Genomic DNA, 190,402 nt, shown 5'->3' with positions numbered 1-190,402 from the left:
GGGTGCGGCGGGGGGTCCAGCCGAGGCTGTCGCGGGCGACGGTGACGTCGAGCTGCTGCCACTCGGTCTCCGGGCCGGTGCCCTCGGGGGCCGGGACCTCGGTGATCTCGGTGGGCACGCCGCTCTCCTCGATCAGGAGCTCGACCAGGTGACGGGCGGTGGAGGCGGAGCCGGTGCCGACGTTGACGACCGGCGGGGCCGAGCGGTCGGCGGCGGCCAGCAGGACGGCGTCGAGGGTGTCGGTGAGGTCGACGAAGTCGCGCAGGGCGGTGAGCGGCTGCAGCGAGAGCTGCGCGGTCTCGCCGGCCGCGCGGGCGGCGTCGAGCTTGGCGGCCATGACGCCGAGCAGGCTGTGGCCGGGCTGGCCGGCGCCGACGACGTTGCCGAGCCGCAGCACGACGCCGGAGATCCGGCCGGCCTCGACGGCGCGCACGACGGCCTCGGTGGCGGCGAGCTTGAGCTTGCCGTACTCCATGACCGGGGCGGCCGGGTCGCTCTCGCGCTGGCTGGTGCCCACCGGGGCCATGCCGTACTCGTGGACGGTGCCGAGGTGGACCAGGCGGGCGGGGGAGGCCATGGCGGCGACGGCCTCGATCAGCCGCTCGGTGAGGACGACGTTGGCCTGGTACATCTGCTCGTCGTTCAGGCCCCACATGCCGCCGGCCGCGTTGACGACGGTGTCGACGCGCTCGCGGTCGAGCAGCGCGGTGAGCTCGGCGGGGTCGCCGCCCGCGAGGTCGAAGGCGACGAAGCGGCCGGGCGCCGGCTCGGCCGGGGCCTTGCGGGCGAGGCTGACGACCTCGGCGCCCTGCGCGAGGAGGCGGGCGCCGAGCACCCGGCCGATGAAGCCGGTGCCACCGAGGACGGCCACCCGGGCCGGTGCCGTGTGCGGAGCGGTCATTGCGGGGACTCCAAGGGTTCGTGGGTCAGCGGGGACGGCGGGCCGTGCTGGTGGCGTTGCGCAGCAGGGCCTTCGCACCGTCCCACTGGCCGGCGCGCATCGCGCCCGGGACCAGGGTGAGGGCGTGGATGCGGGCGGACAGGTGGAGCCGGGAGGCACGCGCCGCCCGCGACCAGCCTTGCGCGTCGAGGCGGTCGGCGGCGTCGAGGAAGTAGCGCCGGGCCTCGGTGAAGCGGGTGCCGCTGAACGCGGACGAGGAGGAGATGCTGACGGCGTGCCGGCGGTACTGGAAGGCGAGGACGTCGTCGATGACCATCTGCTCGCCGGCCTGGAGGAGGTCGATGACCAGGGCGAGGTCCTGGATGATCTCCAGGTTGTCGCGGAAGCCGGTGGTCTTCACGGCCTCGGTGCGCCAGCAGATGGACGGGAAGTAGAGCCAGTTGCCCCTGAGCAGGCTGACGGCGAGGTCCTCGCCGCCCATCAGGAGGCGGCCCTGTGCCTTGGGCGCGTAGATGCGGCGCTTGGACTCGTCCGCGAGCGAGGTGCTCGGCCGGCCGTCGCTGCCGATGACCTGGACGCCGGGCTGGATCATCGCCACGCCGGGGTGCTGGGCGAGGATCGAGCGGATCGTGGCCACGTAGTTGGGCAGCATGACGTCGTCGGTGCCCATGAACACCATGTGCTCGTGCTCGGCCATGCCCAGGCACTTGCGGTAGTTGCCGGTGACGCCGAGGTTCTGCTCGTTGCGGAAGTAGCGCACCCGCGGGTCGCCGAGCTCCGCGAACCACTCCGGGACGCCGGGTTCCTTGCCGTCGTCCACGACGGTCAGCCGCCAGTCCGGGTCGGTCTGGGCCAGGACGCTGCGGACCGCCTCCTGCATCAGTGCGACGTCGCCGTAGTACGGAAGCAGGATTTCCAGAGTGGTCATGGTGGAGGCACATCCGGTGGTCGGGTTCGGGGCCTGCGGGCGGGAGCACGACCCCGCGGCGGGCCCATCATACTGAGCCCCCGCGAGGCCCCCGCCGACGGCGATGCCCGGACCGGGGCCGCCGCGGGCGGCCGGTCCGGGCACCGGTCGGTTCACTTGGTGCGCAGGCCCTCGGTGTACGCCAGGCACTGCTCGTAGTCCGGCAGCAGGCCGCTCGCGATCGCCTCGGCGAGCGTGGGGGCTGCCGCGTCGCGGGCCGACAGCTGGGGGACGTCGGCGGGCCACTCGATGCCGAGGTCCGGGTCGAGCGGGTGCACCGCGTGCTCGCCGGTCGGGTTGTAGGTCTCGGAGCAGACGTACGACAGGGTGGCGTCGTCGGTCAGCGCGCAGAAGCCGTGGCCGACGCCCTCGGGGATGTAGACGGACGTGCGCTCGGCGTCGTCGAGGCGGACGAACTCCCACTTCCCGAAGGCGGGGGAGCCCACCCGCAGGTCGACGACGACGTCCAGGACGGCGCCGCGCACGCAGCTGACGTACTTGGCCTGGCCGGGCGGGACGTCGGCGAAGTGGATGCCGCGCACGACGTCCTTGGCGGACACCGACAGGTTGCCCTGCGCGAGCCGCAGCGGGTGGCCGACGACCTCCTCCAGGCGGTCGAAGCGGTACCACTCCATGAACAGGCCGCGCGGGTCGCCGTGCTGCTGCGGGGTGACCTCGAAGGCGCCGGGGATGGACAGCTCGCGGAACTTCACTTGGCCGCCTCCTCGTCGAGCAGCGCGATCAGGTAGTCGCCGTAGCCGCTCTTGCGCAGCGGCTCGGCCAGCTCGCGCAGCTGCCCGGCGTCGATCAGGCCGGCCCGCCAGGCGGCCTCCTCGATGCAGCCGATCTTGAAGCCCTGGCGCTCCTCGATGACCCGGACGAACTCCGAGGCCTGGACCATCGAGACGAACGTGCCGGTGTCAAGCCAGGCGGTGCCGCGGTCGAGGACGGTGACGTGCAGTTCGCCGAGCTTGAGGTACTCCTCGTTGACGGCCGTGATCTCCAGCTCGCCGCGGGCGCTCGGGGTCAGGTCGCGGGAGATCTCCACGACGCGGTTGTCGTAGAAGTAGAGGCCGGGCACGGCGTAGCGGGACTTCGGGGCGTCCGGCTTCTCCTCGATGGAGATGACCTGGCCGTGGTCGTCGAACTCGACGACGCCGTAGGCGGTCGGGTCGGCGACCGGGTAGGCGAAGACCATGCCGCCCTTGGGGTCGGTGCGCTGGGCGAGGCGGGTGCCGAGGCCGCTGCCGTGGAAGATGTTGTCGCCCAGGATCAGCGCGACCGGCTCGTCGCCGATGAAGTCGGCGCCGAGGACGAAGGCCTGGGCGATGCCCTCGGGCTTCTCCTGGACGGCGTACTCCAGCTTCAGGCCGAACTGGGAGCCGTCGCCGAGCAGACGCTGGAACTGCTCCTGGTCCTGGGGGGTGGTAATGATCAGGATCTCGCTGATCCCCGCCATGACCAGGGTCGACAGCGGGTAGTAGATCATCGGCTTGTCGAAGACCGGGAGGAGCTGCTTCGAGACAGCCCGGGTCAGCGGCCAGAGTCGGGAGCCGGTGCCGCCGGCCAAGAGGATTCCACGCATGCCACGCAGCTTATGTGAGGTCCGGGGGCGCTTCGGAAGCCCCCGTCGGCCCGGGGCCTCGGGTTCGATTCGCCCCGGTAGACTGCCCGCACTATGCGCATCCTCGTCACCGGCGGCGCCGGCTTCATCGGTTCAGAGTTCGTCCGCCAGCTGCTCGGCGCCGACGCAACGGATCAGATCACCGTCTTCGACAAGCTCACCTACTCGGGCGTCGAGGCCAACCTGGCCCCGGTCGCCGACCACAGCGGCTACGCCTTCGTGCGCGGCGACATCTGCGACGCCGACGCCGTCGACCAGGTGATGCCCGGACACGACGTGGTCGTGCACTTCGCGGCCGAGTCGCACGTCGACCGCTCGATCGAGGGCGCGGGCCCGTTCGTGGTGACCAACGTCCTCGGCACCCAGGTGCTGCTGGACTCGGCCCGCAAGCACGGCGTCGCCCGCTTCGTCCACGTCTCCACCGACGAGGTGTACGGCTCGATCTCCGAGGGCTCGTGGACCGAGGAGTGGCCGCTCGCCCCGAACTCGCCGTACTCCGCCTCCAAGGCCGGGTCCGACCTGCTGGCGCTGGCCTACCACCGCACCCACGGCATGGACGTGGTGGTCACCCGCTGCTCCAACAACTACGGGCACTACCAGTTCCCGGAGAAGGTCATCCCGCTGTTCACCACGAACCTGCTGGACGGCAAGAAGGTGCCGCTGTACGGCACCGGCGGCAACATCCGCGACTGGCTGCACGTCTCCGACCACTGCCGCGGCATCGAGCTCGCCATGCGCAAGGGCCGCGCCGGCGAGGTCTACAACATCGGCGGCGGCACCGAGCTGACCAACAAGGAGCTCACCGAGCTGCTGCTCCAGGCGGCCGGCGCCGACTGGTCGTCCGTGGAGCCGGTCGCCGACCGCAAGGGCCACGACCTGCGCTACTCGCTGGACATCACCAAGATCAGCGAGGAGCTCGGCTACGCCCCGCAGGTCCGCTTCGAGGACGGCCTCGCGGCCACCATCGCCTGGTACCGCGACAACCGCGCCTGGTGGGAGCCGCTGAAGGCCAAGGCCGCACTGCGATGACGAACCCGGTGGCCAGGCTGCTGGGGGCGCTGCCCCCCGGCGTGCGGCTCGTCGCGGGGGGCACCGTCGTGCTCGGTGCCTCCTCGTACATCTTCCTGGCGCTCGCCGGGCACGGCCTGGACACCACGCAGGTCGCCGGCGTCTCCATGCTGTGGACGCTGGTCATGTCGGTCGGGTACGGCCTGTTCTCGCCGGTGGAGCTGGAGCTCAACCGGCTGGTGGCCGCCCGCGACGTGGCCGGCCACGGCCCGGGCCCGGCCATCCGCCGGGTGCTGCTGGCCACCGCCGCGGTGTTGGCCGTCGTGCTGGCCGGCGTCGCGGCGGCCGCCCGCCCGATCGCGGACCGCTTCTTCTCCGGCGACATCGGCCTGGTGGCCGGCATGGGCGGCGCCCTGATCGGCCTGGCCGTCAGCTCGGTGGCCCGCGGCGCGCTGGCGGGCCTCGGCCGCTTCGGCTCCTACGGCCTCCAGCTGGGCGTCGACGGCGGTCTGCGGATCGGCCTGGCCGCGCTGATCCCGCTGTTCGGCGTGCACTCGGCGTTCGCGTTCAGCCTGATCCTCGTCGTGGCGCCGCTCGCCGCCTCGGTGATCGGGATGCGCTCGGTGCTCGCCGACCGCCGCGGCGGCCCGGCCCCGGCCTGGCGCGACGTCGCCACCGGGCTCGGCCTGCTGACCGGCTCCACGCTGCTCGCGCAGCTCATGGTCAACGCCGCGGTGGTGAGCGTGGGCGTGCTCTCGCCGTCCTCCAAGGCGCTGATCGCCGCACTGCTCAACGCGGTGGTGCTGGCCCGGGTGCCGCTCTTCGCGTACGCGGCCATCCAGGCCTCGCTGGTCTCCTCGCTGTCCGGCGCCGCGGCGGCCGGCAACCACGCGGAGTTCCGCAAGGTCCTGCTGCGCACCGGCGGCATCGTCGCGCTGATGTGCACCGCGGCCGGTGTGCCGACGGTGATCCTCGGCCCGTGGGCCATCCGCCTGTTCTTCAAGGCGCAGGACGTCCTGGGTTCGGCCGACTTCCTGTGGCTGTCGCTCGGCACGCTGTGCTACATGCTCGCGACCGTCTTCGGGCAGGCGCTGCTCTCGCTCGGCCGCCACCAGCGGCAGCTGCTGTCCTGGCTGGCCGGCACGGTGGTGCTGGTCGCCGTCACCGCGGTGCCGGGGGCGATCGCGACCCGCGTCGAACTGGCCTACCTGGCTGGTGCCGCCGTGAGTGCTGCTGCCATGCTGTGGGCGCTCGCCCGGTCCCTGACGGCTCCGGCCGCGGTCGCCGCGGAGCCGGGTGCAACCATGGCGGCGCGCCAGTCGTCAGAAGTCTGACACCATCTGCGCGGGCCCCGTACAACCGGCGGCGGCAGTCCGTTCCGCCACGCCTTTTAAACTGTCATTGCCCTGGCCACGCCACACAGCCGCTGAAAGGCGCTCCCCGTCGTGCATCTCACCGTCATCACTTCGATCACCGGCGTGCTGGTGCTCGTCTACATCCTGGAGCTGCTGCGCCGACAGCAGCTCCGGGAGAAGTACGCGGCGATCTGGCTCGCGATCGGCGTCGTCGTCGCGCCGCTCGGGTTCTTCCCCACGATCCTGGACTCCACCGCCCGCCGCCTCGGCATCGCCTCGGGCGTCAGCCTGGTCCTGTTCGCGGGCTTCATCCTGGTGCTGCTGGTCTCGCTGCACCTGAGCTGGGAGGCCTCCCGGCTGGAGGCCGAGACCCGCACGCTGGCCGAGGACGTCGCGATGATGCGCGCCTACCTGGCCGAGCACCACGACTACCCGATCGCGCGCAGCAACAACGACGCCGCCAAGGCGAACGACCCCGGGGTGACGGCATGATCGACGGCAAGCGGGTACTGATCATCCTCCCGGCCTGGAACGAGGCCGAGGGGCTGCCCAAGATCCTCCGGGAGATCCAGCAGAAGCTGCCCGGCGTCGACACCCTGGTCGTCGACGACGGCTCGGTGGACGACACCGCGGCCGTCGCCGCCGCGCACGGCTCCAAGGTCGCCCAGCTGCCCTACAACCTGGGCGTCGGCGGCGCGATGCGCTTCGGCTACCGCTACGCGCACCTGCACGACTACGACATCGCGCTGCAGTGCGACGCCGACGGCCAGCACGACCCGTCGTACGTGCCGACGCTGATCGCCAAGCTGGACGAGGCGGACCTCGTCATCGGCGCCCGCTTCGCCGGCGAGGGCTCGTACAAGGTGCGCGGCCCGCGCTCCTGGGCGATGAAGCTGCTCTCCGTGGTGCTGTCCCGGGTCGCCCGCACGCGGCTCACCGACACCACCTCGGGCTTCAAGGCCTGCAACAAGCCGATGATCGAGTTCTTCTCCCAGTGGTACCCGGTCGAGTACCTGGGCGACACGATCGAGAGCATGGTCGGCGCCGCGCGCTGCGGCTTCGTGATCCGCCAGGTGCCGGTCGCGATGCGCGAGCGGACCACCGGCACGCCCAGCGCCTCCCCGATCAAGGCGACGATCTACCTCGCCCGGGCCGGCCTGGTCCTGCTGCTGGCGATGATCCGCCGGATGCCCAAGCACCTCAAGCTGATCCAGCCGGCCACCAAGAAGGCCGCGGCACCGCGCCGCGAACTCGCCGGCCGCAGCTGATCACGTCGCGTGACCGCCGGGCCCGGTACCCCGTGACCGAGGGGTGGGGCCCGGCATCGGCTTGCTAGCGTGTCGGGAGTGGACGTCCCGTCGGCTTTCCGGGGACGTTCCGTGGCGACCGGGTGCCCCCGGCGGCGCCCGCCGACCCCGCTGGCCCGCCGAGCCGGCCCGACCCGCGGCAGAGTGCCGCTTCACGGAAGCGAATGGACATGACGGATTTGGCACCGGACGTCGTCGGCGCCCCCTCCAGCACGCCCGGCGGCGCCAGAGGCGCGTCGTCCGGCGGGACGTCGACGGCCCGGGCGGGCGGCCGCTTCGAGCGCTGGACGGAGAAGCGCTGGTTCCTCCCGCTGGGGGAGGGCGTGGTCAGCGTCGTCGTCGCCCTCGGGTTCATGCTGCTCTGCACCCACATCAGCGTCAATCCCATCACCCGGATCGGTCAGGTCAGCGGCCTCGCCAAGATCCAGCAGTACGCGGCGCTGCTCGGCATCCCCGTCCTCGCGGTGCTGCTGTTCCTCGCCTACCGCGGCACCCTGCGCTACTACCAGGTCGCGCAGCGCCTGGCCTGCGCGGCCGTCGCGGGCCTCGGCACCGGTGTCGTCGCCGGCGGCATCGTGGTCGCGCTGCACGGCACCCCGTGGGGCCTGGGCGGCCAGGAGGGCGACCCCGGCAACCTCATGGGCATGGCCAACGACATGATGCGCGGCAAGGGCCTGCCGGGGGTCTACCCCCCGCTGTTCCCCGCACTGCTAGCGGTCTGGGCCAAGCTCTTCCACAACGGCATCCCCGGAGTGGGCCACGCCCTCAAGGACCTGCAGCTGATCCTCAGCGCGCTGGTCGGGCCGATGGCCTACCTCTCGTGGCGGATGCTGCTGCGACCGTTCTGGGCGATGGCCGTCGCGGTGCCGACCTCGATCGTCTTCCTCGACCCGATCCGCCCGTACAGCCACGGCTCCATGCTGGTGCTGCTGCCACTGCTGGCCGCCTGCTTCCGTGAGATCCGCCGCGCCGACGAGCTCTCGGTGCGCTCCGCGGTGCTGCGCGGCCTCGGCTTCGGCGCCGCGTTCGGCGTGATGTTCCTCTGGTACTCGGGCTGGTACCTGTGGGCGGCGCCGGGCTCGTTCGTCCTCGCCCTGATGCTGTTCCCGTGGCGCCGGGGACGGCTCGCGATCAAGCGCGCCGTCGTCTACCTCGGCGTCCTGCTGGTCACCGCCGCCGTGATCGGCGCGCCGCTGCTCTACCAGCTGGTCCGCCTGGGCGCCACGACGATGGACCGCTACGCGTACATCAACACCTACATCGACCCGGCGTACGTCATGGGCTGGGCGTCCGACCGCGCCGGCGACCTGACCTACCACGACTTCCCGGTGTCGGGCGAGCTGGCCGGCCAGACCGGCTTCGGCGTCCTGCTGCTCCTGGGCGTGGGCATCGGCGTCGGCCTTGGCCTGCGCACCGTCGTGGTGCGCACCGCGGGCTTCGTGCTCGCCGGCGCCTGGCTGCTGCGCTTCTGGTTCGCCTCCCACATGGAGCACACCCAGGCCGTCCAGCTGTACCCGCGCACCACCTGGATCATCTTCTACTGCCTGATCATCCTGGCCGTCCTCGGCGTGATGCTCACCTACGAGCGCGTCTTCGGCTGGATCCGCGGCACGCTGGAGGAGGTCGCCCCGGCCCGCGCCGCCCGGATCTCGCCGCGCGCGCTGTCCCAGCTGGCCGCCGGCCTGATCTGCGCGATCGCCCTGTTCGCCACCATGGGCGGCTCGTGGTCGGCCAACCGCTTCATGCCGTCCACCAACCCGGGCGTCGAGGACATGGGCCTGGACGCGCTGCGCGCCCACCTGCAGCAGCTGGACAACGGCAAGTGCCCCAAGTACTCGCCGTACAACGGGAAGCAGGCCTGCAACCCGATCAACATGAACCTGTCCGAGTACACCTTCGGGCCGGACCAGGTGAAGCTCTACTGCGCCAACACGACCTCCAAGGAGTACGACATCGTGTGCGGCCGCCCGCCGAAGGGCTGATCCCCAACGGGTGACGATCGGGGCCGGTGAGGTGGACCTCACCGGCCCCGATTGGCATTCGTGCTGCTCCATGTGGCAGTATGTCCAAGTTGCTCGGTTGAGTGCCGATGCTGCGCGCCTCCCGCCGGGAGGACTGGAAGCGAGTCCCATGTACTCGTCGTTCCCGTGATGGCCGTCAAGCGTGAGTTCTACGCCACGGCAGCTGCGGGGCGAAAGTACGGGAATCTTCCGGGAAGCGTGAGCGGGGTCTCGGCCCGGCTGCCCCTCACCCCGAAAGTTCGAAACCGACGAGTTCTTCGCCGGTTTTTTGCAAGCGCGAGTGCGACACGCCCGAGCGCGGGGGTCGGAGGGGGAGTCGTGCAGCAACTAAGGACAAAGGACTACTGAGTAGCCATGGCGGGACAGAAGATCCGCATCCGGCTCAAGGCCTACGACCACGAGGTCATCGACTCTTCGGCGAAGAAGATCGTCGAGACGGTGATCCGTACTGGTGCGCAGGTCGCAGGCCCGGTGCCGCTGCCCACTGAGAAGAACGTGTACTGCGTCATCCGCTCGCCGCACAAGTACAAGGACTCGCGCGAGCACTTCGAGATGCGTACTCACAAGCGTCTGATCGACATCCTCGACCCCACGCCGAAGACGGTTGACTCGCTCATGCGTCTCGACCTGCCGGCGGGCGTCGACATCGAGATCAAGCTCTGAGAGGCGCACCGAAGATGGCTAAGCAGATTAAGGGCATCCTGGGCGAGAAGCTCGGCATGACCCAGGTCTGGGACGAGAACAACCGGATCGTCCCGGTGACCGTCGTCAAGGCCGGGCCGAATGTCGTGACCCAGGTCCACACCGCCGACAGCCCGGCCGGCTACGACGCCGTCCAGATCGGCTTCGGCGAGATCGACCCCCGCAAGGTGAACAAGCCCCTCGCGGGCCACTTCGCCAAGGCCGGTGTCACCCCGCGCCGTCACCTGGTCGAGCTGCGTACCTCGGACGCGTCCGAGTACACCCTGGGCCAGGAGATCACCGCCGAGCTGTTCGAGGCGGGTGTCAAGGTCGACGTGACCGGCACCTCCAAGGGCAAGGGCTTCGCCGGTGTCATGAAGCGCCACAACTTCCGTGGTCTCGGCGCCGGTCACGGCACCCAGCGCAAGCACCGCTCGCCCGGTTCCATCGGTGGCTGCGCCACCCCGGGCCGCGTGTTCAAGGGCCTGCGCATGGCTGGTCGGATGGGCCACGAGCGTGTCACGACCCAGAACCTGACCGTGCACGCGGTCGACGCGGAGAAGGGTCTGCTGCTCATCAAGGGCGCCGTCCCGGGCCCGAACGGCGGCCTCGTCCTCGTCCGCACCGCGGCGAAGGGGCTGTGAGGAAATGAGCACCATTGACATCCTGTCGCCGGCTGGCGACAAGACCGGCAGCCTCGAGCTGCCGGCCGAGATCTTCGACGCGAAGGTCAGCGTTCCGCTGATGCACCAGGTCGTCGTGGCGCAGCTCGCTGCGGCCCGTCAGGGCACCCACAAGACCAAGACTCGTGGCGAGGTCCGCGGTGGCGGCAAGAAGCCGTACCGCCAGAAGGGCACCGGCCGCGCCCGTCAGGGCTCGACCCGTGCGCCGCAGTTCGCCGGCGGTGGCGTCGTGCACGGTCCCGTGCCGCGCGACTACTCGCAGCGGACCCCGAAGAAGATGATCGCCGCCGCGCTGCGCGGTGCGCTCACCGACCGGGCCCGCCACAACCGCATCCACGTCATCACCGACGTGACCGCGACCGAGGCGCCGTCGACCAAGGCCGCCAAGAGCCTGTTCGGCAAGATCACCGACCGCAAGAACGTCCTCCTGGTCGTCGAGCGCTCGGACGAGCTGGGCCTCAAGTCCGCTCGCAACCTGCCGAACGTGCACATCCTGGACGCCGGTCAGCTGAACACCTACGACGTGCTCGTCTCCGACGATGTGGTCTTCACCCAGGCCGCCTTCGAGCGTTTCGTGGCCGGTCCGGCCGCGTCCGCCAAGGCCGTTGCCGCTGAGGGCGAGCTCGAAGGGAGCGCCGCCTGATGAGCGACGTTACGAGCAAGACGTTCACGGACCCCCGTGACGTCCTGGTGAAGCCGGTCATCTCGGAGAAGAGCTACTCGCTCCTCGACGAGAACAAGTACACGTTCATCGTGTCGCCGGGCGCCAACAAGACCCAGATCAAGCAGGCCGTCGAGGCGGTCTTCTCGGTCAAGGTCGAGGCTGTCAACACGATCAACCGTCAGGGCAAGCGCAAGCGCTCCAAGACGGGCTTTGGCAAGCGCAAGGACACCAAGCGCGCCATCGTGACGCTGGCCGAGGGCAACCGCATCGACATCTTCGGTGGTCCGGTCTCCTGAATAGGGAGATCGTGATCGTCGATTAGGACGAGGACGAGAGAGCCAAATGGGCATCCGCAAGTACAAGCCGACTACGCCGGGCCGTCGTGGCTCCAGCGTGGCCGACTTCGTAGAAATCACGCGGTCCACCCCGGAGAAGTCGCTGGTTCGCCCGCTGCACAGCAAGGGCGGCCGCAACAACGCCGGTCGTGTTACCGCTCGCCACCAGGGTGGCGGTCACAAGCGCGCCTACCGCGTGATCGACTTCCGTCGTCACGACAAGGACGGCGTGCCGGCCAAGGTCGCGCACATCGAGTACGACCCGAACCGCACCGCGCGCATCGCGCTCCTGCACTACGCGGACGGCGAGAAGCGCTACATCATCGCGCCGCGCGGCATCGCGCAGGGCGACCGGATTGAGAACGGCCCCGGCGCCGACATCAAGCCCGGCAACAACCTGCCGCTGCGCAACATCCCGGTCGGTACCACCATCCACGCGGTGGAGCTGCGTCCCGGCGGCGGTGCCAAGCTGGCCCGCTCCGCGGGTTCCGGCATCCAGCTGCTGGCGCGTGAGGGCAAGATGGCGCACCTGCGCATGCCCTCCGGTGAGATCCGCCTGGTCGACGCGCGCTGCCGCGCCACCGTCGGCGAGGTCGGCAACGCCGAGCAGTCGAACATCAACTGGGGCAAGGCCGGCCGCATGCGCTGGAAGGGCGTCCGCCCGACCGTGCGTGGTGTCGCCATGAACCCGATCGACCACCCGCACGGTGGTGGTGAGGGTAAGACCTCCGGTGGTCGCCACCCGGTCTCGCCGTGGGGTAAGCCCGAGGGCCGCACCCGTCGCCCGAACAAGGCGTCGGACAAGCTCATCGTGCGCCGCCGCAAGACCAACAAGAAGCGCTAGGAGCAGGTCAGATGCCGCGCAGTCTTAAGAAGGGCCCCTTCATCGACGGCCACCTCATCAAGAAGGTGGACGTTCAGAACGAGGCGGGTACCCAGAACGTCATCAAGACCTGGTCCCGTCGTTCCGTGATCTCCCCGAGCATGCTCGGCCACACGATCGCGGTTCACGATGGCCGTAAGCACGTCCCGGTGTTCGTCACCGAGTCGATGGTCGGCCACAAGCTCGGCGAGTTCGCTCCGACCCGCACCTTCCGTGGCCACGTGAAGGAAGACCGGAAGTCGAAGCGCCGCTAAGCCTGAGCTTGCGCGCCAAACAGACTCAATGACTTACTCCATTAAGGGGACAACCATGGAAGCCAGGGCTCAGGCGCGGTACATCCGCGTGACGCCCATGAAGGCCCGCCGCGTGGTGGACCTCATCCGTGGCATGAATGCCACGGAGGCCCAGGCCGTCCTGCGTTTCGCTCCGCAGGCCGCCACCGTGCCGGTCGGCAAGGTGCTCGACAGCGCCATTGCCAACGCCGCGCATAACTACAACCACTCCAACGTGGACGACCTCTACATCTCCGAGGCGTACGTTGACGAGGGCCCGACCCTGAAGCGGTTCCGTCCGCGTGCCCAGGGCCGCGCCTACCGGATCCGCAAGCGGACCAGCCACATCACCGTGGTCGTCAGCAGCAAGGAAGGGACCCGGTAATGGGCCAGAAGGTTAACCCGCACGGGTTCCGCCTCGGCATCAGCACGGACTTCAAGTCCCGCTGGTACGCCGACAAGCTGTACAAGGACTACGTCAAGGAAGACGTCGCCATTCGTCGCATGATGACGAAGGGCATGGAGCGCGCCGGCATCTCCAAGGTCGAGATCGAGCGCACCCGCGACCGCGTCCGCGTCGACATCCACACCGCCCGCCCCGGCATCGTCATCGGTCGCCGTGGCACCGAGGCCGACCGCATCCGCGGCGACCTCGAGAAGCTGACCGGCAAGCAGGTCCAGCTGAACATCCTCGAGGTCAAGAACCCCGAGCTGGACGCCCAGCTCGTGGCTCAGGGCGTCGCGGAGCAGCTGTCCTCCCGCGTCTCCTTCCGCCGTGCCATGCGCAAGTCGATGCAGGGCACCATGAAGTCCGGCGCCAAGGGCATCAAGGTCCAGTGCTCCGGTCGTCTCGGCGGCGCCGAGATGAGCCGTTCGGAGTTCTACCGCGAGGGTCGCGTGCCGCTGCACACCCTCCGTGCGAACGTCGACTACGGCTTCTTCGAGGCCAAGACCACCTTCGGCCGCATCGGCGTGAAGGTCTGGATCTACAAGGGCGACGTCAAGAACATCGCCGAGGTCCGCGCTGAGAACGCCGCTGCCCGCTCGGGCAACCGCCCGGCCCGTCCCGAGGGTGGTCGTCCCGCCCGCGGTGGCGAGCGCCGTGGTGGCGAGCGCGGTGGCCGTGGCCGTCGTCCCGCCGCTGCCGAGGCCCCCGCGGCCGCGGCCGTCGAGGCTCCGGCTGCTGAGAACACCGGAACGGAGGCCTGACCCAAATGCTGATCCCCCGTCGGGTCAAGCACCGCAAGCAGCACCACCCGAAGCGCCGTGGCGCCTCCAAGGGTGGCACCGAGCTGGCGTTCGGCCAGTTCGGCATCCAGGCCGTGACCCCGGCCTACGTGACGAACCGTCAGATCGAGTCCGCTCGTATCGCGATCACCCGTCACATCCGTCGTGGCGGCAAGGTCTGGATCAACATCTACCCGGACCGCCCGCTCACCAAGAAGCCGGCCGAGACCCGCATGGGTTCCGGTAAGGGTTCGCCGGAGTGGTGGATCGCGAACGTGCACCCGGGTCGGGTCATGTTCGAGCTGTCGTACCCGAACGAGAAGGTTGCTCGCGAGGCGCTCACCCGCGCCGCGCACAAGCTGCCGATGAAGTGCCGGATCGTCCGGCGCGAGGACGGTGAGAGCTGATGTCGGCCGCTACCAAGGCTGCTGAGCTTCGCTCGCTGGACAACGAGGGTCTCGTTGCCAAGCTGCGCGAGGCCAAGGAGGAGCTGTTCAACCTCCGCTTCCAGGCGGCGACCGGGCAGCTCGACAACCACGGACGGCTCAAGCTCGTCCGCAAGGACATCGCGCGGATCTACACCCTGATGCGCGAGCGCGAGCTGGGCATCGAGACGGTGGAGAACGCCTGATGACTGAGAACACCAACGAGACGCGCGGTTTCCGCAAGACCCGTGAGGGTCTCGTCGTCAGCGACAAGATGGACAAGACCGTCGTCGTCGCCGTCGAGGACCGCGTCAAGCACGCTCTGTACGGCAAGGTCATCCGCCGTACGAACAAGCTGAAGGCGCACGACGAGCAGAACGCTTGCGGCGTCGGCGACCGGGTCCTCCTCGCGGAGACCCGCCCGCTGTCCGCGTCCAAGCGCTGGCGCGTCGTCGAGATCCTCGAGAAGGCCAAGTAACGAAGCCGATGAGGTACGGCCGTATGTGCACCGGGTCCCCCTGGGACGCCGGTGTGAGCAGCGGCCGGCCCGTCGACTCTCGTTGACGATCAGGAGAAAGCTGTGATCCAGCAGGAGTCGCGACTGCGTGTTGCCGACAACACTGGTGCCAAGGAGATCCTTTGCATCCGTGTTCTCGGTGGCTCCGGTCGCCGCTACGCCGGTATCGGGGACGTCATCGTCGCGACCGTCAAGGACGCGATCCCCGGTGGTTCGGTGAAGAAGGGTGACGTCGTCAAGTGCGTCGTCGTCCGCACCGTGAAGGAGCGTCGTCGTCCGGATGGCTCGTACATCCGCTTCGACGAGAACGCCGCTGTCGTGCTGAAGAACACCGAGGGTGACCCCCGTGGCACCCGCATCTTCGGCCCGGTCGGCCGCGAGCTGCGCGACAAGAAGTTCATGAAGATCATCTCGCTGGCGCCGGAGGTGCTCTAACCCATGGCGAACAGCATGAAGATCAAGAAGGGTGACCTGGTCCAGGTCATCACCGGCAAGGACAAGGGCAAGCAGGGCAAGGTCATCCAGGCCATGCCGGCTGAGAACAAGGTCCTGGTCGAGGGTGTCAACCGGGTCAAGAAGCACACCAAGCCGGGTCCGGGTACCCAGGGTGGCATCGTGACCGTCGAGGCCCCGGTGCACGTCTCCAACGTCCAGCTGGTCGTGGAGAAGGACGGCAAGAAGGTCGTCACCCGCGTCGGTTACCGCTTCGACGACCAGGGCAACAAGATCCGCGTTGCCAAGCGGACCGGTGAGGACATCTGATGTCTGAGACGACTGTTGAGAAGGTGGCCCCCCGCCTCAAGGAGCGTTACAACTCCGAGATCAAGGGCCAGCTGCAGGAGCAGTTCTCGTACGAGAACGTCATGCTGATCCCCGGCCTGGTCAAGGTCGTGGTCAACATGGGTGTCGGCGAGGCCGCCCGTGACAGCAAGCTGATCGAGGGCGCGATCCGCGACCTGACCGCGATCACCGGTCAGAAGCCGGCCGTGACCAAGGCTCGTAAGTCCATCGCGCAGTTCAAGCTGCGCGAGGGCCAGCCGATCGGCACCCACGTCACCCTTCGCGGTGACCGCATGTGGGAGTTCCTGGACCGTCTGGTGTCGCTGGCCCTGCCGCGCATCCGTGACTTCCGTGGCCTCTCCCCGAAGCAGTTCGACGGCCGTGGCAACTACACGTTCGGTCTGACCGAGCAGGTTATGTTCCACGAGATCGACCAGGACAAGGTCGACCGTCAGCGCGGTATGGACATCACCGTCGTGACCACCGCTCAGACCGACGACGAGGGCCGGGCGCTCCTGCGCGCTCTGGGCTTCCCGTTCAAGGAGGCGTGAGCCAATGGCGAAGAAGTCCCTCATCGCGAAGTCCGAGCGCAAGCCGAAGTTCGGCGTCCGGGCCTACACCCGGTGCCAGCGCTGCGGCCGTCCGCACTCGGTGTACCGCAAGTTCGGCCTGTGCCGTGTCTGCCTTCGTGAGATGGCGCACCGCGGCGAGCTGCCGGGCGTGACCAAGAGCTCCTGGTAGTCCTTCTTCTTCAGAAGACAGCCAGAGCTTTAGGCAACGCCAGCGACGCAGAGGTGCCCGATCCCACATCGGCCCGTTTTGGGCTCCCGTACGGATTCCCGTAAGGTTGTGGGGTCGGGCCCCCTGCCGCGGCTTCCCCATGGATGTCCGTGGCCCTTCTAAGGAAGGGCTCGCACCCAGTCTTACTACGTCGTAGGTCCCCTGCGCTTGTGCCCCTGACGCACTCGATCCGAGTGCGGTGGGGGGACCTGGTGCGGAGAAACCACGGCGAGAGAGGCCTGAGGCCATCATGACCATGACCGACCCCATCGCAGACATGCTCACGCGTCTGCGTAACGCGAACTCGGCGTACCACGACTCTGTCGCGATGCCGTCGAGCAAGATCAAGGCGCACGTCGCCGAGATCCTGCAGCAGGAGGGGTACATCTCCTCCTACAAGGTTGAGGAGCCCGCTGAGGGCGAGGTCGGCAAGAAGCTGACCATCGAGCTCAAGTTCGGCCCCAACCGTGAGCGCTCCATCGCCGGCATCAAGCGCATCAGCAAGCCGGGTCTGCGTGTTTACGCAAAGTCCACCAACCTGCCCAAGGTTCTCGGTGGCCTCGGCGTGGCGATCATCTCCACGTCGTCCGGCCTCCTGACCGACAAGCAGGCCGCCAAGAAGGGCGTAGGCGGAGAAGTTCTCGCCTACGTCTGGTAATTCGGGAAACGGAGGTACAGCAATGTCGCGCATTGGACGGCTGCCCATCCAGGTCCCCGCTGGCGTGGACGTCACCATCGATGGCCAGACGGTCGCGGTGAAGGGCCCCAAGGGCTCCCTCTCCCACGTTGTCGCTGAGCCGATCGAGATCGGCAAGGGCGAGGACGGCACCGTGCTCGTCACCCGCCCCAACGACGAGCGTCGCTCGAAGGCCCTCCACGGCCTGACCCGCACGCTGGTGGCGAACATGATCACCGGCGTGACCGCGGGCTACCGCAAGTCGCTGGAGATCAGCGGTGTTGGTTACCGAGTCACGGCGAAGGGCTCCGACATGGAGTTCGCGCTGGGCTACAGCCACCCGATCCTGGTCACCGCGCCGGAGGGCATCTCCTTCGTCGTCGAGTCGCCCACCAAGTTCCACGTGGACGGCATCGACAAGCAGAAGGTCGGCGAGATCGCCGCCAACATCCGCAAGCTGCGCAAGCCCGACCCGTACAAGGCCAAGGGCGTCAAGTACGCGGGCGAGGTCATCCGCCGCAAGGTCGGAAAGAGTGGTAAGTAAGCGATGAGTGTCTCTGTCAAGATCGGCAAGGGCAACGCCTACAAGAGCGCCGCTCGCAAGCGCCGCGCGATCCGCGTTCGCAAGCGCGTCGTCGGCACCGAGGTGCGTCCGCGTCTCGTCGTGACGCGCTCGAACCGTCACATGGTCGCCCAGGTCATCGACGACGCCAAGGGTCACACCCTGGCGTCGGCGTCCACCCTCGACGTGTCCATCAAGGGCGCCGAGGGCGACAAGACCGAGCTGGCCAAGAAGGTCGGGAGCCTGGTCGCCGAGCGCGCCAAGGCCGCCGGCATCGAGTCGGTCGTCTTCGACCGCGCGGGCAACCGGTACGCCGGCCGCATCGCCGCCCTGGCGGACGCGGCTCGCGAGGCCGGGCTCGACTTCTAAGCCGCTCGTCGACTCTGTCGGCGGACGTAATCGAGAGAGGTAATTCCAATGGCTGGACCCCAGCGCCGCGGTAGCGGCGCCGGCGGCGGCACCGGTGGCGAGCGGCGCGACCGTAAGCGTGACGACCGGGGCAACGCCCCCGCCGTCGAGAAGACCGCTTACGTCGAGCGCGTCGTCGCGATCAACCGTGTCGCCAAGGTTGTCAAGGGTGGTCGTCGTTTCAGCTTCACCGCGCTCGTCGTGGTGGGCGATGGCGATGGCACCGTGGGTGTCGGTTACGGGAAGGCGAAGGAGGTTCCGGCCGCCATCGCCAAGGGTGTTGAGGAGGCCAAGAAGAACTTCTTCAAGGTTCCCCGTATCCAGGGCACCATCCCGCACCCGATCCAGGGTGAGAAGGCCGCCGGCGTCGTGCTCCTGAAGCCCGCCGCCCCCGGTACCGGTGTTATCGCCGGTGGTCCGGTGCGCGCCGTCCTGGAGTGCGCCGGCATTCACGACATCCTGTCGAAGTCGCTCGGCTCGGACAACGCGATCAACATCGTGCACGCCACCGTGGCTGCTCTGAAGGGCCTCGTTCGCCCCGAGGAGATCGCCGCCCGTCGTGGCCTGCCGCTGGAGGACGTGGCCCCCGCCGCTCTGCTGCGGGCGCGTGCTGCTGGGGTGAGCGCCTGATGGCTCGCCTGAAGATCACGCAGACCAAGTCGTACATCGGTAGCAAGCAGAACCACCGTGACACCCTGCGTTCGCTTGGTCTCAAGCGCATGCACGACGTCGTGGTGAAGGAGGACCGTCCCGAGATCCGCGGGATGGCCCACACGGTCCGTCACCTGGTGACGGTTGAGGAGGTGGACTGATCATGGGCGACAACCCGATCAAGATCCACAACCTGCGTCCCGCCCCGGGTGCCAAGACCGACAAGATCCGTGTGGGTCGTGGCGAGGGCTCCAAGGGCAAGACCGCCGGTCGTGGTACCAAGGGCACCAAGGCCCGCTACCAGGTTCCGCAGCGCTTCGAGGGTGGCCAGATGCCGCTCCACATGCGCCTGCCGAAGCTGAAGGGCTTCAAGAACCCGTTCAAGATCACGTTCCAGGTCGTCAACCTCGACAAGCTGGCCGAGCTCTACCCGCAGGGTGGAGAGGTCACGGTCGAGGGCCTGGTCGCCAAGGGCGCGGTTCGCAAGAACTCCCTCGTCAAGGTGCTCGGCACCGGCGAGATCTCGGTCGCGCTGCAGGTGACGGTCGACGCCGTCTCCGGCTCCGCCGCCGCGAAGATCACCGCCGCCGGCGGTACGGTCACCGAGCTCGTCTGAGCCCGCTGACCACAGCTCCGAACCCCGCACTTCCTCAGGGAGGTGCGGGGTTCGCGCTTTTCCGGTGGCGCGGACCGAAAACAGGCCGGAGCTTCCCTCGTTCTTTTGTGTGGCAAATCCGGGCATCCCGTACCCCGTAGGTGGGGGAGGGGGCGTACGCGCTTCTTCGGAGTGGCTGCGCACTGTTAGAGTCCGTGGAGTTCCCTTGTAGGCTGCGCGTAGGCTCGCCTGTGCCGTCTGTACGGGGGCCCGAACCGCAAACTCCCCATTCAGGACCGACCCTCCCGCCGACGACGTGCGGGAGGCGCAGGAGGCACCGTGCTCAGTGCGTTCGCGCGGGCGTTCCAGACGCCCGACCTGCGCAAGAAGCTGCTGTTCACGCTGGGCATCATGGTGCTGTTCCGGCTGGGCTCGCACATCCCGATTCCCGGCGTGAGTTTCACCGCTGTGAACGAGTGCGTGAAGGAGACCAAGAACAGCGGCCTCTTCGGGCTCGTCAACCTGTTCAGTGGTGGCGCGCTTCTCCAGCTCACGATCTTCGCGCTCGGCATCATGCCGTACATCACGGCCAGCATCATCCTCCAGCTCCTCACCGTCGTGATCCCGCGACTCGAGGCGCTGAAGAAGGAGGGTCAGGCCGGTACGGCGAAGATCACCCAGTACACCCGCTACCTGACCATCGCGCTCGCCGTGCTCCAGGGCACCGGCATCGTCGCGACGGCCTCCAGCGGCGCGCTGTTCTCCGGCTGCCCGCTGGCGAACCAGATCGTGCCGGACACCGGCGTGTTCCGGATCGCCGTCATGGTGCTGACCATGACCGCCGGCACCACCGTCATCATGTGGCTGGGCGAGCTCATCACCGACCGCGGCATCGGCAACGGCATGTCGCTGCTGATCTTCACCTCGATCGCCGCGCAGTTCCCCTCCAACATGTGGGCGATCAAGCAGTCCGGCACCATCGGTGGCGGCTGGGTCGAGTTCCTCTCCGTCGTGGCCGTCGGCATCATCGTTGTGATGCTGGTCATCTTCGTGGAGCAGGCCCAGCGCCGGATCCCGGTGCAGTACGCGAAGCGCATGATCGGCCGCCGCGCGTTCGGCGGCACCTCGACCTACATCCCGCTCAAGGTGAACCAGGCCGGTGTCATCCCGGTCATCTTCGCCTCGTCGCTGCTCTACATCCCCGCCCTGGTGGTCCAGCTGACCAACAGCCAGGCCGGCTGGGCGATCTGGATCCGGACGAACTTCGTCAAGGGTGACCACCCGATCTACATGGCCACCTACTTCCTGCTGATCGTCTTCTTCGCCTTCTTCTACGTCGCCATCTCCTTCAACCCCGAAGAAGTTGCCGACAATATGAAGAAGTATGGTGGCTTCATCCCGGGCATCCGGGCCGGCCGGCCGACGGCCGAGTACCTGAACTACGTGCTGACCCGAATCACGTGGCCGGGTTCGCTCTACCTGGGCCTGATCGCGTTGATCCCGATGATCGCCCTGGTCGCCTTCGGACAGCAGACCAACTTCCCGTTCGGCGGCACCAGCGTTCTCATCGTCGTCGGCGTCGGACTCGAAACTGTGAAGCAGATCGAGAGCCAGCTCCAGCAGCGCAATTACGAAGGGTTCCTCCGCTGATGCGTATCGTCCTCGTTGGTCCTCCCGGGGCCGGGAAGGGTACTCAGGCGCACCTGCTCGCCAAGACCCTGTCCATCCCCCACATCTCCACCGGAGACCTGTTCCGCGCCAACATCGGCCAGGGCACCCCGCTGGGGCTCGAGGCCAAGAGCTACATGGACGCGGGTCGCCTGGTGCCGGACGAGGTGACCATCGGGATGGCCAAGGACCGGATGCTCCAGGCGGACGCCGCGAACGGCTTCCTGCTCGACGGCTTCCCCCGCAACCTGGGTCAGGCCAAGGCACTGGACGAGTTCCTCGTCGAGCACGGCATCAAGCTCGACGGCGTGCTGGACCTGGAGGTCCCCGAGGACGAGGTCGTCCGCCGGATCGCCGGCCGACGCCTGTGCCGCAACGACGGCGGCCACGTGTTCCACGTGGACTACAACCCGCCGAAGGCCGAGGGCGTCTGCGACGAGTGCGGCGGCGAGCTGTACCAGCGCTCGGACGACACCGAGGAGAAGGTGCGCACGCGCCTGGAGGTCTACCACACGGAGACCGAGCCGATCATCGACTACTACGTCCAGCAGGGCCTGGTGGCGACGATCTCGGCGCTCGGCAAGGTCGACGAGGTGACCCAGCGCGCGATCGGTGCGCTGAAGCAGGACGGCTGAGTTTTTCAGCGACGTACGTACGGCCGCGCTCCCCATCCCGGGCAGCGCGGCCGTACGGCGTCGTACGGTGGTACGCAGTGGAAAACGGAACGTGGAAGGCGTGACCCAGATGGTGGAGATCAAGACCCCCGAGCAGATCGCGAAGATGCGAGCGGCCGGGCTGGTCGTCGCCGAAGCGCTGAAGGCCTGCCGTGAGGCGGTCGCTCCGGGGGTGACGACCCAGGAGCTGAACGACATCGCGGACAAGGTGATCACCGACCACGGCGCCACCTCCAACTTCCGCGCGCACCACGGCGGCCTGTGGTTCCCGGGCGTGATCTGCGCCTCGGTGAACAACGAGGTCGTGCACGGCATCCCCGGCGACCGGGTGCTGCAGGAGGGCGACATCATCTCGATCGACTGCGGCGCCATCCTGGACGGCTGGCACGGCGACTCGGCGATCACCGTCGCGGTCGGCGAGGTCCGCCCCGAGGTCGAGATGCTGAGCCGGGTGACCGAGGGCTCGATGTGGGCCGGCATCGCGCAGATGAAGAAGAGCAACCGCCTGGTCGACGTCTCCAAGGCGATCGAGGGCTTCATCCGCCGCCAGCCGCTGCCGCCGAAGGGCAAGTGGGGCATCACCGAGGGCTACGGCGGCCACGGCATCGGCACCGCGATGCACATGGAGCCGCACGTCCTGAACTACGTGGAGCGCGGCCGCGGCAAGGGCCCCAAGCTCGTCCCCGGCACCGTGCTGGCGATCGAGCCGATGGTCTCGCTGGGCACCCCGCACACCACGGTGCTGGAGGACGACTGGACGGTCGTCACCAACGACGGCACCTGGGCCTCGCACTGGGAGCACTCCGTCGCCGTCACCGAGCAGGGCCCGCTGGTCCTGACCGCCTTCGACGGCGGCAAGGCGGAGCTCGCGAAGCTCGGCGTCACGGCCGCGCCGGACCCGCTCGCGTAGTCCGCGGACGGCCGACTGCGGCCGCTCGCAAGGCATCGAAGCCCTGGAGGTTTGGACCTCCAGGGCTTTTGTCCTATTTTTATCGGCTGACAGTGGCCACTGGTGGGTTCAGAGCGAGGAGAGAGCACGTGCTCAAGGGATTCCGCGACTTCATGATGCGCGGCAACGTCGTCGACATGGCGGTCGGTGTCGTCATCGGTGCCGCGTTCACCGGGGTGGTGACCGGCTTCGTGTCCGCGTTCCTGACCCCGCTGGTCGGCGTGGTCGTCGGCGCGGCCGGCGACTTCAGCTCGTACAAGGCGACGGTGGCCCACGTCACCTTCCCGTACGGGCAGTTCCTCAACGTGGTGATCGCGTTCGTGATGACCGCCGCGGTGCTCTACTTCTGCGTCGTCCTGCCCGTGGGCAAGGCCACCGCCCGGTACATGCCGAAGAAGCCGGCCACCCCGAAGCGCCCGTGCCCCGAGTGCCTGACCGAGATCCCGGAGGCGGCCCGCCGCTGCTCGGCCTGCACCGCCCACGTCGAGCCGGTGACGGTCCTCGCCAGGGCGTGAGGCCGGGGGTGTGACGGTGGCCGCCTTCCGGTACCCCCGTTTTGGCCCACCGGACGCGCTGGCGTAGGATGGACCGTCGGCTCACTCGTAGCGTGCTTCAGCACGCCCTCTTCCCCTCGGGGGCGGGGTGAACCCAGGTTCGCACGAGCGTTCCGCATACGGTAGCCGGTCCCGGAAGGTGGATCTCGCAGTTCATGGCTAAGAAGCAAGGCGCCATTGAGATCGAGGGCACCGTGATCGAGTCTCTTCCGAACGCGATGTTCAAGGTCGAGCTGCAGAACGGTCACAAGGTCCTCGCGCACATCAGTGGCAAGATGCGCATGCACTACATCCGCATCCTGCCGGACGACCGGGTCGTCGTGGAGCTCAGCCCCTACGACCTCACGCGCGGCCGGATCGTCTACCGCTACAAGTAAGAACGTCAGATCTAGACCCGGAGAACCTGAACATGAAGGTCAAGCCGAGCGTCAAGAAGATCTGCGACAAGTGCAAGGTGATCCGCCGCCACGGCCGGGTCATGGTGATCTGCGACAACCTGCGCCACAAGCAGCGCCAGGGCTGATCTCTCCCCAGCATTTCTCGTAGTACTTCGCGCGACGCGAAAACGTCATAAGCGGGCTACCCGATCCGTCGACGGGACACCGGACGGACTGCCGCCCCCGGTCAGAGGCCGGGGCTCCCTCATCGTGAGATGTCGGAGTAGGTAGCACGCAAGACCTCTGAAGAAACACAGGAGCCTTGAATGGCACGCCTCGCCGGCGTTGATCTCCCCCGTGAGAAGCGGATCGAGATCGCCCTCACCTACGTGTACGGCATCGGCCGTACCCGCGCCCAGCAGACCCTGGCCGAGACCGGTGTCAACCCGGATGTCCGCGTTCGCGACATCTCCGAGGAAGACCTCGTCAAGCTGAGCCAGTACATCGACGCCAACTACACGGTCGAGGGTGACCTCCGCCGTGAGGTGGCCGCCGACATCCGCCGCAAGGTCGAGATCGGCTGCTACGAGGGTCTGCGTCACCGCCGTGGCCTGCCGGTCCGCGGCCAGCGCACCCACACCAACGCGCGTACCCGCAAGGGCCCGCGTCGCGCGATCGCCGGCAAGAAGAAGCCGGGCAAGAAGTAGTCCGTCCCGTCACCGGACATCCCTCCGGCCCGCGGGTCAGCGGACCGACCACCTCAGTAGGAGAACAGACTTATGCCCCCCAAGGGTCGTCAGGCTGCCGGCGCGAAGAAGATCCGCCGCAAGGAAAAGAAGAACGTCGCTCACGGCCACGCGCACATCAAGAGCACGTTCAACAACACCATCGTTTCGATCACCGACCCCGCGGGCAACGTGATCTCCTGGGCCTCCGCCGGCCACGTCGGCTTCAAGGGCTCGCGCAAGTCCACCCCGTTCGCCGCGCAGATGGCCGCCGAGGCCGCTGCCCGTCGCGCGCAGGAGCACGGCATGCGCAAGGTTGACGTCTTCGTGAAGGGTCCGGGCTCCGGCCGCGAGACCGCGATCCGTTCGCTCCAGGCCACCGGCCTGGAGGTCGGCTCGATCCAGGACGTCACCCCCACCCCGCACAACGGCTGCCGTCCGCCGAAGCGCCGCCGCGTCTGACGCAGCGCCTTCGGGCACGCAGTACCTGCTCCAAACCTCGTACGGGGTCCCGCTCGGTCTGATCCAACACAGTCTGCGGGACCCCGTACGCTTGGTCCTGTCGGCATCAAATAGTGGGTGCCGAAGACAATCGGAGGATTATCCCCCATGCTTATCGCTCAGCGTCCCTCGCTGACCGAAGAGGTCGTCGACGAGTTCCGCTCGCGGTTCGTGATCGAGCCGCTGGAGCCGGGCTTCGGCTACACCCTCGGCAACTCCCTGCGCCGCACGCTCCTGTCGTCGATCCCGGGTGCCGCTGTCACCAGCATCCGCATCGACGGCGTCCTGCACGAGTTCACCACCGTGCCGGGCGTCAAGGAGGACGTGACCGACCTCATCCTCAACATCAAGCAGCTGGTCGTCTCCTCGGAGCACGACGAGCCGGTCGTGATGTACCTGCGCAAGCAGGGCCCGGGTGTCGTCACCGCCGCCGACATCGCGCCGCCGGCCGGTGTCGAGGTGCACAACCCGGAGCTGGTCCTCGCCACGCTGAACGGCAAGGGCAAGCTGGAGATGGAGCTGACCGTCGAGCGCGGTCGCGGCTACGTCTCCGCCGTCCAGAACAAGGCCTCCGGCCAGGAGATCGGCCGCATCCCGGTCGACTCGATCTACAGCCCCGTGCTGAAGGTCACCTACAAGGTCGAGGCCACCCGTGTCGAGCAGCGGACCGACTTCGACAAGCTGATCGTCGACGTCGAGACCAAGCCCGCCATGCGTCCGCGCGACGCCATGGCCTCGGCCGGCAAGACCCTGGTGGAGCTGTTCGGCCTCGCCCGCGAGCTGAACATCGACGCCGAGGGCATCGACATGGGCCCGTCCCCGACGGACGCCGCCCTGGCCGCCGACCTGGCGCTGCCGATCGAGGAGCTCGAGCTCACGGTCCGCTCCTACAACTGCCTCAAGCGCGAGGGCATCCACACCGTGGGTGAGCTCGTGGCCCGCTCCGAGGCCGACCTCCTCGACATCCGCAACTTCGGCGCGAAGTCGATCGACGAGGTCAAGGCGAAGCTGGCCGGCATGGGCCTGGCCCTCAAGGACAGCCCGCCCGGGTTCGACCCGACCGCGGCCGCCGACGCCTTCGGCGCCGACGACCTGGACGACGCGGGTTACGCCGAGACCGAGCAGTACTAAGAGATTTGGCCGCGGGGGCGGTTCTTCCGAGGACCGTCCCCGTCGTCGTGAAAGTCGTGCGGGCACAGTGCCCGCACGCCCGCTGCGGTACCTGGTACGGCCGCAGTCGGAGATCCAAGGAGTAATTCCATGCCGCGTCCCACCAAGGGTGCCCGCCTCGGCGGTGGCCCGCACCACGAGCCGCTGCTGCTCGCCGGTCTGGCCCGTGAGCTGTTCCAGTACGGCCGCATCACCACCACCGAGGCCAAGGCCCGCCGCCTGCGCCCGCTGGCGGAGAAGCTGATCACCAAGGCGAAGAAGGGCGACATCCACAACCGTCGCCTGGTGCGCAAGACGATCACCGACATCGCCGTGCTGCACACCCTCTTCACCGAGATCGCGCCGCGCTACGAGAACCGCCCGGGTGGCTACACCCGCATCACCAAGGTCGGTCCCCGTCGTGGCGACAACGCCCCGATGGCCGTGATCGAGCTGGTCGAGGCGCTGACCGTCGCGCAGACCGCCGTCGGCGAGGCCGAGGCCGCCACCAAGCGCGCCGTCAAGGAGGCCGACGAGGCCGCCGCCGTCGCCAAGACCGACGACGCGGACAAGGCCGACGAGGCCGAGGCCGCCGAGCAGGCCTGACACCTCCGGGTGTAAAGCGGGCCCGTTCTCCCAGCCATGGGGGAGCGGGCCCGTTCCTTGTCCTCGAGGTCCCCGGGAGAAGAGAAGCAGTGGTCAACGATTGCGCCGAGCAGCCGCCCGTGAAGGACGGCCCGGCCGACGGGTACGTCCGCGTCCGGCTCGACCTCGCCTACCACGGCGCCGAGTTCTCCGGCTGGGCCCGCCAGAAGGGCGGCCGCCGGACGGTCCAGGAGGAGATCGAGAGCGCGCTGCAGGTCGTCACCCGCAGCGGCGAGCTGTTCCCGCTGACCGTGGCCGGCCGCACCGACGCCGGAGTCCACGCGCGCGGCCAGGTCGCGCACGTCGACCTGCCGGCCGAGCTGTGGGAGGCGCACCGCGAGAAGCTGCTGCGCCGGCTGGCCGGGCGGCTGCCCGGGGACGTCCGGATCTACCGGGTCGGCGAGGCGCCGGCCGGGTTCGACGCCCGCTTCTCGGCGATCTGGCGGCGCTACGCGTACCGCGTGGCCGACCACCCGGGCGGGGTGGACCCGCTGCTGCGCGGGCACGTGCTCTGGCACGACCGGCCGCTCGACCTCGACCGGATGAACGAGGCCGCGAAGCTGCTGCTCGGCGAGCACGACTTCGCCGCGTACTGCAAGAAGCGCGAGGGCGCGACCACCATCCGCACCCTGTTGGAGCTGCACTGGGACCGCGTCCCGGTGGACCCCTACGCCGCCCAGGAGGGCTCGCTGGCGGTCGCCACCGTCCGCGCCGACGCGTTCTGCCACAACATGGTCCGGGCGCTGGTCGGCGCGATGCTGCTGGTCGGCGACGGGCACCGGCCGGTGGAGTTCCCCGGCGAGGTGCTGGCCGGCGGGGTGCGCAACTCGGCCGTCAACGTGATCCGGCCGTACGGGCTCACGCTGGAGGAGGTCGGCTACCCGGCCGACGACCAGCTCGCCGAGCGCAACCGTCAGGCGCGCCGCATGCGGACCCTGCCCGGGCAGCCGGCCGCCGGGTAATCCGTTTTGGCCGGGGGCGCCGGCTTGGGACAATCGCTCCCATGGGACACGTCGAGATTTCGCACCTTGAGTACTACCTGCCGGACGGACGGGTGCTGTTCGACGACGCGTCCTTCCGGGTCGGCGAGGGCGCCGCGGTCGCCCTCGTCGGGGCCAACGGTGCCGGCAAGACGACGCTGCTGCGCATGATCGCGGGCGACATCCAGCCGCACGGCGGCTCGGTGACGATCAGTGGCGGGCTCGGCGTGATGCGCCAGTTCGTCGGCACCACGGGCCGCGAGGACCAGTCGGCCACGCCCGGCGCGCTGCCGGCCGACGCCTCGGTGCGCGACCTGCTGGTCTCCGTCGCCCCCGAGCGGATCGCCACCGCCGCCCGCGCGGTGGACGCCGCCGAGCTCGCGATGATCGCCCAGGACGACGAGAAGACCCAGATGGCCTACGCCCAGGCGCTCTCCGACTGGGCCGACGTCGGTGGCTACGACTACGAGACCGACTGGGACGTCTGCACCATGGCGGCCCTCGGCGTGCCCTTCGACAAGGCCCAGTGGCGCGGCCTGAACACCCTCTCCGGCGGCGAGCAGAAGCGGCTCGTCCTGGAGGCGCTGCTGCGCGGCCCGGAGGAGGTCCTCCTCCTCGACGAGCCGGACAACTACCTGGACGTCCCGGGCAAGCGCTGGCTGGAGGAGGCCATCCGGACCACCTCGAAGACCGTGCTGTACATCTCGCACGACCGCGAGCTGCTCTCCAAGACCGCCAACAAGATCATCGCCGTGGAGTCCGGCGCGGCCGGCAGCAGCGTCTGGGTGCACGGCGGCGGCTTCGACACCTTCCACGAGGCCCGCAAGGCCCGCTTCGAGCGCTTCGAGGAGCTGCGCCGCCGCTGGGACGAGGAGCACGCCAAGCTCAAGAAGCTGGTCGTCACCCTGCGCCAGGCCGCCGCCGTCAGCCACGAGATGGCCTCCCGCTACGCCGCCGCCCAGACCCGGCTGAAGAAGTTCGAGGACGCCGGCCCGCCGGAGGCGCCGCCGCGCGAGCAGAGCATCACCATGCGGCTCAAGGGCGGGCGCACCGGCGTGCGCGCCTTCACCATGGAGCAGCTGGAGCTCACCGGCCTGATGCAGCCCTTCGACCTGGAGGTCTTCTACGGCGAGCGGGTCGGGGTCCTCGGCGCCAACGGCGCGGGCAAGTCGCACCTGCTGCGGCTGCTGGCCGGCGACGAGACGGTCGCCCACACGGGGACGTGGAAGCTCGGCGCCCGGGTCGTCCCGGGCCACTTCCGCCAGACGCACGCCCACCCGGAGCTGTTCGGGCGCACCGTCCGTTCGATCGTCGAGGAGGAGCACGCGCTCAGCCGCGGCGCCGCGATGGGCGCGCTGCGCCGGTACGAGCTGGACCGGCAGGAGGAGCAGAAGTTCGAGTCGCTGTCCGGCGGCCAGCAGGCCCGGCTGATGATCCTCAAGCTCGAACTCTCCGGCGTGACGGCCCTGTTGCTCGACGAGCCGACCGACAACCTGGACCTGGAGAGCGCCGAGGCGCTGCAGGCCGGGCTGGAGGCCTTCGACGGCACGGTGCTGTGCGTCACGCACGACCGGTGGTTCGCCCGGACCTTCGACCGTTACGTGGTGTTCGGGGCCGACGGCCGGGTGTACGAGTCGCCCGAGCCGGTCTGGGACGTCACCCGGGTCGAGCGCGAACGCTGAGTGACGGACGGGCCGGTCCGAGGGGATTTTTGACCCCTCCCCGCCCGCCCGGTAACCTGGACGCTTGATGTGCGTATTGGCTCGCTCTATCTCACGTGAGAGGTCGGTACGCCGGAGACATCAGGTCGACGACCAGCGATCACCCTTGAATTGCGTCCAAGGTTGATCAGGCTGCTCTTCCGTCCCGGTGCTCCTGTCAGGACTCACTCACTGAAAAGCGAAGGCTACGACCGTGCGTACGTACAGCCCCAAGCCCGGCGACGTCCAGCGTCAGTGGCACGTCATCGACGCGACCGACGTCGTGCTCGGCCGCCTGGCCTCCCAGGCCGCCAACCTCCTCCGGGGCAAGCACAAGGCGATCTACGCGCCGCACGTTGACACTGGTGACTTCGTCATCATCATCAACGCCGACAAGGTGCACCTGTCCGGTAACAAGAAGACCCAGAAGCTGGCCTACCGCCACTCGGGCTTCCCGGGCGGTCTGCGGTCGGTGCGCTACGACGACCTGCTGGCGAACAACCCGGAGAAGGCCGTCGAGAAGGCCATCAAGGGCATGATCCCCAAGAACAGCCTGGGCCGTCAGATGCTCTCGAAGCTGAAGGTCTACTCGGGCGACCAGCACCCCCACGCTGCCCAGCAGCCGGTGCCGTTCGAGATCACCCAGGTCGCGCAGTAATTCGGCCACCAAGCCCCCCATCACTGAAAAGAGCTGAGGAACACCGTGGCCGAGACCACTGAAACCCTTGAGGTCGACTTCGACGAGAACGTCGTCGAGGGCGAGTACACCTCCGAGGAGAGCTACACCTCCGAGTCGCTGGCCGGCCGCTTCGGCGAGGCCGTCCCCGGCGCGGGCCTGGGCCGTCGCAAGGAGGCGATCGCCCGCGTGCGCATCGTCCCCGGCACCGGCCAGTGGAAGATCAACGGTCGCACCCTCGAGGGTTACTTCCCGAACAAGGTGCACCAGCAGACCGTGAACGAGCCCTTCAAGCTCCTCGAGCTGGACGGCCGTTACGACGTCGTCGCCCGCATCAGCGGTGGCGGCGTGTCCGGCCAGGCCTACGCGCTGCGCCTCGGCGTGGCCCGTGCCCTGAACGAGGCCGACGTGGACAACAACCGCGGCGCGCTGAAGAAGGCCGGCTTCCTGACCCGTGACGCCCGCGCCGTCGAGCGCAAGAAGGCCGGTCTGAAGAAGGCCCGCAAGGCGCCGCAGTACAGCAAGCGCTAATCGCGTCCCAGGGGGTGCGTACCGCCCTGGCGGCGCCGCCCCCTGGTTCGTGCAACCGTCGCCCCGGAGTACCACGTGTACTCCGGGGCGACGCGTTCCCCGGTTACTGTGCGGCGGCCGGGGCCGAGTGGACTTCCGGGACTGGTTGATGGAGGACGGGACAGTGGGACGACTCTTCGGTACGGACGGCGTGCGCGGAGTGGCCAACGTGGGCCTGACGGCGGAGCTCGCGCTCGGCCTGTCGGTCGCGGCGGCCCACGTGCTCGGCGAGGCCGGCGCCTTCGACGGCCACCGGCCGGTCGCGGTGGTCGGCCGTGATCCGCGGGCGTCGGGCGAGTTCCTGGAGGCCGCGGTCATCGCGGGCCTGGCCAGTTCCGGCGTCGACGTGCTGCGCGTCGGCGTGCTGCCCACCCCGGCCGTGGCGTACCTCACCGGCGCGCTCGGCGCCGACTTCGGCGTGATGCTCTCCGCCAGCCACAACGCGATGCCGGACAACGGCATCAAGTTCCTCGCCCGCGGCGGCCACAAGCTGGACGACACGATCGAGGACGCGATCGAGGCCCACTACCGCGCCCACGCCCTGGGCGGCGAGGAGTGGAACCGTCCGACCGGCGCGGCCGTCGGCCGGGTGCGCGAGTACACCGAGGGCTTCGACAAGTACGTCGCCCACCTGATCGGCGTCCTGCCCAACCGCCTGGACGGCATCAAGGTCGTCATCGACGGCGCCCACGGCGCCGCCGCCTACGTCGCCCCCGAGGCCTTCGCCCGGGCCGGCGCCGAGGTCGTCCACACCCTGGGGGCGGAGCCCACCGGCCTCAACATCAACGACGGCGTCGGCTCCACCCACCTGGACCGGCTGCGCACCGCGATGAAGGAGTACAAGGCCGACCTCGGCATCGCCCTCGACGGCGACGCCGACCGCTGCCTGGCCGCCGACGCCGACGGCAACGAGGTGGACGGCGACCAGATCATCGCCATCCTCGCCGTCGCCATGAAGGAGGCCGGCACCCTGCGCCGCAACACCGCGGTCGCCACCGTGATGTCCAACCTCGGCTTCAAGCTGGCGATGGAGCGCGAGGGCGTCGACCTGGTGGAGACCGCCGTCGGCGACCGCTACGTGCTGGAGGCGATGAAGGAGCACGGCTTCGCGCTCGGCGGCGAGCAGTCCGGCCACGTCATCCTGCTGGACCACGCCACCACCGGCGACGGCACCCTGACCGGCCTGATGCTGGGTGCCCGCCTGGCCGCCACCAAGCAGCCGCTGGCCGACCTGGCCGCCGTGATGACCCGGCTGCCGCAGGTCCTGATCAACGTCAAGGGCGTCGACAAGGGCCGGGTGAGGACCAGCACCGAGCTGGCCGCCGCGGTCGCCGAGGCCGAGGCCGAGCTGGGCTCCACCGGCCGGGTGCTGCTGCGCCCGTCGGGCACCGAGCCGCTGGTGCGCGTCATGGTCGAGGCGGCGGACGCCGTCCAGGCCGAGGGCGTCGCCGCCAAGCTGGCCGAGGCCGTGCGGACGCACCTGGGCTGATCCCGGAGGTGACGAAGGCCCCCGCCGTGCTCCCTTTCAGGGGGTGCGGCGGGGGCCTTCGCGATCTGCCGGTGGTACGGGGCGTCAGAGCTTGCGCAGCAGGGCCCGGCGGACCTTGTGGTCCGCGCCCTTCTGCAGGATCAGGGTGGCCCGGCCCCTGGTCGGCAGCACGTTCTCCAGCAGGTTCGGCTTGTTGATGGTGCGCCAGACCTGCCGGCCGTAGTCCATCGCCTCCTCCTCCGGCACCTCGGTGAAGCGGCGGAAGTAGGAGTTCGGGTCCTGGAAGGCGGTCTCGCGCAGCTTGCGGAAGCGGTCCAGGTACCAGTGCTCGATGTCGTCGGTACGGGCGTCGACGTAGATCGAGAAGTCGAAGTAGTCGGCCACCGCCAGGCGGGTGCGGCCGTCGGTGCCGGGCAGCGCGGGCTGGAGGACGTTCAGGCCCTCGACGATCAGGATGTCCGGGCGCTCCACGGTGAGCCGCTGGTCCGGGACGATGTCGTACACCAGGTGCGAGTAGACCGGGGCGCTGACGCGGTCCTTGCCCGCCTTTACGTCCGCGACGAAGCGCATCAGCGCACGGCGGTCGTAGGACTCGGGGAAGCCCTTGCGGGCCATCAGGCCCCGGCGGCGCAGCTCGGCGTTGGGCAGCAGGAAGCCGTCGGTGGTGACCAGTTCGACCCGCGGGTGCTCGGGCCAGCGGGCCAGCAGGGCCTGCAGTAGTCGTGCGGTGGTCGACTTGCCGACCGCGACGGAGCCGGCCACGCCGATGATGAACGGCGTGCGGGTGCGCTCGGTGTCCGGGGTGTCCAGGAACGTGCCCAGCGCGCCCCGCAGGTCGTGCGTGGCGTGGATGTACAGGTTCAGCAGCCGGGACAGCGGCAGGTAGACGTCCCGGACCTCGTCCAGGTCGAGGGCGGTGCCGAGACCGCGCAGCCGCTCCACCTCCTCGGCGGTCAGCGGCAGCGGCGTACGCTCGCGCAGGGCGCTCCACTCGGCCCGGCTGAGGTCCACATAGGGGGACGGTGACGGGCCGGAGGTGGTCGCGCCCCGCGTACAGAGTTCGGTCAGCACATGCTCCATTGTGAGCCGTTGCGGCGTTCACGGTGGTTGTGGTGTCGGTCACGCACTGTTCGCGAAAGGTGGGAAAACGGGCCCAGACCCGCCCTTATGCTGGCACGCATGTGCGGAATTGTTGGATACGTGGGCGCGCAGCCCGCCCTCGACGTAGTAATCGCAGGCCTGCAGCGACTGGAGTACCGGGGCTACGACTCGGCCGGTGTCGCCGTGCAGGTCCAGGGCTCCGACGGGCAGTGGAGCCTCGCCACCGACAAGCGGGCCGGCAAGCTCGCCAACCTGGAGAAGTCGCTCGCCGAGTCCCCCCTGCCCGGCGGCACCACCGGCATCGGCCACACCCGCTGGGCCACCCACGGCGGCCCGACGGACGCCAACGCCCACCCCCACCTGGACGACGACGGCCGCGTGGCCGTCGTGCACAACGGCATCATCGAGAACTTCGCCCAGCTGCGTGCCGAGATCGCCGAGCGCGGCCACACCCTGCGCTCCGAGACCGACACCGAGGTCGTGGCGCACCTGCTCGGCGAGGCCTACCAGGGCGACCTCGCCGAGGCCATGCGGGTGGTCTGCCGCCGGCTGGACGGCGCCTTCACCCTCGTCGCCGTGCACGCCGACATGCCGGACGTCGTCGTCGGCGCCCGCCGCAACTCGCCGCTGGTCGTCGGGCGCGGCGAGGGCGAGAACTTCCTCGCCTCGGACGTCGCCGCGTTCATCGCGCACACCCGCGAGGCCGTCGAGCTGGGCCAGGACCAGGTCGTCGAGCTGCGCCGCGACGGCGTGACCGTCACCAACTTCGACGGCACTCCGGCCGACGTGCGCGAGTACCACGTCGACTGGGACGCCTCGGCCGCCGAGAAGGGCGGCTACGACTACTTCATGCTCAAGGAGATCGCCGAGCAGCCGAAGGCCGTCGCCGACACCCTCCTCGGCCGCATCGGCACCGACGGCCGGCTGACCCTCGACGAGCTGCGCATCTCGGACGCCGACCTGCGCTCCGTCGACAAGGTCGTCATCGTGGCCTGCGGCACCGCGTTCCACGCCGGCATGATCGCCAAGTACGCGATCGAGCACTGGACCCGCATCCCCTGCGAGGTCGAGGTCGCCTCGGAGTTCCGCTACCGCGACCCGATCATGGGACCGGGCACGCTGGTCATCGCGATCTCGCAGTCCGGCGAGACCATGGACACCCTGATGGCCCTGCGGCACGCCCGCGAGCAGGGCGCCAAGGTGCTGGCGATCTGCAACACCAACGGCTCGACGATCCCGCGCGAGTCGGACGCGGTGCTGTACACGCACGCCGGTCCCGAGGTCGCCGTCGCGTCGACCAAGGCGTTCCTCACCCAGCTGGTCGCCTGCTACCTGGTCGCCCTGTACCTGGGCCAGGTCCGCGGCACCAAGTGGGGCGACGAGATCTTCACGATCATCCGCGAGCTCGGCGACGCGCCCAAGCAGGTCGAGCAGGTGCTGGAGACGATGGAGCCGGTGCGCGAGCTGGCCCGCTCGCTGGCCGACGCCCGCTCGGTGCTGTTCCTCGGCCGCCACGTCGGCTTCCCGGTGGCCCTGGAGGGCGCGCTCAAGCTCAAGGAGCTCGCCTACATGCACGCCGAGGGCTTCGCGGCCGGCGAGCTGAAGCACGGCCCGATCGCGCTCATCGAGGAGGGGCTGCCGGTCGTCGTGGTCGTGCCCTCGCCCCGCGGGCGCTCGATCCTGCACGACAAGATCGTCTCCAACATCCAGGAGATCCGCGCCCGTGGCGCCCGGACGATCGTGATCGCCGAGGAGGGCGACGAGGCGGTCGTGCCGTACGCCGACCACCTGATCCGCATCCCGGCCACGCCGACGCTGCTCCAGCCGCTGGTGTCCACCGTCCCGCTCCAGGTCTTCGCCTGCGAGCTGGCCACGGCCAAGGGCCACGAGGTCGACCAGCCGCGGAACCTGGCGAAGTCCGTCACGGTCGAGTAGGCGTCCGGCCCGGATCGGCGTCCCTGCGGTGGCTGTGCCCTGCCGCAGGGGCGCCGTTCGTGTTCCCGGGGCGCGGTGGCGGGCTAGCGTCGGGGGTAGCCGACCGGGCCAGCCGACCGGGGTGGCCGACTGCCGAAGGGATCTGCGCATGCGTCACGCTCATCGCGTTGAAGTGGTCCGGGCCGCCGAGGCGGAGCTGATGGGGCGCCTGCCGGACGGGACGCTCATGCAGCGGGCGGCCGCTGGGCTCGCGGCCACGTGCGCGCGGCTGCTGACGGGCCGCCGGGGCCGGGTGTACGGCAGCCGGGTGGTGGTGCTCGCGGGCAGCGGGGACAACGGGGGTGACGCCCTGTACGCGGCGGCGGCGCTGGCCCGGCGCGGCGCGCGGGCGACGGCGGTGCTGCTCACGCCCGAACGGGTGCACGCGGGCGGGCTCGCGGCGCTGCGGGCGGCGGGCGGACGGGCGGTGGTGGAGCAGGAAGTCGGCCTCGCCGACTTCTCGCGCGCGGACCTGGTGCTGGACGGGATCGTCGGCATCGGCGGCCGCGGTGGGCTGCGGGCCGGGGCGCTGCCCTACGCGCAGGCCTCCCGGCGCGGGCTGGTCGTGGCCGTCGACCTGCCGAGCGGGGTCGACGCCGACACCGGGGAGGTGCCGGGCGCCGCGCTGCGCGCCGACGTCACGGTGTGCTTCGGCACGTACAAGCCGGGCCTGCTGATCGACCCGGGCGCCTCGTACGCGGGGACCATCCAGCTCGTCGGGATCGGGCTGGACCTGCCGGAGGCGGACGTGACCGCCCTCCAGCACGCGGACGTGGCGGCGCTGCTGCCCGAGCCGGGTGCCGAGAGCGACAAGTACCGGCGCGGAGTCGTCGGCGTGGCGGCGGGCTCGGCGACGTACCCCGGCGCGGCGGTGCTGGCCGTCGCCGCGGCCCTGCGTGGCGGCGCGGGCGCCGTCCGGTACGTCGGCGCGGCGGCCGAGGAGGTCGTGCGGCGCTTCCCCGAGACGCTCGTCACCGAGGGCGGGCCGCACGGCGCCGGACGGGTCCAGTCCTGGGTGGTGGGCCCCGGTGGCGGCGAGAGCGCCCGGCAGACCCTCGCCGAGGCGCTCGCGAGCGACGTGCCAGTGCTGGTCGACGCCGACGGGCTGACCGAACTCGGCCGCCTCGGCCCGGCCGCCCTCGCCGGCCGCACCGCGCCCACCCTGCTCACCCCGCACACCGGCGAGGCCGCCCGCCTGCTCGCCGGCGCCGACGGCACACCGCCCCCGGCCGCCGACGACCTCGCCGCCACCCGGCTGACCACCGCTCGCCGCCTCGCCGCCGCCTACCGGGCGACCGTCCTGCTCAAGGGCTCCACGACGGTGATCGCCGACCCCGGCGGCGCGGTCCGCGTCAACCCGACCGGCACCTCCTGGCTGGCGACCGCCGGCAGCGGCGACGTCCTGGCCGGCTTGGCCGGCTCCCTCCTCGCCGCCGGCCTTCCCGCACTGGACGCCGCCTCCGCCGCCGCCTACCTCCACGGCCTGGCCGGCCGCCACGCGGCAGGCACCCCGGCCGCCCCGACGACAGCCCTGGCAATCGCCGAGGCACTCCCGGTGGCCTGGCGGAACGTCCGGGAGGGGTAGCCCGCCGGGCGCGCTCGTGCCGACCGGGGACGGGGCGATCGGACAGCTGCGGAGCCGGATTCCCGGGTGCGTGGGGGCCTCCCGGGCAGGGGAACCGGGGGCGGGGGGTGGGGCGTCCGTGGTAGCGGAGAGCCGGTCCGGTGCAGGTCGAAGCAGCGGATGGACGGCGGCCGTGGGGCGCCGCGCCGACGGGGCGTTCGGCGAGGACTCCGGGACGTCTGGGAGACTGACCCTGATGACAACTGCGAAGACGGCCGGCTCGGCCACCCTCACCGACGGCGTACGGGCCGAGGCGACCATCGATCTGGGCGCCCTGCGCGGCAACCTCGCCGCGCTGCGCGAACGCGTCGCAAGCGCGGCGGTGATGCTCGCGGTCAAGGCGGATGCCTACGGCCACGGCGCGGTCGCGTGTGCCCGGGAAGCGGTCGCGAACGGGGTCGGGTGGCTGGGCTGCGCGACGCCGGAGGAGGCGCTGGCGCTGCGTGCCGCGGGCATCCGCCCGGAGCAGGCCCGCATCCTGTGCTGGCTGTGGACGCCGGGCGGGCCCTGGCGGCAGGCGCTCCTCTCCGACCTGGACATCTCGGTCAGCGGCCGGTGGGCGCTCGACGAGCTGCTCCCCGCGGTCCGCGAGACCGGCATCCGGGCCCGCGTGCACCTGAAGGCCGACACCGGCCTCGGCCGCAACGGCTGCCAGCCGCACGACTGGCCGGCCCTGGTCGACGCCGCCCGCCGCGCCGAGGCCGAGGGGCTTCTCACGGTCGTCGGCGTCTGGTCGCACTTCGCCGCCGCGGACGAGCCCGGACACCCGTCGATCCGGGCCCAGCTGGACGCCTTCCACACCGCACTGGCGTACGCGGAGGCCGCCGGGCTGCGCCCCGAGGTGCGGCACCTGGCGAACTCGCCGGCCGCGCTGCTGCTGCCGGAGTCGCACTTCGACCTGGTCCGCACGGGCCTGGCCGCGTACGGGCTGTCGCCGGTGCCCGAGGTGGGTTCCCCGGCCGACTTCGGGCTGCGCCCGGTGATGTCGCTGACGGCGCGGCTGGCGCTGGTGAAGCACGTGCCGGGCGGGCACGGGGTCAGTTACGGCCACCACTACACCACCCCGGGGCCGACCACCCTGGGGCTCGTCCCGGTGGGCTACGGCGACGGCGTCCCGCGGCACGGGAGCGGCACCGGGCCGGTGCAGATCGGCGGCAAGTGGCGCACCGTGGCGGGCCGGGTGGCGATGGACCAGTTCGTCGTGGACCTCGGGGGGGACACCCCGCAGGTCGGCGACGAGGTGCTGGTGTTCGGCAACGGCGAGCGCGGTGAGCCGACCGCGGAGGACTGGGCCCGGGCCTGCGGCACCATCGCGTACGAGATCGTGACCCGGATCGGCGCCCGGGTGCCGCGGCGTCACCTGGACGGCACGGTCCGCGCATGACGGAGCCCGACGGCCCGGTCGAGGCGGTCGCGAAGGCGGCGTCCGGGGTGAGCCGGGCGGGCGTGATCGGGATCTCGGTCGGCGTGCTGGCGGCGGGTGCCGCGGCCGGCGTGGCGATAGAACGGCTGACGGTCGGCCGGGCGACCCGCCGCCGGGCCCGGGCCGAGCTGGACGCCGGTGCGCCGTACGGCTCGCTGCGCGGGCGCCCGCGGACGGTGGCCGCGCCGGACGGCACCGAGCTGTACGTCGAGCTGGACGGCACCGGCTGGGACGCCCCCGAGGCCCCCGACGCGTCCGGTGGCGACGGGCCGGAGCCGCTGACCGTGGTCTTCAGCCACGGCTACTGCCTGAACCAGGACAGCTGGCACTTCCAGCGCGCCGCCCTGCGCGACGGCCTGCGGCTGGTCTTCTGGGACCAGCGCAGCCACGGCCGGTCGGAGCGCTCCCGCTCCTTCCGGGCCGGGGAGCCCGCGAGCATCGACCAGCTGGGCGGGGACCTCAAGGCGGTGATCGACGCCGTCGCGCCGACCGGGCCGCTGGTGCTGGTGGGCCACTCGATGGGCGGCATGACGGTGATGGCGCTGGCCGACCAGCACCCGGAGCTGTTCCGCGAGCGCGTGGCCGGCGTGGCGCTGGTGGGCACGCTGGCGGGGAACTGGGACCAGGTCAGCCTGGGCTTGCCGTCGGCGGGCGCGAAGCTGTTCAAGCGCGTCGCGCCCGGGGTGGTGAAGCTGCTGGGCCGTCAGGTGGAGCTGGTGGAGGCGACCCGCCGGTTCGGCTCGGACGTGGCGGCGGTGTTCTACCGGAGGTTCTCGTTCGGTTCGAAGGACGTCGACCCGGGCGTCGTGCGCTTCGCCGAGCAGATGCTGGACGCCACGCCGATCGACGTCGTCGCCGAGTTCTACCCGGTGTTCGGCGTGCACGAGAAGACCGCCGCGCTGGCGGCCCTGCGCGGCCTGCCGGCGCTGGTGCTGGCCGGCACCAAGGACCTCCTGACGCCGCCCGCGCACAGCGAGGCGATGGCCGAGCAGCTGCCCGGCGCCGAGCTGATGATCGTCGAGGGCGCCGGTCACCTGGTGATGCTGGAGCACCCGGAGCTGGTGGACCGGCACCTGGCCGCGCTGCTGAGGCGGGCCGCAGCCTTCGGCGGGGCCGCCGAGCCGCCGCCGTCCGTCCTCGACCCGGTCTGAGGGGCACAGGCCCGCGCCCCTGAGGCCCGGCCCGGCCCGGGCCCGAGGGACCCCGCGCCCGGCCCGGGGTCCCGGCGCGCTCCGGGCCGCGGATGTGGCACGGTAGCGGGGGCGCCCGGTGGTCGGCGCGCCCGGTACGGACCGAAGGGCAAGACACGCGCATGGGCTCGCACGCCACTCTCACCGTCCCCACCCCGGAGCGGATGGGCCGTCTCGGCCGGGAGCTGGCCGCGCTGCTGAGGCCGGGGGACCTGGTGCTCCTTTCGGGTGAGCTGGGCGCGGGGAAGACGACGCTGACCCGGGGCCTGGGCGAGGGCCTGCAGGTGCGCGGCGCGGTGACCTCGCCGACCTTCGTGATCGCCCGGGTCCACCCGTCGCTCGTGGGCGGTCCGGCCCTGGTGCACGTGGACGCGTACCGGCTGGGCGGCGACCTGGACGAGATGGAGGACCTCGACCTCGACGTGTCGCTGCCGGAGTCGGTGGTCGTGGTCGAGTGGGGCGAGGGCAAGGTCGAGCGGCTGTCCGAGGACCGTCTGGAGGTGCGGATCGAGCGGGCGATCGGCGACACCGCCGGCGACGACCACGATCCGCGCCGGGTGCTGCTGACCGGCATCGGGGCGCGCTGGGAGGACGTCGAGCTGGCGAAGCTGGCGTGACGGGCCGTCGGGTCGGCCGGTGGTGTCGGCGCCCGTTTGCCGACAGGCTGTCGGGAAAGTGTTGCGAGGGGGGCGCCGGGCGTGATGGGATGGGTGCTGCGGTTAGGTCTGCCTAACTAGGGAGGCGCCATGTCGAGCACCACCCCCGCCCCGGAGCGCGCCGTGCGCACCGCCGGGGCCGGAGAGTCCGCCCGTCGAGCTCCGGGGGAGCCGATGCGGGCCCTGCTGGCCGCGTGCGCCGCGGCCGAGGCGGTGTCCACCCCGCCCGAACCGGCGCCGCGCCGGGCCGACGACGCCGAGGCGGACGCGCCCCGCGCGGCCTGACGGCGCCGGTCGGCCGGGTCCGGCCGGACGGGTTCAGGGTCGGAGGGTTCAGGGTCGGACGCGCCTCAGGCGACCACGACCACCTTGGTGTCCTTCGGCGCGAAGTCCCACAGCAGCTGACCGTCCGGGCGGGAGCTGCGGATGCCGCCGGTCTTGGCCTTGGGGTCGGCGCTCGGCGTCGCGCCGTCCACCGCCGCGCTGAAGCCGAACACCACGCCGTTCTGCTGCGCGAAGCGCACCACGTGCTCGATCTGCTTGCCGTCGGTCCCGGTGGTGGTGGCCGTGCGGCTGTACACCGGGTACGCGCCGGGGGTCGGCTCGACCGTGCCCGGGGTGACCGGGAACGCCGCGACCACCTGCGGGTTCTTCTTCGGCTCGATCAGCCACACGTAGTGGCTGGAGACCGAGTAGACGACCCGGGTGCCGGTGCCCGAGGAGGCCGGCAGCGTCGGTGCCGTCGGGGTCGGGGTCACGCTCGGCGCCGCCGAGGTGGCGGGGCCGCCGGCCGTCGCGGTGGCGGTCGGCCGGGCGGCGCCCGCGCGGTCCTGGGCACCGTTCGCCTGGAAGGCCAGCAGGCTCACGACCGCCAGGGCTCCCAGGGTCAGCCCCGTGACCACCACTCCAGGACCCATCTTCGCCACTGCCGCTCCTGCCGCCGTCCGCTGTACGTACCGCCCTAATCGTGCCAGGTCCCCCGGGCCGCTCCGCAGCGGCTCGGACGTGTGTTCCGCACCGGTACGCCCTCTCGATCAGTCGGTCGGCCCAACCTCGGTCTAACCTTGACCCGTGCTGCTGCTCGCGTTCGACACCGCTACCCCCGCCGTCACCGCCGCCGTCCACGACGGCACGGCCGTCCTCGCCGAGACCGACCAGGTCGACGCCCGGCGCCACGGCGAGCTGCTCCTGCCCGCCATCGACCGGGTGCTGCGGACGGCCGGCGTCGACAAGCACCAGCTCACCGGCATCGCGGTCGGCGTCGGCCCCGGCCCGTACACCGGCCTGCGGGTCGGCCTGGTGACCGCCGCCGCGCTCGGCCACGCGCTGGGCCTGCCGGTGCACGGCGTCTGCACCCTGGACGCGATCGCGTTCCGGGCGCGCGCGGAGGGCCTGGCCGGGCAGCCGTTCACGGTGGCCACCGACGCGCGCCGCAAGGAGGTCTACTGGGCCTCCTACGACGCCGACGGCCGCCGCACCGGGGGCCCCGGCGTGGACCGCCCGGCCGAGCTGTCGCCGCAGCCGCGCTCGGTCGGCGCCGGCGCGCTGCTCTACCCCGACGCCTTCCCCGGCGCGCACGGCCCCGAGCACGTCTCGGCCGGCGCCCTGGCCGGCTTCGCCGCCGCCGAACTGGCCGCCGGGCGCGAGCTGCTGCCGAACGTCCCGCTGTACCTGCGCCGCCCCGACGCCCAGGTGCCGGCCGCCTACAAGACCGTTCTGGGGGGCAAGGCGGTGCTCCCGGCGTGAACCACGGCACCACCCTGCGCCCGATGCGCTGGTGGGACATCGAGCCGGTGATGGAACTGGAGCTGCGGCTCTTCCCCGAGGACGCCTGGTCCCACGGGATGTACTGGTCCGAGCTGGCCGAGACCCACCCCGGCGGCACCCGTCACTACACCGTGGCCACCGCCGCGGACGGCACGATCGTCGGCTACGCCGGACTCATGGCGATCGCCGGCGAGGGCGACGTCCAGACCATCGCCGTCGACGGGCGCCACCAGGGCGCCGGCCTCGGCGCGGCGCTGCTCACCGACCTGATCCGGGAGTCCGCCCGGCGCGGCTGCGCCGAACTGCTGCTGGAGGTGCGGGTGGACAACCCGCGCGCCCAGCGGCTGTACGAGCGCCACGGCTTCCAGCCGGTGGGCATCCGGCGCGGCTACTACCAGCCCGCCAACGTCGACGCGCTGGTGATGCGCCTCGACCACCCCAGCACCGACAGCACCGACCCGAAGGACATTGAGGACACCCGCCATGGCTGACGAACCGCTCGTCCTCGGCATCGAGACCTCCTGCGACGAGACCGGCGTCGGCATCGTGCGCGGCACCACGCTGCTGGCCGACGCGGTCGCCTCCAGCGTCAACGACCACGCCCGCTTCGGCGGCGTCGTCCCGGAGATCGCCAGCCGGGCCCACCTCGAGGCGATGGTGCCGACCATCCAGCGTGCCCTGGACACCGCCGGGGTCAAGGCGAGCGACCTCGACGGCATCGCCGTGACGGCGGGCCCCGGCCTGGCCGGCGCGCTGCTGGTCGGCGTCAGTGCCGCGAAGGCGTACGCCTGGGCGCTGGACAAGCCGTTGTACGGGGTCAACCACCTCGCCTCGCACATCTGCGTCGACCAGCTGGAGCACGGCCGGCTGCCCTCGCCCACGATGGCGCTGCTGGTCTCCGGCGGGCACTCCTCGCTGCTGCTCAGCGAGGACATCACGACCGACGTCCGCCCGCTCGGCGCGACCATCGACGACGCGGCCGGCGAGGCCTTCGACAAGGTGGCCCGGGTGCTCGGCCTGGGCTTCCCCGGCGGCCCGATCGTCGACCGCACGGCCCGCGAGGGCGACCCCAAGGCGATCGACTTCCCGCGCGGGCTGAGCAGCAGGAACGACCCCGCGTACGACTTCTCCTTCTCCGGCCTGAAGACCGCCGTCGCCCGCTGGGTGGAGGCCAAGCGCCGGGCCGGCGAGGAGGTGCCGATCGCCGACGTGGCGGCGTCCTTCCAGGAGGCGGTCACCGACGTGCTCACCCGCAAGGCCGTCAAGGCGTGCAGGGACAACGGCGTCGACCACCTGATGATCGGTGGCGGGGTCGCGGCCAACTCGCGGCTGCGCGAGATGGCCCAGCAGCGCTGCGACCGGGCCGGGATCCGGCTGCGGGTGCCGCGCCCGGGGCTGTGCACCGACAACGGCGCGATGGTGGCCGCGCTGGGCTCCGAGATGGTGTGGCGCGACCGCGCGCCGTCCGCCTTCGACCTGTCGGCGGACTCCTCGCTGCCCGTCACCGACGTCCACGTTCCGGCCGCGGACCACCACCACGGCGACGTCCACGGCCAGGCGTACGAGGCCCTCGGCGGCGGTGCCGCGTGACCGTCGCCATGATGTGGGAGGCCCGCGCGGCCGACGGTCGCGGGGCCGGACTCGCGTCCTGGGCACGGGAGACGGCGATCCCGGCGCTGCGCGGCTCGGCCGGGCTGGAGCGCCTCGAACTGTTCGGCGCCCCCGGCGGGCGCGTGCTGCTGATCGCCTGGTGGAGCGGCGAGCCGGTGCCCGTCGCCGAGCCGCCGGCCGAACTGCTCGGCCGTCCGGTGCACCGCTGGTCCTTCGTCAGCGAGCACGTCGAGTAGGGCGGTCCGGGAACCGCCCGCCCGGCCGCTACCGTGCATAGCTGAGAAACGGTGGACGGGACCAGGAGCGCGGTGCGGTGAAGCAGGACGGGCGGAACAGGACCAAGGCGTGCGCGGCGGGGGCGTTGGCCCTGCTGGCCCTCGCCACCGGGTGCGGCGGCAACGGGGACGGCGCGGCCGCCCCGGCACCCACGAGCACGGCCCCGGCCGGGGGCCAGCCCCCCGGCGGCGCCGCGCCGACCGCCGCGGCGAGCACGCCCGCGGCGTCCCAGGCCGCGGGCGACGCGGCCTGGGCGAAGTGGAACCTCAAGCCGCTGGCCCCGGCCCCCGCGCCGCCCGCCGACAAGCCGATCAAGCTCGAACGGACCGGCACCGTGCCGGTGTTCAGCGAGGTGAAGACGAGCGACAAGGTCGTCTTCGTCACCATCGACGACGGCGCCGAGAAGGACCCGAAGTTCGTCGAGATGCTGACCGACCTCAAGGTGCCGATCACGATGTTCCTGACCAAGGACATCGTCAAGAACGACTACGGCTACTTCAAGCCGCTCCAGGCGCTCGGCAACCACATCCAGAACCACACCGTCACCCACCCGGTGATGAGCAAGCTCTCGCCGGAGAAGCAGAAGTCCGAGATCTGCGACGACCAGGCCGCGCTCACCCAGCAGTACGGCACCGCGCCGCTGCTGTTCCGCCCGCCGTTCGGGGACGGCGCCAACACGCCGACGCTCAACACCTCGGTGCAGGAGTGCGGTCCGCGGGCGATCGTGCTGTGGCGCGAGTCGATGCAGATCCACGACATGCAGTACCAGTCGGGGGACAAGAAACTGAAGCCCGGCGACATCATCCTGGCCCACTTCCGCGGCCCGAAGGAGCTCAAGGGCGCCACGATGACCCAGATGTTCGGCGAACTGCTGGCCCGGATCCAGGAACAGGGCTTCTCGGTGGCCCGGCTGGACGACTACGTCCAGCCGCCCGCGTAGCCGACCGGTCCTCCGGTCCGACTCGGGGCCCGGCCGCTCAGACCGGCTGACCGAGCATCATCAGCGGGCCGTCGTCCGTGCGGCTGAGGATGACCGTGACGGAGTTCGGCCCGGAGGGCTTGAGCTGGCGGCGCAGTTCCTCCGGGGTGATCGCCATCCCGCGCTTCTTGATCACCACCGTGCCGACCCCGCGCTCGCGCAGCAGGGCCTTCAGCTTCTTGATGTGGAAGGGCAGCACGTCGGTCAGCTCGAAGGCGTGCGCGTACGGCGTGGGGACCAGCTCGTCCGAGGTCAGGTAGGCGATCTTCGGGTCGATCAGCCGCCCGCCCACCTGCTCGGCCACCTCGGCCACCAGGTGGGCGCGGATCACGGCGCCGTCCGGCTCGTACAGGTAGCGGCCGACCGGCCCGGCCGCGGGGTCGGGCAGGTCGCCGCCGGTGAGGCTCGCGGCGTGCGGCAGCAGGGTCGCGCGGTGCGGGTGGGCGGCCTTGGTGCCGAACCAGAGCACCGCCTCCTTGACGTCCCCGTGGTCGGAGACCCATTCGGCCTCGGCGTCCTCGGGGACGGCGTCGTGCGGGATGCCCGGCGCGACCTTCAGGGCGCCGACCGGGGTCCGGCGGCCGGCCTCGATCGCCCAGGAGAGCGGGGGGGCGTACGCCTCCGGGTCGAACACCCGGCCGCGCGCCGTGCGCCGCGCCGGGTCGGTGAACACCGCGTCGTAGCCGGTGACGTCCACGTCGGCGACGTCCGCGCAGCGCACCTCGACCAGGTCGGTGAGGCCCAGCGCGGCGGCGTTGGCGGCGGTGGCCGCGCAGGCGGCCGGGTCCCGGTCGACGGCCAGCACCTCGATCCCGGCCCGGGCCAGCGCCAGGACGTCCCCGCCGATCCCGCAGCACAGGTCGGCGAGCCGGCGCACCCCGAGCCCGGCGAAGCGCTGCGCGCGCCACTCGGCGACGCTGCGCCGGGTGGACTGCTCGACGCCGTTGGGCGTGAAGTACATCAGGTCGGCGTCCGCCCCGAACTTCGCGCGGGCGCGCTGGCGCAGCCGCGCCTGCCCGAACGCCGCCGACACCAGGTCGGCCGGGTGCTCGCGCCGCAGCCGGGTGGCCAGCGCGAGCTCCTCCTCGGGTGTGAACTCGCGCAGCGCGGCGAGCAGGTCCTGGCCCTCGGGGGTCAGCAGCGGCTGGAGGTTCTCGGTGTCCACGGGGCCATTCTCGCCGGTCGGGGCAGGTGGTGGTCGGTTCCCCGGCGGCCGCGCCGGACCGGGACCGGGTGGGCCCGGGCGTCCGCCGGCCGGGACGGCGGGGCGCGTCGTTGGCACTCTGGTTGACTGAGTGCTAACACGGGCCTATGGTCGTCCTTGGCACTCTCCACCGGGGGAGTGCTAACGCGAAGAAGCGTGCCTGACCCCCGCGACGGCAGGTCCGCAGGTTCGCCCCTTACCCGTTAGAAAACCCCGTAATCTCCGAAGGGGAGCTCGGACGTGACCACCAGCAGCAAGGTTGCCATCAAGCCGCTCGAGGACCGCATCGTGGTCCAGCCGCTCGACGCCGAGACCACCACGGCCTCCGGCCTGGTTATCCCGGACACCGCCAAGGAGAAGCCCCAGGAGGGCGTCGTCCTGGCCGTCGGCCCGGGCCGCTTCGAGGACGGCCAGCGTCTGCCGCTCGACGTCGCCGTCGGTGACATCGTCCTGTACTCGAAGTACGGCGGCACCGAGGTGAAGTACCAGGGCGAGGAGTACCTCGTCCTCTCCGCCCGCGACGTTCTCGCCATCATCGAGAAGTAAGTCGTTCCGACCCGCCCCGGATCCGTGTCCCAAGTGACAGGGGCCCGGGGCGTGGTTGTTGGTTCACGTAGTTCGGCGGCCGGTGGGCCGGCCGCAGCCCCGAGGGAATAGGGAACATGGCGAAGATCCTGCAGTTCGACGAGGACGCCCGCCGCTCGCTGGAGCGCGGTGTCAACAAGCTGGCCGACACCGTCAAGGTGACCATCGGCCCCAAGGGCCGCAACGTCGTCATCGACAAGAAGTTCGGCGCCCCGACCATCACCAACGACGGTGTCACCATCGCCCGTGAGGTCGAGCTGGACGACCCGTACGAGAACCTTGGCGCGCAGCTCGTCAAGGAGGTCGCCACCAAGACCAACGACGTCGCGGGCGACGGCACCACCACCGCCACCGTGCTGGCCCAGGCCCTGGTCAACGAGGGTCTGCGCAACGTCGCCGCCGGCGCCGGCCCGGCCGCCCTGAAGAAGGGCATCGACAAGGCCGTCGCCGCCGTCTCCGAGCACCTGCTCTCGGTGGCCCGCGAGATCGAGGGCAAGGACGACGTCGCCGCCGTCGCGTCCCTCTCCGCCCAGGACACCCAGGTCGGCGAGCTGATCGCCGAGGCGATCGACAAGGTCGGCAAGGACGGTGTCATCACCGTCGAGGAGTCGAACACCTTCGGCGTGGAGCTCGAGTTCACCGAGGGCATGCAGTTCGACAAGGGCTACCTGTCGCCGTACTTCGTCACCGACGCGGAGCGGCAGGAGGCGGTCCTGGAGGACCCGTACATCCTGATCCACCAGGGCAAGATCTCCTCGATCCAGGAGCTGCTGCCGCTGCTGGAGAAGATCCTGCAGGGCGGTGCCTCCAAGCCGCTGCTGATCATCGCCGAGGACGTCGACGGCGAGGCGCTGTCGACCCTGGTCCTGAACAAGATCCGCGGCATCTTCAACGCCGTCGCCGTCAAGGCCCCGGGCTTCGGCGACCGCCGCAAGGCGATCCTCGGCGACCTGGCCACCCTGACCGGCGGCACCGTGATCTCCGAGGAGGTCGGCCTCAAGCTCGACCAGGCCGGTCTGGACGTGCTGGGCAGCGCCCGCCGCGTGACCATCACCAAGGACGAGACCACGATCGTCGAGGGCGCCGGCGACGCCGAGGCCGTGGCCGGCCGCGTCGCCCAGATCAAGGGCGAGATCGCCGGCACCGACTCCGACTGGGACCGCGAGAAGCTGCAGGAGCGCCTGGCCAAGCTGGCCGGCGGCGTCTGCGTCATCAAGGTCGGCGCCGCCACCGAGGTGGAGCTGAAGGAGCGCAAGCACCGCCTGGAGGACGCCATCTCGGCGACCCGTGCCGCGGTCGAGGAGGGCATCGTCGCCGGCGGTGGCGCCTCCCTGGTGCACGCCGCCAAGGTGCTGGACGGCGGCCTGGGCCTGTCGGGCGACGAGGCCACCGGTGTCGCCGTGGTCCGCAAGGCGCTGCACGAGCCGCTGCGCTGGATCGCCCAGAACGCCGGCCTGGAGGGCTATGTCATCACCTCCAAGGTCGCCGAGCTGGAGGCCGGCCAGGGCTACAACGCGGCCACCGGCGAGTACGGCGACCTGGTGAAGGCCGGCGTCATCGACCCGGTCAAGGTCACCCGCTCCGCCCTGGAGAACGCCGCCTCGATCGCCTCGCTGCTGCTCACCACCGAGACCCTCGTGGTGGAGAAGAAGGAGGAGGCCGCCGAGGCCGGTCACGGTCACTCGCACGGTGGCCACGGCCACTCGCACTGAGGCCCCTGAAGTAGACCGGAGGCCCGGTCCGCCCCCATCCTGGGAGGCGGGCCGGGCCTCCGGCGTTCGGGCCAGGGCCTGGATTCCGCTTGAAGACTCAACTATCAGTGGAATTTTGTCTTCGGCAAAGATTGCCTTATAACTGAGGCATGATCGAGGCCCGCCACCTGCGCGTCCTGCGTGCCGTCGCCCGCACCGGCTCCTTCTCCGCCGCCGCCCGCGAGCTGGGCTGCACGCAGCCCGCCATCAGCCAGCAGATGAAGGCCCTGGAGAAGTCCGTGGACACCCCGCTGGTGGTCCGTTCGGGCCGGGGCATGCAGCTGAGCGAGGCCGGACGGGTGCTCCTCAAGCACGCCACCGGGATCCTGGCCGGGCTGTCGGCGGCCGAGGAGGAGGTCGCGGCCATCGCCGGGTTGCGGGCCGGACGGGTGCGGCTGGTGTCCTTCCCCACCGCGAGTTCCACCCTGGTGCCGCCCGCCGTCGCCCGCCTGCGGGACACCCATCCGGGGGTGCGCGTGTCGCTGGTCGAGGCGGAGCCGCCGGAGTCGCTGGCGATGCTGCGCGGCGGCGAGTGCGAGATCGCGCTGGCCTTCCGCTACCCGCAGTCCGAGGGCGCCGCCGTCCTGCCGGTGCCCGCGCACGGCACGCCGCGCGAGGCGCGGGCCGAGGCGAACCTGGAGGCGCAGCAGCTGAGCGCCGGCACCGACTGGTCCGACCTGGTGGTCACGCCGCTGCTGGACGACCCGCTGGTGGGCCTGCTGCCGGCCGCGCACCCGCTGGCGGGGCGCGGCGGCGCGGTGGAGCTGGCCGAGCTGGCGGGGGAGCAGTGGATCGCGGGCTGCCCGCAGTGCCGCGGGCACCTGGTGGAGCTGTGCGCCGGGGCGGGCTTCGAGCCCCGGATCGACTTCGCGACGGACGACTACCCGGCGGTGGTCGGCCTGGTGGCGGCCGGGCTGGGGGTGGCGGTGCTGCCGCGGCTGGCGCTGGAGTCGGTGCGGCCTGACGGGGTGTCGACGGCGCCGGTGCGGACGGCCTCGGGGGCGCCGGCGGTGCGGCAGGTGGTCGCACTGACCCTGCCGGACCTGGCCGAGGTGCCGGCCGTGGCGCTGATGCTGGAGCGGCTCGCGGGGGCCGCCGGGGTCCACTGACGCAGGGTCACCGGGCTGGAGGGCCTGAAGCGCCGCGAAGAAACGTTTCTTCACGGCGCGGCGGCGGCGTGGCGCTAATGCCGGGCGACCGTCGGCGCGACCAGTGGGACCTCCACCAGCCGGTGCCGCGAGCGGCCGAGCAGCTCCTCGCGCTCGTCCTCGGTCATCCCGCCCCAGACGCCGTACGGCTCGCGGACCGCCAGTGCGTGCGCCGCGCACTCGGCGATCACGGGGCAGCGCGTGCAGACCTCCTTGGCGCTGGCCTCGCGCGAGCTCCGCGCGGCCCCGCGTTCGCCCTCGGGGTGGAAGAAGAGCGAGCTGTCCACGCCACGGCAGGCTGCGGAGAGCTGCCAGTCCCAGAGGTCCGCGTTGGGACCGGGGAGGCGGGAGAAATCTGCCATGGCTCATTCCCTTCAGAGGCTCGTCGGCCGCGGGCCGGCCCGAGCGGAGCTCGCTGCGGGCGTGGCGGGGCGTCGATGCACTGGTGTGGACACCTGGAAATATGACTTAAGGCAACTCCATGGACAAGTCACCCACAGAGTGGCACAACAGTCAATGACCATACGAAAGCTATAAAAACGGGCGAAGTGGGCATGGACTTCCGCAGACGTGGACGTGGCAATCGGGTGGCCCGAGGGGCGCACGGAGCCCCGCACCGGTGTGCGGGTCGCACGCCGACCGCGCGCGAGCTGCACAAAAGTGCGGCGTGTGCACCGCGATGCGGCTGATCGGTAACGGGTTGGCCACGTACAGTGGTGGAGATGGCCCTGAAGGCCGTAACTCATTCGAGTGACGGTCGTTGGAAGTGCGGAGGCGGTTAGCGGGCGCCGGACGTCGGGAACGATCGCGGGGAAGTTGAGGCGATCAGCACGGGCTCTGTCGCCGATCGGCCGTGTCGGAGAGGTTCGTACCAGCCAGGAGGCTCAACGTGACGCGGATCAGCTGCGGAGGACGACGGTCATGACTTCCGTTCTCGTTTGCGACGATTCCCCGCTCGCCCGCGAGGCGCTTCGCCGCGCCGTCGCGACCGTACCCGGTGTGGACCGGGTCACCACCGCGACGAACGGGGAGGAGGTCCTCCGCCGCTGGGTGGCGGACCGCTCCGATCTCGTGCTGATGGACGTCCGGATGCCCGGCCTCGGCGGGGTCGAGACGGTCCGGCGGCTGCTGTCCGCCGACCCGGGCGCGCGCATCATCATGCTCACCGTCGCCGAGGACCTCGACGGCGTCGCCCTCGCGGTCGCCGCCGGCGCCCGCGGGTACCTGCACAAGGACGCCTCGCGCGCCGAGCTGCGGGCCACCGTCACCCAGGCCCTCGCCGACCCGACCTGGCGGCTCGCCCCGCGCCGGCTGCGCAGCCCCGACATGGGCGCGGCGCCGACCCTGACGGCGCGTGAGATCCAGGTGCTGGAGGGCATGAGCCACGGCCGCAGCAACGCCGAGATCGGCCGCGAGCTGTTCCTCTCCGAGGACACCGTCAAGACCCACGCCCGGCGCCTGTTCAAGAAGCTCGGGGCCTCGGACCGCGCCCACGCGGTGGCGCTGGGTTTCCGCTGGGGCCTGGTCCGCTGACCGCAGGCGGCGCCGCCGGCCCAGGCGCGCCGCCGGTGTTTCCGGGAACGGGTGCCGCACGGGCGTGTGACGTCGCGGTCCCGAGGTTGCACCATGGAGTGGTGGAGCACCTCGGGGACCAGCGGACAGGCACTGCGGCGAACCACGCAGCCGCAGGACACTCGGCGGACGGCGCGGCGGACGGGACCACCGACGGCGGCGGGGCGGGAGGCGGCACGGTGCAGGAGGGGCCGGTGGTGCGCGGCGGCACGCCGCGCGGTACCGCAGCGCATAACGTTCCGGTGCACAACTCCGGACGCGGTGCCGCGTTTTCCCGTTCGACCAGGCACCATGGACCGATGCGTGACGACGTCGCCGGTGCGGCCGACCAGGCGGACCCGGTGGAGGCCGAGCCCTCCGGTCCGGGTTCCGATCCGTCGTACGCCGGAACGGGCCGGGCGGGTGCGGCCGCCGGCGGTGACGTCGGCCCCGACCGTCCGCCCGTGCTCGGGGGCGGCGGGTCGCCGCTGGTGGGCGAGCTGGTCGCGGCCGCCGTCCGTGGCGAGGGCCCGGCCATCGACGCGCTGCTCGCGTACGTCCACCCGCTGGCGCTGCGGTACTGCCGGGGCCGGCTGGTCCGGCTGCCCGGCGGGGCCCGGCACCACGTGGACGACATCGCGCAGGAGGTGTGCGTCGCCGTGCTGTGCGCGCTGCCGCGGTACAAGGACCAGGGGCGGCCGTTCGAGGCCTTCGTCTACGGCATCGCCGCGCACAAGATCGCCGACCTGCAGCGGGCCGCGATGCGCGGGCCCGCCTCGACGGTGGTCCCGCAGGACGACCTGCCGGAGGTGCCGGACGAGGCCCTCGGCCCGGAGGAGCAGGCGCTGCTGAGCAGTGACGCGGCCTGGGCCAAGGAACTGCTCTCCAACCTGCCGGCCCGTCAGCGCGAGCTGGTGCTGCTGCGGGTGGCGGCCGGGCTGTCCGCCGAGGAGACCGGCGAGGTGCTGGGGATGTCGCCGGGGGCCGTCCGGGTGGCGCAGCACCGGGCCCTGAGCCGGCTGCGGGCGCTCGCGGAGGAGTCCTCCTGACCCTGTCCCCGGGAGTGGCCGGAATGGCTCACGGGCGGCGGGTGTTGTCAAGGGCACACGAGGACCACGATCCCGGTGCCAGTACCATGGGGTATCGGCGCCTGGGCAGGTTGCCAAAGTTTCACGGGTGCGAACGGGGTTCCCCTGGAGGATCCTCCAAAGTCCACCCGGCTTTCGGCGGTCTGCGCGAGTGAGCGATGAACGCGTCCCCACCCTCAGGGCGTGTGCGGATCAAAAGGCCGGCCACGGAAGGTACCCCCGAAATGTCTTACAACGCCGCAGGCGTACCCGAGAAGTTCGCCATGCTCGGGCTCACGTTCGACGACGTCCTGCTGCTGCCCGGGGCCTCCGAGGTGCTGCCGAACCAGGTCGACACCTCCTCGCGGGTCTCCCGGAACGTGCGCGTCAACATCCCGCTGCTCTCCGCCGCGATGGACAAGGTCACCGAGGCCCGGATGGCGATCGCCATGGCCCGCCAGGGCGGCGTCGGCGTCCTGCACCGGAACCTGTCGGTCGAGGACCAGGCCAACCAGGTCGACCTGGTGAAGCGCTCCGAGTCCGGCATGGTCACCGACCCGATCACGGTCGGCCCGCTGACCACCCTGGGCGAGGCCGACGCCCTGTGCGCCAAGTTCCGCATCTCCGGCGTGCCGGTCGCCGACGAGGCGGGCAAGCTGCTCGGCATCGTCACCAACCGCGACATGGCCTTCGAGTCGGACCGCAGCCGCCAGGTCCGCGAGATCATGACCCCGATGCCGCTGATCACCGGCAAGGTCGGCATCTCGGGCGAGGACGCGATGGCGCTGCTGCGCCGCCACAAGATCGAGAAGCTGCCGCTGGTCGACGACGAGGGCCGGATCAAGGGCCTGATCACCGTCAAGGACTTCGTCAAGGCCGAGAAGTACCCGAACGCCGCCAAGGACGCCGAGGGCCGTCTGCTGGTCGGCGCCGCCGTGGGCGCCAGCGCCGAGGCGTTCGACCGGGCCCAGGCCCTGGTCGCGGCCGGCGTGGACTTCCTGGTCGTCGACACCTCGCACGGCCACAGCCACAACGCGCTGGCCTGGATCGAGAAGATCAAGTCGGCCGTCAAGATCGACGTGGTCGGCGGCAACGTCGCCACCCGCGACGGCGCCCAGGCGCTGATCGACGCCGGCGTGGACGGCGTCAAGGTCGGCGTGGGCCCGGGCTCGATCTGCACCACCCGCGTGGTCGCCGGCATCGGCGTCCCGCAGATCACCGCGATCTACGAGGCCGCCCAGGCCTGCCAGGCGGCCGGCGTGCCGGTCATCGGCGACGGCGGCCTGCAGTACTCCGGCGACATCGGCAAGGCGCTCGCCGCCGGTGCCGACACCGTCATGCTCGGCTCGCTGCTGGCCGGCTGCGAGGAGTCCCCGGGCGAGCTGCTGTTCATCAACGGCAAGCAGTACAAGTCCTACCGCGGCATGGGCTCGCTGGGTGCCATGCAGTCCCGCGGCCAGGGCCGCTCGTACTCCAAGGACCGCTACTTCCAGGCCGAGGTGGCCTCGGACGACAAGCTCGTCCCCGAGGGCATCGAGGGCCAGGTGCAGTACCGCGGCCCGCTGTCGGCCGTGCTGCACCAGCTCGTCGGCGGTCTGCGCCAGACCATGGGCTACGTGGGCGCCGCCAGCATCGCCGAGATGGAGAGCAAGGGCCGCTTCGTGCGCATCACCGCGGCGGGCCTCAAGGAGAGCCACCCGCACGACATCCAGATGACCGTCGAGGCGCCGAACTACTCCTCGCGCTGATCGTCCGCACCCCCGAGGGGCCCGTCGCCGACCACGGTGGCGGGCCCCTCGGTCGTGTCCGCGGGCCGGGCCGTCGGGGCGTGCGCACCACCCGTGCGGGATACTGGGGGCGGCCGGGGTGACCCGGCGGGCATGAGCAACACAGCAGAAGGGCTCGAAGTGACTGAGATCGAGATCGGGCGAGGCAAGCGCGGCCGCCGGGCGTACGCCTTCGACGACATCGCCGTCGTCCCCAGCCGCCGTACCCGGGACCCGAAGGAGGTCTCGATCGCCTGGCAGATCGACGCCTACCGCTTCGAGCTGCCGTTCCTGGCCGCCCCGATGGACAGCGTGGTCTCGCCGCAGCAGGCCATCGCCATCGGCCGCCTCGGCGGCCTGGGCGTGCTGAACCTGGAAGGCCTGTGGACCCGCTACGAGGACCCGCAGCCGCTGCTCGACGAGATCGCCTCGATCACCGACGAGGCCGTCGCCACCCGCCGCCTCCAGGAGATCTACGCCGCGCCGATCCGCGCCGAGCTGATCAAGCAGCGGATCCACGAGGTCCGCGAGTCCGGCGTGGTCACCGCCGCCGCGCTCTCGCCGCAGCGCACCGCCGAGTTCTCCAAGGCCGTCGTGGACGCCGGCGTCGACGTCTTCGTCATCCGCGGCACCACCGTCTCGGCCGAGCACGTCTCCAGCGCCGCCGAGCCGCTGAACCTCAAGCAGTTCATCTACGAGCTGGACGTCCCGGTCATCGTCGGCGGCTGCGCCACGTACACCGCCGCGCTGCACCTCATGCGCACCGGCGCGGCCGGCGTGCTGGTCGGCTTCGGCGGCGGCGCCGCCCACACCACCCGCAACGTGCTCGGCATCCAGGTGCCGATGGCCACCGCCGTCGCGGACGTGGCCGCCGCCCGCCGCGACTACATGGACGAGTCCGGCGGCCGCTACGTGCACGTGATCGCGGACGGCGGCGTCGGCTACAGCGGCGACATCCCGAAGGCCGTCGCCTGCGGCGCCGACGCGGTCATGATCGGCGCCGCGCTGGCCCGCGCCACCGACGCGCCCGGCAAGGGCTTCCACTGGGGCATGGAGGCCGTCCACGAGGAGCTGCCGCGCGGCAAGCGGGTGGACCTCGGCACCGTCGGCACCACCGAGGAGATCCTCACCGGTCCGTCGCACACCCCGGACGGCACCATGAACCTGTTCGGCGCGCTGCGCCGCGCGATGGCCACCACCGGCTACACGGAGCTCAAGGAGTTCCAGCGGGTCGAGGTCACCGTCAACCCGGCGCTCGACCACCGCTGAGCCTGACGCCGCCGAGGGCCCCCGCCGTGCGAACGACGGGGGCCCTCGGCGTTCCCGTCAGCCGCGGGTGGCGGTGCGGCGGGTGAGGATGACGCCGCCGACCAGGGCGATGCCGTAGAAGACGAGGTCCAGCGGGCGCAGGTCGGCGCGCCACGCGGCCAGGACGTCGTGGACGAAGGCGCGCAGCGGGGCGCCGGACAGGCCCCGGGCGCGCAGTTCGCGGCCCTGGAGGAGTAACTGGCCGAGGAACAGCGCGCCGGCCGCGAGCAGCGCGCCCAGCAGGGGCAGCACCCGGCTGCGGCCGCCGAGCCGGCCGAGCGGCCAGGAGACGGCGGCCGCGGGGGCGATGGCCAGCCAGCCCACGCTGTCCGCGGCCCGCAGCGGCGCGCAGCCGCAGGCGAGGGCGCCGAGGAGCATCGCGGCGACCGCGACGCTGACGGCGAGTCCGACCCGCCGTCGGCGGGGGCGCCGGAGGCGGGCGGCGGGGGCGACGGGTTCGTATCCGGCCACCGGGACACCCGGCATTCCCGGCGCGACGTAGCCCTCCGGGGCGCCGACGGCCGGTGCGACCGTGTAGTGCTGGGCCGTTCGCGGTCGGCCCGACTGTTCGTCAGTGCCCCAGGCGGGTGCGGTCATGGGTGTCGGATCCCCCCGGAAAAGACGGTGAGCTGCCGCACCGTAACAGTGTTCGGGACGAATCTTGGCGAGTTTTCGATCACAGATCGGGCACGGAGAGCCGGGGTTGTTGCGGGCCGTCGGATCCCGGACCGGGGGCCGGGTGGTCGCGGGGCCGGTGGACAGGGGATGATGGAGGCTTGGCGTTCGAGCCCAGACGCCGGGCCGACGCGCCGTCACCTCGACCGCCAGCAGCACATGGGGGAACGTTCCGAATGACCCAGGCGCAGGGTTCCACCGGCCGACTCCTGGCCGGACGCTACCGGCTGGACGCGGTGCTCGGGCGCGGCGGTATGGGCACCGTCTGGCGCGCCGAGGACGAGATGCTGGGCCGGATTGTCGCGGTGAAGGAACTGCGCATGAACGCCAGCGTCGAGGAGGAGGAGAAGCACCGGCTGATCGTCCGGACGCTGCGCGAGGCCAAGGCCACCGCGCGGATCCGGCACAGCTCGGCGGTCACCGTCTTCGACGTGGTCGAGGAGGACGACCGGCCGTGGATCGTCATGGAGCTGGTGGAGTCCCGCTCGCTGGCCGACGTCATCAAGGAGGATGGGCCGCTGGCGCCCGCCCGGGCCGCCGAGATCGCGCTCGACGTGCTGGGCGTGCTGAGCGCCGCGCACGCGCTGGGCATCCTGCACCGGGACGTGAAGCCGTCGAACGTGCTGATCGGCGAGGACGGCCGGGTGGTGCTCACCGACTTCGGCATCGCCAGCGTGGAGGGCGACGCCTCGGTGACCTCGACCGGCATGCTGGTCGGCGCGCCCTCGTACATATCCCCCGAGCGCGCGCGTGGGCAGAAGCCCGGGCCGCCGGCCGACCTGTGGTCGCTGGGCGGCACGCTGTACGCGATGGTGGAGGGCCGGCCGCCGTACGACCGCGGGTCGGCGCTGGCCACCCTGACGGCGGTGATGACCGAGGAACTCGTCACGCCGAAGAACGCCGGGGCGCTGCTGCCGGTGATCGAGGGGCTGCTGGAGAAGGACCCGGCCGACCGGCTGGACGCCTCGCAGACCCGGTCGATGCTCAAGCGGGTCGTCGCCGAGGCCACCGCCAAGGCCGAGTCGACGACCGAGCACGCGATGCCGGTCGCGTCGGCCGCCGGAGCGGCGGCTGCGGCCCAGGCTCCGGCTCCGACGGGGAAGGCCTCTGAGAAGGCATCCGAGAAGGCCGAGGAGCCGCCGTCCCCCGACGGCACCGCGAAGCGGACGATCGGCGGGCTGCTCGGGACCGTCCGGGTCGGCAGCAAGGCGAAGGACCAGGAGCCCGCGGCCGCCCCGGCGGTCGTCCCCGTGGTCGTCCCCGCGGCGGAGCCGGCCCGGCCCGCGGCGCCGGAGACCGAGCCGATCCGGCCGGTTACCAGCGAGTGGACGCTGGGCGCGACGCAGGCGGCGGGCGCCGACCCGCGCAAGGGCCGGCGGCGGCTGGCCGTGGTGACGATCGTCCTGGTGCTGCTGCTGATCGCCGGGATCGTCGCGGTCGTGAAGGCCGTCGGCGGCTCGGACGGCGGCACGGCGCACGGCGCGGGCGCGACCTCGCCGGTCGCGACCGGCACGGAGGCGACGCCGAGCGGGGCTCCGACGCCGACCGCCGCCGCGCCGACCACGCCGGCGGCCGAGCCCGCCCCGGCCGTCACCGAGGCGGCCCCGCCGCAGGCCCCGGCCACCGCGGCGACGACCCCCGCGGGCCAGGCGCCGGCCCCGGCGGCGACGCCGGCCCCGGCCCAGACCCCGGCCCCGGCCCAGACCCCGGCCGCCACGCCGAGCGCGGCCCAGCCGGCCCCGGCCGGGTACCACCTGTTCAAGGACTCGTCCGGCTTCTCCGTCGTGCTGCCGGACTGGCTCCAGCAGACCGGCTCCGAGGCCACCCGCCGGACCTTCCAGGGCAACGGCAGCACGCTGCGGATCGAGTGGACCACCAGCCCCGACCCGAGCGCCCTGGCCGACTGGCAGGAGGCCGAGCCCGGCCTGCGCGGCCAGGTGACCAACTACCAGCGCATGAACCTCGCGGCCGTCAACTACCGGCAGTGGAGCAACGCGGCCGACTGGGAGTGGACCAACGGCACGCCGAAGACGCACTCGCTCAACCGCGGCTTCGTGACCGGCAGCCCGGCGAAGTACGGCTACGCGATCTACTGGACCACGCCGGACGCGGACTGGGCCGCCCCGGCCAACTCCCAGGCCAGGGACCAGGCGTTCGCGAGCTTCCAGCCCGCGCCGTGATCCGGGGCCGGCCAACCGCCGGAGCCGACCGGGCAGTTTGCCGTCCGCGCCGCGGCCGGGTCGGCGAGGGCGGCGAACGGAACCGGCACCGGGGGTTCTCCGTCTCTCTGGAAGAGCACCTGGTGGGTGGCCGGGACGGGCGCGCGCTCGCACAAGCGGCCGTGGCGCTGGCGACCGGCCGTTGATCGCCGACCGCGGCCGCCCCGACCGTGCGCACCGTCGCCGTGGCCGGCGGCCCGGACGCGGCGCCGGTCGGATCGGTCCGGCCAGCGGGACCGAGCCGGGGGAGCCGCTCAGTAGGCTGCTCGGTGAGCGAGAGGAACTGGCATGCGAGCGGGCCCTGGGCAGGTGCTGGCGGGGCGTTACCGGTTGACGGACCGTCCGGAGGCGCTGCGGGCGGCCGCGGTGGACGAGGGCACCGGCGAGCCGGTGCTGCTGCGCGCCCTGGAGCTGCCCGCGCTGCTGTCCGCCGGCCACGACCCGCAGGACGGCACGCCGCCGCAGGCCGACCGGCTGGTCCGGCGGGTCGGGGCGGTCGGCTCGGCGGCGCCGTCCTGGCACCCGCGGCTGCTGCGCGGGGTCGGCGCGTTCGTCGACGGCGAGCTGCTGTGGACGGTCGAGGAGCGGCCGGCCGGCGTGCCGCTGGCCGAACTCGCCGCCGCCGGGCCGGTGCCGCCGTACCGGGCGGCCGAGCTGGCGGCGGACCTGGCGGGCGCGCTGCGTTCGCTGCACGAGGCCGGGCTCAGCCACGGCAACCTGACCGCCGAGTCGGTGCTGGTCTGCGAGGACGGCGCGGCGATGCTCGGCGGGCTGCTGTCGGGGGTGGCCGAGGAGGCGCTCGCCGAGGACCTCGGCGGGCCCGGCGGGCGCCGCCGCTACGAGGTGCGGGCCACCCTGGTCGGACCGGTGGCGGAGCGCTGGCCGCTGGACGGCGGCCCGGCCGGGGACTGCTGGGCGCTCGGCGTGCTGCTGCAACGGCTGTTGACCGGACGGTCGCCGTACCCCGAGGGCGGGGTGCCGGAGCTGGTGACGGCGGTCCGGGACGGGCGGCGCGAGCCGTCCGCGGCCTGCGGGCCGCTGGCGCCCCTCGTCGAGCGGCTGCTCCAGCCCGATCCGACACTGCGGCCGACCGCCGACGACGTCCGCCGGGAGCTGGCGGCGCTGCTCGTGGGCGCGCCGGAGCCGGCCGACGGCGAACGGGCGGCCCGGGACGTCGTGCTGCGGCCGGACGGTCCGCTGGTGAAGTCCGCGCGCGGGCGCGGCCGACGCGCCGCGGTGGCGTCCGCGGGCCGCGGGGCGCGGACCGACGGTGGGAAGCCGCCCCGGATACCCCCGGCCCTGCTGGGGCCGCTGCTGGTCGGAGGCGTCTTCGTGCTGCTGGTGCTGGGGGTGGTCGCCGTGGTGATGTTCGCGGGCTGACGGCCCGGGCCGGCCGGGGTACGCGGACGCGGCGGACCGGGGAGATTACCGGGGTCGGCGGCGTGGGCCTAATGTGTGCGTGGGATTTGTTCGAACAGTGGTCTGCACCAGGCCCTCCGTCGCAGAGACGGCAGCCGGAGCGAGGGGGAGCGGTCGCCGATGGGCGTGCAGGACCGGCCGGAGACGGGCGAGACGGAGCGGCTGCTGGCCGGGCGGTACGAGCTGGGCGAGCGGCTCGGCCGGGGCGGCATGGGCACGGTCTGGCGGGCCTGGGACCGGATGCTGGACCGTGAGGTCGCGGTCAAGGAGCTGACCGTCAACCACCTCCCCGAGGACGAGCTGGAGATCCTGCACACCCGGATGAAGCGCGAGGCGAGCGCGGCGGCCCGGATCAAGCACCCCGGCGTCATCACCGTGCACGACGTGCTGGAGCAGGACGGCCGGCCGTGGATCGTCATGGAGCTGGTCGACGGCCGCTCGCTGGCCGACGTGATCAGCCAGGACGGCACCCTCCAGCCGCGCGCCGCCGCCGAGGTCGGCAGCCAGGTGCTGGCCGCGCTGCACCGCGGGCACCAGCTGGGCGTCCTGCACCGGGACGTCAAGCCGGCCAACGTGCTGCTGGAGCGGGGCACCGGCCGCGTCGTCCTGCTGGACTTCGGGATCGCGAAGTTCGAGGGCTCCGCCGAGCTGACCCGGCCGGGCGACCTCGTCGGCTCGCCGGACTACCTCGCGCCCGAGCGCGCGCAGGGCGAGCGACCCGGGCCGGCCTCCGACCTGTGGGGCCTCGGCGCGACGCTGTACGCGGCCGTCGAGGGGCAGTCGCCGTTCCGCCGGACCTCGCCGATCACCACACTGGCCGCGGTCGTGGGCGACCCGCTGCCGGAGCCGCGCCGGGCCGGGCCGCTCGGGCCGGTGCTGGCCGCGCTGATGGCCAAGGACCCGGCCGAGCGGCCGACCGCCGACGAGGCGGCCCGGATGCTCGCCGAGGTGCAGGCCGGGCACACGGTCGGTCTGAAGGCGGTCGGGCCGGTCCGGACGCCGACGATGTCGGTGCCCGTCGTGGACCGGAGCGACGCGACCGGCGGTGCGGCGGCCGAGGCCGGTGACGCCGGTGCCGCGGGCACGGAAGCGGTCACGGAAGCGGTCACGGACGCCGGCGTCGAGCGGGACACCGCCGGGGAGGCGGCCGCGGCCCGTTCGTCGGAGACGGCCGTCACCGCGGCGCACGCGCCGGCCGGGGGCGCCATGAACGCCTCGCACGCCCCTGCCCACGCCTCAGCTGGGGGCGCTCAGCCGGGCGCGCCGATCGCCGCGGGGGCGCCCACCGGGCCCATCGCGCCGGTGCCGCACACCACCGCGCCCGCGCGCGGGCCGGCCAGGCGCCGCAGCCTGGCGAAGGTCGTCGGCATCGCGGCGGCCGTCGGCCTGGTCGCGGCGGCGGGCACCTTCTTCGCCACCCGGCAGGTCGTCGGCTCCGGTGCCGGCCCCGCCGACGACCCGTCGACGCCCGCCGTGACCACCTCGGCCGTGCCGGTGCCGACCGGATCGGCGAGCGTCGGGCCGGTGCCCGCCGGCTACCAGTGGGTGGAGGACCCGGCCGGGTTCCGCTTCCTGCTGCCGTCCGCGACCCCGGCCTGGCAGCGCATCCTCGGCAGCGACAACAACCAGATCTTCTACAGCCCCGACGGCAAGGTGCACTACCTGCAGTTCGCCGTCACCGTCGGCCAGTCGGTCAAGCCGCTGGAGCACATGCGGGAGATGGAGGCCAGCGTCTCCAAGGCGCAGAAGGACTACAAGCAGCACCGGATGGCGAGCACCGCGGTCAACGGCCACGAGGCGGCCACCTGGGAGTTCAGCTACGCGGCGAAGGAGGGGGGCCGCCGGCGCGCCGTCGAGACCGAGTTCATCGACGACGACGGCACCGCGTACGCGATCTACTCGTCCAGCCCGGAGAAGGGCGACGACTGGAACCAGGCCCTCCAGCGCTTCACGACGGTGCTCAACAGCTTCACGGCCACCCGCTAGCCGTCGCGCGGCACGGGCGGAGCGCCCGCTTTCGTCCGAGTGCGGCAGATTCTTGTTACCGACGGGTACCGCACCGGGCGCCGAGCGCCTAGGCTGCGCCGTATGTCGGACCTCACAGCAGATGCAGTGACCACCGGACGCCCCGCCGCCGCTCCCGCGGGCGGCAACCCGGCCGCCCCGGGCGGCGGTCGCACCGTCGCCGGGGCCGTCCCGCCGTCCCTGGTCGCCCGGCTGGCCGGCGGTGTCACCGCGACCGGCGAACCCAGCGTGGTGGAGACCGTCGCCCCGCTGACCGGCGAGCGGCTGGCGAGCCTGCCGCAGTCCACCCCGGCCGACGTCGAGGTCGCCTTCCAGCTGGCCCGCCGCGCCCAGTCGGCCTGGGCCGCGCTGCCCGTGCGCCGCCGCGCGGCCGTCCTGCTGCGCTTCCACGACCTGCTGCTCAAGCGGCAGGACGAGGTCCTGGACCTGATCCAGGCCGAGACCGGCAAGGCCCGGCTGCACGCCTTCGAGGAGGTGCTCGCCGTGGCCATGGCCGCCCGGCACTACGGGCGTGCCGCGCACGGGTACCTGCGCGACAAGCGGCACGGCGGCGCGCTGCCGGTGCTCACCCAGGCGATCGAGGCCCGCCGCCCCAAGGGCGTGATCGGCCACGTCTCGCCGTGGAACTACCCGCTGGAGTTGTCCGTCGGCGACGCCCTGCCCGCCTTCGTGGCCGGCAACGCCGTCGTCAACAAGCCCGACACGCAGACCGCGCTCACCGCGCTGTGGGCCCGCGAACTGCTCGTCGAGGCCGGGCTGCCGGCCGACCTGTGGCAGGTCGTGATCGGCGACGGACCGGTGATCGGCCCGGCCGTGGTCGAGCACGCGGACTACGTCTCGTTCACCGGCTCCACCCGCACCGGTCGCGACGTCGCCCAGCGCGCCGCCGCCCGGCTGGTCGGCGCCTCGCTCGAACTCGGCGGCAAGAACGCCATGCTGGTGCTCGCCGACGCGGACCTCGACCGGGCCGCCGCCGGCGCCGTACGGGCCTGCTTCTCCTCCGCCGGCCAGCTCTGCATCTCCATCGAGCGCCTCATGGTCCACCGCTCGGTCGCCGACGCCTTCCTGGAGAAGTTCGCCGAGCGCACCCGCGCCCTGCGCCTGGGCGGCGGCCTCGCCTACGGCGCCGACATGGGCTCGCTGGTCTCGGCCCGCCAGCTGGACACCACCACCCGGCACGTCGAGGAGGCCGTCAAGGCCGGCGCGACCGTGCTGGCCGGCGGGCGCGCCCGGCCCGACCTCGGCCCGTTCTTCTACGAGCCGACCATCCTCGACGGCGTCACCCCGGACATGGCCGTCTGCGGCGAGGAGACCTTCGGCCCGGTCGTATCGGTCTACCGCTTCGACACCGAGGACGAGGCGGTGGCCGCCGCCAACGCCACCCCGTACGGCCTCAACTCCAGTGTCTGGACCCGGGACCCGCGCCGCGGCCGGGCGGTCGCGGCCCGGCTGCGCACCGGCACGGTCAACGTCAACGAGGCGTACGCCGCCGCCTACGGATCGGTCGGCTCGCCGATGGGCGGGATGGGCGACTCCGGGCTCGGCCGGCGGCACGGCGCGGAGGGCATCCTGCGCTTCACCGAGGCACAGACCATCGCGACCCAGCGGCTGCTCCCGCTCGCGCCCTCGCTCGGGCTCGACGACCGGCAGTTCGCCGCGGTGTTCACCGGCGGGCTGCGGGTGCTGAAGGCGCTGCGCCTCACGTAGGCGCGGCGGTGGTGCGGCCCGCCCGGTGGGCGGTGCGGGCGGTTACGGACGGCTAAGGGAGCAGTGGCAGATGGCGGGGTCCCCGGAACAGGACGAGTTCGACTACGACGTGGTCGTGGTCGGCTCCGGCTTCGGCGGTTCGGTCGCCGCGCTGCGGCTGACCGAGAAGGGCTACCGGGTGGCCGTCCTGGAGGCCGGGCGGCGCTTCGACCGCGACGAACTGCCGAGGAACTCCTGGGACCTGCCGAACTACCTGTGGGCGCCGCGGCTGGGCCTGTACGGGATCCAGCGGATCCACCTGCTGGCCAACGTGCTGATCCTGGCCGGCGCCGGGGTCGGCGGCGGCTCGCTGAACTACGCCAACACCCTGTACGTGCCGCCGAAGGCGTTCTTCGAGGACCGCCAGTGGAGCCACATCACCGACTGGCAGGAGGAGTTGGCGCCGTTCTACGACCAGGCGCAGCGGATGCTCGGGGTCCGGCTCAACCCGACCCTCACGCCGTCCGACGTCCACCTCAAGGCCGCGGCCGAGAAGATGGGCGTCGGGGACACCTTCCACATGGCGCCGGTCGGGGTCTTCTTCGGGGACGGCAAGGACACCGACGGCACGGCCAAGGCCGCGCCCGGCGAGGAGGTCGCCGACCCGTACTTCGGCGGCGCCGGCCCGGCCCGCAAGGCCTGCGTGGAGTGCGGCGAGTGCATGACCGGCTGCCGGCACGGCGCCAAGAACATGCTCACCGAGAACTACCTGTACCTGGCCGAGAAGGGCGGCGCGGAGATCCACCCGCTGACCACGGTGGCCCGGATCCGGGAACTCGGTGGGGCCGACGGGGACCGCGGCTACGCGGTGGACGTGCGGCGCACCGACTCGCGCTCGACGACGGACCGGGTGAAGGCGGGCGCGCGGACCATCACCGCGGCCAGGGTGGTGGTCGCGGCCGGCACCTACGGCACCCAGTCGCTGCTGCACCGGATGCGCGCCGACGGCCACCTGCCGCGGCTCTCGGCCCGGCTCGGCGAGCTGACCCGGACCAACTCCGAGGCGCTGGTGGGCGCGCAGACCACCGACCGGCGCTACGGCAGCCGGGCGGACTTCACCAAGGGCGTCGCGATCACCTCCTCGATCCACCCGGACGCGAACACCCACATCGAGCCGGTGCGCTACGGCAAGGGCTCGAACGCGATGGGCGCGCTGTCGATCGCCCAGGTCGCGGGCGGAGGACGGGCCCCGCGCTGGCTGCGCTACCTGGGCAACTCGGTGAGCCACCCGGTGACCTTCGCGCGCTCGATGAACCAGCGCCGCTGGTCGGAGAAGACGATCATCGGTCTGGTGATGCAGTCGCTGGACAACTCGATCACCGTCTCCCTGAAGAAAGACCTGCTCGGCAAGGCCCGGCTGACCTCCACCCAGGGCCACGGCGCGCCCAACCCGACCTGGATCCCGGCCGCCGAGCAGGGCGCCCAGGCGCTCGCCGCGGAGATCAACGGCTTCGCCGGCAGCACCGTGGGCGAGATCTTCGACGTCCCGATGACCGCCCACTTCCTCGGCGGCTGTCCGATCGGCGACACCGCCGAGACCGGCGTCGTCGACCCCTACCACCGCCTCTACGGGCACCCGGGGATCAGCGTCGTGGACGGCGCGGCCGTCTCCGCCAACCTCGGGGTCAACCCCTCGCTGACGATCACCGCGCAGGCCGAGCGCGCCATGTCGATGTGGCCCAACAAGGGCGAGGCCGACCCGCGGCCCGAGCAGGGCGCGGAGTACCGCCGCACCGCGGCCGTGGCGCCGGTCAGCCCGGCCGTGCCGCAGGACGCGTTCGGGGCGCTGCGGCTGCCGCTGCTGCCCGTTCCGAAGGTGCCGAAGAAGCGCGGCTGAAGCCTGGCGGGAGGCCAACACGCCGGATCCGGAAGCCGGTTGACATCCGTTCGGATCCGATGGGATAAACGGGCGTCCTGGGCGACCAGGAACTCGTCGAGCGGGGGGAACGCGGTTCATGGCCATCTGCGCATCGTGCGGCGCGGTTTCGGTGGAGGGGGCGCGGGCCTGCGCCGCGTGCGGACGGCCGTCGGCGCCGCCCCCGCCGCCCCCGGCCGGCCCGCCCGTGGTGCCGCCGCCCCCGCCGGCCGGCCCGCCCGTGGTGCCGCCGCCCCCGCCGCCCGGGTACGCGACCGCGCCGCCCGCCCACCCCGCGCCGTACCCGCCCGGTGCCGGCGCGCCCGCGCTGGGCGCCTGGGGTGCCGGGCGGCCGTACGACCCGGCCACCGGGCAGTCGCCCGCGCTGCGCTGGCTGACCGGCGCGGACTGGCGCCCGGCGCTGCTCGCGCTCGTCGCGCCGACCGTCGTCCTGCTGGCCGCCGCGCTGATCGCGGCGATCCCGAGCGACTACGGCGGGTTCGACAGCCTGGTCCAGACGCCCGGGTTCGGCGACCGCTACGGCGCCGCGCTCGCGATGGCACTCAGCGCGCTCGGCGCCCCGTTCAAGCTCTCCTACGCGCTCCACTGGCGGGGCACCGACACCGACTTCGGCTTCACGACGCGGGTGCTCCCGCTGACCGTCACCGTGCTGTGGCTGCTCGCCCTCTGGCTCGGCCTGCGGACGCTCTCCCGCCGCCGGCAGGCCCGCACGGCCCAGCAGATGACCCGCGGCCAGGCGGCCGGCGAGGCGCTGCGCACCGCGCTGGTCACGGCCGGCGTGACGCTGCTGCTCGGCCTGCTCGCCGGGGCGGAGTGGAGCCCCTACCTGCCCGGCAACCCCACCGGGTTCGGCCGGTCGTCGGCGATCTCCTACACCGCGGACGCCGGCTGGCCGCAGGCGGTCGGCTGGAGCGCCCTGCTCGCCGGACTGGTCGCGTTCGCGGTGTACGGCACCGACGCGCTGCGCTGGGCGGCCTGGCGCAACCGGGCGATCCGCGGCTGGGCGGTGGCCGGGCTGGCGGCCGGCCAGGTGCTCGCGCTGCTGGTCGGCACGGCCGCGCTGGTGGCGTTCGTCCTGGTCGCGGCCAACAGCGAGGGCTGGCAGACCGCGGTGTCGCTGGCCTTCCTGCCCAACCTCGGGCTGGTGCTGATCGGCATCGGCTCGGGTGCGACGTTCCGGACCGAGGGCGGGCCCGGCTCCCGGGGTGCGGACTGGAGCGGCACGGGCGGCCACCCGCGCTTCCAGGAGTTCTCGTTCTTCGACCTGCACGGCGAGAGCAGCGCCTGGCGCTTCGCCGGCCTGCTGGCCGTCGCCTCGGTGGCCCTGCTGGCCTGGACGGCCCACCGCCGCCGGCTCGACGCGGCCGACCGGATCCGGCTGGCGGTGGTGTACGCGGTCGGGCTGACCCTGCTCATGGTGCTCTCCGGCGTCGCGACCACCGGCTTCGGCAGTGGCGCGACGCGCTCCGACCCGGCCACCGCCAGCTACTCGGTGAGCCTGGTCTTCGGTTCGCTGCTCGCGGCCAACGTGATCTGGGCGGCGATCGGCGCGCTGGCGCTGCCGCCGCTGCTGGCCGCCGCGACGGGCGGCCGGGGCGCGGTCCACGTCCCGTACGCGGGCGCCGTGCCGCCGCAGGGCCCGCCTGCGGGCGACGGACTCGCCGCCAAGGAGCCCGAGCCGTACCGGCCGGAGGCCGGGGTGAGCGACGTGGTCGGTTCGTCCGCGGGGCCGACGGGCGGGGCGGACGACCGCGTCGCGGGGCCGCGGGACGGCGAGGACCGGGTAGACCCGAGCGTCTGGCGCGACCACCCCTAAGCGCGGATCCCGGCCGGCCGCCGCCGGACAGGGCAAAGGGCCCCGCGGGGGAACGGGGCCCTTTGTCGCTCAGCACGCGGCGTCAGGGCTGCGCCGGTGCTGGAGGTGACGGCGCCGGGGGAGGAGCGCCGTCATTCGGTTGGCTTCGGGGCCGCGCCCGGTGCGGCCCCGGCGTGGGTGGCCGGTGGCGCGGGGCGCGCACGCTCACGGTGCGTCCGGGCGGCGCGCACGTCTGCGCCGGACCCTCGCTCACGGAGCGTGAGGTGACGACCGATGCCGCCCCAGGTCGCGGCGGCAGCGGTCCCAGTCTCCCCAGCGGGCCGTCGGCCGCCGGGATAACCGCTTCCTCGGAGCATCGTGCTGGACGGAGGGCTCGCTCTGCAACCGGTTCGGCACACTTCGGCCCAGTCCATTGTGCGATGACGGGCTCCGCTTCCGGCCGGCGATGATCACGGTGCGTAGTGGTTCGGTCGATTGCGGCGCACGGGGACGCGCGTAGCGGCGCGCAATGGTGAGGGGTGTGCGCCCCCGGGCGCGCGCCGGGGGTCGTGCCGAGTGTCGTGCCGGGGTGCGGCGGCCGGCCCCGGGCGTCCCCGGAGCCAGCCGCCCCACCTCACGGTCCAGTCGCGGCCGGGGTCGCTGTCCCCTGCTGGCCGGCCGCGGCACCGGCGCACGGTCCCACGGCGCGCCGCGCCCGGCCTGGCCGGAACGGCGGCGGCGCCACGTGCGCCGGTGGACTGGAATGGAGCTCCACGCGTGGTCCTGCGTGACGCGCGGCGGCGCCCCGCGCCCGGGGCGGAGGCGGCACGCCTGGCGGGCGCGGCGCGGTCGCACGTCGTGTGAACCAACGAAGCGCGGGGCCGCCCGGTCACGGCCGCTTGGACGTGCAGACGAGTGAAACCGGGCAGCCCGGTAGAATCGGGCTCAGACACCCCCACCCGTCGCCGTCGCGACCCCTGCCCGGGCCGCGTGCCGAGCGACACCCTCGATACCGCTGCCGGAAGGCCGTCTGTGTCCGCTGCAATTCCCGTCCAGTCCGTACCTGAGACCGACACCGTGCTGGTCGTCGACTTCGGTGCCCAGTACGCCCAGCTCATCGCCCGCCGGGTGCGTGAGGCCCGGGTCTACAGCGAGATCGTGCCGAGCTCCATGCCGGTCGCCGAGATGCTCGCCAAGAACCCGAAGGCGATCATCCTGTCCGGCGGCCCGTCCTCGGTCTACGAGGAGGGCGCGCCGCAGCTCGACCGCGCGATCTTCGAGGCCGGCGTCCCGGTGTTCGGCATGTGCTACGGCTTCCAGCTGATGGCCAAGACGCTCGGTGGCACCGTCGACAACAGCGGCGCCCGCGAGTACGGCCGCACCCCGCTGACCGTCAGCCGCTCCGGCTCCACCCTGTTCGAGGGCGTCCCGGCCAAGCACTCGGTGTGGATGTCGCACGGCGACGCCTGCTCCGCGGCGCCCGAGGGCTTCACCGTCACCGCCTCCACCGACGTGGTGCCGGTCGCGGCCTTCGAGAACGACGAGGCCCGGCTCTACGGCGTGCAGTACCACCCCGAGGTGCTGCACTCCGACCACGGCCAGCAGATCCTGGAGCACTTCCTCTACCGCGGCGCCGGTCTCGCCCCGACCTGGACGACCGGCAACGTCGTCGAGGAGCAGGTCGCCCTGATCCGCGCCCAGGTCGGCACCAAGCGCGCGATCTGCGGCCTGTCCGGCGGCGTGGACTCCGCGGTCGCCGCGGCCCTCGTCAACAAGGCCATCGGCGACCAGCTGACCTGCGTCTACGTCGACCACGGCCTGATGCGCAAGGGCGAGACCGAGCAGGTGGAGAAGGACTTCGTCGCGGCCACCGGCGTGCAGCTGAAGGTCGTCGACGCGGCTGACCGCTTCCTGGCCGCGCTGAAGGGGGTCACCGACCCCGAGGAGAAGCGCAAGATCATCGGCCGCGAGTTCATCCGGGTCTTCGAGCAGGCCCAGGCCGAGATCATCGCCGAGGCCGGCGAGCACGGCGAGTCGGTCGACTTCCTGGTCCAGGGCACCCTGTACCCGGACGTCGTGGAGTCCGGCGGCGGGACCGGCACCGCCAACATCAAGTCCCACCACAACGTCGGCGGCCTGCCCGAGGACCTCCAGTTCCAGCTGGTCGAGCCGCTGCGCAAGCTGTTCAAGGACGAGGTCCGGATGGTCGGCCAGGAGCTGGGCCTGCCGGAGGAGATCGTCCAGCGCCAGCCGTTCCCGGGCCCGGGCCTCGGCATCCGCATCGTCGGCGAGGTCACCAAGGAGCGCCTGGACCTGCTGCGCGAGGCCGACGCCATCGCCCGCGAGGAGCTGACCGCGGCCGGTCTGGACCGCGAGATCTGGCAGTGCCCGGTCGTGCTGCTCGCCGACGTGCGCAGCGTGGGCGTGCAGGGCGACGGCCGCACCTACGGTCACCCGATCGTGCTGCGTCCGGTGTCCTCCGAGGACGCCATGACCGCCGACTGGTCGCGCCTGCCGTACGACGTGCTGGCCCGCATCTCGACCCGCATCACCAACGAGGTCCGCGACGTGAACCGCGTCGTCGTGGACGTCACCAGCAAGCCGCCGGGCACCATCGAGTGGGAGTAGTCGCTCCCGCCGGCCCGGGCTCTTGACGTCGGGCCGCAGCCTGAACGGCCGCGCCGTCGTTCCCCGGTGGGGGAGCGGTGGCGCGGCCGTCGGCGGTTCCGGGGCCCGCCGGTGAATGGGGCCCGAGGGGTGGACCTCCCACCGAAAGCGTTCAGGAGCGGGCAGAATGCGGACCGGACCTGTCAGGAGCGGCAGGCCGCGAGGGAAGGTGTGAGGCATGTCGGAGGCTGGCAACTCCGTGGCGGTCGGCGGGGGAGCGGCCGGCCGGGCGGACCGCGCGGCCCGGCGGCGGGCGTTCGCGACCCGGTTCGCGATGCTGCCGCTGCGGCTCTTCCTCGGCGTCACCTTCGTCTACGCGGCCCTCGACAAGCTGTCCGACGCGCACTACCTGGCCGGGGCGGGCGATCCGGCGTCGTTCGTCTCGCAGACCCAGGCCGTGAAGGCGGCGAGCCCCGTCTCGTTCCTGCTGGGCCCCGCGCTGGACGCGCCGACCCTGTTCGCGCTCCTCGTCGCCTTCGGCGAACTGGCCGTCGGCCTCGGCACCCTGCTCGGCCTGTGGGGCCGGGTGGCGGCGCTCGGCGGCGCGGCGATCAGCCTGAGCCTCTGGCTGACCGTCAGCTGGAACGTCTCGCCGTACTACCTCGGCAACGACCTGATCTACCTGCTGGCCTGGACACCGCTCCTGCTGGCCGGCACCCCGGAGCTGTCGGTGGACGGCTACCTCGCCCGGCGCGCCGGGCGGGACCTCGAGCGCGGGCTGGGCGAGGAGCACGTGCGGCGCCGGGCGCTGATGGACGGCGGGATCGCCGCCGTCGCGATCGGCGGCGCCGGGCTGCTGACCGGCTCGCTCACCCGGACCTTCGGGCGGGACGGGACGGCCGCGCCGAAGCAGTCCGCCGCCCCGGTCGCGACCCCTTCCGCGGCCGCCGGGCCGGCCCCCTCGGTGGCCGCCGCGAGCGTGCCGGTCGGCGGCTCGGCCCAGGTCAAGGACCCGGCGACGGGCGACGCCGTCTACATCGTCCAGCCCAAGGCGGGCCAGTACTGCGGCCTGTCGTCGGTCTGCACGCACTCCGGCTGCGCGGTGGACGCCCCGAAGAACGGCCAGATGTACTGCCCGTGCCACGGCTCGCGGTTCGACGCGGCCACCGGCGCGGTGGTCAACGGTCCGGCCACCAAGCCGCTCGCGAAGTACGCCGTCACGAAGAGCGGCGACAAGCTGAACCTCGGCCCGCAGCAGAGCTGAGCCGCGGGCCGGGCCGGGCTACTCCCGGCCGTCGGACCGGCCGCGGCGGGCCACCGCCGCGACGGCGCCGGCCAGGCCGCCGGCGCCGAGCACGAGGAAGGTGACGGGGATGACGATCCGTCCGTTCACCGCCTGCTCGCGGACCGCCGCGACCAGGTAGACCACCGCGATCACGGTGAACAGCGCGCCCGCGACCAGCGAGAACAGGTCGATCCGGTGCTTCCTCACTTCTGGACCACCTTGATGTTGCCGAGCCCGACCTCGAGCATGAGGTCGAGCGTGCCCTTGGACGGCCGGTCGGTGCCGGGGTGGATCTCGTAGGTGTGGCGGCCGGAGCTGTCGTTCCCGTCGCTGCCGGGGACGCTGATGCTGCCGAGCGCCATCTGGGTGACCACGTTGACGGTGACGTCGGAGGGCACCACGACCGTCAGGTCGCCCGCGCCCATCTCCACCCGGCTGGAGAGGTCGGCCCCGGCCGGGTCCACCGCGCTCAGGTCGAGCCGGGCCTGGCCGGCCCCGAGGCCGTACTTCTCCTTGAGCTGGGACGCCGAGGCGACCGTCCAGGTGCGGTCGCCGAAGGCGTTCTGAAGCGAGTTCGGCGAGCGGCCGACGAACACCAGGCCCAGCGTGAGCAGCAGGCCGATCGCGGCCAGCTTGCGGGCCCGGCCGAACTTGGCGCCGACCAGCAGGGTCAGACCCACCACCAGCAGGGCCGTGGCCAGGACGGTCGAGCTGACCACGGTGACGCTGTTGTGGCCGACGGTGGCGGACCAGACCGCGGCGCCCGCGCCGATCGCCAGCAGGAACCCGAAGAAGCCGAGCGCCGAGCGTTCCTTCGGGTGACGGACCACGGCCGGCTTCGGCGGCGCCGCGGGGCCCGCCTTGCGCAGCGGGTCCCCCTGCGGCAGGTCGGTGCGCTGCCACCACGGCTGGGACGGCGTGCCGGGCGGGGGCACCGGGGTGCCGAAGGGGGGCGTGGCGCCGGTCTTCGGCGCGCCGCTCCTGGTCGGCGTGGCGGTGGCGCCGTACGGGTTCCGCTCCGGGTGGCGCGGGTCCCACAGGTAGCCGGTGGGGCCGGGGGCCGGGGTGTCGGCGGGGACGGTGCCGGCGGCGTGCCGGGCGCGGGCCGGCTCGTCCTGCGGCGCGTCCTGCCGGGGCCAGACGTACGGGGCGCCGGACGCCTCGGCCTCGGGGAAGTAGCGGTCGTACGGGCCGCCGCGGCGGCGTCCGCGGGCCCGGTTCCGGCGGCGCTCCGGGTCGTAGCGCACGGCCAGGAAGACCAGCCCGGCGAGCAGCAGGAGCGGGAACATCTGGTCGCCGTCGCCCATCGAGGAGAAGAACACCCCGGTGCCGATGACGGTCAGGAGCACCGCGCCGACCGACTGGCCGTCCACCCGGCCGGTGAGCACCCGCTGGAGCTCGGTGCGCCCGCCGCGGCCGGCGCCCCGTCCGTCCGGCGAGCCCTCGGTCGGGACGATCAGCCAGGCCAGGCCGTAGAGGAACAGGCCGAGCCCGCCGGAGAGGCAGAGCACGACGGTGACGACGCGGAAGACCACCGGGTCGATGTCCAGGTGCCGCCCGAGGCCGCCGCACACGCCGGCCACCACGCGGTGGTGCTCGGTGCGGGTCAGCGGCGGGCGGTCGGGGTCCGGCGGGGCGGCGGCGGGCCCGGCGTCCTGGATGCGGTGCTCCTCGGTCATGGGCACCATCCTCCCGGGCCGGGCGGCCGGGCCCAACCGGTACCAGCCCTGTCCGCACCCTGACTTGTCCCTGATAAGCGGTAGGGCCTCACCCTGATGCGCCCGCGGGCGCCCGCGTGGAACGATCGGTGGCGTGGCAGCACCCGGTACCGATCCCCGTCCCCTCGCCCCCGACGCGCCGCCGCCGGGCGGCGACCCGAACGCGTCCGACGACGGCCGCCCGCCCTACCGCCGGCTCTACCGCAGCCCGCACGGGCGGATGCTCGGCGGCGTCGCGCACGGCCTCGCGGTGCACCTCGGGCTGCCGGTGCGCTGGGTGCGGCTGGCGTTCGTGCTGCTGTTCTTCGCGCAGGGGATCGGCGGACTGCTGTACGCGGCGTTCTGGTTCGTGGTGCCGATCGGCATCGGCGAGCCCTCGCGGCGCGGCGCGCACTGGGTGTACGTCAACGGCACGTTCGTGCCAGCCGCGCAGTGGCAGGGGCCTGGCACCCCGCTGACCAAGCCCGGTGACGGCGGCGGTGGGGGCGGCTGGGTCGGCCGTCTGCGCGAGCTGCTCCAGCACGCCCTGCAGGGCGAACCGGTCGCGCAGACCGCCGCCGCGGCCGCCGCCGAGGGCGAGGCCCCGGCCCGGCCGGCCAAGGGAGGCCTCGGCCAGCTCGCCGCGCTGGTCATGGTCGTCATCGGCGTGATCGCGCTGCTCAACGTCCTCGGCTGGCAGACCGCCAAGCCGTACACCTGGCCGCTGCTGGCGATCGGCGTCGGCGTCGCGCTGGTGTGGCGGCAGGCCGACGACTCGCGCTGGCAGCGCTGGTTCGGCCTGGAGGAGGGGGAGAAGCGGCGCGGCGCCTACACCCGGGTCGGCGCGGGCGTCCTGCTCGCGGTCGCCGGCACGATCGCCCTGCTCGCCATGCAGGGCAGCGGCTCGACGCTCGGCTCGGTCGTCGAGGCCTCGATCGCGGTGCTCGCCGGCGTGCTCGTGCTGCTCGGCCCGTACGGGCTGCGGCTGTGGCAGGACCTCGGGGCCGAGCGGACCGCCCGTATCCGCGCCCAGGAGCGCGCCGAGATCGCCGCGCACATCCACGACTCGGTGCTGCACACCCTGACCCTGATCCAGCGCCGGGCCGAGGACCCCAAGGAGGTGCTGCGCCTGGCCCGCTCGCAGGAGCGTGAGCTGCGGCTGTGGCTGTACCGCCCGGAGGCCGCCGCCGAGGCCGCGCCGGAGACGATGGCGGAGACCCTGCGCTCGGTCGTCGCCGAGGTCGAGGACCGGCACGGCGTCCCGGTCGAGCTCGTGATCGTCGGCGACTGCCCGATGGACGAGAAGATCGCGGCACAGATGCAGGCCGCGAGGGAGGCGACCGTCAACGCGGCCAAGTACGGTGGCGGGGGACCGGTCCAGGTCTACGCGGAGGTCGAGGGGAGGACGGTGTCGGTGTTCGTGCGCGACCACGGCCCCGGCTTCGACCCCGACACGGTGCCCGAGGACCGGATGGGCGTACGGGAGTCGATCATCGGCCGGATGAAGCGCAACGGCGGCACCGCCCGGGTGCGGCCCGCGCCGGACGGCGGTACCGAGGTCGAGCTGGAGATGGGGAGAACGAATGACTGAGGCAGCGCCGGAGCGGACCGCTCGGGTCGTGCTGGTGGACGACCACCGGATGTTCCGGACCGGGGTGCGGGCCGAGATCGGGCGCACCGCGGAGACCGGCATCGACGTCGTCGGGGAGGCGGACGACGTCGAGTCGGCGGTCCGGGTCGTCGCCGAGACCCGGCCGGACGTCGTGCTGCTCGACGTCCACCTGCCCGGTGGCGGCGGCGTCGAGGTGCTGCGGCGCTCGGCGGGGGTGATGACCGGCGAGCAGTCGGTGAAGTTCCTCGCGCTGTCGGTGTCGGACGCGGCCGAGGACGTCATCGGCGTCATCCGCGGCGGCGCGCGCGGCTACGTCACCAAGACGATCACGGGGAACGACCTGGTCAACGCGATCTTCCGGATCGCCGACGGCGACGCGGTGTTCTCGCCCCGGCTCGCCGGCTTCGTCCTGGACGCCTTCGCGGCCACCGACACCCCGCCGGTCGACGAGGACCTCGACCGCCTCACCCAGCGCGAGCGCGAGGTGCTGCGGCTGATCGCGCGCGGGTACGCGTACAAGGAGATCGCCAAGCAGCTGTTCATCTCGGTGAAGACGGTCGAGAGCCACGTCTCCGCCGTCCTGCGCAAGCTCCAGCTGAGCAACCGGCACGAGCTCACCCGCTGGGCCACCGCGCGCCGCCTGGTCTGAGCACCCTCCGACGAGCCCGCCCCCCACCCGGACCGATGAGGCCGACCGGGCCGAGCGGGCTTGTCGGTGCGGGGCCATAGACTCGGAGTGCCATGAGTAGCCTCTTTGACGACCTCCCGCTCCCCGGTTTCGAGGCCCCCGCCGCCGGGTCGAAGCAGCCCGCCGCCACCCCCCTCGAGGAGGAGCCCCCGCCGTTCGAGGACGACGTCCCGTACGACGCGTACGAGGAGGCGATCCCGGAGGGGCTCTTCCACACGGACCACGCCGCCGAGGCCGAGCGCGACGCCTGGCACCGCAACGGCGCCGCCCGGACGGTGGTCGACCCGGCCCAGCTGCTGGAGGGCATGAACGACCCCCAGCGCGAGGCCGTCCTGCACGCCGGCTCGCCGCTGCTCATCGTGGCCGGCGCCGGCTCCGGCAAGACCCGGGTGCTCACCCACCGCATCGCCCACCTGCTCGGCGCCCGCGGCGTCCAGCCGGGCGAGATCCTGGCGATCACCTTCACCAACAAGGCCGCCGGCGAGATGCGCGAGCGCGTCGAGCAACTGGTCGGCCCGCGCGCCCGGGCCATGTGGGTGTCCACCTTCCACAGCGCGTGCGTGCGGATCCTGCGCCGCGAGTCCAAGGTGCTGGGCTTCACGTCCAGCTTCTCGATCTACGACTCGGCCGACTCCCAGCGGCTGATGTCGCTGGTCTGCCGCGACCTCGACCTGGACCCCAAGCAGTTCCCGCCGAAGTCCTTCACGGCGAAGGTCAGCAACCTCAAGAACGAGCTGATCGACGAGGAGACCTTCGCCGACCAGGCCGCCAACCCGATGGAGAAGAAGCTCGCCGAGGCGTACGCGCTCTACCAGCGGCGGCTGCGCGAGGCCAACGCGCTCGACTTCGACGACATCATCATGACGACGGTGAACCTGCTCCAGGCCTTCCCCGACGTCGCCGAGCACTACCGCCGGCGCTTCCGGCACATCCTGGTCGACGAGTACCAGGACACCAACCACGCCCAGTACATGCTGGTCCGCGAGCTGAGCGGGGGCTCCGTCGCCGCCGCGCCCAAGCGCACCGCGGACGGCGAGTTCGTGAACCCGGCCGCCGCGCACCTCGCCGAGGTGCCGCCCGCCGAGCTGTGCGTCGTCGGTGACGCGGACCAGTCGATCTACGCCTTCCGCGGCGCGACCATCCGCAACATCCTCCAGTTCGAGGAGGACTACCCGAACGCGACCACGATCCTGCTGGAGCAGAACTACCGCTCCACGCAGACGATCCTCAGCGCCGCCAACGCCGTCATCGAGCGCAACGCCAACCGGCGCGCGAAGAAGCTCTGGACGGCCGGCGACCACGGTGAGAAGGTCATCGGCTACGTCGCCGACGACGAGCACGGCGAGGCCCAGTTCATCGCCGACGAGATCGACCGGCTCACCGACAAGGGCGAGGCCAAGCCCGGCGACGTCGCGATCTTCTACCGCACCAACGCCCAGTCCCGCGTGTTCGAGGAGGTGTTCATCCGGGTCGGCCTGCCGTACAAGGTCGTCGGCGGGGTGCGCTTCTACGAGCGCAAGGAGGTCCGGGACGTCCTCGCGTACCTGCGGGTGCTCTCCAACCCCGAGGACACCGTGCCGCTGCGCCGGATCCTCAACGTGCCCAAGCGCGGCATCGGCGAGCGGGCCGAGGCGATGATCGACGCGCTCGCCTCCCGGGAGCGGATCTCCTTCCCCCAGGCGCTGCTGCGGGTCGACGAGGCGTACGGGATGGCCGCGCGCTCGGCCAACGCGGTCAAGAAGTTCAACACCCTGATGGCCGGGCTGCGCCAGGTCGTCGAGTCGGGCGCGGGCCCGGCGGCGGTGCTGGAGGCCGTCCTGGAGGAGACCGGCTACCTCGCCGAGCTCCAGTCCTCCACCGACCCGCAGGACGAGACCCGGGTGGAGAACCTGCAGGAGCTCGCCTCCGTCGCCCTGGAGTACGAGCAGGACCCGGGCGAGCGGCCGGACGCCGGCGAGGACGGCGCGCCGCCGGTCGGCTCGCTGGCCGACTTCCTGGAGCGGGTCGCGCTGGTCGCCGACTCCGATCAACTCCCGGACGAGGACGAGGAGGGCCAGGGCGTCATCACGATGATGACCCTGCACACCGCCAAGGGCCTGGAGTTCCCGGTGGTCTTCCTGACCGGCATGGAGGACGGGATCTTCCCGCACATGCGGGCCCTCAACCAGGTCAAGGAGCTGGAGGAGGAGCGGCGCCTCGCCTACGTCGGACTGACCCGGGCGCGCGAGCGGCTCTACCTGACCCGCTCGGTGCTGCGCAGCGCGTGGGGGCAGCCGGCGTACAACCCGGCCTCCCGGTTCCTGGAGGAGATCCCGGAGGAGCTGGTCGAGTGGAAGCGGACGGGGGCGGCGCAGGCGCCGGCCGCGCGCGGTTTCTCCTCGGGCTCCTCGTGGGGCAAGTCCTCGTCCGGGGGCGGGGGTTCGCGCGCGGGCTCGTCGGCCTCGGCCTCGCCGAAGGCGGGCTGGGGACAGTCGGCGCGGCGCGCGGGCAAGGTCGTGGAGCGCGAGGCCGTCTCGCTCGCGGTCGGCGACCGGGTCACCCACGACACCTTCGGGCTGGGCACGGTGGTCGCCGTCACGGGTGTCGGCGACCGGGCCCAGGCCACGGTGGACTTCGGCACGGAGGGGCGCAAGCAGCTGCTCCTGCGCTACGCACCGGTGGAGAAGCTCTGACCCGTCGGGAAGCCGTGATCCGCTAGCGCGGGTCCAGGCCGTTCGAGAGGAACCACGGCAGCGGGTCGACCGGCCCGCTGCCCGGCGGCCGGATCTCGAAGTGCAGGTGCGGGCCGGTGCTGTTGCCGCTGCTGCCGACGAAGGCGATGACGTCGCCCTGCTTCACCGGGCCCTTGCGGACCTTGTAGCCGCGCAGGTGGCAGAACCAGGCCTCGGTGCCGTCGTTCATCTTCAGTATCGACATGTAGCCGTAGAACGGGTTCCACTGCGTGCGGATCGTGCCGTCGGCGACGGCGTGGACCTCGGTGCCGCCGTCCACCGGGAAGTCGATGCCGGTGTGGCGGTTGGCCCAGTGGGTGCCGGCCGCGCCGAACAGCTCGCCGAGGCCGTGCTGGGCGACCGGCATGACGACCTTCGGCTGCGCGGCGGGCGGCGGCGTGGGCTGGGCGGTCGGTGTGTCCGTCGGCTGGGCGCCGGCCAGCGGCCGGCGGGCGTCACCGCGCGAGGCCTGGGTGTGGTCGGCGCCGTTCGCGACGGCCTGCTGGGCGGTGACCTCGGCGGTGGTGGCGGCGGCGTCCGGGGCGTCGGCGGCCGTCGCCTGCGGGGGCACCCGGCCGGCCTCGTCCTGCACCACCGTGATCGCCGCGGCCGCGGCGACCCCGAGGGCGGCCACCGACGGCACCGCGACCCGGAACAGCGCGGCTCGGGTGGCCGCCTTGGCAGCGCCGCGCCGCTGCGCGCGGGACTGCTCCCGGGCGGCCACGCGCAGCTCCGCACGGGTCGGACGGGCGGCTGCGTCGGGAGCCATCGGGGGCTGCCTCCTCGGTGGGCCTCGGTCACGTCGTCGGGCGAGGGAGAACAGGCGTGACTGTATCCGCACGGTCCGTGCCCCCGAAAAACCTCCGCTTGTCAAGAGGTCGGGCGGGGGTCCGTGCGGTCGGCCGGAGGTGGGTATACCCACTGGTAGGAAGGGGTGGGCCTGTGATTTTGCCCTCCTCTTGAGGGGTGGCACGGCCAACCGGCCCGGGTGGCGCTAACCTCCCCTCAGGTTGGTTATTGACCGTTAACGCGCCCACGGCCCACGAGGTCGGGTGGGTTGGTGGACGACGAGGTCCAGGAGGCAGTCATGGGTGTGTCAGGGCCGATCCGTGTGGTGGTGGCCAAGCCGGGGCTGGACGGCCACGACCGCGGCGCCAAGGTCATCGCGCGCGCCCTGCGCGATGCCGGCATGGAGGTCATCTACACCGGGCTGCACCAGACGCCCGAGCAGGTCGTGGACACCGCGATCCAGGAGGACGCCGACGGCATCGGGCTGTCGATCCTCTCGGGTGCCCACATGACGCTGTGCGCGCGGGTGTTGGAGCTGCTGAAGGAGCGCGACGCGGCCGACATCAAGGTGTTCTGCGGCGGGATCATCCCGGACGAGGACATCGCCGAGCTGAAGGCGATGGGCGTCGCGGACATCTTCACCCCGGGCACCCCGACCCGCGACGTCGTCGCCTGGGTCGAGGCCAACCTCCGCGCGGCGGGCTGAGCTCCGCCCGGATCGTCGGGTGAGCGGGCCGGTCCCCGGGCGGGGCCGGCCCGCTTTCGCGTGTCCGGGGCTCACGCCCCGAGTTCGGCGAGCATCGCCTCCCGGAAGCGGAGCGTCCCGGCGAGGCGGGCGAAGGTCTCGGCCCAGGCGGAGTCCGGCGCGGCCCCGGCGGCCAGCTCCTCGACGGCGCCGGCCGTCTCCGGGGCCAGCGCGCGCTCCGTCATCCCGAGCACGCCGCTGTGGCTCCACGGGTACGCCCCGCAGGCCGCGGCCCGGGACAGCGCGGTGATGACCGCGGTGGAGAGCGGCGGCGTCCACGGCGTCGTGCACGCACCGAGCAGTTGGAAGGCCTCGCCCAGGCCGTGCACCTCGATGAACGCGGCCGTCCAGGCGGCCCGTTCGGCGGGTGGCAGGACGGACAGCAGCTTGGCGGGCGCGCCGGTGGCCCGCGGCGCCCGCGCCCGGCCCGCGCCGCGGACGGGCGGGACGGGCGCCGGGCCGAGCAGCGCGCGGGCCCAGTCGGCGTCGTGCTGGCGGACGGCGGCGCGGGCCCAGGCCTCGCGGAGGTCGTCGGCCCAGCTGCTGCTGGTCTCGTCGATGCTGTCGCCGACCCGCAGGGCGAGCAGCTGGTCCGGCGTCAGGCCCGTCGCCTCCGGCCAGGTGGCGAGCGGCGCCGCCGCGACCACCTCGCCGAACCACCAGGCCCGTTCGCCGCGCCCGGTCGGGGACTTGAGGGGTATGCCGTCGCGCTGCATGGCCTCGTCGCACTCGGCGGGCGGGGTGACCAGCAGGTGCGTGCCCGGCTCGGCGAGCCGGACGGCGGCGGTGGCGCGGACGGCCATCCGGCGGGCGAGCGCGGAACCGGGGAGGGTGGAGAGCAACTCGGCGGCCGTCGCCCGGACGTTCTTGCTGCGGTCGCCGAGGGCGGCCTCCAGGAACGGTTCGTCCTCGGGGGAGAGGCCGTCCTGGAGGGCGTCCAGGAAGAGCAGCCGGTCCTCGGCGCGCTCGGTCGCCCAGGTGCTGCGCAGCAGGGCGAGGCCGGCGGCCGGATCGCGGCGGCGCAGCAGCGTGAGGTGGGTGACGCGCTCGGCGAACAGGCCCTCGTGCCACAGGCGGTCGTCCGCCGGCTGCGGCGGCGCTCCGGGCGCCGTGGTGCGCAGGACGTAGCGCCAGTCCGGGTTCCGCGCGGCCAGCCAGCGGCCGAGCGGGCCGGCCAGGGCGACGCCGTCCTGGCGGAGTTCGCTGCGGGCGCGGGCGGCGTCGAGCAGGGCGGGCACGAGCGCGGCCGGCGGGCGCAGGCCGCGCTCGCGGGCGGCGGCGAGCCACTGCGGCAGCAGCTCGGTGAGGTTGGCGAGCGTGCCGGCGCTGCCGGTGGCGCGGCCGGCGAGCAGGACGGCGAGCCGCCGGGCCGCCGCCGGGGGCAGCTCGGGGCGGTCGTCCTCCGGGGCGGGCGGGCCCGGCGGCTCCGCGGCCGGGACGGGCAGGGCGCCCGCGCGGCGGCGGACGGTCGCGAGCGCGGCGAGCTCCAAAAGGGCGGTGGCCGGGTCGTCCCGGTCCACGGACCCGGCGAGGGGCAGGGCGGTGTCCGGGAGCGGTCGGCGGTCGGTGCCGAGGAGGGCGGTGGTGTGGAGGGTCTCCCACGGGTCCTGGGTGGTCGTCATGTTCTGCTCCTAGACGGTGGTCAGCCCTAGGGGGCGGTGGTCGCCGGACCAGGCGGTGACCGGGGCGAAGCCCTGGTGGCCGTACTCGCCGAAGACGGTGAGCGGGCGTCCGGTGGACACGGCGGCCAGGCGCCACAGGGCGGCCTCCGGGACGGCCCCGGGGCGGACGGGGACGGTGTGGTGGCCGTCCGTCAGGCGCCAGCCGTCCGGGGTGAGGACCGGGACGACGCCGGTGAGGACGGTCGGCCAGGCGTCCAGCCACGGGTCGTCGGCGACGGCGGTGCCGTAGCCGGCCACCGCCTCGGCGACGGACAGGCCGTCCGGCGGGGCGGCCGGGCCGGGCCCGGGGGCGCCGTACCGGGTGCCGAGGGCGGCGCGCAGCGGGCGGGCGCCGGGATGGAAGGCGAGCTCGGCCTCCAGGACGTGGCCGGCGGGCAGGGCGAGGTCGGGGGCCTGACCGGGGCGGCCGAAGGCGAGCAGCATGGCCGGGCGGCCGGTCTTGGCGCCGCGCAGCCAGAGCCGGCGGGTGGTGAGCCGCTCGTCGCACGTGTCGCGGCTGCCGAGGGCGAGCCACCGGTCGCGGACCGTCGGCCCGGCGAGCAGCTCGGCGGTGTCGGTGGTGTAGCCGACCCTCGTCCGCACCGTCGCCGCCAGATCGGCGGGCAGCTCGTCGAGCCGGGTGGCGGCGGTGGCGAGCAGGTGGAGCATCGCGTACTCCTCCAGGAGCCGCTCCTGCGGGAGGCCGTCGAGCTCGCGGACCCGGGCGGCGAGGCCCGGCGCCTGGGCGTCCACCATTCGCGCGGCGACCTCCTCCCACGGCCCGGCGGCGGAGCGGTCGGCCAGACCGTGCCGGACCCCGTCGGCGAGCCGCAGCCGCAGCTCGGCCGCGCCGGCGGTGACCCGGGCGCCGCGTCGCTCGGCCCGGCGGCGGGCGGCGGCCGGATCGGCGGGTGCCGCGGGGGCGGCGGCGCGCTGCCCGGCGCGCTCGCGGCGGGCGTCGAGCCAGGCGGCCGCCCAGTCGGCTGGCTCGGCGGCGGGGACGGCCTGCGGGGTGCCGCTCCACAGCAGGAGGAGCCCGAGCGCGTGCTTGCACGGGAACTTCCGGCTCGGGCAACTGCACTGGTAGGCGGGCGTGGCGAGCTCGACCACGGTGCGGTAGGGCGTGCTGCCGCTGCCCCCGCACTCGCCCCAGACCGCGGCGCCGTCGGTGCCCGGGGCCGTCCAGGGCGCGGGCGTGGAGAGCTTGCCGGCCGCCTTCCGCGACGTGGCGTCAGGCGCCAGGGACAGGACGTGTTCGGTGCTCCAGCGTTCCTCCATGGCACCGACCGTAGGCGGCGGCACTGACACTCCCTCACCGTCCGCCGCGGATTGTCAGTGCCCGGGTGCAGGGTGGCTCCCGCAGCCCGGATCCGCCCTCCCGTCACCCGCCGCCCCCGCCGTCACCGCGTCCGGCGGCCGACCCGAAGGAGTCTCGATGACCGACGTTCTGCGGCAGCACGCCGAGGACGCCTTCGCCGGTGAACTGACCGCCCTGGCCGCGCAGGACGACCGTCCGCGCCCCGAGCGCTGGAAGCTCTCCCCGTGGGCCGTGGCGACGTACCTGCTCGGCGGCGAACTGCCCGACGGCACCCGGATCACGCCCAAGTACGTCGGCCCGCGCCGCATCGTGGAGGTCGCCGTCACGACCCTGGCGACGGACCGCGCGCTGCTCCTGCTCGGCGTGCCCGGCACCGCCAAGACCTGGGTGTCCGAACACCTGGCCGCCGCGATCAGCGGCGACTCCACGCTGCTCGTGCAGGGCACCGCCGGCACTCCGGAGGAGGCCGTCCGGTACGGCTGGAACTACGCGCAGCTGCTCACCAACGGGCCCAGCCGGGACGCCCTGGTGCCCTCGCCGGTCATGCGGGCGATGGCGGACGGCAAGCTCGCCCGGATCGAGGAGCTCACCCGGATCCCGGCCGACGTGCAGGACGCCCTCATCACCGTCCTGTCCGAGAAGACGCTCCCCGTGCCGGAGCTGGGCGCCGAGACGCAGGCCGTGCGCGGCTTCAACGTGATCGCCACCGCGAACGACCGGGACCGCGGCGTCAACGAGCTGTCCGGCGCGCTGCGGCGCCGCTTCAACACCGTCGTGCTGCCGCTGCCGGCCTCGCTGGAGGAGGAGGTCGAGATCGTCACCCGTCGGGTGAACCAGCTCGGCCGCTCCCTGGACCTGCCCGAACTGCCGGGCGGCGCCGAGGAGATCAGGCGGGTCGTGACGGTCTTCCGCGAGCTGCGCGCCGGCATCACGGTCGACGGCCGGACGAAGGTCAAGACGCCGGGCGGCACGCTGTCCACGGCCGAGGCGATCTCGGTGGTCACCAACGGCCTCGCCCTGGCCGCCCACTTCGGCGACGGCGTCCTGCGCGCCGCGGACGTGACGGCGGGCATCGTCGGCGCCGTCGTCCGCGACCCGGTCGCGGACCGGGCGGTGTGGCGCGAGTACGTCGAAGGGGTGGTGCGCGAGCGCGACGGCTGGAAGGACTTCTACCGCGCCGCCCGCGAGGTGGCCGCGTGACCTCCCCGGGCACCACCGCTGCGGGCACGGTCACGCCCGGCGTGACCCTGCTCGGCGTCCGTCACCACGGCCCCGGCTCGGCCCGGGCGGTGGCCGCCGCCCTCGCCCGGCTGGCGCCGGACGCGGTGCTGATCGAGGGCCCGCCCGAGGCCGACGGCATCGTCGGGCTGGCCGCCGACAAGGACATGGTGGCGCCGGTCGCGCTGCTCGCGCACGCGGTGGACGACCCGGCGCGGGCCGCGTTCTGGCCGTACGCCGAGTTCTCCCCGGAGTGGGTGGCGATCCGGTACGCGGTGGAGCGGGAGGTGCCGGTGCGCTTCATTGACCTGCCCGCCGCGTACGGCTTCGCCGACGGGGCCACCCTCGAGGAGCCCACTGCCGACGGGCCCGCGGCCGCCACCCGGGAGGAGCCCGCCGCCGACCCGATCGCCCTGCTCGCGGAGGCCGCCGGTCACGACGACCCGGAGCGCTGGTGGGAGGACGTCGTCGAGCACCGAACGCCCGGCGCGGACGCCCTGGCGCCGTTCGCGGCCGTCGCCGAGGCGATGGCCGCCCTGCGCGCCGAGGGCCTCGCCGAGTCCCGCCGGGACCTCGTGCGCGAGGCGTACATGCGCCGGCAGATCCGCGCCGCCCGGCGGGCCGGGCACCGGCGGATCGCCGTCGTCTGCGGCGCCTTCCACGTGCCCGCCCTCGCCGAACCGCCCACCGTGGCCCACGACCGGGCGCTGCTCGCGCAGCTGCCGAAGAAGCCCAGGACGGACATCACCTGGGTGCCCTGGACGCACCGCAGGCTCGCCCAGTCCGCCGGGTACGGCGCGGGCGTCGAGTCGCCCGGCTGGTACCACCACCTGTACGCGGCCGGGCCCGACCCGGTGCCGCACTGGCTCGCCCGCGCCGCCGAACTGCTCCGCGCCGAGGACCACCCGGTCTCCTCCGCGCACGTCATCGAGGCGGTCCGGCTCGCCGAGACCCTCGCCGCCCTGCGCGGCCGCCCGCTGGCCGGGCTCACCGAGACGCTGGACGCCGTCCGCGCGGTCATGTGCGACGGCTCGGACGTCGCGCTGGAGCTCGTCCGCGACCGCCTGGTGATCGGCGACGCCCTCGGTGAAGTCCCGGACGCCGCACCGGCGGTGCCGCTCCAGCGCGACCTCGCCCGGCTGCAGCGCACGCTGCGCCTCAAGCCCGCGGCCGCGCCCCGGGACCTCGACCTCGACCTGCGCAAGGACACCGACGCCGCCCGCTCCCGCCTGCTGCACCGGCTGCGGCTGCTCGGCGTCGAGTGGGGCGTGCCCGCGCGCTCCGCGGTCACCTCGACCGGTACCTTCCGGGAGAGCTGGCGGCTGTGCTGGCAGCCCGAGTTCGCGGTCAGGGTCGCCGAGGCCTCCCAGTGGGGCACCACGGTCGAGGACGCGGCCACCGCGAAGGCCGTCGCCACCGCCCGCGCGGCCGACGAACTCGCGCAGCTCACCGCCCTGGTGGAGACCTGCCTGCTGGCAGGGCTCGCCACCGCCCTGCCCGCCGTCATGCGGGTGCTCGCCGACTGCGCCGCCCTGGACACCGACGTGGCCCACCTGGCCGGCGCCCTGCCCGCCCTCGTCCGCGCGCTGCGCTACGGCGACGTGCGCGGCACCGACCAGGGCGCGCTCGGGGAGGCCGCCACGGGCCTGGCCGACCGCATCTGCGTCGGCCTGCCACCCGCGTGCGTCGGCCTGGACGCCGCGAGCGCGGCGGACCTGCGCGCCCGGCTCGACGAGGTGCACGGCGCGGTCGGCCTGCTCGCCGCGGACGGCCTCGCCGACCGCTGGGCCGCCGCCCTGCACACGCTGGCCCGCCGCGAACCCGCCGGCGGGCCGGCCACCGGGGTCCCCGGCCTGCTGCGCGGGCGCGCCGTCCGGCTGCTGCTGGACGACGGCCGGCTCGACACCGGGGAGGCCGGCCGCCGCCTGCGCCTGGTCCTCTCCGCCGCCGGCGCACCGGCGGACGCGGCCGGCTGGGTCGAGGGCTTCCTCTCGGGTGGCGGCGCCCTGCTGCTGCACGACCCCCGCCTGCTCGCGCTGCTCGACGAGTGGCTGACCGGCGTCTGCGACACGACCTTCACCGACGTCCTGCCGCTGCTGCGCCGCACCTTCAGCGGACTGGAGGCGGGCGTGCGCAGCACCGTCGGTGCCCGGGTCGCGGCCGGCCCGCTCGACGCCGAGCCGGTCGGCGAGCCCGTCGGCGGCGAGCTCGACCGGGCCAGGGCCGACGCCGCCGTGCCGGTGGTGGCCCTCCTGCTGGGCGCCCGACCGTTCGTCCCCCGGCAGGCCGCCGGCCGCAACACCTGAGCCGTGGCCCCTCGCAAGCACCCTCGACATCCCCTCGCAAGCTTCCTCGCAAGCCCCCTCGACAGTCCTCGACAGCCCTCGCGGAGGAGGAGCACATGACGACCACGACCGACGAACGCCTCCGCCGGTGGCGCCTGGTGCTCGGCGGAGAGGCCGACGGCACCGGCTGCACGCTGCGCGGCCGCGACGCCGCGATGGACGGCGCGCTCGCCGCGCTCTACCGGCCCGCCCCCGACGAGGCGGTCCGGCCGACCCGGGCCGGCCGCCGCGGCGCCGGGCTCGGTGGCTCGGCCCCGCAGGTGGCCCGCTGGCTCGGCGACATCCGCAGCTACTTCCCGTCCACCGTCGTTCAGTTGATGCAGCAGGACGCGATCACCCGGCTCGGGCTGGACCGCCTCCTGCTGGAGCCCGAGATGCTGGCCGCCGTCGAGCCGGACGTCCATCTCGTCGCCACCCTGCTCTCGCTCAAGCACGCCCTGCCGGAGACCACCCGGGAGACGGCCCGCGCCGTCGTCGGCCGGGTGGTGGCCGACCTGGAGCGCCGGCTGGCCGACCGGACCCGGTCCGTCCTGGGCGGCGCCCTCGACCGCAGCGCCCGGGTGAACCGCCCGCGCCACCGCGACATCGACTGGGACCGCACCATCCGGGCCAACCTGAAGAACCACCTGCCCGAACACGGCACCGTCGTCCCCGAGCGGCTGGTCGGTCACGCGCGCGCCCAGCGCGCGGTCCGCAAGGACGTCATCCTCTGCGTGGACCAGTCCGGCTCGATGGCGGCCTCGGTCGTCCACTCGGCCGTCTTCGGCGCCGTCCTCTCCTCGATGCGCACGCTCGACACCCGGCTGGTCGTCTTCGACACCTCGGTGGTCGACCTGACCGAGCAGCTCACCGACCCGATCGACGTCCTGTTCGCCACGCAGCTCGGCGGCGGCACCGACATCAACCGCGCCCTCGCCTACTGCCAGTCGAAGATCACCCGTCCGGCGGAGACGATCGTCGTCCTGATCAGCGACCTCTACGAGGGCGGGGTCCGGGACGGGATGCTCCGGCGGGTCGCCGCGATGAAGGCGGCCGGCGTCCGGTTCATCGCCCTGCTCGCGCTCTCCGACGAGGGCGCCCCCTCCTACGACCACGCCCACGCCGCCGCCCTGGCCGCCCTCGGGGCGCCGGCCTTCGCCTGCACCCCCGACGCCTTCCCGGAGATCATGGCGGCGGCGATCGAGAAGCGGCCGATCCCCCGGCACCTGGTGGAAGGGGCGGACCAGGGGGTCTGACCAGGCGGGCCGCCGGATTCACCCGGACGTGCGAATCCACCCGACCGGCGGACCGGGCGTCCGTCATGCCGCTTTAGGCTGTCTGTGACGGTTCTCACCAAAGACGGGCCGGTCCCGGGCGAAAGAGTCCCGTCCCACGGGGATAACCTGCCAGACGGACGTGACGCGCGTGTTGATTGACGTGTGCGCCCGTGGCTGTGTGGGCCGCAAGGCCGTACCTCTGCGTACCCGCACCGCCCCGACGACCCGCAGCGAAGATCCTGCCGTGGCACGCTCGTAGAGACACAATCCGCGACCACGAACAAGGACAAACACGTGGACCTGTTCGAGTACCAGGCGAGGGACCTCTTCGCCAAGCACGGCGTGCCCGTGCTTGACGGCGACGTCATCGAGACCCCCGAAGCGGCTCGCGCCATCGCCGAGCGCTTCGGCGGCCGCGCCGTCGTCAAGGCTCAGGTGAAGGTGGGTGGCCGTGGCAAGGCCGGTGGCGTGAAGCTCGCCGCCGACCCGGCCGACGCCGTCGCCAAGGCCGAGCAGATCCTCGGCATGGACATCAAGGGCCACACCGTTCACAAGGTGATGCTCGCCCAGACCGCCGACATCAAGGACGAGTACTACGTCTCGTTCCTGCTGGACCGCACCAACCGCACCTTCCTGGCCATGGCCAGCGTCGAGGGCGGCGTGGAGATCGAGGTCGTCGCCGAGGAGAACCCCGACGCGCTCGCCAAGATCCCGGTCGACGCCAACGAGGGCTGCACCCCGGAGAAGGCCGCCGAGATCGTCGCCGCGGCGAAGTTCCCGGCCGAGGTCGCCGACCAGGTCGCCGAGGTCCTGCAGAAGCTGTGGAAGGTCTTCATCGCCGAGGACGCCCTCCTCGTCGAGGTCAACCCGCTGATCAAGTCCGGTGACGGCAAGATCATCGCGCTCGACGGCAAGGTCTCCCTGGACGAGAACGCCGAGTTCCGCCAGCCCGAGCACGATGCCCTGGAGGACAAGGCCGCGGCCAACCCGCTGGAGGCCGCCGCCAAGGCCAAGGGCCTGAACTACGTCAAGCTCGACGGCCAGGTCGGCATCATCGGCAACGGCGCGGGCCTCGTCATGAGCACCCTCGACGTGGTCGCCTACGCCGGTGAGAAGCACGGCGGCGTCAAGCCCGCCAACTTCCTCGACATCGGTGGCGGCGCGTCCGCCGAGGTCATGGCGAACGGCCTGGAGATCATCCTGGGCGACCCCGACGTCAAGTCGGTCTTCGTCAACGTCTTCGGCGGCATCACCGCCTGTGACGCGGTCGCCAACGGCATCGTGCAGGCGCTGGAGCTCCTCGCCGGCAAGGGCGAGAACGTCTCCAAGCCGCTGGTCGTCCGCCTGGACGGCAACAACGCCGAGCTGGGTCGCAAGATCCTCGACGACGCCAACCACCCGCTGGTCCAGCGCGTGGACACCATGGACGGCGCCGCTGACCGCGCCGCCGAGCTGGCCAACAAGTAAGGAAGGGGACTTTCACACCATGGCTATCTTCCTTACCAAGGACAGCAAGGTCATCGTCCAGGGCATGACCGGCGCCGAGGGCATGAAGCACACCCGCCGCATGCTCGCCTCCGGCACCCAGATCGTCGGCGGTGTCAACCCGCGCAAGGCCGGCACCACGGTCGACGTCGACGGCACCGAGATCCCGGTCTTCGGCTCCGTCGCCGAGGCGATGGAGAAGACGGGCGCCGACGTCTCCGTCCTCTTCGTCCCGCCGGCGTTCACCAAGGCCGCCGTGGTCGAGGCCATCGACGCCGAGATCGGCCTCGCCGTGGTCATCACCGAGGGCGTCCCGGTGCACGACACCGCCGCCTTCTGGGCCTACGCCGGTTCCAAGGGCAACAAGACCCGGATCATCGGCCCGAACTGCCCCGGCCTGATCAGCCCCGGTCAGTCGAACGCCGGCATCATCCCGGCCGACATCACCACCTCGGGCAAGATCGGTCTGGTCTCGAAGTCGGGCACCCTGACCTACCAGCTCATGTACGAGCTGCGCGACATCGGCTTCTCCTCGGCCGTGGGCATCGGCGGTGACCCGGTCATCGGCACCACCCACATCGACGCCCTCAAGGCGTTCCAGGAGGACCCGGAGACCGAGCTCATCGTCATGATCGGTGAGATCGGCGGCGACGCCGAGGAGCGTGCCGCGGCCTACATCGCCGAGCACGTCACCAAGCCGGTCGTCGGCTACGTCGCGGGCTTCACTGCCCCGGAGGGCAAGACCATGGGCCACGCCGGCGCCATCGTCTCGGGCTCCTCGGGCACCGCCCAGGCCAAGAAGGAGGCCCTCGAGGCCGCCGGTGTCAAGGTCGGCAAGACGCCGTCCGAGACCGCCCGCCTGGCGCGCGAGATCATCGCCGGCTGATCCCAGCCCGGCTGACGAGTGCCCCCGTCCGGTTCACCGGGCGGGGGCACTCGCCTTTCCTCGTACGTCCCGTCAGCGCGCCGGGGTGCAGGGCAGCGGCGCCCAGCGGGCGCATGTCGGCGGGCCCTGCGGCGGCGGGGCCTGCGCCTCCCCGGCCGCCGCCGGCAGCTCCCACAGCGCGATCGCGCGCGGCGGCGGGTCCACCACCACCGCCTCCAGTCCGGGCGTCGGGCTGCACCACAGGCTGCTGATCCCGCCGGGCGGCCCGCCCGGCGCCACCGGCACCCCGGGCTCGTCCGCGGCCGGCGCCCGGACGCACACCGAGGGCGCCGGCGGTTCCGGCTGCCGGAACAGCTCCGCCGGACGGCCGCCGGCCAGCGTCATCATCGCCGCGCCGCCCACCGACGCCGTCAGCAGCGCCGCCGCGCCCGTCAGGACCACGCTCCGCAGTCCGTGCCGGGCCCGGAGCACCGGTACCGCGGGCCGGTGCGGCGCCGGGCAGCCGCGCACCGCCGCCCGGTGCAGGAGCCCGCTCAGCCGGTCCGCGAACCCGGGATCGGCCGGATCCGGCCCGGTCAGGTCGGGCACCCACTGCGCCAGCGCGGTCCGGGCCGCCCACACCCGGCCCTCCGCCGCCGCCACCGTCGACTCCACCTCCACCGCGACGGCGGCCGCCGGCAGCCCCAGCCCGTCGTGCAGCACCAGCGCGCGGCGCTGCGGCCGGGACAGCCGCTTCAGTGCCTTCAGCAGGGCCCGGTCCCGGTCCGTCAGGCGGTCGTGGTCCGGCAGCACCGCCTGGGACTCGTCGGCCGGGCGCACCTTGATCCGCCGGTGCGGCAGCCGCCACGCGTGCGCCCGCCGCGGCCCGCCCCGGTGCCACGGGGAGAGCGCCAGCTCGGACGCCCGCACCCGCACCCAGCCCTCCGGATTCCCGGAGCCGGCCACCGCGGCCCACGCGCGCCGCGCCTCGCCGAACGCCCGCCGCACGCAGTGCGCCGCCCGGTGCCGGCACGCCGTCAGCAGGAAGACCTGCTGCACGAGGCGCGTGTGCGTGCTCTCGTACAGCTCCTCGAACGTTCCAGGGCCGGTGTCGTGGTGCTCGCCGATCCGCGGCCCGGGGCCGGGCGGCCGCGTGCCGGGCCGCTGTTCCGCGTCGGCTTCGCTGCGCTTCGCGGGGATCCGCCGCTGTTCGGCGGCGGCGGGGCGAGCGGGGCCAGCGGGGCGAGCGGGTCCGGAGCCGTCAGCCGGGCGGCCGGGCGCCTCGGCGGGCTCGCGGCGCGGCGGCTCCGCGGCGCGCGTGGTGGACCGGGGGCGCTCGCCCGGCGGGGCAGCCCTCTTGGCGGGGCCCGCCCGTTCGGCGGGGGCCGCCGTCCTGGCCGGAGCGGGCGCCTCGCCCTGGGCGACGGTCCTGGCCGGGGTCGCCGTCCTGGCTCGGGCCGCCGTCTTGGCCTGAGCCCCGGCCGGAGGCTTCCGCCGGGCCGCTGACGGCGCCTCGGCCGGTTCCGCGGCGAGGCGCTTCGCCAGGACCGCCGCCTCGGCCTCGGTGGCGACGCCCAGCTTGTCCATCGCGCGGCGCAGGGCGGCACGGGCGCCGCGGGGCAGCGGGTGCCCGGCGACGAGCTGGGCGAGGGCCTCGGTCTCACGGGGAGTCAGTTTCCGCGTGCGGGGTGGCGTGGTCATCAGACGCTCCGGGCCGGGGCGCGGACGGCTTGGGGGTAGGGTCTGAAAATGCGCATAAGCCAATAATCTGGGACACGACGGCGGTTTGCCGCTTCACGGAGCATGGCGAGTCGCCTTGGCACCATGAGGCGCATGACGCAGCTGATGGGCCGTCCGATCCTGGAGGTGCCGGGCGAACTGGGCGCTCGCCCCGCCCTGGCCGACCTCCTGGCGGGGGTGCGGACGGCGCTGGTCGGCCTCGCGGCGGTCGGGGTGCCGGTGCTCGGCCTGTGGGTGGCGACGCCCTACGCGGACGACGGCGCGACCGGTGCGACGCGGCTCGCGGGGGCGCTGTGGCTGCTGGGACACGGCGCGCCGCTCCTGCGCGGGAGTGCGGGGGCGCCGCTGACCGTCACCCCGCTGCTGATCGGCCTGCTGGCGGTGGTTCAGCTGTTCAGGGCGGGCGCCCGGGTGTCGGCGCGGCGGGGGCTGCGGTCGTGGTGGGGCGGCCCGGTGGCGGTGTGGGCGGGGTACTGCGGTGTGGCGGTCGCGGTCGTGGTGCACTGCGCCGGCGCGGGGCTGTTCCGCACGCGGGTGCTGCCGGACGTCCTGGCGGTCGGGCTCCTGGCCGCGTTCGCGGTCACCGCGGGGGCCCGGTCGACGCGCGAGGTCCGCGAGACCGACGAGCCCTACGAGGTCCACGAGCCCTACGAGGTCCGCGAGCCGTATGGCCCCTACACGCCGTACGAACCGCATGTGCCGGACGACTCCGGCGTGCTCGGGACCGCGTTCGCGAGCCGCCTCCTCGACCGCCTCCCCGAGCGCGCCCGTCCGGCGGACTGCGCGGAGACCGTCCGCCGGGCGGCGCTCGCGGCCGGGGCGGGGCTGGTGGCGGCGGGCGGGGTGCTGGTCGCCGTCGCGGCGGTGTCGGACGCGGTGACCGGTGGCGGCCGGGGGATGGCCGTGCTGGGCCGGGGCCCCACGGCCGTCCTGGGGCTGGTGCTGCTGGCGGTGGTGCTGCTGCCGAACGCCGTCCTGTGGGGCGCGGCGTACGCGCTGGGGCCGGGGTTCGCCGTGGGGGAGGGGACGGCGGTGGCGCCGGGCGGCACGGCGCTCGGGCCGGTGCCGGACTTCCCGTTGTTCGCGCTGCTCCCGGAATCCGGCCCGGGCGGCTGGCGGCTCGCGGCGATCGCGCTCCCCGCCCTGGCCGGGGTGGTCCCGGCGGTGCTGCTCGGGCGGGCCGCGGCGCGGCGCGCGTGGTACCCGGCCGCGACGGCCGTGGCAGCCGTGTTGGCCGCGCTGCTGACGGGCGCCGCGGCGGCCGCGCTGGGCTGGCTGTCCGGCGGCGCGCTGGCGGGCGGCCGGATGGCCCGGCTCGGACCGGTGCCGTGGTGGGCGGGCCTGGCGGCGGCGGGCTGGTTCGTCGTGGTGGTGGTGCCCGGGGCGCTGCTGGTGCGCCTCCGGGCGCTGGGCCCGGCCGCCCGGACCCCGGGCGCCGGCGTCCTCGCGGACCTGGCCGGCCACGCCCGCCGGACCGGCTGGCAACTGCGCGCCCGCGCACACGCTGCGGTGCTGCGGCTGAGCGGAAGCGCCCCCGAGCCGTCCGAAGGCGTGTCCTAGTTCCGGCCGTTCCCGACCAGGTCGACGTACCACTGCGGCGCGAGCCGGCTGCAGTTGTCGGCGCCGACCGTCGTCAGCGAGTCGCGGACGCAGGTCACGTAGTCGTCGTAATAGAGCCCGAGGCCGATCACCGAGGACGCGACCACGACGGTCATCGCGCCGGTGAGCACCCCGGCGAGCGCGGCCGGCGTGAGCGGGTTCGGCCCGGCGGGCGCGACGCCCACGGCGGTGGAGGGCCGGGGCGCGCGCATCGCGCCGATGCCCCAGACGATGCCGAGCACGCCGACGAACAGCGCCACCCAGGTGACCCCGGCGAGCACGCAGATCAGCGCGAACAGCCCGGCGAGCGCCGCGTTGCGGGCCTTGCGCTGGGCCGGATCGGTGGGGTCGAGCCGCGGCGGCTGCGGGGCCGGCGGGCGGGGCTGCCAGCCGTCGCCGTCGGCTCGGCCGGGGCGTTCGCCGTCGGGGCCGTCGCCGCCGTCGGCGGACCGGGGGGCGCGCGGCTGCCACGGCTGGTCCGGGGCATCCGCCGGCGGCGGCGCGAAGGGGTTGCGCTCGCCGGGGTTGTCACCGCTGCTCATGGTTTCCGCCATTCCTTCTCGGTCGGTGGGGCGGGTGCCCGTGTCCCTATGATCCCGCAGCGGTCCGGCGGGCCCCCGGCGGCCTGCCGGGCCGGTTGTGGGGAGATCCCCGTCTCAACTACGCGCGTAGCCCCGGTCGGAGCGTTCAGGGGCCGTCCGACCAGCCGTTATCGTGGTGACGGTCAGCAGCTCACAGAGGTTCCCCGGAGCCCGCGTCGCGGCGGGTTCTCCTGGTGTTCCCCCTCGCTCGACCTGCCGTTCGTAGTGGCCCCACCGCCGGTGGACGTACCAGCGGGCGGCGCCCGACCTACGGAGAATCGCGCAGTGGCCGCCGCCCCCGCCCAGCTCTTCCCGCCCCGTACGCCCGGACCCGCCCGTCTGGTGGTGCTGGTCTCCGGCTCGGGCAGCAACCTGCAGGCGCTGCTCGACGCCGCCGCCGACCCGGCCTACGGGGCCGAGATCCTCGCCGTGGGCGCGGACCGCGACGGCATCGCGGGCCTGGAGCGCGCCGAGCGGGCGGGCGTGCCGACCTTCGTCCACCGGGTCAAGGACCACGCGGACCGCGCCGACTGGGACCGCGCGCTGACCGCCTCCGTCGCCGCCCACGAGCCGGACCTCGTCGTCACGGCCGGCTTCATGAAGATCCTCGGCCCCGAGTTCATCGCGGCCTTCGCGGGGCGGATCGTCAACACCCACCCCGCTCTGCTGCCCTCCTTCCCCGGCGCCCACGGCGTCACCGACGCCCTCGCGTACGGGGTCAAGGTCACGGGCTGCACCGTCCACCTGGTCGACGCCGGGGTGGACACCGGGCCGATCATCGCGCAGGGCGTCGTCGAGGTCGCCGACGCCGACCACGCCGATGGCGGCGAAGCGCTGCACGAGCGCATCAAGACTGTCGAGCGCAAGCTGCTCGTCGACGTCGTGGGCCGGCTGGCCCGCGAAGGTCACCGCATCGAGGACCGAAAGGTATGGATTCCGGCACATGAGTGAGCGGAGCGAACGAATCATCGAGCATGGTGCCTGGCGCGTGGCGCCCGCCGAGCGCAGCGAGGTGGGAGCATGAGCGCCGGCTCCACCACCCCCCCTGTCTCCGAGAACGTCCGTCCGATCCGTCGTGCGCTGATCAGCGTGTACGACAAGACCGGTCTGGAGGAGCTGGCCCAGGGCCTGCACGCCGCCGGGGTCGCCATCGTCTCCACCGGCTCCACGGCGGGTCGCATCGCCGCCGCCGGCGTCCCGGTGACCGAGGTCTCCGAGCTGACGGGCTTCCCGGAGTGCCTGGACGGGCGTGTGAAGACGCTGCACCCCCGCGTGCACGCCGGCGTGCTCGCCGACCTGCGCCTGGAGTCGCACCGCGCGCAGCTGGCCGAGCTCGGCGTCGAGCCATTCGACCTGGTCGTCGTGAACCTCTACCCGTTCAAGGCCACCGTCGCCTCCGGCGCCACCCCGGACGAGTGCGTCGAGCAGATCGACATCGGCGGTCCGAGCATGGTCCGCGCCGCCGCCAAGAACCACCCGTCGGTGGCCGTCGTGGTCGACCCGGCCCGCTACGGCGACGTGCTGACGGCCGCCCGCGAGGGCGGCTTCGACCTGGCCACCCGCAAGCGCCTGGCCGGTGCCGCGTTCGCCCACACCGCCGCCTACGACGTGGCCGTCGCCTCCTGGTTCGAAGCCGGCTACGCCCCGAGCGACGAGCGCTTCCCCGAGTTCCTGGGCGCCACCTGGGAGCGGCAGGACGTGCTGCGCTACGGCGAGAACCCGCACCAGGGCGCCGCGCTGTACAGCGACGGCACCGGCGGCCTGGCCGGCGCGCAGCAGTTGCACGGCAAGGAGATGTCGTACAACAACTTCGTCGACACCGACGCCGCCCGCCGCGCCGCGTACGACCACGCCGATCCGGCCGTCGCGATCATCAAGCACGCCAACCCGTGCGGCATCGCGACCGGCGCCGACGTCGCCGAGGCGCACCGCAAGGCGCACGAGTGCGACCCGGTCTCCGCGTACGGCGGCGTGATCGCGGTCAACCGCCCGGTCACCGTCGAGCTGGCCGAGCAGATCGCCCCGATCTTCACCGAGGTCGTCGTGGCCCCCGGCTACGAGGAGGGCGCGGTCGAGGTCCTGGCCCGCAAGAAGAACCTGCGCGTGCTGCTCGCCCCCGACGCCCCGGCCAACCGCCAGGAGGTGCGCCCCGTCTCCGGCGGCGTGCTGCTCCAGGACGCCGACCGGGTGCACGCCGAGGGCGACGACCCGGCGAACTGGACGCTGGCCAGCGGCGAGGCGCTGTCCGCGGCGGAGCTGGCCGAGCTGGCCTTCGCCTGGCGGGCCTGCCGGGCGGTCAAGTCCAACGCGATCCTCCTGGCCAAGGACGGCGCCTCGGTCGGCGTCGGCATGGGCCAGGTCAACCGCGTCGACTCGTGCAAGCTCGCGGTCGAGCGGGCCGGCGAGCGGGCCAAGGGCTCGTACGCGGCCTCGGACGCGTTCTTCCCGTTCCCGGACGGCCCGGAGATCCTGATCGCCGCGGGCGTCAAGGCGATCGTGCAGCCGGGCGGTTCGATCCGCGACGAGCAGGTCGTCGAGGCCGCCACCAAGGCGGGCGTGACGATGTACTTCACCGGCGCGCGCCACTTCTTCCACTGACGCTGACGTCGCGTCGCCGTGACGGCGTGACGGGACACGGGAGCGGCCCGGCCCCCTCCGAGAGGGGGTCGGGCCGCCGCGCGTCTCCGTGCGGGCCGGTCAGTAGCGCGGCCGGTTGAACCAGGCGACGCCGTCCCGGGTGGTCACGGCGGCGATCCACAGCACGCTGATCGCGATCCACAGCACGCCGATGGCCACCCCGAGCCCGGCGCCCGCCGCGGCGCCCGCGACCTGGGAGTTGGCGCCTCCGGTGATCGAGCTGATCAGCACGCCGAGGCCGAGCAGCACGGCGACCGAGCCGTACACGATGGTGGTGATCCGGGTGGCCGGGCCGCCGCTGCCGAACTTCACGCCGAGCGTGATGGAGAGCACCGCGGCGAGCAGGTAGACGACCCCGATGACCAGCAGGATGCTCGCCGCCGCGTTGCCGAAGATCGCGGTTTCGCTGCCGGTGGTGTGCTCGTTGGCGACCTTCTTGGCGCCGCCGGCACCGAGCAGCAGGACGGCCGTGATGATCACCTGCACCGCGCCGATGATGAACAGGAACACCCGGGCGGTGACCATCAGGCCCGGCATCGACATGCGCTGCGGCGCGGCCGGCGGGTACCCGTACATCGGCTGCGCGGCCTGCTGCGGGTAGCCGTACCCGGCGGCCGGCGGGGCCTGCTGCGGGTAGCCGTACCCGGGCTGCTGCGGCTGGCCGTACGGGTTGTTCGGGTCGGGCGGGTAACTCATCGAAGCCTCCGGGCAGTTACGGGGACGTGGGGACGGGACGGCGGAGCGCCCGGAGCCGGCCGGCGGGCCGGGGCGCCGGGCGGACGGGACGCCGGGCGGGCGCGTCGGCGGTACGGCGACGGTGCCGTGGTGCCGGGCGCCGGCGGCTCAGGAACGTGCCCGGTGCGGAGCGAGCGGGAACGGCTGCGGCGCGCCGGACGGCGCGGTGTCGTGTGGTCGGCTCACTGCTACTTTCCCCCGGGTCCGCCCCGCCGTGGTGTCCGTCGGCCCGTCACCGGGCCGGTCGTGGCAGGGCCGTGCCCATATCGTCGACCGGGCGGGAGCACCGTGTCCAGCCGCCCCCGCGGCGGTGGCGAGACTGTGGCGCAACCGCAACGCGGCACCGGCCTTCCGTGTCCGTCCCGTTCCGCCGCCGCCCGTCGCGGTCCGTCGCGCCTTCGGTCCGGAGCCGGACCGGCGCCGTGGTACGGAGGCGGGCCGGGATCCGGGAGAATGGGGTCATGACTGCCCAGATTCTCGATGGCAAGGCCACTGCTGCCGCGATCAAGTCCGAACTCGCCGTCCGCGTGGCGGCCCTCAAGGCGAAGGGCGTCACGCCCGGCCTCGGCACCGTCCTGGTCGGCGACGACCCGGGCAGCCGCTGGTACGTGAACGGCAAGCACAAGGACTGCGCCGAGGTCGGCATCGCCTCGATCCAGCGCGAGCTGCCCGCCACCGCCACCCAGCAGGACGTCGAGGACGTCGTCCGCGAGCTCAACGCGGACCCGGCCTGCACCGGCTACATCGTCCAGCTGCCGCTGCCCAAGGGCCTGGACCAGAACCCGGTCCTGGAGCTCATGGACCCGGACAAGGACGCGGACGGCCTGCACCCGACCTCGCTCGGCCGCCTCGCCCTCGGCATCGAGGGCCCGCTGCCCTGCACCCCGCTGGGCATCGTCGAGCTGCTGCGCCGCCACGACGTCGAGATCAACGGTGCCGAGGTGGTCGTGGTCGGCCGCGGTGTCACCGTCGGCCGCTCGATCGGCCTGCTGCTGACCCGCCGCTCCGAGAACGCCACCGTCACCCTGTGCCACACCGGCACCCGGGACCTGGCCTACCACCTGCGCAAGGCCGACATCATCGTGGCCGCCGCCGGCGTGCCGCACCTGATCAAGCCGGAGGACGTCAAGGCCGGCGCGGCCGTCCTGGACGTGGGCGTCAGCCGCAGCGAGGGCAAGATCGTCGGCGACGTGCACCCGGGCGTGGCCGAGGTGGCCGGCTGGATCTCCCCGAACCCCGGAGGCGTGGGCCCGATGACCCGCGCGATGCTGCTCAACAACATCGTCGAGGCGGCCGAGCGCCGCGCCGGCGTCTGATCACTCCCCGGGAGACGGCGGACATGAGCGACCCACGACCTTCGGCGCGGTCCCGGCAGCGGCCGGTCAAGACCACCGGCACGATCCCGCCGGAGGGCTCGGCCGCGGCGCTCGGGCGCGAGCACGCCCTGCCGGTGCGGCAGTGGCCGATAACGCTGGTCCTGCTGGTGGTCGGCGCCGGGCTGGCGGTCACCTGGTTCGCCGACTTCAAGGACGGCTTCAAGTACGGGCTGCTGATCCTCGGCGGCGGCGTGCTGCTCGGCGCCGTCCTGCGGCTGGTGCTGCCCGAGGTCGGGATGCTCGCGGTCCGCAGCCGCTTCACCGACGTGATCGTGCTGGGCTTCCTGGGCTCGGCGATCGTCCTGCTGACGCTGGTGGCCCAGCCGAACCCGTGGCTGGAGTTCCCGCTGCTGGACAACATCGGGCAGCTGATCGGACGTCCCAAGCACTGATCCCGTGCCGGCCCCGTGCCGGCCCCGTGCCGGTCGCGCGGCACCGCCCGCGCCACGGCCCCCGTCCCGGTCCTTCCGGGCGGGGGCCGTGGTGTTCTCCGCTGTGACGCATCAGCCACGCCCGCGCACGCGGCGTACGCTTCCCTTTGCGATAACCTGACGCCGGTCTCTCGATGTCGAGAGACCATCCTCGGCTCCAGTGCCGGTGTGCCTGGGGCACCTGGCGATTTGCTGGAGAAGGTAGAAATGACCCGCACCCCCGTCAACGTCACCATCACCGGAGCCGCCGGCCAGATCGGCTACGCGCTGCTCTTCCGCATCGCCTCGGGCCACCTGCTCGGTGCCGACGTGCCGGTGAACCTGCGCCTCCTGGAGATCCCGCAGGGCCTGAAGGCCGCCGAGGGCACCGCGATGGAGCTCGTGGACTGCGCGTTCCCGCTGCTGCGCGACATCACCATCACCGACAACCCGAACGAGGCCTTCGACGGCGCCAACGTCGCCCTGCTGGTCGGCGCCCGTCCGCGCACCGCGGGCATGGAGCGCGGCGACCTGCTGCAGGCCAACGGCGGCATCTTCGGCCCGCAGGGCAAGGCCATCAACGACCACGCCGCAGACGACATCAAGGTCCTGGTCGTCGGCAACCCGGCCAACACCAACGCCCTGATCGCCCAGCGCAACGCCCCGGACGTCCCGGCCGAGCGCTTCACCGCGATGACCCGCCTGGACCACAACCGCGCGGTCGGCCAGCTGTCCGCCAAGACCGGCGCCCTGGTCTCGGACATCAAGCGCGTCACCATCTGGGGCAACCACTCCGCGACCCAGTACCCGGACATCTTCCAGGCCGAGGTCGCCGGCAAGCCGGCCTTCGAGGCCGTCGGCGCCGACCAGGCCTGGCTGGAGAACGACTTCATCCCGACCGTCGCCAAGCGCGGCGCGGCCATCATCGACGCCCGCGGCGCCTCCTCGGCCGCCTCGGCCGCCAACGCCGCCATCGACCACGTGCACACCTGGGTCAACGGCACCGCCGAGGGCGACTGGACCTCGATGGGCGTCGTCTCCGACGGCTCCTACGGCGTCCCGGCCGGCCTGATCTCCTCCTTCCCCGTCACCACCAAGGACGGCAAGTTCGAGATCGTCCAGGGCCTGGAGATCTCCGACTTCTCCCGCGCCCGCATCGACGCCTCGGTCAAGGAGCTGACCGAGGAGCGCGACGCGGTCCAGGAGCTCGGCCTCATCTGAGCCGACCGGCTTCTTCGACGGCCCGCCGCCTCCCTCCCGGGGAAGCGGCGGGCCGTCGCCTTACACTGGCGCGCTGTGAACGAAACCATCGGGGACGCGGCGCTCGTCCTCGTCTTCATCCTCCTGGGCGGCCTCTTCAACGTCGCCGAGATCTCGCTGATCTCGCTGCGCGAGGGCCAGATCCGGACGCTGGAGGCGCAGGGCACCCGGCGCTCGGCCCGGGCCGCGCACCTGGCCGCCGACCCCAACCGCTTCCTCGCCGCCGTGCAGGTCGGCGTGACCTGCATGGGCTTCCTGTCCGCCGCCTTCGGCGCGGACACGCTGTCCGGGAAGGTCGCCCCGCTGTTCGTGAGGGCCGGGCTCACCCAGGGCGTCGCCGACGCCGTCGCGCTGGTCGGGCTCACCCTGGTGATCAGCTACGTCTCGCTGGTGCTCGGCGAGCTGACCCCCAAGCGGATCGGCCTCCAGCGCGCCGAGTCGATCGCGGTGACCGCCGCGCCCGTCGTGGACGTGATGTCCTCGGTGCTGCGGCCGGTGATCTGGCTGCTCGGGCACTCGACCAACATGATGGTCCGGCTGCTGGGCGGCGACCCGAGCGCCGGGCGCGGCTCGATGAGCTCCGAGGAGCTCCGCGGCCTGGTCGCCGCCAACACCGAACTCGGGAGCGACGAACGGGCGTTGATCGCCGACGTGTTCTCCGCCGGGGAGCGGCAGCTGCGCGAGGTGATGGTCCCGCGCACCGAGGTGACCTTCCTGGACGCCGAGCGCGCGCTGACCGCCGTCCGCCACCAGGCCGAGACCTCGCCGCACTCGCGCTACCCGGTGGTCGAGGGCAGCGCCGACGCCGTGGTCGGCTTCGTCCACGTCCGAGACCTGTACGGCACGCGCGGCGAGCAGGCCGTCAAGGTCCGCGACCTGGCCCGCCCGGTGAAGTTGCTGCCCGGCACCAAGCTGGTGCTGGAGGCGATGGGCGAGATGCGCCGCGAGGGCCACCACCTGGCGATCGTGGTCGACGAGTACGGCGGCACCGCGGGCATCGTCACCCTGGAGGACCTGGTCGAGGAGGTCATCGGCGAGATCCGGGACGAGTACGACCGTCCGCAGACCGCCACCATCCGCCGGCTGGCCGGCGGCGGCATGGAGCTGGACGGCCTGCTCAACCTCGGCGACTTCGCGGAGGAGACCGGCGTCACCCTCCCGGAGGGCCCGTACGAGACGGTGGCCGGCTGCCTGGTCGCCTCGCTCGGCCGGCTGCCCAGGGACGGTGACCAGGTGCGGGTGCCGGTCGAGGGCGGCGGCGGGGTGCTGCTGACGGTGGCCAAGCTGGAGGGCCGGCGGATCGCCCGGGTCAGGGTGAGTGCCGTCACACTGTCGGAACCTCCAGGGGCAGAGGTTTCCTGACCGCCCGGTGGAACTGGAACAATGGCCCGCATGGTCAACGCAGCGGTCACTGGTCCGGTCAAGGACCGTCCCCGGGTGCTCTCCGGCATCCAGCCCACCTCCGGGTCGTTCCACCTCGGCAACTACCTCGGCGCGGTGCGCCAGTGGGTCGACCTGCAGAAGGACAACGACGCCTTCTACATGGTGGTCGACCTGCACGCGATCACGGTGCCGCAGGACCCGGCGACCCTGCGCGAGAACACCCGGATCTCGGCCGCCCAGCTGCTCGGCGCCGGCCTGGACCCGGAGCACTGCACGCTCTTCGTCCAGTCGCACGTGCCCGAACACGCGCAGCTGGCCTGGGTGATGAACTGCCTCACCGGCTTCGGCGAGGCCTCCCGGATGACCCAGTTCAAGGACAAGTCGGCCCGCTACGGCGCCGACAGCACCACGGTCGGCCTGTTCACCTACCCGATCCTCCAGATCGCCGACATCCTGCTCTACCAGGCGGACGCCGTCCCGGTCGGCGAGGACCAGCGCCAGCACGTGGAGATCACCCGGGACATCGCGGAGCGCTTCAACTCCCGCTACACCCCGACCTTCACCGTCCCGAAGGCGTACATCCTCAAGGAGACGGCGAAGATCCAGGACCTCCAGGACCCGGCCGTCAAGATGAGCAAGTCGGCCTCCTCGCCCAAGGGCCTGGTCAGCCTGCTGGACGACCCGAAGGTCAGCGCCAAGAAGTTCAAGAGCGCCGTCACCGACACCGGCACCGTCGTCTCCTACGACGAGGAGGAGAAGCCCGGCGTCTCCAACCTCCTGCGCATCCACTCCGCGCTCAGCGGCCAGTCCGTCGAGCAGCTGGTCGCCCACTTCGAGGGCACGATGTACGGCGCCCTGAAGACCGAGCTGGCCGAGCTGTTCACCGAGTGGGTCACCCCCTTCCAGGAGCGCACCCGCACCTACCTGGACGACCCGGCCGAGCTGGACCGGGTGCTGGCGCTCGGTGCGGACAAGGCCCGCGCGGTGGCGTCCCGGACGCTGGAGACGGTGTACGACCGGATCGGCTTCCTCCCGGCCGCCAAGCGGTGACTCCCCTCACACGCCTGCCCGGTGGTGGCGACCTCCCCGAGGTCGTCACCATCGGCGTGTCCGTGAGCGTCCCCGACCCGTACGGCGCGCGGATCCAGGACGCCAGGGCCGGGCACGGCGACCCGCTCGCCCGGTCGATACCGACGCACGTCACGCTGCTGCCGCCGACCGAGGTGCCGGCCGGGGAACTGTCCAAGATCGAGGAGCACCTGGCGGCGGTGGCGGCGGCACACCGGCCGTTCCGGATGCTGCTGCGCGGCGGCGGCACCTTCCGCCCGGTCTCCCCGGTGGTGTTCGTCCGGGTCGAGGAGGGCGCGCAGGAGTGCCGGCTGCTGGAGGCGGACGTCCGCTCCGGCCCGCTGGCCCGTGAGCTGGCGTTCCCGTACCACCCGCACGTGACGGTGGCGCACGGCCTGCCGGACGACGTGCTGGACCAGGCGTACGAGCAGGCGCGCGGCTTCCGGGCGGCGTTCACGGTGCCCGGCTTCGGCCTCTCCCGGTTCGACGCGGACGAGGTCTGGCGGCCCTGGCGGAGCTACTCCTTCGGGTGACCCGCGGGTCCGCCGAGCCGGTGGAACCGGCCGGAGCGGCCGGATCAGCTGGCGGTGCGGGTGAGTTCGAGCATCCGGTCGACGACCCGGCGGGCCGCGCCGCCGTCGTCCAGCGCGCAGTGGGCGGCCCGGAAACGGCGGTAGCGCTCCGCGTACCGGTCGGTCAGTCCGTCGTCGCCGTCGGCGAGTTCGCGCAGCGCGCCGATCAGCTCCACCGAGTCCGGGACGAGCGGGCCGGGGGCCTGCGTCTCGAAGTCGAAGTAGAAGCCGCGCAGGGTGTCGCGGTAGTGCTCCAGGTCGTAGGTGAAGAAGAGCACCGGGCGGCCGGTGATCGCGAAGTCGAACATGATCGACGAGTAGTCGGTCACCAGCACGTCCGCGACCAGCAGCAGCTCCTGGACGTCGGGGTAGTCGGCGCAGTCGTACAGGAAGCCGTCCCCGGCGCCCGGCAGCGGCTCGCGGACGTGCGCGTGCGGGCGGATCAGCAGCACGTGGTCCTGGCCGAGGGCGCGGCGAGCGTGCTCGACGCCGATCCGCAGGTCGAGCCGGAAGCCGTCGCCGTCGCCGCGCTGCTGGTCCTCGCGCCAGGTCGGCGCGTACAGCACGATCCGCTTGCCCTCGGGGATGCCGAGGCGGCGGCGGACGGCCGCGGCGGTGCGCTCGTCGGGCCGGGCCAGCACGTCGTTGCGCGGGTAGCCGGCCTCCAGGATCTCGCCGCCGTAGCGGAACGCCCGGCGCAGGATCGGGGTGGCGAACGGGCTGGGGGAGACGAGCACGCTCCACTGCGGCGTCTCGCGGTCGAGCGCGTCCAGGTAGCCGTGGTCGGCGAGCCAGGGGTTCTCGACGTCGTGGGCGATGCGCTTCAGCAGCGAGCCGTGCCAGGTCTGCACGACGACCTGGCCGCGGCGGCGCTCCAGGAAGTCCGGGAAGTGGGTGTTGCCGACCAGGTACCGGCAGGTGGCCAGCGCCCGGTACCACTCGGGGCTCCAGATCCGCACCGCGGTGACCCCGGGCGGCAGGTCCGCCTGGGCGTCGTCGACCACCCACAGGTGCTCCAGCGGCAGGTCGCGGCGGACGAGTTCGGCGTGCACCGCGCGCGGGGAGTCGGCGTAGCCGCGGCCGCCGAACACGTCGTACAGCACGGCCTCGCGCAGCGGCTCGCGGCGGGCGGCGGGGTAGTCGTCGGCGCGCAGGCGGGACTGCGTCCAGGCGCTGCGCTCGGTGGCGGTGAGCACCGGCGTGGAGTCCACCAGCAGGGTGTCGTGCCAGCGGCGCTGGAGCAGGACGGGCTTGCCGCCGGCCTGGGTGGCGGCCGGCAGGGCGGCCAGCGCGCCGGGCGCGGCGAGCAGCGGGCGGGTCGGGCCGGAGCGGTCGGCGGGCTCCAGGGCGGCCTCCCAGATGCCCTTGCGCAGCGGCAGGGAGGTGCCGTCCGAGCCGGTGCGGGTGGCGGGCACCCGTACGCGGAAGCGGCCGTCGGCGCCGGCCTCGACCGGGCGGCGGACCTCGCCGGCCGTGCCGGTGTGCCGCAGCACCAGCTCCAGTCGGCCGGCGGCCGGGTCGGGGCAGTGCCCGGCGAGCTCGAAGGCGCCGGCCTTGACGGAGATCCGGTCGATCATGCCGGCCGCGGGCTGGACGCAGACCTGGAGCCGGCCGTCGGCGAGGTGCTTGAGGTAGAGCGCCCGGTCCGCGGTGCCGGGCAGCCGGTGCTGGCCGGCCACCGGGCCGCCGCGCTCGTCCACGACGAGCTGCTCGGTGCCGCCGTCGGGGCGGCGCAGTTCGGCGTCCCAGTGCTCCAGGTCGCCGGTGCCGCGGCCGTCGGCGGTGAACGGCCGGTAGGGCAGGTGGACGGCGAAGGCGTTGCCGGTGCGGGTGACGCGCTGTTCGACGACGGCGTCGCTCTCCCGGTGGCGCAGCCGCAGCACGGTGCCGGACGGGCAGTGGTCGGCGGTGCCGCGCAGGTCGAGGCCCCCGTCGACGGGGTCGGCGGCGGTGAGCCGGACGCCGGGTCGCTCCAGCAGCAAGTTGAGCCGGCCGTCGGTGAAGTGCGGCTGGAGGCGCACGTCGCGGTCGACCCAGCGGGCCGGCGGGTACTCGCCCGAGCCGCACCAGTGCGGGGCGAGGGTGCCGTACTGGCGGCGCACCCGGGTGGGGCGGGGGCGGGTGAAGAGGGTGGTCTCGATCTGCCAGTCGCCGAGCAGCCATTGGCCGTCGAGGCGCAGCCGGCCGGGCTCGATCACGGCGGTGAAGCCGGACCAGTCGTGGTTGTGTTCGGGCTGCGCGCTCTCGTCGGTGATCTCGGGCAGGCGCCGCGGCCGGGAGCGCACGTGGACGGGCGGCCGGGCGTCCTCGGGGTGGCGCAGGGTGAGCCAGGTCCAGGCGGAGCCCGCCCGGCCGGTGTCCTGGTCGTGCGGGCGGGCGAAGCCGGTGAGCTCCAGGCCGCGGCCGGCCCAGCGGGCGCGCAGCAGGCCGAAGTCGGCGTCCTCGGACGGGGTGGGCAGTGCGGTGGTCACGCGGGGGTCGGCATGGGGCAGGACGAGCCGCGTGAGCACTGGCATTTCGGGTGGAGCCCTTCGGGGACGGGAGCCCGGCGTGGGGCTGGGCCGGGGGTGTTGCCGACCGGCGGGAGCCGGAACGCTGACCGCCGAATTGACATCCCATACCGGGACGACACCCGGGGTCAACTGTACGGTTCGTAGAATTTCCTGAGAAATTTGCCGACGAAACGCCAGTTCGAGTGCAATGCGGGCGCAAAGGCCCGCATGTCCTCAGGTAACTCTCGGAAATGCCGAGGCGCCCGGCGCGAAATCGCACCGGACGCCTCGGGACGGTCGGGGGAGAATTACTCCTTTCGGAGCATCGCGTCGACGACGCGGGCCGAGGCCTTGCCGTCGTCCAGGTCGCAGTAGGCCTCGCGGAAAGCGGCGGCCCTGTCGGCGAATTCGGCGGCGATCTCGTCGACCCGGCCGAGCGCCGAGACGAGTTCGGCGGACGTGTTCAGCAGCGGACCGGGCACCACCGATTCGAAGTCCAGGCTGAAACCGCGCAGGTTGTCCCGGTAGTGCTCCAGGTCGTACGTGAAGAACAGCACCGGCTTGCCGGTCGACGCGAAGTCGAAGACCGCGGCCGAGTAGTCGGTGACCAGGACGTCGGCGATCAGCAGCAGCTCCGCCATGTCGGGGTAGCTGCCGACGTCCCAGACGTAGCCGTTGCCGGCACCCGGGATCTGACCGCACATCACGCTGTGCCGGCGCACCAGCAGCACCTGGTCCTCGCCGAGCGCGGCCTTGGCCGCGTCCAGGTCGACCCGCAGGTCGATCTGGTAGCCGCCGTTGGGCCGGCGCCGGTCCTCGCGCCAGGTCGGCGCGTAGAGCACGACCTTCTTGCCCTCGGGCAGGCCGAGGCGCTCGCGGACCTGCTCCGCGGTCTTCTCCCGGTCCGGGGCGAACAGCAGGTCGTTGCGGGGCGAACCGCTCTCCAGGATCTCGCCCTTGTAGTCGAAGGCGCGCCGGAGCAGCGGGGCCGACCAGCTGTTGCCGGCCACCAGGAGGTTCCAGTTCGGGACCTCCTTGGCGAGGCCCTTCAGGTAGTTGGAGTCGGTGAACCAGACCTTCTCGAAGTCCAGGCCGATCTGCTTCAGCGGCGTGCCGAGCCAGGTCTGCACGACCACCTGGCCGGGGCGGCGGACGAAGAAGTCGGGCAGGTGGGTGCTGGTGACGATGTACTTGGCGGTCGCCAGCGCCTCGAACCACTCCGGGCTCCACAGCCGGACCGCCTGCGCGGTCTGCGGCAGGTCGGCCTGGAGGTCGTCGCTGCCCCACAGGTGCTCCAGCGGCAGGCCGCGGCGCACGAGCTCCTCGTGGATCGCCCGCGGGGAGTCCGCGTAGAGGCCGCCGAGGCCGCCGTTGTACAGGACGGTCTCGCGCACCGGGTGCCGGCGGGCGGCCGGGTAGTCCACCGTCCGCAGCTGGCGCTGGCGGTAGCCGCTGCGCTCCTCGGGCAGCAGGGCCGAGTGCGCCTCCAGCGACAGGCCGTCGTGGTGGCGCCGCTCCAGCACTATCCGCTTGCCGCGGGACTCCACCTCCAGCGGCAGGGTGGCGAAGCAGTCCGGCGAGATCAGCGCGTGCAGGACGACGGCGGCGTCGACCGGGGCGCCGACCGGACGGAAGAAGACGTTCCAGGTGCCCTGGGCGAGCGGCACGCGCCCGGCGAAGGAGGCGGTCGGGACGGTCGGCAGCGCGGTGCGGAAGCGGCCGTCGGTGATCTCCACCGGGTAGACGTGCTCCTCCTCGCGCCAGTCGTGCCGGACGACGAGCTCCCAGCGGTGCGAGTCGGGCAGCGGGAAGGAGCCGCTCAGCAGGAAGCCGTCGGCGCCGCGCGAGGCGACCTCGTCCACGATCGGCTGGAGCAGCTGGTCGGAGAACTGCAGGTTCCCGGCGGGGGAGGGCTTGGAGTAGAGCGCGCGGCGCTCCGCGGTCGGCGCCTGCGGGTTGAGGACGACGTGCAGCTGCTCGGGCGCGTTGCGCTCGTCCCAGACCACCGGCACGGCGGTGCCGTCGGTGAGCACGAGGGCGGTGTCCCAGCGGTCACGGGCGCGCTCGGCGGCCACCGGGTCCAGCTCGGCCCAGGCCTCGCGGACGGCGGTCAGCTCGGCCGCCGGGAAGGAGACCGAGAACGGCTGCAGCGTGCCGACGGGCGAGCCCAGCTCCAGCGGGAAGGCCAGTTCGCGGTCGGACTCGACGTGGGTGAGCCGCAGGCGGGCCCCGGCGAAGCCCGCGCCGGAGCGGGCCGCGCCCGAGACCTCCACCCGGCCGGCGTGCGCGGCCAGGCCGGTCACCCGGGCCCGGACCGTCTCCACCTTCAGGTAGACGAAGTTGTCCCGCACCCACGGCACGATCCGCACGTCCGGCTCGACCCAGTGCGCCGGGATGTACTCGGCGGTGTCGCTCCAGCCGGCCGAGACCCGGCCCTTGTAGACGCCGCCCTTGCCCGCGCCGGCGACCAGGACGCGCCAGTGGCCGTCCTTCCACTGGCCGCGGTGCTTGAGCTTCTTCGGGTCGAGGGCGACGGTGAAGCCGGCCCAGTCGCAGCTGTACAGGTCGTGGCTGCAGCTCGCGGTGGCCTCGGGGCTGTACTGGGTCTTCATCGGCACGGCGACGACCCGGCGGCCCTTGGTCTCGCGCAGCACCAGCGTGCGGACCATGTCGTGCTTGCCGGCCGCGCCCAGCTGCTCCGGGTACGCGTGCCCGGTCAGCTCCAGCTTGCCGCCGACCCAGGCCGACTCGTACAGCCGGCTGCGCATGACCAGCGAGTTGTCCAGCTTCAGGACGCCGGCCGGGACGCTCTTGCGGCCGCCGCGCAGGAACGGGTAGTCGGCGTACGGGCGCAGCAGGCCGCGGGCCTGGACGCCACCGTTGCTCTCGCCCTCGTACTTGATCTGCTCGACGAACTCGTCGACCCGGCCCTGGAGGGTCAGGTGGTACTTGAGCCGCAGCGGCGCGCGCAGCTTGCGGACCTGCTCGGGGCCGATCGCCCGCAGCAGCCGGCTGACGTGCTTGACGTAGGCGTCCCGGTACTCCTTGTCGCCGTCCACGACGGACCAGAAGAACATCGGGATCTCCTCGACGAGGGTGTTCTCGTCGTAGGAGCGCAGGTACTGGGCGAAGCGCGGCTCGGTCTGCTTCTTCAGCCAGCCGCGGACCAGCTCGACCGAGGCGACGCGGTCGATCAGGCCCTTCGGGTTGGTGCGCATCTGCGTGATCGACATCTCGCCGACCTCGCGCTCGCGCCAGTGGTAGATCGGCTCGGCGAGCACGTCCACGCTCGTGGCGAGGTAGTGGTGCGGCACGCTGACCGGGGCGTCCTCGTACAGGATGCCCTCGGGGTACAGCAGGCCGGCCGCGTCGAAGAAGGAGCGGCGGTACACCTTGTTCCACGCGGTGCGGTCGGTGACCAGCGCCGGGATCTCGGTGATGTGGGTCTTGAGCCTGGTCTCCTTGAACGGCTTCACGTGGCCGCCGGACTGGTAGTAGCCCACCGCGCGGAAGCGCAGCACGTTGCCGGTGGCGAAGTCGGAGCCGGTCTCGTCCAGCGTGTTGATCATGAGCTCGTACGCGCTCGGCGGCATCGAGTCGTCGCTGTCCACGAAGCACAGGAACTCGGAGTCCGGGTCGATGTGCCGGATGCCGGTGTTGCGGGCCGCGCCGAGGCCCTTGTTCACCTGGCGGACCAGGCGGAACCGGGAGTCCTTGGCGGCGTAGGCCTCGGCGAGAGCCGCGCTGCCGTCCTTTGAACCGTCGTCGACCATCACACACTCGAAGTCGCCGAAGGTCTGGGCGGCGATCGAGTCGAGGCACTCGACGAGGTAGCGCTCGACGTTGTAGATCGGAACGACGATGGAGAGGCGGGGAGCCATCGGCTACGCAGGCCTTTCTCGGGAATCAGCGTGGCAGCCCGGGTCGGGTCTGGCCGCACTTTGAATCGGTGCGTACGTGCACCGCGATCCTACCGCCCGGGCCAAGGCGCCCCCGGGGGCCACTACGCTGGGGCCCGTGCCCCGCTTCAGCGTGATCGTCCCCGTGTACCAAGTCCAGGACTACCTCGCCGAGTGCCTCGACTCGGTCCTCGGCCAGGACGGTCCCGAATTCGAACTGATCGCGGTGGACGACCGCTCCCCGGACGGCTGCGGCGCGATGCTCGACGCGGCGGCCGCCGCGGACCCCCGCGTCCGGGTGCTGCACCTGCCGGAGAACGTCGGCCTCGGCCGCGCCCGCAACGCCGGCCTGGAGGTCGCCACCGGCGACTACGTGATCTTCCTCGACAGCGACGACACGCTCACCCCGGGCCTGCTCCGCGCCGTCGGCGACCGGCTCGCCGCCACCGGGGACCCGGACGTCCTGGTCTACGACTACGCCCGCACCTACGTCGACGGCCGGATCACCCGCGCCGCCTCCGCCCACGTCTTCGGCGCCGCCTCCCCGGACGTCTTCGACCTCGACGCCCGCCCCGACCTGCTCGACCTGCTCCAGGTCGTCTGGAACAAGGCCTACCGCCGCGGGTTCATCACCGAGCAGGAGCTGGCCTTCCCGGCCGGCTACTACGAGGACACCCCCTTCACGTACCCCGCGCTCCTCGCCGCCGGGAGCATCACCCTGCTGGACCGGATCGGCGTGCACTACCGCCAGCGCCAGGAGGGCGGCAACATCCTGGCCACCGCCAGCCGCAAGCACTTCGACGTCTTCGCCCAGTACGACCTGGTCTTCGCCTTCCTCGACCGCCGCCCCGACCTCGACCGCTGGCGCCCGGTGGTCTACGGCAAGATGCTGAACCACCTCAACACCGTCGTCGCCAAGCCCGGCCGGGTCCCGGCCGGCGCCCGCCGCGAGTACTTCCGCCGCGCCGCCGAGCACTGCGCCCGGCTGCGCCCGGCCGGCTACCGCCCGCCCGCCGGGGCGGACGGGGTGCGCGCCGAACTGCTCAGCCACGGCCGCTACGGCGCGTACCGGACGGTCCGCGCGCTCGCCCGGGCCCGGCGGCTGGTGCGGCGCTGAACCCGCCTGTCCCAGGTCGAGCCTGACGGCCGTTCGGGGGACGGGCCGGTATAACCGGTCGGGTGGACTTCCTGACCCGCCTCCCGCTCGTCGGCCCGCTCGTCGCGAGGCTGCTGCGCAGCCGCCCGTACCGGGTGTACGAGCACTTCACCGCCGCCCGCGGCAACCGGCTGGCCGGCGCGGTCACGTTCTTCGGCTTCCTCGCGCTGTTCCCGCTGCTCACCGTGGCACTCGCGATCGCCGTCGCGACCCTCAGCGACAGCCGGGTCGCCGACCTGCAGAAGCGCATCGCCGACCAGGTGCCGGGCATCTCCGACGCGCTCAACCTGCCGTCCCTGGTGTCCAACGCGGGCGCGGTCGGGCTGGTCAGCGGGGCGCTGCTGCTGCTCTCCGGCCTGGGCTGGGTGGACACCATGCGCACCTCGATCCGGGACGTGTGGCAGCTGCCCCTGGACGACGGCAACGTGATCCTGCGCAAGGCGTGGGACTGCGTGGTGCTCGGCGGCCTCGGCCTGGTGTCGCTGGTCTCGCTGGGCGCCTCCGCCGTCGGCACGACGCTCGCCGGGCGGATCGCCGACGCGATCGGCCTGCACAACGGCTACCTGCTCACCGGGGTCGGCCTGGTGATAGCGATCGCCTGCGACACCCTGCTGTTCGCCTACCTGCTCGGACCGTTCGCGGGGATACACGGCCAGCGCCGGCGCGACGTCCTGCAGGGCGCGCTGATCGGGGCGGTCGGCTTCGAGCTGCTGAAGATCCTGCTCGCGTCCTACCTCGGCTCGGTCGCCGGGAGGAGCCTGTACGGCGCCTTCGGCGTGCCGGTGGCGTTGCTGCTCTGGATGAACTCCGTCTGCCGCCTGCTGATGTACTGCGTCGCCTGGACGGCCCTGGCCGACCCGGTCGCCGCCCGCGAGCGCACCCGCGAACACGGGCGGGCGCTGCTGGCGGAGGTGGACGAGGCGGAGACGGTGGCGGCCCGGCCCCTGGGGTGAGGCCGGGCCGCCGCGGTGCGACGCCGCGTCAGCTGTCGCCGGTGGGAGCGGCCGTCCGGCGCTTCAGCACCACCAGGGCTCCGGCACCGGCCGACGCCCCGACGACGATCGCCAGCCAACCGGCGACGCCGATCCCGTCGTCCCCGTCGTCCCCGTCCTTCGAACCGGCCGCCGAGGCCTTCGCCGCGGGCGCCGACGGGTGCGGCGGCGGCGCGGGCGTCCCGGCCGTGCCGCCCGCCTGGCCGGTGGGCTCGTCGGTGCCGGGCTGCTGCTCGTCCACGAGCCGGCCGACCGGCTGCACCTTCCCGGCCGCGGCGAAGCCCCAGTCCAGCAGCGCGGCCGTCTCGTCGTAGACCTTCTGGTACGACGCCGGGTGCATCACCGTCACCAGCAGCGTGCGGCCGCCGCGCTCGGCGGCACCGACGAAGGTGGAGCCGGCGTTGGTCGTGGTGCCGTTCTTCACCCCGATCAGGCCCGGGTACTTGCCCAGCAGCCGGTCGGTGTTGGCGATGCCGAAGCTGCCGCGCTGGCCGGTGTTCTTGTCCACGGCGCCCGGGAACATCGCGTCCCGGGTGGCGCAGTAGCCCCGGAAGTCCGCGTTGCGCAGGCCGGCCCGCGCGAACAGGGACAGGTCGTAGGCCGAGGAGACCTGGCCGTCCATGTCGTAGCCGTCCGGGGAGATCACCTTGGTGTCCCGCGCCTGGAGGGCGTCCGCGCGGGCCTGCATCTCCGCGACGGTCTGCTGGACGCCGCCGTTCATGTGCGCGAGGACGTGCACGGCGTCGTTGCCCGAGCTGAGGAACACCCCGCGCCACAGGTCCTCGACCCGGTAGTCCAGGTTCTCCTTGATGCCGACCAGGCTGCTGCCGGCACCGATCCCCTGGATCTCCTCGTCCGCGACCCGGTGGACCGCGTTGCGGTCGAACTTGGGCAGGACGGTGTCCGCGAAGAGGATCTTCAGGGTGCTGGCCGGCGGAAGCCGCAGGTGCGGGTTGTAGGACGCCAGGACCTCTCCCGACGTGGCGTCGGAGACTATCCAGGACTGGCCGGTGAGGTCCCCCGGCAGCGCCGGGGCACCGGCCGTCGGTGAGACCTGGACACCGGACTGGCCGAGCCGGTCGCCGCCGACCACGGCCGGCGGGGCCGGCGCCGAGGGGGCCGCGGCCGCCGCCGGAACGACGAACAGGGCCGGCAGCGCGGCGGTGGCGGCGAACAGGTGCGCGAGCTTGCGAGGGCGTGCGATCACCCGCCGACCGTACCCACTCGGCGCCCCCGCCGTGCGCCACACCGGCAAGGTCCTCCGCAGGAGGGCCCCGCCCTACGCCGATCGGCAGCCCGCGCATACTGGGGGTGCACACCGCCTCCACACCGCCGCCGAGGACCCCGCATGAAGCTCAGCCGCCGCACCTCCTGGTTCCTGACCGCCTTCGGCGTCTGGTCGATCGTCATCTGGACGACCTTCGTCAAGAACCTGTGGAAGGACTCCGGCGGTCAGGCCTTCGTCAACGGCGACCATTCCCAGCCCACCGCCTTCTTCTGGATCCACCTCCTGCTCGCCGTCACCTCCTTCTGCCTCGGCATCGCCGTCGGCACCATCGGCCTCCGCGGCCTGCGCGCCGCCCGCCGCACCCCGGCCACCGGCTGACGAACGCCGAAGGCCCCCGGCCCGATCGGAGGATCGGGCCGGGGGCCTTCGCGCGGTCAGGCGGGGATCAGAAGCGGCGGGTGACCAGCGCCCGCTTCACTTCCTGGATCGCCTTGGTGACCTCGATGCCACGGGGGCAGGCCTCGGAGCAGTTGAAGGTGGTGCGGCAGCGCCACACGCCCTCGCGGTCGTTGAGGATCTCCAGGCGCTGCTCGGCACCCTCGTCGCGCGAGTCGAAGATGAAGCGGTGCGCGTTGACGATGGCGGCCGGGCCGAAGTACTGGCCGTCGTTCCAGAACACCGGGCAGGACGACGTGCACGCGGCGCACAGGATGCACTTGGTGGTGTCGTCGAAGCGCTCGCGGTCCTCGGCGGACTGCAGGCGCTCGCGGGTCGGCTCGTTCCCCTTGGTGATGAGGAACGGCATGACGTCCTTGTACGCCTGGAAGAACGGGTCCATGTCCACGACCAGGTCCTTGAGGACCGTGAGGCCCTTGATGGCCTCGATCGTGATCGGCTTCTCCGGGTTGACGTCCTTGATCAGGGTCTTGCACGCCAGCCGGTTGCGGCCGTTGATCCGCATCGCGTCGGAGCCGCAGATGCCGTGCGCGCAGGAACGGCGGTAGGTGAGGGTGCCGTCCTGCTCCCACTTGATCTTGTTGAGCGCGTCCAGGACGCGCTCCTTCGGGTCCATCGTGAGCTGGTAGTCGACCCACACCGGGTCCGGGTGCTCCTCCGGGTTGAACCGGCGGATCCGGAAGGTGACGGTGATCAGCTGAGTGGCACCGCTCTCGGCCGCGTCCAGAGCGGCCGAGTGCTCCACGGTCGGAGTGCTCATCAGTACTTACGCTCCATCGGCTGGTAGCGGGTCGTGACGACCGGCTTGTAGTCGAGGCGGATGGAGGTCGTGCCGTCGGCGGCGACCTCCTGGTACGCCATGGTGTGCTGCATGAACTTCACGTCGTCACGGGTCGGGAAGTCCTCGCGGTAGTGGCCGCCGCGGGACTCCTCGCGGGCCAGCGCGGAGACGGCCAGCACCTCGGCCAGGTCGAGCAGGTTGCCCAGCTCGACGGCCTCCAGGAGGTCCGTGTTGTAGCGGAAGCCCTTGTCCTGGATGGAGACGTTCTTGTAGCGCTCCTTCAGCGCGGCGATGTCCTCGACCGCCTGCTTGAGGGTGGCGCCGGTGCGGTACACCATGGCGTTGGCGTCCATGGTCTCCTGCAGCTCCTTGCGGATCTGCGCCACGGACTCGTCGCCGGTGGCCTCGCGCAGGCCGTCGACCAGGGCCTGGACCTTCTCGGCCGGGTTCTCGGGCAGCTCGGTGAAGTCCACCGTCTGCGCGTAGTCGGCGGCGGCGATGCCCGCGCGGCGACCGAACACGTTGATGTCCAGCAGCGAGTTGGTGCCCAGGCGGTTGGCGCCGTGCACGGACACGCACGCGACCTCGCCGGCGGCGTACAGGCCGGGGACGATGTCGGTGTTGTTGCGCAGGACCTCACCCTCGACGTTGGTCGGGATGCCGCCCATGGCGTAGTGCGCGGTGGGCTGGATCGGGATCGGGTCCGTGTACGGCTCGATGCCGAGGTAGGTGCGCGCGAACTCGGTGATGTCCGGCAGCTTGGCGTCCAGCTGCTCCGGCGGCAGGTGGGTGAGGTCCAGGTAGACGTGGTCGCCGTCCGGACCGCAGCCGCGGCCTTCGCGGATCTCGGTGTAGATCGCGCGGGAGCAGACGTCACGGGACGCGAGGTCCTTCATGACGGGGGCGTAGCGCTCCATGAAGCGCTCGCCGTCCTTGTTGCGCAGGATGCCGCCCTCGCCGCGGGCGCCCTCGGTGAGCAGGATGCCCATGCGCCAGATGCCCGTCGGGTGGAACTGGAAGAACTCCATGTCCTCCAGCGGCAGGCCGCGGCGGTACACCAGGGCCTGGCCGTCACCGGTGAGGGTGTGGGCGTTGGAGGAGACCTTGAAGAACTTGCCGGTGCCGCCGGAGGCGAACACGACCGACTTGGCCTGGAAGACGTGGATCTCGCCGGTGGCCAGCTCGTAGGCGACGACGCCGGCCGTCTTGCCGTCGTTGATCAGCAGGTCGAGGACGTAGAACTCGTTGAAGAACTCGACGCCGTGCTTGACGCAGTTCTGGAACAGCGTCTGCAGGATCATGTGGCCGGTGCGGTCGGCCGCGTAGCACGAGCGGCGGACCGGGGCCTCGCCGTGGTTGCGGGAGTGACCGCCGAAGCGGCGCTGGTCGATCCGGCCCTGCTCGGTGCGGGAGAAGGGCAGGCCCATCTTCTCCAGGTCGAGGACGGCGTCGATGGCCTCCTTGCACATGATCTCGGCGGCGTCCTGGTCGACCAGGTAGTCACCGCCCTTGACCGTGTCGAAGGTGTGCCACTCCCAGTTGTCCTCCTCGACGTTGGCGAGGGCGGCGCACATGCCGCCCTGGGCCGCGCCGGTGTGGGACCGGGTCGGGTAGAGCTTGGTCAGGACCGCGGTGCGGCTGCGCTGGGTCGACTCGATGGCCGCGCGCATGCCGGCGCCACCGGCGCCGACGATGACGGTGTCGTACTGGTGAATCTGCATGGGGGGTTAACTCGCCTCTGGCCTCTGCCGATGGTCGATGGTGCTCGCGGCTCAGATGTGGGGGTCGAAGGTGAAGATCACCAGGGTGCCGAGCAGCACGGTGAAGACCGTGGCGGTACCCATGAGCCCCTTGAGCCAGAGCCGGGTCGAGTCCTTCTCGGCGTAGTCGTTGATGACCTGACGCATGCCGTTGGCGCCGTGCAGCATGGCGAGCCAGAGCATCGTGAGGTCCCAGACCTGCCAGAACGGCGAGGCCCAGCGGCCGGCCACGAAGGCGAAGCCGATCTTGGAGACGCCGCCGTCGAGCACCAGCATGATCAGCAGGTGGCCGAGGATCAGCACGACCAGGACGACACCGGACAGGCGCATGAAGAGCCAGGCCAGCATCTCGAAGTTGGTCCGGGTGCGGCGCGGCGTCTTCTTGGTCCGCTTGCGCGGCGGCTCGATGACGAACGCGTCGGCCGGGTTGCCGGTGCCGAGACCCTTGCCGGTGTGCGCCTGGTTGGAGGGGACCACCACAGCGTCGGAGATTTCCGTGGACATCAGTCAGCTCACTTCCCGAACCAGTCGACCAGCGTGTGCTGCAGGATCGGGTAGAAGGCGCCGGCCATCAGGACGACCCAGACTCCGACCACCGTCCAGAGCATCTGCTTCTGGTACTTCGGGCCCTTGGACCAGAAGTCCACGGCGACGACCCGCAGGCCGTTCAGGGCGTGGAACAGGATGGCGGCCACGAGGCCGTACTCCATCAGGTTCACGAGGGGAGTCTTGTACGTCTGGATGACGGTGTCGTAGGACTCCGGCGACACTCGCACCAGTGCGGTGTCCAGGACGTGGGCGAACAGGAAGAAGAAGATGAGGACGCCGGTGACTCGATGAGCCACCCAGCTCCACATGCCTTCCCGGCCGCGGTACAGCGTTCCAGCCGGCACGGAAAAACCCTCCGGAAGCGATTGGGGGCTCGGCCGGCTTCGGTGTCGGTCAGCCCGGCCGGGTACGGTCCACCGGCCGCGAGCATCCTATCGACGCCGTATCGGGAACCGCCTCCGGGGGCCCCAGGTGTGATCAATCAGGCACTTCTGGCCTAGTTCGGCGGGAACCGAACCCCACGCGGGCACGCTGGGTGACCGATCCGTTGCGCTACGGTGTCCCATCCGCCGTCGCCGACACCCTCCTGAGGCATCTGTGCCAGATCGTCCCCGACCGACCGCCGTCCCCCTGCTCCGCCTCCTGTGCGTGCTGGCGCTCGCCACGGGCTGCACCACGGTCGGCGGGCCGTCCGACGACCGGGCCGTGCCGGTGCGCGAACTGTCCGCGGCCGAACTGCGGACGGCCGCGGTGACCGGCGCCGACCTCGGCGCCGGCTACGCGGTGACGGTGATGACGCCCGGTCACGGCGACACCGGGCAGGGGTCAGGGCGGGAGACCTCGGACGTCCGGGCGTGCCAGCCGCTGCTGGACGCCGTGGCGCCCGGTGGCGGCCCGGCTCCGGGCGCGGCCTCGCCGGGCGCGGGTCTGCCGTACGCGGAGACCGATCTGAGCGTGGCCCGGGCGGCCGATCCCGCGGGCGCGGCGTACGGCGCCCTGGTGGGCTACCGCTCGGGACGGGCGGCACAGGTGCAGGCGGAGCTGGAGAGGCTGTTCGGACCCTGTGCCGTCTTCACCTCGACGGCGCCGCCGCCACCGGCGGAGCGGGGGAAGAAGGGGGCGCAGTCGACCCACACCCGTCACCGGCTGGCCCAGGCCGCCACGCCCACGCCCGAGGGAGCGGACGCGGCGACCGGATTCACCCTCACGAATGAATCGGGTACGGCCGTGCTGTCCCAGCGCGCCGTGCTGACCCGGGTCGGCCCCGCGCTCGCGGTGTTCACCACCTTCGGCGTGTCCACCGAGCCGGCCGCGCTGCCGGACGAGCGGATCGTCCGGCAGCAGGTGGCGAAGCTGCGGGCGGCCCAGACCAGGAAGTGACCGGACCGGCGAGCGGGGGCCGGCGGCTCAGTGCGCGCCGGCCTCCGAGTGGGTGGCGACGAGGTGCTCCAGCCGGGTGAGGGCGATCCGGCGCAGCTCGTCGGCCGCGATCAGGCGCTCCTCGTCCGGATCGTTGGCGAGCCGGGTGCGGATCGAGGAGAGCACGGTGTCGAGCATCTCGTCGGGCGCGACGCCCTCCAGGCAGACCACGAACACGTGGCCGAACCTGGCCTCGTACGCGGCGTGGGCCGCCCGCAGTGCGGTGTGCGCCGCCTGGCTGCCCGGGGCCCGCATGCCGAGCAGCGGTTGCGGCATCCAGCTCTCGTCCGCCAGGGCCTCGGTGAGGTCGGCCGGGCGGAGGTCGTAGGAGGCCTCGCTGGCGGCGGCCAGCAGGGACTCTATGTCGGGGTAGGGCCGGTGGGCGGTGAGCCGCAGGGCCCAGCGGTGGCTGCCGCAGCAGGCCAGGAGGGCCTCCTCGGCGGCGCCGGCGTCGGCCTCGTTGAAGCGGTGCAGCCCGAGGAGGGTCGGCTCGGAGCTGGGATCGAGCCGCTGTGACGGGATGTCGCTGGCCAGCGGGTCCTCCTCGTGAGGGCGGGAAGGTGGCCGGTGAAGGATTCGGGTGGAGCAGGTGAAGTATGGGGCCGCGGGGTGGCGTCCAGCGCCTGCCGGGTGGCGGCTCAACGGTAGTTGAGCGCTCATCAGTTGGGGAGGGCGCGCGCGGATTTCATCCGAACGAGCTATCAAGTTGTGACGTTGACACCTTCGTGTCAGCGCCCTCCCCGTCTTCGTCTGCTATCGGGCCGCGCGAGGGGCCGTGGAGGCTCAGGTGCAGCGCGTCCCGGCGGCCGGCATGGTGCCCGCGGTCAGGTAGGCCTCCAGGGCCTGGTCGATGCAGGTGTTGCCCTTGCCGAACGCGCCGTGGCCCTCGCCCACCCGGGTCAGCAGGGTCGCATGGGCGAAGCCCTTGGCCAGCGCCTCGGCGGCGGCGTACGGGGTGGCCGGGTCGCCGGTGGAGCCGACGACAAGGATCGGGTCGGCGCCCTCGGCCCGGATGGTGTGCGGCTTCTCCGGGCTCTGGAACGGCCAGCCGTTGCACGAGGACTCGGTGAAGTCCTGCACGTCGACGCCCTTGGTGAGCAGTGGGGCCTGCTCCTGGAGCTGCTTGACGGCCTGCTGGGCGCGCTCGGGGGTGGGGGCAGGGGCGGAGCCGTCGGCGCAGGAGATCGCCGCGTGGGCCTCCTCCATCGGGGAGTAGTGGCCGCTCTGGTCCCGCTCGTCGTAGTCGTCGGCGAAGGCGAGCAGGACGTCGCCCTTGTCGTTCTTCATCGCGACGGAGAGCGCGACGCGCAGGTACTGCCAGCTGCTGTTCTCGTCGCCGTAGAGCGCGCCGCGCACGCCCGTCCAGGCGAGGTCGCTGCCGACCTTGCGGCCGTCCTTGGTGGGCAGCGGGTGCTCGCGCAGGCCGTCCAGGAAGTCGGCGGCCTTCTTGGCGGCCTGGCCGGAGTCCTTGCCCAGCGGGCATTCGGCGGCGTGGTTGTCGACGCAGTCGGCGGCGAAGCGCTCGAAGGACTTCTCGAAGCCGGCCTGCTGCTTGACGACCGAGTCGAGCTCGTCGGCGGCGGGGTCGACGGCGCCGTCCAGGACGAGGCGCCCGGCGTTCTTCGGGAACTCCTCGGCGTACAGCGAGCCGAGGTAGGTGCCGTACGAGATGCCCAGGTAGTTGAGCTTCTTGTCGCCGACGGCGGCGCGCAGGACGTCCATGTCCCGGGCGGAGTCGCGGGTGCCGACGAAGGGCAGCAGCTTGCCGGACTTGGCCTGGCAGGCGGCGATGAACTCGGCGTTCTGCTGGTCGGACTGGGCCTTGCGGGTGGCCGGGTCGAGCGGCGAGTCGATCTGGGCCTCGGCGTCGCGCCGCTTGTCGTCCAGGCAGGTGATCGGGGAGCTGGCCCCGGTGCCGCGCGGGTCGAAGCCGACCACGTCGAAGCGGCTGTGCAGGGCGCCGGCGAAGTCCTTGGCGCCGTACTCGACCATCTCGACGCCGGAGGCGCCCGGGCCGCCGGGGTTGACCACGAGCGAGCCGATCCGCTGGTCGGGCTTGGTGGCCGGGTACTTGACCAGGGCGAGGTCGAGCGCGTCCTTGGCCGGGTTCGCGTAGTCCAGCGGGACGTGCAGCTTGCCGCACAGCATCGCGGAGACGTCCGACTTGGCGTCCGCGGCCTTCGGGTCCGGCGGGCAGGGGGCCCAGGTGATCTGCTGGGCGTAGAAGGGCTTGAGGGCCGGGTCGTCCGCCCCGGTGGGCTTCGGCGTCGGGGTGGCCGTCGCGGTGGTGGCGGCGGACGCCGGGCCGGCGGCGGCCTTGTCCTGGGCCGTCGTGGCGTTGTCGTTGCAGGCGGAGGTGAGGAGCAGGGTGCCGGCTGCCAAGGCGGTCAGCAGGACCCGTGGGCGGGCGGCCCGGTCGATGTTCATCGCACGTGTGTATCACTGCGGGTGACACCGTCGATCAACGGGGGCCGAGCTGCCCGCCGGGGGTCTGATCAGGCGCGATGCACCTTGTGGTTGGCCGCCTGGGCGCGCGGGCGGACGACCAGCAGGTCGATGTTCACGTGCGACGGACGGGTGACCGTCCAGGCGACGGTGTCGGCGATGTCCTCGGACGTGAGCGGCTCGGCGACGCCCGCGTAGACGGCCTCCGCCTTCGCCTCGTCGCCGCCGAAGCGGGTGAGCGCGAAGCCCTCGGACTTCACCATGCCGGGAGCGATCTCGATCACCCGGATCGGCTCGCCGCACAGCTCCAGCCGCAGCGTCGCCGCGATGGTGTGCGCGGCGTGTTTGGCCGCGACGTACCCGCCGCCGCCCTCGTAGGCGGCCAGCGCGGCGGTCGAGGAGAGCACCAGCACGGTGCCGTCGCCGGTGGCGCGCAGGGCGGGCAGCAGGGCCTGCGTCATGTGGAGCACGCCGAGCACGTTCACCTCGTACATGGCGCGCCAGTCGGCCGGGTCGCCGTGCTCGACCGAGTCGGCGCCGAGCGCCCCGCCGGCGTTGTTCACCAGGACGTCGACCCGGCCGACCTCCGCGGCGAAGGCGTCCACGGCCGCCCGGTCGGTGACGTCCAGGGTGTGGGCCCGGCCGCCGATCTCCTTGGCGAGCGCCTCGATGCGCTCGGTGCGGCGGGCGGTCAGCACCACGTCGAAGCCCTCGGCGGCCAGCCGGCGGGCGGTCGCCGCGCCGATCCCGCTGCTGGCACCGGTGACCACGGCCACCTTCTGCTCGGTCATTGCCACTCCCTGGGGGCTGGTCGGTCATGGGGTCCGCACTTCGGTCGTTCGTCCGATCATCTCAACCGCGTCGGGTCCCCGTTCTCCCGGCCGGCCGCCACTACATTGCGAGCAACGAGCCCCAGCCCGCCGATCCCCGTGGAGGGACCCATGGCAGCCGAGCCGCGCCGTGCCGAGTCAGGCTTCCCGATCGAGCCGCTGTACGGACCGGAGGCGCTGGCCGGGTGGGATCCGGGAAGCCGGCTCGGGCGGCCGGGGGAGTTCCCGTACACCCGGGGCGTCTACCCGTCGATGTACACCGGCCGGCCCTGGACGATGCGCCAGTACGCGGGCTTCGGCACCGCCGCCGAGTCCAACGCCCGCTACCGGCAGCTGATCGCGGGCGGCGGCACCGGGCTCTCGGTGGCCTTCGACCTGCCCACCCAGATGGGATACGACTCGGACGCGGAGCTCGCCGCCGGGGAGGTCGGCAAGGTGGGGGTGGCCGTCGACAGCGTCGAGGACATGGCGGTGCTGTTCGACGGGATCCCGCTCGGCGAGGTGTCCACCTCGATGACCATCAACGCGCCGGCCGGCCTGCTGCTCCTCCTCTACCAACTCGTCGGCGAGGCGCAGGGGGTCGCGCCGGCCCGGCTCACCGGGACGATCCAGAACGACGTGCTGAAGGAGTACATCGCGCGCGGCACCTACATCTTCCCGCCCGCGCCCTCGCTGCGGCTGGTCGCGGACGTGTTCCGGTACTGCCGGGCCGAGATCCCGCGCTGGAACACGATCTCGATCTCCGGCTACCACATGGCCGAGGCCGGGGCCGGGCCGGCGCAGGAGATCGCCTTCACGCTGGCCAACGGCATCGCGTACGTGCGCACCGCGCTCGCCGCCGGGATGGCCGTCGACGACTTCGCGCCCCGGCTCTCCTTCTTCTTCGTGGCCCGCACCACGCTCCTGGAGGAGGTCGCCAAGTTCCGCGCCGCGCGCCGCATCTGGGCCCGGGTGATGCGCCACGAGTTCGGGGCGCGGGACCCCCGTTCGCAGATGCTGCGCTTCCACACCCAGACCGCCGGGGTGCAGCTCACCGCCCAGCAGCCCGAGGTCAACCTCGTCCGGGTCTCGCTGCAGGCGCTCGCCGCGGTGCTCGGCGGCACCCAGTCGCTGCACACCAACAGCTTCGACGAGGCGATCGCGCTGCCGACCGAGAAGGCCGCCCGGCTCGCCCTGCGCACCCAGCAGGTGCTCGCGTTCGAGACCGACGTGACCGCCACCGTCGACCCGTTCGCCGGCTCCTACGTCGTCGAGTCGCTGACCGACGAGGTGGAGGCCGCCGCCCTGGCCCTGATGGCCCGGGTGGAGGAGCTCGGCGGCGCGGTGGCCGCGATCGAGGCCGGCTACCAGAAGACGGAGATCGAGCGCACCGCCTACCGCGTCCAGCAGGAGACCGACGCCGGGGAACGGACGGTGGTCGGCGTCAACCGCTTCCAGCTGGACGCCGAGGAGCCGTACCAGCCGCTGCGGGTGGACCCGGCGATCGAGCGGCAGCAGGCCGAGCGCCTCGCCCGGCTGCGCGCGGAGCGTGACACGGCCGCGGTGGACCGGGCGCTGAACGCGCTGCGTCGTACCGCCGAAGGAAGGGAGAACGTGCTCCCTCCCATGAAGGACGCGCTGGCGGCGCGCGCTACCGTCGGCGAGGTGTGCGACGCGCTGCGCGAGGTGTGGGGCACGTACGAGCCGGTGGAACGCTTCTGACTATCCGTCAAGCACGCAAAGGCCGTGACCGTCGCCCCGGGTGATCGTTGCACAGGACAAGCAACCCGGGGAAGGCGGCTGAAACGAGATGTCATACCCACCTGTCCGGCCGGTATGCGCCCATCCGGGGACTAATTTTCCGGAAGTCAGGCCAAAAACCCCCGACAGGCCTAGGCTTGGGGAGATGAACCGTCCTGAGCCCGCTCAGCCGGGCGCCACTCTGGCCGCTGCCCGCCCCGCCGCCGAACTGCGCGCCCGGGCCAGGAGGCTGGAGCCAGAGCTGATCGCCTTCCGCCGCGATCTGCACCGGCACCCGGAGCTGGGCCGCCAGGAGTTCCGCACCACCGGCCTGATCCGCGACCGGCTGGTGGCGGCCGGGCTCGACCCCCGGGTGCTGCCCGGCGGCACCGGGCTGATCGTCGACATCGTCCCCGCCGGGACGGCCCCCGGCGCCGGGATCCTCGCCTTCCGCGCCGACATCGACGCGCTGCCGATCGACGACGCCAAGACCGACGTCCCCTACCGCTCGACCGTCCCCGGCCGGGCCCACGCCTGCGGCCACGACGTGCACACGGCGGTCGTGCTCGGCACCGCGCTGGTGCTCGCCGACGCCGCCCGCACCGGCGAGCTGCGCCGCCCGGTCCGGCTGGTGTTCCAGCCGGCCGAGGAGGTCATGCCCGGCGGCGCGCTGGACGTCATCAAGGCCGACGGGATGGACGGCGTCGAGCGCATCTTCGCCGTGCACTGCGACCCGAAGGTCGAGGTGGGCCGCATCGCGCTGCGCACCGGGGCCATCACCTCCGCCTGCGACCGCCTGGTGCTCCACCTGGACGGCCCCGGCGGGCACACCGCCCGGCCGCACCTGACCACCGACCTGGTGACCGCGATCGCCCGGATGGCCGCCGACCTGCCGGCCGCGTTCGCCCGCCGGATGGACCCGCGGTGGGGCGTCAGCCTGGTCTGGGGCCGGATCGCCTCCGGCTCCGCGCCCAACGTCATCCCCCAGCACGCCGAACTGGAGGGCACCGTCCGCTGCCTGGAGCTGGACGGCTGGCGCGAGGCGCCGGACGTCCTGCACGACCTGATCGCCAAGTTCGCCGAGACCTACCGCGCGAAGTGGACGCTCGACTACCACCGCGGGGTGCCGCCGGTGGTGAACGAGGCGGTCTCCGTCGCCCTCCTGGAGGAGGCCATGACGGCGCGGTTCGGCCGGGGCGGCGAGCAGGTGGTCGAGAGCACCGAACAGAGCCTGGGCGGCGAGGACTTCTCCTGGTACCTGGAGCACGCCCCGGGCGCCCTGGCCCGGCTGGGAGTCCGCGCCCCCGGCGACACCTCCGTCCGCGACCTGCACCAGGGCCGGTTCGACGTGGACGAGCGGGCCATCGGGATCGGTGTGGAACTGTTCGCGGCGCTGGCGCTGGAGGCCGACGGGAGCTGACCTCATCCGCACGTGTGTGGCCGTCGCGTGGCGGATCCGTCGGGATCCGGGGTTTTGGCGCTGTTCCGTAAACTGGAGCGCACCAGTTCCGGATCACCGTCCGCGCACGGGAAATGGGCCTCGGGCGAGCGTCAGACCACGGTTTGATAACAACCCGAATGCTCCGGCACCCCGTAACACAACCGTGTTCTACGCGCGTTACGGTGGCGTCCGACCACGCTAATCGGGTGCGTGTGAGAAGGAGAAACTCCCTTGCGCCGTTCAATGAAGCTCGCCGCGGTTGTGCTCTCGGGTTCCCTGGGCATGGCCTCGCTCGCCGCTTGCGGCGCAAAGAGCACTGACAACGCTTCCTCCAGTTCCTCCGACGGTGGCCTCAAGGTCGGCATGGCCTACGACATCGGCGGCCGTGGCGACCAGTCGTTCAACGACTCCGCCGCCCGCGGTCTCGACAAGGCCAAGTCGGACCTCGGCGTCTCGGTCACCGAGGCCGAGGCCAAGGCCGGCGAGGCCGAGGCGGACAAGGAGACCCGCCTCAAGAACCTGATCGACGCCGGTTACAAGACCGTCATCGCGGTCGGCTTCGTGTACCAGCCGGCCGTCAACAAGGTCGCCAAGGACAACCCGGACGTCAAGTTCGCGATCATCGACTCGCACGACGACGCCCAGCCGGCCAACGTCACCTCGCTGGTCTTCGCCGAGCAGGAGGGCTCCTACCTCGCCGGTGTGGCCGCCGCGGTGAAGAGCAAGGCCAAGCACGTCGGCTTCATCGGCGGTGTGCAGACCGAGCTGATCAAGAAGTTCGAGGCCGGTTACCGCGCGGGCGTCAAGTCCGTCGACCCGAACATGCCGGTCGAGGTCACCTACCTCACCACGCCCCCGGACTTCTCCGGCTTCGCCTCGCCCGACAAGGGCAAGGAGGCCGCCCAGGGCCAGCTCGACAAGGGCGCGGACGTCATCTACTCCGCCGCCGGCTCCTCCGGCAACGGCGCCATCGAGGCCGTCGCCAACAAGCAGGGCGCCCTGGCCATCGGCGTCGACTCCGACCAGGCCGCCCAGCCGGCCCTGGCGAAGTACAAGAACAGCATCCTCACCTCGATGGTGAAGAACGTCGACAACGCGGTCTTCGCCTACATCCAGTCGGTCAAGCAGGGTGCCCCGTTCACCGGCACCAAGCTCTTCGACCTGAAGGCCGACGGTGTCCAGCTCGCCACCACCGGTGGCAAGATCGACGACATCAAGACCCAGCTGGACGCCGCCGCCAACGCGATCAAGACCGGCGCCACCACCGTCCCGACCGCGCCCGCCCAGTAAGGCGCCGCGCGGCCCGGACGTCGTAGCCGCTGCCGCCTGCCCGGCAGCGCGATGATGGGCACAGCAACGGGAGGGGCCCGGCAGGGTGCGCTCAACGCGTACCCCCGGGCCCCCTTCCGTCCCCCCGCTTCCCCGTTCCCCCCTTTTGGCCCTCCCAGCGCAACGACGCGCCTCCAGACCACCAGGAGATCGCCATCACCGCATCCGACCCCGTCCCCCTGCGCAAGGACGGAACCCCCAGCGCGGGGACGGCGACAACGGCCGTCGAACTGCGCGGCATCACCAAGCGCTTCCCCGGCGTCGTGGCCAACCACGACATCAACCTCACCGTCCGCGGTGGCACCGTGCACGCCCTCATGGGTGAGAACGGCGCCGGCAAGTCGACGCTGATGAAGATCCTCTACGGCATGCAGAAGCCGGACGAGGGCACCATCGCGATCAACGGCGAGCAGTGCGAGTTCAACTCCCCGGGCGACGCCATCGCCCGCGGCATCGGCATGGTGCACCAGCACTTCATGCTCGCCGACAACCTCACGGTGTGGGAGAACGTCGTCCTCGGCGGCGAGAGCCTCTACGGCATCGGCGCGAAGGCCAAGGCGAAGATCAAGGAGATCTCCGACCAGTACGGCCTGGGCGTGCGCCCGGACGCGCTGGTCGAGGACCTCGGCGTCGCCGACCGCCAGCGCGTCGAGATCCTCAAGGTGCTCTACCGCGGCGCCCGGATCCTGATCCTCGACGAGCCCACCGCCGTCCTCGTCCCGCAGGAGGTCGACGCGCTGTTCGACAACCTGCGGGAGCTGAAGTCCGAGGGCGTCACCGTCATCTTCATCTCGCACAAGCTGCACGAGGTGCTCGCGGTCGCCGACGCGATCAGCGTCATCCGCCGCGGCACCACGGTCGGCGACGCGGACCCCCGGTCCGTGACCGCCCGCCAGCTCGCCGAGATGATGGTCGGCGCCGAGCTGCCCTCCCCCGAGAGCCGCGAGTCGACCGTCACCAGCACCGAGATGCTGGACGTCAAGGGCCTGCGGATCGCCAAGACCGACGCCGAGGGCATCGAGCGCGTCGTCCTCGACGACATCTCGCTGACCATCCGCAAGGGCGAGGTCCTCGGCATCGCCGGCGTCGAGGGCAACGGCCAGGCCGAACTGGTCGAGGCCATCATGGGCATGCTGCCGTTGGACGCCGGCACCGTCACCCTCGACGGCAAGGACCTGTCCGGCAGCCTCACCCGCGCCCGCCGCGAGGCCGGCATCGGCTACATCCCCGAGGACCGCCACCGCCACGGCCTGCTGCTGGAGGCCCCGCTCTGGGAGAACCGGATCCTCGGTCACGTCACCGAGAGGCCGAACTCCAACGGCCCGCTGCTCGACCCGACCGCGGCCCGGCAGGACACCTGGCGCATCGTCCAGGAGTTCGACGTCCGCACCCCGGGCATCGAGGTCACCGCGGCCTCCCTCTCCGGCGGCAACCAGCAGAAGCTGATCATCGGCCGCGAGATGGCCCACGACCCCAAGCTCCTGATCGCCGCGCACCCCACCCGCGGCGTGGACGTCGGCGCGCAGGCGCAGATCTGGGAGCACATCCGGGTCGCGCAGCGCAACGGCCTGGCCGTGCTGCTGATCTCCGCCGACCTGGACGAGCTCATCGGCCTCTCCGACACCATCCGGGTCATCTACCGCGGCCGCCTGGTCGCCGACGCCGACCCGGCCACCGTCACCGCCGAGGACCTGGGCACCGCGATGACCGGTGCGGCCCGCGGCCACCTGGAGTCCGAGCCGGAGGCCCTCGCCGAGGCGCGGGCCGTCGCGGCCGAGGGCACCGCGGCCGAGGGCTCCGCGGCCGAGGACGAGCACCCCCACACCGACACCGCCGACGACGCCGAGGCGGGGGAGTAACCCACATGACCAGTCCCAACCCCCCTGCCGCCAAGCGCAGTCCGATGCAGCGGATCAGCGGTGAGCGGATCGTGTTCGCACTGGCGGCGCCGGTGCTCGCGGTCGTGCTCTCGGTGACGATCTGCTCGATCCTGCTGGCGACCTCGGGCAAGAACCCGTTCGACGCGTGGAACGTGATGGTCACGTACGCCACCAAGTCGGACGGCCAGGTGGCGATCCTCAACCGGGCCACCACCTACTACCTGGCCGCGGCGGCCGCCGCGTTCGGGTTCCGGATGAACCTGTTCAACATCGGCGTCGAGGGCCAGTACCGCATCGCGGCGCTGTTCACGGCGTACATCGGTAGCCAGATCGACCTGCCGGCGTTCATCCAGATCCCGCTGCTGCTGATCACCGCCATGCTGGCCGGTGGCCTGTACGCGGCGATCGCCGGTGCGCTCAAGGTCTTCCGCGGCGTCAGCGAGGTCATCTCGACCATCATGCTGAACGCCATCTCGATCGCGATCGTCGGTCTGCTCCTCGTCCCGGGCATCTTCGCCCCGAAGGTCAGCAGCACCAGCAACTCGATCCAGACCAACCCGGTCTCGCAGTCCAGCCACTTCTTCTCGATCAGCACGGCCGGCGGCAACCTCTGGGGCTTCCTGTTCATCGCCGTCCTGGTCGGCGTGATCTTCCAGTTCGTGCTGACCCGCACCCGCTTCGGCTTCGACCTGCGCGCCACCGGTCGCTCGGAGAGCGCCGCGACCGCGTCCGGCGTGAACGTCAAGCGGATGGTCATGATCTCGATGGCCGTCTCCGGCGGCATCGCCGGTCTGATCGGTCTGCCCGAGCTGCTGCAGAACTCGTTCTACTTCGGCCAGAGCTTCCAGGCCGGTCTCGGCTTCCTCGGGATCTCGGTCGCGCTGCTGGGCCGCAACAGCCCGCTCGGCATGGCCTTCGCGGCGCTGCTGTTCGCGTTCCTGGACGCCACGGGCTCCCAGCTGCCGCTGAACGGCGGCTTCCCGTTCGAGATCGTCGCCGTCATGCAGGGCACCATCGTCATCTGCGTCGTCGTCGCGTACGAGCTCGTACGCCGCTACGGCCTGAAGCGCCAGCAGCAGAAGGTCGGCGCCCAGCTCGCCGCCCAGCTCGCGGCCACGGAGAAGAAGGAGGTGTCCGCATGAGCACGGCTACCGCCGCCGCTCGTCCCAAGGCGCCCGGTGCGCCCGCCAAGAAGCGCAAGCTGTCCTGGCCGGTCGTGCTGCTGCTGATCGCCGGCGCCCTGGCGCTCTTCTCCGCCGTGGGCATGGCCACCGGCAACCACTCGCTGACCTCCTCCGGTCAGATCACCGCCGCGCTCAGCGCCGCGGTGCCGATCGGCATGGCCGGTCTCGGCGGCCTGTGGTCCGAGCGGGCCGGCGTGGTCAACATCGGCCTCGAAGGCATGATGGTCGCCGGCACCTTCTGCGGCGCCTGGGCCGGCTACCTGGTGAACCCGTGGGTCGGCCTGCTGGCCGGCATGGCGGGTGGCGCGCTCGGCGGTCTGCTGCACGCGGTCATCACCGTCACCGTCGGCGTCGACCACATCGTCTCCGGCGTCGGCATCAACCTGCTGATCCCCGGCATCTGCGCCTACGTCAACCGGATCTACTACAAGGACTACGTCTCCGTCGGTGCCGGCGCGAACCAGTCCCCGCCGGCCGACCCGCTGCCGTACATCACCATCCCGGGCCTGTCGCCCTGGCTGGAAGGCATCGAGAAGCACCACTGGTTCTTCGTCTCGGACGTCGCCGGCGTGCTCGGCGGCATGGTCACCAACATCTCGGTGGTCGTGGTCCTGGCCGCCGCGCTGATCGTGGTCAGCTACTTCGCGCTCTGGCGCACGGTGTTCGGCCTGCGGCTGCGCTCCTGCGGCGAGAACCCGACCGCGGCCGAGTCGCTGGGCGTCAACGTCTACAAGTACAAGTACCTGGCGGTCATCGCCTCCGGCGCCTTCGCGGGCCTCGGCGGCGCGTACCTCTCGCTGGTCGCCGCGCACTTCTACAAGGACGGCCAGACCAACGGCCGCGGCTTCATCGGCCTCGCGGCGATGATCTTCGGCAACTGGATGCCGGGCGGGCTCTCCATGGGCGCCGGGCTGTTCGGCTTCACCGACAGCCTCCAGCTGCGCGACCCGCAGTCGGTGCACGTGCTGCTCCTGACCGTCTCCATCGCGATGGCGATCCTGGCGCTGTGGCAGCTGTACCGCCGCAAGTACACCGCCACGGTGATCTCGCTGGTGGTCGCCGGCGGCCTGGGCGCCTGGTACGCGCTCACGGACGAGGTGCAGCGCCCGCTGATCGTCGCGACGCCGTACGTGATCACCCTCGTGGTGCTCTCGCTGGCCTCGCAGCGCCTGCGGATGCCGAAGGCGGACGGTCAGATCTACCGCAAGGGCGAGGGCAAGTGACAGCCCCCGCGATCGACTGGGAGCGGCTGCGCGAGGCGGCGCGGGAGGCGATGACCCGCGCGTACGCGCCGTACAGCAAGTTCCCGGTGGGCGCGGCCGCGCTGGTGGACGACGGGCGGCTGGTCACCGGCTGCAACGTCGAGAACGCCTCGTACGGGCTCGGGCTGTGCGCCGAGTGCGGGCTGGTGTCCGCGCTGCACGCCGGCGGCGGCGGCCGGCTCACCGCGTTCACCTGCGTGGACGGCTCCGGTGAGCTGCTGATGCCGTGCGGGCGCTGCCGCCAGCTGCTGTACGAGCACGGCGGGCCCGACCTGCTGGTCGACCTGGCCTCCGGCGTGAAGCCGATGAGCGAGCTCCTGCCCGACGCGTTCGGGCCGGAGCGGCTCTAGCATCTGCATTTGTTACGCGCGTAGAGTGTCGCGAGTGGGCCGCAACCGGGTCATCTCGTGACACTCTTCGCTTTTGAACCCCTCTTGGAGCACGCATGGACGCCATCTCCGTCATCAGGACCAAGCGCGACCGCGGAGAGCTGAGCGACGCTCAGATCGACTGGGTCATCGACGCCTACACCCGCGGCGAGGTCGCCGACGAGCAGATGTCCGCCCTGGCCATGGCCATCCTGCTGAACGGCATGCGGCCGCGCGAGATCAGCCGCTGGACCGAGGCCATGATCCGTTCCGGTGTCCGGATGGACTTCTCCTCGCTCCCGCTGCCCACCAGCGACAAGCACTCCACCGGCGGCGTCGGCGACAAGATCACCCTCCCGCTCGCCCCGCTCGTCGCCGCCTGCGGCGCCGCCGTCCCGCAGCTCTCCGGCCGCGGCCTCGGCCACACCGGCGGCACCCTCGACAAGCTGGAGTCCATCCCCGGCTGGCGCGCGCTGCTCTCCAACGACGAGATGATGGACGTCCTGCGCGGCGCCGGCGCCGTCATCTGCGCCGCCGGCGACGGCCTCGCGCCGGCCGACAAGAAGCTGTACGCGCTGCGCGACGTCACGGGCACCGTCGAGGCCATCCCGCTGATCGCCTCGTCGATCATGTCCAAGAAGATCGCCGAGGGCACCGGCGCGCTCGTCCTCGACGTCAAGGTCGGCTCCGGCGCGTTCATGAAGAACCTCGACGACGCCCGCGAGCTCGCCCGCACCATGGTCGGCCTCGGCACCACCGCCGGCGTCAACACCGTCGCCCTGCTCACCGACATGTCGACCCCGCTCGGCCTCACCGCGGGCAACGCGCTGGAGGTCCGCGAGTCGGTCGAGGTCCTGGCCGGCGGTGGCCCGGCCGACGTCGTCGAGCTCACCCTCGCGCTCGCCCGCGAGATGCTCGCCGCGGCCGGCGTGCACGGCAAGGACCCGGCGGACGCGCTGCGCGACGGCTCGGCGATGGACCACTGGCGCCGCATGATCACCGCCCAGGGCGGCGACGTCGACGCGCCGCTGCCGGTCGCCCGCGAGCAGCACGTCATCCCGGCCCCCGCCTCCGGTGTGCTCACCACGCTCGACGCGTACGCCGTCGGCGTCAGCGCCTGGCGCCTGGGCGCCGGCCGCGCCCGCAAGGAGGACCCGGTGCAGGCCGGCGCCGGCATCGAGATGCACGCCAAGCCCGGTGACACCGTCGTGGCCGGCCAGCCGCTGCTGACCCTGCACACCGACACCCCCGAGCGCTTCGAGTACGCGATCGAGGCGCTCGCCGGCGGCATCGAGGTCGCCCCCGAGGGCACCGCGTTCACCGCGAACCCGATCGTCCTCGACCGCATCGCGTAGTCGCGCGGACGGGCACCGGGCCCGGGCGGTACGGCGTGGACGCGCCGTGCCGCCCGGGCCCTTTCGGTCTCCTGCTACTCGGCCGCGGCGAGGACGATCTTGAGGAACTCCTCCGGGGCCTCCTGGACCAGGTCGTGTCCGACGGGGAGGGCGTGCACCGTCCACGCCGGGTCGTCGCGGAGCCGGCCGTAGGTCTCCAGGAACGGGGTGCCCTCGAAGCGCTCGGCGTGGATGTACACGCGGCGGGCGACGGCGTCCGCGGAGCCCGTGAGGCGGACCGGCTGCAGCAGGGTGGCCATCGGGTGGACGGTCGCGCGCGGGTCGAGGGCGGGGTGGAGGCCGACCATGGTGTGCCCGTTCCCGGCGGCGGCCCCGGCCACGTACCGCTGCTTCCAGAGGTCGTTGACGATCGCGTGGGCCGACTCACCGTCGCGCGGGACGAACGCGTCCGCGTACACCAGCCCGGCGACCCGCTCCGGCACCCGGTCGGCCACCGCGGAGATCACCATGCCGCCGTAGCTGTGCCCCACCAGCACGGCGTCCTCCACCCGCTCGGCCTCCAGCAGGCCGACCACGTCCTGGACGTGCGTGTCCAGGTTGATCGCCCCGCCGCCCAGGTGCCCGCGCTCACTGACCCCGCTGAGCGTCACCGGGTACACCTCGTGCCCGGCCGCGCGCAGCCCCTCGGTCAGCGGCCGGTACCACCAGCCGCCGTGCAGGACGCCGGGGATCAGGACGAAGGTGGCCATGGTGGATTCCTCTGCTGTTCGTACGAACTGACGGAAGAAAACCTACGGGCGGGCCGTGCGGCTGTCAGGCGTATGTCCGCAGGACGCTGGTGTCGAGCGTCCAGGGGCCGACGGTGATGGTGCCACCGGAGGCGGACTCCTCCCGGGATTCGTAGCGGGGCTCCGACATGGCGGGATCGGCGCTCGCGTTCCGGAGGCTACCGGCGATGGCTGTCAAGGGGTCGTGACGGCCCTTTGGGCGGTATGAGCCCGGTGGGTCGCGTAGAGGGTGACGGCGGCGGCGAGGGTCATGGCGGTGAGGCCCACGGTGGCGGCGCCGGGCCAGCCGGTGGCGTGGTAGGCGTCGGCGCCGATGGTGCCGCCGAGGCTGTTGCCGAGGTAGTAGGCGATCAGGTAGAGGGCGGAGGCCTGGGCGCGGCCCTCCGTCGCGGTGCGGCCGACGGCGGACGAGGCGGTGGCGTGGCCGGCGAAGAAGCCGGCGGTGATCAGGACCAGGCCGAGCAGCGCGCAGACCAGGGAGCCGGCCAGGGACAGCAGGAGCCCGGCGGCCGTCACGCCGATCGAGACGTACAGGGCGCCGCGGCGGCCCAGGCGCCCGGAGAGCCGGCCGGCGGCGGCCGAGGTGCCGGTGCCGACCAGGTAGACGATGAAGATCGAGGCGGCGACCGACTCCGGCAGGTGGAAGGGGGCACCGATCAGCCGGTAGCCGACGGTGTTGTAGACCGCGCCGAACACGGCCATGAACAGCAGGCCGAGCGCGTACAGCCGCACCAGCAGCGGGTTGCGCAGGTGCCGTCCGACGGTCCGGGCGAGGGCGCGCGGATCCACCGGGGCCGGGGTGAAGTGCCGGGCGGCGGGGATGAGCAGCCGGAACGCGAGCACCGCGAGCAGCGCGAGGACGGCCGAGGCGGCGAGTCCCCAGCGCCAGCCGCACGCGGCGGCGGTCCAGCCGGACAGCAGCCGGCCGCCCATGCCGCCGATGCTGTTGCCGGCCACGTACAGGCCCATCGCGGAGGCCAGCGCGCTCGGGTGGACCTCCTCGGCGAGGTAGGCCATCGCGGTGGCGGGCAGCCCGGCGAGGGCGGCGCCCTGGAGGACGCGCAGCACGACCAGGGTGGTGAGGTCGGGTGCGAACGGCAGGGCGAGGGCGAGGGCGGAGGCGCCGAGCGTGGAGGCCGTCATCACGGCGGTGCGGCCGTACTTGTCGGACAGCGCGCTCGCGGGCAGGAGGCCGAGGGCGAGTCCGAGGGTGGCGGCGGAGGCGGTCCAGCTGGCCTGACCGGGCGTGAGGTCGAGGTCGGCGGAGAGGACCGGCAGCAGGCCCTGGGTGGAGTAGAGCAGGACGAACGTGGCGACCCCGGCGGCGAACAGGGCGAGGTTGGCGCGGCGGAACGCGCGCTGGCCGGGGCGGTGGCGGTCGTCCTGGGTCGGGACGCGGGCGGCGGAGGCATCCGGGGCGGGCACGGATGCCCTGGTATCGGCGGGCTGCATGACGTCGACGTTAGGCCCGCCGGGTTGATGCGTCCAATGCATGAACAGGGGATGATCGATGCACTGGCGCATGAGTCGAGGATGGTGGCGGGATGGCCGCGGAGGAAGTGGCGAACGGCACGGAGCAGTCCCGGTACCGGCCGGCCGAACTGGGGCCCGAGTTGCCGGCCGTCCAACTGGCGCCGCGGCTGGCCCAGTTCGCGGCCGTGGCCCGGCTGGAGCACGTGACGCAGGCGGCGGCGGTGCTCGGCATGCCGCAGCCGACGCTGTCGCGCTCGGTGGCGCGGTTGGAGGAGGAACTCGGGGTGCAGCTGCTGGCCCGTCAGGGCCGGACGGTCCGGCTGACCAGGGCGGGGCGGCTGCTGCTGGCCTCGGTGGAGCGGGCGCTGGCCGAGGTCGAGCGCGGCGCCGAGGCGGCCCGGGCCGAGGCGGATCCGTCGGTCGGGCGGGTGGCGTTCGGCTTCCTGCACACGATGGGGACGGACGCCGTCCCCGCGCTGCTGCGCGACTTCCGGGCGGCGCACCCGCGGGTGCGGTTCCAGCTGGTGCAGGACTACGTCGGCGCGATGCTGGAGCGGCTGCTCGACGGCGAGTTGGACCTGTGCCTGGTGGCGCCGCTGCCCGACGACCCGGCCTTCGCGGCGCGCCCGCTGGACGAGCAGCGCCTGCATCTGGTCGTCCCGGCGGACCACCGGCTGGCCGGGCGGCGGCGGATCCGGCTCGCGGAGGTGGCGGACGAGACGTTCGTCGGGCTGGAGGAGGGGTACGGGCTGCGCGCGATCACGGACGGGTTCTGCGCGGAGGCCGGGTTCGTGCCGCGACTGGCCTTCGAGGGGGAGGAGGCGGAGACGCTGCGCGGGCTGGTGGCGGCCGGGCTGGGGGTGGCGCTGCTGCCGCCGGCGCTGGTGCCGCGACCGGGGGTGGTGGAGCTGGAGGTGACGGCGCCGCGGACCCGGCGGGCGATCGGACTGGCCTGGGCGGCGGGTCGGCCGCTGACGCCGCCGGTGCGGGCGTTCCGCGACTTCGTGCTGTCGCGGCGCGGCCGGCTGCTCGAACACGACTGAATCCCGCGGATCGCGGCTTTGAACTGCGGAGGAGGGAGGAGCGAACTCCGGCGGAGGGGGGTCGGCTGATCTCTTCGCGTCCCGGAATACGGGACGGGACTGATCCGAGTGGTGGAATTCCCGGTGGACTTTCGGCGAACCGGCCGTGTGGGGAGTGGTGGGTCTACGCGCGTAGGGTCTATATTTCCGCAATGGAGAAGCAGATCCCTGTCACCACCGCGGGCACCGGCCCGCGCATCCCCACCCCCGACCAGATCCGCCGCGCGCCGAAGGTGCTCCTGCACGACCACCTCGACGGCGGGCTGCGCCCGGAGACCATCGTCGAGCTGGCCGCCGCGGTCGGCTACGAGGGCCTCCCCACCACCGACCCCAAGGAACTCGGCGAGTGGTTCCGCGAGGCCGCCGACTCCGGCTCGCTGGTCCGCTACCTGGAGACGTTCGCGCACACCTGCGCCGTCATGCAGACCCGGGACGCCCTGATCAAGGTCGCCGCGGACTGCGCCGAGGACCTGGCCGCCGACGGCGTCGTCTACGCCGAGGTCCGCTACGCCCCCGAGCAGCACCTGGAGGGAGGCCTGAGCCTGGACGAGGTCGTCGAGGCCGTCCAGGAGGGCTTCCGCCTCGGCGAGGCCAACGCCCGCGCGGCCGGCCACCGCATCCGCATCGGCACCCTGATCACGGCGATGCGGCACGCCGCCCGCTCGCAGGAGATCGCCGAGCTGGCCAACCGCCACCGGGACTCGGGCGTCGTCGGCTTCGACATCGCGGGCGCCGAGGCCGGCTACCCCCCCACCCGCCACCAGGCCGCCTTCGACTACCTCAAGGGCGAGAACAACCACTTCACCATCCACGCGGGCGAGGCCTTCGGCCTGCCGTCGATCTGGGAGGCCCTGCAGTGCTGCGGCGCCGACCGGCTCGGCCACGGCGTGCGGATCGTCGACGACATCACGGTGAACGAGGACGGCAGCGTCGAGCTCGGCCGCCTGGCCGCGTACGTGCGCGACAAGCGCATCCCGCTGGAGATGTGCCCGACCTCCAACCTGCAGACGGCCGCGGCGACCTCGTACGCCGAGCACCCGATCGGGCTGCTCAGCCGGCTGAAGTTCCGGGTCACCGTGAACACCGACAACCGCCTCATGAGCGGCACGAGCATGAGCCAGGAGTTCGGCCACCTGGTGGACGCCTTCGGCTACACGCTGGGCGACATGGAGTGGTTCACGGTGAACGCGATGAAGTCGGCGTTCCTGCCGTTCGACGAGCGGCTCGCGATGATCAGCGACGTGATCAAGCCGGGCTACGCCGAGCTCAAGGCCGAGTGGCTGTTCAGCACGGGCGGCGGCCAGGGCTGATCAGGTCCGTGGCGCCGGCCGGGTGAGGTCCGGATGAACGCCGCTGCCTGGCAGGGCAGTTGGCGTTCATCCGACTACTCACTCGGGCGAGTGAACGCCTTTTGGTCCTCGCACGATCGGCTCACTACGGTGTGCCAGTCATCGCCGACAGGCCGTGGCGGACGGTCGGCCGTCCGTCCCCGCGTGTCGCGTCGGCCACCGACGAGGACTCAAGGGGACGAACTCATGAAGCAGGCTCTCAAGGCCGTCGGCACTGCCGCAGTCGGCATCGCCATCGCGGCGGTCGGCGCCGGCAGCGCGTCCGCGGACGCCCCCGCGCCCGGCGGCGTCGGGCTGCCCACCACGGCGCTGCAGAACCCCGCGGTCACCGGCGCGGTCACCGACACCGCCAACAAGCTGCCCGGGGGCGACAAGGTCACCAGCACCCTCGGCCCGCTGGCCCCGAGCGCCGGCCGGGCCGCCGCCGCCCCGGCGGAGGCCGCTCCGGTCGCCGGCGTCACCCAGACGCGCGCCGCGGTGCCGAGCATCCCGGGCCTCGACAAGACCCCGGTGGGCGGCCTGACCGGCGCCCTGCCGGGTCTCGGCGGCTGACCGTTCCACCCGCACGGCGACGGGCCGCGCACCCCGGAGACCCCGGTGGTGCGCGGCCCGTCGCCGTGCGTCACGGCTCCTGGGGGAGCAACACCCAGAGCGCCAGGTAGATCAGGAACTGCGGGCCGGGCAGCAGGCAGGAGGCCAGGAAGATCAGCCGGACGGTCCAGGCCGACAGGCCGAAGCGCTCGCCGATCCCGGCGCAGACTCCGGCGATGACGCGGTTGTGACGGGGGCGGGCGAGGCGCGGGCTCATGGCGGTCTCCGTGGGTTCGTACCCGTTCCGGCCTCTCCGGCGGGCGTACTTCCATGCTCCGCCGCCCCCGGCCCGGAATCCTCCGCCCACGAGCCGATTCGCCCGCCCCGCGTCTCACCGGCGAGGCGTACCCCCGAGTCGGGGCCATCTCGGGGTCCACCCCGAGGCCCGCCGCACGGGCACCCCCGGTGTGCGGGGTCAGTCCGCGTGCGGGGGCCGCTTGGGCTGGGCGTAGGGGTTGTCGGCGACGGGCTGGCCCGGCGGGGTGGCCGGGGCGGGGACGGCCGGCGGGGCGGCGGGGGAGGACTGGAGGGGCTGGGCGTTCGGGCTGTAGGGCATGGGCGCGGGCACCGGTGCCGGCGGCTCGGTCGGCTGCGGGGCCTCCGCCGGGGTGGTGCCGCGGTTGGCCATCCTCCTCACCGCGTCGGCGATCAGGAGGACCGCCGGGATGAACACCTGGAAGAAGATCCGGTATTTGTCGCCGTCGAAGACGAACGCCAGGTAGTAGGCGTAGCCGACGTAGCCGACACCGAAGAGGATGGTGAGGATCCGCCAGCCGCCTTTCAGGCGACCGACGTTGACGGCCCCCAGGACGACCACGGCGATTCCGCTGACGGCCAGCAGGACGACGTACCAGGAGAACAGGGGCAGGTTGCTGAAGTCGAGGTTGTTCAACGCGGAATCCTGTGGGGTGGAAAGAAGAGGTGGACCGTCGGGGACGGGGACGCACGGTACTGGAGGCGGCCGGCATCCGTCCGGGGCTTTTCGTCGCGAAGTCGTTCCGTTCCGCCGGAATCGGACGGAGAGGGTGGGGACATGACTGGCTATGAGGTGCTGCGGGTCTTTTGCGGGCCGGATGGGGAATGCGGGAACGCGCTCGGCGTCGTGCGGGACGGGGCCTCGGTACCGGGTCGTGACGAGCGGCAGGCGCTGGCCGGGGAGCTCGGGTTCAGCGAGACGGTGTTCGTCGACGACGCCGTGCGCGGCGTCATCGACATCTACACGCCGACGCTGCGGCTGCCGTTCGCCGGGCACCCGTGCGTCGGCACGGGCTGGCTGCTCGGGGTGGACCGCCTCGTGACGCCCGCCGGGGCGGTGGGCGTCCGGCGGGAGGACGGGCTGACGCTGATCGAGGCACGCGCCGACTGGGCGCCGCCGCGCACCCTGCGGCAGTACGGGTCGGCGGCCGAGGTGGACGCGCTGGAGGTGCCGCCGTCGGGCGAGTGGATCTACGCATGGGCGTGGCAGGACGAGGCGGAGGGGACGGTCCGGGCGCGCGGTTTCCCCGGGCGCGGCGACGGGATCGACGAGGACGAGGCGACGGGCGCGGCGGCGCTGCTGCTGACCGCGCGGCTCGGGCGGGCGCTGACCGTCACGCAGGGCCGGGGTTCGCGGATCGTGACCGCGCCCCGTGCGGGCGGGCTGATCGAGGTCGGCGGCCTGGTGCTCAAGGAGTCGGCTCGGCCGACGCCCGGGCGGCCGGGACCGGAGTGATCGCGACGGCGACCGGGGGGCTCACCAGGCTCGTCATCTTCGCGGTCTTCGAGGCCTTCGGAGCCTGAGGAACGGTCCCGGCCACGCCCTCGGGCCCGCGGGCCCTGGGCCGCCGCTCCCGCACCAGCCGGCGCAGCGCCGGGACGAGGACCGCGTGGGTCACGGCGACGCCGATCACCGCGAGCAGTATGTGGTCGACGTTGAGGACGTGCCCCGGCGTCCAGGAGGAGAGGAACTCCAGGCCGGTGGCCAGCAGGGCGGAGACGCCGGTGGTGCGCAGGAAGGACGGCAGCCACGGGGCGCGCGGCCGTCCGCCGGCCAGCGGGAGCAGGACGCCGAGCGGGGCCAGCAGGACGAGCTCGCCGACCACCTGCCAGGCCGAGGAGGAACGCAGGGAGGCCAGCGGCGTGAGGTTGGCGTCGTAGACCCAGGCCACCGGCAGGGGTCTGAGCACGACCAGCCACAGGACCAGCGACAGGTGGAGGGCGAGGCCCGCCAGTCCGACCTGTCGCAGGGGACGGTGGACGGCCGGCGCCGGCCCGGTGTCGGCCGGTGCGCCGGCACGCTCGTCGCGTGTCCTGGTGCCATCTCGCTGCACGGGGGGAAGGACGTGAGCCGGTGGCGCGGCGGTTCCACGCCGGGCGTGAACATTCCGACACGCGCCCCGACCCGCCCCCCGGCGGGCGGGACGCGTCACTTGCAGGCGCTCGCCGCCGCCGTCGGCAGGGCGCTGAACACGTTGTCCGGCGGCGGGCTGGTCGACCCGGCGCCGGCCGGGCTCGGCGACGGCGAGGGGGCCGCCGAGGGGGACGGGCCGGGACCGGCCTTGGCGGTGCCCCGGGCCGCGGGTGGGCCCGGCGCGACCGGGGTCGGGGTGGCGGGCGCGGTCGGGACGTGCGGGGCGGTCGGGCAGGCCGTCCGGCTGGCGGGGGCGCCCGCGTCCACCGGGACGGCGGTCGGGCGGATCCCGCAGCCGCAGGCCAGCGCGAGCAGGAGCAGCACGCCGGCGGCCCGGCGGGCGGTGCGGGGCCGGACGGCGGCGGGTGCGGGGGCGGTCACTTGGCGTCCTCGTGCTCGACGGCGTCCCGGACGGTGCCGTCGCCGGCCCCGTCCGCGGACGGCGGCGGTGGCGGCGTCAGCGGCAGCGTCAGCGTGAACACCGCCCCGACCTCCCCGTTGGCCGCCGTGATCGTCCCCCCGTGGATCTGTGCGTTGGCCATCGCGATGGACAGCCCGAGGCCGCTGCCCTCGGAGCGGGCCCGGCCGCGGTCGGCCTTGTAGAAGCGGTCGAAGACGTGCGGCAGCACGTCCTCGGGGATGCCGGGGCCGCTGTCCGAGACCTCGACGACCACCGAGCCGTCGGTCTGCCGGACCTTGACCCGCACCGGCGAGCCGCCGTGCTTGAGCGCGTTGCCGATCAGGTTGGCGAAGACGACGTCCAGGCGGCGCGGGTCCACGACGGCGAGGATGCCGCGCGGGGCGTCCAGTTCGACCGCGTCGTACCAGGCCCGGCCGTCGATGCAGGACATGATCAGGTCGGCGACGTCCACCTCGTCGGCGACGAGCTTGGCGGTGCCGGCGTCGAAGCGGGTCACCTCCATCAGGTTCTCCACCAGGTCGGACAGCCGCCGGGTCTCGCTGACGACCAGCCGGACGGCCGGCTCGATCATCGGGTCGAGCGACTCGGCCTCGTCCTCCAGGATGTCGGTGACGGCCGTCATCGCGGTCAGCGGCGTGCGCAGCTCGTGCGACATGTCGGCGACGAACCGCCGGCTCTGCGCCTCGCGTGCGCTCAGCTCCTCGACCTGCTCGTGCAGCGACTCCGCCGCGCGGTTGAACGTCCGCGCGAGGTCCGCGAGTTCGTCCGAGCCATCGATTTCGAGGCGGGTGTCCAGCCGCCCCTCGCCGAGCGCCACGGCGGCGTCGCCGAGCCGCTTGACCGGCCGCAGCACCGTCGCCGAGGCGGCCTGCGCGAGCAGCGCCGAGCCGATCAGCGCCAGCAGGGTGGCGATGGCCAGCGACCAGCCCAGCGTGTTGAGGTCGGCCCGCTCGTTCTCCAGCGACTTGAACATGTACGCCGTCGGCCCGTTCGGCACCACCTTGGTGCCGCCGATCACGAACGGCCGGCCCTCCAGGTTCTGCCGCTGCCAGTACAGGTGGTACGGGTACGGGTTGCTCTCGGTGATCTCGCGCGGGCGGGCCACGGTGGACTGCAGCGCGGCCGGCACGTCGGCGAGCGTGAAGTGCGCCGCGTCGGAGGAGGCCGGGCACTCGGGGTGCGCCGGGTCGACCACGACGACGTCGTAACTCAGCCCGGAGCTGGCGACGTTCGTGGCGAGCGTGGCCAGGTCCGGGCAGCTCGCGCCCATGGGCAGGTCCGAGACGTTCCGGCTGAGCGAGACCCGGAAGTCGTTGAGGGCCGTGTCCTGGGCGCGCTTGAGCACCGCGTCGCGGTTCAGCCAGTAGGCGATGCCGGAGGCCGAGACGGCGGCGAGCAGCGCGACCGCCGCGAACACCGCGATCAGCCGCACCCGCAGCGAGCGCAGGCTTCGCCACGGGCCCGTGGCGAAGCGCCGGGTCGTCGTCTGTTGGTCAGTCACAGGAGCCTGTCGTCGTACGGGAGGTTGCGGGCACGGAGGGCACGGCTCAGGACGGCGGGTCCAGCCGGTAGCCGACCCCGCGCACCGTCCGGATCAGGGTCGGCGCCGACGGCACGTCCTCGACCTTGGCCCGCAGGCGCTGCACGCACGCGTCCACCAGGCGCGAGTCGCCCAGGTAGTCGTGCTCCCACACCAGGCGCAGCAGCTGCTGCCGGGAGAGCGCCTGGCCGGGGCGGCGGCTGAGTTCCAGCAGCAGCCGCAGCTCGGTCGGGGTGAGCTGGAGGTCCTGACCGTCCTTGGTGACGGTCATCGCGGCGCGGTCGATGACCACGCTGCCGTACGCGGAGGAGTCCGAGCTCTCCCGTTCACCGCGCCGCAGCACGGCCCGGATCCGGGCGTCCAGGACGCGTGGCTGCACCGGCTTGACCACGTAGTCGTCGGCGCCGGACTCCAGGCCGACCACGACGTCGATGTCGTCGGACCGGGCGGTCAGCAGGATGATCGGCAGTTGGTCGGTGCGGCGGATCCGGCGGCAGACCTCGAAGCCGTCGATTCCGGGCAGCATCACGTCCAGCACGATCAGGTCGGGCCGCTGCTCCTTGAAGAGCCTCAGACCGTCCTCGCCGGAGGCGGCGGTGGCCACGCGGTGGCCCTGGCGGGTGAGGGCGAGTTCGAGGCCGGTCCGGATGGCGTCGTCGTCCTCGATCAATAGGAGGAAAGGCACGGCCCCATTTTGGCCCACCGGAAGCCGCGATTCACCCCCCGGACCGGTCACCGCCCGTACGGGAACCGGAAGGACCGCCACCGGCGTCCGGTAGGAGGGAGGCGGACCGGGACGAACGGCCCCTCCCCTGTGACACCCCTGTGACAGTCGGCGGACAGCGCCATCACAACCGCCGGGCAGGATTTTCCATGTCGCCGCAGGACAGCGGGCCAACAGGCCGGCTGGAGGGCGGCAACCGGAACCCGCTCGTACCGAACCAAGGGGGCGCACGATGAACGCCATGCTTCAGACCCGGACCAACCCGGCTGTCCGCACCGCGCGTTCCTCAGCGACCACCCACCGGACCCGGTACGAGATCAGGACCGACGAGAACTCCGGTGCCGTGACCGTACGGGGGTGCGCGCACAGCACCGGGAACCCTGCCATTCGCCGGGTGAGCGGCGCGGGCAGGGCGGGGGAGCTGTACGGGATCGGCCGGACGGGGAGTGCGGTCGACTCCGCCAACACCCTCACGCTGCGGGGGATCCTCCCCGTCCGCGTCGAGGGCAAGGACGTCCCGGGGGGTAACGGGGGGAACGGCCTGCGGAAGGTCGGCTCGGGGGAGCCGACCGGCCGCGAGGCCGCCGGTGCGACGCTGCTGCGGCTGAACCCCGCCGCCGCGCGCACCACCGAGGCGGGACAGGGAGGCGCGCAGGGGGAGCACCCGGCCGTCGCGGAGGACCACATCACGGAGTTCACCGCGTACGTGCGCGAGCGCCGCGCCTCCCTGTACGCCACGGCCTACCACCTGACCGGTGACCGCTACGAGGCCGAGGACCTGCTGCAGAGCGCGCTCTTCAGCACCTACCGCGCCTGGGGCCGGATCACCGACAAGGCCGCGGTCGGGGGCTACCTCCGCCGCACCATGACCAACCTGCACATCTCCGCCTGGCGGCGCCGCAAGGTCAACGAGTACCCGACCGAGGAGCTGCCGGAGACGGCCGGCGACACCGACGCGATGGGCGGCACCGAGCTGCGCACCGTGCTCTGGCAGGCGCTGGCGAAGCTGCCGGAGAACCAGCGGACCATGCTGGTGCTGCGGTACTACGAGGGCAAGACCGACCCGGAGATCGCCGACGTGCTGGGGATCAGCGTCGGCACGGTCAAGAGCAGCATCTGGCGCGCCCTGCGCCGCCTGCGCGACGACGAGCACCTGAACAAGTCGGGCGACACCATGCGGGCGTTCGGCGAACTGGTCGCGTGACGGCTGTAACAGAAGGGGACGCCTGGAGCGTCTGAGGAGAGGGGACTCCCGTCGGGGGACGGGAAAGGACGGTCACGGACTGCGGACGTCGGCTCGGGGGAGCGATGTCCACGGGGGAGCCCGACGACTGTCCGAAAGGCGACGGGCCCGGTGCGGGGGAGACGCACCGGGCCCGTCGACCTGTTGTCCGGGGGTCCGTTGTCCGGGGGGCGCCCCGGCGTCACACGGACGAGAGCTGCGGCTGTCCGGCCGCCGCGGTGATCCGGCGGACGGCCTCCGGGCCGGCGCACGGGTGGGCGCCCAGGGCGACCTGACGGCCGACGATGGACCGCTCAGCGCGCATCAGCCGCCAGCCGCGGCGCAGCAGTACCGGCAGCGACTTGCGGCCCTCGCGGACGTCCCGGCGCAGTCGGCGCCAGGCCGTGGTGAGCGCGCCGTTGCGCAGGCACAGGGCGTCGCCGAGCAGGCCCTCGTCGGCGCACTGGACGGTGATCTCGGCGGCGAAGATGCCCTCGGCGATGAAGGCGGGGGCGCCGGCCAGGTCGAGCGGGCGGGTGCCCACGCGGCCGTTGTCCGGGATCGAGTACACCGGCACCTCGGTGCGGCCGGTCTCGTGGAGGTCGCGGATGGCGGCGACGGCCTGCTCGCGGTGCCAGGCGAGCGGCGAGTCCCAGTCGACCGCGCCGTCGGGCAGCAGCGGCAGGGTGGGGTCGTCGCCGTCCTTGTAGAAGTCGTCGAGCTGGAGCACCGGCAGGCCGCTGCGGCCGGCGAGCGAGGACTTCCCGGATCCGGAGGGGCCGGACAGCAGGACCACCCGGGCGCGGGTCGTCGGCACAGGGTTCAGCGGCTCGTCACTCACGGGACACCAGTCTGACGCATCGGGGCCCGATGCCGAAACCGGTCGGACTACACCGGTTCCGTCGTCGCCCGCGCGGCCAACGCGGCGTGCAGCAGAGGGAGGTGGGCGGTGTCGGTCTGGAGGTAGACCAACGGGCCGGGCCCGGGCCGCCGGTAGGCGGTGGCGGCCCAGTCCTGGCTGTGCCAGACCCCGGGCTCGGGGTCGTGGAACTCGCCGCCGGCCGGGAGCTCCAGGCGCAGGGCGGATGAGGCGAAGGTCACGGTCGCGGAGCCGGGGGTGATCAACAGCCGGCCGTTGACGTAGCCGGCGTCCTCGCCGGGACCGTCGACGCGCGCCGAGCAGGGGATCCGGGCGGGCCGTCCGGCGGCCAGCCGGCGCCGGGTGCGGGCGAGCCGCAGCCGGCGGACGAAACCGTCCGCGAACAGCGCCATGAGCTCTCCCAGGAACTCGCCCATCGGGACTCCTCTCTCCCTCTGCCGTCCCGTCCCAGTGTCCGGACGGGCCGGGGCGGGGCGGGAGCGCCGAAGGGATCGTCCCGGTGCGACGAAAGTCGCTCGGGTGCGAGGGACCGGGCCGCGAACGCCGACGGACCCGCACCAGGGGGGGAGAGGTGCGGGTCCGTCCTGTGACCGTCCGGGCCCTGGGGGGGAGAGGGCACTGGGGACGGCCAGTCTGTGGAGTTGTTACTGCGGGTCCGACGGAGGGTCAGATCCCCATCGGGTGCCAGACCGTCTTCGTCTCCAGGAAGGAGAGTAGCCGGTCGGTACCGGGAGCATTGGTCCAGTCCTGGGCGAACGGGTCCAGCTCCGGACGGACCACCCTCTTCAGGGTATCCGCGGCGGAGGCCTCCAGGGCGGACGCCGCGCCGGGGCCGTCGGCCGCGATGGCGCCGGTGAGGTCCAGCGCGTTGACGTCCTGGTGCGAGGCCAGGGTCGGCGCGATGTCCGCGGTGCGGCCCGAGATGATGTTGACCACGCCGCCCGGGACGTCCGAGGTGGCGAGCACCTCGCCCAGCGACAGGGCCGGCAGCGGGGCGTCCGCGGCGGCGGCCACCACGACCGTGTTGCCGGTGGCGATCGCCGGGGCGATCACCGAGACCAGGCCGAGCAGCGAGTGCCCGTACCCGGCCTGCGGGGCGACGATCCCGACCACGCCGGTCGGCTCCGGGGTGGAGAGGTTGAAGAACGGCCCGGCGACCGGGTTGGCGCCGCCCGCGATCTGGGCGACCTTGTCCGTCCAGCCCGCGTACCAGACCCAGCGGTCGATCGCGGCGTCCACCAGCGCGGCGGCCTTCTTCGGGCCGATGCCCTCGGAGACGGCCACCTCGGCGGCGAACTGCTCGCGCCGGCCCTGCAGCATCTCGGCCACCCGGTACAGCACCTGGCCGCGGTTGTACGCGGTGGTGCCGGTCCAGCCCTTGACCGCCGCGCGGGCGGCCAGGACCGCGTCGCGGGTGTCCTTGCGGGTGCCCAGCGGGGCGTTGGCGAGCCACTCGCGCTTCCCCGCCGCGTCGGCGGCCGATGCAGCCTTCGTCACCTCGTACACCCGCCCGCTCTCGGAGCGCGGGAACTTCCCGCCGACGTACAGCTTGTAGGTCTTGAAGACGTCAAGACGCGCGAAGGTCGTGTCAGACATCGAGGTAGGCCTCCAGACCGTGGCGGCCACCTTCGCGGCCGTAGCCCGACTCCTTGAAGCCGCCGAACGGCGAGGTCGGGTCGAACTTGTTGAAGGTGTTGGCCCAGACCACACCGGCCTTGAGCTTGTTGGCCATCCAGAGGATGCGCGAGCCCTTCTCCGTCCAGATGCCGGCGGAGAGGCCGTACGGGGTGTTGTTGGCCTTCGCGACCGCCTCTTCGGGCGTGCGGAAGGTCAGCACCGACAGGACCGGGCCGAAGATCTCCTCCTGGGCGATCCGGTGGGCCTGGCTGACGCCGGTGAACAGGGTCGGCTTGAACCAGAATCCGGTGCCCGGGAGTTCGCAGGCCGGCGACCAGCGCTCGGCGCCCTCGGCCTCGCCGGCCTCGGTCAGCGCGGTGATCCGGGCCAGCTGCTCGGCCGAGTTGATGGCGCCGATGTCGGTGTTCTTGTCCAGCGGGTCGCCGACCCGCAGGGTGCCCATCCGGCGCTTCAGGGCGTCCAGCAGCTCGTCCTGGACCGACTCCTGGACCAGCAGGCGCGAACCCGCGCAGCAGACGTGGCCCTGGTTGAAGAAGATGCCGTTGACGATGCCCTCGACCGCCTGGTCGATCGGCGCGTCGTCGAAGACGATGTTGGCCGCCTTGCCGCCCAGCTCCAGCGAGAGCTTCTTGCGGGTGCCGGCCAGCTGCTTGGCGATCGCCCGGCCGACCGGGGTCGAGCCGGTGAAGGCGACCTTGTTGACGTCCGGGTGCGCGGTGAGCGCGGCGCCGGTGCGGCCGTCACCGGTGACGATGTTGACGACGCCCTTCGGCAGACCGGCCTGGCGGCAGATCTCGGCGAAGCGCAGCGCGGTCAGCGGGGTGGTCTCGGCCGGCTTCAGGACGACCGTGTTGCCGGTCGCCAGGGCGGGCGCGATCTTCCACGCCAGCATCAGCAGCGGGAAGTTCCACGGGATGACCTGGCCGGCCACGCCCAGCGGCTTCGGGTTCGGGCCGTAGCCGGCGTAGTCGAGCTTGTCGGCCCAGCCCGCGTAGTAGAAGAAGTGCGCGGCGACCAGCGGCAGGTCGACGTCACGGGTCTCGCGGATCGGCTTGCCGTTGTCGATCGACTCCAGCACGGCCAGCTCGCGGCTGCGCTCCTGGATGATCCGGGCGATCCGGAACAGGTACTTGGCGCGCTCGCTGCCGGGCAGGGCCGACCAGTCGGCGAAGGCCTTGCGGGCGGCGGCGACCGCGCGGTCGACGTCCTCGTCGGTGCCCTGGGCGAACTCGGCGAGCACCTGCTCGGTGGCCGGGTTGACCGTCTTCAGCGCCTCGCTGCCGGAGGAGTCGACGAACTCGCCGCCGATGAAGTGGCCGTAGGACGTGGCGATGTCGCCCGCGGCGGCGGGGGACTCGGGGGCCGGGGCGTACTCGAAGAGGCCGGAGGCCTTCACCGGCTCCTCGATGTTCTTCTTCTTGGCCATGGTGATCAGTCCACCGTCACGTAGTCGGGGCCGGAGTAGCGGCCGGTGGCCAGCTTCTGGCGCTGCATCAGCAGGTCGTTGAGCAGGCTGGAGGCGCCGAAGCGGAACCAGTGCGGGCTCAGCCAGTCGTCGCCGAGGGTCTCGTTGACCATCACCAGGTACTTCATGGCGTCCTTGGTGGTCTTGATGCCACCGGCGGGCTTCACGCCGACCTGGACGCCGGTCTGCGCGCGGAAGTCCCGGACGGCCTCCAGCATCAGCAGGGTGACCGGCGGGGTCGCGTTGACGGCGACCTTGCCGGTGGAGGTCTTGATGAAGTCGGCACCGGCCAGCATCGCCAGCCAGGAGACGCGGCGCACGTTGTCGTACGTCTGGAGCTCGCCGGTCTCGAAGATGACCTTGAGGTGGGCGTAGCTGCCGTCGGCGCGCTTGCACGCCTCCTTGACGGCGACGATCTCGTTGAAGACGTCGAGGTAGCGGCCGGAGAGGAAGGCGCCCCGGTCGATCACCATGTCGATCTCGTCGGCGCCCGCGGCGACCGCGTCGGCGGTGTCGGCGAGCTTCACCGGGAGGGCGGCGCGGCCGGCCGGGAAGGCGGTGGCGACGGAGGCGACCTGGATGTCGGTGCCCCGCAGGGCGTCCTTCGCGGTGGCGACCATGTCCGGGTAGACACAGATGGCGGCCACACGGGGGGTGGACGGGTCGGAGGGGTCGGGGGTCCTGCCCTTGGCGCACAGGGCGCGCACCTTGCCGACCGTGTCCGCGCCCTCCAGCGTGGTCAGGTCGATCATCGAGATCGCCAGGTCGATGGCGTAGGCCTTCGCCGTGGTCTTGATCGAGCGGGTACCGAGGGTGGCGGCACGCGCCTCCAGGCCGACCTGGTCGACGCCGGGCAGGCCGTGCAGGAAGCGGCGGAGCGAGGCCTCGGACGCCGCAACGTCCGCGAGGCCGCTGCCCGCAACGCCGGGGGCATTGGCTGCAACAGTGGACATAGTCACCAGACCAGCATATCTACGCGCGTAGCCGACCGCTAGAGGGCCTTCTTTTCGTGGCCGGACCGAGATCTCGGGGCCGACGGGGGCGCGGGGGCCGGGTGGGGTCGGCCTGCTTCTGGGGGGGTGGCCGGAGGGGAGCGATGGGGGCGGGGGAGGGGTGCGCGGGAGCCGTGCGGCGGGGCGGGGGGCTTGATCGAGGGGCGCGGAGCCCGTGGTGGGCGTGCCGGGCAACCGATGCCCTACCGAGACCTCATCCCGTGGGGCATGGGGCAGAATCGTCGGCATGACCGATTCCGACGGCAAGCCCCACCAGGGCCCCGCCGCCCCCGACGGGGAACCCGGGTACGCGGACCGCGTGTACCGCTCGGTTCCCGGTGTGATCTCCGGTGTGCTGCTGCTGGCCGTCGCCGCGTGGCTGATCGGCGACGCCGCGCTGAACGGGACCGGCAAGACGCCCGCCGTGTCGCTCGCGGCGCTGCCGGTGTTCGCCTTCCCGGTGATCGCCTACACGCTGCGCCCGGCGGTACTGGCCAACGACCGGCGGCTCGTGGTGCGCAACCCGTGGCGCACGATCACCGCGCCGTGGGCCGCGGTGGACGCGCTGCGCGCCGGCTACTCGGTCGAGCTGCTCGCCGAGGGCAGGAAGTTCCAGGTGTGGGCCGTCCCGGTGTCGCTGCGCCAGCGCAAGCGGGCCAACCGGGTCCGCGCCCGCGGCGGCGCCCCCGAGCACACCTCCCGGATGGGGATGGTCTTCGGCGGCGGCGGCGGCGGTGCCGGCGCGTCGGCCGGCTCGCCGGTGCTGGGCTCCTCCGACCCGAACCGGGCCTGGTCCGACCAGGTGACCTCGGTGCTCCAGGAGATGGCCGAGCGCAACGCCGCCCGTCCGGACGCCGCCGGGCCGGTCGTCGTGACGTGGTGCTGGTGGGTGATCGTGCCGACGCTGCTCGGCCTGGCCGCGCTGGTCACGGTGATCGCCGTCTGAGCCGACGCAGGCGCGGAGAACGACGAACGGGCCCGCCCGGTACGCGTACCGGGCGGGCCCGTTCCGTCTCGGAGCGGTGCTCAGATGCCCGCGGCCACGGCCAGGTCGCGCTTGACGGCGTCGAGCAGCTCGGCGGCCCGCACCCGGGCGCCGGCCAGGTCGGCGGCCGAGGCGACCGGGAGGACGACCTCCAGGTAGCACTTCAGCTTGGGCTCGGTGCCGGACGGCCGGACCACGATCCGCGCGGAGCGGACGGCGTCGCCGGCCAGGTAGTAGCGCAGCCCGTCGGTGGGCGGCAGCTCGGCCGAGCCGGCGGTGAGGTCGTCGGCCCGGGCGACGCTCAGGCCGGCCAGGACGGTCGGCGGCCGCTCGCGCAGGCGGGCCATCGCGGCGCCGATCAGCGACAGGTCCTGCACGCGGACGGAGAGCTGGTCGGTGGCGTGCAGACCGTGCTCCAGCGCCAGGTCGTCCAGCAGGTCGCTCAGGGTGCGGCCGGACTTCTTGAGGGTCGCGGCCAGCTCGGCGACCAGCAGGGCGGCGGTGATGCCGTCCTTGTCGCGGACGCCCTCGGGGTCGACGCAGTAGCCGAGCGCCTCCTCGTAGCCGTAGCGCAGGCCGTCGGCGCGGGAGATCCACTTGAAGCCGGTGAGCGTCTCGGCGTACCCGAGGCCGGCCGCCTCGGCGATCCGGCCGAGCAGGGTGGCGGAGACGATCGTGGTGGCGAAGGTGCCCTCGGCCTTCTTGGCGACCAGGGCCGAGCCGAGCAGCGCGCCGACCTCGTCGCCGCGCAGCATGCGCCAGCCGGAGGTGCCGTTGCCGCTGCCGGCCGCGTTGGCGCTGACCGGGACGGCCACCGCGCAGCGGTCGGCGTCCGGGTCGTTGGCGATGACGATGTCCGGGCCGACCTCGGCGGCGGTGCGGAAGGCGAGGTCCATCGCCCCCGGCTCCTCCGGGTTGGGGAAGGCCACGGTCGGGAAGTCCGGGTCGGGCTCGGCCTGCTCGGCGACCACGGTGGGCGCGGGGAAGCCGGCCTCGCGGAAGGCGGCGACCAGGGTGTCGCGGCCGACGCCGTGCATCGGGGTGTAGACGACGTGGAGGTCGCGCGGGCCGTGCTGGTCGACGATCGACGCGGCGCGGGCCAGGTACGCCTCGATGACGTCCTCGCCGAGCACCTCCCAGCCGTCCGCGGCGCGCGGGACGTCGTCCAGCGAGCCGATCGCGTCGATCTCGGCGGCGATGCCGGCGTCGGCCGGCGGGACGATCTGCGAGCCGTCGCCCAGGTAGACCTTGTAGCCGTTGTCCTGCGGCGGGTTGTGGCTCGCGGTGACGGTGACGCCGGCGGCGGCGCCCAGGTGGCGGATCGCGAAGGCGAGCACCGGGGTGGGCAGCGGGCGGGGCAGCAGCGCGGCGCGCAGGCCGGCGCCGACCACGACGGCGGCGGTGTCGCGGGCGAAGTCGTAGGACTTGTGGCGGGCGTCGTAGCCGATGACGACGAGGTCGCCGAGACCCTGCTTCTTCACGTACGCGACCAGGCCGGCGGCGGCCCTGAGCACGACGGCCCGGTTCATCCGCATCGGGCCGGCGCCGAGTTCCCCGCGCAGGCCGGCGGTGCCGAACTGGAGGCGGTCGGCGAAGCGCTCGGCGAGCTCGGCCCAGGCGAGCTTGCCGTTCTCGTCGGCCGCCGGGTCCTCGGCGCGCGCGAGGAGCGCGGTGAGCTCCTCGCGGGTCTGCGGGTCGGGGTCCTCGGCCAGCCAGGCCCGGGCCCGGGCGAGGAGATCGGGGTTGAGTGCCTGCGTCATGGCGGGTGCTCCATCGGGGAGTGCGTCGGTGTGTCGGCCGGAGGGTTCCGCAAAGAAGGTGTGCGCATGAGGACGGGGCCCGCGGGCGGGTGTGATCAGCGGGATCACGGCCGCCCGCGGGCCCCGTCGTTCACGATTGTGCGCCGGGCGGGGTCAGATCCGCTCCAGGACCTTGCCCAGCAGCTCGCCCATGCGCTCGGCCGAGGCCTTGCCGGCCTCCAGGACCTCTTCGTGGTTGAGCGGCTCGCCGGTGATGCCCGCGGCCAGGTTGGTGACCAGCGAGATGCCGAGCACCTCGGCGCCGGCCTCGCGGGCGGCGATGGCCTCCAGGGTGGTGGACATGCCGACCAGCTCGCCGCCGATCACCCGGGCCATGTTGACCTCGGCCGGGGTCTCGTAGTGCGGGCCGCGGAACTGCACGTAGACGGCCTCGTCCAGGGACGGGTCGACCTCGCGGCACAGGGCGCGCAGGCGCTTGGAGTACAGGTCGGTGAGGTCGACGAAGTTGGCGCCGACGATCGGGGAGTCCGCGGTCAGGTTGATGTGGTCGCTGATCAGCACCGGCTGACCGGGGACCCAGCCCTGGCGGAGGCCGCCGCAGCCGTTGGTCAGGACGATGATCCCGCAGCCGGCCGCGGCGGCGGTGCGCACGCCGTGGACCACGGTGGCCACGCCGTGGCCCTCGTAGTAGTGGTTGCGGCCGAGGAAGATCAGGGCGCGCTTGTCGCCGATCTTCACCGAGCGGATCTTGCCGGCGTGGCCGGCGACGGCGGGGGCGGGGAAGCCCGGGAGCTCGGTGACCGGGAACTCGGCCACGGTCTCGCCGAGGGCGTCGGCGGCCGGCACCCAGCCGGATCCCATCACCAGGGCGACGTCGTGGCGCTCGGCACCGGTCAGCTCGCGCAGGCGCGCGGCGGCGGCCTGGGCGGCGGCGTAGGGGTCGGCGGAGACGACCGACTGAGGAGTAGCGTTCACGGTTCCGAGGATAGACGGGAATCGACTACGCGCGTAGAAAATCCCGCGCGGCGTGCCGGATCGTTACCCGGTTGACCCGAAAGCACAGCTCGGTGGCGCTTTTCGGGTGACCCGCCTCGTCGGTATCGACAGTTCCGCACCGGCCGTCCAGCGGGTCCCCGGATGGGTCCGGCGGCGCGTCAGCAGGGCCGGCGGCGGAGGTCCATCACGTAGTCGTCCGGCGCGCCGGCACTCTCCGCCGCGTCGGCGATCAGGCCGAGGTAGCGGGCCGCGGGCAGGCCGCCCTCGTAGTCGTCGAGGACGTACGTCCAGACCGGGATCTCGCCGTCCAGGGTGTGCGCGCGAAGCCGGATCTTGGTGTAGATGCCGAGTTGGACGCCCTCCCAGCGGTCCAGGCCCTCCTCGTCCATCGGCGCGATGTCGTAGAGCGAGACGAAGACCTGGTCCTTCTCGTCCTCGACGACGGTGGCCAGCGAGCCCTCCCAACCGAGCTGTTCGCCGCCGAAGGTGAGCCGCCAGCCGTCCAGCCAGCCGGTTCCGCGCAGCGGGGAGTGCGGGGCGCGGCGGGTCATCTGCCGGGCATCGAGGTTCGTGGCATACGCGGCGTAAAGGGGCATGCGGGCCAGACTACGGCGACTGGGCGATCGCACAGAAGCCCGTACCCCGGCGTGGCAGCGCTCCGGGCGTGCGGGACAATGGTGAGCGTGACTCGGATCGTGATCATCGGTGGCGGACCCGGCGGCTATGAGGCGGCTCTGGTCGCCGCTCAGCTCGGCGCGGAGGTGACCGTCGTCGATCGCGACGGCCTGGGCGGATCGGCGGTGCTCACGGACTGCGTTCCGTCGAAGACGCTGATCGCGACCGCGGAGGTGATGACCACCTTCGACAGCTCCTACGAGGAGCTCGGCATCACCGTCGCCCGGGACGGGGACGCGCGCGAGCACGGCGACAAGGTCGTCGGCGTGGACCTGGGCAAGGTCAACCGCCGTGTGAAGCGACTGGCGATCGCCCAGTCCCACGACATCACCCAGTCGGTCACCCGCGCCGGGGTCACCGTGCTGCGCGGCCGGGGCCGGCTCGGCGCCGGCGGCCAGGCGGTGGACGGCTCCCGCGAGGTGCTCGTGGACGCCCCCGACGGCACGGTGCACTCGCTGCGCGCCGACGCGGTGCTGATCGCGACCGGCGCCCACCCGCGCGAGCTGCCGGACGCGCAGCCGGACGGCGAGCGGATCCTGACCTGGACCCAGGTGTACGACCTGGAGGAGCTGCCGCGCGAGCTGATCGTGGTCGGTTCCGGTGTGACCGGTGCCGAGTTCGCCGGCGCCTACCAGGCGCTCGGCTCCAAGGTGACCCTCGTGTCCAGCCGTGACCGCGTGCTGCCGGGTGAGGACCCGGACGCCGCCGAGGTGCTGGAGGACGTGTTCCGCCGCCGCGGCATGAACGTCATGGGCCGCTCGCGCGCCGAGAGCGCCAAGCGCATCGGCGACCGCGTCGAGGTCACCCTCGCCGACGGCAAGGTGATCGAGGGCACGCACTGCCTGATGGCGGTCGGCTCGATCCCCAACACGGCCGAGATGGGCCTGGAGGAGGCCGGGGTCAAGCTCAACGACTGGGGCCAGATCCAGGTCGACCGGGTCTCGCGCACCAGCGCCCCGGGCGTCTACGCGGCCGGCGACTGCACCGGCGTCTTCATGCTCGCCTCGGTGGCGGCCATGCAGGGCCGGATCGCGATGTACCACGCGCTCGGCGACGCGGTGCAGCCGCTCGACCTGAAGACCGTCTCCTCCAACGTCTTCACCGACCCGGAGATCGCCACCGTCGGTTACACCGCCGCCGACGTGCAGTGCGGCAAGATGGACGCGGTCGAGGTCAAGCTGCCGCTGCGCGGCAACCCGCGGGCGAAGATGCAGGGCATCCGGGACGGCTTCGTGAAGCTGTTCTGCCGCCCGGGCACCGGCATCGTGGTCGGCGGCGTCGTGGTCGCCCCGCGCGCGAGCGAACTGATCCACTCGATCTCGCTCGCGGTGGACGCCAATCTGACCGTCGAACAGGTGGCCAGCGCCTTCACCGTCTACCCGTCGGTGTCCGGCTCGACCGCCGAGGCCGCCCGCCAGTTGCACATCCGCAAGCGGGCCGAAGGCGAATCCTGAGTATCCGGCGCACAGTTGAGGGCGGTCACCGATCGGTGACCGCCCTTTTGGCGCGCGCGGTTCTCACCCGTACGGCGGGCGCAGTCCCGGGTCATTGACGGCGCGCATTGTACGGTCACGCGCCGCTCGTGCGTGAGCATTTCCCGCTACTAGCTGCAAACGCCTGAAAGCAGACGGTCACGCAGGTTACCGTCGGTTCTGTGTTTGCAGCAGAACGTCGCCAGTTGATCCTCGAAATGGTGCGCGCCAACGGAGCGGTCTCGCTCCGGGAGTTGGCCCGCGTCGTCCAGACCTCCGAAGTGACCGTGCGCCGGGACGTACGGGCGCTGGAGGCAGAAGGGCTCCTCGACCGCCGGCACGGCGGCGCGGTGCTCCCCGGCGGCTTCAGCCGCGAACCCGGCTACCCGCAGAAGACCCACCTCTCCGCGGCCGAGAAGAGCGCCATCGCGGACCTCGCCGCCGGACTGGTGGAGGAGGGCGACGCGGTCGTCGTCGGCGCCGGTACCACCACCCAGGAGCTGGCCCGCCGGCTCGCCCGGGTGCCCGGCCTGACCGTCGTCACCAACTCGCTGCTCGTCGCCCAGGCGCTGGCGCACGCCAACCGGGTGGAGGTGGTGATGACCGGCGGCACCCTGCGGGGTTCCAACTACGCGCTGGTCGGCAGCGGTGCCGAGCAGTCGCTGCACGGGCTGCGGGTGTCCAAGGCCTTCATCTCCGGCAGCGGGCTCACCGCCGACCGTGGGCTGTCCACCACCAACATGCTGTCCGCGAGCGTGGACCGGGCGCTGGTGCAGTCGGCCACCGAGGTCATCGTCCTCGCCGACCACACCAAGCTCGGCGCGGACACCATGTTCCAGACCGTGCCCACCGAGACCATCACCCGGCTGGTCACCGACGAGCACGCGACCTCGGACGACGCCTCGGCGCGCGAGCTGGACGCCCTCGCCGACTGCGGGGTGCAGATCGACCTGGCGCCGCTCGGCGCCGCCCCCAGCGGGGACGCGCCGGTGCACGGCACCGGCAGCGGACCCGTCCACCAGACCCAGCCCGGCCCGCTGCCGCGCCGGGCCGCGCCGCCGCCCGGTGGTGCCCCGCTGCCCGGCCAGCGCCGGCCCGGGGCGCACGGCGGCCCGGCCGGGCCGGGCGGGATGCAGGTCCGGCTGGCCGAGCTGGGCGTCCCGCGCGGGCGGTGAGGGCGATCGCCGCCGCCGACGCGACCGGTCCGCACACCCCGAGGGCGTACGGACCGGTCGGCGACTGGTCGGCCTGCGTCAGGCGCTGACCGGCGTCAGTCCTTGATCTCGCAGAGCGCGGCGCCGCTGCTGACGCTCGCGCCGACCTCGGCCTTGAGGCCGACGACGGTGCCGGCCTTGTGGGCGTTGAGGGGCTGTTCCATCTTCATCGCCTCCAGGACGACGATGAGTTCGCCCTCGGCGACGACCTGGCCCTCCTCGACGGCGACCTTGACGATCGTGCCCTGCATCGGCGAGGCCAGCGTGTCACCGCTGACGGCCGAGCCGGCCTTCTTCGCGCCCACGCGGCGCTTGGCCTTGGCCGCACCCGTCGCGCCCGCGGCCGGGGCCGCCGAGACGCCGAGGGAGGACGGCAGGGAGACCTCGATCCGCTTGCCGCCGACCTCGACGACGACGGTCTCGCGGCCCTCGGCCTCCTCGCCCTCGCCGGGGGCACCGGCGAACGGCGGGATGGTGTTGTCGAACTCGGTCTCGATCCAGCGGGTGAAGACCGTGAACGGGCCCTCGCCGCCGTGCACCTCCGGCGCGAACGCCGGGTCGGTGACGACGGCCTGGTGGAACGGGATGGCGGTGGCCATGCCCTCCACCTTGAACTCGCTCAGCGCGCGGCGGGCGCGCTCCAGGGCCTGCTTGCGGTCGCGGCCGGAGACGATCAGCTTGGCCAGCAGCGAGTCCCAGGCGGGGCCGATGACCGAGCCGGTCTCGACGCCCGAGTCCAGGCGCACGCCCGGCCCGGACGGCGGCGCGAACAGCGTCACGGTGCCGGGGGCGGGCAGGAAGCCGCGGCCCGGGTCCTCGCCGTTGATGCGGAACTCGAAGGAGTGGCCGCGCACCTCGGGGTCGCCGTAGCCGAGCTCCTCGCCGTCGGCGATGCGGAACATCTCGCGGACCAGGTCGATGCCGGTGACCTCCTCGGTCACCGGGTGCTCGACCTGCAGACGGGTGTTGACCTCCAGGAAGGAGATCGTGCCGTCCACCGCGACGAGGAACTCGCAGGTCCCGGCGCCCTCGTAGCCGGCCTCCTTGAGGATGGCCTTGGAAGCGCGGTACAGCTCGGCGTTCTGCTCGGGGGTGAGGAACGGCGCGGGGGCCTCCTCGACGAGCTTCTGGTGGCGGCGCTGCAGCGAGCAGTCGCGGGTGGAGACCACGACGACGTTGCCGTGCTTGTCCGCCAGGCACTGGGTCTCGACGTGGCGCGGGTTGTCGAGGTAGCGCTCGACGAAGCACTCGCCGCGGCCGAACGCCGCGACGGCCTCGCGGACCGCCGAGTCGTACAGCTCGGGGATCTCCTCCAGCGTGCGGGCGACCTTGAGGCCGCGGCCGCCGCCGCCGAAGGCCGCCTTGATCGCGACCGGGAGACCGTGCTCCCGCGCGAAGGCGACGACCTCCTCCGCCCCGGAGACCGGGTCGGGGGTGCCGGCGACCAGCGGGGCACCGGCGCGCTGGGCGACGTGACGGGCGGTGACCTTGTCACCGAGGTCGCGGATGGCCTGCGGGGGCGGGCCGATCCAGGTCAGGCCCGCGTCGAGGACGGCCTGGGCGAAGTCGGCGTTCTCCGACAGGAAGCCGTAACCGGGGTGGACGGCGTCCGCACCCGAGTCCTCGGCGGCCTTCAGGACCTTCGCGATGTCCAGGTAGCTGGTGGCCGGGGTGTCACCGCCCAGCGCGTAAGCCTCGTCGGCCGCGCGCACGTGCAGCGCATCCCGGTCCGGCTCGGCGTAGACGGCGACGCTGGCGATACCGGCGTCCGAGCAGGCCCGGGCGACGCGGACGGCGATTTCCCCGCGGTTGGCGATGAGCACCTTGCGCACTGTGGCTCCCTTCTTGAACCTCGTTGAGTTTATGGATTCCTGGGCAGTACCGGCGAGTAGCCCCAGGTTGTGAACTATCCCACACGGACGGTGATCTGTTTCGCGGCCCGGTGAACGGCCTCCCGGACGTCTTCGCAGGTGGGGCCGCCGGGGCCGGCGCGCCCCGGTTTCCGCGCGGTCGCCGCGCGGCGGCGTGGCGGGCCGGTGGGCTTGGCCACACTCACGCGGTGGCCGCGGCCGCGGCGGTCCGGCGCAGGGCGTCGGCGGTGACGTCGGCGGCGAGTTCGACGACATCGGGGCCGTACGCCTTGGGGTTGACGACCTTGAGGACCAGCACGAAGGAGCCGCCCTCGGTGTGCCGCCGGGCGAGCTTGCGGTGGTCGGTGACCAGGTGGCGGACTGCGGCGTGGTTGGCGATGGCGGTCTGGCCCGCGACCAGGAAGGTCGGCCGGTCGCCCGCGGTCGGGTGCAGTCGGGCGAGCAGGGCGAAGGAGTGGCCGCCGCCGGGCTCGTTCTCGTCCTCGTGGCGGAACTCCGTGCCGCCCACGGTCAGGACCGGCACCCGGCCGTCCGGCGAGGGGGCGTACTCGACGCCGGGCAGCCAGGATGCCAGGTGGGCCGCGGTCCGTTCGTTGCTGCTCGGGCCGCCGATGCAGAACTCGCCCTTGTCCCCGAGACCTTGGCGGACCTCGTCGTGCGCGACCAGCTCGGCCCGCGCGCCGCACTCCTTGACCAGCGCCGCCAGCTCCATGAGGGCGTAGACGTCACTGCGCGCGACGCTCCTCGAACTGGGCGCGGAGGCGTGCCGGTTCACGACGATCAGGCACTCGCCCCCCGCGGGCAGGCCGAAGAAGGCCCGCACCCGCTCCACCTTGCGGCGCCGCCGCAGGGCCTGGGCGAGCCAGCCGAGTCCGGCGCTGATGGCGCTCGCCACCAGGCCCAGCACGACGTTGAGCACGCTGTCGGTCATCGGTGCCGTCCCTCCCCGTTCGAAACGGCGGACAGCCTAGCCGGGGGTGCCCGTCCGGACCATTGACGGTGCAACAGGAGGTCCCTAGCGTTCGCCGAATGACGGTGAAAACGGGGAAGTCGGGTGTGGCGGCGGCCGTGCTGGCGGTGCTCGTGGCAGCGGGTTGCCAGTCCGTGGGGTCGACGGTGACACCCGGTGCGCCGAGCTCGACGGCGGATCCGGCGCGAGGATTCGGGTGCCTGACCGAGGAGCAGAACCGGGCGGGCAGCATCAACGTGCCGGCCGTGTCCGGGGTGCGGCCTGGGTACTTCCGGCAGTCCGACGCCGGGACGGCCAAGGTCGCGCTGTTCTTCTCGCACCAGCTCGCCGGATCGATCTGCGACTGGGTGCCCTACCTGCCGGCCTTCACGAAGGCCGGGTACGCGGTGCTCGCCACCGAGGAGCCGGACAGCCCGGCGCGGGACGTCCCGGCGGCGCTGGCCTGGCTGGGCGGGAAGGGCATCACCGAGGTGGTCCTGGTCGGCGCCTCCAAGGGCGGCACCGGCTCGCTGGAGGCCGCCGCCGAGCGGTCCACCCCGCTGCCGGTGGCGGCGGTGGTCTCGCTGAGCGGCCCGGCCGCGTACTCCGGCGACAACGCGCGCATCGCGGTGGCGAAGATCAAGGCCCCGGTGTTCTTCGCGGCGGAGGAGGACGACTCGCCGTTCGCCGGCGACGCCAAGGACCTGTACGCGATATCGGTGTCGCCCGCGAAGACGCTCAAGCTCTACCCGGGCGCCCGCCACGGCGCCGACCTGCTCGCCGACGGCGCCCTGCCGGACGTCCTGGCCTTCCTGGCGCAGAGCGTCCCGCCGCGGTGATCCGGGCCTCAGGCCCAGAGGTCGGTGATGCGGACGCCGAGGTCGGCCAGCAGGGTGCGCAGCACCGGCAGGGAGAGGCCGATGACGTTGCCCGGGTCGCCGTCGATGCCCTCGATGAACGGCGCGGAGCGGCCGTCCAGGGTGAACGCCCCGGCCACGTGCAGCGGTTCGCCGGAGGCGATGTAGGCGGCCACCTCGGCGTCGTCCGGGGTGCCGAAGCGGACGGTGGTGGAGGCGGTCGCCGAGGCCTGCTCGCCGGTCACGGTGTCGATGACGCAGTGGCCGGTGCGCAGCACGCCGCAGCGGCCGCGCATCGACTGCCAGCGGGTGAGCGCGTCGGCGGCGTCGGCGGGCTTGCCGAGGGCCTGGCCGTCGAGCTCCAGGACGGAGTCGCAGCCGATCACGAGCTCGCCGCCGGTGAGTTCGGCGGCGACGGCCTTGGCCTTGGCCTCGGCGAGGACGAGGGCGAGTTCGGCCGGGGTGGCGGCGGTGACGGCGTCCTCGTCGACGCCGCTGACCACCACCCGCGGGTCGAGCCCCGCCTGGCGGAGCAGCCCGAGGCGGGCGGGGGAGGCGGACGCGAGGACGAGGGCGCGCTGGTCGGTCATGCCCACCAGGGTAGGGGGTCGGGGTGTCGGCCGTTCGGGGCGACGGCGGTCTCCGGCGCGGGCTGTGGTGGTCGACGGTGGGGGTCAGCCGCGGTGGTCACTGGTCACAGGAGGAGCAGCACGGCGATCACGAGGAGGAGGGCGGCGAGCACGCGGCCGGCGCGGTGCAGTTTCTCCTGCACCCGGCGGGCCTCGGGGGAGGGCTCGTCGCGGGGGTCTGACCAGAGCACCCTTCCAGGGTGCGCCGCGGGCCGGGCGGGGCGCCTGAGTATCCGTACTCAGGTTCCGGGTGATTCGGGCCGGAACGGAGTGCTCGCGGAAAGGAGCTCGCGGGAAAAGGAGAAGGAGTGGGAAGTCGGCCCGGCCGACTTCCCACTCCTCAGGGGGTGCTGCGTGTGCTCAGCCCGCCCAGCCGGAGGTCCGCCAGGCGTTGACGCCGGGACGGACCGCGGGGCGGTGCAGACGGGAGCGGTCGCTCCACGGGGAGGCCGGGCCGACGCCCGCCCGGCGCGCCGCCTCGGCGGCGGCCTGCGCGGCGGCGGCCCGGGCCTGGACCACCGCCAGGACGGTGGCGAGCTCCTCGGGGGTCGGCTGCCCGTGCAGCACGTGGATCGGGGCCATGGCTCAATCCTCTCGCTACGGCCGTGTTCTGGGCAGTGGGCCTACAGGGGGATGTTGCCGTGCTTCTTCGGCGGGAGCACCTCGCGCTTGCCGCGCAGCGCCCGCAGGCCGCGGACGATGTGGCGGCGGGTCTCGCTCGGCGCGATCACCGCGTCCACGTAGCCGCGCTCGGCCGCGAGGTACGGGTTGAGCAGGGTGTCCTCGTACGAGGCGATGAGCTCGGCCCGCTTCTCCTCGGCGGTGCCGGCGGCGTCGGCCTCGGCGATCTCCCGGCGGTGCAGGATGTTGACCGCGCCCTGCGCGCCCATGACCGCGATCTGGGCGGTCGGCCAGGCCAGGTTGAGGTCGGCGCCCAGGTGCTTGGAACCCATGACGTCGTAGGCGCCGCCGAAGGCCTTGCGGGTGATCACGGTGATCAGCGGCACGGTGGCCTCGGCGTAGGCGTAGATCAGCTTGGCGCCGCGGCGGATGATGCCGTCCCACTCCTGCTCGGTGCCGGGCAGGAAGCCGGGCACGTCGACGAAGGTCAGCACCGGGACGTTGAAGCTGTCGCAGGTGCGGATGAAGCGGGCGGCCTTCTCGCTGGCGTTGATGTCCAGGCAGCCGGCCAGGTCCATCGGCTGGCTGCCGACGATGCCCACCGACTGGCCCTCGATCCGGGCGAAGCCGGTGATGATGTTGCCGGCGAACAGCGGCTGGGTCTCCAGGAACTCGCCGTCGTCGACGATGTGCTCGATCACCTTGCGCATGTCGTACGGCTGGTTCGCCGAGTCCGGCACGATCGTGTCGAGTTCGAGGTCCTCGTCGGTGATGTCGAGGTCCGCCCGCTCGGGGTAGGACGGCGGGTCCGAGAGGTTGTTGGAGGGCAGGTACGAGAGCAGGCTCTTGACGTACTCGATCGCCTCCTTCTCGTCCGTGGCCAGGTAGTGCGCGTTGCCGGACTTGGTGTTGTGGGTGCGCGCGCCGCCCAGCTCCTCCATGCCGACGTCCTCACCGGTGACGGTCTTGATGACGTCCGGCCCGGTGATGAACATGTGCGAGGTCCGGTCGGCCATCACGACGAAGTCGGTGATCGCGGGGGAGTACACCGCGCCGCCCGCGCAGGGGCCCATGATCAGCGAGATCTGCGGGATCACGCCGGAGGCGTGCACGTTGCGGCGGAAGATCTCGCCGTACAGGCCGAGCGAGACCACGCCCTCCTGGATCCGGGCGCCGCCGGAGTCGTTGATGCCGATGACCGGGCAGCCGGTCTTCAGCGCGAAGTCCATGACCTTGACGATCTTCTCGCCGAAGACCTCGCCGAGCGAGCCGCCGAAGACGGTGAAGTCCTGGGCGAAAACGGCGACCTGGCGGCCGTCGACGGTGCCGTAGCCGGTGACCACGCCGTCGCCGTAGGGGCGGTTCTTCTCCTGCCCGAAGTTGGTCGAGCGGTGCCGGGCGAACTCGTCGAACTCGACGAAGGAGTCCTCGTCCAGCAGCTCCGCGACCCGCTCCCGGGCCGTCAGCTTGCCTTTGGCGTGCTGCTTCTCCACCGCCTTGGCGGAGCCGGAGTGCACCGCCTCGTCGATCCTGCGCCGCAGGTCGGCGAGCTTGCCCGCGGTGGTGTGGGGGTCGTACGGGGCCTCGGTCATTCCGGTGGCTCTCCCTGATCCTGGGCCGCGACCTGTTCGAGTGCGCGCGGACCGGAACGGGGGCCCGCACAGGAGGGCAGGGCGGCGCTGCGAACTACCGTTGGGTAGCGTAGCCAGCACGGAGGGCCAGACGTAACGTCCGGCCGTTATGGTCAGCGACACAGTTTTGTCGACGGCCGTTCTGCGGGACGATGGGACGGCGTGGGCCGGGACGCCCGTCTAGGGTCGTTCCCATGAGCGCACCCGAGACCCCCCGCCGCAGTGGACTCCGCGGCTTCGGCCACGCCGGGCCCTCCCCGTGGACCGACCTGGACCGCCCGCCGCTGGACGAGGACGCGCTGCGCCGGGACCTGGTGCTCCCGGGCGGGCTGTGGACCTCGCTCGACGTCGTCACCGAGACCGGTTCCACCAACACCGACCTCGCCGCCCGCGCCCTGGCCGGTGCGCCGCAGGGCGCCGTCCTGGTCGCCGAGGCGCAGAGCGCCGCGCGCGGCCGGCTGGACCGGCGGTGGACGGCGCCGCCGCGGTCGGGGCTGTTCCTCTCCGTCCTGCTGCGGCCCGAGGGGGTCCCGGTCGAGCGGTACGGCTGGCTGCCGATCCTGGTCGGCGTCGCCGTGGCCAGCACCCTGAACCGGGTCGCCGGCGTCGAGGCCGGGCTCAAGTGGCCCAACGACCTCCAGGTCGAGGTCGACGGCGCGGAGCGCAAGATCGGCGGCATCCTGACCGAGCTGAGCGGGGGTGCCGTCGTCGCCGGGGTCGGCCTCAACGTCACGCTGCGCGAGGAGGAACTGCCCGTCCCCACCGCCGCCTCGCTCGCCCTGGCCGGCGCCGCCGTCACCGACCGCTCCACGCTGCTGCGCGCCCTGCTGCGCGAGTTCGCCGAGCTGTACGGCGACTGGACGGCCGCCGCCGGCGACCCGCACGCGAGCGACCTGCTCCGCGCCTACGTCGACCGCTGCACCACGCTCGGCCGCCGGGTCGAGGTGCACCTGCCGGGTGACACCCAGCTCACCGGCGAGGCGGTGGCGATCGACGGCGACGGGCGGCTGGTCGTTCGTACGCCGGAGGGCGCGCGCCGCGCGGTGGGCGCGGGGGACGTCGTCCACGTGCGCCCCGAGCCCCGCTGAACGGCACTCTTCACCTCTCCTTGACTCGGGCGGATGCCCCGGATCACGCGATTCCGTGCGAACATTCCACCTGGCAGCGGTGTGAGGCGCGCCACTGTCCGCCCGGGTGGCGGGCGGGCGCCCGGACAGGTAGGACACGAGGCAAGTGCGGCGACCGCACGGGGACGGACCGGTGGCAGAGGACGGCAACAGCGGCGGGACGGCGGACAGCCACGACCAGACGGTCGCGCTCGAACTCGAACGCCTGATCCTGGACGCGCCGCGCCGCTACACCCCGTACCAGGCCGCGAGAGCCGCCGACGTCCCGATGGAGCTGGCCACCCGCTTCTGGCGGGCGATGGGCTTTCCCGACATCGGACAGTCCCGGGCCCTCACCGACGGTGACGTGATCGCGTTGCGCCGGCTGGCCGGTCTGGTCGAGTCGGGCCTGCTCAGCGAGTCGATGGCGATCCAGGTGGCCCGCTCCACCGGGCAGACCACGGCGCGGCTGGCGGGCTGGCAGATGGACACCTTCCTGGAGAACCTCACCCAGTCCGTCGAGCCCGGCCTCACCCGCGCCGAGGTCGCCTACCCGCTGGTCGAGCTGCTGCTGCCCGAGCTGGAGCAGTTCCTCGTCTACGTCTGGCGGCGCCAGCTGGCCGCCGTCACCGGGCGGGTCGTGCAGGCCGCCGAGGACCACGAGCTCACCAGTGGCCGGCTCGCCGTCGGCTTCGCCGACCTGGTCGGCTTCACCCGGCTGTCCCGCCGGCTGGAGGAGGAGGAACTCGGCGAGCTCGTCGAGACCTTCGAGAACACCTGCTCCGACCTGATCGCCGGGCAGGGCGGCCGGGTCATCAAGACCCTCGGCGACGAGATCCTCTACGTCTCCGAGGACCCGGTGACCGCCGCCGAGATCGCGCTCGGCCTGATCGACGCGCTCGCCGAGGACGAGACCATCCCCGCGCTGCGGGTCGGCATGGCCTTCGGCACCGTGACCTCCCGGATGGGCGACGTCTTCGGCACCACCGTCAACCTGGCCAGCCGGCTCACCTCCATCGCGCCCAAGGACGCCGTGCTGATCGACGGCGAGTTCGCCGCCGCGCTGGAGCACAACGGCAGTGTCGCCCCGCCCGACGCGGACGGGCCCGGCCTCGCCGAGGCGCTCTCGGCCGCCGCCGGGATGCCGGCCTCCGGGCTGCCGCTGCCCTCGCCGGACTCCGGGCACCGCTTCCACCTGCAGCCGATGTGGCGGCGGCCGGTGCGGGGGCTCGGGCTCGTCGAGCCCTGGCTGCTGTCGCGGCGGCTCAAGCCGGAGTAGGCGGAGCCCCGGAGTGGGCGGAGAGCTGGAGTGGGCGGGAGCGGGAGTGGACGAAGAGCCGGAGTGGAGTAGGCCGAGAGCCTGAGTAAGCGGCCGGAGGCGGGGTAGCCGAGGGCGGGGTGGGGCGTCGTGCGGCGAATGGGCGACCGGTCTATGGGGTCAAACGGGGCATAACCGAGTGAAACCGCCATAGTCTTGGTGCAGCGGCCGGGACGGGTGCGGCTGCCCTCGGTAGGACCTGGCACAGGGAACGGGGCGAGCCGGTGAGCAGTGAGGCGACCATGGCGGACTGCGGCTGCGACGCCCCCGGGCGGCCCGGCGTCCTGCCCGACCTGCGACTGCAGTCCGTGGTCGAGCTCGCCCAGGACATGGCCGGGGCGCTCACCCCCCTGGAGGCCGTCCGGGCCGCCGCCGCCCGCGCCACCGAGGCGCTCGGCGCCACCATGGCCGCCGTCTCCGTCTGGGACCGCGAGTCCGGCCGGCTGCGGGTCCTCGTCAACCACGGCGACCTCGCCCCCGGCGAGGAGGAACAGCCCGAGGACGAGTCCTACCCCGTCGCCGACTTCCCGGAGATCGTCACCTATCTGGAGGAGCGCTGGACCACCGGACGGCTGCCGCGCGCCTGGCTGCAGACCGCCGAGAACAGCGAACCCCACCTCGGTCACATGCACCCCACCGCCGGCGCGTACTGCCAGGAGCGCGCCGCGGCGCTGCGCCGGCGCGGGCGGGGCTGCTGCGTCGTCGCACCGATCGTCCTGCACGGGCAGGCCTGGGGCGAGCTGTACCTGGCCCGGGCCACCGGGATGCCCGAGTTCACCGAGGCCGACGCCGACTACGCGACCCTGCTGGCCGCCCAGGTCTCGGCCGGGCTCGCCCAGACCGAGCGCCTCGCCGACCTGCGCAAGCTCGCCTTCTCCGACCCGCTCACCGGCCTCGCCAACCGGCGTGCCGTCGACGCCCGGCTGGAGAGCGCGCTCGAGGCGCACAACCGGGACAACACCGTCGTGTCGCTGGTCGTGTGCGACGTCAACGGGCTGAAACGGGTCAACGACCAGCTCGGCCACGAAATGGGCGACCGCCTGCTGGAACGATTCGCTCATCAACTGTCGCTGGCCGCCGCCAAACTGCCCGGCAGCCTCGCGGCCCGGCTCGGCGGCGACGAGTTCTGCCTGCTCGCGGAGGGCCAGAAGGCCGACGAGGTCGTGGCCGTCGCCGAGGAGCTGTGCGCTCGGGCCCTCGCGCTGGCGGAGGGGGAGGGCGTGGCGTGCGGGGTCGCCTCGACGGGCGACTCGATCGGGCCCGTGACGACTCCCGACCGGCTGTTCCGGCTCGCCGACGCCGCCCAGTACCGGGCCAAGGCCGCCCGCGCCGCCCACCCCGTCGTCGCCGGGCGAAGTCACGGGCCCGGGTTCTCGCCCGACCCCACCGTGCTGCTGGCCGACGCCGCCGACCCCCACCACCGGGCGGACGGGCGCGGGCGGCCCGGCGGACGGATCGGCAACGGCGACCGACGGCGGTTCCGGGGTGCCGTGCACAGCGCCGACCCCGGGCAGCTGCTCACCGCCGTCCTGTCCTCGCTCGACCAGCACGCCGCCGCGCGGGCCGTCCACGGCGCCGACACCCTCGGCAAGCTGGTCGTCGTCGCCGAGGCCGCCGCCCGGCTGCTCGACGCGGTGGGGTGGTGGGTGTCGTACGTGCCGCCGGGCTCCCAGCTGATGCGGACCGCCCAGCACGCCGTCTACCGGATGACGAGCGGGCCCAGCAGCACCCGGGCCGAGACCCAGCGTGCCCAGATCGAGGCTCCGGACGCGGTGTTCGATCTCCGCCACTATCCGCTGACGCGGCGGGCCGTTCGGGGTGGCGCCTTCGCCCTCCGGGCGGGGGCGGCGGGGAACGACCCGGCGGAGGAGGCCATGCTCGTCGTCTCCGGGTACCGGGGGATGGTGGCGGCGGGTGGGCAGAATCCGGCGGGGGGCTGGCTGGTGGAGCTGTTCGCGGATGATGCGACGTTGCCTTTGGGGCAGGTGACTTGTGCGATGCGGGCGTTGGTGGCGGTGGCGCTTTCGGGGCCGGCTTCGCCTCCGGGGGTTTGAGGGGGGCTGCTGCGCGGGGCTTGTGTGTGGGGGTTGGCTTTCGGGTGGGTGGGTGACGCCGGGGGCGGATGGGGTGAGGTGGGAGGGGGTGGGTTGAGGTGGGGGGTGGGGCCTCCCCGCTTTCATGTGCTGGTTTTGTGACTGCGCCGTCCTGGGTCCGTTCCGGTTCGTGGACGGGGGGTGTCCTCGGGGAGCGGGGCGGTGCCATCGTTGGCGGGGGGCCGATGGGTCGTGAGGACGGGGGGAAGCGGGGCCGTGGGTAGACGCTTGGTGGGTGCGGCGGTGGCCGGGGTGGTCGCGTTCGGGGGTGCCGTGGCGGTGGCCGGGCCCGCGGAGGCGGTTCCGGTCGTGCGGACGGCGGCCGTGGTGTCAGGGGAGCGGGCGCCCGTTCCCCCGCAGGCCTCCGTCGGGGGGCACCACGTCACCGACGTGGCGGTCACCCGTCACAGGTCCAAGCGCAGGAACCGGGGCTTCGTGTCCCGGACGGTCGGCCGGAGCTTCGGCTTCGTCTGGGCGCTGCTGTTCGTCGTCCTGCTGGTCGTCATCCTGGTCCTGGTCGCTCGCCGCAGTCGGCGCTGAGCGCCCGCAGCACGGCGTCGACCAGGTGGTCGGCGTGGTCGTGGGTGAGCGGGCCGAGGCGGAACATCCAGCGGTAGTGGAGCGGGCCGTAGAACAGCTCCACGGCCAGGTCGAGGTCCGTGTCGGGGGCGATCTGACCGGCCTCGCGGGCGCTGCGGAAGCGTCGGCGGGTGACCTCCAGGAGGGGGTCGAGCAGGCGGGTGCGGTACTCGCCGTGCATCGCCGGGTCGGTGACGATCTCGGCGATCAGGACGCGGGCGGTCGGGTCGAACGCCGGGTCCGTGAGCTGGTCCGAGGACGGGCGCAGGACGGCCCGCAGGTCGGCGCGGAGGTCGCCGGTGTCGGGGAGCTCGATGCCGCCCTCGTGCTCGCTGCCGGCGAGGAACGCGTCGAAGACGACCGCGCCCTTGGACGGCCACCAGCGGTAGATGGTCTGCTTCCCCACGCCGGCCCGGGCGGCGATCGCCTCGATGGTCAGCTTGCCGTAGCCGACCTCGGTGACGAGTTCGGCGGCGGCGGTGAGCACGGCGGTGCGGGAGCGCTCGCTGCGGCGCGCGGGGTCGGGGGCGGTCCTGGAAGCCATGACGGAAATTCTATGCGCCATGACGAGACGTGACGTATCGTCTTGTCACGAAATGGCGAGACGATACGTCTCGTCTCTTGCCGATCCTTGATCCCGGAGGTGCTCCATGACCCGTCGCGCCCACATCCTCATGGCTTCCGTGCCGGCCCACGGGCACGTCAATCCGAGCCTGGCCGTGATCTCCGAGCTGGTCGCCCGGGGACACCGGGTCAGCTACGTCAACGACCCGTCGTTCCGCGAGGTCGTCGAGTCGACGGGGGCACGGTTCGTCCCGTACTCGACGAAGTTGCCGCTCGCCGACGACCCGGAGGGGTGGGTGGAGGATCCGGTGGGGATCCAGGAGGTGTTCCTGGACGATGCCCTCTCGATGCACTCGGTTCTGCTGGAGGCCTTCGCGGACGACCGGCCCGATCTGGTGCTCTGCGACATCGCGGGCTTCGCGGGGCGGGCGTTCGGTGAGCGGCTGGGGGTGCCGGTCGTGCAGCTCTCGCCGTCGATGGTCGCCTGGGAGGGCTTCGAGGAGGATCTGGCCGAGGCGTTGACGGCCGTTCGGGAGGGTTCCGGCGGCCCGGAGCACTACCGGCGGTTCGCCGACTGGCTCGCCGAGGCCGGTGCCGTGGAGCGTGACGTGGACGCGTTCAAGGGGCGTCCGGCGCGGGCCGTCGCGCTCATACCGCGCGCGATGCAGCCCAACGCGGAGCGGGTCGACGAGCGGCGCGTCTCGTTCGTCGGGCCCTGTTTCGGCGACCGCGCCCACCAGGGGCAGTGGCAGCGGCCGGCGGGGGCGGAGAAGGTGCTGCTGGTCTCGCTCGGCTCGGCGTTCACGCACCGGCCGGCGTTCTACCGGGCCTGCGTCGAGGCCTTCGGTGACCTGCCGGGCTGGCACACCGTGCTCCAGGTCGGCGCCCACACCGACCTCGCCGAGCTGGGCGAGGTGCCCGCGACCGTCGAGGTGCACCGGTGGGTGCCGCAGCTGTCGGTGCTCTCGCAGGCGGACGCCTTCGTCACCCACGCGGGCATGGGCGGCTCCAGCGAGGGGCTGTTCCACGGGGTGCCGATGATCGCGGTGCCGCAGGCGGCCGACCAGTTCGGCAACGCGGACATGCTGGTGGGCCTCGGTGTGGCCCGCCGCCTGGACACCGACCAGGCCACTCCGCAGGCGCTGCGCGGTGCGTTGCTGGAGCTCGTCGGTGATCCGGCGGTCGCCGAGCGGCTGGCGGTGCTGGCGGCTGCCGGACGGGCCGAGGGCGGCACGGCTCGGGCAGCCGACCTGATCGAGGCCGAGCTCAGGGGGTGACGGCGGGGGAGGGGGTGGCGATCCGGTCGGGGCGGGTGTAGACGTTCGCGCCCTCTCCGCGCAGGAAGCCCACCAGGGTCAGGCCCAGTTCCTCGGCGAGGTCCACCGCGAGCGAGGACGGCGCCGAGACGGCCGCCAGCAGCGGGACGCCCGCCAGCGCGGCCTTCTGGGTCAGCTCGAACGAGGCCCGTCCGCTGACCAGCAGGACGTGGCCGGTCAGCGGCAGCCGGCCCTGGCGCAGGGCCCAGCCGACCACCTTGTCCACGGCGTTGTGCCGCCCGACGTCCTCCCGGGCGCACAGCAGCTCGCCGGTCGCGGCGTCGAACAGGCCGGCGGCGTGCAGCCCGCCGGTGGAGTCGAAGGTGCGCTGGGCGGCGCGCAGCCGCTCCGGGAGGCCGTAGAGGAGGGACGGTTCGACGCTGAGCGGGTCCTCGGCGACGGGGTGGCGCACGTGGGTGCGGACGGCGTCGACGGTGTCCCGGCCGCACAGGCCGCAGGCGCTGGTGGTCAGCAGGTTGCGGTGCGCGGACAGCGGCAGGGTGCGGGCGCCGCGCAGGGTGGCGTCGACGACGTTGTACGTGTTGGCGCCGTCGTCGTCGGTGCCCGCGCAGTACCGCAGGGCGGCGAGGTCCTCGGTGGCGTGGACCAGGCCCTCGCCGACCAGGAAGCCCGCCACCAGGTCGAAGTCCTGGCCGGGCGTGCGCATGGTGACCGTCAGCGGCTCCCCGCCGACCCGGATCTCCAGCGGCTCCTCCGCCGCCAGCGCGTCCGGCCGCACCCCGCGCTCGTCCCCCCGCAGCCGCACCACTCGCCGCCGCGCCGTCGCCCGCGTCATCGCCCCGCCACCTCCGTACGTGTTCCTGCCCCATTAGCGTGCGGCATGGGGGAGGCGGATATCCACGGGGGGAGGGGGTCGGCGTGCGCTCACGGGCGGTGCGGCGGAAAATCCGAATGGCGAGCACCTGTTGTCATATCTTCATTCGCCTGATGTGATGGTGAATATGGATATGCACAGTGCTGCGGCCTCCGACTCGCCGCTCGTCCAGGTCGGCAAGGCCGACGTCAGCGCCGAGGACGTCCTGGCCGTCGCCCGGGGCAACGCCCGGGTCGAGATCGGTCCGGACGCGCTCGCCGAGATGGCGGCCGCCCGGGCCCGCATCGATGCTCTCGCGGCCGAGCCGCGTCCCGTCTACGGCGTGTCCACCGGCTTCGGTGCGCTCGCCGTCCGGCACATCAGCCCCGAGCTGCGCGCCCAGCTGCAGCGCTCGCTGGTGCGCTCGCACGCGGCCGGGATGGGCCCGGCCGTCGAGCGCGAGGTGGTCCGGGCGCTGATGTTCCTGCGGATGAAGACGCTGGCCTCCGGCCGCACCGGCGTCCGTCCGCTGGTCGCCCAGACCATGGCCGCGCTGCTGAACGCCGGGATCACCCCCGTGGTGCGGGAGTTCGGCTCGCTCGGCTGCTCCGGTGACCTCGCGCCGCTGTCGCACTGCGCGCTGGTGCTGATGGGCGAGGGCGTGGCCACCGGCCCGGACGGCGTGGAGAAGCCCGCCGCCGAGCTGCTGGCCGCGGCCGGCATCAAGCCGGTGGAGCTGCTGGAGAAGGAGGGCCTCGCCCTCATCAACGGCACCGACGGCATGCTCGGCATGCTCGTCATGGCCATCTCGGACCTGAGCCGCCTGTTCACCACCGCCGACATCACCGCCGCGATGAGCCTGGAGGCGCTGCTCGGCACCGACAAGGTGCTCGCCCCCGAGCTGCACGCCCCGATCCGCCCGCACCCGGGCCAGGCGCTGAGCGCGGCCAACATGCTCGCCGTCCTCAAGGGCTCGGGCCTGACCGGCCACCACCAGGACGACGCGCCGCGCGTCCAGGACGCCTACTCGATCCGCTGCGCCCCGCAGGTGGCCGGCGCCGGCCGCGACACCGTCGCGCACGCCCAGCTGGTCGCCTCGCGCGAGCTCGCCGCCTCGGTGGACAACCCGGTCGTGCTGCCCGACGGCCGGGTGGAGTCGAACGGCAACTTCCACGGCGCGCCGGTCGCGTACGTGCTGGACTTCCTCGCCATCGCGGCCGCCGACCTCGGCTCGATCTCCGAGCGGCGCACCGACCGGCTGCTGGACAAGGCGCGTTCGCACGGCCTGCCGGCCTTCCTGGCCGACGACCCGGGGGTGGACTCCGGTCTGATGATCGCCCAGTACACCCAGGCGGCGCTGGTCAGCGAGAACAAGCGGCTGGCCGTCCCGGCGTCGGTCGACTCGATCCCGTCCTCCGCGATGCAGGAGGACCACGTGTCGATGGGCTGGTCCGCGGCCCGCAAGCTGCGTCAGGCGGTCGAGAACCTGGGCCGCATCCTCGCCGTCGAGCTCACCGCCGCCGCCCGCGCGCTGGAGATCCGTCAGCAGGCCGACTCGGCCGGCCGGCTCGCCCCGGCCACTGCGGCCGCCGTGGCCGCGGCCCGCGAGGCGGGGATCGGCGGCGCCGGCCGCGACCGCTTCCTCTCGCCGGACCTGGAGGCCGCCGCCGAGCTGGTCGCCTCCGGCGCGCTGGTGCGGGCGGTCGAGCGGGTCACCGGTCCGCTGGCCTGACGGTCGTGGCCGGCGGCGGGGTGACGGGCTCTCAGTCCCAGTCGTCCCGCCGCCGGCGGTCGTCGCGGTCGCGGCGGTCGCCCAGGGCGGCGGCGAAGTTGACGCCGACGATGCCCGCCCAGCAGGCGAGCAGGCCGATCAGCCCGCCGTTCTGGGCGTCGCTCGCGATCGCGGTGAGCGGGATGCCGAGCGCGAGCGAGACCACCGCGAGGCGGGAGCCGGAGCGGCCGGAGGACCAGCCGCGGCGGGGTCGGTGGGCGTACGACGGGTGCCAGTCGTCGGGCCGCCCGGCGGGGCGCTCGGCCCGGGCGTCCATGCGGGCGTCCAGCCGCTTCAGGAACGAGTCGACCAGCTCCGACTCGTACTCCTTGCCGAGTTCCTTGCGGGCCTGCAGGGTGGCGTCGAGGTCGCGCCGCAGTTCGTCCTGGCGAGTGTCCATGGCCACCAGCGTGGGGCCTCGCCGGGGCCCGGTCCATCCGTTCGCGGGGGGAATCGGGGCGGGCTCAGGGACAAATCAGGGTTACCCCGAGCGCGGCCCCGGGGCTCCCGGAGCGTACGGGCCGTCCGTCGTCCGCCAGACTGTCCGCCCATCGGGACGTCTCAGGGGCCGTCCCGTCGTACGAGACGTCTTTGCCAGGCGCCGCGCGCTGCTGCACAGTCGTCGTCCGAACCGCTCGCACCCGGAGGTACCGCCGATGACCGCCACCGACGAGACCGGCACGGTCGGTCCCTCCGCGCGGCTGCTCCAGCTCTTCGAGGGGCACCGGCTGACGCCGACCCAGCGGCGGATCGCGCACTCGCTGGTCCGGCATGCCACCGAGGCGCCGTTCCTGTCCAGCGTCGAGGTGGCCGAGCTCGCCGGGGTGAGCCAGCCGTCCGTCACCCGGTTCGCGGTGGCCCTCGGCTACGACGGCTACCCGGCGCTGCGCCGGCAGCTGCGCGAGCTCGGCGCGGGCGAGGCGGTCGCCCCGGAGGGCCCGCACGAGGCGGTGCGCAACGAGCACCAGCAGGCCGTGCTCGCCGAGATCGAGCACCTGCGCCACCTCGCCGACCTGCTCGCCGACCCCGAGCCGATCATCCGCGCCGCCCGGCTGCTCGCCGCCTCCCGCCCGCTGCCGGTGCTCGGCCTGCGGGCCGCGTCGGCCCAGGCGCGCGGCTTCGCGTACTTCGCGACCAAGGTGCACCCGGACGTCCGGCTGCTCGACGAGGGCGGCAGCATGCTCGCCGACCGGCTGGAGCAGGCCACCGCGGCCGGCGCGACGGCGCTGCTCTGCTTCGCGCTGCCGCGCTACCCGCGGGAGCTGATGGACGCCCTGGCGGTGGCCAGGCAGTGCGGGCTGACGGTGCTGACGGTGGCGGACAGCGCGTTCGCGCCGGTCGCCAAGCTGTCCGACCTGATGCTGCCGGCGGCCGTCGGCACCGGTCTGGTCTTCGACACCGCGTGTGCGCCGATGATGCTGGGCCGGGTGCTCCTCCAGAGCATGTGCGACGAGATCCCGGGCGCGGAGGCCAGGTTGGAGGCCATCGAGCAGTCGGCCGCGGCACGTGGCCTGTTCTTGGAGTAGACAGGGCCGCCGCGCTGTGGGCGTGGCCGGGCGCGAACCGGGGCATCCCCTCATACAGGGGGTGCCGCCCATGCGCGTGATCCACGAGATGAAGTTCGTCGCCCGCCTGGCATCGGGTGCCGACGAATGGTCCTGCCCCGCCTGCGGACGCCGCGTCACCCTGCGGCGCCTGCCCGAACCCGAACTGACCGTCCTCGACCCGGGCGACGAGTCCGCCGTGCACGTCGGCGTCATCGAACCGGACGCCCGGGCCGCCGCCGCGGCCGCCGAGAAGTACGGCCTCGGCCCGATCCAGGAGATCCCCCGTCCGCCGGCGCCCGCCGGCCCCACCGCACCCGACGACGCCGACCGCCGCTGGCTGGCCGAGATCGGCATCGACTGGGACGGCGGCGCCGCCGCCTGAGGTCCGCGAGAGCCCGTTCCGGCACGCCGGACGGGCCCTCCGGCGTGCCTGGAGGCGGGTTTCGGCCGCTGCTGATCCGATGGGCTCCGGGTCTGGTCGCGAGCGGAATGTTTGGATATATTCAGCCGAACCAAGCCTGAATGAATCCATCCGCAGGGAGACCGGGACATGGTGCAGCAGCAGACGAGCGGGCCGCGCGAAGTGCGTGCGGCGCGCGGCACGGGGCTCACGACGCAGGGCTGGCAGCAGGAGGCCGCCCTGCGGATGCTCATGAACAACCTCGACCCCGAGGTCGCCGAGCACCCGTCGAAGCTGGTGGTCTACGGCGGCACCGGCAAGGCCGCGCGCGACTGGCGCTCCTTCGACGCCATGGTGAAGACCCTCCAGGGCCTGAAGCAGGACGAGACCATGCTGGTCCAGTCCGGTCGCCCGGTCGGCGTCATGCAGACCCACGAGTGGGCGCCGCGCGTGCTGATCGCCAACTCCAACCTGGTCGGCGACTGGGCCAACTGGGAGGAGTTCCGCCGCCTGGAGAGCCTCGGGCTCACCATGTACGGCCAGATGACCGCCGGCTCCTGGATCTACATCGGTACCCAGGGCATCCTCCAGGGCACCTACGAGACCTTCGCGGCCGTCGCCAACAAGCGCTTCGGCGGCACCCTCGAGGGCACCATCACCCTCACCGCCGGCCTCGGCGGCATGGGCGGCGCCCAGCCGCTGGCCGTCACCATGAACGGCGGCGTCGCGATCTGCATCGACTGCGACCCGTCCCGCATCTCGCGCCGCATCGAGCACCGCTACCTGGACGTCGAGGCCAAGGACCTCTCCCACGCGCTGGAGCTCGCCACCGCCGCCCGCGACAAGAGGCAGCCGCTGTCCATCGGCGTGCTGGGCAACGCCGCCGAACTCGTCCCGCAGCTGCTCGCGATGGACGCACCGATCGACATCGTCACCGACCAGACCAGCGCCCACGACCCGCTGAGCTACCTGCCGGTCGGCGTCGCCTTCGACGACATGGCCACCTACGCGGCCGAGAAGCCCGCCGAGTTCACCCAGCGCTCCCGCGAGTCGATGGCCCGGCACGTCGAGGCGATGGTCGGCTTCCAGGACCGCGGCGCCGAGGTCTTCGACTACGGCAACTCGATCCGCGGCGAGGCCCAGCTGGCCGGCTACGACCGGGCGTTCGCCTTCCCCGGCTTCGTCCCCGCGTACATCCGCCCGCTGTTCTGCGAGGGCAAGGGCCCGTTCCGCTGGGCGGCGCTGTCCGGCGACCCGCAGGACATCCACAAGACCGACAAGGCCGTCCTCGACCTCTTCCCGGAGAACGAGTCGCTGGCCCGCTGGATCAAGATGGCCCAGGAGAAGGTGCACTTCCAGGGCCTCCCCGCGCGCATCTGCTGGCTCGGCTACGGCGAGCGCGACAAGGCCGGCGAGCGCTTCAACGACATGGTCGCCTCCGGCGAGCTGTCCGCGCCGATCGTCATCGGCCGCGACCACCTGGACTGCGGTTCGGTCGCCTCCCCGTACCGCGAGACCGAGGCCATGCTCGACGGCTCGGACGCGATCGCCGACTGGCCGCTGCTCAACGCCATGGTCAACGTCGCCTCCGGCGCGTCCTGGGTCTCCATCCACCACGGCGGCGGCGTCGGCATCGGCCGCTCGATCCACGCCGGCCAGGTCACCGTCGCCGACGGCACCCCGCTGGCCGGGGAGAAGATCCGCCGGGTGCTCACCAACGACCCGGGCATGGGCGTCATCCGGCACGTGGACGCCGGGTACGACCGCGCCGACGAGGTCGCCGCCGAGCGTGGCGTCCGCGTTCCGATGGGTGAGCTGTGAGCGAGCGCGGCGAGTCGCGGAACGTGACCGCCGAGCGTAGCGGGGCGGTCGCGTGAGTTCGTTCGAAGCGATGTGGGCGGAGCTGCTCCCCGTGGGCCGCTCCGCCGCCTCCGGCGGCTACCGCCGCTTCGCGTGGAACTCCGCCGACGCCGAGTGCCGGGCCTGGTTCGAGCAGCAGGCCCGCGACCGCGGCCTGACCTACGAGCTGGACCGCAACGGCAACCAGTGGGCCTGGCTGGGCGACCCGGCCGGGGACGGCGCGATCGTCACCGGCTCGCACCTGGACTCCGTCCCCGACGGCGGCGCCTTCGACGGCCCGCTCGGCGTCGTGTCCTCCTTCGCCGCCCTGGACGAACTCCGCGACCGCGGTGCCGGGTTCACGCGCCCACTGGCGATCGTCAACTTCGGCGACGAGGAGGGCGCCCGGTTCGGCGTGGCCTGCATCGGCTCCCGGCTGACGTCCGGCCTGCTGGACCGCGACGCCGCGTACGCGCTGCGCGACGCCGACGGGATCCGGCTGCCCGACGCGATGGAGCGGGCCGGCTACGACCCCACCGCGATCGGCGCGGACGACGGCCGGCTCGCCCGGATCGGCGCCTTCGTCGAACTCCACGTCGAGCAGGGCCGCTACCTCGCCGAGGACCAGCCCGTCGGCGTGGCCGGGGCCATCTGGCCGCACGGCCGCTGGCGCTTCGACTTCCACGGCGAGGCCAACCACGCCGGCACCACCCGCATCGAGGACCGCCGCGACCCGATGCTCACCTACGCCAACACCGTGCTCTCCGCGCGGAAGAAGGCGCGGGAGGCGGGCGCCCTCGCCACCTTCGGCAAGGTCGCGGTCGAGCCCAACGGCACCAACGCGATCGCCTCCCTGGTCCGCGGCTGGCTCGACTCCCGGGCCGCCGACGAGCGCACCCTCACCGCGCTGGTCGCCGAGATCGAGCGGGCCGCCGCCGAGCGCGGCGAGCGCGACGGCGTCCGGGTCGAGCTCACCCGCGAGTCCTACACGCCCGTGGTGGAGTTCGACGGCCCGCTGCGCGACCGCCTCGCCAAGCTGTTGAACGCCCCGGTGCTGCCCACCGGCGCGGGACACGACGCCGGGATCCTGGCGTCCGCGATCCCGACCGCCATGCTGTTCGTGCGGAACCCGAGCGGCGTCTCGCACTCCCCGGCCGAGCACGCCGAGACGCCCGACTGCCTCGCCGGGGTCGCCGCCCTGGCCGACGTACTGGAGGACCTGGCGTGTCGTTGAGTCGTGCCGCGGGCGCGCAGACAACCACCTACTGGGCGCAGTACGCCTGGCTGCCGCACGCCAACGGGCCGGTGGTCGAGCGGGACGTCCTGATCGCCACCGGCCCCGGCGGCCGGATCACCGCCGTCACGCCGGACAGCGGGCCGTGCCCGGACGGCGCCGTCCGCCTCGTCGGGCTGCTCGTGCCCGGCCAGGCCAACGCCCACTCGCACGCCTTCCACCGGGCGCTGCGCGGCCACGTCCAGGTCGGCTCCGGGACGTTCTGGACCTGGCGCGACACCATGTACCGGTTCGCCGGGGCGCTCGACCCGGACCGCTACCTGGAGCTTGCCACCGCGGTCTACGCCGAGATGGCGCTCGCCGGGATCACCGCCGTCGGCGAGTTCCACTACCTGCACCACGGCCCCGGCGGCGCCCGCTACGACGACCCCAACGTGATGGGCGAGGCGCTGATCGAGGCCGCCGCCCGGGCGGGCATCCGGATCACCCTGCTCGACACCTGCTACCTGTCCTCGGGCTTCGGCGCCGAGCCGACCGGGCCGCAGCTGCGCTTCAGCGACGGCGACGCCGAGGCGTGGGCGGCCCGGGCCGACGCACTCAAGCCGCGCGAGCACGCCCGGATCGGCGCCGCCATCCACTCGGTGCGGGCCGTGCCCGCCGGGCAACTGGGCACCGTCGCGCGGTGGTCCGAGCTGCGCGGAGCCCCGCTGCACGTCCACCTGTCCGAACAGACCGCCGAGAACGACGCCTGCCTCGCCGCGCACGGCGTCACCCCGACGCGGCTGCTCGCCGACCACGGCGCGCTCGGACCGCGCACCTCGGCCGTCCACGCGACCCACCTCACCGACGAGGACGTCCGCCTCCTCGCCGACAGCTCCACCACGATCTGCATGTGCCCCACCACCGAGCGGGACCTCGCGGACGGCATCGGCCCGGCCCGGAGCCTCGCCTCGGCGGGGTGCCCGGTCACCCTCGGCAGCGACAGCCACGCCGTCATCGACCCGTTCGAGGAGGCGCGCGCCCTGGAGCTCGACGAACGGCTGCGCACCCGCACGCGCGGGCACTGGACGGCCAACGCGCTCCTGCGGGCCGGGACGGAGGACGGGCACGCCTCGCTCGGCTGGCCGGAGGCGGGCCGGATCGAGGCGGGGGCGCTCGCCGACTTCACCGTGCTCGCCCTCGACTCGGTGCGCACCGCCGGGCCGCCGCCCGCACTGGGCGCCGAGATCGCCGTCTTCGCGGCCTCGGCGGCGGACGTCCGGCACGTGGTGGTCGGCGGCCGGCAGGTCGTCGCGGACGGCGTGCACCGGCTCGTTCCGGACGTCCCGGGCGCGCTGCGGGCCTCGATCGGCGCGCTGAGCTGCTGATCCGTTCCTCCAACTCCGTACGGAAGGCGTCGTCTTGAGCAACCCGACCACCCTGATCACCGGCATCGGCAGCCTGGTCACCAACGACCCCGGCCAGGGGGCCGGGCCGCTCGGCCTGCTGACCGACGCGGCCGTGGTGCTGGACGGCGACACCGTCGCCTGGGTAGGCCCGGCCGCGGACGCGCCCGCCGCCGACGTGGCCTTCGACGCGCAGGGGCGGGCCCTGCTGCCCGGCTTCGTCGACTCGCACGCCCACCTGGTGTTCGCGGGCGACCGCACCGCCGAGTTCAACGCCCGGATGTCCGGCCAGTCCTACACCGCCGGCGGGATCCGGACCACGGTGGCGGCCACCCGGGCCGCGACCGACGCCGAACTCGACGCCAACCTGGGCCGGTTCGTCCGGGAGGCGCTGCGCCAGGGCACCACGACCATCGAGTGCAAGTCCGGCTACGGGCTGACGGTGGCCGACGAGGCCCGGGCGCTGCGGATCGCCGCCCAGTACACCCCGGAGACCACGTACCTGGGCGCGCACGTCGTCGCGCCCGAGTTCGCGGACGACCCGGCGGCGTACGTCGACCTCGTCACCGGGGAGATGCTGGACGCCTGCGCCCCGCACGCCCGGTGGGTGGACGTGTTCTGCGAGAAGGGCGCGTTCGACGGGGACCAGGCACGGGCGGTCCTCACCGCCGGCATCGAGCGCGGGCTGACGCCCCGGGTGCACGCCAACCAGCTGACGTACGGTCCGGGCGTGCAGCTCGCGGTCGAGCTGGGGGCGGCCTCGGCCGACCACTGCACCCACCTGACGGACGAGGACGTGGCCGCGCTGGCCGGCTCCGCGACGGTGGCGACGCTGCTGCCCGGGGCGGAGTTCTCGACCCGGGCGCAGTACCCCGACGCGCGCCGGCTGCTCGACGCGGGCGCGGTCGTGGCGCTGTCCACGGACTGCAACCCGGGCTCCAGCTTCACGAGTTCGATGGCGTTCTGCATCGCGGTCGCGGTGCGGGAGATGGGGATGACGCCGGACGAGGCGGTCTGGGCGGCGACGGCGGGCGGGGCGCACGCGCTGCGCCGCGGTGACGTCGGCGTGGTCGCGGCCGGGGCGCGGGCGGACCTGCTGCTCCTGGACGCGCCCTCGCACGTGCACCTGGCCTACCGTCCGGGGGTGCCGCTGACGGCCGCGGTCTGGCGGTCGGGCGCACGGGAGGTCTGAGCCCTCCTCCGTGAGCGGTTCCCCGCACCCCCGGGGTGGCGGGTGCGGGGAACCACCCGTCTCCTAGGAGATGCCCAACGAGCGCCTCAGGAACCCGAGTTCGTGCTGCAGCAGGTTCGCCGCCACGGTCTCGTCGGTGGGGGAGTGCGTCGTGTTGCTCAGCGGGAGCACCTCGTGGGGGCGGCCCGCGGCGAGCAGCGCGCTGGACAGGCGCAGGGCGTGGACGGGGAAGACGTTGTCGTCCGCGAGGCCCTGGATCAGCAGCAGGGGGCGGCGCAGCTTCGGGGCGTCGGCGATCAGCGAGCCCGAGTCGTAGTGCCCGGGGTGCTCGTCCGGGTGGCCGAGGAAGCGTTCCTGCCAGTGGGTGGTGTAGAGCCGCTGGTCAGTGGGGGCGGCGCCGGCCGACGCCGCGTGGAAGACGTCCGGGCGGCGCAGGACGGCGAGCGCGGCGAGGTAACCGCCGTAGGACCAGCCGCGGATGGCGACCCGGTCGAGGTCGAACACGCCGGGGCGCCGCCTCGCGGCCTCGTGCAGGCCGTCGACCTGGTCCGTCAGGGCCGGTCCGGCCTTGTCGCCGTGGATCTCCTTGCTCCAGCGGGGACCGCGGCCGGGCGTGCCGCGGCCGTCGACGGCGAGCACCGCGAAGCCCTGCTCGGCGAACCAGCGGGAGACGAGGTCCCACCACACGCCGCCGGTGCCGACCTTCCGGGTGGCCGGCCCGCCGTACGGGTCGAGGAGGACGGGCAGCGGGCCGTCCTCGGGGCGGTACCCGGTGGGCAGCCAGAGCGCGGCGCGCATCTCGCGCGGGCCGAGCCGCAGCAGTTCGGGGGAGGCGGTGAGCACGGGCGCCTCGGCGTGCGAGGTGAGTTCCAGGGCCGCGCGTCCCTCGCGCCGGACGGTGGCGCGTCCGCCGGGGTGGCCCTCGCGGCGGGTGGTGACGACCAGGGTGGCGCCCCGGCGGACGCCGGTGTGCTGGCCCGGGCCCTCGCTCAGCCTGCGGACGCCGGTGCCCGGTTCGTAGCTCCAGAGGTGGGTCTCGGTGGGTTCGTCGACGGCGGTGAACAGGACCCGCTCGCCCTCCGTGCCGAGCACCTCCCACAGTTGCAGCCCCGGCGGGGTGACGGGCTCGCCGTCGACCGTCAGGTGCTGGGTGTCGCCGTGGACGGCGGTGTCGACGAGGGCGCCGGAGGCGGTGCGCAGGGGCAGCCCGGGGACGAGCTCGACCCAGTGGTCGTCGCGCTGCTCGGCGAGCACCCGGACGTCGCCGCCGGGTTCGATCGCGAGCGTGCGGACGGTGCGCTGGTCGCGGCTCTGGACGCAGGCGTACGGGCCGTGGGCGTCCCAGCCGGCGGCCGTGACGTACTCGAACGCGGCCCGGTCCCAGCGGACCGCGGTCCGTGCGCCGTCGAGGCCGAGCAGCCACAGGGAGACGTCGGCGTTGGCGGTGCCGGCGAGCGGGTAGCGGATGGCGCGCGGGGGCCGGGCCGGGTCGGCCGGGTCGGCGAGGTGCAGCCGGGTGACCTCGCGCTCGTCGACCCGGGCGACGAGCAGCGCGGTGCCGTCGGGGGACCACCAGTGGGCGCGGGAGCGGTACATCTCCTCGGTGGCGACGTGCTCGGCGACGCCGTACGTCACGTCCGCGTCCTCGGGTTCGGCGAGCGCGCGGTCGCCGCCGCCGTCGGTGGAGACCACCCGCAGGGCGCCGCCGCCGACGTAGGCGATCAGGCGGCCGGACGGGTCGAGGCGCGGGTCGTACACCTCGGTGGCGGTGGGGACGGCGCGCACGGTGCCCGCGGTGGTGTCGGCGAGCCACAGGTGCCCGCCGAGCGCGAAGGCGGCGAGCCGGCCGGTGGCGTCGGTGGAGAAGGCGGTGATGCCGGAGGCGGCGACCCGGGCCCGTTCGCGCCGGATCCGCTCGGCCTCGGGCAGGTCGCCGTCGTCGGAGCCGAGCGCGGCCGGGTCGGCGAGCAGCCGCTCCTCGCCGGTGGCGGTGTCGAGCGCCCACAGGCGGTTGACCGGGTCGGCGCCGCCGAGGCTGCGGACGAACAGCACGGTGGTGCCGTCGGCGGTGATCACGGGGTGGGTGGGGGTGCCCAGCGCGAAGCGCCGGGTGCGGGCGAGTTGACGGGGGAGTGCGTCGGTCGGCATGACGGGCACCATAGGCAGACCCGCCACCACCCGGTCGAGCGGTTTACCGGTTCGCGGAAGCCCGCGAACGCGGCCGGGGCCGGTGCGGATTCCAGGAATCCACACCGGCCCCGGCCGGATCGGGCGCGTGTCAGTGCACGTCGCCCATGAGCGTGTTGACCTTCTTGCGGTACATCGCGAGGGCGACACCGGCGAGGATCGCCATCACGCCCTGGACCGCGAAGTACCAGGTGCTGCCGACCACGCCGTCGCCCAGCACGAGCTGGAAGATCGCGGCGACGCAGTCGCCGGCGGTGACGGCGAGGAACCAGACGCCCATCATCTGGCTGGCGTACTTGGTGGGCGCCAGCTTGGTGGTGACGGACAGGCCGACGGGGGAGAGCGTGAGCTCACCGACGGTCTGGACCAGGTAGACCATGGCCAGCCACAGCGGGGTGACCTTGGTGTCGCCGGAGGCGGCGGCCATCGCCAGCATCATGACGATGAAGGACGCGCCGATCATCAGCAGACCGATGGCGAACTTCATGGTGGTGCTGGGGTTCTTCGACCGGCGGGCCAGGGCGACCCAGATCCAGGCGAAGACCGGCGCCAGCGCCATGATGTACAGCGGGTTGAGCGACTGGAACCACGTCGACGGGAAGTTGAAGCCGAGCAGCGTGGACGCGGTGTGCTTGTCCGCGAAGATGCTCAGCGTCGAACCGGACTGGTCGTAGATCATCCAGAACACGGCGGCGGCGACGAAGAACCAGATGTAGCCGCTCATCCGGGACTGCTCGGTGGAGTCGAGGTCCTTGTCGCGCTTCACCTTGGCGAAGACGAGCACCGGGATCAGGATGCCCGCGACGGACAGCGGCCAGAGCACCCAATCGATGGTGAACGAGCCGCTCGCGGCGAGGGCGCCGTAGATCACCACGGCCGCGGCCAGCCAGGCGCCGGCCTTCTTGAAGATCGACGCCTTCTCGGCCGGGGTGATCGGCGAGGTGACGATGTCGCTCTTCGGGCTCAGGTGGCGGGTGCCCAGCAGGAACTGGCCGAGGCCGAGCGCCATGCCGACGCCGGCCAGCGCGAAGCCCAGGTGCCAGCTGACGCTCTGGCCGATGGTGCCGATGACCAGCGGGGCCGCGAAGGCGCCGAGGTTGATGCCCATGTAGAAGACGGTGAAGCCACCGTCGCGACGCGGGTCGTTCGGGCCGTCGTAGAGGTGGCCGACCATCGTCGAGATGTTGGCCTTGAGCAGACCGGAGCCGATCGCGATGAAGGCCAGACCGGCGAAGAACGCGCCGCTGAACGGCACGGCCAGCAGGAAGTGGCCGATCATGATGATCGTGCCGCCGACCGCGACGGTCTTGCGAGCGCCGAGGAATCGGTCGGCGATCCAGCCGCCCGGGAGGGCCAGCAGGTAGACCATCGCCGTGTACACGCTGTACACGGCGGCGGCGACCGCCGTCTTCATGCCGAGGCCGCCCTCCGAGATGGAGGCGGTCATGTAGAGGACCAGCAGGGCACGCATGCCGTAGTAGCTGAAGCGTTCCCACATCTCGCTCATGAAGAGAGTCGCGAGACCTCGGGGGTGGCCGAGGAAGGTCTTGCCGCTGGGGGAGGCCGACGTGACGCCGGCGTCCTGGAGCGTAGACGCCATGTGTAGTGGTTCCTTGCCTGACAGCGTCCGCCTAGGGGGGTGGCGGCGGACGTGGACGGAACCACTGTACGTGGCGATATTTGGCGGTATCAGATGACAAAACGCTCGAATTAGGTATGGCAATGGCAAAGTCCGCAGCCGATCCTCCCGATTGATCCATGGTAGATGGGGACGTCTTCCTTCGTATTCAAGATCCAAGGGCGGAATCTTCGCCGAACGGGCGGTCGGGAGGCGTCCGTTGAGCGGACGTGGGTCCTTGTATAACGATCACGCTCTGTGAACTACTTCACAGGTCCATCGGGCCGGGTACGGCGGACTACCATCACCACATGACCTGTGTGCTGCTCGCCGAGGACGATCCGGCGATCTCCGAACCGCTGGCCCGGGCCCTGCGCCGCGAGGGATACGAGGTGCTCGTCCGCGAGGACGGCCCCACCGCGCTCGCCGCCGGCCTCACCGAGGAGGTCGACCTCGTCGTCCTCGACCTCGGTCTGCCCGAGATGGACGGCCTTGAGGTCTGCCGGCGGCTGCGCGCCGACGGCAAGAGCTGCCCCGTTCTGGTGCTCACCGCCCGCGCGGACGAGGTGGACACCGTCGTCGGTCTCGACGCGGGCGCCGACGACTACGTCACTAAGCCGTTCCGGCTGGCCGAGCTGCTCGCCCGGGTCCGGGCCCTGCTCCGGCGCGGCAACGTCGACCAGCTCACCACCGGCGCGCACGGCGTCAAGATCGACATCGAGTCGCACCGCGCCTGGCTCGGCGAGGAGGAGCTGACGCTCTCCGCCAAGGAGTTCGAGCTGCTGCGCGTCCTCGTCCGGGACGCCGGCCGGGTCGTGACCCGCGAGGAGATCATGCGCCAGGTCTGGGACACCACCTGGTGGACCTCCACCAAGACCCTGGACATGCACATCTCCTGGCTGCGCAAGAAGCTCGGCGACGACGCGGCCAACCCGCGCTACATCGCCACCGTGCGCGGAGTGGGCTTCCGGTTCGAGAAGAATTAGCCCCCGTACGGAGAGCACGGCCGGATCGCGGCCGATGAAGCGCAACACCTCGGGGAGCGGCAGCGTGAAACGCCGGATGATCAACTCGCTGCTGGGCGTCGTCCTGGTGGTGGTCGTCGTGTTCTGCGTACCGCTCGCCTGGGTCGAGAAGAAGACCATCGCCGACGCGGCCCAGGACAAGACGGAGGCCACCGCCGTCCGGGTGCTCGCGCTGGTGGAGAACCGGCTCGCGAACCACGAGCCGGTCAACCCGGGATCCTTCGACAGCCAGGCCACCGAAGGCACCTACATCGAGGTGCGGATCCCCGGGCAGTCGGTCGTCTCGGCCGGCGTGCGCCCGGACGGGAAGTCGGTGCTGCAGGCCGTCGAGCACGGCGGGAACAACGAGACCGTCACCGTCGTGCAGTCCCGCGAGGACGTCGACCACGAGATCGCCAACATGCTGCTGCTGCTCGGCGCCGTCGCCCTGCTCGCCGTCCAGGCCGCCGTCGCGCTCGCCGTCTGGCAGGCCAAGCGGCTCGCCCGGCCGCTCACCGACCTCGCCGAGACCGCCGAGCGGCTCGGCTCCGGCGACCCCCGCCCGCGCGACCGCCGCTACGGAGTGCCGGAACTCGACCGGGTCGCCGAGGTGCTGGACGTCAGCGCCGAACGGATCGCCCGCATGCTCACCGCCGAGCGCCGGCTCGCCGCCGACGCCTCGCACCAGCTGCGCACCCCGCTCACCGCGTTGTCCATGCGGCTGGAGGAGATCACCGCCCTCGCCGAGGACCCGGAGACCGTCAAGGAGGAGGCGACCATCGCCCTCCAGCAGGTCGAGCGGCTCACCGACGTCGTCCAGCGACTGCTGACCACCCAGCGCGACCCGCGCAGCCCCACCGCCGTCGCCTTCGAGCTCGACGAGGTGATCAAGCAGCAGGTGGAGGAGTGGGGCCCGACCCTGCGCGAGAAGGGAAGGGTGCTCTCCCTGGAGGGCCTGCACGGCGTCATCGCCGTCGGCACCCCGGGCACGGTCGCCCAGGTGCTGGCCACCCTGATCGAGAACTCCCTGATGCACGGCGCCGGGACGATCACCCTGCGGGTCCGCCCGTCCGGCACCTCGGTCGTGGTCGAGGTGCAGGACCAGGGCGCCGGGGTGCCGCCGGAGCTGGGCAACCGGGTCTTCGAGCGCGCGGTCAGCGGCCGCAACTCCACCGGGATCGGCCTGGCCGTCGCCCGCGACCTCGCGGAGGCGGACGGCGGCCGGCTCGAACTGCTGTCGCTGCGGCCGCCGGTGTTCGCGCTGTTCCTCGGCCGCAGTCACGAGGACTGAGCGGTCCCGGGAGCCTCAGGCCCTCGTGGGAGGGGAACCCCGGTGGCCGCGGGCGGACGTGCGTCGGGCCCGCGAGCGGGGTGCTCGCGGGCCCGACGGCGGGGACGTGGGGGAGGTCACTCGGCCTTGGCGTACCGGATCTCCTCGGCGGCCAGCATCAGCTCGGCCTGCGCGGCCAGCTCGCTGCCGGTGGCGTGCGCGGCCTGGGGCTCGGCCTCGGGCATCGCCTTGAACACCCACGTGCGGTAGGAGACGAACCGGAAAACGGTGCCCAGTGCGAGGCCGACCAGCTTGGCGCCCAGCTGCTCGAAGTGCGAGTCCAGGCCGAGCAGGTACACCGAGGTGCCGAGCACGCCGGTCTCGATCAGCATGCCGATGCCGCTGAACACCAGGAACAGCGTGATCTCCCGCTTGCGCGAGGCGGCGTCGCGGTCCCGGTACAGCCAGTAGCGGTAGCCGAGGTAGTTGGTGGCGATCGCGATCAGCGTCGCGGCGATGTTCGAGCGCAGCGAGGCCAGGTGCAGGCCGTTGATGCAGACCCAGAACACCAGGAAGTTGACCACCACGCCGCTCAGACCGACGATGCCGAACTTCACGGCTTCCCCCGTGAGTCCGCGCAACTTCTGCACGAGTGTGGGACTCGGAGCTGCGGTCGTGGCCATACCGGGCTGCCTCCATGCGCGTGCGGTCGAAAGGGCGGTGCGTCAGGACGGTGCCCGCCCCTTGTGCCCTGCGTGCACGCACATGATCGGACTGCGTAGACCAGGACCTGGCCGTCCAGGCTACCCGGTTCCGCCGAACGGCTCAGCCCCTCGCGTCCCCGGTTGACATCTACGCGCGTCCACCCCGAAGGGTCCTCCGGCCTTGCCACCAGCGGTTCCATCGCCCCCGATCGGCCCGGATATCCTGGCCACGTGACTTCCCCGGGCAATGTGAATTTTCCAGTGGTGGGCATGATCGGCGGCGGGCAGTTGGCCCGCATGGCACACCAGGCGGGTATCCCGCTCGGGGTCAGGTTCAAGCTCCTCGCCGACACCCCCCAGGACTCCGCGGCACAGGTCGTCTCCGAGGTTGTGCTCGGCGACTACCGCGACCTCGACACCCTGCGCCGCTTCGCGGCCGGCTGCGACGTGATCACCTTCGACCACGAGCACGTCCCGACCGAGCACCTGCGGGCGCTGGAGGCCGACGGCATCGCCGTCCGCCCCGGCCCCGACGCGCTGGTCAACGCCCAGGACAAGGGCGTCATGCGGGCGAAGCTCGACGCCATCGGGGTGCCCTGCCCCCGGCACCGGATCGTCGCCGACCCGGCCGACGTGACGGCCTTCGCCGAGGAAGGCGAGGGCTACCCCGTCGTCCTGAAGACCGTCCGCGGCGGCTACGACGGCAAGGGCGTGTGGGTCGTCGACGACGAGCAGGAGGCCCAGGCCCCGTTCCTGGCGGGCGTGCCGGTGCTGGCCGAGGAGAAGGTCGACTTCGTCCGCGAGCTGGCCGCCAACGTCGTCCGCTCGCCCAGCGGCCAGGCCGTCGCCTACCCGGTCGTCGAGAGCGTCCAGGAGAACGGCGTCTGCGCCGAGGTCACCGCCCCCGCGCCGGACCTCGACCCGGCCCTGTCCGACGAGGCCCAGCAGCTCGCCCTGCGCATCGCCGGCGACCTCGGCATCACCGGCCACCTCGCGGTCGAGCTGTTCCAGACCCGGGACGGCCGGATCCTGGTCAACGAGCTGGCCATGCGCCCGCACAACTCCGGCCACTGGAGCCAGGACGGCGCCGTCACCTCGCAGTTCGAGAACCACCTGCGGGCCGTCCTCGACCTCCCGCTCGGCGACCCCAGGCCGCGCGCCAAGTGGACCGTCATGGTCAACGTCCTCGGCGGCGACTACCCGGACATGTACCACGCCTTCCTGCACTGCATGGCCCGTGACCCGGGCCTGCGCATCCACATGTACGGGAAGGACGTGAAGCCCGGCCGCAAGGTCGGCCACGTCAACGTCTTCGGGGACGACCTCGACGACGTCCGCGAGCGCGCCCGCCACGCGGCCGCCTACCTGCGAGGAACGATCACCGAATGAGCTCCGCAACCAGCCCTGTCGTCGGCATCGTGATGGGTTCGGACTCCGACTGGCCCGTCATGGAGGCCGCCGCCCAGGCCCTCGACGAGTTCGAGATCCCGTACGAGGTCGACGTCGTCTCCGCCCACCGCATGCCGCGCGAGATGGTCGCCTACGGCGAGAACGCGCACAAGCGCGGGCTCAAGGCGATCATCGCGGGCGCCGGCGGCGCCGCCCACCTGCCGGGCATGCTCGCCTCCGTCACGCCGCTGCCGGTCATCGGCGTCCCGGTGCCGCTGCGCTACCTGGACGGCATGGACAGCCTGCTGTCGATCGTCCAGATGCCGGCCGGCGTGCCGGTCGCGACCGTCTCGGTGGCCGGCGCGCGCAACGCGGGCCTGCTCGCGGTCCGCATGCTCGCCGCGTTCGACCCCGAACTGGCCGAGCGGATGACCGACTTCCAGGCCGAGCTCAACACCCAGGCCACCGAGAAGGGCAAGAAGCTCCGCGCCAAGGTGGCCGGTTCGGGCTCCTTCGGCTTCGCCAGGTAGGCGTCGCGGCGGGGTGGGGTAGAACAGGTCGCATGACCTCTGAGCCGGACTCCCCCACCCCGCTGGACCGCGCCCGGGCCCTCCTGCGCACCGCCCCCGTCGTGGACGGCCACAACGACCTCCCCTGGGCGATGCGCGAGCAGGCCGGGTACGACCTCGGCGCGCTCGACCTCGCCGCCGACCAGAGCGAGCGCCTGCACACCGACCTCGCCCGCCTCGCGCAGGGCGGCGTCGGAGCGCAGTTCTGGTCCGTCTACGTGCCCACCCGGCTGGCCGGCGACCACGCCGTGAGCGCCACGCTGGAGCAGGTCGACTTCGTCCACGCCCTCGTCGCGCGCTACCCCGACCGGCTCCGGCTCGCCCGCACCGCCGACGACATCGAGGCGGCCCGCGCCGAGGGCCGCATCGCCTCCCTGATGGGCGCCGAGGGCGGCCACTCCATCGACTGCTCGCTCGCCACCCTGCGGGCCCTGTACGAGCTCGGCGTCCGCTACCTGACCCTCACCCACAACGACAACGTGCCGTGGGCCGACTCCGCGACCGACAAGCCGGTGGCCGGCGGGCTCACCCGCTTCGGCGAGGAGGTCGTCCGGGAGATGAACCGGCTCGGCATGCTCGTCGACCTCTCGCACGTCTCCGCCGACACCATGCGCGACGCCCTGCGGGTCACCGAGGCGCCCGTCGTCTTCTCGCACTCGTCCTCCCGCGCGGTGTGCGACCACCCGCGCAACGTCCCGGACGACGTCCTCGCGCAGCTGCCCGGCAACGGCGGCGTCGCGATGGCCACCTTCGTGCCGAAGTTCATCGACGCCAGGGCCGCCGAGTGGACCCTGCGGGCCGACGAGAACATGCGCGCCCACGGCCTCCACCCGCTGGACACCACCCCCGCCGGCATGGCCCGCCAGCGCGAGTTCGAGGCCGCCCACCCGCGGCCCGTCACCACCGAGTCCACCGTCGCCGACCACCTCGACCACATGCGCGAGGTCGCCGGGGTCGACCACGTCGGCATCGGCGGCGACTTCGACGGCACCGCGTTCCTGCCCGAGGGCCTCGGCTCGGTGGCCGGCTACCCGAACCTCGTCGCCGAACTCCTGCGCCGCCACTGGTCGGAGGCCGATCTGGCCAAGCTCACCTGGCACAACGCCGTGCGCGTCCTGCGCGACGCCGAGTCCGCTGCGGCCGGGCTGCGCGCCAGCCGGGGCCCGTCCATCGCGACGATCGCGCAGCTGGACGGCTGAGGGCCCGCCCTCGAACTCCCGCCCGCCGTGCGACGGGAGTTCGAGGACAGGCTCGGCGCCTCAGCCCAGCCGGGGGATCTCGATGGCGGGGCACTTGTCCATGACCATCGAGACCCCGGCGTCCGTCGTCCGCTCGTACGCCGCCGCGTCGACGACGCCGAGCTGGAACCAGACCGCCTTCGCCCCGACGGCCACCGCCTGATCGGCCACCTCGCCGGCCAGCGAGCTGTTCACGAACACGTCGACGACGTCGACGGGGAACGGGACCTCGGCCAGCGACGCGTAGCCGGGCTCGCCGAGGACCGTCTCGGCCTTCGGGTGCACGGGCACGATCCGCTTGCCGTAGCGCTGGAGGACGCCGGCCACGCCGTACGCCGCGCGCGCGGTGTTGTTCGACAGGCCGACCACCGCCCAGGTGTCGCCCGTGCCGGTGAGGATCTCGCGGACCGTCGCGTCGTCGCCGTAGCTCGTCATGACGGTCCCAACGACGCGCCGGTGTGCGGGATTCCCTAGCTGGGCCGGCCGAGGGCGCGGTACGTCCAGCCGGCGGCGCGCCAGGCGTCCGCGTCCAGGACGTTGCGGCCGTCGAGGAGGCGGCGCTCGGCGACGACGGCGCCCAGGGCGGCCGGGTCGAGGGTGCGGAACTCCTGCCACTCGGTCAGGTGGAGCACCACGTGGGCGCCCTCGGCGGCCTCGAGCGGGGTGTCGGCGTAGGTCAGGCCCGGGAACATCTTGCGGGCGTTGTCCATCGCCTTCGGGTCGTAGACGGTGACCTGGGCGCCCTGGAGCTGGATCTGGGCGGCGACGTTGAGCGCGGGGGAGTCCCGGATGTCGTCCGAGTTGGGCTTGAAGGCGGCGCCGAGCACGGCGACCCGGCGGCCCAGGAAGCCGCCGCCGCACTGCTCGCGGGCCAGCTCCACCATCCGGGAGCGGCGACGCATGTTGATCGAGTCGACCTCGCGCAGGAAGGTCAGCGCCTGGTCGGCGCCGAGCTCGCCGGCCCGGGCCATGAACGCCCGGATGTCCTTGGGCAGGCAGCCGCCGCCGAAGCCGAGGCCTGAGTTGAGGAACTTGCCGCCGATCCGCTCGTCGTAGGCGAGCGCGGTGGAGAGCTGGGTGACGTCGGCGCCGGCCGCCTCGCACACCTCGGCCATCGCGTTGATGAAGGAGATCTTGGTGGCCAGGAAGGAGTTGGCGGCGGTCTTCACGAGCTCCGCGGTCGCGTAGTCGGTGACCACGAACGGCACCCCGGCCCCGACCGGCTCGGCGTACACCTCGCGCAGCAGCCGCTCGGCGCGCTCGCTGTGCGCGCCGATCACGATCCGGTCCGGGCGCAGGGTGTCCTGGACGGCGAAGCCCTCGCGCAGGAACTCCGGGTTCCAGGCGAGTTCGGCGTCGGCGCCGACCGGCGCCAGCGCGGCGAGCCGTTCGGCCAGCCGGCCCGCCGAGCCCACCGGCACGGTGGACTTGCCGACCACCAGGGCCGGGCGCCTCAGGTGCGGCGCGAGGCCGTCGATCGCGGCGTCCACGTAGGACATGTCGGCGGCGAACTCGCCCTTGCGCTGCGGGGTGTTGACGCACACGAAGTGGACGTCGGCGAACTCCGCGACCTCCTCGACGGAGGTGGTGAAGCGCAGCCGCCCGGTGGAGCCCTCGTGCCCGGCCACGTGCTTGAGCAGCAACTCGGACAGGCCAGGCTCGTACATCGGGACGCGGCCGGCGGTCAGCGTGGCGATCTTCTCGGGGTCGATGTCCAGGCCGAGCACCTCGAAGCCGAACTCGGCCATCGCGGCCGCGTGGGTGGCACCGAGGTAGCCGGTGCCGATCACGGAGATGCGGAGGGTCACGGGTTCCCCTTTGTGCGGACTCGACCATGAGTGGGTGCTCTGATGCTATCCGTCCGGCGGAGCGCGGCCGAGGCCGCCCGGGGCCGGAAACGCTAGGCAGCCGCAGGTCGGAGCCCTAGGATCTCTACTTAACGGTAACTAACCGGATCCTTCGATCACGTGGCGAGGCGGCATCATGGCGGGCAGCGCAGGCGCGGCTGACTTCGATCTCTTCCGTATCTCCGAGGAGCACGAGATGCTCCGGGAGGCGGTGCGTGGGCTGGCCGAGGCGAAGATCGCTCCGTTCGCGGCGGAGGTGGACGAGCAGGGCCGGTTCCCGCAGGAGGCGCTGGAGGCGTTG

180 protein-coding genes and 2 pseudogenes are annotated in these 190,402 nt (G+C 72.8%); 125 read left to right on the top strand and 57 right to left on the bottom strand.

The window, feature by feature from the left end; all coding sequences use genetic code 11:
* The 4 genes from PUR71_RS16190 to rfbA all read right to left on the bottom strand — a co-directional run.
* Nucleotides 1-901 (bottom strand): NAD-dependent epimerase/dehydratase family protein (locus tag PUR71_RS16190; RefSeq protein ID WP_329927673.1); only part of this gene is annotated, 901 nt, incomplete at its 3' end.
* A gap of 25 nt (nucleotides 902-926) precedes the next feature.
* A complete protein-coding gene (locus tag PUR71_RS16185; RefSeq protein ID WP_329927672.1) occupies nucleotides 927-1,829 on the bottom strand; it encodes a glycosyltransferase family 2 protein in 903 nt (300 codons plus the stop codon).
* A 152-nt stretch (nucleotides 1,830-1,981) separates the two neighbouring features.
* Nucleotides 1,982-2,581: a dTDP-4-dehydrorhamnose 3,5-epimerase gene (gene rfbC, locus PUR71_RS16180; RefSeq protein ID WP_329927671.1), complete on the bottom strand. Its 600-nt coding sequence runs from the start codon at nucleotides 2,579-2,581 to the stop codon at nucleotides 1,982-1,984.
* A complete protein-coding gene (gene rfbA, locus PUR71_RS16175; RefSeq protein WP_443077458.1) occupies nucleotides 2,578-3,453 on the bottom strand; it encodes a glucose-1-phosphate thymidylyltransferase RfbA in 876 nt (291 codons plus the stop codon). Before rfbA ends, rfbC begins: the two co-directional genes overlap by 4 nt.
* Before the next feature lie 93 nt (nucleotides 3,454-3,546).
* On the opposite strand from rfbA, the gene rfbB reads away from it, so the two are divergent.
* The 41 genes from rfbB to glmM all read left to right on the top strand — a co-directional run bounded on the left by rfbB (nucleotide 3,547) and on the right by glmM (nucleotide 31,979).
* Entirely contained in the window at nucleotides 3,547-4,521 is a 975-nt protein-coding gene (gene rfbB, locus PUR71_RS16170) for a dTDP-glucose 4,6-dehydratase (RefSeq protein WP_329927670.1), read from the top strand.
* Nucleotides 4,518-5,834: a hypothetical protein gene (locus tag PUR71_RS16165; protein WP_329927669.1), complete on the top strand. Its 1,317-nt coding sequence runs from the start codon at nucleotides 4,518-4,520 to the stop codon at nucleotides 5,832-5,834. The genes rfbB and PUR71_RS16165 overlap by 4 nt, the downstream gene beginning before the upstream one ends.
* Nucleotides 5,835-5,945: 111 nt before the next feature.
* Nucleotides 5,946-6,347, top strand: coding sequence for a DUF2304 domain-containing protein (locus tag PUR71_RS16160; protein WP_329927668.1), 402 nt, complete (start codon nucleotides 5,946-5,948; stop codon nucleotides 6,345-6,347).
* Nucleotides 6,344-7,123, top strand: coding sequence for a glycosyltransferase family 2 protein (locus tag PUR71_RS16155; RefSeq protein WP_329927667.1), 780 nt, complete (start codon nucleotides 6,344-6,346; stop codon nucleotides 7,121-7,123). The genes PUR71_RS16160 and PUR71_RS16155 overlap by 4 nt, the downstream gene beginning before the upstream one ends.
* Nucleotides 7,124-7,332: 209 nt before the next feature.
* Nucleotides 7,333-9,144, top strand: coding sequence for a hypothetical protein (locus PUR71_RS16150; RefSeq protein WP_329927666.1), 1,812 nt, complete (start codon nucleotides 7,333-7,335; stop codon nucleotides 9,142-9,144).
* A 393-nt stretch (nucleotides 9,145-9,537) separates the two neighbouring features.
* The gene (gene rpsJ, locus PUR71_RS16145; RefSeq protein ID WP_012785157.1) at nucleotides 9,538-9,846 is read left to right on the top strand and encodes a 30S ribosomal protein S10; all 309 of its coding nucleotides are present in this window, start codon (nucleotides 9,538-9,540) and stop codon (nucleotides 9,844-9,846) included.
* A 14-nt stretch (nucleotides 9,847-9,860) separates the two neighbouring features.
* The gene (gene rplC, locus PUR71_RS16140; protein ID WP_329927665.1) at nucleotides 9,861-10,508 is read left to right on the top strand and encodes a 50S ribosomal protein L3; all 648 of its coding nucleotides are present in this window, start codon (nucleotides 9,861-9,863) and stop codon (nucleotides 10,506-10,508) included.
* Between the two features lie 4 nt (nucleotides 10,509-10,512).
* Nucleotides 10,513-11,190 (top strand): 50S ribosomal protein L4, encoded by a 678-nt coding sequence (gene rplD, locus PUR71_RS16135; protein WP_329927664.1) that lies wholly within the window; start codon nucleotides 10,513-10,515, stop codon nucleotides 11,188-11,190.
* On the top strand, nucleotides 11,190-11,507 hold the full coding sequence (rplW, locus tag PUR71_RS16130; protein WP_030280768.1) for a 50S ribosomal protein L23: 318 nt from the start codon (nucleotides 11,190-11,192) through the stop codon (nucleotides 11,505-11,507). Before rplD ends, rplW begins: the two co-directional genes overlap by 1 nt.
* Nucleotides 11,508-11,553: 46 nt before the next feature.
* A complete protein-coding gene (gene rplB / locus PUR71_RS16125) occupies nucleotides 11,554-12,390 on the top strand; it encodes a 50S ribosomal protein L2 (RefSeq protein WP_329927663.1) in 837 nt (278 codons plus the stop codon).
* 11 nt (nucleotides 12,391-12,401) lie between these two features.
* The gene (gene rpsS, locus PUR71_RS16120; RefSeq protein WP_224273909.1) at nucleotides 12,402-12,683 is read left to right on the top strand and encodes a 30S ribosomal protein S19; all 282 of its coding nucleotides are present in this window, start codon (nucleotides 12,402-12,404) and stop codon (nucleotides 12,681-12,683) included.
* 55 nt (nucleotides 12,684-12,738) lie between these two features.
* A complete protein-coding gene (gene rplV, locus PUR71_RS16115; protein ID WP_030280773.1) occupies nucleotides 12,739-13,086 on the top strand; it encodes a 50S ribosomal protein L22 in 348 nt (115 codons plus the stop codon).
* A complete protein-coding gene (gene rpsC / locus PUR71_RS16110) occupies nucleotides 13,086-13,910 on the top strand; it encodes a 30S ribosomal protein S3 (RefSeq protein WP_030280775.1) in 825 nt (274 codons plus the stop codon). Before rplV ends, rpsC begins: the two co-directional genes overlap by 1 nt.
* Before the next feature lie 5 nt (nucleotides 13,911-13,915).
* Nucleotides 13,916-14,335: a 50S ribosomal protein L16 gene (rplP, locus tag PUR71_RS16105; protein WP_030300385.1), complete on the top strand. Its 420-nt coding sequence runs from the start codon at nucleotides 13,916-13,918 to the stop codon at nucleotides 14,333-14,335.
* A complete protein-coding gene (gene rpmC, locus PUR71_RS16100; RefSeq protein WP_030232478.1) occupies nucleotides 14,335-14,559 on the top strand; it encodes a 50S ribosomal protein L29 in 225 nt (74 codons plus the stop codon). Before rplP ends, rpmC begins: the two co-directional genes overlap by 1 nt.
* Nucleotides 14,559-14,831, top strand: a complete 273-nt coding sequence (gene rpsQ / locus PUR71_RS16095) for a 30S ribosomal protein S17 (protein ID WP_153460991.1) — start codon at nucleotides 14,559-14,561, stop codon at nucleotides 14,829-14,831. Before rpmC ends, rpsQ begins: the two co-directional genes overlap by 1 nt.
* 102 nt (nucleotides 14,832-14,933) lie before the next feature.
* Entirely contained in the window at nucleotides 14,934-15,305 is a 372-nt protein-coding gene (gene rplN, locus PUR71_RS16090; protein WP_030232481.1) for a 50S ribosomal protein L14, read from the top strand.
* Between the two features lie 15 nt (nucleotides 15,306-15,320).
* Nucleotides 15,321-15,632, top strand: coding sequence for a 50S ribosomal protein L24 (rplX, locus tag PUR71_RS16085; protein ID WP_030263484.1), 312 nt, complete (start codon nucleotides 15,321-15,323; stop codon nucleotides 15,630-15,632).
* The gene (gene rplE / locus PUR71_RS16080; RefSeq protein ID WP_030280779.1) at nucleotides 15,632-16,201 is read left to right on the top strand and encodes a 50S ribosomal protein L5; all 570 of its coding nucleotides are present in this window, start codon (nucleotides 15,632-15,634) and stop codon (nucleotides 16,199-16,201) included. The genes rplX and rplE overlap by 1 nt, the downstream gene beginning before the upstream one ends.
* Before the next feature lie 4 nt (nucleotides 16,202-16,205).
* Entirely contained in the window at nucleotides 16,206-16,391 is a 186-nt protein-coding gene (locus PUR71_RS16075) for a type Z 30S ribosomal protein S14 (RefSeq protein ID WP_030055830.1), read from the top strand.
* A 289-nt stretch (nucleotides 16,392-16,680) separates the two neighbouring features.
* Nucleotides 16,681-17,088 (top strand): 30S ribosomal protein S8, encoded by a 408-nt coding sequence (gene rpsH, locus PUR71_RS16070; RefSeq protein WP_207810340.1) that lies wholly within the window; start codon nucleotides 16,681-16,683, stop codon nucleotides 17,086-17,088.
* Nucleotides 17,089-17,110: 22 nt separating this feature from the next.
* A complete protein-coding gene (gene rplF, locus PUR71_RS16065; protein WP_329927662.1) occupies nucleotides 17,111-17,650 on the top strand; it encodes a 50S ribosomal protein L6 in 540 nt (179 codons plus the stop codon).
* Between the two features lie 3 nt (nucleotides 17,651-17,653).
* On the top strand, nucleotides 17,654-18,037 hold the full coding sequence (gene rplR / locus PUR71_RS16060) for a 50S ribosomal protein L18 (protein ID WP_030280785.1): 384 nt from the start codon (nucleotides 17,654-17,656) through the stop codon (nucleotides 18,035-18,037).
* A gap of 48 nt (nucleotides 18,038-18,085) precedes the next feature.
* On the top strand, nucleotides 18,086-18,706 hold the full coding sequence (rpsE, locus tag PUR71_RS16055; RefSeq protein ID WP_030393306.1) for a 30S ribosomal protein S5: 621 nt from the start codon (nucleotides 18,086-18,088) through the stop codon (nucleotides 18,704-18,706).
* Nucleotides 18,706-18,888, top strand: a complete 183-nt coding sequence (gene rpmD / locus PUR71_RS16050) for a 50S ribosomal protein L30 (protein WP_030055835.1) — start codon at nucleotides 18,706-18,708, stop codon at nucleotides 18,886-18,888. The genes rpsE and rpmD overlap by 1 nt, the downstream gene beginning before the upstream one ends.
* A gap of 2 nt (nucleotides 18,889-18,890) precedes the next feature.
* Nucleotides 18,891-19,343 carry a 50S ribosomal protein L15 gene (gene rplO, locus PUR71_RS16045; protein ID WP_443077457.1) on the top strand — a complete coding sequence of 151 codons (453 nt, stop codon included), beginning with the start codon at nucleotides 18,891-18,893 and terminating at the stop codon, nucleotides 19,341-19,343.
* Between the two features lie 318 nt (nucleotides 19,344-19,661).
* Complete coding sequence (secY, locus tag PUR71_RS16040) at nucleotides 19,662-20,972, top strand: preprotein translocase subunit SecY (RefSeq protein ID WP_329927661.1); 1,311 nt, start codon at nucleotides 19,662-19,664, stop codon at nucleotides 20,970-20,972.
* Nucleotides 20,972-21,625 (top strand): adenylate kinase, encoded by a 654-nt coding sequence (locus PUR71_RS16035; RefSeq protein WP_329927660.1) that lies wholly within the window; start codon nucleotides 20,972-20,974, stop codon nucleotides 21,623-21,625. The genes secY and PUR71_RS16035 overlap by 1 nt, the downstream gene beginning before the upstream one ends.
* A gap of 109 nt (nucleotides 21,626-21,734) precedes the next feature.
* Nucleotides 21,735-22,574, top strand: coding sequence for a type I methionyl aminopeptidase (map, locus tag PUR71_RS16030; RefSeq protein WP_329927685.1), 840 nt, complete (start codon nucleotides 21,735-21,737; stop codon nucleotides 22,572-22,574).
* Between the two features lie 128 nt (nucleotides 22,575-22,702).
* Nucleotides 22,703-23,128, top strand: coding sequence for a large conductance mechanosensitive channel protein MscL (mscL, locus tag PUR71_RS16025; protein WP_329927659.1), 426 nt, complete (start codon nucleotides 22,703-22,705; stop codon nucleotides 23,126-23,128).
* A gap of 194 nt (nucleotides 23,129-23,322) precedes the next feature.
* On the top strand, nucleotides 23,323-23,544 hold the full coding sequence (infA, locus tag PUR71_RS16020; protein WP_003956442.1) for a translation initiation factor IF-1: 222 nt from the start codon (nucleotides 23,323-23,325) through the stop codon (nucleotides 23,542-23,544).
* A gap of 32 nt (nucleotides 23,545-23,576) precedes the next feature.
* A complete protein-coding gene (gene rpmJ, locus PUR71_RS16015; RefSeq protein WP_003956441.1) occupies nucleotides 23,577-23,690 on the top strand; it encodes a 50S ribosomal protein L36 in 114 nt (37 codons plus the stop codon).
* 180 nt (nucleotides 23,691-23,870) lie between these two features.
* A complete protein-coding gene (gene rpsM / locus PUR71_RS16010) occupies nucleotides 23,871-24,251 on the top strand; it encodes a 30S ribosomal protein S13 (protein ID WP_097237495.1) in 381 nt (126 codons plus the stop codon).
* A gap of 72 nt (nucleotides 24,252-24,323) precedes the next feature.
* Nucleotides 24,324-24,731, top strand: coding sequence for a 30S ribosomal protein S11 (gene rpsK / locus PUR71_RS16005; protein ID WP_030232513.1), 408 nt, complete (start codon nucleotides 24,324-24,326; stop codon nucleotides 24,729-24,731).
* A 147-nt stretch (nucleotides 24,732-24,878) separates the two neighbouring features.
* Complete coding sequence (locus tag PUR71_RS16000; RefSeq protein WP_030055844.1) at nucleotides 24,879-25,901, top strand: DNA-directed RNA polymerase subunit alpha; 1,023 nt, start codon at nucleotides 24,879-24,881, stop codon at nucleotides 25,899-25,901.
* A gap of 129 nt (nucleotides 25,902-26,030) precedes the next feature.
* Nucleotides 26,031-26,525, top strand: a complete 495-nt coding sequence (gene rplQ / locus PUR71_RS15995) for a 50S ribosomal protein L17 (RefSeq protein WP_329927658.1) — start codon at nucleotides 26,031-26,033, stop codon at nucleotides 26,523-26,525.
* Nucleotides 26,526-26,614: 89 nt separating this feature from the next.
* Nucleotides 26,615-27,526 carry a tRNA pseudouridine(38-40) synthase TruA gene (gene truA / locus PUR71_RS15990; protein WP_329927657.1) on the top strand — a complete coding sequence of 304 codons (912 nt, stop codon included), beginning with the start codon at nucleotides 26,615-26,617 and terminating at the stop codon, nucleotides 27,524-27,526.
* A gap of 41 nt (nucleotides 27,527-27,567) precedes the next feature.
* A complete protein-coding gene (locus PUR71_RS15985; RefSeq protein ID WP_329927656.1) occupies nucleotides 27,568-29,226 on the top strand; it encodes an ABC-F family ATP-binding cassette domain-containing protein in 1,659 nt (552 codons plus the stop codon).
* Nucleotides 29,227-29,458: 232 nt separating this feature from the next.
* Nucleotides 29,459-29,902 carry a 50S ribosomal protein L13 gene (gene rplM, locus PUR71_RS15980; protein WP_030055846.1) on the top strand — a complete coding sequence of 148 codons (444 nt, stop codon included), beginning with the start codon at nucleotides 29,459-29,461 and terminating at the stop codon, nucleotides 29,900-29,902.
* A 45-nt stretch (nucleotides 29,903-29,947) separates the two neighbouring features.
* Entirely contained in the window at nucleotides 29,948-30,451 is a 504-nt protein-coding gene (rpsI, locus tag PUR71_RS15975) for a 30S ribosomal protein S9 (RefSeq protein WP_329927655.1), read from the top strand.
* 163 nt (nucleotides 30,452-30,614) lie between these two features.
* Complete coding sequence (gene glmM, locus PUR71_RS15970; protein ID WP_329927654.1) at nucleotides 30,615-31,979, top strand: phosphoglucosamine mutase; 1,365 nt, start codon at nucleotides 30,615-30,617, stop codon at nucleotides 31,977-31,979.
* Between the two features lie 84 nt (nucleotides 31,980-32,063).
* Here glmM and coaA read toward each other — a convergent pair whose 3' ends face one another.
* Complete coding sequence (gene coaA / locus PUR71_RS15965) at nucleotides 32,064-33,059, bottom strand: type I pantothenate kinase (RefSeq protein WP_329927653.1); 996 nt, start codon at nucleotides 33,057-33,059, stop codon at nucleotides 32,064-32,066.
* Nucleotides 33,060-33,158: 99 nt separating this feature from the next.
* On the opposite strand from coaA, the gene glmS reads away from it, so the two are divergent.
* The 6 genes from glmS (at nucleotide 33,159) to PUR71_RS15935 (ending at nucleotide 40,232) form a co-directional block, all read left to right on the top strand.
* Nucleotides 33,159-35,015: a glutamine--fructose-6-phosphate transaminase (isomerizing) gene (gene glmS, locus PUR71_RS15960; RefSeq protein WP_329927652.1), complete on the top strand. Its 1,857-nt coding sequence runs from the start codon at nucleotides 33,159-33,161 to the stop codon at nucleotides 35,013-35,015.
* 148 nt (nucleotides 35,016-35,163) lie between these two features.
* On the top strand, nucleotides 35,164-36,639 hold the full coding sequence (locus tag PUR71_RS15955; protein ID WP_329927651.1) for an NAD(P)H-hydrate dehydratase: 1,476 nt from the start codon (nucleotides 35,164-35,166) through the stop codon (nucleotides 36,637-36,639).
* A 235-nt stretch (nucleotides 36,640-36,874) separates the two neighbouring features.
* Nucleotides 36,875-38,062, top strand: coding sequence for an alanine racemase (gene alr, locus PUR71_RS15950; RefSeq protein WP_329927650.1), 1,188 nt, complete (start codon nucleotides 36,875-36,877; stop codon nucleotides 38,060-38,062).
* On the top strand, nucleotides 38,059-39,252 hold the full coding sequence (locus tag PUR71_RS15945) for an alpha/beta fold hydrolase (protein ID WP_329927649.1): 1,194 nt from the start codon (nucleotides 38,059-38,061) through the stop codon (nucleotides 39,250-39,252). Before alr ends, PUR71_RS15945 begins: the two co-directional genes overlap by 4 nt.
* A 161-nt stretch (nucleotides 39,253-39,413) precedes the next feature.
* Nucleotides 39,414-39,908, top strand: coding sequence for a tRNA (adenosine(37)-N6)-threonylcarbamoyltransferase complex ATPase subunit type 1 TsaE (gene tsaE / locus PUR71_RS15940; RefSeq protein WP_329927648.1), 495 nt, complete (start codon nucleotides 39,414-39,416; stop codon nucleotides 39,906-39,908).
* A gap of 129 nt (nucleotides 39,909-40,037) precedes the next feature.
* The gene (locus PUR71_RS15935) at nucleotides 40,038-40,232 is read left to right on the top strand and encodes a hypothetical protein (RefSeq protein ID WP_329927647.1); all 195 of its coding nucleotides are present in this window, start codon (nucleotides 40,038-40,040) and stop codon (nucleotides 40,230-40,232) included.
* Between the two features lie 65 nt (nucleotides 40,233-40,297).
* Here the strand turns inward: PUR71_RS15935 and PUR71_RS15930 are convergent, their stop codons facing one another.
* Nucleotides 40,298-40,864 carry a hypothetical protein gene (locus PUR71_RS15930; protein ID WP_329927684.1) on the bottom strand — a complete coding sequence of 189 codons (567 nt, stop codon included), beginning with the start codon at nucleotides 40,862-40,864 and terminating at the stop codon, nucleotides 40,298-40,300.
* Nucleotides 40,865-41,018: 154 nt separating this feature from the next.
* On the opposite strand from PUR71_RS15930, the gene tsaB reads away from it, so the two are divergent.
* The 5 genes from tsaB to PUR71_RS15905 all read left to right on the top strand — a co-directional run bounded on the left by tsaB (nucleotide 41,019) and on the right by PUR71_RS15905 (nucleotide 44,541).
* Nucleotides 41,019-41,693 (top strand): tRNA (adenosine(37)-N6)-threonylcarbamoyltransferase complex dimerization subunit type 1 TsaB, encoded by a 675-nt coding sequence (gene tsaB / locus PUR71_RS15925; protein WP_329927646.1) that lies wholly within the window; start codon nucleotides 41,019-41,021, stop codon nucleotides 41,691-41,693.
* A 23-nt stretch (nucleotides 41,694-41,716) separates the two neighbouring features.
* Nucleotides 41,717-42,205, top strand: coding sequence for a ribosomal protein S18-alanine N-acetyltransferase (gene rimI, locus PUR71_RS15920; protein WP_329927683.1), 489 nt, complete (start codon nucleotides 41,717-41,719; stop codon nucleotides 42,203-42,205).
* Nucleotides 42,198-43,304: a tRNA (adenosine(37)-N6)-threonylcarbamoyltransferase complex transferase subunit TsaD gene (tsaD, locus tag PUR71_RS15915; RefSeq protein ID WP_329927645.1), complete on the top strand. Its 1,107-nt coding sequence runs from the start codon at nucleotides 42,198-42,200 to the stop codon at nucleotides 43,302-43,304. The genes rimI and tsaD overlap by 8 nt, the downstream gene beginning before the upstream one ends.
* Nucleotides 43,301-43,561, top strand: coding sequence for a hypothetical protein (locus PUR71_RS15910; protein WP_329927644.1), 261 nt, complete (start codon nucleotides 43,301-43,303; stop codon nucleotides 43,559-43,561). Before tsaD ends, PUR71_RS15910 begins: the two co-directional genes overlap by 4 nt.
* Nucleotides 43,562-43,638: 77 nt before the next feature.
* Nucleotides 43,639-44,541 carry a polysaccharide deacetylase family protein gene (locus tag PUR71_RS15905; RefSeq protein WP_329927643.1) on the top strand — a complete coding sequence of 301 codons (903 nt, stop codon included), beginning with the start codon at nucleotides 43,639-43,641 and terminating at the stop codon, nucleotides 44,539-44,541.
* A gap of 37 nt (nucleotides 44,542-44,578) precedes the next feature.
* Here the strand turns inward: PUR71_RS15905 and PUR71_RS15900 are convergent, their stop codons facing one another.
* On the bottom strand, nucleotides 44,579-45,745 hold the full coding sequence (locus PUR71_RS15900) for a class I SAM-dependent methyltransferase (protein WP_329927642.1): 1,167 nt from the start codon (nucleotides 45,743-45,745) through the stop codon (nucleotides 44,579-44,581).
* A 279-nt stretch (nucleotides 45,746-46,024) separates the two neighbouring features.
* Here PUR71_RS15900 and groES point away from each other — a divergent pair, with 279 nt between their 5' ends.
* From groES to PUR71_RS15885, 3 genes are all read left to right on the top strand, one after another.
* Complete coding sequence (gene groES / locus PUR71_RS15895) at nucleotides 46,025-46,330, top strand: co-chaperone GroES (RefSeq protein ID WP_014136232.1); 306 nt, start codon at nucleotides 46,025-46,027, stop codon at nucleotides 46,328-46,330.
* A 116-nt stretch (nucleotides 46,331-46,446) separates the two neighbouring features.
* Nucleotides 46,447-48,081: a chaperonin GroEL gene (groL, locus tag PUR71_RS15890; protein WP_329927641.1), complete on the top strand. Its 1,635-nt coding sequence runs from the start codon at nucleotides 46,447-46,449 to the stop codon at nucleotides 48,079-48,081.
* Between the two features lie 149 nt (nucleotides 48,082-48,230).
* Entirely contained in the window at nucleotides 48,231-49,229 is a 999-nt protein-coding gene (locus PUR71_RS15885; RefSeq protein ID WP_329927640.1) for a LysR family transcriptional regulator, read from the top strand.
* 74 nt (nucleotides 49,230-49,303) lie between these two features.
* Here PUR71_RS15885 and PUR71_RS15880 read toward each other — a convergent pair whose 3' ends face one another.
* Nucleotides 49,304-49,630: a WhiB family transcriptional regulator gene (locus tag PUR71_RS15880; protein ID WP_329927639.1), complete on the bottom strand. Its 327-nt coding sequence runs from the start codon at nucleotides 49,628-49,630 to the stop codon at nucleotides 49,304-49,306.
* A gap of 559 nt (nucleotides 49,631-50,189) precedes the next feature.
* Between PUR71_RS15880 and PUR71_RS15875 the strand changes: the two genes are divergently transcribed.
* From PUR71_RS15875 to PUR71_RS15860, 4 genes are all read left to right on the top strand, one after another.
* Nucleotides 50,190-50,801 carry a response regulator transcription factor gene (locus PUR71_RS15875; protein WP_014136228.1) on the top strand — a complete coding sequence of 204 codons (612 nt, stop codon included), beginning with the start codon at nucleotides 50,190-50,192 and terminating at the stop codon, nucleotides 50,799-50,801.
* Nucleotides 50,802-51,139: 338 nt separating this feature from the next.
* Nucleotides 51,140-51,868 (top strand): RNA polymerase sigma factor ShbA, encoded by a 729-nt coding sequence (gene shbA / locus PUR71_RS15870; RefSeq protein ID WP_329927638.1) that lies wholly within the window; start codon nucleotides 51,140-51,142, stop codon nucleotides 51,866-51,868.
* 263 nt (nucleotides 51,869-52,131) lie between these two features.
* Entirely contained in the window at nucleotides 52,132-53,634 is a 1,503-nt protein-coding gene (gene guaB / locus PUR71_RS15865; protein WP_329927637.1) for an IMP dehydrogenase, read from the top strand.
* Nucleotides 53,635-53,793: 159 nt separating this feature from the next.
* Nucleotides 53,794-54,921, top strand: a complete 1,128-nt coding sequence (locus PUR71_RS15860) for a GuaB3 family IMP dehydrogenase-related protein (protein WP_329927636.1) — start codon at nucleotides 53,794-53,796, stop codon at nucleotides 54,919-54,921.
* 57 nt (nucleotides 54,922-54,978) lie between these two features.
* Here the strand turns inward: PUR71_RS15860 and PUR71_RS15855 are convergent, their stop codons facing one another.
* Nucleotides 54,979-55,557: a hypothetical protein gene (locus tag PUR71_RS15855; RefSeq protein ID WP_329927635.1), complete on the bottom strand. Its 579-nt coding sequence runs from the start codon at nucleotides 55,555-55,557 to the stop codon at nucleotides 54,979-54,981.
* Nucleotides 55,558-55,811: 254 nt separating this feature from the next.
* Here PUR71_RS15855 and PUR71_RS15850 point away from each other — a divergent pair, with 254 nt between their 5' ends.
* The 9 genes and pseudogenes from PUR71_RS15850 to PUR71_RS41300 all read left to right on the top strand — a co-directional run bounded on the left by PUR71_RS15850 (nucleotide 55,812) and on the right by PUR71_RS41300 (nucleotide 70,586).
* Nucleotides 55,812-57,815, top strand: coding sequence for a serine/threonine-protein kinase (locus PUR71_RS15850; RefSeq protein WP_329927634.1), 2,004 nt, complete (start codon nucleotides 55,812-55,814; stop codon nucleotides 57,813-57,815).
* A 327-nt stretch (nucleotides 57,816-58,142) separates the two neighbouring features.
* Entirely contained in the window at nucleotides 58,143-59,234 is a 1,092-nt protein-coding gene (locus PUR71_RS15845; protein WP_329927633.1) for a protein kinase, read from the top strand.
* 159 nt (nucleotides 59,235-59,393) lie between these two features.
* Complete coding sequence (locus PUR71_RS15840; protein WP_329927632.1) at nucleotides 59,394-61,259, top strand: serine/threonine-protein kinase; 1,866 nt, start codon at nucleotides 59,394-59,396, stop codon at nucleotides 61,257-61,259.
* Between the two features lie 102 nt (nucleotides 61,260-61,361).
* Nucleotides 61,362-63,005 (top strand): succinic semialdehyde dehydrogenase, encoded by a 1,644-nt coding sequence (locus PUR71_RS15835; protein ID WP_443077456.1) that lies wholly within the window; start codon nucleotides 61,362-61,364, stop codon nucleotides 63,003-63,005.
* A gap of 70 nt (nucleotides 63,006-63,075) precedes the next feature.
* Nucleotides 63,076-64,881, top strand: a complete 1,806-nt coding sequence (locus PUR71_RS15830) for a GMC family oxidoreductase (protein WP_329927630.1) — start codon at nucleotides 63,076-63,078, stop codon at nucleotides 64,879-64,881.
* 118 nt (nucleotides 64,882-64,999) lie between these two features.
* On the top strand, nucleotides 65,000-66,736 hold the full coding sequence (locus tag PUR71_RS15825; protein ID WP_329927629.1) for a hypothetical protein: 1,737 nt from the start codon (nucleotides 65,000-65,002) through the stop codon (nucleotides 66,734-66,736).
* A 1,011-nt stretch (nucleotides 66,737-67,747) separates the two neighbouring features.
* The gene (gene guaA / locus PUR71_RS15820) at nucleotides 67,748-69,343 is read left to right on the top strand and encodes a glutamine-hydrolyzing GMP synthase (protein WP_329927628.1); all 1,596 of its coding nucleotides are present in this window, start codon (nucleotides 67,748-67,750) and stop codon (nucleotides 69,341-69,343) included.
* A 217-nt stretch (nucleotides 69,344-69,560) separates the two neighbouring features.
* Nucleotides 69,561-70,085 (top strand): annotated as a pseudogene (locus PUR71_RS41305) (DoxX family membrane protein); the annotation flags it as partial.
* Nucleotides 70,086-70,133: 48 nt separating this feature from the next.
* Nucleotides 70,134-70,586, top strand: coding sequence for a ubiquinol-cytochrome c reductase iron-sulfur subunit (locus PUR71_RS41300; protein ID WP_443077462.1), 453 nt, complete (start codon nucleotides 70,134-70,136; stop codon nucleotides 70,584-70,586).
* Between the two features lie 18 nt (nucleotides 70,587-70,604).
* Here PUR71_RS41300 and PUR71_RS15810 read toward each other — a convergent pair whose 3' ends face one another.
* Together PUR71_RS15810 and PUR71_RS15805 are read right to left on the bottom strand one after the other, a co-directional pair.
* Nucleotides 70,605-70,814 (bottom strand): hypothetical protein, encoded by a 210-nt coding sequence (locus tag PUR71_RS15810; protein WP_329927626.1) that lies wholly within the window; start codon nucleotides 70,812-70,814, stop codon nucleotides 70,605-70,607.
* Nucleotides 70,811-72,286 (bottom strand): PspC domain-containing protein, encoded by a 1,476-nt coding sequence (locus tag PUR71_RS15805; RefSeq protein WP_329927625.1) that lies wholly within the window; start codon nucleotides 72,284-72,286, stop codon nucleotides 70,811-70,813. The genes PUR71_RS15810 and PUR71_RS15805 overlap by 4 nt, the downstream gene beginning before the upstream one ends.
* A 259-nt stretch (nucleotides 72,287-72,545) precedes the next feature.
* On the opposite strand from PUR71_RS15805, the gene PUR71_RS15800 reads away from it, so the two are divergent.
* The 3 genes from PUR71_RS15800 (at nucleotide 72,546) to pcrA (ending at nucleotide 77,276) form a co-directional block, all read left to right on the top strand.
* The gene (locus PUR71_RS15800) at nucleotides 72,546-73,895 is read left to right on the top strand and encodes an ATP-binding protein (protein ID WP_329927682.1); all 1,350 of its coding nucleotides are present in this window, start codon (nucleotides 72,546-72,548) and stop codon (nucleotides 73,893-73,895) included.
* On the top strand, nucleotides 73,888-74,565 hold the full coding sequence (locus tag PUR71_RS15795; protein WP_329927624.1) for a response regulator transcription factor: 678 nt from the start codon (nucleotides 73,888-73,890) through the stop codon (nucleotides 74,563-74,565). The genes PUR71_RS15800 and PUR71_RS15795 overlap by 8 nt, the downstream gene beginning before the upstream one ends.
* 92 nt (nucleotides 74,566-74,657) lie before the next feature.
* Nucleotides 74,658-77,276 carry a DNA helicase PcrA gene (gene pcrA, locus PUR71_RS15790; RefSeq protein WP_329927623.1) on the top strand — a complete coding sequence of 873 codons (2,619 nt, stop codon included), beginning with the start codon at nucleotides 74,658-74,660 and terminating at the stop codon, nucleotides 77,274-77,276.
* Between the two features lie 22 nt (nucleotides 77,277-77,298).
* Here pcrA and PUR71_RS15785 read toward each other — a convergent pair whose 3' ends face one another.
* The gene (locus PUR71_RS15785) at nucleotides 77,299-78,084 is read right to left on the bottom strand and encodes a M23 family metallopeptidase (protein WP_329927622.1); all 786 of its coding nucleotides are present in this window, start codon (nucleotides 78,082-78,084) and stop codon (nucleotides 77,299-77,301) included.
* 318 nt (nucleotides 78,085-78,402) lie between these two features.
* On the opposite strand from PUR71_RS15785, the gene PUR71_RS15780 reads away from it, so the two are divergent.
* Nucleotides 78,403-78,810 carry a cobalamin B12-binding domain-containing protein gene (locus PUR71_RS15780; protein ID WP_153460947.1) on the top strand — a complete coding sequence of 136 codons (408 nt, stop codon included), beginning with the start codon at nucleotides 78,403-78,405 and terminating at the stop codon, nucleotides 78,808-78,810.
* A gap of 71 nt (nucleotides 78,811-78,881) precedes the next feature.
* Here PUR71_RS15780 and PUR71_RS15775 read toward each other — a convergent pair whose 3' ends face one another.
* Both PUR71_RS15775 and PUR71_RS15770 read right to left on the bottom strand, forming a co-directional pair.
* Entirely contained in the window at nucleotides 78,882-80,471 is a 1,590-nt protein-coding gene (locus tag PUR71_RS15775; RefSeq protein WP_329927621.1) for a DUF5691 domain-containing protein, read from the bottom strand.
* A gap of 9 nt (nucleotides 80,472-80,480) precedes the next feature.
* A complete protein-coding gene (locus PUR71_RS15770; RefSeq protein WP_329927620.1) occupies nucleotides 80,481-81,788 on the bottom strand; it encodes an SWIM zinc finger family protein in 1,308 nt (435 codons plus the stop codon).
* A 157-nt stretch (nucleotides 81,789-81,945) separates the two neighbouring features.
* Between PUR71_RS15770 and PUR71_RS15765 the strand changes: the two genes are divergently transcribed.
* From PUR71_RS15765 to sucD, 5 genes are all read left to right on the top strand, one after another.
* Nucleotides 81,946-83,028 (top strand): ATP-binding protein, encoded by a 1,083-nt coding sequence (locus PUR71_RS15765; RefSeq protein WP_329927619.1) that lies wholly within the window; start codon nucleotides 81,946-81,948, stop codon nucleotides 83,026-83,028.
* On the top strand, nucleotides 83,025-85,352 hold the full coding sequence (locus PUR71_RS15760; RefSeq protein ID WP_329927618.1) for a DUF5682 family protein: 2,328 nt from the start codon (nucleotides 83,025-83,027) through the stop codon (nucleotides 85,350-85,352). Before PUR71_RS15765 ends, PUR71_RS15760 begins: the two co-directional genes overlap by 4 nt.
* 95 nt (nucleotides 85,353-85,447) lie before the next feature.
* Nucleotides 85,448-86,626 carry a vWA domain-containing protein gene (locus PUR71_RS15755; RefSeq protein ID WP_329927617.1) on the top strand — a complete coding sequence of 393 codons (1,179 nt, stop codon included), beginning with the start codon at nucleotides 85,448-85,450 and terminating at the stop codon, nucleotides 86,624-86,626.
* Between the two features lie 315 nt (nucleotides 86,627-86,941).
* Entirely contained in the window at nucleotides 86,942-88,114 is a 1,173-nt protein-coding gene (gene sucC, locus PUR71_RS15750) for an ADP-forming succinate--CoA ligase subunit beta (RefSeq protein ID WP_329927616.1), read from the top strand.
* 19 nt (nucleotides 88,115-88,133) lie between these two features.
* The gene (sucD, locus tag PUR71_RS15745) at nucleotides 88,134-89,018 is read left to right on the top strand and encodes a succinate--CoA ligase subunit alpha (RefSeq protein ID WP_329927615.1); all 885 of its coding nucleotides are present in this window, start codon (nucleotides 88,134-88,136) and stop codon (nucleotides 89,016-89,018) included.
* A gap of 72 nt (nucleotides 89,019-89,090) precedes the next feature.
* Here sucD and PUR71_RS15740 read toward each other — a convergent pair whose 3' ends face one another.
* Nucleotides 89,091-90,698 carry a hypothetical protein gene (locus PUR71_RS15740; protein WP_329927614.1) on the bottom strand — a complete coding sequence of 536 codons (1,608 nt, stop codon included), beginning with the start codon at nucleotides 90,696-90,698 and terminating at the stop codon, nucleotides 89,091-89,093.
* A gap of 132 nt (nucleotides 90,699-90,830) precedes the next feature.
* Between PUR71_RS15740 and PUR71_RS15735 the strand changes: the two genes are divergently transcribed.
* The gene (locus PUR71_RS15735; protein ID WP_329927613.1) at nucleotides 90,831-92,297 is read left to right on the top strand and encodes a cell division protein PerM; all 1,467 of its coding nucleotides are present in this window, start codon (nucleotides 90,831-90,833) and stop codon (nucleotides 92,295-92,297) included.
* Here PUR71_RS15735 and PUR71_RS15730 read toward each other — a convergent pair.
* A complete protein-coding gene (locus tag PUR71_RS15730) occupies nucleotides 92,294-92,878 on the bottom strand; it encodes a hypothetical protein (RefSeq protein ID WP_329927612.1) in 585 nt (194 codons plus the stop codon). The genes PUR71_RS15735 and PUR71_RS15730 overlap by 4 nt on opposite strands.
* 324 nt (nucleotides 92,879-93,202) lie before the next feature.
* On the opposite strand from PUR71_RS15730, the gene purN reads away from it, so the two are divergent.
* On the top strand, nucleotides 93,203-93,868 hold the full coding sequence (purN, locus tag PUR71_RS15725) for a phosphoribosylglycinamide formyltransferase (RefSeq protein ID WP_329927611.1): 666 nt from the start codon (nucleotides 93,203-93,205) through the stop codon (nucleotides 93,866-93,868).
* A 69-nt stretch (nucleotides 93,869-93,937) separates the two neighbouring features.
* Nucleotides 93,938-95,515 (top strand): bifunctional phosphoribosylaminoimidazolecarboxamide formyltransferase/IMP cyclohydrolase, encoded by a 1,578-nt coding sequence (gene purH / locus PUR71_RS15720; protein ID WP_329927610.1) that lies wholly within the window; start codon nucleotides 93,938-93,940, stop codon nucleotides 95,513-95,515.
* Nucleotides 95,516-95,614: 99 nt separating this feature from the next.
* Here purH and PUR71_RS15715 read toward each other — a convergent pair whose 3' ends face one another.
* The gene (locus PUR71_RS15715; RefSeq protein ID WP_329927609.1) at nucleotides 95,615-96,250 is read right to left on the bottom strand and encodes a hypothetical protein; all 636 of its coding nucleotides are present in this window, start codon (nucleotides 96,248-96,250) and stop codon (nucleotides 95,615-95,617) included.
* A gap of 500 nt (nucleotides 96,251-96,750) precedes the next feature.
* Here PUR71_RS15715 and PUR71_RS15710 point away from each other — a divergent pair, with 500 nt between their 5' ends.
* From PUR71_RS15710 to PUR71_RS15685, 6 genes are all read left to right on the top strand, one after another.
* The gene (locus PUR71_RS15710) at nucleotides 96,751-97,605 is read left to right on the top strand and encodes a bifunctional methylenetetrahydrofolate dehydrogenase/methenyltetrahydrofolate cyclohydrolase (RefSeq protein ID WP_329927608.1); all 855 of its coding nucleotides are present in this window, start codon (nucleotides 96,751-96,753) and stop codon (nucleotides 97,603-97,605) included.
* Between the two features lie 23 nt (nucleotides 97,606-97,628).
* The gene (locus PUR71_RS15705; RefSeq protein WP_329927607.1) at nucleotides 97,629-98,057 is read left to right on the top strand and encodes a DUF3017 domain-containing protein; all 429 of its coding nucleotides are present in this window, start codon (nucleotides 97,629-97,631) and stop codon (nucleotides 98,055-98,057) included.
* Between the two features lie 246 nt (nucleotides 98,058-98,303).
* Nucleotides 98,304-99,296, top strand: coding sequence for a malate dehydrogenase (locus PUR71_RS15700; RefSeq protein ID WP_329927606.1), 993 nt, complete (start codon nucleotides 98,304-98,306; stop codon nucleotides 99,294-99,296).
* Nucleotides 99,297-99,371: 75 nt separating this feature from the next.
* Nucleotides 99,372-100,697 carry a hemolysin family protein gene (locus tag PUR71_RS15695; RefSeq protein ID WP_329927605.1) on the top strand — a complete coding sequence of 442 codons (1,326 nt, stop codon included), beginning with the start codon at nucleotides 99,372-99,374 and terminating at the stop codon, nucleotides 100,695-100,697.
* Between the two features lie 30 nt (nucleotides 100,698-100,727).
* On the top strand, nucleotides 100,728-101,768 hold the full coding sequence (gene trpS / locus PUR71_RS15690; RefSeq protein WP_329927604.1) for a tryptophan--tRNA ligase: 1,041 nt from the start codon (nucleotides 100,728-100,730) through the stop codon (nucleotides 101,766-101,768).
* Complete coding sequence (locus tag PUR71_RS15685) at nucleotides 101,765-102,319, top strand: 2'-5' RNA ligase family protein (protein WP_329927603.1); 555 nt, start codon at nucleotides 101,765-101,767, stop codon at nucleotides 102,317-102,319. The genes trpS and PUR71_RS15685 overlap by 4 nt, the downstream gene beginning before the upstream one ends.
* 44 nt (nucleotides 102,320-102,363) lie before the next feature.
* On the opposite strand, the gene PUR71_RS15680 is transcribed toward PUR71_RS15685, so the two are convergent.
* On the bottom strand, nucleotides 102,364-104,874 hold the full coding sequence (locus PUR71_RS15680; protein WP_329927602.1) for a CDP-glycerol glycerophosphotransferase family protein: 2,511 nt from the start codon (nucleotides 104,872-104,874) through the stop codon (nucleotides 102,364-102,366).
* 284 nt (nucleotides 104,875-105,158) lie between these two features.
* Nucleotides 105,159-108,731 (bottom strand): bifunctional glycosyltransferase/CDP-glycerol:glycerophosphate glycerophosphotransferase, encoded by a 3,573-nt coding sequence (locus PUR71_RS15675; protein WP_329927601.1) that lies wholly within the window; start codon nucleotides 108,729-108,731, stop codon nucleotides 105,159-105,161.
* A gap of 136 nt (nucleotides 108,732-108,867) precedes the next feature.
* On the opposite strand from PUR71_RS15675, the gene PUR71_RS15670 reads away from it, so the two are divergent.
* Both PUR71_RS15670 and PUR71_RS15665 read left to right on the top strand, forming a co-directional pair.
* On the top strand, nucleotides 108,868-109,866 hold the full coding sequence (locus tag PUR71_RS15670) for a glycosyltransferase family 2 protein (RefSeq protein ID WP_329927600.1): 999 nt from the start codon (nucleotides 108,868-108,870) through the stop codon (nucleotides 109,864-109,866).
* A 62-nt stretch (nucleotides 109,867-109,928) separates the two neighbouring features.
* Nucleotides 109,929-110,858 (top strand): YihY/virulence factor BrkB family protein, encoded by a 930-nt coding sequence (locus PUR71_RS15665; RefSeq protein ID WP_329927599.1) that lies wholly within the window; start codon nucleotides 109,929-109,931, stop codon nucleotides 110,856-110,858.
* A 28-nt stretch (nucleotides 110,859-110,886) separates the two neighbouring features.
* Here the strand turns inward: PUR71_RS15665 and PUR71_RS15660 are convergent, their stop codons facing one another.
* Nucleotides 110,887-112,104 (bottom strand): D-alanyl-D-alanine carboxypeptidase family protein, encoded by a 1,218-nt coding sequence (locus PUR71_RS15660; protein WP_443077455.1) that lies wholly within the window; start codon nucleotides 112,102-112,104, stop codon nucleotides 110,887-110,889.
* A gap of 141 nt (nucleotides 112,105-112,245) precedes the next feature.
* Between PUR71_RS15660 and PUR71_RS15655 the strand changes: the two genes are divergently transcribed.
* Complete coding sequence (locus PUR71_RS15655; protein WP_329927598.1) at nucleotides 112,246-112,503, top strand: SCO4848 family membrane protein; 258 nt, start codon at nucleotides 112,246-112,248, stop codon at nucleotides 112,501-112,503.
* A gap of 67 nt (nucleotides 112,504-112,570) precedes the next feature.
* Here the strand turns inward: PUR71_RS15655 and PUR71_RS15650 are convergent, their stop codons facing one another.
* Genes PUR71_RS15650 through sdhC form a run of 4 tightly spaced genes read right to left on the bottom strand, consistent with a single transcriptional unit; the run spans nucleotide 112,571 to nucleotide 116,015 of the window.
* Entirely contained in the window at nucleotides 112,571-113,341 is a 771-nt protein-coding gene (locus PUR71_RS15650) for a succinate dehydrogenase iron-sulfur subunit (protein ID WP_329927597.1), read from the bottom strand.
* The gene (gene sdhA / locus PUR71_RS15645; protein WP_329927596.1) at nucleotides 113,341-115,083 is read right to left on the bottom strand and encodes a succinate dehydrogenase flavoprotein subunit; all 1,743 of its coding nucleotides are present in this window, start codon (nucleotides 115,081-115,083) and stop codon (nucleotides 113,341-113,343) included. Before sdhA ends, PUR71_RS15650 begins: the two co-directional genes overlap by 1 nt.
* A gap of 51 nt (nucleotides 115,084-115,134) precedes the next feature.
* Nucleotides 115,135-115,626, bottom strand: coding sequence for a succinate dehydrogenase, hydrophobic membrane anchor protein (sdhD, locus tag PUR71_RS15640; protein ID WP_329927595.1), 492 nt, complete (start codon nucleotides 115,624-115,626; stop codon nucleotides 115,135-115,137).
* A gap of 8 nt (nucleotides 115,627-115,634) precedes the next feature.
* Nucleotides 115,635-116,015 carry a succinate dehydrogenase, cytochrome b556 subunit gene (sdhC, locus tag PUR71_RS15635; RefSeq protein WP_218198520.1) on the bottom strand — a complete coding sequence of 127 codons (381 nt, stop codon included), beginning with the start codon at nucleotides 116,013-116,015 and terminating at the stop codon, nucleotides 115,635-115,637.
* A 253-nt stretch (nucleotides 116,016-116,268) separates the two neighbouring features.
* Here sdhC and PUR71_RS15630 point away from each other — a divergent pair, with 253 nt between their 5' ends.
* Nucleotides 116,269-117,051 carry a hypothetical protein gene (locus PUR71_RS15630; protein ID WP_329927594.1) on the top strand — a complete coding sequence of 261 codons (783 nt, stop codon included), beginning with the start codon at nucleotides 116,269-116,271 and terminating at the stop codon, nucleotides 117,049-117,051.
* Nucleotides 117,052-117,078: 27 nt separating this feature from the next.
* Here the strand turns inward: PUR71_RS15630 and PUR71_RS15625 are convergent, their stop codons facing one another.
* The 3 genes from PUR71_RS15625 to PUR71_RS15615 form a co-directional block, all read right to left on the bottom strand.
* On the bottom strand, nucleotides 117,079-117,624 hold the full coding sequence (locus tag PUR71_RS15625; protein ID WP_443077461.1) for a 2-oxo-4-hydroxy-4-carboxy-5-ureidoimidazoline decarboxylase: 546 nt from the start codon (nucleotides 117,622-117,624) through the stop codon (nucleotides 117,079-117,081).
* Between the two features lie 249 nt (nucleotides 117,625-117,873).
* Entirely contained in the window at nucleotides 117,874-119,517 is a 1,644-nt protein-coding gene (locus PUR71_RS15620) for an alpha/beta hydrolase (protein ID WP_329927593.1), read from the bottom strand.
* A gap of 68 nt (nucleotides 119,518-119,585) precedes the next feature.
* Nucleotides 119,586-120,326, bottom strand: coding sequence for an SDR family oxidoreductase (locus PUR71_RS15615; protein ID WP_329927592.1), 741 nt, complete (start codon nucleotides 120,324-120,326; stop codon nucleotides 119,586-119,588).
* A 150-nt stretch (nucleotides 120,327-120,476) separates the two neighbouring features.
* Here PUR71_RS15615 and PUR71_RS15610 point away from each other — a divergent pair, with 150 nt between their 5' ends.
* The 8 genes from PUR71_RS15610 (at nucleotide 120,477) to PUR71_RS15575 (ending at nucleotide 130,903) form a co-directional block, all read left to right on the top strand.
* Nucleotides 120,477-122,066, top strand: a complete 1,590-nt coding sequence (locus PUR71_RS15610; protein ID WP_329927591.1) for an acyl-CoA mutase large subunit family protein — start codon at nucleotides 120,477-120,479, stop codon at nucleotides 122,064-122,066.
* A gap of 184 nt (nucleotides 122,067-122,250) precedes the next feature.
* Nucleotides 122,251-123,504, top strand: a complete 1,254-nt coding sequence (locus PUR71_RS15605; RefSeq protein ID WP_329927590.1) for an amidohydrolase — start codon at nucleotides 122,251-122,253, stop codon at nucleotides 123,502-123,504.
* A 252-nt stretch (nucleotides 123,505-123,756) separates the two neighbouring features.
* Nucleotides 123,757-124,815 (top strand): BMP family lipoprotein, encoded by a 1,059-nt coding sequence (locus PUR71_RS15600; RefSeq protein ID WP_329927589.1) that lies wholly within the window; start codon nucleotides 123,757-123,759, stop codon nucleotides 124,813-124,815.
* 302 nt (nucleotides 124,816-125,117) lie between these two features.
* Nucleotides 125,118-126,713 (top strand): ABC transporter ATP-binding protein, encoded by a 1,596-nt coding sequence (locus PUR71_RS15595; protein ID WP_443077454.1) that lies wholly within the window; start codon nucleotides 125,118-125,120, stop codon nucleotides 126,711-126,713.
* Between the two features lie 5 nt (nucleotides 126,714-126,718).
* Nucleotides 126,719-127,876, top strand: a complete 1,158-nt coding sequence (locus tag PUR71_RS15590) for an ABC transporter permease (protein ID WP_329927588.1) — start codon at nucleotides 126,719-126,721, stop codon at nucleotides 127,874-127,876.
* Entirely contained in the window at nucleotides 127,873-129,141 is a 1,269-nt protein-coding gene (locus PUR71_RS15585) for an ABC transporter permease (RefSeq protein ID WP_329927587.1), read from the top strand. Before PUR71_RS15590 ends, PUR71_RS15585 begins: the two co-directional genes overlap by 4 nt.
* Nucleotides 129,138-129,530, top strand: a complete 393-nt coding sequence (locus tag PUR71_RS15580; RefSeq protein WP_329927586.1) for a cytidine deaminase — start codon at nucleotides 129,138-129,140, stop codon at nucleotides 129,528-129,530. The genes PUR71_RS15585 and PUR71_RS15580 overlap by 4 nt, the downstream gene beginning before the upstream one ends.
* Nucleotides 129,531-129,625: 95 nt before the next feature.
* Entirely contained in the window at nucleotides 129,626-130,903 is a 1,278-nt protein-coding gene (locus tag PUR71_RS15575; RefSeq protein WP_329927585.1) for a thymidine phosphorylase, read from the top strand.
* A gap of 74 nt (nucleotides 130,904-130,977) precedes the next feature.
* Here the strand turns inward: PUR71_RS15575 and PUR71_RS15570 are convergent, their stop codons facing one another.
* Together PUR71_RS15570 and PUR71_RS15565 are read right to left on the bottom strand one after the other, a co-directional pair.
* Nucleotides 130,978-131,652 carry an alpha/beta fold hydrolase gene (locus PUR71_RS15570; protein WP_329927584.1) on the bottom strand — a complete coding sequence of 225 codons (675 nt, stop codon included), beginning with the start codon at nucleotides 131,650-131,652 and terminating at the stop codon, nucleotides 130,978-130,980.
* A 213-nt stretch (nucleotides 131,653-131,865) separates the two neighbouring features.
* Nucleotides 131,866-133,143 carry an MFS transporter gene (locus PUR71_RS15565; protein WP_329927583.1) on the bottom strand — a complete coding sequence of 426 codons (1,278 nt, stop codon included), beginning with the start codon at nucleotides 133,141-133,143 and terminating at the stop codon, nucleotides 131,866-131,868.
* 92 nt (nucleotides 133,144-133,235) lie between these two features.
* On the opposite strand from PUR71_RS15565, the gene PUR71_RS15560 reads away from it, so the two are divergent.
* From PUR71_RS15560 to PUR71_RS15550, 3 genes are all read left to right on the top strand, one after another.
* Nucleotides 133,236-134,207, top strand: coding sequence for a LysR family transcriptional regulator (locus tag PUR71_RS15560; RefSeq protein ID WP_329927582.1), 972 nt, complete (start codon nucleotides 133,236-133,238; stop codon nucleotides 134,205-134,207).
* 191 nt (nucleotides 134,208-134,398) lie between these two features.
* Nucleotides 134,399-135,556: an adenosine deaminase gene (locus tag PUR71_RS15555; protein WP_329927581.1), complete on the top strand. Its 1,158-nt coding sequence runs from the start codon at nucleotides 134,399-134,401 to the stop codon at nucleotides 135,554-135,556.
* Between the two features lie 225 nt (nucleotides 135,557-135,781).
* Nucleotides 135,782-136,147 carry an ATP-binding protein gene (locus PUR71_RS15550; protein WP_329927580.1) on the top strand — a complete coding sequence of 122 codons (366 nt, stop codon included), beginning with the start codon at nucleotides 135,782-135,784 and terminating at the stop codon, nucleotides 136,145-136,147.
* Between the two features lie 70 nt (nucleotides 136,148-136,217).
* Here the strand turns inward: PUR71_RS15550 and PUR71_RS15545 are convergent, their stop codons facing one another.
* Nucleotides 136,218-136,403, bottom strand: a complete 186-nt coding sequence (locus tag PUR71_RS15545) for a PspC domain-containing protein (RefSeq protein WP_329927579.1) — start codon at nucleotides 136,401-136,403, stop codon at nucleotides 136,218-136,220.
* A 198-nt stretch (nucleotides 136,404-136,601) separates the two neighbouring features.
* Complete coding sequence (locus PUR71_RS15540) at nucleotides 136,602-137,078, bottom strand: hypothetical protein (RefSeq protein WP_329927578.1); 477 nt, start codon at nucleotides 137,076-137,078, stop codon at nucleotides 136,602-136,604.
* Nucleotides 137,079-137,219: 141 nt separating this feature from the next.
* Between PUR71_RS15540 and PUR71_RS15535 the strand changes: the two genes are divergently transcribed.
* The gene (locus tag PUR71_RS15535) at nucleotides 137,220-137,897 is read left to right on the top strand and encodes a PhzF family phenazine biosynthesis protein (RefSeq protein ID WP_329927577.1); all 678 of its coding nucleotides are present in this window, start codon (nucleotides 137,220-137,222) and stop codon (nucleotides 137,895-137,897) included.
* Here the strand turns inward: PUR71_RS15535 and PUR71_RS15530 are convergent.
* From PUR71_RS15530 to PUR71_RS15515, 4 genes are all read right to left on the bottom strand, one after another.
* Nucleotides 137,851-138,495 carry a VanZ family protein gene (locus tag PUR71_RS15530; RefSeq protein WP_329927576.1) on the bottom strand — a complete coding sequence of 215 codons (645 nt, stop codon included), beginning with the start codon at nucleotides 138,493-138,495 and terminating at the stop codon, nucleotides 137,851-137,853. The genes PUR71_RS15535 and PUR71_RS15530 overlap by 47 nt on opposite strands.
* 95 nt (nucleotides 138,496-138,590) lie before the next feature.
* A complete protein-coding gene (locus tag PUR71_RS15525) occupies nucleotides 138,591-138,956 on the bottom strand; it encodes a hypothetical protein (RefSeq protein ID WP_329927575.1) in 366 nt (121 codons plus the stop codon).
* On the bottom strand, nucleotides 138,953-140,497 hold the full coding sequence (locus PUR71_RS15520; protein ID WP_329927574.1) for a sensor histidine kinase: 1,545 nt from the start codon (nucleotides 140,495-140,497) through the stop codon (nucleotides 138,953-138,955). Before PUR71_RS15520 ends, PUR71_RS15525 begins: the two co-directional genes overlap by 4 nt.
* A 46-nt stretch (nucleotides 140,498-140,543) precedes the next feature.
* Nucleotides 140,544-141,221, bottom strand: coding sequence for a response regulator (locus tag PUR71_RS15515; RefSeq protein ID WP_188308557.1), 678 nt, complete (start codon nucleotides 141,219-141,221; stop codon nucleotides 140,544-140,546).
* A 280-nt stretch (nucleotides 141,222-141,501) separates the two neighbouring features.
* Between PUR71_RS15515 and PUR71_RS15510 the strand changes: the two genes are divergently transcribed.
* A complete protein-coding gene (locus PUR71_RS15510) occupies nucleotides 141,502-142,464 on the top strand; it encodes a SigE family RNA polymerase sigma factor (protein WP_443077460.1) in 963 nt (320 codons plus the stop codon).
* Between the two features lie 220 nt (nucleotides 142,465-142,684).
* Here PUR71_RS15510 and PUR71_RS15505 read toward each other — a convergent pair whose 3' ends face one another.
* The 5 genes from PUR71_RS15505 to deoC form a co-directional block, all read right to left on the bottom strand.
* On the bottom strand, nucleotides 142,685-143,323 hold the full coding sequence (locus tag PUR71_RS15505; RefSeq protein WP_329927573.1) for an ATP-binding protein: 639 nt from the start codon (nucleotides 143,321-143,323) through the stop codon (nucleotides 142,685-142,687).
* Nucleotides 143,324-143,370: 47 nt separating this feature from the next.
* Nucleotides 143,371-143,778, bottom strand: a complete 408-nt coding sequence (locus tag PUR71_RS15500) for a hypothetical protein (RefSeq protein ID WP_329927572.1) — start codon at nucleotides 143,776-143,778, stop codon at nucleotides 143,371-143,373.
* 250 nt (nucleotides 143,779-144,028) lie between these two features.
* The gene (locus tag PUR71_RS15495; protein ID WP_329927571.1) at nucleotides 144,029-144,958 is read right to left on the bottom strand and encodes an aldehyde dehydrogenase family protein; all 930 of its coding nucleotides are present in this window, start codon (nucleotides 144,956-144,958) and stop codon (nucleotides 144,029-144,031) included.
* Entirely contained in the window at nucleotides 144,951-146,426 is a 1,476-nt protein-coding gene (locus PUR71_RS15490) for an aldehyde dehydrogenase family protein (RefSeq protein WP_329927570.1), read from the bottom strand. The genes PUR71_RS15495 and PUR71_RS15490 overlap by 8 nt, the downstream gene beginning before the upstream one ends.
* 5 nt (nucleotides 146,427-146,431) lie before the next feature.
* Nucleotides 146,432-147,418 (bottom strand): deoxyribose-phosphate aldolase, encoded by a 987-nt coding sequence (deoC, locus tag PUR71_RS15485; protein WP_329927569.1) that lies wholly within the window; start codon nucleotides 147,416-147,418, stop codon nucleotides 146,432-146,434.
* Between the two features lie 286 nt (nucleotides 147,419-147,704).
* Here deoC and PUR71_RS15480 point away from each other — a divergent pair, with 286 nt between their 5' ends.
* The gene (locus tag PUR71_RS15480; protein WP_329927568.1) at nucleotides 147,705-148,403 is read left to right on the top strand and encodes a PH domain-containing protein; all 699 of its coding nucleotides are present in this window, start codon (nucleotides 147,705-147,707) and stop codon (nucleotides 148,401-148,403) included.
* 80 nt (nucleotides 148,404-148,483) lie between these two features.
* Here the strand turns inward: PUR71_RS15480 and PUR71_RS15475 are convergent, their stop codons facing one another.
* From PUR71_RS15475 to PUR71_RS15465, 3 genes are all read right to left on the bottom strand, one after another.
* Entirely contained in the window at nucleotides 148,484-150,202 is a 1,719-nt protein-coding gene (locus tag PUR71_RS15475) for a phospho-sugar mutase (RefSeq protein ID WP_329927567.1), read from the bottom strand.
* Between the two features lie 153 nt (nucleotides 150,203-150,355).
* On the bottom strand, nucleotides 150,356-151,177 hold the full coding sequence (locus PUR71_RS15470; RefSeq protein WP_329927566.1) for a purine-nucleoside phosphorylase: 822 nt from the start codon (nucleotides 151,175-151,177) through the stop codon (nucleotides 150,356-150,358).
* 179 nt (nucleotides 151,178-151,356) lie between these two features.
* The gene (locus PUR71_RS15465) at nucleotides 151,357-151,794 is read right to left on the bottom strand and encodes a gamma-glutamylcyclotransferase (protein ID WP_329927565.1); all 438 of its coding nucleotides are present in this window, start codon (nucleotides 151,792-151,794) and stop codon (nucleotides 151,357-151,359) included.
* Between the two features lie 78 nt (nucleotides 151,795-151,872).
* Here PUR71_RS15465 and PUR71_RS15460 point away from each other — a divergent pair, with 78 nt between their 5' ends.
* The gene (locus PUR71_RS15460) at nucleotides 151,873-153,327 is read left to right on the top strand and encodes an NAD(P)H-quinone dehydrogenase (protein WP_329927564.1); all 1,455 of its coding nucleotides are present in this window, start codon (nucleotides 151,873-151,875) and stop codon (nucleotides 153,325-153,327) included.
* Nucleotides 153,328-153,563: 236 nt separating this feature from the next.
* Entirely contained in the window at nucleotides 153,564-154,520 is a 957-nt protein-coding gene (locus PUR71_RS15455) for a DeoR/GlpR family DNA-binding transcription regulator (protein WP_443077459.1), read from the top strand.
* Nucleotides 154,521-154,615: 95 nt separating this feature from the next.
* Here PUR71_RS15455 and PUR71_RS15450 read toward each other — a convergent pair whose 3' ends face one another.
* Entirely contained in the window at nucleotides 154,616-156,391 is a 1,776-nt protein-coding gene (locus tag PUR71_RS15450; protein WP_329927562.1) for an acetyl/propionyl/methylcrotonyl-CoA carboxylase subunit alpha, read from the bottom strand.
* 220 nt (nucleotides 156,392-156,611) lie between these two features.
* Complete coding sequence (locus PUR71_RS15445) at nucleotides 156,612-157,361, bottom strand: hypothetical protein (RefSeq protein ID WP_329927561.1); 750 nt, start codon at nucleotides 157,359-157,361, stop codon at nucleotides 156,612-156,614.
* 98 nt (nucleotides 157,362-157,459) lie between these two features.
* On the opposite strand from PUR71_RS15445, the gene PUR71_RS15440 reads away from it, so the two are divergent.
* Nucleotides 157,460-158,218, top strand: a complete 759-nt coding sequence (locus PUR71_RS15440; protein WP_329927560.1) for an alpha/beta hydrolase — start codon at nucleotides 157,460-157,462, stop codon at nucleotides 158,216-158,218.
* Between the two features lie 8 nt (nucleotides 158,219-158,226).
* On the opposite strand, the gene PUR71_RS15435 is transcribed toward PUR71_RS15440, so the two are convergent.
* The 4 genes from PUR71_RS15435 to PUR71_RS15420 form a co-directional block, all read right to left on the bottom strand.
* Nucleotides 158,227-158,826: a Maf family protein gene (locus PUR71_RS15435; RefSeq protein WP_329927559.1), complete on the bottom strand. Its 600-nt coding sequence runs from the start codon at nucleotides 158,824-158,826 to the stop codon at nucleotides 158,227-158,229.
* 104 nt (nucleotides 158,827-158,930) lie between these two features.
* Nucleotides 158,931-159,056, bottom strand: a complete 126-nt coding sequence (gene mmpB, locus PUR71_RS15430; RefSeq protein ID WP_329927558.1) for a morphogenic membrane protein MmpB — start codon at nucleotides 159,054-159,056, stop codon at nucleotides 158,931-158,933.
* A gap of 169 nt (nucleotides 159,057-159,225) precedes the next feature.
* Nucleotides 159,226-159,447 (bottom strand): acyl-CoA carboxylase subunit epsilon, encoded by a 222-nt coding sequence (locus PUR71_RS15425; RefSeq protein WP_329927557.1) that lies wholly within the window; start codon nucleotides 159,445-159,447, stop codon nucleotides 159,226-159,228.
* Between the two features lie 41 nt (nucleotides 159,448-159,488).
* The gene (locus PUR71_RS15420) at nucleotides 159,489-161,078 is read right to left on the bottom strand and encodes an acyl-CoA carboxylase subunit beta (protein WP_329927556.1); all 1,590 of its coding nucleotides are present in this window, start codon (nucleotides 161,076-161,078) and stop codon (nucleotides 159,489-159,491) included.
* A 233-nt stretch (nucleotides 161,079-161,311) separates the two neighbouring features.
* On the opposite strand from PUR71_RS15420, the gene PUR71_RS15415 reads away from it, so the two are divergent.
* From PUR71_RS15415 to PUR71_RS15400, 4 genes and pseudogenes are all read left to right on the top strand, one after another.
* Nucleotides 161,312-162,205, top strand: a complete 894-nt coding sequence (locus PUR71_RS15415) for a biotin--[acetyl-CoA-carboxylase] ligase (RefSeq protein WP_329927555.1) — start codon at nucleotides 161,312-161,314, stop codon at nucleotides 162,203-162,205.
* A 172-nt stretch (nucleotides 162,206-162,377) separates the two neighbouring features.
* Nucleotides 162,378-163,502: an adenylate/guanylate cyclase domain-containing protein gene (locus PUR71_RS15410; RefSeq protein WP_329927554.1), complete on the top strand. Its 1,125-nt coding sequence runs from the start codon at nucleotides 162,378-162,380 to the stop codon at nucleotides 163,500-163,502.
* Between the two features lie 368 nt (nucleotides 163,503-163,870).
* Nucleotides 163,871-165,007 (top strand): annotated as a pseudogene (locus tag PUR71_RS15405) (diguanylate cyclase domain-containing protein); the annotation flags it as partial.
* Between the two features lie 843 nt (nucleotides 165,008-165,850).
* The gene (locus tag PUR71_RS15400; RefSeq protein WP_329927553.1) at nucleotides 165,851-166,174 is read left to right on the top strand and encodes a hypothetical protein; all 324 of its coding nucleotides are present in this window, start codon (nucleotides 165,851-165,853) and stop codon (nucleotides 166,172-166,174) included.
* Here the strand turns inward: PUR71_RS15400 and PUR71_RS15395 are convergent.
* Complete coding sequence (locus PUR71_RS15395) at nucleotides 166,137-166,757, bottom strand: TetR/AcrR family transcriptional regulator (protein ID WP_329927552.1); 621 nt, start codon at nucleotides 166,755-166,757, stop codon at nucleotides 166,137-166,139. The two genes, PUR71_RS15400 and PUR71_RS15395, sit on opposite strands and share 38 nt — an antisense overlap.
* Before the next feature lie 106 nt (nucleotides 166,758-166,863).
* Between PUR71_RS15395 and PUR71_RS15390 the strand changes: the two genes are divergently transcribed.
* Nucleotides 166,864-168,054: a macrolide family glycosyltransferase gene (locus PUR71_RS15390; RefSeq protein WP_329927551.1), complete on the top strand. Its 1,191-nt coding sequence runs from the start codon at nucleotides 166,864-166,866 to the stop codon at nucleotides 168,052-168,054.
* Here PUR71_RS15390 and fdhD read toward each other — a convergent pair.
* Nucleotides 168,044-168,889, bottom strand: a complete 846-nt coding sequence (gene fdhD / locus PUR71_RS15385) for a formate dehydrogenase accessory sulfurtransferase FdhD (RefSeq protein ID WP_329927550.1) — start codon at nucleotides 168,887-168,889, stop codon at nucleotides 168,044-168,046. The two genes, PUR71_RS15390 and fdhD, sit on opposite strands and share 11 nt — an antisense overlap.
* A gap of 172 nt (nucleotides 168,890-169,061) precedes the next feature.
* Between fdhD and hutH the strand changes: the two genes are divergently transcribed.
* Nucleotides 169,062-170,639, top strand: coding sequence for a histidine ammonia-lyase (hutH, locus tag PUR71_RS15380; protein ID WP_329927677.1), 1,578 nt, complete (start codon nucleotides 169,062-169,064; stop codon nucleotides 170,637-170,639).
* Between the two features lie 31 nt (nucleotides 170,640-170,670).
* Here the strand turns inward: hutH and PUR71_RS15375 are convergent, their stop codons facing one another.
* The gene (locus PUR71_RS15375) at nucleotides 170,671-171,078 is read right to left on the bottom strand and encodes a hypothetical protein (RefSeq protein WP_329927549.1); all 408 of its coding nucleotides are present in this window, start codon (nucleotides 171,076-171,078) and stop codon (nucleotides 170,671-170,673) included.
* A gap of 256 nt (nucleotides 171,079-171,334) precedes the next feature.
* Here PUR71_RS15375 and PUR71_RS15370 point away from each other — a divergent pair, with 256 nt between their 5' ends.
* The 6 genes from PUR71_RS15370 (at nucleotide 171,335) to hutI (ending at nucleotide 178,275) form a co-directional block, all read left to right on the top strand.
* Entirely contained in the window at nucleotides 171,335-172,204 is an 870-nt protein-coding gene (locus tag PUR71_RS15370; RefSeq protein WP_329927548.1) for a MurR/RpiR family transcriptional regulator, read from the top strand.
* Nucleotides 172,205-172,274: 70 nt separating this feature from the next.
* Entirely contained in the window at nucleotides 172,275-172,607 is a 333-nt protein-coding gene (locus PUR71_RS15365; protein WP_329927547.1) for a hypothetical protein, read from the top strand.
* Between the two features lie 168 nt (nucleotides 172,608-172,775).
* Nucleotides 172,776-174,446, top strand: coding sequence for a urocanate hydratase (gene hutU, locus PUR71_RS15360; protein ID WP_329927546.1), 1,671 nt, complete (start codon nucleotides 172,776-172,778; stop codon nucleotides 174,444-174,446).
* 70 nt (nucleotides 174,447-174,516) lie between these two features.
* Nucleotides 174,517-175,698: an allantoate amidohydrolase gene (locus tag PUR71_RS15355; RefSeq protein ID WP_329927676.1), complete on the top strand. Its 1,182-nt coding sequence runs from the start codon at nucleotides 174,517-174,519 to the stop codon at nucleotides 175,696-175,698.
* A complete protein-coding gene (locus PUR71_RS15350) occupies nucleotides 175,689-177,065 on the top strand; it encodes a formimidoylglutamate deiminase (RefSeq protein WP_329927545.1) in 1,377 nt (458 codons plus the stop codon). Before PUR71_RS15355 ends, PUR71_RS15350 begins: the two co-directional genes overlap by 10 nt.
* A 34-nt stretch (nucleotides 177,066-177,099) precedes the next feature.
* Nucleotides 177,100-178,275, top strand: coding sequence for an imidazolonepropionase (gene hutI / locus PUR71_RS15345; RefSeq protein WP_329927544.1), 1,176 nt, complete (start codon nucleotides 177,100-177,102; stop codon nucleotides 178,273-178,275).
* A gap of 63 nt (nucleotides 178,276-178,338) precedes the next feature.
* On the opposite strand, the gene PUR71_RS15340 is transcribed toward hutI, so the two are convergent.
* A complete protein-coding gene (locus PUR71_RS15340; RefSeq protein WP_329927543.1) occupies nucleotides 178,339-180,423 on the bottom strand; it encodes a S9 family peptidase in 2,085 nt (694 codons plus the stop codon).
* A gap of 130 nt (nucleotides 180,424-180,553) precedes the next feature.
* On the bottom strand, nucleotides 180,554-182,062 hold the full coding sequence (locus PUR71_RS15335) for a peptide MFS transporter (RefSeq protein ID WP_329927542.1): 1,509 nt from the start codon (nucleotides 182,060-182,062) through the stop codon (nucleotides 180,554-180,556).
* A gap of 329 nt (nucleotides 182,063-182,391) precedes the next feature.
* On the opposite strand from PUR71_RS15335, the gene PUR71_RS15330 reads away from it, so the two are divergent.
* The gene (locus PUR71_RS15330) at nucleotides 182,392-183,066 is read left to right on the top strand and encodes a response regulator transcription factor (protein WP_030290974.1); all 675 of its coding nucleotides are present in this window, start codon (nucleotides 182,392-182,394) and stop codon (nucleotides 183,064-183,066) included.
* Nucleotides 183,067-183,130: 64 nt separating this feature from the next.
* On the top strand, nucleotides 183,131-184,375 hold the full coding sequence (locus PUR71_RS15325) for an ATP-binding protein (RefSeq protein WP_329927675.1): 1,245 nt from the start codon (nucleotides 183,131-183,133) through the stop codon (nucleotides 184,373-184,375).
* Nucleotides 184,376-184,491: 116 nt separating this feature from the next.
* Here PUR71_RS15325 and PUR71_RS15320 read toward each other — a convergent pair whose 3' ends face one another.
* On the bottom strand, nucleotides 184,492-184,971 hold the full coding sequence (locus PUR71_RS15320; RefSeq protein WP_329927541.1) for a GtrA family protein: 480 nt from the start codon (nucleotides 184,969-184,971) through the stop codon (nucleotides 184,492-184,494).
* Nucleotides 184,972-185,307: 336 nt separating this feature from the next.
* On the opposite strand from PUR71_RS15320, the gene PUR71_RS15315 reads away from it, so the two are divergent.
* The 3 genes from PUR71_RS15315 to PUR71_RS15305 are packed head-to-tail and all read left to right on the top strand — an operon-like array spanning nucleotide 185,308 to nucleotide 188,215.
* Nucleotides 185,308-186,447, top strand: a complete 1,140-nt coding sequence (locus tag PUR71_RS15315; protein WP_329927540.1) for a 5-(carboxyamino)imidazole ribonucleotide synthase — start codon at nucleotides 185,308-185,310, stop codon at nucleotides 186,445-186,447.
* Nucleotides 186,444-186,977, top strand: coding sequence for a 5-(carboxyamino)imidazole ribonucleotide mutase (gene purE / locus PUR71_RS15310; protein ID WP_329927539.1), 534 nt, complete (start codon nucleotides 186,444-186,446; stop codon nucleotides 186,975-186,977). Before PUR71_RS15315 ends, purE begins: the two co-directional genes overlap by 4 nt.
* Before the next feature lie 32 nt (nucleotides 186,978-187,009).
* Nucleotides 187,010-188,215, top strand: a complete 1,206-nt coding sequence (locus PUR71_RS15305; protein WP_329927538.1) for a dipeptidase — start codon at nucleotides 187,010-187,012, stop codon at nucleotides 188,213-188,215.
* Nucleotides 188,216-188,275: 60 nt separating this feature from the next.
* Here PUR71_RS15305 and PUR71_RS15300 read toward each other — a convergent pair whose 3' ends face one another.
* A complete protein-coding gene (locus PUR71_RS15300) occupies nucleotides 188,276-188,689 on the bottom strand; it encodes a CoA-binding protein (protein ID WP_329927537.1) in 414 nt (137 codons plus the stop codon).
* Between the two features lie 35 nt (nucleotides 188,690-188,724).
* Nucleotides 188,725-190,062: a UDP-glucose dehydrogenase family protein gene (locus tag PUR71_RS15295; RefSeq protein ID WP_329927536.1), complete on the bottom strand. Its 1,338-nt coding sequence runs from the start codon at nucleotides 190,060-190,062 to the stop codon at nucleotides 188,725-188,727.
* A 175-nt stretch (nucleotides 190,063-190,237) separates the two neighbouring features.
* Between PUR71_RS15295 and PUR71_RS15290 the strand changes: the two genes are divergently transcribed.
* The coding region (locus PUR71_RS15290; RefSeq protein ID WP_329927674.1) for an acyl-CoA dehydrogenase family protein at nucleotides 190,238-190,402 on the top strand (165 nt) is incomplete at its 3' end.

It is taken from the genome of Streptomyces sp. SP17BM10 (assembly GCF_036322405.1).
Lineage (GTDB): Bacteria > Actinomycetota > Actinomycetes > Streptomycetales > Streptomycetaceae > Kitasatospora.
The sequence above is the reverse complement of the archived record's forward strand: the minus strand, read 5'-3'. Positions and strand labels throughout refer to the sequence as shown.

Coding starts and splice junctions, on each gene's coding strand:
- PUR71_RS16185 (WP_329927672.1), bottom strand. CDS start 1,829: ATGACCACTCTGGAAATCCTGCTTCCGTACTACGGCGACGTCGCACTG.
- rfbA (WP_443077458.1), bottom strand. CDS start 3,453: ATGCGTGGAATCCTCTTGGCCGGCGGCACCGGCTCCCGACTCTGGCCG.
- rfbB (WP_329927670.1), top strand. CDS start 3,547: ATGCGCATCCTCGTCACCGGCGGCGCCGGCTTCATCGGTTCAGAGTTC.
- PUR71_RS16165 (WP_329927669.1), top strand. CDS start 4,518: ATGACGAACCCGGTGGCCAGGCTGCTGGGGGCGCTGCCCCCCGGCGTG.
- PUR71_RS16155 (WP_329927667.1), top strand. CDS start 6,344: ATGATCGACGGCAAGCGGGTACTGATCATCCTCCCGGCCTGGAACGAG.
- PUR71_RS16150 (WP_329927666.1), top strand. CDS start 7,333: ATGACGGATTTGGCACCGGACGTCGTCGGCGCCCCCTCCAGCACGCCC.
- rpsJ (WP_012785157.1), top strand. CDS start 9,538: ATGGCGGGACAGAAGATCCGCATCCGGCTCAAGGCCTACGACCACGAG.
- rplC (WP_329927665.1), top strand. CDS start 9,861: ATGGCTAAGCAGATTAAGGGCATCCTGGGCGAGAAGCTCGGCATGACC.
- rplD (WP_329927664.1), top strand. CDS start 10,513: ATGAGCACCATTGACATCCTGTCGCCGGCTGGCGACAAGACCGGCAGC.
- rplW (WP_030280768.1), top strand. CDS start 11,190: ATGAGCGACGTTACGAGCAAGACGTTCACGGACCCCCGTGACGTCCTG.
- rplB (WP_329927663.1), top strand. CDS start 11,554: ATGGGCATCCGCAAGTACAAGCCGACTACGCCGGGCCGTCGTGGCTCC.
- rpsS (WP_224273909.1), top strand. CDS start 12,402: ATGCCGCGCAGTCTTAAGAAGGGCCCCTTCATCGACGGCCACCTCATC.
- rplV (WP_030280773.1), top strand. CDS start 12,739: ATGGAAGCCAGGGCTCAGGCGCGGTACATCCGCGTGACGCCCATGAAG.
- rpsC (WP_030280775.1), top strand. CDS start 13,086: ATGGGCCAGAAGGTTAACCCGCACGGGTTCCGCCTCGGCATCAGCACG.
- rplP (WP_030300385.1), top strand. CDS start 13,916: ATGCTGATCCCCCGTCGGGTCAAGCACCGCAAGCAGCACCACCCGAAG.
- rpmC (WP_030232478.1), top strand. CDS start 14,335: ATGTCGGCCGCTACCAAGGCTGCTGAGCTTCGCTCGCTGGACAACGAG.
- rpsQ (WP_153460991.1), top strand. CDS start 14,559: ATGACTGAGAACACCAACGAGACGCGCGGTTTCCGCAAGACCCGTGAG.
- rplX (WP_030263484.1), top strand. CDS start 15,321: ATGAAGATCAAGAAGGGTGACCTGGTCCAGGTCATCACCGGCAAGGAC.
- rplE (WP_030280779.1), top strand. CDS start 15,632: ATGTCTGAGACGACTGTTGAGAAGGTGGCCCCCCGCCTCAAGGAGCGT.
- PUR71_RS16075 (WP_030055830.1), top strand. CDS start 16,206: ATGGCGAAGAAGTCCCTCATCGCGAAGTCCGAGCGCAAGCCGAAGTTC.
- rpsH (WP_207810340.1), top strand. CDS start 16,681: ATGACCATGACCGACCCCATCGCAGACATGCTCACGCGTCTGCGTAAC.
- rplF (WP_329927662.1), top strand. CDS start 17,111: ATGTCGCGCATTGGACGGCTGCCCATCCAGGTCCCCGCTGGCGTGGAC.
- rplR (WP_030280785.1), top strand. CDS start 17,654: ATGAGTGTCTCTGTCAAGATCGGCAAGGGCAACGCCTACAAGAGCGCC.
- rpsE (WP_030393306.1), top strand. CDS start 18,086: ATGGCTGGACCCCAGCGCCGCGGTAGCGGCGCCGGCGGCGGCACCGGT.
- rpmD (WP_030055835.1), top strand. CDS start 18,706: ATGGCTCGCCTGAAGATCACGCAGACCAAGTCGTACATCGGTAGCAAG.
- rplO (WP_443077457.1), top strand. CDS start 18,891: ATGGGCGACAACCCGATCAAGATCCACAACCTGCGTCCCGCCCCGGGT.
- PUR71_RS16035 (WP_329927660.1), top strand. CDS start 20,972: ATGCGTATCGTCCTCGTTGGTCCTCCCGGGGCCGGGAAGGGTACTCAG.
- map (WP_329927685.1), top strand. CDS start 21,735: ATGGTGGAGATCAAGACCCCCGAGCAGATCGCGAAGATGCGAGCGGCC.
- infA (WP_003956442.1), top strand. CDS start 23,323: ATGGCTAAGAAGCAAGGCGCCATTGAGATCGAGGGCACCGTGATCGAG.
- rpmJ (WP_003956441.1), top strand. CDS start 23,577: ATGAAGGTCAAGCCGAGCGTCAAGAAGATCTGCGACAAGTGCAAGGTG.
- rpsM (WP_097237495.1), top strand. CDS start 23,871: ATGGCACGCCTCGCCGGCGTTGATCTCCCCCGTGAGAAGCGGATCGAG.
- rpsK (WP_030232513.1), top strand. CDS start 24,324: ATGCCCCCCAAGGGTCGTCAGGCTGCCGGCGCGAAGAAGATCCGCCGC.
- PUR71_RS16000 (WP_030055844.1), top strand. CDS start 24,879: ATGCTTATCGCTCAGCGTCCCTCGCTGACCGAAGAGGTCGTCGACGAG.
- rplQ (WP_329927658.1), top strand. CDS start 26,031: ATGCCGCGTCCCACCAAGGGTGCCCGCCTCGGCGGTGGCCCGCACCAC.
- PUR71_RS15985 (WP_329927656.1), top strand. CDS start 27,568: ATGGGACACGTCGAGATTTCGCACCTTGAGTACTACCTGCCGGACGGA.
- coaA (WP_329927653.1), bottom strand. CDS start 33,059: ATGGAGCATGTGCTGACCGAACTCTGTACGCGGGGCGCGACCACCTCC.
- glmS (WP_329927652.1), top strand. CDS start 33,159: ATGTGCGGAATTGTTGGATACGTGGGCGCGCAGCCCGCCCTCGACGTA.
- PUR71_RS15955 (WP_329927651.1), top strand. CDS start 35,164: ATGCGTCACGCTCATCGCGTTGAAGTGGTCCGGGCCGCCGAGGCGGAG.
- alr (WP_329927650.1), top strand. CDS start 36,875: ATGACAACTGCGAAGACGGCCGGCTCGGCCACCCTCACCGACGGCGTA.
- PUR71_RS15945 (WP_329927649.1), top strand. CDS start 38,059: ATGACGGAGCCCGACGGCCCGGTCGAGGCGGTCGCGAAGGCGGCGTCC.
- tsaE (WP_329927648.1), top strand. CDS start 39,414: ATGGGCTCGCACGCCACTCTCACCGTCCCCACCCCGGAGCGGATGGGC.
- PUR71_RS15935 (WP_329927647.1), top strand. CDS start 40,038: ATGTCGAGCACCACCCCCGCCCCGGAGCGCGCCGTGCGCACCGCCGGG.
- PUR71_RS15930 (WP_329927684.1), bottom strand. CDS start 40,864: ATGGGTCCTGGAGTGGTGGTCACGGGGCTGACCCTGGGAGCCCTGGCG.
- rimI (WP_329927683.1), top strand. CDS start 41,717: ATGCGCTGGTGGGACATCGAGCCGGTGATGGAACTGGAGCTGCGGCTC.
- tsaD (WP_329927645.1), top strand. CDS start 42,198: ATGGCTGACGAACCGCTCGTCCTCGGCATCGAGACCTCCTGCGACGAG.
- groL (WP_329927641.1), top strand. CDS start 46,447: ATGGCGAAGATCCTGCAGTTCGACGAGGACGCCCGCCGCTCGCTGGAG.
- PUR71_RS15885 (WP_329927640.1), top strand. CDS start 48,231: ATGATCGAGGCCCGCCACCTGCGCGTCCTGCGTGCCGTCGCCCGCACC.
- PUR71_RS15880 (WP_329927639.1), bottom strand. CDS start 49,630: ATGGCAGATTTCTCCCGCCTCCCCGGTCCCAACGCGGACCTCTGGGAC.
- PUR71_RS15875 (WP_014136228.1), top strand. CDS start 50,190: ATGACTTCCGTTCTCGTTTGCGACGATTCCCCGCTCGCCCGCGAGGCG.
- shbA (WP_329927638.1), top strand. CDS start 51,140: ATGCGTGACGACGTCGCCGGTGCGGCCGACCAGGCGGACCCGGTGGAG.
- guaB (WP_329927637.1), top strand. CDS start 52,132: ATGTCTTACAACGCCGCAGGCGTACCCGAGAAGTTCGCCATGCTCGGG.
- PUR71_RS15855 (WP_329927635.1), bottom strand. CDS start 55,557: ATGACCGCACCCGCCTGGGGCACTGACGAACAGTCGGGCCGACCGCGA.
- PUR71_RS15850 (WP_329927634.1), top strand. CDS start 55,812: ATGACCCAGGCGCAGGGTTCCACCGGCCGACTCCTGGCCGGACGCTAC.
- PUR71_RS15845 (WP_329927633.1), top strand. CDS start 58,143: ATGCGAGCGGGCCCTGGGCAGGTGCTGGCGGGGCGTTACCGGTTGACG.
- PUR71_RS15840 (WP_329927632.1), top strand. CDS start 59,394: ATGGGCGTGCAGGACCGGCCGGAGACGGGCGAGACGGAGCGGCTGCTG.
- PUR71_RS15835 (WP_443077456.1), top strand. CDS start 61,362: ATGTCGGACCTCACAGCAGATGCAGTGACCACCGGACGCCCCGCCGCC.
- PUR71_RS15830 (WP_329927630.1), top strand. CDS start 63,076: ATGGCGGGGTCCCCGGAACAGGACGAGTTCGACTACGACGTGGTCGTG.
- PUR71_RS15825 (WP_329927629.1), top strand. CDS start 65,000: ATGGCCATCTGCGCATCGTGCGGCGCGGTTTCGGTGGAGGGGGCGCGG.
- PUR71_RS41300 (WP_443077462.1), top strand. CDS start 70,134: ATGGACGGCGGGATCGCCGCCGTCGCGATCGGCGGCGCCGGGCTGCTG.
- PUR71_RS15805 (WP_329927625.1), bottom strand. CDS start 72,286: ATGACCGAGGAGCACCGCATCCAGGACGCCGGGCCCGCCGCCGCCCCG.
- PUR71_RS15800 (WP_329927682.1), top strand. CDS start 72,546: ATGCTCGGCGGCGTCGCGCACGGCCTCGCGGTGCACCTCGGGCTGCCG.
- PUR71_RS15795 (WP_329927624.1), top strand. CDS start 73,888: ATGACTGAGGCAGCGCCGGAGCGGACCGCTCGGGTCGTGCTGGTGGAC.
- pcrA (WP_329927623.1), top strand. CDS start 74,658: ATGAGTAGCCTCTTTGACGACCTCCCGCTCCCCGGTTTCGAGGCCCCC.
- PUR71_RS15785 (WP_329927622.1), bottom strand. CDS start 78,084: ATGGCTCCCGACGCAGCCGCCCGTCCGACCCGTGCGGAGCTGCGCGTG.
- PUR71_RS15780 (WP_153460947.1), top strand. CDS start 78,403: ATGGGTGTGTCAGGGCCGATCCGTGTGGTGGTGGCCAAGCCGGGGCTG.
- PUR71_RS15775 (WP_329927621.1), bottom strand. CDS start 80,471: ATGACGACCACCCAGGACCCGTGGGAGACCCTCCACACCACCGCCCTC.
- PUR71_RS15770 (WP_329927620.1), bottom strand. CDS start 81,788: ATGGAGGAACGCTGGAGCACCGAACACGTCCTGTCCCTGGCGCCTGAC.
- PUR71_RS15765 (WP_329927619.1), top strand. CDS start 81,946: ATGACCGACGTTCTGCGGCAGCACGCCGAGGACGCCTTCGCCGGTGAA.
- PUR71_RS15755 (WP_329927617.1), top strand. CDS start 85,448: ATGACGACCACGACCGACGAACGCCTCCGCCGGTGGCGCCTGGTGCTC.
- sucD (WP_329927615.1), top strand. CDS start 88,134: ATGGCTATCTTCCTTACCAAGGACAGCAAGGTCATCGTCCAGGGCATG.
- PUR71_RS15740 (WP_329927614.1), bottom strand. CDS start 90,698: ATGACCACGCCACCCCGCACGCGGAAACTGACTCCCCGTGAGACCGAG.
- PUR71_RS15735 (WP_329927613.1), top strand. CDS start 90,831: ATGACGCAGCTGATGGGCCGTCCGATCCTGGAGGTGCCGGGCGAACTG.
- PUR71_RS15730 (WP_329927612.1), bottom strand. CDS start 92,878: ATGAGCAGCGGTGACAACCCCGGCGAGCGCAACCCCTTCGCGCCGCCG.
- purH (WP_329927610.1), top strand. CDS start 93,938: ATGAGCGCCGGCTCCACCACCCCCCCTGTCTCCGAGAACGTCCGTCCG.
- PUR71_RS15715 (WP_329927609.1), bottom strand. CDS start 96,250: ATGAGTTACCCGCCCGACCCGAACAACCCGTACGGCCAGCCGCAGCAG.
- PUR71_RS15710 (WP_329927608.1), top strand. CDS start 96,751: ATGACTGCCCAGATTCTCGATGGCAAGGCCACTGCTGCCGCGATCAAG.
- PUR71_RS15705 (WP_329927607.1), top strand. CDS start 97,629: ATGAGCGACCCACGACCTTCGGCGCGGTCCCGGCAGCGGCCGGTCAAG.
- PUR71_RS15700 (WP_329927606.1), top strand. CDS start 98,304: ATGACCCGCACCCCCGTCAACGTCACCATCACCGGAGCCGCCGGCCAG.
- trpS (WP_329927604.1), top strand. CDS start 100,728: ATGGTCAACGCAGCGGTCACTGGTCCGGTCAAGGACCGTCCCCGGGTG.
- PUR71_RS15680 (WP_329927602.1), bottom strand. CDS start 104,874: ATGCCAGTGCTCACGCGGCTCGTCCTGCCCCATGCCGACCCCCGCGTG.
- PUR71_RS15675 (WP_329927601.1), bottom strand. CDS start 108,731: ATGGCTCCCCGCCTCTCCATCGTCGTTCCGATCTACAACGTCGAGCGC.
- PUR71_RS15655 (WP_329927598.1), top strand. CDS start 112,246: ATGAAGCTCAGCCGCCGCACCTCCTGGTTCCTGACCGCCTTCGGCGTC.
- PUR71_RS15650 (WP_329927597.1), bottom strand. CDS start 113,341: ATGAGCACTCCGACCGTGGAGCACTCGGCCGCTCTGGACGCGGCCGAG.
- sdhA (WP_329927596.1), bottom strand. CDS start 115,083: ATGCAGATTCACCAGTACGACACCGTCATCGTCGGCGCCGGTGGCGCC.
- sdhD (WP_329927595.1), bottom strand. CDS start 115,626: ATGTCCACGGAAATCTCCGACGCTGTGGTGGTCCCCTCCAACCAGGCG.
- PUR71_RS15620 (WP_329927593.1), bottom strand. CDS start 119,517: ATGAACATCGACCGGGCCGCCCGCCCACGGGTCCTGCTGACCGCCTTG.
- PUR71_RS15615 (WP_329927592.1), bottom strand. CDS start 120,326: ATGACCGAGCAGAAGGTGGCCGTGGTCACCGGTGCCAGCAGCGGGATC.
- PUR71_RS15610 (WP_329927591.1), top strand. CDS start 120,477: ATGGCAGCCGAGCCGCGCCGTGCCGAGTCAGGCTTCCCGATCGAGCCG.
- PUR71_RS15605 (WP_329927590.1), top strand. CDS start 122,251: ATGAACCGTCCTGAGCCCGCTCAGCCGGGCGCCACTCTGGCCGCTGCC.
- PUR71_RS15590 (WP_329927588.1), top strand. CDS start 126,719: ATGACCAGTCCCAACCCCCCTGCCGCCAAGCGCAGTCCGATGCAGCGG.
- PUR71_RS15585 (WP_329927587.1), top strand. CDS start 127,873: ATGAGCACGGCTACCGCCGCCGCTCGTCCCAAGGCGCCCGGTGCGCCC.
- PUR71_RS15575 (WP_329927585.1), top strand. CDS start 129,626: ATGGACGCCATCTCCGTCATCAGGACCAAGCGCGACCGCGGAGAGCTG.
- PUR71_RS15570 (WP_329927584.1), bottom strand. CDS start 131,652: ATGGCCACCTTCGTCCTGATCCCCGGCGTCCTGCACGGCGGCTGGTGG.
- PUR71_RS15565 (WP_329927583.1), bottom strand. CDS start 133,143: ATGCAGCCCGCCGATACCAGGGCATCCGTGCCCGCCCCGGATGCCTCC.
- PUR71_RS15560 (WP_329927582.1), top strand. CDS start 133,236: ATGGCCGCGGAGGAAGTGGCGAACGGCACGGAGCAGTCCCGGTACCGG.
- PUR71_RS15555 (WP_329927581.1), top strand. CDS start 134,399: ATGGAGAAGCAGATCCCTGTCACCACCGCGGGCACCGGCCCGCGCATC.
- PUR71_RS15550 (WP_329927580.1), top strand. CDS start 135,782: ATGAAGCAGGCTCTCAAGGCCGTCGGCACTGCCGCAGTCGGCATCGCC.
- PUR71_RS15545 (WP_329927579.1), bottom strand. CDS start 136,403: ATGAGCCCGCGCCTCGCCCGCCCCCGTCACAACCGCGTCATCGCCGGA.
- PUR71_RS15535 (WP_329927577.1), top strand. CDS start 137,220: ATGACTGGCTATGAGGTGCTGCGGGTCTTTTGCGGGCCGGATGGGGAA.
- PUR71_RS15510 (WP_443077460.1), top strand. CDS start 141,502: ATGCTTCAGACCCGGACCAACCCGGCTGTCCGCACCGCGCGTTCCTCA.
- PUR71_RS15500 (WP_329927572.1), bottom strand. CDS start 143,778: ATGGGCGAGTTCCTGGGAGAGCTCATGGCGCTGTTCGCGGACGGTTTC.
- PUR71_RS15495 (WP_329927571.1), bottom strand. CDS start 144,958: ATGTCTGACACGACCTTCGCGCGTCTTGACGTCTTCAAGACCTACAAG.
- PUR71_RS15490 (WP_329927570.1), bottom strand. CDS start 146,426: ATGGCCAAGAAGAAGAACATCGAGGAGCCGGTGAAGGCCTCCGGCCTC.
- deoC (WP_329927569.1), bottom strand. CDS start 147,418: ATGTCCACTGTTGCAGCCAATGCCCCCGGCGTTGCGGGCAGCGGCCTC.
- PUR71_RS15480 (WP_329927568.1), top strand. CDS start 147,705: ATGACCGATTCCGACGGCAAGCCCCACCAGGGCCCCGCCGCCCCCGAC.
- PUR71_RS15475 (WP_329927567.1), bottom strand. CDS start 150,202: ATGACGCAGGCACTCAACCCCGATCTCCTCGCCCGGGCCCGGGCCTGG.
- PUR71_RS15465 (WP_329927565.1), bottom strand. CDS start 151,794: ATGCCCCTTTACGCCGCGTATGCCACGAACCTCGATGCCCGGCAGATG.
- PUR71_RS15460 (WP_329927564.1), top strand. CDS start 151,873: ATGGTGAGCGTGACTCGGATCGTGATCATCGGTGGCGGACCCGGCGGC.
- PUR71_RS15455 (WP_443077459.1), top strand. CDS start 153,564: ATGGTGCGCGCCAACGGAGCGGTCTCGCTCCGGGAGTTGGCCCGCGTC.
- PUR71_RS15445 (WP_329927561.1), bottom strand. CDS start 157,361: ATGACCGACAGCGTGCTCAACGTCGTGCTGGGCCTGGTGGCGAGCGCC.
- PUR71_RS15440 (WP_329927560.1), top strand. CDS start 157,460: ATGACGGTGAAAACGGGGAAGTCGGGTGTGGCGGCGGCCGTGCTGGCG.
- PUR71_RS15435 (WP_329927559.1), bottom strand. CDS start 158,826: ATGACCGACCAGCGCGCCCTCGTCCTCGCGTCCGCCTCCCCCGCCCGC.
- PUR71_RS15425 (WP_329927557.1), bottom strand. CDS start 159,447: ATGGCCCCGATCCACGTGCTGCACGGGCAGCCGACCCCCGAGGAGCTC.
- PUR71_RS15420 (WP_329927556.1), bottom strand. CDS start 161,078: ATGACCGAGGCCCCGTACGACCCCCACACCACCGCGGGCAAGCTCGCC.
- PUR71_RS15415 (WP_329927555.1), top strand. CDS start 161,312: ATGAGCGCACCCGAGACCCCCCGCCGCAGTGGACTCCGCGGCTTCGGC.
- PUR71_RS15395 (WP_329927552.1), bottom strand. CDS start 166,757: ATGGCTTCCAGGACCGCCCCCGACCCCGCGCGCCGCAGCGAGCGCTCC.
- PUR71_RS15390 (WP_329927551.1), top strand. CDS start 166,864: ATGACCCGTCGCGCCCACATCCTCATGGCTTCCGTGCCGGCCCACGGG.
- fdhD (WP_329927550.1), bottom strand. CDS start 168,889: ATGACGCGGGCGACGGCGCGGCGGCGAGTGGTGCGGCTGCGGGGGGAC.
- hutH (WP_329927677.1), top strand. CDS start 169,062: ATGCACAGTGCTGCGGCCTCCGACTCGCCGCTCGTCCAGGTCGGCAAG.
- PUR71_RS15375 (WP_329927549.1), bottom strand. CDS start 171,078: ATGGACACTCGCCAGGACGAACTGCGGCGCGACCTCGACGCCACCCTG.
- PUR71_RS15370 (WP_329927548.1), top strand. CDS start 171,335: ATGACCGCCACCGACGAGACCGGCACGGTCGGTCCCTCCGCGCGGCTG.
- PUR71_RS15365 (WP_329927547.1), top strand. CDS start 172,275: ATGCGCGTGATCCACGAGATGAAGTTCGTCGCCCGCCTGGCATCGGGT.
- hutU (WP_329927546.1), top strand. CDS start 172,776: ATGGTGCAGCAGCAGACGAGCGGGCCGCGCGAAGTGCGTGCGGCGCGC.
- PUR71_RS15355 (WP_329927676.1), top strand. CDS start 174,517: ATGTGGGCGGAGCTGCTCCCCGTGGGCCGCTCCGCCGCCTCCGGCGGC.
- PUR71_RS15340 (WP_329927543.1), bottom strand. CDS start 180,423: ATGCCGACCGACGCACTCCCCCGTCAACTCGCCCGCACCCGGCGCTTC.
- PUR71_RS15335 (WP_329927542.1), bottom strand. CDS start 182,062: ATGGCGTCTACGCTCCAGGACGCCGGCGTCACGTCGGCCTCCCCCAGC.
- PUR71_RS15330 (WP_030290974.1), top strand. CDS start 182,392: ATGACCTGTGTGCTGCTCGCCGAGGACGATCCGGCGATCTCCGAACCG.
- purE (WP_329927539.1), top strand. CDS start 186,444: ATGAGCTCCGCAACCAGCCCTGTCGTCGGCATCGTGATGGGTTCGGAC.
- PUR71_RS15305 (WP_329927538.1), top strand. CDS start 187,010: ATGACCTCTGAGCCGGACTCCCCCACCCCGCTGGACCGCGCCCGGGCC.
- PUR71_RS15300 (WP_329927537.1), bottom strand. CDS start 188,689: ATGACGAGCTACGGCGACGACGCGACGGTCCGCGAGATCCTCACCGGC.